Raw genomic sequence first — 230686 nt, 5'->3', positions numbered from 1 at the left:
TCTGGTGGTGGATCTAAAGAGGTTAGTCCTAAATAAAAAAACAAGATGAACATTAACACAAAAAGAACTGATGTGATAACGAATGACTTTTTTTCTTCTTCTGTTTCTAAATATTTCATGTAGAATAGATCTGTTTTTTTTGAAATGCAAATAAAGTTATTTTGGCCTAACAGCCAAAACTACTTTGATTTGGTTTCTGTTTGCAATATCCAAAACGTTTACGGCTTTTTCGATTGGCACTCCTTCTTCAGCTCTTAGAATAATAGCTTTGGTTTTATCAGCAGAAAATAATGCTAATAATTTTGATTCTAATTCAGTTTCGGAAACAGGTTCTTTATCAATAAAAAACTCTAATTTTTTATTGATACTTACGGCAATATTTTTATTACTATCCGTTTTTCCTTTTGCTTTTGGTAATACTAAGTCTAATGCATTAGTGGTAACCATTGTTGATGTTAGCATAAAGAAAATAAGTAATAAGAACACAATATCAGTCATGGATGACATATTGAATTCGGCACTTACTTTATTTCGTCCTCTTAAATTCATAAGTAGATTGTATTTTTTTATTTAAATCCTAACTGTTAAGCTGGATCGTTTAATAAATCCAAAAAGTCAACTGCATTTGCTTCCATTTGGTGAACAATTTTATCGGTTTTTACAACTAAGTGGTTGTAACCTACAAACGCGATAATACCTACGACTAAACCAACAACCGTTGTTGTCATGGCAGTGTAGATGCCTTCGGATAGTGCGCCAACCTCAATTTGACCGCCAGCTGTTGCCATTTTATGAAATGCTTGAATCATACCTACAACTGTTCCTAGGAAACCTGTCATTGGACCTGCTCCAGAAATGGTAGCCAACATACTTACATTTTTTTCAAGCTTGTATATTTCTAATTTTCCAGCATTTTCTATTGCCGTATTAATGTCGTCTAGCGGTTTTCCTATCCTTGAAATTCCTTTTTCAATTAATCGTGCAACAGGAGATTTAGAATGAGCACAGGCCATTTTTGCGTTATCAATGCGACCATTTTTAATATTTTCTTTAACTTGACCCATAAAATTCACATCGATTTTTGATGCTGCATTGATAGCCATCAAACGTTCGAAGTAAAGATATAGCGCTACAAAAAACATTAGGAATAAAGAGGTCATGATGATCTGACCCGCTAATCCTCCGCTAGTTATTAATTCGATAATGGATAAAGTTTTTTCTACAGGAACCGTTTCGGCTAAACTTTCACGAGCAACAGATAAGGTATCTGCTTGTAACAATATGTTCATAAAATTTTCTTTATTATGGAAACGCTAATATATTATAAAAATTGTTATTTTTTAGGATAAAAATGGTAAACAAATATTAATTATTTTTATACTTATTTTAGGTGAAAATAAAAAGTCCGTCTGACAGATTCGTTTTAAAACGAATCTGTCAGACGGACTTAAAATGAATTAATATTGCCTTTTTAATCTATTAAATTACACTAATTGTTTTAAAGCAATTTCAAATGCAGTAGCACTAATGTTTGTTTTAGAATTGTTTAAAGCATGTGCTTTTACAATGGCATTTTTTATAATTTCTGATGTGTCTTGAAAAATAGCTTCATCGGTCATTTGTACTTTCTTTTCCATGAAATAAGCAAAAACTCTAGCCATTCCGCAATTTGAAATGAAATCAGGAATCAAACTTACTTTATGGTCTACATCTTCCATAATTGGGCCGAAAAATATTTCTTTATCAGCAAATGGAACGTTAGCACCACAAGAAATCACTTCTAGTCCACTAGCAATTAAACTGTCAATTTGAGATTGAGCAACTAAGCGAGAAGCAGCACATGGTGTGAAAATTTCAGCACCAATTGTCCATATTTTTTGATTTATTTCCTCAAAAGGGATCATGTTTTTAGCTACTAATTTATTCCCGTCTTTATTAAGGAATAATTCTTTTATTTCTTCAAATGAGAATCCTTCTTCATTGATTAATCCACCATCTCTATCGATAATACCAATTACTTTGGCGCCCATTTCGGCCAAATAGAAAGCAGCAGCTGAACCTACATTTCCAAAACCTTGAACAATTGCTTTCTTTCCTTTTACATCACCACCATAAGTTGAGTAGTAATGGCGAACTGCTTCGGCAACACCAAAACCAGTAATCATATCTGCAATCGTATATTTTCTTGCCACATCAGGGGAGAATTTCGGGTTTTCGATTACTTTAACCACTCCTTGACGTAGTTGACCTATTCTATTTATTTTATCTGCTTCAGTAGGTTTAAAGTGACCATTAAAAACACCTTCTTGTGGATGCCAAACGCCACATTCTTCCGTCATTGGAATAACTTCGTGAATTTCATCGACATTTAAATCACCACCAGTTCCATAATAACTTTTTAATAAAGGAGAAACGGCTTTGTACCAGCGTTGTAAAACGCCTTTTTTTCTTGGGTCATTTGGGTCAAAATTAATACCAGATTTGGCACCACCAATTGCTGGGCCAGAAACTGTGAATTTTACTTCCATCGTTTTTGCTAACGACAAAACTTCATTTATATCCAATCCTTTTCTCATTCTTGTTCCACCACCGGCAGCACCACCACGCAACGAGTTAATCACAGTCCAGCCTTCTGCATCTGTTTCAGTGTCTTTCCAATTGAATACAATTACAGGTTCTTTATTTTCAAATTTCTTCAGTAAATCTTTCATTTTGTTGCGATATGTTTAATTTGTACAAATATAAAAAATAGAATAATGCGAATTATGTATTTGTGTATTTATTTTGCATAGTAAATTTTTCCAGAACTATGGTCCTTTTTTGCTCCCGTTACACTTGATAATACGTTGATTTCATTACGTAATTTCAATACGCCCAAGAAAGCAAAGATCAGTGCTTCTTTAAATTCTAGAATTTTAGCATTGGGAATTATTATTGCTATATCAGGTAAATGATGGTGTATGCGCTCTATTAGAAAATCATTATAAGCTCCGCCGCCAGTTATGAAAAGACTTCCTTTTTTAGTTGGTAACGCTAAAGCAATTTGTAGCGCTACATGTTCTGTGAAAGTATGTAATTTGTCTTCTATAGTAATAGTGAAACTTTCAATCAAGGGTAAAACAGTTTCTTTTACAAATTCAAAACCTAAGGATTTAGGATGTTTTTTTTGATAAAAATCCAATTCATTTAGTTGCTTTAAAAGCGCTTCATTGGTATTTCCGGATCTTGATATTTCCCCTTTATCATCGTAATTGAATCCCAATTGATTGGCGTAGTAATTTAATACGGTGTTAACTGGTGAAATATCAAAAGCAATACGTTGATTATTTTCTTCGAATGAAATATTAGAAAATCCACCTAAATTCATACAATAATCGTATTCTGAAAACAAAATACGATCCCCAATAGGAACTAATGGAGCACCTTGACCGCCTAGTTGAACATCTTGGACTCTAAAATCACAAACAACAGTCTGATTAATTAAAGAAGCAATTTCAGGTAAATTTCCTATTTGTAAGGTGAAGCCTTTTTGAGGTTGATGTAAAATAGTGTGTCCATGGGAACAGACAGCATCAAGATTTTCAATTTTATTTATTTTTATAAAATTTGAAATAATAGTAGCGAGAAGGGTAGTGTAATCTTGATTTAATTTTTCTAATTTATTTGTCGAATAATCTACTGCTGATTTTAAAGAATTGATCCAATTTGTGTCATAAGAAATAGTTTCAGATTCTAGGATTTTAAAATTCCATTTGTTATTTTCGACAGTGAAGATTATGTGTGATAAATCGACTCCATCTAGAGAAGTGCCTGACATGACACCTATAATATTATACTTTTCTTTTAACATTGGCTTAATTTACGAAATCGTTTGAAATATGATTTATAATAATTACTTTTGGCAACAAATTTAACAACATTTAATTTACAATAAAAATATGGATTTTAATCTTACCGAAGAGCATTTAATGATTCAACAAGCGGCAAAAGATTTTGCTAATACTGAATTGTTGGGTGGAGTTATAGAAAGAGACGAGCATTCAAAGTTTCCTACTGAACAGGTGAAAATGATGGCTGAGCTTGGGTTTTTGGGAATGATGGTCGATCCTAAATATGGTGGGTCAGGATTAGATAGTATTTCTTATGTTTTGGCAATTACCGAAATTGCAAAAGTAGATGCTTCAGCTGCGGTTATCATGTCAGTAAATAATTCATTGGTTTGTGCGGGTATTGAAAAATATTGTAATGAAGAACAAAAAATGAAATATTTAGTGCCTTTAGCTAAAGGGGAGGTAATTGGTGCTTTTTGTTTATCGGAGCCAGAAGCGGGTTCTGATGCGACTTCTCAAAAAACAACAGCAATAGATAAAGGAGATTATTATTTACTTAACGGTACAAAAAACTGGATTACTAATGGATCTTCGGCATCAACTTATATTGTAATTGCCCAAACTGATATTGAAAAAGGACACAAAGGGATCAATGCTTTCATTGTTGAAAAAGGATGGGCTGGTTTTGATATTGGTCCAAAGGAAAAGAAAATGGGAATTCGTGGATCTGATACTCATTCATTACTATTTAATGATGTGAAAGTTCCAAAAGAAAATAGAATAGGGGATGATGGATTTGGATTCAATTTTGCCATGTCTGTTTTAAATGGAGGAAGAATTGGAATTGCTTCTCAAGCCTTAGGAATTGCAACAGGAGCTTATGAATTAGCATTAAAATATTCGCAAGAGCGTAAAGCTTTTGGAAAAGAAATTTTCAAACACCAAGCTATTGCTTTCAAATTAGCTGATATGGCAACTCAAATTATGGCTGCCAAATTGTTAGTTCTTAAAGCGGCATCTGAGAAAGATGAAGGTAAGGATATTTCACAATCTGGAGCTATGGCTAAATTATTTGCTTCACAAACCGCTATGGATACTACAATTGAAGCAGTACAAATTCACGGTGGAAATGGTTACGTATCCGAATATCATGTAGAACGTATGATGCGCGATGCTAAAATTACGCAAATCTATGAAGGGACATCTGAAATACAACGAATTGTAATTTCAAGAACGTTAGTTTCCTAAATTTTATAAAATATTTTTTTTTAACCATTAAGGGGTAAGTAGTTGAGATGTAAATCATCTTAATGGTCTTATTTCTTAGTGGTTTTTTAATTCTAAAAAAGTGTACATTTACCCAAAAGTTTCCTTTTATGTACGATGATTTAAAATATTGGTACTTGCGCGATCATAAATTATTCCGGACTTTAAGTTTTGGACAAATCAAGCAATTGTGTATTATTACGGGGTTTAAAAAGGCTCAAAAAGGAGAGGTTATTTATTTCAGTTCTTCAGATGTGCCTCGAATTTTTCTTTTGAAAAAAGGGAACATAAAAATAGTGGCAGTAGACGAAGAGGGAAATGAAACCATAAAAGACATTATTCAAAAAGGCGATTTGTTTGGGGAACTAACTTTAGAATCCGACAATCAAGCCAATGAGTATGCCAAAGTATTATCTGATGATGTAGCTATTTGCAGTTTTTTACTATCGGATTTTGAAGATCTATTATTGAGCAATCCTAGTTTGGCTTTATCCTATACTAAATTTGTAGGTTTGAAAATGAAGCGAATAAAAAATAGCTACTCTAATTTGATTTCTAAAGATGCCAAAACCAGACTACTATTGTTTTTAAAAGACTGGGGTGAAAGCGAAGGAAAAAGAACGGGTAACCGAATTGTGATTGAAAATTATTTGACTCAAAACGATATTGCTCAAATCATTTGTACTTCAAGACAAACCGCTACTCAGTTATTGAATGAAATGGAAACGAACGGTATAATTGCCTACAACAGAAAAGAAATAATTATTACGGATATAAATAATTTGTAGTTATTTTTATTGAATTGCAAACTAGGCGACAATTGCTTCTTAAATTACATAGTAGTTTTGTATTAATAAAATGAAACACTATGAAAAAATTATTTAGCCTTGCTTTATTTGCAATAGTATCGCTTGTAAATGCCCAAAATGAATTGCCTAAAACGGCAACAGATATTTCACCTTTGTTAATTGGTGAGAAAATTCCAGATGTTATCTTGAAATCAGTCGATAATCAAGATGTTAATTTAGCCTCCCTATTTAGTAATAAAAAAACTGTTTTAGTTTTTTATCGTGGTGGATGGTGTCCATATTGTAATCTACATTTATCCGCTTTAGGTGAAGCCGAAGCAGCATTAATAGCTTTAGGATACCAAATAATAGCAATTAGTCCAGATTCTCCAACAAGTTTGAAAGCTACTGTAGAAAAAGATAAAGTAAATTACCTTTTATTATCTGATAGTAATGGAAAGCTTGCAAAAACGATGGGAATTGCTTTTGAAGCTCCAGAAAATTACAAATTTATGTTGGCTAAAAGTTCTGATGGTGTAAATAGTAGTTTTTTGCCCGTTCCCTCTGTTTTTATTTTGAATGTAAATAAGGAAATCGAATTTGAATTTATTACTCCAGATTTTAAACATAGAATTACAAATGATCTTTTGATTGCAGCTGCTAAATCTTTAAAAGAATAGAAATGAAAAATTATTTTTTTGTTTTGATACTGGTTACTGTTTCTACTTTTGGCTACGCCCAAGGTTGTAGTGATGCAGGAATATGTTCAATAGGACATGGTTTTCAAAGTGACGAAAAAGAATTAAAAAATAGTGTAGGAATTGCTTCTGTTTTTGGTGCTGGTGAGGCTGATGTAACCTATTTTTCTCCATTTATTTCCTATACTAGAAAAATAAATGAAAACTGGTCGCTGAGTAGTAAGGTGACATTTTCTAGTGCCAATGGTGCATTTGGAACTTCAACTTCATTAGGAGATGCATTTCTGTCAGGGAATTATACCTTTGAAACAAAGAATAATAAACAATGGAGTACATTATTAGGTTTTAAAATTCCTTTTACAAATTCCGATTTAAAAATTGATGAAAAGTCACTGCCATTAGATTATCAATCAAGTTTAGGAACGTATGATTTATTTATTGGAGGGAATTTTAAATATAATAATTGGGATTTTAATTCAGCTATTCAAATCCCAGTAATAAATAATAATAAAAACTCTTATTTTAAAGAGTTTTCAGGCACTAATGATTTTCCGTCTACAAATAGGTTTGAACGTAGGTCAGATGCATTGTTTCGAACAACTTATACGCTAAAAACTGCCAATAAAAAATTTATCTTTAAACCGAATGTTTTATTTATTTATCATCTAGGAGAGGATAGTTATGAGACTATTCAGGGAGATAGAGAAAAAATAAAAGGGTCAGATGGTTTAACTATTAACGGGAATTTATTAACCACATATGTAATAAATAATCATAATAGTATAGAGCTCTCAATGGCAACTCCATTTGTAATTAGGGATATCCGTCCAGATGGTTTGACAAGGGCTTACGTTGTTAGTATTCAGTATAATATAATATTTTAATTGATTTGTAAGATGAAAAACCGTATTTTAATTGCCGCAATATTTTGTTTGATTTCTTTATTATCATTTGCACAAAATGAGAGTAAAAGACTAACACAATTTAATCTAGAAAAGAAAGTAGCTATTCAAGGCTACGATCCTGTTGCTTATTTTAAACAAGGTAAAGCAGTAAAAGGGAAAAAAGAATTGGGATCTATTTATGAAGGAGTGAATTATTATTTCTCATCAGTAGAAAACAAAGATGCTTTTGCAAAAAGCCCAATGACTTACGAACCACAATATGGAGGTTGGTGTGCATTTGCAATGGGAGATTCTGGTGAAAAAGTCGAAATTGATCCCGCAACATTTAAAATTGTTGAAGGTAAATTATACTTGTTTTATAATGCCTATTTTAACAATACATTGAAAAGCTGGAATAAAGATCAATCCAATTTGAAGGCAAAAGCCGATACAAACTGGAAGAAGTTTTTTAAATAAAAATAAAATTATGAAATCACCACTGATAACTTGGTTATTGCGCCTTATTGTTGCAGTAATTCTAATTCAAACTTTGTATTTTAAATTTACTGGTGCCGAAGAAAGTGTTTATATTTTCTCTACTTTAGGGATGGAACCTTATGGAAGAATAGGCTCAGGGATTGCCGAATTGATAGCGTCGATTTTAATTGTGTATCCAAAAACAACTTGGATTGGGGCATTAATAGGCATGGGAGTAATGATAGGTGCTATTGCATCTCATTTATTTGTTTTGGGTATAGAAGTGCAAAATGACGGGGGAACTCTTTTTATTTTGGCTCTAATTACCTTTATTTGTTGTTCTCTTTTGGTTTATCAAAATAAGAATACAATACTCAATTTGTTAAAATTAAAATTGTAATATGCTGATACCTTCTATAAATACGAGCTTGAATGAATTGGTAGATTTGCTTGTTCAACTCCCAGATTCTGAATATGCTAAGCCTTGTGTTTCGCTAAGTGATTCTACTATTGGCGAACATACGAGGCACATTATCGAGATGTTTCAGTGTCTTGAGAATAATTATAATTTGGGGATAGTGAATTATGATAAAAGACCACGGAACAAATTAATTCAAACCGATACTGATTTTGCCATATCTCAAATTAAAATGGTCCAAAATTCATTGGAAAAAGAAAATAAAAAGTTAGAATTACAGCAAATAATTGATAGTGAAGAGCTTCGTATTGAGAGTAATTATTTCAGAGAATTGCTTTATAATTTGGAACATTGTATCCATCATCAGGCTTTAATAAAAGTGGCGATTTTACAAATTGATACTATTGAAGTAGATGTCAATTTTGGAGTGGCACGTTCAACAATTGAATATAGAAATCAATGTGCACAGTAAGTTTTGTAAAAGTGGATAACAAAGTCATCATTACCTCCAATCGCGATGAAAAGGTGATAAGGCCCAGTGCAATTAAGCCCAAAAATTACATAGTAAAAGGCAAAAATGTCATTTATCCAAAAGACCCAAAAGCGGGAGGGACTTGGTACGCAGTGGATGACGATGGGACTATTTTGGTTTTATTGAATGGTGCCAATGAAAAACATATCCCAAAGCTTCCCTATAGAAGAAGCCGTGGTTTAATTGTTTTAGATATCATAAGCGAAGTATCCCCAAAGGATTTCTGGAATGAGATTGATTTAGATAACATTGAACCTTTTACTTTAGTTTTATTTCAAAATGGGGCGCTTTTTCAATTAAGATGGAACGGTTTAAAAAAAGAGGAGGTTGTTTTAAATGCAGATGATAGACACATCTGGTCTTCGGCTACTTTGTATCCCGATGAAATTAGAAAAGAAAGAGCAGATTTGTTTTATACCTTCTTGGAGGAGAATGGGGCAATTTCAGAAAAAGAAATGTACCAGTATCATCGCTATACAGATAAAGACAATCATCAAAATGGGTTGGTTATCAATCGAAATAATGAAATGAAAACGCTAAGTATTACGCAAGCCATAACTGAACAAAATAAGGTCGCTATTCGTCATTATGATTTAATATCCCAAAAAGAATCGTGCACTTCATTTATTATAATTTAAAAATACCCTAAGTGATATTTAACAGAAATTCTAAATTACTACTACACAAGATAACCCATTGGGAATATTGGCCTTTCCAATTGGTCTATATTCCTATTTATTTTCAATGGGCCTTTTACGCTATAAAAGCAAAATCAATTTTTTTCTTTAATGCGTCTAATCCCACGATAAAAAATGGAGGATTTATTATGGAATCTAAAAAAGCGATTTATGATTTAATCCCTCAAAAATATTATCCCAAAACGGAATTAATTAGAGAAGGGACTTCATTAGAATCAATAGAAAATACAATTAAATCCTCGGGGATAAAATATCCTTTGATCGCTAAACCTGATATTGGTTTGCGTGGTTCAGGAGTTAAGAAAATTGAAACTATTACTGATTTAAAGCAATATGCCTCCAAAGCCAATTTTGATTATGTAATCCAAGACTTAATTCCGTTTCAAAATGAAGTGGGGATTTTCTATGTACGATACCCCAATCAAAAATCAGGAAAAATTACAGGAATTGTTTCCAAAGAATTTTTAATTATTACAGGAAACGGTATTGCAACAATCGAAGAGTTAATAAAGGAAAATCCGCGTTATGAATTGCAATTAAAAGTACTACAGCAGGAATACGGTAATCGTTTATTAACCGTTTTAGCTGTAGGGGAAAAAATAAATCTTGTTCCCTACGGCAATCATGCCAGAGGGGCTAAGTTTATTGATGGGAGTGACTGGATAACTCCAAAATTGGAAGCCGTTATTAATGAAATGTGTTTGCAAATACCAGGCTTTTATTTTGGTAGATTGGATGTCATGTATAATACGATTGAAGAATTGGAAAACGGAAAAAACTTTTCGATAGTGGAATTAAATGGAGCTGCTAGTGAACCAACTCACATTTATGATCCCAAACATTCTTTGTTTTTTGCTTGGAAAGAATTGTCACGACACATTAGCTATATGTTTGAAATTAGTGTTGCCAACAATAAAAAAGGCGTGCCATATCTGGCTCACAAAGAAGGTATGAAAGAATACAGATTGCATCTAGAACAGAGCAATAAAATTGTCAATTTTTAACAGCAATGAAAATAATAAAGAATATTCTTGTGGGGTTTGTTGTGAGCTTTTTGGGTTCTATTCCACTGGGATATTTGAATTTTATAGGCTTTGAAATTTACACTGAATTTGGAATAAATAATTTACTTTTATATTTATTGGGGGTTATTGTTATTGAATCTCTGGTTATTTATTTCACTTTAATTTTTGCTGCTAAATTAGCCAATAATAAAAAATTAATGAAGGTAATTGACATCTTTGGTGTTTTCTTTTTATTGCTTTTGGCCTATTCCTTCTACTCTCATTCTACTCAATCTGTTTCGAATCAACATTATTTAGAAAAATACATTATCTATTCTCCTGTTGTAATCGGTTTATTTTTAAGTAGCATTAACTTTTTGCAACTTCCCTTTTGGACGGGTTGGAATTTGTATTTGATAAATGGAAAATATATTCATGTGAATGGAAAATGGAAGTTTTTTTACATTCTAGGAACGCTAATAGGAACTTTTTTAGGAATGCTAGCTTTGGTTTTTTTCTTGAATACAATATCTCAAAACGCAGATAGCTTCTCTAAATACTTAATGCCTGTTATAATTCCAATGCTCTTTATCGTTATGGCTTGTTTACAAAGCTATAAAGTTTTTAAAAAATATATTAGATAGTTTATTTGATTGATATTTTATTCCTTCTATAAGATAGCTTTTTTCATGTCGTAAGTCATAATGAAGTAGTCATTACTATTGAATTGAAAATCGCCAATAACAGTCCATTGTAATTTTTCACTATGGGCTTTTAAGGAAGGGATATTCTTTTTATTGATAAATGTCAAAGCCAATGGATATCTTTCCACAATATGGCTTCTCATGAATTCAAAAAGAGGTCTGATTAATCCTTTGCCACGATAGTCCGCATGAATGCATATAGGACCGTATTGAAAACTATTGGTTGTAGTAATGGGATTAAAATCTTGAAAAGTAAGATTTGGAAATAAGGAACTCATGTAGTTAAAAATAGGCCATTGGTTAAAAAAAGCCCAGCTTTCTGCAAAAATATAAGCGATGACTTTTTGATTGTCTTTGGCAATAAATAAACCTTTATTTTCTATGACTTGAGTCAACTGAGCAATTGTAAATGGCGTTGTCACAAAACCAAATTCTTTTTCGGCTTCTGTTAAATTAGAAACTAAATATAATTCTTGTAATGATAAAACACCGTCGATGTCTTGAATTGACGCAATTTCTAATGGGATGTTTTCGGTCATTTTAAAGGAATTTAGTAGCGTTATTTTTTTTGCAAAAATAAAAATAATTTGAGATTTTTTTATATTTAGATTAAAAATAATCGCTTGTTTTAAATAGTACTTTTTAATGGATTTGTTTATTTTTGCTAAATGAAAAATATTATTGTAACAGGTACAAGTAGAGGAATAGGGTATGAGTTGGCTTTGTTATTTGCAAATGCAGGACATCAAGTATTGGCTCTCTCTAGAAAAACCCCACGTATCCTTATAGAACATAAAAACATAAGCTGTCTATCAGTTGATTTATCAAATGAATCAGATTTAGATAGTGTAAAAGATTTTCTTTCTAGTTCATGGAAAAAAGTAGACGCTATTGTTCATAATGCGGGAAGTTTGTTATTGAAACCTTTTTCAGAAACAACTCAAGATGATTTTGAAGCTGTTTATAAAGTCAATGTTTTTGGGGTTGCAAATTTAACTCGTATTTGTTTGCCATATTTACAAAAAGGGAGTCATGTAGTAACAATAAGTTCTATGGGTGGAATTCAAGGAAGCCTAAAGTTTGCTGGACTAGCGGCATATAGCTCTAGTAAAGGAGCGGTTATAACGCTTTCTGAATTACTTGCTGAGGAATATAAAGAAAGAGGAATTTCGTTTAATGTTTTGGCATTGGGTTCAGTTCAAACAGAAATGTTGGCTGAAGCTTTTCCAGGATATCAAGCTCCGATATCTGCAAGTGAAATGGCGGACTATATTTTCAATTTTACATTGACTGGAAATAAATATTACAACGGGAAAGTACTAGAAGTTTCTTCTACAAACCCATAAATTAACAACTATTTTGAGCGAAACTCTAGCTAGATATATTCCTGAACATGCTGTAAAACCAGTTTTTGAATTGATTGTTGCGAATCAAGTACATCTTAAGATTGTAAATGAGCGACAAACTCGTCATGGTGATTATAGAAAAGGATTAAATGGTAAACATGAGATTACTGTTAATTCTAGCTTGAATAAATATAAGTTCCTAATTACATTAATACATGAGATAGGACATTTGGTGGCCTTTGAAAAGTTTGGTCGAAATATAAAACCTCATGGTCAAGAATGGAAATATTCGTTTCAACAACTCATGGTTCCTTTTATTCGTCCTGAGATTTTTCCAAATCATTTATTACCGTTAATAGCTAGACATTTTAAAAATCCAACTGCTAGTAGTGATACAGATGCTAATTTGTCTTTAGCATTAAAGCAATTTGATAAACAAAATGATAAAAATTATATTTTTGAAATTCCATATGGCAGTGTTTTTAGAATTCAAAATGGAAAGATTTTTAAGAAAATTGCAATAAGAACTAAAAGGTTTGAATGTTTAGAAATTAACTCTGGAAAATTGTATCTTTTTAATCCAAATGCTGAGGTAGAGTTATTACCTAGTTAATAATAAAAAACGGACTTTGGTTTTTAAATCAAAGTCCGTTTTTTATTAAAATGGTATTTTTATTTATTCCTTCAAATACGCTTCTCTTACTTTTTTGAATAAATTAGAAGAGTAGACAAAATCAACTACTGCTTGATTATCTGTTCTAAAAATTTCTTCTTTTGTTCCTTCCCAAGCTTTTAATCCATTTTTAAGAAATAAGATGCGTTCTCCGATTTCCATCACTGAATTCATATCATGTGTATTTATAACGGTAGTGATATTGTATTCCTCCGTTATCTCTTTAATCAAATTATCTATTAATATAGCAGTGTTTGGATCCAATCCAGAGTTTGGTTCATCACAAAACAAGTATTTAGGGTTGTTTACAATGGCACGGGCAATAGCCACACGCTTTTGCATTCCTCCAGATATTTCTGATGGGAGTTTCTTATGAGCGTCAGTAAGATTGACTCTTTTTAAAACAAAATCTACACGTTCTTGGATTTTAGTTCCGTTGTCTCTAGTAAACATTTTCAAAGGGAAACCCACATTTTCAGCAACAGTCATGGAATCAAATAAAGCACTGCCCTGGAAAACCATTCCAATTTCGGTTCTTAACTCTCTTTTTTCATCTGCTTCGAGTTCCGAATATATTCTACCATCAAAACAAATTTTCCCAGATTCCGGCTGATGGATACCAAGTAAACTTTTTAACAAAACCGTTTTTCCAGAACCACTTTGCCCTATAATTAAATTGGTTTTACCAGTTTCAAAAACAGTTGATATTCCTTTAAGAATTTTGACACCACCAAATGATTTTTCTATGTTTTTTACTTCTATCATTACGTTAAGAGTAATTGTGTTAAAATATAATTCATCAAAATAATGGTTACGGAAGTCCAAACAAATGATACTGTACTTGCCTTTCCTACTTCAAGTGCTCCACCTTTCATATAATAACCATGAAAAGAAGGAATAGTTGCCAATAGCAATGCAAAAATAAAGGTCTTTATAAAAGCATAAGCAATATGAAAGGGTATGAATTCTCGTTGTATACCATCTATAAAATCAGCACTACTACCAAAACCACCATAAACACTAGCAATATAACCACCAAGTATTCCTAGAAACATAGCAATCCCAATAAGGAACGGATATAATAATAAAGCCATTAACTTAGGGAAAACTAAATAGTTTAATGAGTTTACGCCCATCACTTCAAGTGCATCTATTTGTTCCGTTACTCTCATGGTTCCAATACTCGATGTGATAAATGATCCCATTTTTCCTGCCATTACCACAGAGATAAACGTGGGTGCAAATTCTAAAATAATAGATTGACGAGTAGCGAACCCTATTAAGTACTTTGGTATTAAAGGGTTGGTCAAGTTTAATGCTGTTTGTATAGCAACAACTCCACCAACAAAAAATGAAATAAAGGCAACAATACCAAGAGAACCAATGATTAAATCATCTATTTCCTTAAATATAAGTTTTTTCATTACAGACCATTTGGTTTGTTTATTGAAAATCTCCCCTAACATTAAGAAATATTTCCCTACTTGTGATAAATATCGAATGAGCATCATAGTTTTAAAATATAGTCAAAAATAGTTATAAGTTATGAGTTATGTGTTATGAGTTCAGGCTTTTTAGAATAGAGCAATTAACCAATTAATTTCTCTTTCATTTTCATTAAACGATACTTTCGAATAAATCGTGCTTGTTCTTTTGTAACCATTAAAGGCGTTTTTGCTGATTTTGCTTTCCAAAAACCGCTTAGATAGTCGATAAATAGGAGGGGCTTCTTTTTCATCATTGCCAGTTTTGCTGATGCAATTGCAGTAATGATAAAACCGTAGCCTAAAGTGTAAAACGCTTCCCCTTGTTTGTAACGAGCCGTTTTACTATAATTAGCGCCAGTAGGTTTTAAATGTTTTACATGTAAAGTAGCATCAGTGACTACTTTCCAATTATAGAATTTACAAAGTAATTCATCAACCGTATCCCAACCCATTTGTGCTTTTAGTCCACCTATTTGTTTGAATGTTTCTTTTCTGTATGCTTTTAACGCACCACGAATATGATCTTTATCTGTTAAATTTTCTAGAATCCATTCTCCATTTTTCTCAATATAACAAAAGCCTCCAGCCATACCAATAGTGGAGTCTGATTGAAAATGCTTGACAATTGTTTCAAAATAATTATTTGGAAAAATTAGATCGGCATCCGCTTTCATCATAATATCATACTGATCATCTAGTGATTCTAAACCAGCGTTGAATGCTTGGATAACTTTGCTTCCTGGTAAATGAATGGCGCTTGACTCTTTGTTGACTAATGTGATAAACGGATGTTCTTTGGCGAAAGCCAAAACAATCTCTGCCGTTTTATCAGTTGAGTTATCATTAACAATCACTACTTTTTTTGGCAATAGTGTTTGAGAAATCAAGGATTCCAATGTTAAAGTAATAAGTGCCTCTTCGTTGTGTGCGGGAATAACTACGTAGTAATTCATTATTTTATCTTTTCGGCATAAACAATATAATACCTATTAGTGAAATAGCGCAATAAAGGGCGGATTCCAAGTTTCTTTACTGGATTAGTCCATTTTTGTCTGTCGATGATTTTCCAGCCTGTTTTTTCTAATAACCAATCGAGTTGCCAATCTTCAAATTCGTGGTAATGTCTGTCCCACATATCCGTTTTACTTCGGTATGCTGGAGAAAACCACAATCGCATTGGGATCGAAATAAAAAGTTTGCCTGATTTTATTTCACTTAAAATGGTAAACGGATTCAATAAGTGTTCGAAGATTTCAAATGCAGTAACTACATCTTGTTTTTCTTTTGAAAATATAGATTGATCAAGATCTAAATCTTCACCAGTAGTGTTTCTTACAGTATAGCCATCTTCTTTCATGATTTTTGAAAAAGGATTTTCAACGCCTAAATCTAGAATGCTTTCTGTAGTTGAAATGTGTTTGTTTAAAAATTCTAAAGTATGTTTGAATCTTTTATTAGGAAACGTTTTTTCGTACATTTTTGTTATAGTTTATCCAAAGTGCAAATGTACAAAGATATATTTCTTCTATTGCAGATTTCAACTCAGTTTGTTTCATGTTGAATCATTTATAAATAAAAAGGCCACTATTATATGAGAATAGTGGCCTTTTATAAATATGTTTCGAAATATTAATATCTATAAATAAAGGCATTTACATTCATTCCAGCTCCAACAGAAGCAAAAAGAAGAATATCTCCTTTATTGATTTTTTGATCTTTTATTTCACCTCTAATTAATAAGTCAAATAAAGTAGGCACAGTAGCTACACTACTATTTCCTAATTCATGAATACTCATAGGCATTATGTCTTGGGGTACTGGTCTGTCATGAAGTTTGTAAAAACGTTGTATGATCGCTTCGTCCATTTTTTCATTGGCTTGATGAATAAGAATTTTCTTTACATCATCAATTCCAAGACCACTTTTATCCAAACAGCTTTTCATTGCAGCTGGAACAGTAGTTAGGGCAAATTCATAAATCTTACGACCATGCATTTTTATGTATCGCGTGTCAGGATCTAGTTCCGTATTGTAGGATGGTCCAAAAAATAAATAATTAGCTTCGTCCATAGCATAAGTTCCACTTTCATAAGAAAGTAATCCAGTTTCATCGTCTGAAGCTTCTATTATCGAGGCACCAGCACCATCCGAATAGATCATCGAATCTCTATCATGGTCGTCTACAACTCTAGATAATGTTTCAGACCCGATAACTAAACAACGTTTGGCCATGCCAGATTTAATAAAAGCATTAGCTTGTAATACGCCTTCAATCCATCCAGGACATCCAAAAAGAATATCGTAGGCGACACATTTAGGGTTTTTTATTTGTAATTTATTTTTCACTCGTGTTGCTAAACTAGGTAACATATCCGATTGAGATGTGCCACTTTTTACATCACCAAAATTGTGTGCGAAAATAATATAATCAATCGTTTCTGGGTCTATTGCTGCGTTTGCTATCGCTTTTTGAGAAGCAAAGAAGGCAAGATCTGATGAGGTATACTGATCTTCGGCATATCGTCTATGCTCAATTCCTGTAATCCCTTTAAATTTATTAATTATAATTTCATTTGGTTTCCCAAATGGTGTTCCGTCTTCATTTAAAAAAATATGATTACCAAAATCGGTATTGCTTACTTTCTTTTCAGGAATATAACTTCCTATTCCAGTTATTTTTATTTTCATGGTTTTATTTTTCCAAAAATTTAGGCTAATTTAAAGATAAAAAAATAATTACAGCTATATTATTTACTATGCACGCATATAATTATAGGATATTAATTATTTGGCTAATTTACTGATGATTTTTTAATAAATATCCGAAAACGATGTAGTTTTTACAATGCTATTTGTGATTTTCCGATTAGAATTTTTTTTCAGGAGTTTTTTTCTAATTAAATGTTTCTAAAATAAGTAGTTGTAAAAGGAATAAAAAAAATGCCTCGAAATTTGACTGTCTCCAAAAAAGTTAGACATTATTTGGGAATAGGAAACATGAAATATGCTTTTATTTCGCAACAATGCAGCTACAAAAAAAATACAAAATGGATGTTTTTATTGCTATGAAGGAGCAGTTTTATGGCTAAATCTCTTTGGATGGATTGCAGTTGGATTGCTATTTTATTTTTTATAATAGTAAAAGGAGTACTGTGTGTGAGTTTAGATTTTAAAAGATAAAAATGGTTGCCTTTCCATTTTTTGCATGTATCTGCAACATATGTTTTATACCGTGCTTCAAATATTCTATTAATAAAATAGCTTTAAAACTATATTTACAACTAGTTATTTATTAATGTGTTGATAAAAAAATAGGGTGTCTTCTCCTCAATAATTTTAGTTCTTTTTCCTTTAGTATCTAAAATTGAATGTATAATATGGTAGTACATTATTAAAGAGATGGTCTTATTATGATAGCGCTAAACAAGTACTTCGTTGATTAGTCCTTTACCTACGTCGCATCAGGTGTTTTTTTTTGCATTTAATAAACAACATTAAAATCTTAAACTTATATAATTATAAAAATAATGAGGAAACCAACTTACGTAGCGTTATTCTTTTCGCTTACTATTTCATTTTTTGGTCACGCACAATCTAAAAAATATTTAGATAAAAGTAAAACAATAGAAGAACGCATTTCTTTGTTAATAAAAGAAATGACGCTGGAGGAGAAAGTAGGACAAATGAATCAATATAATGGCTCATGGGATTTTACAGGACCAAAACCAGAGGTTGGCTCGGAAGAAGAAAAGTACAACCATTTAAAGAAAGGCTGGGTTGGTTCGATGCTTAGTGTACGTGGAGTGAAAGAAGTTCGCGCAGTACAGAAAATAGCCGTAGAAGAGTCGCGCCTAGGTATTCCGTTGATTTTTGGGTTTGACGTCATTCATGGATACAAAACAATTAGCCCAATTCCGCTTGCTGAAGCTGCTAGTTGGGACTTAGAAGCTATTAAAAAATCAGCTGCTGTAGCCGCAGACGAAGCTTCGGCATCTGGTTTAAATTGGACATTTGGTCCTAATGTCGATGTTTCAAATGAAGCCCGATGGGGTAGAGTAATGGAAGGAGCAGGTGAAGACCCATATTTAGGAAGTAAGATTGCCGAAGCTAGAGTAAAAGGTTTTCAAGGTGAAAAATTAGATGCGCCTAATACCATTGCCGCCTGTGCTAAACATTTTGCAGGATACGGTTTTGTTGAAGCAGGTAAAGAGTATAATGGAGTAGATATGAGCAATTCTAAATTATACAATACGGTTTTACCTCCTTTTGAAGCAGCAGTTAAAGCGGGTGTGCGTACTTTTATGAATTCATTTAATACTTTGAATGGAATTCCTGCAACCGGAAATAGTTTTTTACAAAGGGATATATTAAAGGGAAATTGGAAGTTCAGTGGGTTTGTGGTTTCTGATTGGGCTTCAATAGGCGAAATGATTACTCATGGGTATGCTAAAGATGGTGCCGATGCATCAGCTAAGGCAGCTATTGCAGGATCAGATATGGATATGGAGTCACATCTGTATGTAAAAGAATTAGTAGGATTAGTAAAAAAGGGTACTGTAAAAGAAAGTGTAGTTGATGATGCAGTTCGCCGTATACTTCGAGTAAAATTTGAGTTGGGTCTGTTTGATGATCCCTATAAATATTGTGATGAATTCCGTGAAAAAGCAACAATAGGGAACAAAGCAAACAATGATGCGGTACTAGACATGGCCAAGAAATCGATTGTTTTATTAAAAAATGAAGGAAGTCTATTGCCATTAAAAAAATCTGGATTAAAAATTGCGATAATAGGAGCCTTGGCTAATGATAAAAATAGTCCGTTAGGAAGTTGGAGAATTGCTGCCGATGATGATACTGCTGTTTCTGTTTTAGAGGGAATGCAACAGTACAAAAACAATAAATTAGTGTATGAAAAAGGAACCGATGTGTCGGTCGGAAAACAACTCTTTGTACAGGAAGTGCAAATAAATTCAACTGATTTCTCTGGATTTGAAGCAGCCAAAAAAGCAGCAATAGAGTCAGATGTAGTGGTTATGGTTCTTGGAGAAGTTGGTTTTCAAAGCGGGGAAGGTCGCAGTAGGACTGAGCTGGGTTTGCCAGGGAATCAGCAACAATTACTAGAAGAGATTTACAAAGTAAATAAGAAAGTAGTTTTGGTTTTAAATAATGGGCGTCCTTTAGCATTGCCTTGGGCTTCGGCTACTATTCCTGCTATTGTTGAGGCATGGCAGTTAGGTACACAAACTGGAAATGCGGTAGCTCAAGTGTTGTATGGGGATTATAATCCAAGTGGTAAATTGCCAATGTCGTTTCCTAGAAATGTAGGGCAATGTCCTATTTATTACAATAGTTATTCAACGGGAAGACCTATAGATAAAGATAGTAATGTTTTTTGGTCACATTATATTGATGTCGAAAAAACACCTTTATATCCTTTTGGTTTTGGATTAAGTTATACTAATTTTAAGTATGCCAATCTAAAAATTAGTAACACAACTCCTAAAAAAGGGGAGCAAGTAAAAGTTTCAGTTGAAGTGTCAAATATGGGACAATATGATGGTAAAGAGGTTGTGCAATTGTATGTAAATGATGCCGTGGCAAGTATAGCGCGACCAGTAAAAGAATTAAAAGGGTTTGAATTGATAGTGTTAAATAAGGGGGAAACAAAAACAATTGAGTTTAATTTGACCGATAAAGAATTAGGGTTTTATAATAATGCAGGAGAATTTTTAGTTGAAAGTGGTTTGTTTAATATCATGGTTGGTGGAAATTCGATTGAAGGATTGAGTTCGAGCTTTGAATTGAAGTAGTCTGTTCAAGGAATCGGCTCAAAGCCATTTCTATTTAAGGATTAGATTGTATTATGCAGTGTTTTTTGTGCCATCTGCTGTTGTAATACACTAAGATATCCTTGGATGGAAATGGTTTTTTTGGGTGTTATTTTTTTTAAAAGAAGGTATAATGGGGTAGTGATTTAGTATAAAAAAAGCAGTCATTGCCATGCAATAGCAGAACAGCGTTTTGAAATTGTTTTTAAATAATGAATAATAAATGAGTTGCGGTAGGCAACATTAAAACTTACAATTTATATTTGAAATATATTAGGATTAATAACTATACTATAATGGCAATACATAAATTACAATGGCAGTTATTCTTTTGGTTAGTGTTTTCGAATGTTTTGTTTGCTCAAAATAAATTCGAAAACTACCAGTTTAGAATAATTAAAGAAGGAACTTCAAAACGTGCAGTGTCTTCAATAGTCCAAGATAATTATGGGTTTACGTGGATTGGTACAAATGGAGCAGGTTTGTATCGTTACGACGGAGTGAACTATATAGGCTATGAATACAATCTAAAAAAATCAGGATCTGTAAATAGTAATGTTATTTATGCAACTTATGTTGATGACAAAAATAATCTCTGGATAGGTACAGATGAGGGGTTGTGTTTGTACAATCGGGATAGTGATCAATTTACTAAAATTAAGATTGAAGATGTCGTTGCTAAAGGGTATGCTGAGCCTATAACTGTAAAATGTATCATTCAAGATAATCAAGGTAATTTGATACTGGGAACCTATGGTTACGGTTTAATACTGTTGAACAAAAAAACATTAAAAGCCAAAAAAATAGAATCGAGGCTTATTAATTTGAAGGACTTTCAAATTAAAGATTTTGCTAAAAATAAAAAAGGGGTTGTCTTTTTTGGATCAAATTTCGGAATGTTCTATTTCGATTCAAACTATCAAATTAAGCCAATTTTTAAAGATAAGTTCAAGAAAATACCGGTAACAGAATCGATTGAATCAATGGTAGTTGATAAAAATGATTTCATATGGATAGGAACAACATCGGACGGTTTATTTAAAATAAAAATTGACAATGATACGTATCAATTTCAAAATTTTCCAATCACAAAACACAAGGTACTTTCGATTATAAAAAACAGTCAAAATATTATTGTTTGTGGAACTGAGAATGATGGGTTAATAACTGTAGATAATTCAGGCGCGATCATTAAAAAGTATTTGCATAGTAAATATGATAATTATAGTTTAAAATCAAATTCCGTCTGGTCTTTATATGAGGATAAGGAAAGCCGCATTTGGATAGGGTACTACAATAAAGGAGTGGGCGTATTTGATAAGCCTAACACTAAGTTTAATACGGTTGAGTCGTTATTAAATAATGATAATTCCTTACAAACTAGCTCGGTTACCGCTGTCGCAAAAGATAAATTGGGGAATTTATTAATAAGTACAGAAGGAGGAGGAATTGATGTTTTTGATCCAGAAAAAAAGAGTTTTGTTCATGTAAACAGCATTAATCAAAGTTATTATGCAGGATTAACGGCTAATGATATTCAGACTATTTTTATAGATAGCAAACAAAATATTTGGCTTGGGAGTTGGAATCAGGGGATTTTTTTCCTGAAGTTTGGTACAAAGAAATTTGTAAATTACAATACATCGAATACAAAAGGATTACTATCGAATCGCATATTTAGCTTTACAGAGGATTCCAAGGGAAGAATCTGGATCGGTTCATTTGTCAAAGGGTTGCACTATTTTGATTCTGTTCAAAATAAATTTTTTCATTGCAATTTTGAAAACGTATTTAAAGACGACGCTAGTCTAGCCTATGTTCGAAAAGTTTTTGTGGATTCTGATGATGTTTTGTGGGTGGGAACTATCCTAGGATTGTATCAAGTAAAAATAAACGATGGAGGTTCGTATACTGTCATTTCGATGAAAAATCAAATGATTAAAAACTTCAAAAAACACAACAGTATTCAAACTATTTTATCGATTTACGAGTCAAACGACAAGACCATTTGGATAGGTACTGATGGAGGTGGCTTGTTTAGCTATGACAAAAAGAAAAGGCAGTTCTTTAATTATAATGATTTTCCTGATTTTAAGGAAAAATCGATTCGCTCCATCGTAACTGATGCTAATGATTGTTTGTGGGTTAGTGGTGGATTAGGTCTCTCAAAACTTGATTTTAAAAATAAAACGATTGTTAATTTTACTATGGATGATGGGTTATTAGTAAATGAATTCAACAACAATGCTGTATTTAAAGATGGCTACGGCATGTTGTATTTTGGGAGCTATGAGGGACTAATTTATTTCAATCCCAATCAAATAAAGAAAACCCAAAAAGAGCCGTCGTTATATTTTAGCGACTTTAAGTTATTCAATAAATCAGTGGTTCCTGGTGCCGAATCCTCACCATTAAAAAAAGTAATATATCAGACAAAATCCTTAACACTCGATCATTCACAATCAGTATTCACTATCGAATATGTAGGGATAAATTACAATTATCCAGGTAAAAACGAATACGCTTATTATTTAGAAGGTTTTGAAAAAGACTGGAACTATGTGGGCAATAATAGAACAGCAACATATACTAATCTTGAGGCTGGAGAATATACTTTCAAAGTAAAAGCGGCAAATAAAGCAGGCATATGGAGTTCCAAGCCTGTAGTGCTGCATATTCGTGTTTTACCACCCTGGTGGAGATCGTATTTGGCCTATTTTTTATACATCGGGCTTCTTGTTTTTGTGTTATTGTATTTGAATGGAATTTATCAGAACAAATTTAAGGCAAAACAAGCTATTGTTTTGGAAAGAGAAAAAGCAATTCAGTTAGAGAAATTAAATAATAAAAAATTACAGTTTTTCACTAATATTTCACATGAATTTAGAACACCACTTACCCTAATAATAAACCCATTAGAAGATATTCTTAAAAATAAAAATGAAGACATATCTAAGGAAGTTTTTGACAAGCTCAAAACAATTCATAAGAGTTCAGATCGACTTTCAAGGTTAATTAATGAGTTAATGGACTTTAATAAGTTACAGTTTAATAAAATCATTTTACAGGTTAAGAAAGTCGAAGTAATCAGTTTCACAAAAGAAATCATTAGCTATTTTGATGAAGAAGCACGAAATAGAAAAATCAAAATTATTTTCGAATCGCCATTAGAAAAACTTAATGATTGGCTAGATCCTAAAATGTTAGAGAAAATTATTTTTAATATTATTTCGAATGCCTTCAAATTTACTCCTGACAACGGTCTAATAAGTGTTGCCATTGAAAAAGTCGAAAAGGCACTTTTAATTGATGGAAATGTAGTGCCTAGTTTTTCGATAGTTGTTACAGACACTGGTGCAGGTATTGCTAAGAAGGATTTAAAAAGAATTTTTGATCGCTTTTATCAAGTTAATAATTTGAATAAAGTGTACTACGGTAGCACGGGAATAGGACTAGAAGTTGTTAAAGAATTTGTAGAACTCCATCAAGGAATAATAGGGGTGGATAGCAAGCAGGACGAAGGAACAAAATTTACCGTAACGTTACCAATTGGCAAACATTTTTATGATCAAGCTGAGGTAAGCAACGAAGTATTTCATTTAGATTCCATAAAAAGCAAGAATTTTATAGCGCCCGAAGGTGTTGAATTCCAAACTGCCGAGACACCCGAAGAAGACAAAGCTTTTACTGTTTTAATTGTCGAAGATAATTCAGGGCTTCGTAATTACTTAAAACAAGAATTGAGAAAACAATACAAAGTGATTGTGGCCGAAAACGGAAAAAAAGGATATGATTTAGCTCTACAGAAGTTGCCGGATTTAATTATTACGGATGTGATAATGCCTGTTATGGATGGATTGGAATTGTGTAAAAACATCAAGGGAAACTTGAAAACTAGTCACATACCGTTATTAATGCTTTCTGCAAAAGCGATGGTGAAAGACAGGCTAGAAGGTATCGATTCTGGTGCTGATATTTATTTAAGTAAGCCCTTTGATTTAGATATTTTAAAGTCGAGTTTGGCTCAATTGATCTCTAGTAGACAAATTATGTTTAATAAATTTTATACAGGGATAACGAATCAAGGAAAAGAGCATACAACCACATTGGACAATGAATTTATCCAAAAAACATTAAGTTATATTAATGAAAACATTAGTGACTCGCAATTGAGTGTTGAGCTTCTATCTTCTAAAGTATTTTTAAGTAGGAGTCAATTGTATCGAAAAATTAAAGCATTAACAGGTGTTACTGTAAGTGAGTTTATTCGAAATGTACGACTTGAAAAAGCACGAGTATTGATTGAACAAGGGAATAATAACATGAACGAAATTAGCTTTAAAGTAGGGTTTACGTCCCCGTCCTATTTTGCGAAGTGTTATAAAAATAAGTACGGCCACCTGCCTAGACAAGGAATGGGTAATAAAGACTAAATACTTTATATAAATCAGATTGTTAAGTTTGAATAAAATCGAATGGGTAAAAAGTAATTTTTATCCATTCGATTTTTTGTTTATGATAAAAATATAAATATCGAATATAATGTATAGGAAATTTTTTTAAACCTTCATTAACTTGATTTATTGTTTTTTAAGCAAAATGAGATAATAAAATTTTTTTACTGAAACAAAAATAATGGTTTTGATTGCTGCTCTATTTCGTTTTTAAAGAAGGTTTATATTGAGTCAATTCTCCTGTTTTTACTTAGATTATTTTGCACTATCTATTTTTATAAACGTTATTTTTTAATATAAGATTAAAAAAAAGCACTGTTTTTTATCATAAAAACACATTGCAAAGCGTAATCATAGAATCTTAAAATCCATTGTTTGTTGGTTTTAGCGCATTTGTGCATCAAATATCTTATAAGATGCAACATCTGTTTTATGATACCGCTCTCTGTCCCTCTATTTTAGATAAGAAAATTTCAGCATAATCATCTCGCTATAAATTACCATTTGTAATGAAATGGCCAGATAGGTTTTTGATGCAGTTTTTAACTAACCAATTTAAAATATTAATCAATTCCAAACCAACAATTTTTATGAAGAAAAGAACATTAAAAAGGCTATTGTTACTAATTATGTTTATGTCGGGAAGTCATTTCTTTGCACAAACGGTTAAAGGTAAAGTTACATCAGGAGGTCTACCACTCCCAGGTGTTAGTGTCATAGTCGAAGGGACAAAAAAGGGTACAAGTACAGATTTTGAAGGTGCGTTTGTTTTAAATAATGTATCGGCTAAATCAAAGCTAACTTTTAGCTATATCGGTTTTAAAACAACTACTCAAACTGCAGTAAACAATATGCAGATTGTTATGATTGAAGATTCTCAAAATCTTAATGAGGTTGTGGTAGTAGGTTATGGTACTTCAAAAAGGAAAGACATTACTGGAGCAATTTCATCTGTAAAAGCCTCAGAACTGCAAGATAAACCATTTACTTCTATTGATCAAGCCCTTATAGGAAAAGCGGCTGGTGTCAATGTAACTCAAAATTCAGGAACACCTGGAGGAGGGATTTCAGTTCAAATTAGAGGGATAACTTCAATCAATGGAAACGAACCTTTGTATGTGATTGATGGAACTCCGATTTTTGCGGATAAGAATAATGATTCATTTTCATTTAGCGCGTTAGGAGGAGGAAATGGGCAAACGAAAAACTCGGCATTATCAAGTTTGAATATTTCGGATATTGAGTCAATCGATATTCTAAAAGATGCATCGGCAACTGCCATTTATGGTGCAAATGGTGCCAATGGAGTTGTGTTGATTACCACAAAAAGCGGTAAAAAAGGGAAATCAATCGTGAGTTATGAAACCTATGTAGGTATGCAACAAGCAACCAAATTTGTATCTGTTTTGGATTTGCCTCAATACGCAAAATACCAAGCAAAAGTATATCAATTAAATGGAGAAGCTGTTCCGTTTCAATACCAAAGCCCAGATTTATTAGGGAAGGGAACAAACTGGCAGGATGAACTTTTTAGAAATGCTACGATTTACAATCATCAACTTTCAGTTTCTGGTGAAAAGGATGGGACAAGATATTATACTTCTTTGAATTATTTTGATCAAGAAGGGATTGTATTGAATTCTGATTTCAATAGATTATCCTTGCGTTTGAATGTGGATTCCAAAGTGAAATCTTGGTTAAAAATAGGAAATAATATGTCATTAAGTAAATCAACCCAAAGGGTGGTAAGAAATGATGACAGAGGAGGATTGGTAATGAATACTTTGAGACAATCACCAGAGTTACCTGTTCGATATGCTGATGGTTCTTTTGCAGGTCCTACAGGCAATTTAGGGTCATCTGCCAATGAGGCAAGCAACCCAATCGCATTAGCTGAATTTAATAACGCAACCACACAACGCTATAAAATTAACGGAAACTTGTTTTCAGACATTAATCTAGTAAAGGGTTTGGTTTTTAGATCAGAATTGGGTTACGACTTGAATTTTGGTAAAAATAGTTCGTTTGCACCGAGCTATACTTTAGGAAATGTTACGGAACTTTTGAATAGATCCTACAAACAACAAGATCAAAGTTTTTATTGGAATGTAAAAAATTATTTTACCTACAATAAATCGATCAATGAAAAACACAATTTTACAGTATTACTTGGACAAGAATCCCAAGAAAGTAGATACGAATATTTAAGTGGTTTTAGATCGGGTCAATTTTTAACTAGCAATTTTAATAACCTGGATATTGGGGATATTGATACCGCTCTAAATGGGAACGGATCGGGGAGATGGTCTATGAGTTCTTATATTTCTAGATTTAATTATGGGTTTTCGGACAGGTATTCTTTCTCAGCTTCTTTAAGAGCCGATGCTTCTTCCAATTTTGGACCAAATAATAAATGGGGGTATTTTCCTGCGTTTTCTGGAGCATGGACAGTAAGTAATGAAGATTTCTTGACTAATAATAAATACATCAATTATTTAAAATTGAGAGCGGGTTATGGTGCTGTAGGAAATCAAAATATTCCAGCTAATAGATACCAAACTATTTTGTCTTTAATCGCCTCGCCTTTTGGAGGTACTTCCCCTACGATTGACAATTTGGGAAATCCTGATATTAAATGGGAATCACTTAAGTCATTAAACTTGGGTATTGAGGTTGGGATTTTTAATGATGCAGTAAAACTGGATGTTGATTATTACATCAAAACCTCATCAAACTTCTTGACCAAACAAATCAATGATGAATCGAACCAAAGTGCACAAAATTTTTATTTAAATACAGGTGAGATTAAAACCAAAGGAATCGATATTTCGATCAATACTAGAAATTTTTCTACACCTAATTTTAAATGGGATACTTCTATTATATTTTCAAAGTATAATAATGAGTTGACTCGTTTTCAAGGGGTTGGTAAATCATTGTTGGGAAAAGTACAATTTGACTTATATACCATTAGCAGAACTACAGAAGGACAACCAGTAGGTCAATTTTATGGATATGTCACAGATGGACTTTATAAAAACGCAGCCGAACTAGCAGCAGGGCCAATTCAAGAAACTGGTACAGCGGTAGGTGATATTCGTTTTAAAGATTTGAATCAAGATGGGAAAATTGACTCTAAAGATCAAGCACCTATAGGTAGTGCTATTCCTGATTTTACGTATGCTGTGACCAATAATTTTAAATATAAAAACTTTAATTTATCAATAGTGCTTCAAGGAAGTCAAGGAAACGAAATTTACAATTTTACACGTCATTATACCGACGGAATCTATCCAGGATTTGGAGATAGATATTCTAATGTGAGTACAAGGGTATTAAATGCGTTTGAAGTAGGTGTAAATGAAAACACAAATGAACCAAGAATTACTTTTACTGATCCAAATGGAAATGGTAGAATTTCGGATCGTTTTGTTGAAGATGGATCGTATTTGAGAATTCAAAATATTTCTTTGGGATATGACTTGCCAGTTAAGGTATTAGCCAGTTCGTTCTTCACAAAAGCTAAAGTATATGTAAATGTTCAAAATTTGCACACGTTTACAAAGTACTCAGGATTTGATCCAGCACTAGGTAATTTAGATCAAAATGTAACTTTAAGTGGTATTGATTTAGGAAGATATCCTGTGCCTAGAACTACATCTATAGGGGTGAATTTAGAATTTTAATTTTTAATTAAGGATAGCTATTTCATTTTTAGCTAGCTCAAAAAGAGAGTAAGACACTTAGAACAAATGTTATGAAAAAAATAATAAAACCTTTTTCGATTATGCTGCTAATTGCAGTATTATCCTTGTTTTCCTGTTCAGATGAATTTCTGAACGCACCCTCAGAAAATCAGCTAACGCCAGCTGATTTACCAGCAGGTATAACCCCTTTTGATGGAATCGCCGAGAGTATGTATTTCAAACCTTGGTTTACATTTAATGACAAATTCTTAATCGCGGTAGGAGATATGTATGCTGGAAATGCCTTTACGTTTGATGGTGCCTATCAACAATTTAAAGATGCTCAAGTAACCTCCCAAAATCCAATTTTAACCGAAGGATATACGTCTTTATTTTCTGTTGTAGATCAAGCCAATAGTTTAATGCGCTTGGTCGAAGAAAGAAAGAGTGAATTACCTGAGGCTTCTTATAAAAACTCTATAGCCATATCAAGATTTATGAGAGCCAATGCTTATTTTTACCTAGTTAGAACTTTTGGAGCAGTACCTATTGTTGCCAAAGCGGGTTCGGCAGCCCAGCCCAAAAGAAATCTTATAGCCGATGTTTATAAATTCATCAAATTAGACCTGCAATATGCAATTGATAACTTACCTGAAACATCTGTAAAAAAAGGATACGTTAATAAAACAGTGGCTAAAGGAATTATGGCCAAAGTACATTTGACCTTAAAGGAATACTCAGAATGTGCGGCATTGACCCAAGAAGTGATGAGCAGTCAATATTCGTTAATTCAAGATTACGGTAAATTGTTCAGTAGTCCAGAATCCAATAATAGTGCTGAGAGTATGTTTGCTTTACAATGGAAAGCTATTGCCACGCAATGGGGAACGCAAAACACCAATCAAGCGTACATTGTTCCTGGCGGAACAGGAATAACTGGTGGTGCTGATGGATGGGGTGTTTATTTGCCTTCGATTTCTTTGCAAAAAGGGTTTGAAGCAAATGACAAAAGAAAAATACAAACCATTATGACTGATGGCGATTTCTACCCAGAATTGTTAATTAATGCAGGAGGATTTAAATACAAAAAAATCTACTCGGCTACGGGAGCTAACTTCAGAAAATACATTGTAGGATCAGCTGCCGAAAGAAATGATGTATTTTTTATGAGAACATCGCAAAACACCATTATCCTTCGTTATTCGGATATTTTATTAATGCATGCCGAAGCTAAGTTAGCTGGTGCATCTTCAACTACAGATGCTTCTGCATTGAGAGCATTTAATGAAGTGAGAACCAGAGCTGGTTTACCTACCAAAACCGTTTTGACGAGAGATGAATTATTTAAAGAAAGAAGAATCGAGTTCGCGCTGGAAGGGCAATATTTCTTTGACCTGAAACGCAGAGGACTTAGTGAGGCTATTTCAGTCATTTCTCAGCAAGAAGTTGGTTTTTATTCTGATGATGCAAGAACGGCTTTGGTGTCAAGTTTGATTACTCCTGGAAGTAATTATTTTGAACTTCCCTTGCCACAGTCTGCAATTGATACCAATCCTTCTTTATTAGAACCAGCTGTACCGTACAATTTTAATTAAATCTTAAACTATGAAAAATAAAATAAAAAATAGCATCCTATTCCTTTTGAGCTTGTTTTGCCTTATAGCTTGTCAAAATGAAGATATAGTGCCGATGCAAGTAGATGCAATAGTTGCAGAACCGGGTGATTTATTAAACCAGTCGTTCCCTCTTAAAAAAGTAAGAGTCGAAGGACAATCATTAGCTGGCTTAAAGCAAATTATCCTTGACAATAAAATTGATGTGAGTTTTAATCCGACGTATAATTCGGATAAGTCTTTCATTTTTACTATTCCGTTTGATGTAAAAAAAGGCAGTCGATTTGGTAAGCAAACCATAACTTTTATTACAGCAAGTGGTTCTGTTACAAAAGATTTTGAAATTTTACAACCGCTTCCTACTATTAGTGGTCTTACGCCAGAAACACCTTTAGTTGGGAAAACAGCTGAGGTAACTGGAGATTGGTTTTATGATGTGAGTAGTGTTACTTTTAAAGGTAATCCTATTGGTTTTACGGTAAGTTCACCTACCTCATTGTTTATTAATATTCCTGCTAGTGCAACTTCAGCGGGTGATTTAGTAATTACAACTCCTAGTGGTTCTGTTACTCGTTTTATGGAGGTAAGTTTAGGATTTACTATTGTCAATGTAACGGATTTTGACGGTGGCGGAACGAGACCAGGTTCAGGGTGGTTTTCATATGGTGATGTAGCTTCGTTTAACGCAGCTACAACTGGTGGTCCTACTGGAAATTATGCACAATATTCATGGACTGGTGCTACTACAAACGGGTACAATGGTAGCAGCGGTGGAGAAGGCGCAACCTTTTTTGCAGCAAACCCAAGTTATACTGATGCGACTAAAGCCTATATTGATATCGATGTAAGTGCTAATGTTGCTAATGCACACTTTGCCATTCAATTGAACACTATTGACGGTAAAGATTATGGATATAATTTTAAAGTAGCTACTACAGATTGGGCGACAAAATCAATTTTAATAGCTGACTTTAAAGACAATTACGGTTATGGTGGTAATGCTGCTGGAACAGATTTAGATGTTTCTAAAATCAAAGAAATTAAAATTGCAATTGTTCAAGGTGATACTCCCAATCCTACAATTATTAAGTTTGATAATATCAAAATTAAATACAAGATCTAAACCAAGAAACTGTATTGAGAAAGAAAACCAAAAAGGTTGTTATTAATTAACAACCTTTTTATAAAATAATAATTATGAAAAATAAATTTTTACTAATCTGTACTATGATTTTATTCTCTTTGAATTCTTGTTCAAAAGAGAATGGGGGGGATACGGTTGCAATTTCATTAGGTTCACCATTGGCAAACGCAGCTTCAGATATTACAGATACGAGTTTTAAAGCAAGATGGAATTTTGTTTCGACTGCAAACACCTATCTTTTGGATGTTTCGTTGACAGCTGACTTCTCAAGTTTTTTGCCGGATTATAATGCAAAATCAATAGCCGATTTGAATATAGTGGTCAATGGCTTGAATGGAGGGACAAAATATTACTACCGAGTGAAAGCGAAGAATAACTCTCAAACGTCCGATTATTCAAACGTAGTCACAGTGGTAACAACAGGTACAAGTAATATACCTGAAGACCCTACTTTTCTAAAAGTAAAAGCAAATAAACTACCTAATCCGTTTTTTGTGGGTGTGGCTGTAAAAGCAAACCAATTAACAAATGGAAGTGCGTATGATGTCGTGCTTAAAAATGAATTTAGCAGTATCACTGCCGAATATGAAATGAAAATGAATCCCATTTCGATAGGAAGTGGACAATATAATTGGGCTGCTGCCGATAAAATTGTAGCCTATGGGAATACAAATGGAATTAATGTTCATGGTCATGCGCTAGTGTGGCATAACGCAGTACCAGATTGGTTGAAAAATTATACAGGAACTGATGCCGCTTTTGCATTAGAAGTAAAAAAATACATAACTGATGTAGTTACCCATTATGCAGGCAAAGTAAAATCGTGGGATGTGGTCAACGAAGCTGTGGATGATAGTAATGGCGGAATGAGAAGTACAATTTTCCTTACTCGAATGGGACCAAACTATGTAAATGACTGTTTTAAGTGGGCACGTGAAGCGGCAACAGCAGCAGGAGATAAAAATCTTTTATTATTCTATAATGAATATGCAACACCCGATAATCTTCCGAAGCAAAATAAAATGTATGCTATTGTTGATGATTTGAAAGCTAGTAATCTAATTGATGGATTAGGCTTTCAAATGCACAATACGTATCTTAATCCCACTAAAGCTCAAATAGAGGCCGATATTAATAAAGCGGTTTCCAAAGGGTTGAAAATTCATATTTCTGAATTTGATTTGCAAGTAAACCCAGCTAATGATATTAGCACTTTTACGAATGAAAGAAGATTAATTCAAAAAGACAAATACAAAGAAATAGTCAAAATTTATAATGCGCTTCCTTCAGTAAATAAATATGCTTTTACAGTTTGGGGATTCAAAGACAATGAATCTTGGATACCTTACAGTACCGATTTGAATCATGTTGGGAATGATTGGCCATTGCTTTTTGACTCTAATTTTAAAATTAAAAGTGCCCATACAGGTTTCTTAGAAGGCTTAGACTAGCACACCATAACTAAGTCTGATTTATAAAGTAATAAAATGTAATTGAGATGATGAATAAAAAAACAATGCTATCAATATTCTTATTGGTAGCAATTGTCTCTTGTCAAACACAAAGGCAATTAGCATTTCATAAGGATTCTACTAAATCATTTGAAGAGCGAGCTCAATTTATAGTGTCGCAAATGACTCTAGCCGAAAAAGTATCTCAAATGACTTATGAATCTCCTGCTATCGGACGATTAGGGATTCCTGAGATGAATTGGTGGAATGAATGCCTTCATGGAGTGGCTCGCGCGGGTACGGCAACTGTTTTTCCACAAGGAATAGGGATGAGTGCGATGTGGGATCGCAAACAAATGTTTAAAATTTCTACTGCAATATCAGATGAAGCTAGAGCCAAGCATCAAGAATTTACTTCAAGAAATAAAAGAGGAATTTACCAAGGATTAACGTTCTGGACTCCCAATATCAATATTTTTAGGGACCCACGTTGGGGACGTGGTATGGAAACTTACGGTGAAGATCCTTATTTAACTGGGGAGTTAGCAGTACAGTTTGTAAAAGGGTTGCAAGGTGATGATCCTAAATATTATAAATTGATTGCTACGGCAAAGCATTTTGTAGTACATAGTGGACCAGAAAGTGAGCGACATAGTTTCAATGCGGAGCCAAATGATTTTGATATGATCAATACCTACAGTCCACAATTTGAAAAAGTCGTGAAAGAGGCCAAGGTCTATTCGGTCATGTGTGCTTACAACAGTTACAAAGGATTGCCTTGTTGTGGCAATAAAGCTTTGAGCGATTTGTTGCGCAACGATTGGGGTTTCAAAGGCTATATTGTTTCTGATTGTTGGGCGGTAAAAGATTTCTATGACAAAGGAGCACATGAAGTGGTAGCCACCAGAGAAGAAGCTTCGGCAATGGCAGTAAAAGCAGGAACCGATTTGAATTGTGGGGACTCTTATCCGTCATTAGTAAAAGCGATACAACAAAAATTAATCACCGAAGCAGAGCTAAATATTTCTGTTGAAAGATTGATTGTAGCTCGAATGAAACTGGGTCTTTTTGCTCCAAAAGGAGATGTGAAATTTGAAAAAATTCCGTTTAGTGTAGTAGATTCTGAGGTGCATAGATTATTAGCGCTGGAATCGGCTAGAAAGTCATTGGTGCTTTTGAAAAACGAAAATAACATTTTACCTCTAAACAAAAATCTAAAAAAAATAGCTGTTATTGGTCCAAATGCGAATGAATTAGATGTTTTACTCGGAAATTATAATGGGTTTCCATCAAACGGAATTACACCTTTCAAAGGAATTCAAAATAAATTACCAAATACTCAGGTGCAATTTGCTCAAGGATGTAGTCTTGCGGATGGTTTACCAAACTTAAAAACCGTTCCATCAGCTGTTTTGTTTGCGGATGTAAGTTGTAAAACAGCGGGTCTTAATGCCGAGTATTTTTCGAACTTAGAGTTCTCTGGAACACCTTTGCATAAGCGAATAGATCCAGAAATTGACTTTATTTGGAAAATTACAGCCCCTTTTAAAGACTTGAGTTATGATAAATATGCTGCCAGATGGACAGGATATTTGTCGGTTCCTGAATCTGGGAAATATGCGTTGGGTGGTGAAGCTTTTTCTAGTATGAAATTGTATCTTGATGACAAACTGGTGGTGGAACGAGAGGATGTTCATGAACCAAAAAAAATCTATGAATTCGTCGAATTAGAAGCCAAGAAAGTGTACAAAATTAAACTGGAATACAAACAAAACAATACGGAACATGCTATTATGCGTTTCTTGTGGGATACACCAAACAATGATCTTGAAAAGGAAGCTTTGGCTGTGGCCAAAGAGTCTGATGTGGTTGTTTTATGTATGGGTTTAAGTCCAATGCTGGAAGGCGAAGAAATGAAAGTGCAGGTGCCTGGTTTTTCAGGTGGGGATCGTTTGGATATTAAACTACCCGATACGCAAACGCGATTAATGAAAAAGCTACAGGAATTACGGAAACCAATGGTGTTGGTGATGCTCAACGGAAGCGCAGTGGGAATTAATTGGGAGAATGATAATATTCCTGCTATTATTGAAAGTTGGTATCCTGGACAAGCAGGAGGTACTGCAATTGCCGATGTTATTTTTGGAGATTACAACCCTGCGGGACGTTTGCCATTGACTTTTTATAAAGATATAAAGGATATTCCTGCTTTTAACGATTACAGCATGAAAGGGAAAACATACCGTTATTTTAAAGGTGCTCCTTTGTATGATTTCGGGTTTGGATTGAGTTATTCGACTTTTAAATATACAAATCTGGATATTAAAAATGAAGTGATTACGGGAGAAGCAGTCACGATAAATGTTGATGTGACAAACAGCGGTAAATTAGATGGCGATGAGGTCGTGCAAGTGTATTTTACAAATCCTAAAGCCGATGAAAGAGAAACTATAAGAACTTTGATTGGTTTTGACCGTATTTTTCTAAAAGCTTCAGAAACTAAAAAAGTATCTTTTACCATTCAGCCTAAGCAGTTAGCACAGTTTACAAATGCAGGTTTAAAATTGAATTCTGGCGAAATTCTGTTTTCGGTAGGAGGAATGCAACCCAATGCACAGCGTGAAAAAGAAGGCAAAGTAATGCTAAAAAAAATAAATTTAGTAGGAACTACAGTGGTGTATTAGACCCAAAAGTAGTCGCAAAATAAAACCCCAAATGCTTTATAATAGCATTTGGGGTTTGTTATTTTAATTCCTTTTTTCAAAGGGATCAGTACATATTACATATACGCTTCGATTGGCGCACAGCTGCAAACTAAATTTCTATCCCCATAGGTTTCATCTACACGACGAACACTTGGCCAAAATTTATTCTCCGCTACATATTCTAAAGGATATGCTGCTTTTTCTCTTGAATAAGGTAATACCCAAGTGTCAGCAGTAAGCATTGCTAAAGTATGTGGTGCGTTTTTCAATACATTGTTTGGTTCTTCGACAGAAGATTCTTCAATTTCTTTACGAATGGCTATCATAGCGTCACAAAAACGATCCAATTCTCCTACATCTTCTGATTCTGTTGGTTCAATCATTAACGTTCCAGCCACAGGGAAAGAAACAGTTGGAGCATGAAAACCATAATCCATTAAACGTTTTGCAATATCAGAAACTTCGATACCTTTTACTTTGAAACCTCTGCAGTCTAGAATCATTTCGTGAGCTGCTCTTCCTTTTTCACCAGAATATAAAATAGGATAATGCTCCTCTAAACGAGCTTTCATGTAGTTAGCGTTCAGGATAGCATATTTAGTTGCATTAGTAATTCCTTCAGCACCTAACATACAAATGTATCCATAAGAGATCAAGCAAACTAAAGCTGATCCATAAGGCGCTCCAGATATAGCAGTAATTCCTTTATCACCACCTACTTTTACTAATGGGTTTGTTGGTAAAAACGGAACTAATTTTTCGTTTACACAAATAGGTCCTACACCTGGTCCACCACCTCCATGAGGAATAGCGAATGTTTTATGCAAGTTCAAGTGACAAACGTCAGCGCCAATAGTAGCTGGATTTGTTAAACCTACTTGAGCATTCATATTAGCACCATCCATGTAAACTAGTCCACCGTTATCGTGAATAATTTGAGTGATTTCTCTAATAGCACTTTCAAAAACACCGTGAGTAGATGGATATGTTACCATTAAACAAGACAATTCATCTTTGTATTGAATCGCTTTTTCTCTAACATCTTCTACATCAATATTACCATTTTCCATTGTTTTGGTCACGATAATTTTCATTCCAGCCATTGCTGCCGATGCAGGGTTTGTTCCGTGAGCCGACGCAGGAATCAAACAAATAGTTCTTTTCTCATCGCCTCTTGATTGGTGGTACGCGCGAATAGTCATCAAACCGGCATATTCGCCTTGGGCTCCAGAGTTAGGTTGTAATGTAGTTCCTGCAAAACCAGTAATCACATTTAATTGATGCTCTAATTTTTTAAGCATTTTAGTGTACCCTTCAACTTGATCTAAAGGTGCAAATGGATGGATAGTATTCCAATACGGCATACTTAATGGTAACATTTCAGCAGCTGCATTCAATTTCATAGTACAAGAACCCAAAGCGATCATCGAATGATTTAATGATAAATCTTTACGTTCTAATTTTTTGATATAACGCATCATACTCGTTTCCGAATGGTATTTGTTGAATACCTCATGCGTTAAGAATTCCGATGTTCTGTTTAAAAGCATCGGATAATTGTTCTCTAAAACATATTCCGAAACTTCAAAAGCTTCTTTTCCTACTGCTTCAGCAAAAATGGCAATTATTTGATTAATATCAGATGATAAAATGGTCTCGTTTACTGAAATAGAAATCGTTTCGTTATCAATATAATAGAAGTTTACCTCATTCTTTTCGGCAATAGTTTTTACTTTTTGAGCATCTGCTTTTACTACTATAGTATCAAAAAAAGCTGTGTTGGTTTGAAAAACACCTAATTGATTTAAAGCGTCAGCTAAAGTTGCAGCAGCAGAATGGACTTTATTAGCAATGTATTTTAATCCTTTTGGACCGTGATATACTGCAAACATTCCAGCCATAACTGATAATAATACTTGAGCAGTACAAATGTTTGAAGTTGCTTTCTCACGCTTAATATGTTGTTCACGTGTTTGCAATGCCATACGTAAAGCGCGGTTCCCATTAGCATCTTGCGAAACTCCAATGATTCTTCCTGGCATAGAACGTTTGTACTCTTCTTTTGTTGCAAAATAAGCAGCATGTGGTCCACCATAACCCATTGGTATTCCAAAACGTTGTGTTGTTCCTACTACTACTGCAGCTCCCATTTCACCTGGAGGCGTTAGCTTTACTAGTGATAAAATATCGGCAGCAACCGCTACTTTTATTTCGTTATCATTTGCTTTTTTGATGAAGTCAGCATAATCATATACTTGACCGTATTTTCCTGGATATTGTAAAATAGCTCCAAAAAACTCTTTTGAGAAATCAAATTCTTGGTGATTTCCTATCACTAATTCTACACCAATGGGAGCAGAACGCGTTTGTAAAACGGATAATGTTTGTGGTAAAATCTCTTCAGAAACGAAGAATTTACATACATTATTTTTCTTTTGATCTCTTGATCGAACATCGTATAACAAAGCCATGGCTTCAGCTGCAGCGGTACTTTCATCAAGTAAAGAGGCGTTTGCAATTTCCATTCCCGTTAATTCAATAACCATGGTTTGAAAATTCAAAATAGCTTCAAGACGACCTTGAGCAATTTCGGCTTGGTATGGTGTGTAAGCGGTATACCATCCTGGGTTTTCAAAAATATTTCTTTGAATTGCTGGAGGGACAATGGTAGGGTGGTACCCTAAACCAATATAGGATGTATACACTTTGTTAGTACGACCTAATAACCGAATGTGATTTGCATATTCATATTCAGTCATAATATGCTCCAATTCCAACGGTTTCTTTAATCGAATGTCAGTAGGAATAGTTTCGAATATTAACTGATCTAAAGTTTCAACACCTATGGTTTCTAACATTTTTGGTAAATCGTTTTCCCTTGGGCCTAAGTGTCTTAAAGCAAATGAGTCTGTTTTCATGTATATATGGTAATGTTGTGTTTTTTTAGTGGTGCAAAAATAAGTATTATAAACAATCTAATTCGGGTTTTAACATTCAATTTTTATCAATTTTTCAACTAAATGTGGTATTTGCTTACAATTGATTAATTTTGTTTAATGATTAGCTTTAAACAACTATTGGATTTTTATATCAGAAGCAGTATTCACGTTGCACTTTCTGTATACGCATTGGTGCGAATGACGCATTTTATGTTCAACATATCGACGGATGATCCCATGGCTTATTTTGCTTTTTTTGGGACAATCGTAGGATATAATTTTGTAAAATATGATGCTTTGGCAAGAGCCAAAAAACACACGATGCGCAAGGAGCTTAAGTTAATTGCGGTTTTGAGTTTTTTTTCTTTGATTGCTGTTGGGTATTTTTTCTTTAAATTACAACTGATTACCCAAATGGTTTCTATTGGTGTCTTTGCTTTAACATTGCTTTATACACTTCCATTTTTCCCCAATAGAAAAAATGCTAGAAACTGGGCAGGAGTAAAAATTTATATTGTGGCTTTGTGTTGGGTAGGAGTGACGCTGGTTTTACCCTTAGTGAATGCACATATTGCACTTGGACTTGACTTTTATCTAAAATGTATTCAACGTTTTATATTGGTTTTTGTGCTGATTCTTATTTTTGAGATATTGGATTTGGCAAATGACGATCCACATCTAAAAACGGTACCACAACAAATAGGTGTGAAGCGAACAAAAATGGTAGGTTTGTTGCTATTGCTCCCTTTTTATTTTTTAGAGTTTTTAAAAAATAATTTTATTGAAGAACAATTGATTGTTAATGGAATTCTAGTTCTCGCTCTTTCATTATTTTTGGCTTTCGCCAATGAAACCCGATCTAAATATTACACTTCTTTTTGGGTGGAAAGCATTCCGATTTTTTGGTGGCTGATGGTGGTTTTCTTTTAAAAAAATCAATTTTGGTGAATACGTTCACCAATATTAGTATAAAATTGGTGAATAGAATTCGTTTTTGATGATTAATTAATCATTGAAAAAGTCTATGTAATCTCTGTTTAATAAATATTGTAAGTAGTTGTAAGATGAATAATATTCAAGATTTTCTCCAATATTGTTTTCCATATTATTTAATTCTTCAATAATGTTTTTATCTTCTGAAAATCTGTTTTTAAAATAAGATATCCCAAATATAGGATGATTTGAATATAACTTCCCAAATGTATAATTACTTGATAAATCTACATATTCACTATCAATTATAGAATCTTTCTTGTTTAAATACTTCTTGTTAATATTATTGATGTTTTCAATTATATCACATTTTATATTTTTCAAAAAAAGTTCAAAGTTGTAAATGTATCTAGGATGTGAATTTTTTAAAACATAAAGTTTTGATATGTCTAAAGAATTAAAAGTTTTGTTCGTACCAATGAAATAGTTTGAGTATAGATTTACTTCTTCTAGTAATTTTTTAAATTCTAAATTTTCCATATTGCTATTCAAATTAATCAAATGTTTTTTAAATTGTGTTAGCAAGGATTTAATTTTATTTATAATAATATCAAAATTTTCGTTTAAAAACTCAATGTGTTCATTAACAACTTGACTTGTGAAATATCCCTTTATTTCACAGTTAAAATCATTATCTATATGATATTGTAAATAGTTGATGTCACCTAATTCACTACTGTTATAACCAAAAAGGCAAAAAGATTCCAATGAATTTTTATTTCTGTTATTTCGACTTATAGGATGGCCAATCAATTTATTTCTTAATTTACGATTACGTCCAAAATCAATTTTATCGGTTATTCCAAATGATTTATTTAACTCAGTAACTAAATCTTGTTGTAAGTAGATAACTTGAAGTAAGCCAATTGAATTTAAAAATTTATTTCCTAATGAAAGGCTAGTTTTGTTATCTAAATAGTTAGTTACAATCGGTAAAGTATCATGAAAATAACCAAAAATAACTCCAACATAATTAGTGTTTAATTCATCATTAGAATTTAATTTTTCTTTTAAGAAATTATATTCCCAAATATAGTGTCGCCAAGTATCTTCTATAAGGTGTAATTTTTTGATTGTATTCATCTTAAATATTTTTTCTAATTTAACAAAAAAACCGAAGCATTACTACTTCGGTTTATGTCTAAAACGACTTGTCTTATATTTATATCAATCCAGCTCTTTTCAATAAAGCATCAGGACTTGGTTCGTGTCCTCTAAAACGTTTGTATAAAATCATTGGGTGTTCGGTGCCACCTTTTGAAAGGATATTGTCTTTGAATTTATCAGCCACTTCTTTGTTGAAAATTCCTTTTTCTTGAAAATATTCAAAAGCATCTGCGTCGAGAACTTCGGCCCATTTGTAGCTGTAGTACCCTGATGAGTATCCACCTTGAAAGATGTGTGAAAAAGAAGTGCTCATGGCATTTTCTGCTACTTCAGGATACAATTGCGTATCGGCAAATTGTTCTGTTTCGAATGCTTTTAAATCAGTAATTGATGTAGGGTCTTGTCCATGCCATCCCATATCTAATAATCCAAAACTCAATTGACGCATCGTTGCCATCCCTTCTTGGAAACTGGCACTTTCTTTAATTTTAGTAACATATTCCATCGGAATCATTTCACCAGTTTGATAATGAGTAGCGAATAAAGCCAAAGCTTCCGACTCATAACACCAGTTTTCCATGATTTGACTTGGAAGCTCTACAAAGTCCCAATATACTGATGTTCCAGATAAACTTGGATAAGTTGTATTGGCTAACATTCCGTGTAATCCATGGCCAAATTCATGAAACAAAGTGGTCACTTCATTAAAAGTTAATAAAGAAGGTTTTGTTTCAGTAGGTTTTGTGAAATTACAAACATTAGAAATATGTGGTCTTTCGTTTACGCCATCTTTAATAAATTGGGTTTTGAATGAAGTCATCCAAGCGCCATTTCGTTTTCCTTTTCGAGGGAAAAAATCAGCGTAGAAAATAGCAACTAACTCCTTATTAGCATCAGTAACTTCATAAGTCACCACTTCGTCATGATATTTATCGATATCAAATATTTCAGTAAAAGTAAGTCCGTATAATTTTCCAGCAATGGTAAAAGCACCCTTTAAAACTTTTTCTAGTTGAAAATACGGTTTTAGTTTTTCATCATCCAAATTAAATAATTCTTGTTTTAATTTTTCCGAATAGTATGCGCCATCCCATTTTTCTAGTTGTTCAAGTCCGTCTAGTTTTTTGGCGAAAGCAGATAATTCAGCAAATTCTTTTAAAGCCGCAGGTTTGGCTTTGGCCAATAAATCATGAGAGAATGATTTTACTTTTTCAGGACTTTCGGCCATACGCTCTTCCAATACAAAATGAGCATGTGTTGCATACCCTAAAAGTTGTGCTCTGTCAAAACGCAATTTGGCAATTTTAAGTACATTTTCCTGATTGTCAAATTCGTTGTTTTGAAAACCTTTGGCACCAAAAGCGATTGCCATTTTCTTTCTAAGTTCACGTTTATCTGAATAAGTGACAAAAGGAACATAACTTGGATAATCTAAGGTGAAAATCCATCCATCACTATCTTGGCTCTTGGCTAGTGAACGAGCAGCTTCTATAGTTCCTTCAGGTAAGCCGGATAAGTCGCTTTCATCTATAATATGCAATTGAAACCCTTGTGTTTCTGCTAAAACATTTTCACCAAACTTAAGGCTTGTTTTAGACAGTTCTTTGTCTATTTCTCGAAGCAAGATCTTTTTGTCTTCAGGTAAATTGGCGCCATTTCTAGAGAAACCTTTGTATTTTTTGTCTAGTAATGTAGACTGTTCTGGGTTAAGGTTCAAGTTATCCTTTTGTTCGTAAATAGCTTTTACTTTTGCAAATAAATCAGCATTAAGAGTGATGTCATTGCCAAAATCAGAGAGTAAAGGAGAAACTTCTTGAGCGATTTTTTGCATTTCGTCATTGGTTTCCGCCGAATTCAAATTGAAGAAAATACTGGAAAGACGATCCAGCGTATATCCACTAAAATCTAATGCCTCTATAGTATTTTGAAAAGTAGGTGTGTCATTGTTTTGGACAATAACGTCAATTTCGGCTTTTGCCAATGCGATTCCTTCTAGAAAAGCGGGTAGATAATCTTCATTCTTTATTTTAGAAAAAGGAGCAGTATCGTATTTAGTATTGAATTTTGAAGTTAAGACTTTCATTGTATTATAATTAGTTTTCATTATTTGAAACGAAATATTTTGAACTACAAATGTAGCGATTTATAGAAAAAGGAGCGTTTAAAATTGGATTGATTTGCGCTCTACCTCCTTAAAGTATTTGTGTTATAGTTATGTTATTTATTTCGTTAGAAGCGGTAAAAAGCTTAAATTGTACAATTAGATTAGATTTTGAATAAGCTAATCATTAACAATTGCAAATAATATACAATAAATGAATTACCAAATTATAATAAAGCGTATCGATACTGTAAATGAAGTGGAAGGGTATTGGTCTGATGAAGATTTTATTCAATTACTAGAAAAATTCAATTTTCCAGATGCGGCTACTGCAGAAAAAAAGAATTTACCAGAATTACTAGAAATGGCCATATCTGATTATGAGCCTAACGAAGCGGCTGAAATAGTGCTTGCTTACAAATTGTCTGAAGAATTAAATGAAGGACAAATAGAGCAAATTTCTCATAATATGTTAATTGATAAAGTATGTGAAGAGTATCCCGAAATTCATTTGCAAGGGACTTTGTTTCATATCAATCAATTGCTTTTTAAAGCGTATAACGGAAAGTTTCCTAATGCCAAAGCTTCAGTTGTTCATTTTTCAATGACTCCAGTTGATGGAGAAGTGAAAGAATTGACAGCCGAAAATGTACTGAAATTATTGAATAACGGATTGTCTGATCGGAATTTGATAAAAAGATTGTTTGACGATCAAATGTCTAAGAACATTCCTTTCCCAGAAGCGGAAGGTATTATTTGGGAATTGAATACAGAAGATAATGTAAACTACAGTTTAGTGACTTCAGAGAACTGGATTAATAATGAAGATATAACCGCTTCAGAATTTGAAGGTATTCTAGAGGAAATAGAAGAGGAGGTATAAACTCTAACAATTTTAAAAACAACAAAGGCTTCCGTAATGGGAAGCCTTTGTTGCAATTAGGAGATGTTATTTTTTAAGTAAACTTTTGGATGCTATGATTACGGCATCTTTTAATCCTGTTTTATATTGGATTACTTTTTCTAAAATAGCGGGATCATGACTTCCAATAATTTGAGCAGCTAGTATTCCTGCGTTTTTTGCACCGTTAAGTGCAACAGTTGCTACGGGAACGCCACCTGGCATTTGTAAAATAGAAAGAATGCTGTCCCAGCCATCAATAGAATTACTTGATTTTACAGGAACCCCAATTACAGGTAATGGAGACATTGAAGCAACCATTCCAGGTAAATGTGCGGCACCACCAGCACCAGCAATAATTACTGAAATACCACGAGTATGTGCATTTTTACTAAAATCAAAAAGTTTCTCAGGTGTTCTATGTGCCGAAACGATATCGACTTCTGTTTCTATTTCAAATCCTTTTAAGATTTCAATGGCTTCTTGCATTACGGGCATATCTGAGATACTTCCCATGATTATAGCTACTTTCATTTTTTTATTATTTAAAGATTTAAAGATTTAAGTATTTAAAGATTTCTATTGAAGCTTGTTTTTGAGGCAAACCAATTTTTTTAATCTTTTAATTTTTCAATCTTTTAATATATTATGCGATTACTCTTATTGTATTCTTCACGTCTTCAGCAATTCTTCTGGCTTCATTCATGTTTTGGTTTACGATAGTGACATGTCCCATTTTTCTAAAAGGACGGGTTTGTTTTTTACCGTAAATATGTGGGGTAACTCCGTTCCATCCTAAAATAGTGTCAATGTTTTCGTAAACAACATTTCCAGAAAATCCTTCTTCGCCAACTAAGTTAACCATAACTCCAGCTACTTTACTATCTGTATTTCCTAAAGGAAGATTGAGTATGGCACGAATGTGGTTTTCAAACTGAGAAGTATAACTAGCTTCAATAGAATAGTGTCCAGAATTGTGTGGTCTTGGTGCTACTTCATTCACTAGTATTTCATCGTCTTCTGTTTGGAACATTTCAACTGCTAATAATCCAACATGATTGAATTTTTCAGAAACGTTTAAAGCTATAGTTCTAGCATTAGCAGCCACTTTGTCGTCAATTCGAGCAGGGCAAATTACGTATTCTACCTGATTGGCTTCCGGATGAAATTCCATTTCAACTACAGGATACGTTTTAATTTCACCAGAAGGACTGCGACAAACAATAACAGCTAATTCGTTTTTGAAAGGCACCATTTCTTCGGCAATGCATTCTACATTAGGCAGGTGATCTAAATCAGCTATTTGACGAATGACTTTTACTCCATTTCCATCATAACCAAACTCAGTACATTTCCATACAAATGGCAATTTTATTTTAGAATCTAAAATTTTAACTACTAGGGCTTTTAAATTGTCAAATCGCTTGAACGGGGCGGTTGGGATATTATGCTCAGCATAAAATGCTTTTTGAATTCCTTTGTTTTGAATTAATTGTAGCGTTTTAGGCGAAGGGTATACTTTTAATCCTTCATTCTCTAGTTTTATTAAAGCTTCTAGATTAACAAGTTCAATTTCAAAAGTAAGCACATCTACTTTTTTTCCAAAATTATAAACGGTTTCAAAATCCATTAAATCACCCTGAAAAAAATGATCACAAGCTATACGACTTGGCGCTTCTTCACTTGGATCTAAGACATAGGTTTGTATGTCAAATTTACGGGTATCGAATAGCATCATTTTACCCAATTGTCCACCACCTAGGATTCCTAATTTAAAATCAGAAGAAAAATAATTCATTGTATTGTTATTTGTTACATGCAAAGATACTTTATAATGGTTGAAATGGAAAATGCTATTTTATTTTATTCTGATTTGAACTGATTGTAATTGTTTTTTAGTGTCATTTTGAAGGTTCCTGTTTGTTTTTTGATATAAAAACACAAATTAAAGTTCAATTATCAATTGTCAATTTCGAATTCTGTATCTTTGCAAATTATTTAAAACATATAAATAATGATTCAACTTCACGATAAACAATTTGTTCCATTTATTTCTGCCAAAGAAATTGAGTTTGCAATTGAAAAAATGGTAGCACAAGTAGAAGATGATTTTGCAGATGAAATTCCTGTCTTTATAGGAGTTCTAAATGGTTCTTTTATGGTAGTTTCTGATTTTATGAAAGCTTATAAAAAACCTTGCGAACTGAGTTTTATAAAAATGTCTTCGTATGAAGGGACTTCATCAACTGATGAGGTAAAACAGTTAATAGGATTAAATCAGGACTTGTCAGGGCGTTCAGTTGTTATAATAGAAGATATTGTTGATACTGGAAATACTTTAGTAGAGCTGAAAGAATTATTCAAAAAGCAAAACGTAAAGCATTTCAAAATCGCAACTTTATTTTTCAAACCTGAAGCGTATAAAAAAGATATCAAAGTTGACTATGTTGGAATTAGAATTCCAAATAAATTTATAGTTGGTTTTGGTTTAGATTATGATGGACTAGGAAGAAACTTACCAGAAGTATATAAATTAAAAGAATAACCACTCAATACACACTATGATTAATATCGTTTTATTTGGGAAACCAGGAGCAGGAAAAGGAACTCAAGCCGAGTTTTTAAAAGAAAAATACAAGTTAACTCATATTTCAACCGGCGATGTATTTCGTTTCAATTTGAAAAATGATACAGAACTAGGAAAACAAGCAAGAGTCTACATGGATGCTGGAGATCTAGTGCCAGATGAATTGACAACAAAAATGCTAATAGATGAGGTAAATAAACATCCGGATACAAACGGAATTTTATTTGACGGATACCCAAGAACTATTTCGCAAGCCGAAGCTTTAGATGCATTTTTGGAGACAATTAATTCTAATGTTGCTGCAACAATCGCTCTTGAAGCCGATGATGAAATTTTAGTCGCACGTTTACTAGAAAGAGGAAAAACAAGTGGTAGAATTGACGATCAAGATGAAGATAAAATTAGAAATCGTTACCAAGAATACAATGAAAAAACTGCGCCATTAATGGGGTATTACGATAAACAAGGAAAATTTTATGCCGTAAACGGTATTGGGACAATCCAAGAAATTACAGAGCGTTTAAGTACGGTTATAGATAATTTATAGGAGCAATTCCAGCTGTACGTTGCAAGTGCTTGCTTATAAAACAATTTTTCTAAAATAAAAAAGGAGCTTCCTTTGGTCGCTCTTTTATATCAAGAAAAATAAAGTTTTACAAGCGGCGCACTTTTCACTACCATCTGGGCTAGAAAAAACATGGAAATACTAATAATATTTTTTTTAATACTATTAAATGGAGTTTTCTCCATGTCTGAAATTGCATTGATTTCAGCAAGAAAAAATAGATTAGAATCTGCTGCCAAAAAAGGGAACAAAAGTGCTAAGATAGCATTAGAGTTGGCCAATTCACCTAATAAGTTTTTATCCACTGTTCAAATAGGGATTACGTTAATAGGTATCTTAACAGGTATTTATAGTGGAGATAAAATCACTTTGAATGTCGAGACTTTTGTTAATGGTTTTGAAATTTTAAAACCGTATTCCCATACCATTGCGGTAGGAATAGTTGTAGTGGTTTTGACCTTTTTCTCATTAGTTTTGGGAGAATTATTGCCAAAAAGAATTGGTATGAATCATCCTGTATCCATTGCTAAAGCAGTCGCAATGCCTATGAAAATGGTTTCAATTGTAACGGCACCATTTATTTGGTTATTAACACATGCCACTGAGTTTTTACTGAAGGTTTTGCAAATAAAACCCAATGCTGATGGTAAAGTAACCGAAGAAGAGATAAAAGCTTTTATAAAAGAAGGTACTGAAGGCGGAGAAGTTCAGGAAATTGAACAAGATATTGTTGAGCGTGTTTTTCATATTGGAGATAGAAAGATAAACTCATTGATGACGCATAGAAAATCAGTGGTTTTCTTGCAACAAGATGCAAATAAGAGTCAGATTAAGGAATACATAATAAAAGATTTGCATTCTATTTATCCAGTTTATGGTGCCGATTATGATGATATTGTAGGGGTTGTAAATTTGAAAAGCATTTTTGCGCGGATAGATAATGAAACGATTCATCTTTCTGAAATAATGACTGATGCGCCATTCATGATGGAGCATACTACAGCCTATAAAGCATTGGAGAAATTTAAAAAATCAGGAATTCATTATTCTTTTGTGGCTGATGAATATGGTGTTTTTCAAGGTGTCATCACCTTGAATGATATTTTGGAAGCATTAGTAGGTGATGCGTCTGATTTTTATAAAGAAGATTTTCAGCTGATAGAAAGGGAAGATGGAACTTGGCTGGTTGATGGGCATTATTCATTACATGACTTTCTTACTTATTTTGAATTGGATGATTTGATAAATGATTATGAAGTGACAACAGTTAGTGGATTAATTATGACAGAACTTTCGCATATACCAAAACAAGGTGAAAAATTGATTTGGCATCGATTTGAATTGGAAGTTATTGATATGGATGGTATAAAGATTGATAAAGTAATGGTGAAATCATTACGAAAATAAAATAGATTGCTCTATTTTAAAGCATAAGGTATGTGCTGAATAGGGTAACTCAACATTGAATACTAAAAAAAAATGACAGAGGATTTGAAATTAAAAGGAAGACAGCCGTTGGCTGTCAGGTATTTTAGATCAATGTCGAAGTAAAAGAAAAGAGTTATGACTGAAGGGAACTTCGTAGATTACGTAAAAATATTTGTTTCTTCCGGTAAAGGAGGAAAGGGGTCTACGCACTTGCATAGAGAGAAATTTATTGAAAAAGGAGGACCTGATGGAGGTGATGGTGGACGTGGTGGACACGTGTTTTTAGTTGGGAACAAAGGACTTTGGACTTTGTTTCATCTTAAATTTGCAAGACATATCAAAGCCGGTAACGGTGGAGATGGTAGTGGTGATAGAAGTACTGGAGCTGATGGAGATGATAAATTTATCGAAGTACCATTAGGAACAGTAGTGAAAGACAAAGAAACGGGTGAAATCTTATTTGAAATCACTGAAGACGGAGAGAAACAAGTACTTTCTAGAGGTGGTAAAGGTGGTTTAGGAAACTGGCATTTTAGAAGTTCTACTAACCAAACACCAAGATACTCTCAACCTGGATTACCTGGTGTTGAAATGGATGTTATTCTAGAGCTTAAAGTTTTGGCCGATGTTGGTTTGGTAGGTTTTCCTAATGCGGGAAAATCGACCTTATTGTCGGTATTGACATCTGCAAAACCTAAGATTGCCGATTATCCTTTTACCACTTTAAAACCAAATCTTGGAATTGTAGCCTATAGAGATTTTCAATCTTTTGTAATTGCTGATATTCCGGGAATTATTGAAGGTGCTGCCGAAGGAAAAGGATTAGGTCATTATTTCTTGCGTCACATTGAGCGTAACTCGACTTTATTGTTTCTTGTTCCTGTGGATACACCAGACATTAAAGGGGAATACGATATTCTTGTAAACGAATTGACAAAATACAATCCTGAAATGCTAGATAAAGAACGTCTTCTGGTAATATCAAAATGTGATATGCTGGATGACGAATTAAAAGCAGAGCTTAAAACAGAATTGGACGTAGCATTCAAAGATGTTCCTTATATGTTTATATCCTCTGTTGCACAACAAGGATTGACAGAGTTGAAAGACAAACTTTGGAAAATGTTGAATGACTAAAGAGTCTATTTCTATAAATAAAAAACCCACTATGACGCGATTGCTTTATAGTGGGTTTTTTAGTAAAATGCTTCTTAATTTAATTTAAGCACAGAATCTATTACCCAAGCTGGACCAATCAATAAAAACTGTAAATCCTTAATGAATGATGGTTTCTTACCTTCTATTTTGTGTCCGTAAAATTGCCCTATCCAACCAATAGTAAATACAGCAATTGAAAACCATAATAATGGAAATGTTTGTGAAATTATATAATTGCCAACTAAACATAGCGCTGTAAATAGTAACATTTTTAATCCCATAGCTAATGATAATCTAAAATAGAAAAGCAATACGAACACTAAGACAACAAAAGCCCAATTGGCAAAAATAGGATGGAGAGAAGCAAGTGGTTCTAATATTTGATTGGGAATGCTCATGAACAATCCTACGACAGAGAAAAAGATTAAAGGCACACAGAGGTAATGAATTTTTTTATTGGTCACGTTTTTATGACTTAAACTGTATTCTTCAAACCATTGATCTAATGTTTTCATGTTTTGTTTTTTACTATTGGTAGCTAATGTAATAAAAAAACATAAAATTGCTACTATTGGCTCATTTTATTAAAAAGGAAGTAATTAGTTGACAGTATTGTGATTATATCAGATTTTTTTTTGGATGAGGGATAGTAGCGGAAATCCTTTTTTAAGGTTTTTTTTACCTTAAAAAAGATTGTAGTGTATAGCCCGACCCGCTTTTTTTGCGGGACAGCCCATAATAATAATAATAATAATAATTTAGTCTTTGTAAGTGTCAAATAAGTATTCGAGGGTTTCGGGGATATTATTGGCCTGCATTTTTGGATAGATAAGATCTAAATCAATCCAGTTTTCTATAATCGTATTAAAATCATCCCCCACTTCATAGACAACGGGAACCCCCAGTTTTTTTAAAGCAGCAGCATTGCACTCTTGTTCGTAATGATTACGAATAGGAATGGAAAGTACTTTTTTACCAAGATACAAAGCTTCGGAAGGAGTTTCAAATCCGCCACCAGTAATGATTCCCTCACAAGTAATAAGGCTTTTATTGAATTTTTTTTGATTTACAGGGAAATAGGTAATGTTGCCTATTTTGTGTATTTGTTCCACTGTATTAAGGAACCAGTGAAATTGAATCCCAGGAATGCTATTAAAGGCTTTTTCTAAGCAATCTTTATCAAAGGAAGGTAAATACACTGTAATGTGCTTTAAATTGGTTGGTTCTGATGCTATGATTTCATCTTTAATGATTGGTGGAAGGATGAAAGAATCATATTTTTCAAAATGCAAGCCAATGTTTTTTCGAGATGGAGCGTAGTGTTTTAAGATCATTTCTCCCATTAGGCTCTTTTTTTCTGGTCTTGGAGTATGTGTCGAAATGAAGCTAGCTTGATGTCCTAATTGTACCGAGTTAACATTTTGCATTTTACAGGCCAAAGAGGTTATAGAATCAAAATCATTTATAATTATATCATAGTCTTTTAAAGGCAGTGATTCAGCATCTTTGTAAATTTGTCTGGGTTTAATATTTTTTACAATATCCCAATAATTTAATCCACCACATTTGCTGTAATGTAAACTACAGCCTTTGCTTTTGTATTTTACAGGTAGCTTAATATCGAGGCTGGCATTGTTTCCGCTTAAAAAGAAATCTATAGTTCCGTATTTTTGTAAATAAGGATAAAGTTGCATTGCTCTACTGATGTGTCCATTACCAGTAGCTTGTATTGCATAAAATATTTTCATAAATCCTAATTTATATAAAGAGACAAGAATGATTTTGTTTTTAGTTTTTCTATTTTAAATTGTTAAAACAAAAGTAATTGGACTATGTTATGATAAGGTTTTTTAAACTTTTCTAATACATTATGATTTTAATTGCATTCTCTATGTTTTTACTTTTTTATCTAAGTTAAAAATGTTTTTATTCCTTTAAAATTTCCTTATTTTTGAAAAATGAAATACATTTTAAACTTCATTTTATTTTTCCCACTCGTAGTATTGTCTCAATCTAATTTTGATAAAGGACAAAGTTTATTTGAGGCAGGGAAATTGGATCAGGCCGAAATTGTTTTTGAAAGTATTTTAAAAACGGATCCAACAAATTTAAAAACAATTGAATATTTAGGAGATATAGCAGGTCAGAATAAATCCTGGGATAAAGCTATAGAATTGTATGAAAAATTAAAGGGGTTAAAGCCATCTGAAGCCAATTTTCAATATAAATACGGTGGTGCTTTAGCTATGAAAGCTTTGAGCGTTAATAAATTTAGGGCTTTAGGGATGGTAGATGAAATCAAAGAATCTTTTGAAAAAGCGATAGCACTTAATCCGAGGCATATTGAATCCAGATGGGCATTAATTGAATTGTACATTCAGTTGCCTGGATTTGTAGGGGGAAGTGAAACAAAAGCAATACAATATTCAAATGAATTATATAAACTTTCAGCTGTTGATGGACTTTTGTCTAAAGGGCATATAGATGAGTATTTTAAGAGATACGTTAAGGCAGAGCAGCAATATAAAAAAGCAATTGCAGTTGGGAATTCTGTAAAAAGTTACCAAATGCTGGCTAATTTGTACAAAAACAAAATGAAAGAACCTGCAAAGGCAGAGGCAGTTTTGTTAATTATAAAAAATTTAAATTCAACACCTAAGAAAAATATATGAGAACTCATTTTATCGCTATCGGTGGTAGCGCCATGCACAATTTGGCTTTAGCATTACATAATAAAGGATACCAAGTGTCGGGTAGTGATGATGCTATTTTTGAACCATCAAAATCACGTTTAGATAAAAAAGGAATTTTACCAGCTGAATTGGGTTGGTTTCCTGAAAAAGTCACTCCAGATGTCGAAGCAGTAATTCTAGGAATGCATGCTAAGGCAGACAATCCTGAATTATTAAAAGCGCAAGAATTAGGATTGAAAATTTATTCATATCCAGAGTTTTTATACGAACAGTCTAAAAATAAAACCCGAGTTGTAATTGGCGGTTCTCATGGTAAAACGACCATTACTTCGATGATTCTTCATGTAATGCATTATCATGATATTGCTGTAGATTATATGGTGGGAGCACAATTAGAAGGGTTTGATACCATGGTTCATCTTACGGAAGAGAATGATTTTATTGTTCTTGAAGGAGATGAATACTTGTCGTCACCAATTGACAGACGACCAAAATTTCATTTGTATCAACCTAATATCGCTTTGATTTCTGGAATAGCTTGGGACCACATTAATGTTTTTCCAACCTATGAAAATTATGTAGAACAGTTCGAAATTTTTATTGGTAAAATTACAAATGGGGGGATTCTAGTGTACAATGAAGAAGATCCTGAAGTAAAAAGGGTAGCGGAAGAAGCTACCAATCCAATCCGTAAACTGCCATATACTACTCCAAATTATAAAGTTGAAAATGGAATTACATTATTAGAAACTCCAGAAGGAGATATGCCTATCGAAGTTTTTGGTGGACATAATTTAAATAATTTGGCTGGTGCCAAATGGATTTGTCAAAACATGGGTGTTGATGAAGCTGATTTTTATGAAGCAATTGCCAGTTTTAAAGGAGCTTCAAAACGATTGGAAAAAATTGCCGAAAGTATAACGAGTGTTGCTTATAAAGATTTTGCGCATTCTCCAAGTAAGGTAGCTGCAACTACCAAAGCGGTAAAAGAGCAATATCCAGACAGAACTTTGGTGGCTTGTTTAGAATTGCACACCTATAGCAGCTTAAACGCTGAGTTTTTGAAAGAATATGAAGGGGCTCTTGAACATGCTGATGTAGCGGTGGTGTTTTATTCGCCTGATGCAGTTAAAATTAAGCAATTAGAGGAAGTTACATATGAGCAAATTGCAAATGCTTTTAATAGAAAAGACTTAATTATATATACGAATCCTATTGAGTTTAAAGAGTATTTGTTTGGCTTAAATTTTGATAATTCTGCTTTGCTGTTGATGAGTTCTGGTAATTATGGCGGATTGAATTTTGATGAAGTCAAAAAAATAATAGAATAATCATTTGAATGGAAGATCAAATTAAAATCATAAAAACGACTAGTGAAAATAAAGATTTTATTTCATTGGTAGGAGATTTAGACAAGAGTTTGTGGGAAACCTATCCAGAGTTGAAATCCAATTATTGGGGCAATAACATTATTGAATTAAATCGGAATGTAGTAATCGTTTATAATGATGATGTGGCAGTTGCCTGTTCTTGCTTCAAGAAATATGATAAAAATACAATCGAAATAAAACGTATGTTTGTTTCTCCTGAAATACGTGGGAAAAGATTGGCACAAAGAATGTTACAGGAATTAGAATCTTGGGCAAAGGAGTTGGGTTTTTCTTTTTCGGTTTTGGAAACCTTGTATAAACAAGAAGCGGCTATTGGTATGTATCAAAAAGCAGGTTATTTTATTATAGATAATTACCCACCTTATGAAGGTTTGGGGAATAGTATTTGTATGAAAAAAAGCATTTAAATTCCACTGTAAATGTGGATTTAAAAGGGAATTCATAAGTATTTGTATCAATTTAAATCTTTAAATGTGGAGCAAAATAATTTTCCGATTACCCATTGGTCCGAAGACGACAAACCTCGTGAAAAGTTGATGCTGAAAGGCAAAAGCGTATTAAGCGATGCAGAGTTGATTGCTATTTTAATTGGTTCTGGTAGTAGAAACGAATCGGCGGTGGAGTTAAGCAAGCGTATTTTAAAGAGTGTAAATAACAACTTGAATGCGTTAGGGAAATTGTCTATTTCACAATTGATAACATTTAAAGGAATTGGAGAGGCAAAGGCCATTTCTATTATTGCAGCTCTTGAATTAGGGCGACGAAGAAGAACTGAAGATGCGTTAGAGTTAGTAAAAATAACTTCTAGTAAAGCGATTTTTGAATTAATGCAGCCTATAATAGGAGAATTGCCACATGAGGAATTTTGGATTGTTTATTTAAATAATTCGAATAAAGTGATTTCAAAAGCACAATTGAGTAAAGGTGGGATAACTGGAACTTTGGTGGATGTGAGGCTGGTTTTTAAAAACGCATTGGAACTAGGAGCAACTGGTTTAATTTTATGTCACAATCATCCTTCGGGAACGTTAATTCCTAGTGATGCTGACAAGCAAATAACCAAGAAATTGAAGTTAGCGGGTGTTAGTCTTGAGATTATAGTTTTAGATCATTTAATTGTTACTGAAACAAGTTATTTTAGTTTTGTAGACGAAGGAATATTTTAAAAAATAAAAGAATAAAATGAAAATAGATAATATAAAAGATGTGTTTTTTGATTTAGATCATACGCTTTGGGATTTTGATAAGAATTCTGAAATTACTTTTGAGAACATATTTAATAGAAATCACCCAACTGTTGCCATAAAATCGTTTATTGAGAAATATGTACCTATTAATCAGGCTTGTTGGAAACTCTATCAATATGATAAAATAACGCATCAGGAATTGCGTTACAATAGATTAAAGCAATCTTTTGATGCATTGAACTATACTATTTCAGATAGAGAAATTGATATTATAGCTGATGAATATATTGAATATTTACCGGATAATAATCACCTTTTTGATGGAACATTTGAAATTTTGGATTATTTAAATGAAAAGTACAACCTTCATATTATTACGAATGGTTTTGCAGATGTTCAGTATAGAAAAATCAGTAATTCAAAATTAACGAATTACTTTGATACGGTTACTAATTCTGAAATGGCAGGAGTGAAGAAACCAAATCCCATTATTTTTGAATATGCATTAGATTTGGCCAAAGCCAAAAAAGAACATAGTATTATGATTGGGGATTCCTTAGATGCTGATGTTCAAGGAGCGTTAGATAGTGGATTGGATGCTATTTTTTTTAGTGAAGCTGTTTTTCCAGTTGAAAAGCATATAAAACAAATTAATCATTTATTAGAAATTAAAAATTATTTATAAATTATGAAAAAAGTATTGCTTTTACTGGTTATGTTAGTTTCTTTTTTGGGATTTTCTCAGTCGATTACAAATTATAAATATGTAATCATCCCTTTAAAATTTGATTTTTTGAAAAGTGAAAACCAATATCGTTTAGCGACATTATCAAAGTTTAACCTTAATAAAGCGGGCTTTGAAGCTTTCTATGATAATGAACCTTTACCTAGCGATAATATTCAACGATGTGACTTAATGTCATTTGACGTTATTAAAGAAAAGTCATTTCTGACTACAAAAATGCATGTGGTTTTTAAAGATTGTTATGGTAAAATTATTTACCAATCAGAGACAGGAGTGAGTAAAGAAAAAGATTATCAACTAGCCTATACTGAAGCCTTAAACAAGGCATTTATGTCTGTTTACGCATTGAATTATAAGTATGTTGGTTTTAATAAAATAGTAGAAAGTAAAGTAAATACTATTAGTGCTAATTCGGATATAGTGACAGTCAAAGAAGTTATAAAGGTGGAGGAGAAATTAGTTCCTGTTCCTAAAAAAGAATTAATTGAAGATACAGGGTTTTTATATGCACAACCTGTTGTTAATGGGTTTCAATTAGTCGATACCACTCCAAAGGTGGTAATGAAAGTTTATAAAACCTCTAATGCTAGTTGTTTTATTGCTGAAAAAGATTCCAACAATGGCGTGTTAGTTTCTAAAGACGGGCAATGGTATTTTGAATATTATAAAAACGACAAATTATTTTCAGAAAAAATAGCAGTTAAGTTTTAGTCGTAACTGTTTGAATAAAAAAAGCAGATTATTCTCTTGGGATAATCTGCTTTTTTATTTAATAACCGTATTTGTTTTTCCATCGGTTTTTTAAGAATTCCCGAGTAGTATTTTCTCTTGAATTGTTTCCAGGAACATAGATTGCTTTGTTGCTTAGCTCTTGGGGTAGAAACTCTTGCTCTGCAAAATTATTGGCGTAATCATGAGAATATTTGTAATCGTCTCCATAACCTAGCTCTTTCATTAATTTTGTAGGAGCATTTCGCAAATGTATAGGAACTGATAAATCACCAGTTTGCTTCACTAATTGTTGTGCAGTTCCAATAGCTAAATAAGAAGCATTGCTTTTGGGTGAAGTTGCTAAATAAATGGCACATTGACTTAAAATAATTCTACTCTCAGGATAGCCTATCGTCGCTACAGCCTGGAAAGTATTATTAGCCATAATAAAAGCAGTTGGATTTGCATTTCCTATATCTTCACTAGAAAGAATTAACATTCTTCGCGCTATAAATTTCACATCTTCACCACCTTCAATCATTCTAGCTAGCCAATAAACAGCTCCGTTTGGATCGCTTCCTCTTATCGATTTTATAAAAGCAGAAACTATATCGTAATGTTGTTCGCCGCTTTTGTCATACAAAACGGTGTTTTGTTGCACAAGTTCGAATACTCTTTCGTTAGTGATTATAATTTTGTCTTCAGCGGATGCATTTACGACAAGTTCAAAAATATTCAATAGCTTACGTCCATCGCCTCCAGAAAGACGCAATAAAGCCTCTGTTTCTTTTAAAGTAATGTCTTTTGTGGCTAAAAATGAATCCGTCTTTAGGGCACGTTGTAGTAATGCTTCTAAATCGCCCTTTGTAAAAGCATTCAAAATGTATACTTGGCAGCGTGATAATAGTGCGGGAATTACTTCAAAACTTGGATTTTCTGTTGTTGCACCTATAAGGGTAATCCATCCTTTTTCAACTGCAGCTAATAAAGAGTCTTGTTGTGATTTGCTAAACCGATGGATTTCATCAATGAACAGAATTGGATTTTTAGCGGTAAAAAGTCCGCCACTTTGCTTCGCTTTTTCTATTACATCTCGTATGTCCTTTACACCAGAGTTGATTGCACTTAAGATGTAAAAGGGGCGTTTGGATTCTTGTGCTATTATTTGCGCTAATGTGGTTTTACCCGTTCCTGGAGGTCCCCAAAGTAGGAGTGAAGGGATAATTCCTTTTGCTATTTGTTGCGTTAAGGAGCCACTTGGCCCTACTAGGTGAGACTGACTAATATAGTCTTCTAATTTTTGTGGACGAATTCGTTCTGCTAATGGTGCTTCCATTTTGTAAAATTACTATTTTTATTTGAAGCTTTTTCCAGCTATCCACTATATCTTTTATTCCGTTTGCTCGTGCCTCGCTACTACATAAAAGGATGCCGTTTCTATCTGGGCTAAAATCATTTGGTTTTCAAAATGAATTTATTTTCTAAACTATGACAAAATAGCATTTGTATAATTTTGGATGTATTTTTGTGATATACTTTATAATAAAATTTTATAAATGGAAAAAGATTTTAAATATTCAAATTCAGTTATAGCGCTACCCCTTTTTTTTGTGCTTTTCCTTTGGTTTATTTATTGGTTGGAGATTCGATATGATTTTGATTTTGTTGAAAACGGCATTTATCCAAGGACATTTTCTGGATTACAAGGAATTTTATTTAGTCCGTTCATTCATTCCAATATAGATCATCTTTATAGTAATTCAATTCCGTTATTAATTTTGTTGGCTGCACTTCAGTTTTTTTATTCCAAGCAATCACTTTATGTTATTGTGTTGGGCATACTTTTCTCAGGATTAATAACTTGGATTATTGGTAGAGAAAATTATCATATCGGAGCAAGTGGGCTTATTTATGTTTTAGTTAGTTTTATCTTCTTAAAAGGGATTTTGACAAAATACTATAGGCTAGTTTCACTGTCTCTTTCGGTCATTATGTTTTACGGTGGAATGATTTGGTATGTATTCCCTAAAGTAGATGATGCTATTTCTTGGGAAGGGCATTTAGGAGGTTTGATAACAGGATTTTTATTGGCTATTCTTCTTAAAACGCCAGAATATGAAAAAGTAATAAAGTATGATTGGGAAAAACCAGATTTTGATGCTACCCAAGATAAGTTTATGCAACGGTTTGATGAAAATGGGATTTTTGTGAATTTACCAGTACCAGCAATAGAAGGAGAAATAGAAGATGAAATTCAATCGTATTATTCCTCAAATCTTTCTGTTAATTACGATATCGTTGATAACGAAAAAAATGAATCAAAACTAGAGTCTTGATTCATTTTTATTTATTCTTTTATTTTGATTGATTTGAGAACAAGGATAAGGGATTTAACTTCTTTGTCTAACGGCTTCATATAAAAAAGCACCACAAGCTACTGATACATTTAAGGAGCCTATAGTTCCAAACATAGGAAGTTTTGCTTTTTCATCTACTATCTTTAAAACAGATGGGTTTACACCACGGTCTTCAGATCCCATTATAATTGCTACAGGTTCATTTAATGAAATATCATAAATGTTTTGATCTGTTTTTTCAGTTGCCGCAACCGTTTTTATTCCACTCGCTTGCAAAAGAAAAATGGCATCTTTAATATGTTCTACTTTACAAATCGGAATGTTAAATACTGCACCCGCGGATGTTTTAACAGTATCTCCATTGACAGGAGCTGATCCTGCTTTTTGAACAATAATTCCATTAACTCCAGTACATTCTGCAGTCCTAATTATTGCACCAAAATTACGTGCGTCAGATATTTGATCTAGGATTAAGAATAATGGGGTTTTTCCATTTTCTACAACCGTATTAATTAATGTTTCTAAATCAAAAAAGGAGATAGGGGAGATTGTAGCTACTGCACCTTGATGATTATTAGGTGTTAGTCTGTTTAGTTTTTCTACAGGAACATAAGAGAAATTAATGTTGCCACGTTTCATGACTTTCATTAAATCTTTCATCAGTTCACTACTTGCTTCTTTCTGAATATATACTTTGTCTACAGTAGCACCTGCTTGAATTGCTTCTATTATTGCTCTAATTCCAAATATTTGATGTTCTTTTTCCATGGTGCAAATATATAAAAAAAAACCACCAGCTTTCGCTGATGGTTTTAATATTATTCAAGTGATGAAATAATTAGAATTTATCCCAAAATACTTTAGTAGTTAATAAATCACCACCACTAATAAGAGCTGAAGCAGCACTTACGTTTGTTTGATTTACCGTTTGTTCTGCAGCAGGATATTTATATCTTGTTGGTACAGATTTAAGGTCATTGTATGCAGCAGCTGGTGCTAATAAAACTGGGAAATCTAATCTTCTGTAAGAGATCCAAGATTCAAATCCTCTGTTGTATAAACCTATCCATGCTTGTTCTCCAATACTTTTTTTCCAGTTTGCAGCATTATATACTACTGATGGTTGAGCTAGGTAAGTAGCAACATCAGCAGTTGCAACACCCCAGCTTTGCATTGAAGCTGTAATTGCAGTTGTGTAATGTGTTGCTGCTGTACCTCCAACTGCTACTCCTCTTGCAGCTGATTCAGCTAATAAGAATTCAGTTTCAGTGTAGTCAAATATTGTACCTGCAAAAGTTGGAGCAAGGATTGTCTCATTAATATGTGAAAAGTTAGTATAACTGTTAGAAGTACCATATACACCACCAATATAGCTAGTCGTACCAGGTGCTACAGTAAAGTATTTTGCTCTTCTTGGGTCAGAAAGTGAATTCATTTTGTTTGCGAAAGTATCAGCAATTACAAAATCTTTTCTTCCACTTGCAACGATATCCACATATAATGGATTTGCATTAGGTTCTGCTCCTAAATAAACTAGATCAGCATTATCAGAATTACTTGTCATAACTCCAGCATTAACTGCAGCAGTGATTTGAGTACTCGCATAAGCAGCATCAACATCATGCATATTAACTGCAAGTCTTAATCTAAGTGAGTTTGCAAATTTTTTCCATTTTGCTGCATCACCACCATAAATTAAATCAGCAGATCCAAAACTAGATTCGGAAGAACTTAATGAAGCTACATCCGCAGTAAGTCTGCTGATGATGTCTTTGTATATTGTTTGAGCATCATCATACTTAGGTAGAGGAAATCCTTCAATATCTAAAGCTTCTGTGTAAGGTACATCTCCAAATGTGTCCACTAAAACACTAAAAGTATATGCTGACATGATGTCAACAATTGCTTTTTTGTTTGCTAAAATAGCTGCTTCAGTTGGTCCTGCAGTTACTTGTTTGTCCAATAAAGTTTTTGACTCTTTTAAATCTCTTAATACATCTCTATAAAGAATTGTAAAATGAGTATCTGGAATAGGTCTTGTAGTCAAGTTGTATTGACTTTCATCTGGATAAGTCGTTTCTGCCCAATATTGTGTAAACAATCTGAAAACATTTCTGTTAACTGATGCATTAACCATCTGGTCAACTAAACCTTTCTGAGCATTTGTGAATAAAAACTCTGGTTTTGTTGTAGTTGGGTTCTTTGTATCTGCATTTAATCCTGTAATATCATCAGTACATGATACCGTTAAGGCTATAAATGAGATTAATAAAAATATCTTTTTCATAATTTAAAATTTAAATGTTACGTTACAACCAATATTTCTAGTTGATGGCAATGAACCAATTGAATATCCTGCAGAGTTTGAGTTTGCACTTAATCCACTTTCTGGGTCAGCATAAGGAAGGTTTTTGCTTATTATCCATAAGTTTGAACCTACAATGCTAAATTTCATTTCTTGAAGATTCATTCTCTTAACAATAGTAGTAGGTAAGCTATAAGTAATGTTAACTTCTCTTAATTTAACAAATGATGCATCGTAAACAAACGCTTTGTTAGGAGCTCTTCTATATCCTGATACGTTTCCATATTGGTCAGGAGAAGGAGTTCTTACTGTATTTGGAGTTCCGTCAGCTTGTACACCTGGTAAAATTACACCACCACCATTTGCGATAGTATTTCTAATAGGATTTCCTAGTTCATTGTTACCTGCTGTTACGTCATATAGACCAGTAGCTAAGCCATAAGCTTGATCAAGAGAGAAGATATCTCCACCTTGTTTCATGTCTATTAAGAATCCAAGAGATAAGTTTTTGTAAGTAAATTTATTACGAACCCCACCAATCCAATCAGGATTAACATCTCCGATTACATTGTTAGCTGATGCATTTACAACGTATCTACCGTTAGCACCTACAACTTTTTCACCATTTAAATAAGTAAAGTCTGTACCTCTAAGGACACCATAAGCTTCACCTACAGCAGCATTAAGAGTTACACCTTGACCAAATGAACTTAATCTAAGGTTTTCAATTCCGTCAACTAACTTAGTAACTTTATTTTCGTTTTTAGACCAGTTTACAAATACATCCCATTGGAAGTTTTTTGATTTAAATGGTGTAACGTTAAATTGAACCTCAATACCTTTATTCTCTACAGTTGCTGCATTGATATATCTAGCACTGTTTCCAGTAGATGTAGAATAAGGAACTGAAATTGCTTCTCCATCATTTACGTTTTTGTATGCACTTACTTCAAAACCAATTCTTCTGTTTAAAAATTGCATTTCCAAACCAATTTCTTGAGTGTTTGTTTTTACAGCTTTTAAGTTAGGGTTGTTTTTTGTAGAAGCAACTGAATATTGTTGATTTGTTCCAAATGGGTCATTTTTGATATAAGTATCTACTAATGATTGATTTGGTGTACCAAGTGGAGATTCAGAATATCCAGCTCTAATTTTACCAAAACTTAACCATGGTTGGTTAACGTGATTTGTGAAAACATATGATCCAGATGCTGAATACGTATTAATTGCATTTTCGTTTTGTGGTAAAGTAGAGAAAGCATCTCTTCTTACGGTTGCATCTAAAAATGCAAAGTCTTTATATCCAAAAGATGTTGATGCGTAGTAACTATTGATTCCTTGGTTTACTTCTGATTCTACTGGAAATGGAACGCCAGCAACAGAATTAGATAAACTGAAAAGATCTGGAACAATAAGTCCACCTTGAGTTGAGTTCAATGTAGAAACAACTCTAGTTTTTCTTGATGTACCTCCGGCAACTCCGTTGAAGCTAATGTCTTCTGAGATGTCTTTTTTGAAAGTCAAGATAAAGTCATAATTTTGTTCAGAGAAGTTTCTCATGTATTTTTGGTACCCAGAAGTTTCTGCTAATCTGTTAATACCAAAATCACCTGCAATAGATCCGAAAGCTCTTCTTTCTTCACGTAATTCACTGTATGAATCGGTAGAGATTTTACCTGTAGCAGTTAACCAGTCTGTTAGTTTATAGTCTAATTTACCGTAACCTAAGAATCTGTTTCTTTCATCTGATTGGAAGTTTTTATTTCTAATGAAATATGGATTATCCCAATAGATTTGTGTTAAATCTGAAGGATCAGAATAGTTCCAGTTGATGTTTTGTCCACCAGATCTTTCGTAAACTTGTTTCAATTCTTGAACATCAACGTTAGTTTGCCACCATTGACGGAAGTTAGACATAATGTTTTCATTATATCCTGTTGAGTTTCTACCTACAGTTGATTGAGTGTTGTAGTTAGCAAATGCACTTACAGATAATTTATCTGAAAATATGTGGTTTACTTTAACGCTCATACTATTTTTTTTCATATCACTATTTGGTAAAATACCAGTTTGTTTTGAATTAGTAAAGTTCAAAACAAAATTTGTAGTGTCATTTCCGTCTTCTAACGATACAGAGTTGTTAAAAGAAGTTGCTGTTTGAAAAAATGTTGTAGGATCATTTTTTGCAGCTACCCAAGGAGTAGCTTTTTGATAGCTATCAGACCATGGAGTAAATGCATTCCAATTGTATACTAGTAAGTTAGGGTTGAAAGCCGCTCCGTAAGATGCATCTTCAGAAGTTGGTACAACTAAGTCTTCAACACCGTCACCATCAATATCTCTTGATAAGAAATATCCAGAAGCATCTTCATAATAAGGTCCGTAACCAGCACCGTATTTGTCTTGGTATTTAACAAATGTTGATTTGTCAATAGTTCCAGCAACAAATTCAGATGATACTGTAACACCTAATCCTTTTTTTGTTCTACCTTTTTTGGTAGTAATCATTACTACTCCATTTCCTCCTAAGTAACCATATAAAGCAGAAGCTGCTGCTCCTTTTAATATGTTTACGCTTTCAATGTCTTCAGGATTGATATCCATAGCAGCATTACCATAGTCATAAGTGTTACCAGCTCCAGTAGTTTGACTTGCAGTATTTGAGTTAATGTTTGAGTTGTTAATAGGCATTCCGTCTATTACAATTAACATTTCATTATTACCAGTTAAACTCTTAACCCCTCTAGATACAATACTTGAAGACCCTCCAAAGTTGTTGTTTCTTTTGATGTTTACACCAGCTACTTTACCTGAAAGTTCATTAATGAAGTTTCCACTTCCAGCTCCTGCTGTTAAATCTTCAGCTTTAATCTCTTGTGTTGCATAACCTAAAGATTTTTTTTCTCTTTTGATTCCTAATGCAGTTACAACAACGCCTTCAAGCTCCATAGCAGTGCTTTCTAACTTGACATTAACAGTTGATGATGTAGCTTTTAATTCTTGGGTTTTCATCCCAATGTAGCTAAATATCAAGATTTGACTTGATGATGCTTTGATAGTATATTTACCATCAAAATCAGTTTGTGCTCCGTTTTTAGTTCCTTTAACTAATACACTTACACCTGGTAAAGGCATACCTGTATTGTCAGAAACAACACCCGTCACAGCTCTCTCTTGCGCAAAAGTTAGTTGCGCCATAAGTACTACTAGTAGTACTAAGATTCCATTGAACTTTAGTTTCATTTTTAAATATTTTGAATTAGTGTGACAAAACTCTTAATAAATTGTTAACTTTCCTAATAATTGAAAACCTTTTTTATGCGCGCATTCAAAATTTAACATTATAACTTATATGAATGATTGTGTTATAAAATTTGAATTCTTCGTTTTTTCTACTGCCGTTTGCAATTGATAATTTTATGAACCCGCCTTTTGTTAGAGCTCCAATTCCTAAACCTGTTCCTAGTATTTTTGTTGTTTTGTTATTTTTTTCAGTGTTAAAAGGGTCTTTTAAAATGCTGTAGTCTAGTATGCTATGTATGTATAGCTGTGGTGTAATTAAATAGCGATACTCTGTTAGTAAAGCTGACATTATATTTGCTTGAAGGCTGTTTTCTTTAAATCCACGTATTGAATTTATTCCTCCATATCGATATAGTTCATTGATATTGTAAGAAGCGCTTTTTAAGTAATAACTTTCATTTTTAATGTTGATAAAATTTTTTTTATTAATGCTAAATAGATGTTGAATGTTTATATTTATGAACGCTTGTTTATTTGTTGGGGTGTTTTTGTCTTTGAAATTTGTTTCGCGTTCTCCTGTCCCTAGTTTTAATATTAATATGGTTTTTGATGGAAATAGTGTGTTGTTGTAATTGTAATGACTGTATTCCATGTTTGTTGTGATAAAAGAGTTCTTATAATCACTTATGAAATTGGTATTTGTATTTTGGATGTCGCTTGAAGTGGTCGATTGGTATCCTAGGTAGAAACGAGTTTTGTAATTTGAATAATATCCAATGTCGATTGCTGTTTTTGTATTTTGATATATACTGTCTTGTTTGAAAATATCTAATTGCGCCCTTAGTCCTATTGGGCTATTTAATATATAAGGAATCTCTAGGCTAGTTTTGAAAGTTTTTTGTTTTTTTTCATCGCTTTTCCAATATAATGTAAATTGTTCTCCGGTTAATAAGAGGTTTTCTAGTTTTAAATCAAGGTATCCGTTAAGTACTATTTTATTTTGGGCGTTATTGTTAAAACCTATAAATCCGTCAAAATTGTTTGTCTTTCGTTTGTTGAGATAAATGTAGATTTTGGTACTGTCTTTTGTGAACAGTATTTCTGGATATTTTATTTGGGTTGCGAACCCTAAGTTTTCAAAATCGTTATTAATTAAGGTTACTGTTTTTTGATTGTATGTTTTGTCCTTGTATTTGCGATTTATTTGGGTAAGGTATCCTTTTGGAAAATAATCGTCAATGTTGTCGTTTGCTTGTTTAATGACGATTTTATCTATTTTTCTCTGATTTTCTGTTTCAAAGTCTAATTCTGCAAAAAGGATGTTGTTTTTTTTTGTAATATTTCTTAGTTTTAATTTCGTGAATGCGTAACCTCTTAGTTCTAATTTATGTAGGGTTTCATTTAAAAAATATTCTATTTCTGAATAGGGCATTATTAAGCTGTCCTTCTTTTGGTCGAATAAATTGAGTTTTTTGTATTTTGAATTTATACCTATATATATATGTATGTATTTTATTTTGTATCCTATTTTTAAATTCGCAACATAGGAGGTGTCGTTAGTCTTCGTTAATTTAATTAATCTACTTTCGGTGTATCCTTTTTTTGAAAGTTTCTCCAAAACAAGGTTTGTCTCGTTTTCTATTGATTTTGTATTGATATGTATGGTCGAATAGGTAAGGGAGTCAATTTTTTTTGTTTCTAATGAAGAGTTTCCTGATATTTTTAATTGAAATTTCTGAGCTTGACAATTTAAGCTTAGGAGTATTAGTAATAGATAGGTTTGTAGGTGTTTCAATTGAAAATTAATTTTGATAAAAGTAATATAAATATCTAAAGTTTAAAATGTAATTCAATAAGGAAAATAATCTTATTGAAAATTAATGGATTAACGTTTGTAGAGTAAAAAATAATTTATACATTTGCAACCCCGTAAAAAGCGGGAATTAAATATACATAATAAATTTTTAGTATTAATTATGCCAACAATTCAACAATTAGTAAGAACAGGAAGAACTCAGATAACTAAGAAGAGTAAATCGGTTGCTTTAGATTCTTGTCCTCAAAGAAGAGGGGTTTGTACGCGTGTTTACACTACAACACCAAAAAAACCAAACTCTGCAATGCGTAAAGTAGCGCGTGTACGTTTGACAAATGGTAATGAAGTAAATGCCTACATCCCTGGTGAAGGACACAATTTACAAGAGCACTCGATAGTATTAGTTAGGGGTGGAAGGGTAAAAGATTTACCAGGAGTTAGATATCACATCGTTCGTGGTGCACTTGATACGTCAGGAGTAGCAGGAAGAACGCAAAGAAGATCTAAGTACGGAGCTAAACGCCCAAAAGAAGCAAAAAAGTAATTTAAAACGTAATTTTTATTGAGGCGCGATCTATCGCGGCTAGATAATTATGAAGTTTTATTAAAAAAAAGACATGAGAAAAAGAGCGGCAAAGAAAAGACCACTTTTACCAGATCCAAGGTTTAACGACCAATTGGTAACGCGTTTTGTGAACAACTTAATGTGGGACGGTAAGAAATCAACAGCTTTTAAAGTTTTTTATGATGCAATTGACATTATAGAATCTAAAAAGCAAGATGCAGAAAAACCATCATTAGAAATATGGAAAGATGCTTTAACTAATGTTATGCCTCACGTAGAAGTACGTAGTCGTAGAGTAGGTGGAGCTACGTTTCAGATTCCAATGCAAATTAGACCGGATAGAAAAATCTCTATGGCAATGAAGTGGTTAATACTTTATTCTAGAAGAAGAAATGAAAAATCTATGGCTCAAAGATTGGCATCAGAATGTTTAGCTGCGGCTAAAGAAGAAGGTGCTGCTGTTAAGAAAAGAATGGATACTCACAAAATGGCAGAGGCTAACAAAGCGTTCTCTCACTTTAGATTTTAATTCATAAGAAATGGCTAGAAATTTAAAATATACAAGAAATATTGGAATTGCTGCTCATATTGATGCTGGTAAAACAACAACAACAGAGCGTATTCTTTTTTATACTGGGAAATCACACAAAATTGGTGAAGTACATGATGGTGCTGCTACAATGGACTGGATGGCTCAGGAGCAAGAAAGAGGTATTACAATTACTTCTGCAGCGACAACTTGTGAGTGGAATTTTCCAACTACACAAGGTAAGCCGTTACCAGAAACATTGCCGTATCACTTTAATATTATCGATACCCCGGGACACGTTGACTTTACAGTTGAAGTAAACCGATCTTTACGTGTTCTTGATGGTTTAGTTTTCTTATTTAGTGCTGTTGATGGTGTAGAGCCTCAATCGGAAACTAACTGGAGATTAGCTGATCAATATAGAGTACCACGTATTGGGTTTGTTAATAAAATGGACAGACAAGGATCTAACTTTTTGATGGTATGTCAACAAGTAAGAGATATGTTAAAATCTAATGCAGTTGCAATCACTTTGCCAATTGGTGAAGAAAATGATTTCAAAGGTGTTGTGGATTTAGTGAAAAACCAAGCTATTGTTTGGCATGAAGAAGGTTTAGGAGCAACGTACGATATTGTGCCTATTCCTGAAGATATGCTTGAAGAAGTGAAAGAATACAGATCAATTCTTATTGAAGCAGTAGCTGATTATGATGAGAATTTGCTTGAGAAATTCATGGAAGATGAAAACTCTATTACTGAGGAAGAAATCAACATTGCATTAAGAGCAGCTGTAATGGACATGGCTATCATTCCAATGATTGCTGGTTCTTCTTTCAAAAACAAAGGTGTTCAATTTATGTTGGATGCTGTTTGTAAATATTTACCTTCTCCAATGGATAAAGACGGTATCGAAGGGATTCATCCTGACGACGCTGAATTGTTAGAAGAAGATCAAACTAAAATTTTGCGTAAGCCAGATGTTAAAGAGCCATTTGCTGCTTTAGCTTTTAAAATTGCTACTGACCCATTCGTAGGTCGTTTGGCTTTTTTCCGTGCTTATTCAGGACGTTTAGATGCAGGTTCTTATGTTTTGAACACACGTTCAGGAAATAAAGAAAGAATCTCGCGTATATATCAAATGCATGCTAACAAGCAAAATCCAATCGATTATATCGAAGCGGGTGATATTGGAGCGGCAGTAGGATTTAAAGATATTAAAACTGGAGATACATTGTGTGATGAAAAAAACCCAATTATTCTTGAGTCAATGAAATTCCCTGCGCCAGTAATTGGTATTGCAATTGAACCTAAAACTAAAGCTGACGTTGATAAAATGGGTATGGCTTTAGCTAAATTAGCTGAGGAAGATCCAACATTTACTGTTAGAACTGATGAAGCTTCAGGACAAACTATTATCTCGGGTATGGGTGAGCTTCACTTAGATATCCTTGTTGATAGAATGCGTCGTGAATTCAAAGTTGAAGTAAACCAAGGTGAGCCTCAAGTTGAATATAAAGAAGCTTTTACAAGAGAAGCTCAACATAGAGAGACATATAAGAAACAATCTGGAGGTCGTGGTAAATTCGGTGATATCGTATTTAGATTAGAGCCTGCTGATGAAGTGGATGGTAAAACTCCTGTTGGTTTGCAGTTTATTAATGCTGTAAAAGGTGGTAACGTTCCTAAAGAATATATACCATCTGTTGAAAAAGGTTTCAGAGAAGCTATGAAAACTGGTCCTTTAGCGGGATACCAAGTAGATAGTTTGAAAGTAACTCTTTTGGATGGATCTTTTCACCCTGTGGATTCTGATGCGCTTTCTTTTGAGTTAGCTGCCAGAATGGGATACAGAGAAGTGGCTAAGGCTGCTGGTGCTGTAATTCTTGAGCCTATCATGAAAATGGAAGTTATTACACCAGAAGAAAACATGGGGGATATCGTAGGTGATATCAACCGTCGTAGAGGACAGGTTAATGACATGGGTGATAGAGCAGGTGCGAAAACAATTAAAGCGGATGTACCTTTATCTGAGATGTTTGGATATGTTACTACATTAAGAACTTTATCTTCAGGTCGTGCAACTTCAACAATGGAATTTTCACACTACGCAGAAACGCCTTCAAATATATCTGAAGCGGTTATCAAAAAAGCAAAAGGAAACGCTTAATCTTTAAGAAAATGAGTCAAAAAATCAGAATAAAATTAAAATCTTACGATCACATGTTGGTAGACAAGTCTGCTGAGAAGATTGTAAAAACAGTAAAAAGTACTGGTGCAGTAGTTACGGGACCAATTCCATTACCAACTCACAAAAAACTTTTCACAGTGCTACGTTCTCCACACGTTAATAAAAAAGCGAGAGAACAATTTGAAGTAATGTCATATAAGAGATTAATTGATATTTATTCATCTTCATCTAAAACTATCGATGCTTTAATGAAATTAGAATTGCCTAGTGGAGTTGAAGTAGAAATCAAAGTTTAAGTATCTTCTAAGGAAAATTAAGGGCACTTTGTTTAAGTGAAAACTTTTTTTGGATTGTGTGTAAATAAGTTATACTTTTGCACCACTTTAAAAATAAGGGTTCACTTAAATGATGTGTTCTATTTTTATATTTAATAATTAATAATTAATATTTATGTCTGGGTTAATTGGTAAAAAAATCGGCATGACTAGCATCTTTGATGAGAACGGGAAGAACATTCCTTGTACGGTAATTCAAGCTGGTCCATGTGTTGTTACCCAAGTCAGAACCAAAGGTGTTGACGGGTACGAAGCGTTGCAACTTGGTTTCGATGACAAAAACGAGAAACATTCCACAAAAGCGGCTTTAGGTCACTTTAAAAAAGCGGGAACTGTAGCTAAGAAAAAAGTCGTTGAATTCCAAAATTTTGCAACAGAACAAAAACTAGGGGATCTTATTGATGTCTCTATGTTTGTTGAAGGAGAATTTGTAGATGTACAAGGTGTATCTAAAGGTAAAGGTTTTCAAGGGGTTGTAAAACGTCACGGTTTTGGTGGTGTTGGTCAAGCAACTCATGGTCAACATAACCGTTTAAGAGCGCCAGGTTCTGTAGGGGCTTCTTCTTATCCATCTAGAGTATTCAAAGGAATGCGTATGGCTGGACGTATGGGAGGAGAAAATGTAAACGTTCAAAACCTTAGAGTTTTAAAAGTAGTTACTGAGAAGAATCTACTTGTTATTAAAGGATGTGTTCCTGGTCATAACAACTCTTATGTAATCATTCACAAGTAATGGAAGTAAAAGTATTAGATTTCAACGGAAAAGATACTGGCAGAAAAGTTCAACTTTCTGATTCAGTATTCGCAATTGAACCAAATAATCACGCTGTATACCTTGATGTTAAGCAATATTTAGCTAATCAAAGACAAGGAACGCACAAGGCTAAAGAAAGAGCTGAAGTTGCGGGAAGTACACGTAAGATTAAAAAACAAAAAGGAACTGGTACTGCTCGTGCGGGTAGTGCAAAGAATCCATTGTTTAAAGGTGGAGGAACGGTTTTTGGACCAAGACCAAGAAGTTATTCATTTAAATTGAATAAAAGCTTGAAGCGTTTGGCAAGAAAATCAGCTTTCTCTATTAAAGCAAAAGAGTCAAATATTATCGTTCTTGAAGACTTTAGTTTTGAAACTCCAAACACTAAAAATTTCATTAATGTTTTGAAAGCTTTAGAGTTGGATAATAAAAAATCTCTATTTGTGTTGGGCGATACGAATAAAAATGTATATTTGTCCTCACGCAATTTAAAGGCCTCTAGCGTAGTAAGTAGCTTAGAATTAAGCACTTACGCTATTTTAAATGCAAATAACTTAGTTCTTTTAGAGAGTTCTTTGGAGATAATTGAAGAAAATTTAAGTAAATAATAGGATATGAGCATCATAATTAAACCTATAGTAACAGAAAAAGTAACCAAAGAAAGTGAAGTTTTAAACCGCTTCGGATTCGTTGTTAATAAAAAAGCAAATAAAGTTGAGATTAAGAAAGCTGTTGAAGCTGCTTATGGAGTAACTATTTTGAGTGTTAACACGATGAACGTAAGGCCGGATAGAACTACAAAATACACTAAAAGTGGTTTAATTACTGGAAAAACAAATGCAATTAAGAAAGCAATTGTTCAAGTAAAAGAAGGAGAAACAATTGATTTTTACAACAATATCTAAGATAGAAAAATGTCAGTAAGAAAATTAAAACCTATTACCCCAGGTCAGCGATTTAGAGTTGTGAATGGTTATGACGCCATTACAACTGATAAGCCGGAACGCTCTTTGATAGCGCCGATAAAAAACTCTGGAGGTAGAAATAGTCAAGGAAAGATGACCATGCGTTATACGGGTGGTGGTCACAAGCAGAGATATCGTATTATTGATTTTAAACGTACTAAAGAAGGAATTCCTGCTACGGTTAAATCAATCGAATATGATCCAAATCGTACTGCGTTTATCGCTTTATTAGCTTACGCTGATGGTGAGAAAACATATGTAATTGCTCAAAACGGATTGAAAGTTGGTCAGAAATTAGTTTCTGGTCCAGAATCTCAACCTGAAATTGGAAATACATTACCTTTAAGTAGAGTTCCACTAGGAACTGTAATTTCTTGTATCGAATTGAGACCAGGACAAGGGGCTGTAATTGCTCGTTCTGCTGGAACATTTGCTCAATTGATGGCAAGAGATGGAAAATATGCTACAATTAAAATGCCTTCAGGTGAAACAAGATTAATCTTGTTGACTTGTTCTGCTACAATTGGAGCTGTTTCTAATTCAGACCACCAATTAGTTGTATCTGGTAAAGCAGGTAGAACAAGATGGTTAGGTAGAAGACCTAGAACAAGACCTGTAGCAATGAACCCTGTCGATCACCCAATGGGTGGTGGTGAAGGACGTTCTTCTGGTGGACATCCACGTTCAAGAAATGGAATACCAGCAAAAGGTTATAGAACTCGTTCTAAGAAAAACCCGAGTAACAAGTATATCGTAGAACGTAGAAAGAAATAATAAGATATGGCACGTTCATTAAAAAAAGGACCTTTCGTTCATTATAAGTTAGACAAGAAAGTTCAAGAAAACATCGCTGGTGGGAATAAAGGAGTAGTAAAGACTTGGTCTAGAGCTTCTATGATTACTCCAGACTTCGTTGGGCAAACTATCGCAGTTCATAACGGTCGTCAATTTGTACCAGTTTACGTAACAGAAAACATGGTAGGTCACAAATTAGGAGAATTTTCACCAACTAGATCTTTTAGAGGTCATGCTGGAGCAAAAAATAAAGGTAAAAAATAAGAAGCAATGGGAGTTCGTAAAAGAGAAACAGCAGATGCGAGAAAAGAGGCTAATAAGTCTATTGCTTTCGCGAAATTGAATAACTGCCCTACTTCACCTAGAAAAATGCGCTTAGTAGCGGACTTGGTAAGAGGTCAGAAGGTAGAAAGAGCACTAAACATCTTAAGATTTAGTTCTAAAGAAGCTTCAAGAAAATTAGAAAAATTGGTTTTATCTGTAATTGCCAACTGGCAAGCAAAAAACCCTGACGCTAATATGGAAGAAGCAGGTTTATTTGTTAAAACGATTACAGTAGATGGTGGAATGATGTTGAAAAGACTTCGTCCAGCTCCACAGGGTCGTGCACACAGAATTAGAAAACGTTCTAATCACGTAACAATCGTGCTTGGATCTATTAATAACACACAAGCAATTTAATACAAGATGGGACAAAAGACAAATCCAATTGGAAATAGACTTGGTATCATCAGAGGATGGGACTCAAACTGGTATGGTGGAAATGATTATGGTGATAAACTTGCCGAAGATCACAAAATCAGAAAGTATATCCATGCTCGTTTATCAAAAGCTAGTGTATCAAAAGTAATCATCGAGAGAACTTTGAAACTTGTAACCGTTACTATCACTACTGCTAGACCTGGTATCATTATCGGAAAAGGTGGACAAGAGGTAGACAAGTTAAAAGAAGAACTTAAGAAAATTACTGACAAAGAGGTTCAAATCAACATCTTTGAAATTAAAAGACCTGAACTTGACGCGTATCTAGTTGCTACAAGCATCTGTCGTCAAATCGAAAGCCGTATTTCTTACAGACGTGCAATCAAAATGGCTATTGCTGCTTCTATGCGTATGAACGCTGAAGGTATCAAAGTTTTGATTTCTGGTCGTTTGAATGGTGCTGAGATGGCACGTTCAGAAGGTTTCAAAGAAGGAAGAGTTCCTTTATCAACTTTCAGAGCCGATATTGATTATGCATTAGCTGAAGCGCATACTACTTATGGTAGAATGGGTATCAAAGTGTGGATCATGAAAGGTGAAGTTTACGGAAAGAGAGATCTTTCTCCGCTTGCTGGAATGGACAAGAAACAATCTGGCGGAAAAGGTGGAGATTCTCCTCGTGGGAAATCTAACTTTAATAAAGGTGGAAAGCCAGACGCTCGTAAAAGAAAGTAATTTTTAAATTAAAGAAAAATGTTACAGCCTAAAAGAACAAAATACCGTAAGGTACAAAAAGGTAAAATGAAAGGGAACTCTGGAAGAGGGCATGAACTTTCTAATGGAATGTTTGGTATTAAATCTGTACATGAAGATGGAATGTTTTTAACTTCTCGTCAAATTGAAGCAGCTCGTATTGCTGCTACACGTTTCATGAAAAGAGAGGGACAATTATGGATCAAAATATTTCCAGACAAACCAATTACTAAGAAGCCTCTTGAGGTACGTATGGGTAAAGGTAAAGGAGCAGTTGAGTATTGGGCTGCCGTTGTTAAACCCGGAAGAATTATGTTTGAAATTGGAGGAGTACCTTTGTCAGTTGCAAAAGAGGCGTTACGTCTTGCAGCTCAAAAGCTTCCAGTAAAAACTAAATTCGTTATTGCTAGAGATTTCGAAGCATAATCTATATTATATTATGAAACAATCAGAAATAAAAGATCTTTCTGCAGCGGAGTTGCAAGAAAAACTTAGTCAAACTAAGAAGGCATATGCCGACCTAAAAATGGCTCACGCTATTTCTCCAATTGAGAATCCACTTCAAATTAGAAGTGTGAGAAGAACAGTTGCAAGATTAGCTACTGAACTTACAAAAAGAGAGTTACAATAATTGTAATCTGCTGAAAGATGGAAGAAAAAAGAAATTTAAGAAAAGAAAGAGTTGGTGTTGTAACTTCGGACAAAATGGATAAATCTATTGTTGTTGCAGAAGTGCGTAAAGTAAAACACCCATTATACGGTAAGTTCGTGTTGAAAACAAAGAAATACGTTGCACACGACGAAACAAACGACTGTAACATTGGAGATACTGTAAGAATTAGCGAAACGCGTCCTTTAAGTAAATCAAAATGTTGGAGATTAGTTGAAATCCTAGAAAGAGCTAAATAATTATGGTACAACAAGAATCAAGACTAAAAGTAGCAGATAACACTGGAGCAAAGGAAGTTTTAACTATCCGTGTTTTAGGAGGTACCAAAAGAAGGTATGCCTCTGTTGGTGACAAGATTGTAGTTTCTATCAAAGATACAACTCCAAACGGAAGCGTTAAAAAAGGAGCTGTTTCAACTGCAGTTGTTGTACGTACCAGAAAAGAAGTGAGAAGAGCCGATGGTTCTTATATCCGTTTCGATGACAATGCATGTGTTCTTTTGAACGCTGCAGGGGAAATGAGAGGAACTCGTGTTTTTGGACCGGTAGCAAGAGAACTTCGTGAAAAACAATTCATGAAAATTGTATCATTAGCACCAGAAGTGCTTTAATTCGTTTTAAGATGATAAAGCTAAAAATAAAAACAGGTGACATCGTAAGAGTAATTGCTGGAGATCACAAAGGATCAGAAGGTAAAGTATTACGTGTTGACCGTGAGAAAAACAAAGCAATCGTTGAAGGTGTAAACATGGTTTCAAAACACACGAAACCAAGTGCAAAAAGCCCTCAAGGTGGTATTGTGAAAAAAGAAGCTTCTATTCAAATTTCTAACATCTCTCTAATTGATCCTAAAACTAAGGAAGCAACTAGAACTGGAGTTAGAGTTGAAGGAGATAAGAAAGTAAGATTTTCAAAAAAATCTAATCAAGTACTATAGTAATGGCATATACACCTAGACTAAAAGAAGAATATAAGAGTAGAGTTATCTCTGCTCTTACAGAAGAGTACGGATATGTAAACGTAATGCAAGTTCCTAAATTGGAGAAAATCGTTTTAAGCCGTGGAGTTGGAGCAGCAGTTTCTGATAAAAAATTAATCGACTATGCGGTTGATGAATTGACAAAGATAACTGGACAAAAAGCAATATCTACTATTTCAAAGAAAGACGTTGCGTCTTTTAAATTGAGAAAGGGAATGCCAATTGGAGCAAAAGTTACTTTGCGTGGAGAAAGAATGTATGAGTTTTTAGATAGACTTATTACTTCAGCTTTACCACGTGTTAGAGATTTCAGTGGTATTAAAGCTACTGGTTTCGACGGAAGAGGAAACTATAACCTTGGTGTTTTAGAGCAAATCATTTTCCCAGAAATTGATATTGATAAAGTAAACAAAATATCTGGAATGGATATCACTTTTGTTACTTCTGCTCAAACTGATAAGGAAGCAAAGTCATTATTGGCTGAATTAGGATTACCTTTTAAAAAGAATTAAGATATGGCTAAAGAATCAATGAAAGCCCGTGAGGTTAAGAGAGAAAAAACGGTAGCTAAATATGCTGAGAAAAGAAAAGCTTTGTTAGAAGCTGGAGATTTCGTAGGTTTGCAGAAATTACCGAAAAATGCTTCACCAGTTCGTTTGCATAATAGATGTAAATTAACAGGTAGACCAAGAGGGTATATGCGTCAATTCGGTGTTTCACGTGTTACATTTCGTGAAATGGCTAATAATGGATTGATACCAGGTGTTAAAAAAGCTAGTTGGTAAAAAATTGAATTTTAATTGGTTAAAGGTTCGAAAGAAAGTCTGGAGAAAACCATAATCGCAAATTAATACATATGTATACAGATCCTATTGCAGATTATTTAACAAGGGTTAGAAACGCTGTGGCTGCAAACCACAAAGTTGTCGAAATCCCTGCATCTAATCTAAAAAAAGAAATAACTAAGATCTTATTTGATCAAGGTTATATCTTAAGTTACAAATTTGAAGACAACGCTGTTCAGGGTTCGATCAAAATTGCTTTGAAGTATGATAAAGATACTAAAGAGTCAGTAATTAAAGATATCCAAAGAATTAGTAAACCAGGTTTACGTAAATATTCAAGTTCAGCTTCTATTCCTAGAATCCTTAATGGATTAGGAATTGCTATTGTTTCTACATCAAAAGGTTTGATGACTGGAAAGAAAGCCAAACAACTTAATGTTGGTGGAGAAGTAATTTGTTACGTATACTAATAAAAAGACTATAAGATGTCAAGAATAGGTAAAAATCCAATTGTAATCCCTGCTGGTGTAACTGTAGAAGTTAAAGACGGTATTATTACAGTTAAAGGAAAAAATGGTCAACTAACGCAGGAGTTTTCGGACGTTACTGTAACAGTTGAAGACGGTCAAGTTCAAGTAGATAGATCGTCTGATCACAAAGACCAAAGAGCAAAACACGGATTATACAGATCTTTAATCAATAACATGATTATCGGTGTAACTGACGGTTTTACAAAATCATTAGAATTGGTAGGAGTTGGTTATAGAGCTTCTAATCAAGGACAAAAATTAGATTTAGCTCTTGGATATTCTCACAATATTGTTTTAGAAATTGCTCCAGAAGTAAATTTAGAAACTATATCTGAAAAAGGTAAAAACCCAATTGTTAAACTAACATCGTTTGACAAACAACTTTTAGGTCAAGTTGCGGCAAAAATTAGAGCTTTCCGTAAGCCTGAGCCGTACAAAGGAAAAGGTGTTAAATTTGTAGGTGAAGTATTAAGAAGAAAAGCAGGTAAATCAGCTTAAAAAATAAGATTATGTCATTAACAAAACCTGAAAGAAGACAAAGAATTAGATTCAGAATTAGAAAATCAATTAGTGGTACTGCTACTAATCCAAGACTTTCTGTATTTAGAAGTAACAAAGAAATTTATGCTCAACTTATTGATGACGTAAACGGAGTTACTTTATTGGCTGCTTCTTCAAGAGAAAAAGAAATAGGTAAAGGTACGAACATTGAAGTAGCAACTGCTGTTGGAAAACTAGTTGCTGAGAAAGCTATTAAAGCTGGAATAGATGTAGTAACGTTCGATAGAGGAGGTTATTTATATCATGGTCGTATTAAATCATTAGCGGAAGGCGCGAGAGCGGCTGGACTTAAATTCTAATATAGTATGTCTAATAGTAAATACAAGAATGTAGAGTTAGTAAAGCCTAGTGGTCTTGAATTAAAAGATCGTTTGGTAAGTGTAAATCGTGTTACTAAGGTTACAAAGGGTGGTAGAGCTTTTGGTTTTTCTGCTATTGTAGTTGTAGGTGATGAAAATGGTGTTGTAGGACATGGATTAGGAAAATCTAAAGATGTTTCTGAAGCAATTGCGAAAGCAGTAGAAGATGCTAAGAAAAATTTAGTAAAAATTCCTTTGAATGGTCAATCAGTACCACACGAACAAAAAGGTAAATTTGGTGGTGCACGTGTATTTTTAATTCCTGCCTCTCATGGTACAGGAGTTATTGCTGGTGGAGCTGTTCGTTCAGTTCTTGAGTCAGTAGGTATTCACGATGTATTATCTAAATCTCAAGGATCATCAAATCCTCACAACGTAGTAAAAGCAACTTTTGATGCTTTATTACAAATGAGAAGTGCTTATACTGTTGCAAAACAGAGAGGGCTTTCTTTAGAAAAAGTTTTTAAAGGTTAATTCAAGGAAATTATGGCTAAATTATTAGTAAAACAAGTTAGAAGTAAAATCAACTGTCCACTTGATCAAAAAAGAGGATTAGAAGCTTTAGGTCTACGTAAAATGGGTCAAGTTGTAGAACATGACTCAAACCCTGCAATCCTTGGGATGATAAACAAAGTTAAACACTTAGTTTCTGTAGAGGAAACTAAATAACAAATACTGTTATGAATTTAAGTAACTTACAACCAGCTGAAGGGGCAACGCACAATCAAAATAAGAGATTAGGTAGAGGAGAAGGTTCTGGAAAAGGTGGTACTTCTGCAAGAGGTCACAAAGGAGCAAAATCTCGTTCTGGATATTCTAAAAAGATTGGTTTTGAAGGAGGGCAAATGCCACTTCAAAGACGTGTGCCTAAGTTTGGTTTTACAAACATCAATCGTAAAGATTACGAAGGTGTGAATCTAGATACGCTTCAATTATTAGTTGATAATGGTATAATTACAGATGCTGTCGATATGACAACTTATGTAGCTAACCGTTTGGCAACTAAAAATGAAATCGTTAAGATTTTAGGAAGAGGAGAATTGAAAGCAAAATTAAAAGTAACTGCTCACAAATTTACTGCTACTGCAAAAGCTGCTATTGAAGCTGCTGGAGGAGAAGCTGTAACAATATAATTTTTCAATTTATGAAGAAATTTATTGAGTCAATAAGTAATGTTTGGAAAATCGAAGAACTAAAAAACAGAATCCTAATCACATTAGGTCTGCTTTTAGTTTATCGTTTTGGAGCACACGTTACGCTTCCGGGAATCGATGCAACACAATTAAATAGTTTAGCTGGCCAAACCAAAAGTGGTATTGGATCTATCTTAGACATGTTTACGGGTGGAGCTTTCTCTAAAGCGTCAGTTTTTGCTTTAGGAATTATGCCTTACATTTCTGCATCTATTGTTGTTCAACTTATGGGAATTGCTATTCCTTATTTGCAAAAACTTCAAAATGATGGAGAGAGTGGTAGAAAAAAGATTAATCAGATTACACGTTGGTTGACTATAGTTATTACTTTAGTACAAGGACCAACATATATCTATAATCTATATAGAACTTTACCTAGTAGTGCATTTTTATTAGGGTTTAATTCTTTTGAATTCTTATTTTCTTCAGTAATTATCTTAGTTACAGGTACAATTTTTGCCATGTGGTTAGGAGAAAAAATAACTGATAAAGGAATTGGAAATGGTATTTCGCTTTTAATTATGGTTGGTATACTTGCTAGATTTCCTCAGGCATTTATACAAGAATTTACAACTAGGGTTACTAATAACAACGGAGGACCAATGTTATTGGTTATCGAAATTATTATTTGGTTATTGGTTATTGTTGCTTGTGTTTTATTGACTATGGCAATTAGAAAAATACCAGTTCAGTACGCTCGTCGTACTACTTCAGGAGATTATGAACAAGATTTAATGGGTGGTAATAGACAATGGATTCCTTTGAAGCTTAATGCTTCAGGAGTGATGCCTATTATCTTTGCTCAAGCAATTATGTTTATTCCTGCTGCTGTTGCTGGGTTATCAAAATCTGATGCATCACAGTCTATTGTTGGTGCTTTTAGTAACATGTTCGGTTTTTGGTATAATTTTGTATTCGCAACATTAATTGTTGTATTTACTTACTTTTATACTGCGATTACTGTTCCTACTAATAAGATGTCTGATGATTTGAAAAGAAGTGGTGGTTTTATTCCAGGTGTTAGACCAGGAGTTGAAACTTCTGATTTTCTTGACAAGGTGATGTCTTTGATAACTTTCCCAGGATCTTTATTTCTTGCTCTAATAGCTGTGTTCCCAGCGATTGTTGTAAGTCTTATGGATGTTCAACAATCTTGGGCAATGTTTTTTGGGGGTACCTCATTAATCATTATGGTTGGTGTTGCAATAGATACAATTCAACAAATCAATTCATACTTGTTAAACAAACATTATGATGGTTTAATGAAAAGTGGAAAAAATAGAAAAGCAGTAGCTTAATTTTATGGCAAAACAATCAGCAATAGAACAAGACGGATCAATCATTGAAGCATTATCAAATGCGATGTTCCGTGTAGAATTAGAGAATGGACATATCGTTATTGCTCACATTTCTGGAAAAATGCGTATGCATTACATCAAATTATTACCTGGTGATAAAGTGAAACTAGAAATGAGTCCTTACGATTTGTCAAAGGCAAGAATTACTTATAGATATTAAAGGATATTCACAATGAAAGTTAGAGCATCAGTAAAAAAGAGAAGTCCCGAGTGCAAAATTGTGCGTAGAAAAGGGAGATTGTACGTTATAAACAAAAAGAATCCTAGATTTAAACAAAGACAAGGATAGTTATGGCAAGAATAGCAGGGGTAGATATCCCGAAAAACAAGAGAGGTGTTATAGCACTTACCTACATCTTCGGATTAGGAAATAGTAGAGCTATTGAGATTTTAGAAAAAGCTCAAGTAAGCCAAGATAAAAAAGTTCAAGACTGGAATGATGACGAGATCGGAGCAATTCGTGAAGCTGTATCAGCATTCAAAATTGAAGGAGAATTACGTTCTGAAGTTTCTTTAAACATCAAACGTTTAATGGATATTGGTTGTTACAGAGGTATCCGTCATAGAACTGGTCTTCCTTTAAGAGGACAAAGAACTAAGAATAACTCTAGAACAAGAAAAGGTAAAAGAAAAACTGTTGCTAACAAGAAAAAAGCAACTAAATAATAAGTAATATGGCTAAAGCAACTGCAAAAAAACGTAAAGTTATCGTTGAATCAACGGGAGAAGCTCATATTTCTGCTACCTTCAATAACATCATCATTTCTTTGACAAACAAAAAAGGTGAAGTTATTTCTTGGTCTTCAGCTGGTAAAATGGGTTTTAGAGGTTCTAAAAAGAATACTCCATACGCAGCCCAAATGGCAGCAGAAGATTGTAGTAAAGTAGCTCTTGAAGCAGGACTTAAAAAAGTGAAAGTGTATGTTAAAGGACCAGGAAACGGACGTGAGTCTGCTATCCGTTCTTTGCATAACGGTGGAATTGAAGTTACAGAGATTATCGATGTTACTCCAATGCCTCACAACGGATGTCGTCCTCCAAAAAGACGTAGAGTTTAATAATATATTTAAGTATAACTAGGTAGAATATACGATTATCGAAGGATATGACCTGAATTCATAATCTCTACCTTAATTTAATTTTTAGAAATGGCAAGATATACTGGTCCAAAAACTAGAATTGCTCGTAAATTTGGCGAAGCAATATTCGGAGATGACAAATCTTTCGAAAAAAGAAATTACCCACCTGGACAACACGGGATGGCTAAAAAAAGAGGAAAAAAATCTGAATATGCAATCCAGTTAATGGAAAAGCAAAAAGCTAAATATTCTTACGGAATTTTAGAAAAACAATTCAGAGGTTTATTCAAAAAAGCATCAGCTACTAAAGGTGTTACTGGTGAAGTTCTTTTACAATTATGTGAGGCAAGATTAGATAACGTTGTATTTAGAATGGGTATTGCTCCTTCTAGAAGAGGCGCTAGACAATTAGTTTCTCACAGGCATATCACTGTAAATGGTGATGTAGTAAATATTGCTTCTTACCACCTTAAACCTGGTGATAAAGTTGCTGTTCGTGAAAAATCTAAATCATTAGAAGCTATCGAACGTTCTTTATCTAATTCAAGTCATGTTTATGAATGGATTACTTGGAATAATGATGTTAAAGAAGGTACTTTTGTAACTGTACCAGCTAGACTTCAAATTCCAGAAAACATTAAAGAACAATTAATCGTAGAGTTGTACAACAAATAATAATTGACTTAGTCGAAATTTATGGCAATATTTAATTTTCAGAAGCCCGATAAAGTTATCATGATCGATTCAACCGATTTTGAAGGTAAGTTTGAATTCAGACCTTTAGAACCAGGATACGGATTGACCGTTGGTAATGCACTTAGAAGAGTTTTGCTTTCAGCATTAGAAGGTTATGCAATTACATCTGTCCGCATAGAAGGTGTAGATCATGAGTTTTCTACTATCTCAGGAGTTGTTGAAGATGTTACCGAAATTATTCTTAATCTTAAACAAGTACGTTTTAAGCGTCAAATTGAAGATATAGATAATGAAGCAGTTACTATTTCTGTTTCTGGTAAAGATCAATTAACAGCAGGTGATTTTCAAAAATTTATCTCAGGTTTCCAAGTTCTGAACCCAGAATTAGTTATTTGTAATTTAGATAGTAAAATCAAACTGAACTTCGATTTAACAATCGAAAAAGGTAGAGGATATGTTCCTGCTGAAGAGAACAAAAAACAGAATGCTGCAATTGGAACCATTTTTACAGACTCCATTTTTACTCCGGTAAAAAATGTAAAATATGCAATTGAAAACTTCCGTGTAGAGCAAAAAACAGATTATGAAAAATTAGTTTTTGAAATAAAAACTGATGGTTCTATTAATCCAAAAGATGCACTTACTGAAGCTGCCAAAGTTCTAATTCACCATTTCATGTTGTTCTCTGACGAAAGAATTACACTTGAGGCTGATGAGATCGCACAAACAGAATCATATGATGAAGAATCATTACACATGAGACAATTGCTTAAAACTAAGCTTGTTGATATGGATTTATCTGTTAGAGCATTAAATTGTTTGAAAGCGGCTGAAGTTGATACACTTGGTGATTTAGTATCGTTCAATAAAAATGACCTAATGAAATTCCGTAATTTCGGTAAAAAATCTTTAACAGAGCTTGATGAACTTGTGGCTGTGAAGAATTTGAACTTCGGTATGGATTTAGCAAAATACAAACTAGATAAAGAATAAATTACTTCATATTTTGATCTCCAAAGCGGATAGTATCAAGATGAAAGTATAAAAATACACGTCATGAGACACGGAAAAAAATTCAATCACTTAAGCAGACAGACTGCACATAGAAAATCTATGTTAGCTAATATGGCTTGTTCTCTTATTGAGCACAAACGTATTAACACAACTGTAGCTAAAGCAAAAGCGCTTAAACAATTTGTTGAGCCTTTAATAACAAAATCTAAAACTGATACGACTCACAATCGTCGTATTTGTTTTGCTTATTTACGTAGCAAATATGCCGTAACTGATTTATTCAGAGACGTAGCTGCTAAAGTAGGAGACCGTCCAGGTGGATACACTCGTATCATTAAAGTTGGAAATCGTTTAGGAGATAATGCTGATATGGCAATGATCGAATTAGTAGATTTCAATGAACTTTACAATGGTGGTAAAAAAGAAGTTAAAAAAGCTAAAAGCCGTCGTGGTGGAAAAGCTAAAAAAGCAGATGAAGCTACGGAAGCTCCCGCTGCTGAAACTGAAACAACTACAGACGCAGCTGAATAGTTATGAAAATAATCATTCAATAAAATTTAAGGATAAGCTATTTATAGTTTATCCTTTTTTTTTGTTTTTTTTGGAGCAAATAAACAATAGTTTTTTGCACTTATTTCCTGCTGTTCATTCTATCTTTTACTTTATAAAGAATAAAGTAAAAGGATGTCATTACCATCAGGGCTATTTTATAACTTTTTTATTTTATAATAAAATTTAAAAGTTTGCATCCATTGTATTAATGAATTAAATTTGCAAAATATTTAACTACGTATGGAATGAGTTTTAATTCCATGAGATTATTAAAATATAAAATCTACTAATGAAATATACAACACGACAAAGTGCCATACTTTTACTAAGTGATGGTACAATTTTTCACGGAAAATCTATTGGAATCAGCGGAACTACTTTTGGGGAAGTTTGTTTTAATACTGGAATGACTGGATATCAGGAGATTTTTACTGACCCATCTTATTTTGGACAAATCATGGTAGCGACTAATGCTCATATTGGAAATTATGGCGTAAATGAAAAAGAAATAGAATCTGATAGTATTAAAATTTCTGGATTGGTTTGTAAAAACTTTAGTTTTAATTATTCTCGTGAAGATGCTACTCAAAGTTTAGAGGATTATTTTATTAAAGAAAACCTAATTTGTATCTCAGATGTTGATACGCGCGCATTAGTAAGTTACATTAGAGATAATGGAGCAATGAACGCTGTTATTTGTACGGATGGCTCTTCTGTTGAAGAATTGAAAGTTGCCTTAGCTAATGTTCCAGATATGAAAGGTTTGGAATTAGCTTCTAAAGTTTCTACTAAATTGCCTTATTTTTATGGAGAAGAAAATGCTACTTATAAAATATCAGCTTTAGACTTAGGAATTAAAACAAATATTCTACGTAATCTTGCAAAAAGAGATTGTTACATTAAAGTTTTTCCTTTTGACTCATCGTATGAGGATATGGCTTCTTTTAATCCTAACGGTTATTTCTTGTCTAATGGGCCTGGTGATCCTGAACCGCTTTCTAGTGCAATACAAGTTGCTAAAGATATTTTAGCAAATGATAAACCTTTATTTGGAATCTGTTTAGGTCATCAAGTAATTGGTTTGGCTAATGGAATTTCAACTTATAAAATGTTTAATGGACATAGAGGGATTAACCATCCAGTAAAAAACTTGATTTCTGGTAAAGGGGAGATTACATCTCAAAATCACGGTTTTGCTGTAAATAAAGAGGAACTAGAACGTAATCCAGATTTAGAAATTACGCATGTACATCTTAATGATGGTACTGTTGCTGGAATGCAAATGGTAAATAAAAATTGTTTTTCTGTACAATACCATCCTGAAGCAAGTCCTGGTCCGCATGATTCTTCTTATTTATTTGATCAGTTTATAGCAAATATTAATAAATAATAATTTTAGTATACAAGTATAAAAGGCCTAACTTATATGTTGGGCCTTTTTTTTATATACCAAAAGGATAAGTTTCGGGAAATAGTTTTTTATCAACCTGTATATGTATAGGATGTAAGGCTGTTGTTTTATCAATATAAATAAAAGCATCATATCGTTTTGGTAAAATGGTAGGGACGTAATTTCCAAATCGTTCGTGTTCGGGATTGTATACTACTCCTATGGCTCTATGTCCAATGTAGTCTTCCATGCATTTCTCTTCTCTTACCTTGTTCATTAGTAATAATCTATTTTGACCTTCAGAAGCTTTATGAAAGAGATATTCCCAGCTGTCTTCTTCTGCTTTAGGAACTTCTATTTTTCTCATAGCATCACCCCAATTTCGTCCTGCTATGACACTGCCTTCGTAGGAGCCAAATCCAACTGATATTACACCCTCAGTTAGGTGTTGTTCTTTTAATAATTGACCTACATTTACCATTCCTTCGGATGCCATGTCAGTTGCGCGTGCATCTCCTATATGTGTGTTGTGTTCCCAAACTATAATTTTTGAATTGGTACCATGGTATTTAAGCAGTCGTTCTATAGTAGCTACCATATGTTCATCTCTAATATTCCATGATGCAGAACCACGTTTTATCATTGCGCGGTAATATTTTTCAGCATTTCTAGCTATATAGGCATTTTGTTCTGTACTCATTACATTTTCGGCATCTGAGTTATAATTTGGTACGTTTTTTCTGATTTCAATAAGTAGATTCAGAATTTCTTTTTCGCATAAAATGGGTACAAACGCCGAGGCTCTTGCATACGACTGGCCTTCGTCTTTGGAATAAGGTTCGTAGCATTCAATCGCTTTTTTTGCAATGGCCAATGCTTTTGTGTCGTGTTTTTCTAAATATTGGATTATAGAAGCCATGGAGTCTCTAAAACTATATACATCTAGTCCGTAGAAGCCTATTTTTTTATTCTCTGATAAGTCTCTATTGTAGGATTTAAGCCAATCAATAAATGCGGCTATTTCCCAATTTGCCCACATCCAAGTTGGCCAGCGCTTAAACTCATTCATAACATTATAGATGTCTTTACCAGAATCGATGTAGCCTTTAGAGTACCGATTTAGTCGGTAGCAATCTGGCCAATCTCCTTCTACTCCTATAAAGGAAAAACCTTTTTCTTGTATTAAACGTTGCGTGATTTTGGCTCTCCATGTATAATATTCATGGGTTCCGTGTGATGCTTCACCAAGTAAGACATATTTTGCGTCACCAATAAAATCAATTAATGGGTCTAAATCTTCTAGTTTTTCTAAAGGAGAGGAAGTGGTTTTTAATAGATCTTCAATTGCATTATTGCATTTTTTTCTTTTTAAATCATTTAAAGTTCTCATTATCTTTATTTTATTTGAATTAAGTATGTTTTTATGAACTTAAAAAAAATGTAAAATGTATAAATATCTTATATAAAGTTATATTAATATACTGGTAATCAATAATTTAAACATATAAATATATGTTAACTTGTGTCTTATAGTTAGCGAAAGTGTAATTGTCGATTTATAATTAATTGAGCTATTTTTTTTAGATATAAAAAAAATAGTTATAAATTATCATTATAATTTTTATAAAACAGTAGGAATCACATATTTTAAAAAATAATTATAACGTTTTCGTTAATAACATTCATTATTTTCATTAAATCATTACAAAAGATAGAATATATTTGTATTTTAAATTTTAAAATAAAGTAGTATGAGTATTATTATCAAAATTCACGCAAGACAAATTTTCGATTCAAGAGGAAATCCTACAATAGAAGTAGATGTAATTACAGAAAATGGTGTTTTAGGACGGGCAGCAGTTCCTTCTGGAGCTTCAACTGGTGAACATGAAGCAGTAGAATTACGTGATGGTGGAAAAGCTTTTCTAGGAAAAGGAGTTTTAAATGCGGTGAAAAATGTTAATACCGTTATTGCCGAAGAATTGATCGGTACTTCAGTTTTTGAACAAAACTTGATTGACCAAACAATGATTGATTTAGATGGGACTGCAAACAAATCAAACTTAGGAGCTAATGCAATTTTAGGAGTTTCTCTTGCTGTTGCAAAAGCAGCGGCAAATGAATTAGGTTTGCCATTATATAGATATGTTGGTGGTGTTTCTGCAAATACTTTACCAGTTCCAATGATGAATATCATTAATGGAGGATCACATTCTGATGCACCTATTGCATTTCAAGAATTTATGATTTTTCCAGTAAAAGCAACTTCTTTTACACATGCGATGCAAATGGGAACTGAAATTTTTCATAGTCTTAAAAAAGTGCTTCATGATAGAGGGTTGAGTACTGCTGTTGGAGATGAAGGAGGGTTTGCACCAAATTTACCTGGAGGAACTGAAGATGCATTAGATACAATCAAAAAAGCAGTTGAAAATGCGGGTTATACTTTTGGAGACGAAATTATGATCGCTTTAGATTGTGCTGCTGCTGAATTTTATGTAAACGGAAAATACGATTATTCTAAATTTGAAGGGGAAACTGGAAAAATTAGATCTTCTGCTGAACAAGTAGATTATTTAGCTGAATTAGCTGCTAAATACCCTATTATCTCTATTGAAGATGGAATGGACGAAAATGACTGGGATGGATGGAAATTATTAACTGAAAAAATAGGTGATAAAGTACAATTAGTTGGTGATGATTTATTTGTTACAAATGTAGAACGTTTGTCAACAGGGATTCAAAAAGGAATTGCTAATTCTATACTTATTAAAGTAAACCAAATTGGTACATTAACTGAAACTATTGCTGCAGTTAACATGGCGAAAAATGCTGGATATACTTCAGTAATGTCACATCGCTCAGGAGAAACAGAAGATAATACAATTGCTGATTTAGCAGTTGCATTAAATTGTGGGCAAATAAAAACAGGATCTGCTTCAAGATCTGACCGTATGGCTAAATACAATCAATTGTTAAGAATTGAAGAAGAGCTAGGAAATACTGCGTATTTCCCAGGTCTAAATGCTTTTAAAATAAAATAAATTTTTTATTTACTATTATAGAGAGCCATTCGTTTTATACGAATGGCTTTTTTTATTAAATTTAACAATATCATTATAGTTTTATCTTTTTATTTAATGTTATTATCCTTAGATTTGATAAATTATTAAATATTAAGATTTATTTGCAAAATATTATGTCAAAAACAGCTATATTAGAAATTGATGGTAAAAAATACGACTTTCCTATAATTGAAGGGAGCGAAAATGAAGAAGCTATCGATATTAACAAATTACGTGATTTAACAGGGATTATTACTTTAGATCCAGGGTATAAAAACTCAGGTTCTTGTACAAGTAAAATTACTTTCTTAGATGGTGAATTAGGGATTTTACGTTATAGAGGGTATTCAATAGAAGACTTAGCTGATAAAGCTGATTTTTTAGAAGTTTCATTTCTTTTAATATTTGGAGAATTACCTACAGCTGCTCAATTAGAGCAGTTTGAAGTTGATATTAGAAAGCATACTTTGGTTAACGAAGAGATGAAAAACATCATTGACGGTTTTCCAAGAACAGCTCATCCAATGGGTGTTTTGGCAGCTTTAACAAGTGCTTTAACTGCATTTAATCCTAAGTCGGTAAATGTTGACAATGAAAAGGAAATGTACCACGCTGTTTGTAAAACAATGGGTAAATTTTTAGTTATTGCGACTTGGACTTATAGAAAAAGCATGGGGTATCCTTTAAATTATTATGATAATACTAAAGGGTATGTAGAAAACTTTATGCGTTTAATGTTTGAATTGCCAACAGAGCCTTACAAGGCAAATCCTGTAGTGATTGATGCATTAGATAAATTGTTTATTTTACATGCTGATCACGAACAAAACTGTTCTACTTCAACTGTAAGAATGGTTGGGTCTTCTCATGCAGGTTTATTTGCTTCTATTTCTGCAGGAGTTTCTGCACTTTGGGGACCTCTTCATGGAGGTGCTAATCAAGCCGTTCTTGAAATGTTAGAAGAAATACATAAAAACGGAGGTGATACTGATGCTTATATGGCTAAAGCCAAAGATAAAAATGACCCTTTTAGATTAATGGGTTTTGGACATCGTGTATATAAGAATTTTGACCCTCGTGCTAAAATTATTAAAAAGGCAGCTAATGAAGTTTTAGAAATATTAGGAGTTGACGATCCCATTCTTGAAATTGCTAAAAAATTAGAAGCGGCTGCTTTAGAAGACGAATATTTCAAGTCAAGAAATTTGTATCCTAATGTAGATTTCTATTCTGGAATTATCTATAGAGCTTTAGGAATTCCTACTGATATGTTTACTGTAATGTTTGCTATTGGAAGGTTACCGGGCTGGATCGCTCAATGGAAAGAAATGCGTGAAAATAAAGAGCCTATTGGTAGGCCAAGACAAATATATACTGGTGCAGCCTTAAGAGATTTTAAGAAACCAGAATAAATAAAACCAGAATCAAAAGCTTCACTACTAGTGAGGCTTTTTTTTTATCTTTGTCTAAAATATTATAAAAACATATGCTAGAATTAAAAGTAAATAATGAGACTTCAAAGTTGAGAGCTGTTGTGTTAGGGACTGCAGTTAGTAACGGACCAACTCCTTCAATTGATGAGGCATATGATCCTAAATCATTGGAGCATATTTTAGCGGGAACTTACCCAGTAGAGGAAGACATGGTTGCTGAAATGGAGGCTTTTCATGCTGTGCTGAAAAAATACCAGGTAACAGTTTTTAGACCTGAGTTAATTGATAATTGTAATCAGATATTTACTAGAGATATTGGATTTGTTATTGATGACACTTTTATTAAATCCAATATTTTACCAGATCGTGAAATGGAATTGGATGCAATCCAGTATGTAATTGATCAAATTAATCCAATCAAAGTGGTACGCCCTCCTGAAAATGTACATATAGAAGGTGGTGATGTTATGTTGTGGAATAATTATATTTTTGTTGGTACTTACAAGGGAAGTGACTATGCGGATTATATAACAGCAAGGACAAATAAAGAAGGAGTCCAATTTATTAAAGATTTGTTCCCTAATAAGATTGTCAAAGAATTTGATTTGGTTAAATCTAAAACGCAAGCAAGAGATAATGCTTTGCATCTAGATTGTTGTTTTCAATCAGTTGGTATAAATAAAGGAATAATTTATAAAGGCGGATTTAGATCTGAATCAGATTATTTGTATTTAGTAGATTTATTCGGAGAAGACAATTTATTTCATATTACAAGAGAGGAAATGTATCATATGAATTCGAATATATTTTCAATAGATACAAATGTGGTAGTCTCGGAAAGAAATTTTACAAGGCTAAATGACTGGTTAAGATCGAATGGATTTATTGTGGAAGAAATTCCATATGCAGAAATTTCTAAACAAGAAGGTTTGTTGAGATGTTCCACTTTGCCATTAATTAGAGAATAATTTACAGTAGAGATGCATGGTAGTGCATCTCAATAATTTAAAATAATCAAAATGAATCAAACAACTAATTCTATTTTAATGATTCGCCCGGTGGCGTTTCGTATGAATGAACAAACGGCTGTAAATAATTATTATCAAAAAGTGCTGGATGGACTTTTACCAGCAACAGTAAATGCTAAAGCACAACAAGAGTTTGACACTTTTGTTGAAAAACTGAGAGCTGTTGGTGTTGATGTTACGGTTGTGGATGATACTTTAAATCCAGATACACCAGATAGTATTTTTCCAAATAACTGGGTTTCTTTTCATGAAAATGGAGATGTGGCTCTTTACCCTATGTTTGCCGAAAATCGTCGTGTGGAACGTCGTGAGGAAATTTTGGATGATTTAGAAGAAAAAGGATTTAAAATCGAAAATATTGTTGATTATACTTCTGCTGAAGAAGATGGTTTTTTCTTGGAAGGAACAGGAAGTCTACTTCTGGATAGAGCCAATGAAAAAGCATATTGTGCATTATCTCCTAGAGCCGATGAAGAGTTGTTTATAGAATTCTGTGAAGACTTTGATTATGCACCTGTTTTATTCGAAGCTTTTCAAACGGTCAATGGAGAGAGAAAACTTATCTATCACACTAATGTAATGATGTGTTTGGGTGAAACTTTTGCAGTTATTTGTGCAGATTGTATAGATGACAAGAAAGAACGCAAAATGGTTTTAGAAAACCTAAAAAAGGATGGTAAAGAAATCATTTTAATCACAGAAGCTCAAGTAAATAATTTTGCAGGAAATATGCTTGAAGTTCGTGGAGCGGATGATAAGAGATACCTTGTAATGAGTGCTGCAGCGCATCAAAGCTTGAAACCAAAACAAATTGAACAATTAGAAAAACATGCTACAATTCTAAGTTCAAGTTTAGACACAATAGAGGCTTGCGGTGGTGGAAGTGCCAGATGCATGATGGCAGAAATATTTTTGCCTAGAGTTTAACTCATAAAAGATCTTAATTTAGAATGCCCCAAGAAGTAGAATTACTTTTTGGGGCATTTTTATTTTTTATCTTCTTTATTTACTTCATAAAATTGGTTTCGACAATTGTTATGATTGAGCTAATAATGTATTGAACCCCAATTGCAATAACAATAAAACCTACTATTCTTGAAATAGCTACAATTCCTGAAGCTCCCAGTATTTTTGCTAAATAATGAGCGCTTTTTAATGTGATGAAAATAGCAATGGCAACGGCTAAAATAGCTAAAACAGAAATAATAATATCCGACATGTTTTGGTGTTCGTGATAAAAAGCAATCAGTAATGAGATAGAACCAGGGCCAGCTAGCATTGGAATAGCAAGAGGTGTTAAAGCAATGTCGTTTCTTTTTTGTGCATCATTTTCCACCTTTTTATTTACTCCTCTTTTCTTATTAAAATTCCCAGTTAGTAATGAAAATCCTGATGTGGCGATAATAATACCGCCAGCGATACGTAATGCTTCAATACTTATTCCAAAGAAAGACAAAACGTATTCACCAAAGAAAAACGAGATAATTAAAATGATAAAAACATTGATAGCGGTCCACAATGAAATTCTGGAACGTTCTTTTTTGTCATCGTCCATGGTGAGTCCTACAAAAATAGGAACAGTTCCAATTGGGTTTAAAACGGAGAAAAGCGCAGCAAATAAATAAATAAAAAGTTCCATGTTTTTTTCGCGAAATTAGTTTGTTCAATTAAAGAAAACGATGTTCCTCAGATTAAGAAAATGTTATAATAAAAAGAGAAAGAAAACGGTTTTTACTTTAGAAAAAAGGAAAGATATTAATTTAATTGAAAACAAGCTATAGTAATTCACTACTTTTGCAAAAAATAATAATAGTAATACAATGAAAAATAAAAAAACTTTAGTTCTTGGTGCTTCAACAAAACCAGAAAGATATGCTTTTAAAGCAATTACAATGCTTGTTGATAAAGGGCATTCTGTTTTGGCAATTGGGCAAAATAATGGTGAAGTAGCCGGAATTAAAATCAAGACTAAAGCAATTCCTTTGTCAAACATTGATACAATTACTCTATATTTAAACCCAGCGCGTCAACGTGATTATTACAATTATATCGTAGAAGCTAAGCCAAAACGTGTGATTTTTAATCCAGGTACTGAGAATCCGGAGTTGTATCAACTTTTAGAATTAAACAATATAAAGTCTGAGGTGGCTTGTACTTTAGTGCTATTGACGACTAATAGATATTAATTTTTATAGGAGCTAATTCCTGCTATCCGTTACGCCCGAGCAAAGCGAACTGACGAAGTAATCTTTTCCTTTTTTAAAGGAAAAAAGGAAAAGGATTTCCACTGCTATCAGGGCTAAAAATCTAGAACGTTATTTTTTCTGTGGATGATTTGCTTATTAAAAGTAACCCAGAAAAAGTAATCAGACCGTTAATGATGATTAATTCGTTGTCAAAAACGTATCCAAAAAACAATGCTTTTGAATTCTCACTTATTAAAAAAGTAATTGCTGGAGATAAGACGCAAACTATTGGTACTAATTTATCTATTACTGTTTTTGATTTCATAAATAGCCCAAAACAATAAAGCCCTAATAATGGTCCGTAAGTATAAGAAGCAACTCTAAATATCATTCCTACCACTGAGCTATTGTTTACTGCATTAAAGAATACAATTACTAGAAACATTAAAAACGAAAAGCCTACGTGAACAAAATGTCTTGTTCGCACTACATTAGGTTTGTTTAAATTTTCGGTTTTATCCATATTTAAAAAATCGACACAAAAAGAAGTCGTAAGTGCTGTTAGTGCTGAATCTGTAGTAGCAAATGTCGCTGCTGTCAGTCCCAATAGAAATATAATGGACGGAATAAGACTCAAGTGATGAAATGCAATTTCAGGAAAAAGCAAATCAGTTCTTGGTTTGCCCGTAACTAAATCCGTAGGAACTTCAATTCCATTTTTAGCGGCGTAAATATACAATAGTGCCCCAACGCTCAAGAAGAATATATTAATTAGAACAAAAATTCCAGTAAATGTAAACATGTTTTTTTGAGCCTCGCCTATAGTGGCGCAACTCAAGTTTTTTTGCATTAAATCCTGGTCTAACCCAACCATGGCTATAGTAACAAATATACCCCCCAGGATTTGTTTAACAAAGTGAAATTTACTCGTCAAGAAATTTTCAAAGAAAAATATTTTAGAATAATTACTGTTTTTTACTTCTTCAAAAGCATCTACAAAGCTCAGGTTTAAACTTTGGCAAATAAAATAAATAGTTAGGAATACGGAGGTAACGAGGAAAAGAGTTTGTAAAGTATCTGTGATGATAATTGTTTTTAATCCCCCTCGATAGGTATAGGCAAAAATTAATGCCAATGAAATCAGAACTGTAGCAGCAAAAGGGATTCCATAAAAATCAAATACAAAGCGTTGTAAGACGATAACAACTAGATACAATCGAAATGCAGATCCAATAGTTCTACTGATAAGGAAAATAGTAGCAGCAGTTTTATAAGAGTAGGTTCCAAGTCTTCTTTCTATATATCCATATATAGAAGTTAAATTCATTCGGTAATACAATGGCAGTAGGATTTTTGCAATAATTATAAAACCTATGGCATTTCCTAAAACAAATTGAAAATACTTGAATTGCTCACCACTAGGCGCGCCCACTTCGCCAGGAACGGAGATAAAAGTCACGCCAGAAAGAGCTGTCCCTATCATTCCAAAAGCAACTAGATACCATTTTGAGTTTTTATTGGCTTTAAAAAAAGCTTCATTTCCACTGTTGTTTTTACTCGTAATATGAGAAATCGTAAATAAGATTCCGAAGTAAATAAGGATAAGTGATAGAATTGCGAATGGTGTCATCTTTTGTATTTTGAAGAGCCAAAATACAATTTTTTGTTTAATGGGATATTTGTTAGTTTGTTTATTTAAAAAAGTGCTGTTTTACAAGATGGATTCAAGAAATAACGCAATAATTAAATAAACAATTTGTTACATTTGTAGTTATGGAATTTTCTTCAAAATTAATAGAGAAAGCAGTAAACGAAATAGCTCAATTACCTGGTATAGGTAAAAGATCTGCTTTGCGTTTGGCACTGCATTTATTGAAACAACCCAAAGAGCAAACTGGTTTTTTAGCTCAAGCATTAATAAATATGCGAGAGGATATCAAATATTGTGAGAATTGCCATAATATTTCGGACAGTGTTACTTGTGAAATTTGTGCTAATATAAATAGAAACCATCAAATTGTGTGTGTAGTTGAAGACATTCGCGATGTAATGGCTATTGAAAACACAGGACAGTTTAGGGGAATATACCATGTTTTAGGAGGGAAAATTTCGCCTATTGATGGGGTGGGTCCTAGTCAGTTAAAAATTAGTACTCTTGTTGAAAAGGTAAAATTGGGAAATGTAAGCGAGGTAATCTTTGCGTTAAGCTCCACAATGGAAGGGGACACAACAAATTTTTATATTTTCAAACAAATTGCCCATTCTGATGTTGTTGTATCAACAATTGCTCGAGGAATTGCTGTTGGTGATGAACTTGAATATGCGGATGAAGTTACTTTAGGGAGAAGTATATTGCAAAGAGTTCCATTTGAAAAGTCATTCAAAAATAATTAATTTATATTAAAAATAACTAAACTTTTAATATAGTGAATGAAAAGCTATATTTGTTACCTAAAATAAAATAATGAACAAGAATATATTCTATTTATTGCTAAGTATTAGTGTGTTATTAACTTCGTGTATTTCAACTCATGATTTAATTTATTTGCAAAATAAAGACGGTGTAACTACCGAAAACTCTATTTCTGCAGTTATGTCAAAGCCGTATCGATTGCAAACAAATGATGTTTTAAGTATCAATATAAAAGCAATTGATCCAAAATTAGTGGCAATTTTTAGCACAACTGAAAGTGCTGAAGCTGGAAAGTCTGAATCAGAACTGTATTTTAGTGGTTTTACTGTTGATGATCATGGGAATATAAGAATGCCAATTTTGGGAGAACTAAATGTTATTGGATATACTCTTGATGAAATAAGAATTAGAATCGAGAAACAATTGCTGGAAGAATATTTTAAAAAGGAAGCGAATATATTTGTAACCGTTAGATTGGCTGGATTCAAATACACAATAAATGGTGAAGTTGGTAGTACGGGTACTAAAATTTTGTTTCAAGATCATGTAAATATAATGGAAGCAATTGCTAATTCGGGTGATATTACGATTACCGGAAATAGAAAAGCGGTTACCATAATAAGACAATCTCCCACTGGAAGTGAGATGCATGATATCGATTTGACGGATATCAATGTAATGAATTCTCCTTATTTTTATTTGCAACCTAATGATTATATATATGTTAAGCCACTCAAGCAAAAAACTTGGGGAACAGGAAAAACGGGTATAGAATCTTTAGGGACGATTATAACTTTATTATCATTGGCTACAACTACTTTTTTATTATTAAAAAATTAAAATACATTTCAAAGAATGTTAGATATAAAAGATTTTTCGATTTTTGAAAACCAAGTAAGTTTTGACTTTAAGGGTTTTTTGATAAAAATCGGAAGCTACTGGAAATGGTTTCTTATCAGCTTACTGATTACATTTACGATTGCTTACCAAGTAAATATTCGTAAGGAAAAGGTGTTTAGTATGGAGACGGTTATTTCTGTAAAAGAAGAAAGTAATCCTCTTTTTACCTCCAATACTAGTTTAGTTTTTAATTGGGGAGGAACGTCTGATCAGGTTCAGACTATTTCTACTACACTTCAATCGCGTTCCCATAATGAGTTGGTCGTCGATAAACTGCAGTATTACATTGATTATCTGACTCAAGGGAAATACAATATGGTGGATGCCTATGGGGCTGTACCTTTTTATGTAAGTATTGATAAAGCAAAAGGACAAATTGCAGGTAATCTAATTAGTATTAAATTTCTTAGTGATACCGAGTATGAAATCAAAATCCCTTTTGAGAATAATGCTGTTTCAATAATCAACTATACGGATAACTCCTATAGTAGCACGGCTGTGGCTGTGGGTGAATTTGTAAAAAAATATAAAGTAGGAGAACAGGTTTCCTTGCCTTTCTTAAATTGGAAATTACTAATAAAAGGCAACCCAGGTTTTTATAAAGGGAATGAATATTTTGTGCGTTTTAATGATTTTGACGGAACTGTTTCTCGTTATAAAGGTATAAATGTTCGTTCAGATGATAAAGGGGCATCTATAATTACCTTGGGAATGCAGGGAGGAAATAAGGCAAGAATGGTTGAGTATTTGAATTCGACTGTAAAGATGCTTATTAAAAGACAATTAGATGATAAAAATCGATTTGCTACAAATACAATAGGTTTTATAGATAGTACGCTAGTTGCAATGGAATCCCAGTTAAAAGAAACAGGGAATGAGTTAAAAACATTTAGGAAGGGTAAAAATATATACGATATTGAAGAAGGTGGTGGTAAGTTTTCGGATCAAATGTTAGAATTTGATGTAAAGAAAGATGAGATTACTCGTAAAATGGCCTATTATAATTCTTTAAAGTCTTATTTGAAGAATAGTGTTGATTATTCTAGACTACCGGCTCCATCAGTGGCAGGAATTGAAGATCCAAATATTGCCGTTAACATATCTAAGTTGATTGCGCTATCTACTCAAAGATCTGAAATGGCTTATGCTGTAAAAAGTGAGAAAATATTCAAGGATTTTGACAACCAAATGGAGGCTGTTAAAAATGTTTTGCTAGTGAATATAGCATCAGCAAAATCTTCTTTGCAATTTGATTTGGCCATGATTAATAGTAAAATTAATCAAGCGGAAAGTACGATTAAAGCGCTTCCGGATGATCAGCAAGAATTGATTAAAATAAAGAGAAAGTATGACTTAAGTGATAATATCTATAGTACCTTTTTACAAAAAAGAAGTGAAGCAGATATTGTTAAAGCGGCCAATTTATCGGATATTCATTTTATTGATCCAGCGAAAGACATTGGCGGTGGGTTAATTGGACCTAAGACATCTGTAAATTATGTGTTGGCTTTATTTCTTGGGATTCTGTTTCCTTTGCTTTTTGTATTTATTATTTTTTTTGTTAATAATTCGATTCAAAATACGGAAGATATCAGCAAGTTAACTAAAATCCCTATAATTGGAGTTGTTGGATTAAATAAAGAAATTACAGATTTGGCCGTTTATGACAGGCCAAAATCAGCCTTGTCAGAATCTTTTAGGGCTATTCGATCATCACTTCAATTTTTATACAAACAGCAAAATGTTGAGGGTGCAAAAACACTTATGATAACATCTTCGGTCAGTGCTGAAGGGAAAACATTTTGTTCTATAAATATTGCTACTGTATTTGCATTAAGTGAAAAAAAGACGGTAATTATAGGATTGGATTTAAGAAAACCTAAGTTATTTGATGAATTTAATTTAGCGAATGATGTGGGAATTGTAAATTATTTAATTAAACAAAAAAGTGTTGATGAAATAATAAATCATACACAGATTCCCTATCTTGATGTTATTCTTTCAGGGCCTGTTCCTCCTAATCCTTCAGAGCTACTTATGGGAGATGGTATGGGGAAATTAATGGAAGAATTAAAGGAGAAATACGATTATATTATTTTGGACACACCACCAGTTGGACTTGTGTCTGACGCATTAGAGTTGTCTCAATATTCGGATGTTACTTTATATATAGTTAGGCAAAATTTCTCAAAGAAAGAAATGATTACTTTGTTAAACAATAGAATTAAACGAGGAGAACTGGATAATGCAAGTATCATTTTTAATGGCTTTGAGAATAAGGCAAAATATGGTGCGGGTTATGGATACGGTTATGGCTATGGCTACGGATATGGACCTTATTCAAATGGATATCATGATGATGACAAGCCAAAATCGATTATTCAAAAAGTTATTAGTACATTCCGTAAAGTATAAAACTTGATTTAAAGTATTTGGAGATGAAACAAGAAACAAAAAGTACACTTTTAATTACTGGTGGAGCTGGATTTATAGGCTCTAATCTGTGCGAATATTTTTTGGAAAAAGAATACAAAGTTATTTGTTTGGATAATTTTGCAACGGGGCATAGGTACAATTTGAAGGGTTTTATAAATCATCCTAATTTTAAATTAATAGAAGGAGATATTCGTAATGTAATTGATTGTGCGAATGCGGTGAAAGGCGTTGACTATGTTTTGCATCAAGCAGCCCTTGGCTCTGTTCCACGATCTATTAATGATCCAATTACGACAAATGATGTTAATGTTTCTGGTTTTTTGAATATGTTGGTTGCTTCAAGAGAGGCAAAAGTGAAGCGATTTATTTATGCTGCAAGTTCCTCTACTTATGGAGACTCAGTTGGTTTACCAAAGGTTGAAGAAGTGATAGGGAAGCCATTATCTCCTTATGCTATAACAAAATATGTTAACGAATTGTATGCGGAAACCTTTAGTAAAACCTATGGATTAGAAACAATTGGGTTGCGATATTTTAATGTGTTTGGTAGAAAACAAGATCCAAAAGGGGCGTATGCCGCCGTGATACCAAAATTTGTGATGCAGTTAATGCAGCATGAAAGTCCAAAAATTAACGGGGATGGGAATTTTTCACGTGATTTCACTTATATAGATAATGTAATCCAAATGAATGAATTGGCTATGACAACTCAGAATCCTTTAGCAATTAATACCGTTTATAATACTGCTTATGGAGATCGAAATACATTGAATAATTTAGTAAGTTATTTAAAAGAGTATTTATCAAAATACGATTCTAAAATTGCAAATATAGAAGTAGAGTATGGTCCCGACAGAGAAGGGGATATTCCTCATTCTTTGGCTAGTATTGATAAAGCAAAAGGATTGTTAGGTTATGATCCTAAATATTCTTTGCAAGAAGGGTTAAAAGAAGCAGTAGATTGGTATTGGAAAAATTTGAAGTAAAAAATTAAAAATAAATAAGGTTACAAATTTAAAAGTTAAAAAATGAGTATTACAAAAATTTGTTGCATAGGAGCTGGTTATGTTGGAGGTCCTACAATGGCAGTTATTGCACAAAAATGTCCGCATATTCAGGTTACAGTTGTTGACTTAAATGAAGAAAGAATTGCGGCATGGAATGATGAGAATGTGGATAATATTCCAATCTATGAACCAGGACTTTCTGATATTGTTGCTGAGGCTAGAGGAAGAAATTTGTTTTTCTCTACTAATGTAGAAAAAGCAATTGATGAGGCTCAGATTATTTTTATATCAGTAAATACGCCTACTAAAACCTATGGAAAAGGGAAAGGAATGGCTGCTGATTTAAAGTACATTGAGTTGTGTGCGAGACAAATTGCTCGTATAGCAAAAGACAATAAAATAGTGGTGGAGAAATCAACCTTGCCAGTTAGAACCGCTGAAGCGATTAAAAGTATTTTAGACAATACAGGAAATGGTGTTCAGTTTCAGATTCTTTCTAATCCTGAGTTTTTGGCAGAAGGAACTGCAGTTACTGACTTATTGAATCCTGACCGAATATTAATAGGTGGAGACACATCAGTAGAGGGGCAAAAAGCCATACAGTCACTAGTTGATGTTTATGCAAATTGGGTTCCTGCAGATAAGATATTAACTACAAACGTTTGGTCATCTGAATTGTCTAAACTGACAGCTAATGCTTTTCTAGCACAACGAATCTCATCAGTTAATGCCATGTCTGAACTTTGTGAAAAAACGGGTGCTGATGTGAACGAAGTAGCAAGAGCTATTGGAATGGATAGTAGAATTGGTCCTAAGTTTCTAAAAGCATCTGTTGGTTTTGGAGGTTCTTGTTTTCAAAAAGACATCTTAAATTTAGTATACATTGCTAAATCCTATGGATTGAATGAAGTGGCTGATTATTGGGAGCAAGTTATTATAATGAATGACCACCAAAAAAGAAGGTTTTCTAATAAAATGGTTCAAACGCTTTACAATACGGTAGCCGATAAAAAAATTGCGTTTTTAGGATGGGCGTTTAAAAAAGATACTAACGATACTAGAGAATCTGCTGCTATTTATATTGCAGATGATTTAATAAATGAACAAGCTCAAATTGCAGTTTATGATCCTAAAGTATCTTCTAGAAAAGTATTAGCTGATTTGGATTATCTTGAAACAAGAACTTCTGAGAAAAACAGTGCAAATGTAACTTCTTTTTCAGATCCTTATGAAGCTTGTGCGTCTGCACATGCCATAGCCGTTTTGACGGAATGGGATGAGTTTATAGCATATGACTGGCAAAAAATTTATGATGGGATGCAAAAGCCCGCTTTTGTCTTTGATGGAAGAAATATATTAAATCGTGTAGCATTAGAATCTATTGGGTTTATTTACCAAGGAATAGGATCGTAAAGGTGTTTAGGGACAAAAGTTACAAAGCTGAAAAGTAGTTATTTATTACTGCGTTATGTGTTTTAAACGTTATGTCAATTACTTAAACTAAAAACTAATTTTATTAGAATACTATATAAATGATGAATTGGTATGTTGTATATACAAAGCCGAAATGGGAGAAAAAAGTAGCTGAACAGTTAACGAATGCTGGTGTTGATTGTTATTGTCCTTTGATTGTAAAAATACATCAATGGTCAGATAGAAAGAAAAAGGTGGAAGTGCCTCTTTTTAATTCGTATGTTTTTGTCCATATAGCCGATGAAGATAGGAATTTAGTATTTCAATCACCAGGTGCTGTAAGGTATTTATTTTGGTTAGGAAAACCTGCTATTGTAAGAGACGATGAAATTAGCACCATAAAATCTTGGCTTGAAAAGCCTAATAAAGTTGATATTGCAATTACTACACTTCAGGTTGGGGATAAAATCACCTTGGAGTCTGGCCCATTTACAGCTCAAGAGGCTGTTATTCAGGAAGTAAAAAACACGCACTATGTTCTAGTATTAGAATCATTAGGTTGTGTGTTGAAAATGAGTATAAAATAAGTAGTTGTGAGAAGTGCGTTTTTTTTGAAAGAGTTCTTTTCTTTTTTGCTTGATCAAAAAAGAAACAAAAAAATATTCATGGGTTGTTATTGTTTTTTTGGTATTCATGAATCTTCGATTTCAAGCCTGCAAATTAAAAGCTTAAAAACTACCTCAAATTACCGTTCCGCAGCCCGAGCCATTCGTCTATCAAAAAGCTAACATCGGACAACGAATATCGATTCATCGTTAACCGTTTTCCGTCCATCAAAAAGTGAACATCGAACAACGAATATCGATTCATCGGTCAACGGTAATCGAATAATGAACATCGGTCATCGAGTTGTAATTGAATGTTTATTTGAGGGTGGGGAGAAGATTAGTTCTGAGTTTGGTGTTGAAAATGAGTTTAAAGTAGGATTATAGCTGTAAAATCAGTATTCGAAAAATGTTCGAATACTCAAGAAACACACCTTTTTATCCATATTAAGATATCACTAAATTTAGTGATATTTTTTTGTTTAAAAAGGAGTGTATTCGTTTTATATTGTTGATAATAAGATTGTTGTGTTTTTGCGTTTGGTTTTTGGGGTTTTTCGAATCCTTTTCAAATGAAAAAGATAGAAAAAGACCGATATAAAGTAGCTATATTTGCAAACTTAAAATTATTTCACTTTCCTTCTCCTTTTTTGGGAGTATGGATCGCGAAGCGTTGTATTAATAGTACTAAAAGCTAATATCTATTAGTTGAATTATGGAATCAAATTTGAAAATAGCAGTTATCGGTTTGGGTTATGTTGGTTTGCCTCTAGCACGATTATTTGCTACTCAGCATCCAGTAATAGGATTTGATATTAATGAATCCAGAGTAAAAGAATTAAAAGCAGGTTATGATGCCACCCTTGAAATTGATGCTACAACATTAACTAAGGTACTTTTAAATGATACTACTAACGCCATTGGACTATACTGCACATCTATTTTAAAAGAGGTGACTAATTGTAATTATTATATTGTAACCGTTCCTACACCTGTTGATAAAAACAATAGGCCAGATTTGACTCCTTTATATAAATCCAGTGAAACGGTGGGTAAACTATTAAAAACTGGAGATACTGTCATTTATGAATCTACGGTTTATCCCGGTGTAACTGAAGAAGAATGTGTACCTGTTTTGGAAAAAGTTTCAGGCTTAAAATTCAACGTGGATTTCTTTGTGGGTTATTCTCCCGAAAGAATTAATCCAGGAGATAAAGAGCATACTGTTGATAAAATACTAAAAGTGACCTCTGGTTCTACACCAGAAACGGCGCAAAAAGTGAATAGTTTATACCAGTCTGTAATTACAGCAGGAACGCATTTGGCTCCATCCATAAAAGTGGCCGAAGCTGCCAAAGTAATTGAAAATTCACAACGCGATATTAATATTGCTTTTGTAAATGAATTGGCTAAAATTTTCAATTTATTAAATATTGATACCCAGGCCGTTTTGGAAGCGGCAGGAACCAAATGGAATTTTCTTCCTTTTAAACCGGGTTTAGTTGGTGGGCATTGTATAGGAGTTGATCCTTATTATTTGGCCCAAAAAGCACAAGAAATGGGATACCATCCTGAAATTATATTAGCAGGTAGACGTTTGAATGACAGTATGGGGGAATACGTAGCCTCTCAAATAGTAAAACTAATGATAAAGAAAGGAATTACAGTAAATGGAGCGACGCTCTTAATGCTAGGAATCACTTTCAAGGAAAATTGTCCCGATGTTCGCAATACAAAGATTGTGGATGTGATTACTGCTTTAACAGATTATGGAATTACAGTCACTATATATGATCCATTGGCTGACCCTAAGTCTGTTGCTAAAGAATATAACTTGTTTACTTTAAATGAGACCCCTAATATGAAGTTTGATGCTATTGTTTTAGGTGTAGCCCATACTGAATTTTTAAGTTTGGATTTTTCAAGTTTACAAAAGTCCAATAGTATTTTGTATGATGTAAAAGGAGTTTTGGGTGATCGTGTTGATGGAAGATTGTGAAAATCGTTTTTCGTTCAACGTTTTCCGTACATCGAACATCGAATATCGTCCATCGTTTTCCGTCCATCGTCTATCGAAAAACGGTCATCGAAGAACAGTCATCTAAAGTCAAATAGCGGTTATCGAATAACGGATAGCGAAAATCGAACAACGTCCATCGTTTTCCGTCCATCGTCTATCGAAAAACGGTCATCGAAGAACAGTCGTCTAAAGTCAAATAGCGGATAGCGAAAATCGTTTCTCGTCCATCGTTTTCCGTCCATCGTCTATCGAAAAACGGTCATCGAAGAACAGTCGTCTAAAGTCAAATAGCGGTTATCGAATAAAGGATAGCGAAAATCGTTTCTCGTCCATCGTTTTCCGTCCATCGTCTATCGAAAAACGGTCATCGAAGAACAGTCATCTAAAGTCAAATAGCGGTTATCGAATAACGGATAGCGAAAATCGAATATCGTCCATCGTTTTCCGTCCATCGTCTATCGAAAAACGGTCATCGAAGAACAGTCATCTAAAGTCAAATAGCGGTTATCGAATAACGGATAGCGAAAATCGTTTCTCGTCCATCGTTTTCCGTCCATCGTCCATCGAAAAACGGTACTCGAATAACGAACATCGTCCATCGTTTTCCGTCCATCGTCCTTCGTCCATCGAAAAACGGTCATCGAACGACGGTCCATCGTCCATCGTTTTCCGTCCATCGTCCATCGTCCATCGAAAAACGGTAATAGAAAAACGGTACTCGAATAACGAACATCGTCCATCGAACATCGTCCATCGAAAAACGTTAATCGGAAAGCGGAAATCGTCCATCGAAAAGGAAACAATGAACAACGAACAACGAATATCGATTCATCGGTCATCGGTCATCGAACATCGGTCAACGAATAAAGAATAAAACATGGAAAACAAAAAATCAATTACGCACGTCATTCTTACTGGTGGAGTAGGTAGCCGATTATGGCCTTTATCACGTAAGAGTCAACCTAAACAATACTTGGATATATTTGACGGTAAGTCTTTATTTGAAATGACGGTAGATCGCAACCGTAACATTGCTGATAAGGTGATGGTGGTAGGTAATATTGATAATTGTCATTTGAGTAGGAATGTTTTAGAAAAATCGAATACTGCATATGTAGATATAATTGAATCTACTCCACGAAATACAGCAGCAGCTATTGCTTTTGCAGCCTTTGCATCTGAACCAGATGATATATTGATTGTAACACCATCAGATCATATCATTGATGAGATGGAAATGTATGAAGATGCTATTAATGAAGCTGTTGATAAGGCATTAAATGGGTATATTGTTACTTTTGGAATTGTACCAACAAAACCAGAAATTGGATATGGGTATATAGAGCGCAAAGGAGATGATGTCATTTCTTTTAGAGAAAAACCAAACCAAGTTACCGCTGCCGCCTTTATTTCTAAAGGGAACTTTTTGTGGAATAGTGGAATGTTTTGCTTTAAAGCCAGTGTATTATTAGAGGAACTAAAATCGTTTCACCCTGAAGTATACGAAAAGTCTAGAATAGCATGGGAAAACAATAAAGAAGGAAATTTAGATTTGGATTTATCAATGGATATTCCTTCCATCAGTATTGATTATGCGGTAATGGAAAGAAGTAAAAAAATTAAAGTGGTTACGTCTGAATTTGCTTGGTCTGATTTGGGTTCTTTTGAATCGGTTTATGATTATTTATTGACCATTGGACATAAAGTAGATGAAAACGGTAATATGGTGATTGGGACTAACAATTACACTGCTTTTATTGGAGTAAAAGACACGATATTCGTTTATACTCCTACTGCCAATTTAATTTTGAAAAAAGAATTTTCACAAGATGTTAAGAGTGTTTATAGTGCACTCGAAAGAGCTAACTCTGATTTATTGAATTAAAAAATTATGAATAAAGACACTAAAATATATATTGCAGGACATAAAGGTATGGTTGGCAGCGCCATTTGGCGGACGCTTACTGAAAAAGGCTATACGAATCTTATTGGATCTTCCAGCAAGGAGTTGGATTTAAGAAACCAACAAGAAGTTACTGCTTTCATGGCTAAAGAAAAGCCTGAAGTGATTATTGATGCTGCTGCAAAAGTAGGAGGGATATTGGCCAACAATGATTTTCCGTATCAGTTCCTTATGGAAAACATGCAAATCCAGAATAATCTAATCGACTCAGCAATGAAGTCTGATGTAGAGAAATTTATCTTCTTAGGAAGCTCTTGTATCTATCCTAAACTGGCTCCACAACCGCTAAAAGAAGAATATTTACTAACGGATACCTTAGAGCCCACCAATGAATGGTATGCTATTGCCAAAATAACAGGGGTGAAAGCCTGTCAAGCCATCCGAAAACAATTCAATAAAGATTATGTCAGTTTAATGCCGACTAATTTATACGGGACGCATGATAATTTTGATTTAACTTCTTCGCATGTTTTACCTGCGATGATGCGGAAATTTCATGAGGCAAAAATGAATAATAATGCTCCTGTTACTCTTTGGGGTAGCGGAACACCTATGCGCGAATTTCTTTTTGTAGATGATATGGCACAGTCAGTTGTTTTTGCATTAGAAAACAAACTACCCGATTATTTATATAATGTAGGGACTGGAGAGGATCTAACCATCAGACAATTGGCAGAAACCATTCAAAAGATCATTGGACATCAGGGTGAAATTATTTGGGATAGTAGTAAACCAGATGGTACACCACGAAAATTAATGGATATTAGCAAAATGCATGCTTTGGGATGGAAACACCAAGTGCAATTGGAAGAAGGGATACAGAAGACGTATACTTGGTTTTTGGAGAATATCGATCAATTTAAGGAAGTGAAGATGTAGGGAAGGATTATCTGGTCAATCGTTTAATCGGTTAGGAAAAAGGTTAAGCGGTTAGTAAAGGTTTAATCGTTTAGGAAAAGGTTAACTGGTTAAAAAAGGTTAATTGGTTAGGAAAAGGTTAATCGGTTAGGAAAAGTTTAAATGTTTAGAGGAAGGTTAACTGTTTAAAAAAGGTTAATTGGTTAGGAAAAGGTTAATCGGTTAGGAAAAGTTTAAATATTTACATTCGATTAAACGATTAACCAAATAACCAGTTCACCAAATAAACAAATAATCAGTTCACCAATTAAACTTTTGTTCGATTCAGCAATTAACGATTAGTTCGATTAAACAATTCACCGAATAACCTTTTGTTCAAATAACCAGTTCAACAATTAACCGATTATACAATTTCTCCATGAGCTACCACATCTATTCTTTCGAAAAATTAGAAGTATATCAACTGGCCAGAAAGTTCAAAATTGATATAAAGTTGATGAGTCAAGGGTTTCCAAAAGAAGAAAGATTTGATTTAATCAGTCAAATTAATAGGTCATCAGCGAGTATCTCTGCTAATTTAGCAGAGGGTTCTGGAAGATCTTCTAATTTTGATCAGGCCCATTTTACTAATATGTCCTATTCAACGGCGCTAGAAACGATAGATCATTTGAACACCGCCTTGGATATGAAATATATTAATGAAGATCAATATACGGAACTTAGAATAAAACTAGATGCTATTCTAAATAAATTGAATTCACTTTATAAATATCAAATCAATAATAAAGAGACGTTGAAGAAGAAAGTTTAAAAAAGGTTAATCGGTTAGGAAAAGTTTAAATGTTTAAAAAAGGTTAATCGGTTAGGAAAGGTTTAATTGTTTAGAGGAAGATTAACTGATTAGAAAAAGTTTAATTGTTTAAAAAGGTTAATCGGTTAGGAAAAGTTTAATCGGTTAGGGAAGGTTTAATTGTTTAAGAGGAAGATTAACTGATTAGAAAAAGTTTAATTGTTTAAAAAGGTTAATCGGTTAGGAAAAGTTTAATCGGTTAGGGAAGGTTTAATTGTTTAAGAGGAAGATTAACTGATTAGAAAAAGTTTAATTGTTTAAAAAAGTTTAATCGGTTAGGAAAAGGTTTAATCGGTTAGGGAAGGTTTAAATATTTCCACACGATTAAACGATTAACCAAATAACCAGTTCACCAATTAAACAATTCACCAAATAAACGATTCACCATCGTATAACAAAATTTCAATCACACCAAACGATTAAACAATTAACCAAATAACCAGTTCACCAAATAAACAATTAACCAAATAAACGATTCACCATCGTATAACAAAATTTCAATCACAACACACGATTAAACAATTAACCAAATAAACGATTCACCATCGTATAAAAAATACACGAACAACAAGCAATAATATCATGGATAACACAGCACAAAAAGTAGCATTAGTAACAGGAATTACAGGTCAAGATGGATCTTATTTAGCAGAATTATTATTAGAAAAAGGATATATGGTTCATGGGGTAAAACGCCGTGCTTCTTCTTTTAATACCCAACGTATCGATCATATCTATCAAGACCAACATGAAGTGCATGTTAATTTTAAATTGCATTATGGTGATTTGACCGATTCTACTAATATTATACGCATCATACAGGAAGTACAACCCGATGAAATCTATAATTTAGGAGCGATGTCTCATGTAAAGGTATCTTTTGATTCCCCTGAATATGTTGCCAATGTAGATGGATTGGGAACCTTGAGGATTTTGGAGGCAGTTCGGATTTTAGGCTTAGGAAAAAAAACCAGAGTATACCAAGCTTCTACTTCTGAATTGTATGGCGGATTGGCAGAGAATAAAAACGCAGCAGGATTTTATGACGAAAGCTCTCCTTTCTATCCGCGTTCTCCGTATGGAGCGGCTAAGATTTATGGTTTTTGGATTACTAAAAACTACCGCGAGGCTTATAATATGTTTGCTTGTAATGGAATTCTTTTCAATCATGAATCGCCAAGACGTGGGGAGACTTTTGTAACTCGTAAAATCACCATGGCCGTAGCTGCTATTGCTAAAGGAAAGCAAGATTGTTTGTACTTAGGAAACTTGAATTCTCAAAGAGACTGGGGACATGCTAAGGATTATGTAGAGGCCATGTGGCGTATTTTACAACAAGATGTGCCAGAGGATTATGTAATAGCAACAGGGGTGACTACTTATATTAGAGATTTCGTGATTATGGCTTTTGCTGAGGTAGGCGTCACACTAACTTTTGAAGGAGAGCAAGAAAATGAAACGGCTACCGTTGCTGCTTGTGCTAATCCTTTGTATCAAATAGCGATAGGTACAGTGGTACTTAGAGTAGATCCAGAGTATTACCGTCCTACTGAAGTGGATCTCTTAATAGGAGACCCTACGAAGTCAAAAACACAATTGGGCTGGAAGCCACAATATGATTTAGCTGCCTTGGTGAAGGAAATGGTAGCCAGTGATTTGAAATTGTATTAAAGTCTCTTATTAAAAGAATAATTTTAACTTTCAAATTATTTTACAATAAAGAAAATGAAAAAAGCGATAAAATTATTCAACAAATTAAAAAAGTCAGAAAGTAATTTTATTATTGTTTTATCAAGATTTTTTTGGATTAAAGTTTTTAATAAAAAATCATTTCTTTTACATCAAAAAGTTACAATCAATGGAATAAAAAATATTGATGCAAAAGATTTTGTTGAAGTTGGGGTTAATTATGTCGGATTTAGTCATAAAACAGATAAAACTTATTTAAATATTAAGGGTAAATTAGTATTTAAAGGGAAATATTCTATAGGAAGAGGATGTAGATTTGATATTGGAGAAAATGCTTTGGTAACTATTGGATCAGGAGGATACATTAATTGTAATACTAATGTAATCATAATGCACAGCTTAGAAATTGGTAATAATTGTGCCATTTCATGGAATTGTCAATTTCTTGATGAAGATTTTCATGAAATTGAATATGAGAAAAAGAAGCCTGTACAAAATTCAATTGTAATAGGAAACAATGTATGGATAGGATGTGGTGTCAAAATTTACAAAGGCACAGTAATTCCTAATGGATGTATAATTGCTTCAGATACAATAGTTAAAGGTGTTTTTGAAATTGAAAATTCTTTAATTGGTGGCAATCCAGCAAGAGTACTTAAAGAAAGAGTAAGCTGGAAATAATTTATAATTATAGATTCTTATTATAAAAATATTTATATAAGAATTTAAATACTAATTCATTGCATAAAATATATACATTAGATAAAGAAAATTGATGCAAATCATAAAAAAAATTTACAATAAAGTTGGTATTAGTAGTAATCGAACAAAAAATATAACAAAACATGTTTTTATATCGTTTCTATATAAAGGAGGAAGTATTTTATCTTCGCTGTTAATGGTTCCTCTTACCATAAAGTTTTTAGATACAGAAAATTATGGAATTTGGTTAACTCTTAGTTCTTTTATCGCTTGGTTTTCATTTTTTGATATAGGCTTAGGTAATGGCTTGCGAAATAAATTCGCAGAAGCAAAAACTAAAGGTGATTTAGCTTTAGCAAAAGCATATGTCAGTTCTGCATATTTTACTATTGGAAGTCTTTGTTTAGTACTTATTTTAGTTTTTTTTGGTATTAATTATTTCATTGACTGGCCAAAAGTTTTCAACGCAAGTATTAAGTTGCAAAAACAACTTAGCATTCTGATGCCAATTGTATTTGCTTTTTTTTGTTTACAATTGGTATTTAAATTGATTACAACAATTTATACAGCAGATCAACATCATTCTATGCAAGGTAAAATAAATTTTTATACATCTATATGTTCATTAGTTTCAATATGGGTAATGATTCATTTCGCAGAAAGTTCTTTATTACTTTTTGGAACAGTGTTTTCATTTTTACCAGTAATAATATTAATTTACCTCAATTTCTTTGCCTTTAAAGGTGTTTATAAAGACTATAGACCTAGTTTTTACTTGTGGAAAAGGGAATATTTGCATGATATTTTTGGACTGGGGATAAGTTTTTTTATAATTCAAATAGCTGGAATAATTTTATTTTCTACGGATAATCTTATTATAACTCAAATTTATGGACCAGAGAAAGTAGTGCCTTTTAATATTGCTTTTAAATATTTAAGCATTTCAAATATGGTAGTTTCAATTATACTAACCCCTTATTGGTCATCTATAACTGAAGCTTATATAAATGAAGATTATGATTGGATTAAAAAATCGATGAGTAACTTAATAAAAATATCTTTAGTAGCAATTTTGTTCATTTGCATTATGGTTGCAGTTTCTCCATTTGCTTATAAACTTTGGATTGGTAATAAAGTAGTTATTCCTATGTCGTTAACTTTTTTTATGGGTATATATTTTGCGTTAACAATTTTTTATGGACCCTATACCTATTTTATTAATGGAACTGGAAAAGTGAGACTTCAAATGTATTCCATTGTAATTACAGCAGTTTTAAATATACCGTTGTCGATTTTTTTAGCTAAAAATGTTGGTCTTGGTGTTTCTGGTGTTATTTTAGCTACAATATTGTGTTTAATTCCACATGTTATACTTTGTCCATTACAATATTCAAAAATTATTAATAAAAGAGCTCATGGAATTTGGAATAAATAGTACATGTAATTTAAGTTTTATTTTAAAATATTTGATTAACTAAAATAAATTTTTTATATGTTATTTTTTTTTAAAAATCTAAGAAGTTTATTTTTGGCAATGTTACAAGGGAAAATCTATTGGAATATTGATTTAGGAAAATTCAATACTATTGATAAAGGTGCAAAGATTTATGGTCCTTTTCATATTGAACATGTACGTATTGGTAATGGAACTTATATTGCTCCTAACGCTACAATTTCACATACAGAAATTGGTAAATTTTGTTCAATTGGACCCAATTTTTTTTGTGGATGGGGTATCCATCCTTTAAATGGTATTTCTACAAGTCCGATCTTTTATTCCACCAAGAAGCAAGCTGGATATACTTTTAGTAAAACAGATAAAATTAAAGAAAGAATACCTATTGAGATTGGAAATGATGTATTTATAGGAGCTAATGTAACCATTTTGGATGGTATAAAAATTGGTGATGGAGCGGTAATTGGTGCAGGATCAGTAGTAAGCAAAGATATTCCCCCTTTTGCTATAGCTGTTGGGTCACCAATAAAAATTATAAAATATAGATTTGATGATAAAATTATTAAAAGTTTGTTGGAAATAAAATGGTGGGAAAATGAAACAGTAATTCAAGATGTTGAATCTTATTTTTATAACATTGAAGGTTTTATAAATAAATATAATAAAAAGTAACACCATTAACGATAATATAATTTTAATTTTTTAATGAAAAAATATTTTAATTTTTTAATTTTTTTATTTCTTGCTTTACTATCAACAAGAATTTTTTCTTTTACATTGATTGAAAAAGTATATTTTGATTATGTTGAAATTATAATTTCAGTTATTTTAGTTTTAGTTTTTTTGTTTAAAGCAAAAAATATTTTAAGATTAAAATGGGTTTTTCCTGAGGTTAAATGGATATTGATAACAACTGTTTTTTCATTCTTACCTGCTTTACTTTTTCATGATCAGGAGATTTCTTTAGGTTTATTGGCATCTAGAACTACCTATTTTTGGTTAGGGTATTATTTGTTAAAAGTAAATAATGTAAAACTTCGTGATTTACATAATGTGATGTTAGTTATGGGTTTTGTTTGGAGTTTAATAATGATTATTCAACAAATTACTTATCCTGTTATTTATTTTAATTTTCTAAATGGCAGTGAATTCGAAATCAATAGGTACGAAGAGAGAGGTAATTTGTTAAGAATTTTTATTGATGGTTCATTATTTGGTTTCTATTTTTTGTTTTTTTACTGGGGTAAATTTATAAAAAAGTTAACCCTTAGAACTATCTTTATGATAGTACTTGGTTTATCAGCAGTTTTATTTACGGGTTCTAGACAGATAATATTTAGCATATTTGTTGTTTTTTTGTTTAGTTTCTTTTCTAAAATCAAATCTATTACGAGATATAATACTAGTTTTATTTATGTTTTTGTAAATCTTATTTTTATTGTTATAACTTTTGCTGGAGATTACCTTCTGTCTTTGGTTACCTTGTCATTAGATCAAAATGTAACCTCTGATAATTACATTAGAATATTAGAAATGAAGTTTTTTGTTTTTGAATATTGGCCAAATTTTTTAGCAGTTTTTATTGGAAATGGATGGGAACATGCATTAAGTAGTTATGGTGTAGAGATAGGTAATTTTAAATATATGAATGGCTTTTATAGAAGTGATATAGGTTTGTTAGGAGCATTCAATAAATTTGGGATTGTCTACTTGTTAGTTATACTTTCGTTGTTTTATAGAATTATTAAAAAAGGATCTAAATTATTTGTTCCGGATTTTATTCAATACTTTTTTCTACTTGTTTTATTAACTTCGATTTCAGGTGCTAATTACTTTGAAATACCTTCATGCATATTCATTTTAATTTCAATATTATATATTCTAGATAAAACTAATGAAAAAAACAGCAATTGTAATACCCATATATAATAGATTAGAAATTACTAAAAGTGGACTTCTTAATATTCATTTGGCATTATTAAATGTTAAAGAAAATACAGAGTTCAGTTTTGATATTATAATAGTTGATGACGGGTCTGATGATGGAAGTGCAGAATGGATACAAGAAAACTATCCAACTGTAAAAATATTTAAAGGGGATGGGAATTTGTGGTGGACAGGATCTGTAGATTTGGGAGCAAGAGTAGCTGTGAATGAACTGAACTACGATTATGTTTTGCTCTGGAATGATGATACTATTTGTAATGCGAATTATTTTGAAGAATTAATTAAGATATTAAATCAATCATTTTATAATAATAAAATATTAGTTTCAAAAGTTTTATGGCAAGATGATGTGAATAGATTATTTAATTTTGGATGTTATTTTGATCCTAAAAATGGGAAAAAAATATTAAATGGTAGTAATGATTTTGATTCAGAAAAGTATAATAAAATATTGAAAGTTGATTGGTCTGGAGGAATGGGTACTTTAATTCCGAAAGAAATTTTAAAAGCTATTGATTTTTTTGATCCTAAAAATTTTCCTCAATATCACGGAGACAGCGACATGTTTTTGAGGGCTAAAAAAAATGGTTTTGATACATATGCTATACCAACTCTAAAAGTTTATAATAATCGTGATACCTCTGGAATAAAAAAAATTAGGAGTTTCAAGGATCTTAAAAATTATTTCACATCCAATAGATCAAATTATAATTTTATCCAAAATGTATTTTTTTGTAAAAGACATACGGTAGGAGCAGGAGCTTGGATTAATTTCTATAAATATTATTTAAAAGCTTTTCTAATTTCATTAAAATGATAAAAAAAATAAAGAACTTTTTTAGCTTTGTACTTCCATTTAGGTTATATCTATATAATGTTTTTTTTACTAAAATTCCATTTTCAAATATTCGTTTATTTTTTACAAGATTTTATATTGAATTAGGAGATAAATCTAATGTTTTGTCAAATGTTAGATTTCTTTTTTCAGATTTCAAAAAGAATAAGAATATAAAGATTGGAAAAAATTCAATTGTAAATCCTGATTGTATTTTGGACGGTAGACTAGGTACTATTGAAATAAGAAATAATGTTGATATTGGAAGAGGAACCTGGATTTTTACACTAGAGCATAATCCTCATTCAGACTATCATTCAACAACTTCTGGAAATGTAGTAATTGAAGACCACGTATGGATTGCATCTAGAGTAATTATTTTGCCAGGAGTTACCATTGGAAGAGGCAGTGTTATTGCTTGTGGAGCTGTAGTTACAAAAGATGTACCTGCAATGTCTATTGCAGGAGGAGTTCCTGCAAAAGTAATTGGAACCCGTAATTCAAAATTATTATATGAAAATAATTATTTTCCAGACTTTCTTGTATAATATTTTAAATTTGAAATAATGAAATCATCCATATTTGTTTATCCAATTGTACCTCTTAAATTTTCTGCTACAAAAAACCCATATATTAATGACCTAATTGGATCACTTGAAAATGCGGGGAACATAGTTGTAAATAAACAAGATGAAAGACACAACGGGGTGTTTTCAATTTTTTTTTATTTTTTTAAGACTAACATCTTTTACTTTAATTGGATTGAATATCTAGCTCAGAAAAAATTAGGTAGTTTTCAATTAATAATTTTTATGCTTCAAATTTTTTTTATTAAAATTTTTAATAAAAAAATTATTTGGACGCTTCATAATTTAAGTTCCCATTATTCAAACAATTGGTCTTATAATTTCATCCAGAGTGTAATGATAAAAGCATCAGACTTGATTGTCATTCATACAAAGGAGTCTTATGATTTTTTAGAAAAAAAACAAGTTGATAAATCAAAAATTTTTTATTCTTTTCATCCCATTACACAAAATTCAATTTCTTCTGATAATTTAGATCATATTGAAAAAAAATATGATATTTTAATTTGGGGGTTAATGAGTCCCTATAAAGGTGTTTATGAATTTTTACTTTTTTTAAGGAATAAAGGACTTGATTGCAAAGTGATGTTAGCAGGTAAATTTAATGATAGCAACTATTTAAATAAAGTTAATTCAGTTGCTAGAGACAATATTATCATTAATAATTCTTTTATTAATGATAATGATTTATTCAATTTGCATGTACAGTCAAAATATATTTTGTTTCCATATAATAGTTTAAGTGTACTCAATTCAGGAGCTTTGACACTTTCACTTTCCTATTTTAGTAATATTATTGGTCCAAATCGTGGAGCCTTTAAAGAACTAGGAGAATTAGGAATTATTAATAATTTTGATAATTATGAGGATATTTTGAAATATATCAACAAAGATTTTGATACAATAGCTAATAATAATATAAAAGAATTTGTGTCTAATAACACATGGAATCATTTTGGTCTGTCTATCAATAAACTTATAAAATAAATAAAAGATTAAAATGAAAATACTACGTGTCATTTCATCAATGCACCCAAGCAAAGGAGGTCCTTGCCAAGGGATCCGGAATGCAATCCCTTATTTTCAAAAAGCAGGAATTACAACTGAAGTAGTTTGTATGGATGATGAGAATAGTAAGTATCCTATTGAAGATAATTTTACGGTTTATAGAGTTGGGATAGGAAAGACTTCTTACCAATACCAACCTGAATTATTCAATTGGTTAAAAGATAATATCATGAATTATGATGCTGTGGTGGTTCATGGATTATGGCAATATCATAATGTAGCGGTTTACAAAGTCGTAAATAAGCGTAAGAAAAGAGGGCAAAAAGTCCCCAAAGTTGTAGTACTGCCACATGGTATGTTAGATCCTTATTTTCAGAAAGCTCCAGACAGAAAAATGAAAGCGATTCGAAATGAAATAATCTGGCATCTTACAGAAAAAAAATGTATTAATACTGCTGATGCTATTTTTTTCACTTGTCAGGAAGAAATGCGTTTGGCCGCAACTACCTTTAAAGGATATAATCCCAACAAAACAATAAATGTGGGTTACGGCATTCAAGCGCCTCCTTTAAAGAATGTGGAATTTAAACACGCTTTTGAAGAAATATGTTCTGCTGTTGTAGGTAAAAAATATTGGCTATTTTTAAGTCGAATTCATGAAAAAAAGGGGGTTGATTTGTTAATAAAAGCCTATGATAAACTGTCAAGGCTAAACCCTAGTTTACCGGAATTGGTTATCGCTGGTCCAACAACATCAGATTATGCGCAACAAATGATTAAACTGGCATCTAACAATGCGAAAATTCATTTTCCTGGAATGTTACAAGGAGCGGAGAAGTGGGGTGCTTTTTATGGTTGTGAAGCGTACTTTTTACCAAGTTATCAAGAAAATTTTGGTATTGCAATAGTAGAAGCTATGGCTTGTGAAAAACCTGTAATGGTTTCTAAGAATGTTAATATTTGGAAAGAAATTAAGGCAGGTAATGGTGGATGGATTCTAGATGATTTATCAGACAAAGGAATTTATAGTGCACTCTTAGAAATCAGTGAAATTTCTGAAGAGAATATTGCTATCAAAGGCAATCAATCGTATAAAACTTTTCAAAATAATTTTAATGTTCAAGATCGTGCAGCTGTTTTTTTGAGCGCCTTAAATCAGTTATAAATGGATACTCCTATTCCAAAATACATAGATTCCATTCCGAAATCTGATAAGTTGTATCGCTTCCTTTGGAGGATAGTATCACTTTTTTTATTTAGACCTTTTTCTTTGCCTTTTTTTAATGGATGGCGTATATTTTTATTGAAATGTTTTGGAGCTAAATTAGGAAATAATTGTACCATTTATGCCTCTGCTTATATACCTTCTCCTAAGAATTTGATAATGGGTACGCATTCTACATTAGGTCCTGAAGTAAAATTGCATTTTGGCAAAACGATTATTGGAAACAAAGTGACTGTATCACAAAGAACTTATTTATGTAGTGCTACGCATGATATATCTTCCATAAATACACCACTAGTTATAGGTGTTATTAAAGTAAATGATTTTGTATGGATTGCTGCAGAAGCTTTTGTAATGGGTAATGTTACTATTGGTGAGGGGGCAATTGTTGGAGCGAGAGCTGCAGTATTTGGAGATGTTGAAGCCTGGATAGTTGTTGGAGGTAATCCAGCTAAATTTATAAAAACTAGAGAGTTAAAGTAAGATGAAAAGTACCATTACAGCAATTATTTTAACATTTAACGAAGAACTACATATAGCTCGTTGTATAGAATCTATTAAAGGAATTGTTGATGAAATTTGTATTGTAGATTCATTTAGTACCGATGCAACTTGTGAAATTGCACAAGAATTAGGTGTAAAAGTGTATCAAAATCCTTGGATTAATTATGCAACCCAATTTAATTGGGCGTTAGAAAATTGTGAAGTAACATCGTATTGGGTATGGCGTATTGATGCGGATGAATACATAGAGGCTATTCCGTTTTCTTTGAAAGATAAGTTAGCAAGCTTATCTAATGATGTTTCTGGTATTTATGTCAAAAGGAAAATTATTTTTATGGGTAAACCCTTACTTCACGGAGGATGGTATCCAGTTTGGCATTTAAAAATATGGAAATTTGGTAAAGGGTTTTGTGAGAATCGCTGGATGGACGAACATATTAAATTAACAGAAGGGACAACCATAAAGATTGATTGCGTACAAGTTGATGAAAATTTAAACGATTTGAGTTGGTGGATCAATAAACACAATAGTTATGCTACTAGAGAAATGGTAGATTTATTAGATACAGAATATGAAATTTTTTCAAAAAGTGAAGTTAACCCTAAATTTTTTGGTTCAGGCGAACAACGAAAAAGATTTTTAAAGGTATTGTATTTAAAATTTCCTTTATTTGTAAGGCCATTTTTTTATTTCACCTATCGTTATGTATTTAAATTAGGTTTTTTAGACGGGAAATCTGGGTTTGTTTGGCATGTACTTCAAGGTTTTTGGTATCGTTTTTTAGTTGATGCTAAAATTTATGAATTAAAAAGAGAGTTTAATAAAAATGAGGATGCAATTGTTAAACATATCAAAGAAACGTATAAAACTTCATAAAAAAATAAATCTTGTCTAGTCTCTATTTCTGAAGATAGGACTAGAATTTAACAGAGTAAAAAAAACACAACTCCATTTATGACAATGAAAGTCTCTATAATCACCATTTGTTACAATCGCAGCGCCACTATTGCCAAAGCTATAGAAAGTGTTTTGAATCAGGATTATCCCAATATTGAATACATTGTCATTGACGGAAACTCTACTGATGGAACTCAAGCGGTTATTGCAAAGTATTCCAGTCGTATCGCTCAATATATTTCAGAACCGGATCAAGGGATGTACGATGCACTCAACAAAGGACTGCAACTGGCAACAGGTGATGTGGTGGGTTTGATGCATTCGGATGATGAATTTTATGACACTGGCGTAGTCTCAAAAATTGTTGCTACTTTTATGAATACTCCAGATACTGATGGGGTTTATGGAGATGGGGTGTACATTAGTAATGATACCGCAGCAAAAGTGGTGCGCAATAGAATAGGCGGAGCCTTTAGTTTGGACAAAATTAAAAAAGGTTGGCTGCCCTTGCATCCCACTGTGTATTTGAAAAAGTCTCTAATTGATAAATATGGGGCATATAATTTAGATTTTAAGATTGCTTCGGATACCGAATTTTTATTGCGTTATTTGTTCAAATATAAAATAAAGATGTTCTATCTCCAGCAATACATCGTTAAAATGAGAATGGGAGGCTTAAGTACTAGTTATGCTAGGGCTTTTGAAGTATTAAAAGAAGATTACGCCATTTATAAGTTCCATAATGTCAACCCTATTCGTGCTGTTTTTCAAAAGAAATTACAAGCGCTAAGCCAATATTTAAAAAAATGATATTTGATTATTATATGCTAGTACCAATTTGTAATTTTTGAATCGTATATGTCCATTTTAAAAAACCTTGCTTCTTTACGTATTTCCCGTTACTTTAAAATTTGTTTTGTTTTATGGGATTTGTTATTATTGAATGTAGCTATTACTTTTTCTTTTTGGTTGCGGTATGGTTCACTAGTTCGGATTGATCTAAAAGAGGTGCAAACCATTTCGCTTTTATCCAATTTGTTTTGGGTCTTTATACTATTGAATAGAGACGCCTACAGAATTATACGTGTGGAACGAATTGAGACGATACTAATTAGAATGTTTAAACATCTCCTTATTCATACTGCTTTGATTGCTATTTTTGTAACCGTTTTAAAATTTCATGAAATTTCTCGGGTACGCTTGTTTTATTTTTATGTTGTTTTTTTTACTATGCTTTTTATTTCAAGAGTTTCCTTTATGAAAATATTGAAATACATTCGATCGAAAGGGTATAATTTTAAGAATGTCATTATTATTGGAGCCAATGATGCAGGTGAAAATATAAACAGGATATTATCTAAGGACTTAACGTTTGGGTATCGGATCCTTGGTTTCTTTGATGAAATAGTAGATCCTTTTGCTTTTATAACAGGACCCATTTTGGGCGATTTTGATGCAATTGAAGAATATATTATTACAGAAAACGTAGATGAGATGTATGTAGCTTTGCATATAGATAATATTGAGATGATTAATAAACTAACAGCGCTTTGTGAGCGCTATATGGTTCGAATCAAATTCATACCTGATTTTCAACAATACACTCGATCCCGGAAAGTAGAAATTACTTTCTACGAGAACACACCAGTGCTAATGTTGCGGAAAGAACCTTTGGAAAGTACCATTAATCTGTTGTTAAAAAAAGTTTTTGATTTAATTTTTTCTTTTTTGGTTATTGTATTAATCTTTCCATGGCTATTTCCGATCATCATTGTTTTGATGAAAATGGATTCCCCTGGTCCCATCTTTTTTAAGCAAGAACGTTCCGGACGTGAAAATGAATCTTTTCTTTGTTGGAAATTTAGAACGATGAAGGTAAATGCTAGTTCAGATTACCAACAAGCGACCAAGAACGATGCAAGAATAACCAAAATAGGGGCATTCATGCGCAAAACCAATATTGATGAATTGCCTCAGTTTTTTAATGTTTTTTTTGGTAATATGTCGGTGGTAGGCCCCCGTCCACACATGTTGCGACATACCGAAAAGTATTCTGAATTAATCAATAATTATTTGGTGCGTCATTATGCCAAACCCGGAATTACGGGTTGGGCTCAAGTCAATGGGTATAGAGGAGAAACGAAAGAGTTGATCGAAATGAAAGACCGAGTGGATTATGACATTTGGTATATAGAGAACTGGAGTTTGCTATTAGACCTGAAAATTATTTACCTGACTATTTATAATGTGTTTAAAGGAGAGGAGAAGGCTTATTAGTATTTAGTGATTAGTGTTCAGTGTTCAGTTTTTTAGTGATCAGTAGTTAGTGATCAGTGGTCAGTGTTCAGTAATCAGTGTTCAGTATTCAGTGATCAGTATTCAGTGATCAGTAAGCTGTGATCAGGGATTATGGTGAAGAGTGAAGGGTGTTCAGTAGCTTGAGAGCGGAGCGTGGTGTTTCTGTAATTAACATCTAGAGTTTGTAGATTGTTAGTCTCTCTATTTGCAAATTTTGTAGGAACGGCTAGTTTACAATACTTTTTGAAGTCCATTTTGCCAAGTAGATAGAATGAGTACAGGCTTGGTTTTTTTTAATCTTTAATGAAAAAATAATACCTATATTTGTGGCTTTTAAAAATTAATTACTTATGAAATATCTTTCTTTATTAAAGAAAATAACCCCATTTTTATTTTTAATAATAGTGTTCTCCTGTGCTTCTCGTAAGGACTTGGTGTATTATCAAGGAATTGATGGGGCAACTACTCAAGCAAATACTACTACGTATGAAATCAAAATCCAGCCGGATGATTTATTGATGATTATTGTTTCAGCTGAAGATCCGGAGATTGCTGCGCCTTTTAATTTGAAATCGATATCAGTTCAGAATCCTAGTAAATTAGAATCAGCAACTGGACAACAGACGATGCAGTTGTATTTGGTGGATGCTAACGGGTATATTGAATTTCCTATTTTAGGTAAATTAAAAGTGGGAGGATTAAGTCGTACTGAAGTTTTACAAATGCTACAGCAAAAAATAGCGGTATATATTAAAAACCCGATTATTAACTTCCGCATCATGAATTTCAAAGTTTCGGTACAAGGGGAGGTCAATTTACCAGGTACTTATACTATTACATCAGAAAGAGTCACGCTAATTGAGGCATTGACTATGGCAAAAGATTTGACGATTTATGGCAAAAGAAATAACATATTAATTATAAGAGAAGTGGATGGGGTGAAATCGTATAATCGAGTAGATCTTACCAAAGCGGATTTTATGAACTCTCCTTTTTATTATTTGGCTCAAAATGATGTAGTGTACGTAGAGCCCAATAAAAGTAAAATTAATGGTTCAGCCGTAGGAGCTAACACCGGTGTTATTGTTTCTATTACTTCGATATTGATTACATTAATCACCCTAATTACAAGAATAAAATAATTTTTTTTACATGGATAATAACAATTTTGAGGATGATTTTGAAAATGATTTTGATTTAAAATTATTTCTTAATAAATATTTGGTTCATTGGCAATGGTTCGCTTTGACAATTTGTTTGGGTTTACTGGGCTCTTTTTTATATTTAAGATATACTGTACCTCAATATCAGACCATCACAACAATTTTAGTAAAAGATGAGAAAAAAGGCGGAATGCTTTCGGAATTGTCTGCTTTTGCTGATTTGGGAGTGGGTGGAGGTATGAAAAGTAATCTGGATAACGAAATTGAAATTTTAAAATCGAGAACCTTAGTCGAAATCACGGTAAAAAAACTGGATTTAAATACGAGTTTGATCGTCAATGGAAAAATATCGGATCGTGAAATTTATCAGGATGTGCCCATATCGGTTCGTTTTTTAGATAAAAAAAATAAATTTTATGAAAGTACTTTTGACTTAAATTTTAAAGAATTAAGTGGGTCGACTTTTGAATTGATAGATCAAATGAAAAATGATTCTTCCTCAGTTGTACTGGGGAATACAAGTCAATTTCAATATGACAAGCCTATCAAGACTCAATTTGGTGTTTTGGTTATTAGTAAATTAATAAATGATACCTATCCTGCAAGTAAAATTGGGAAAACAATTAGAATACATGTTAGTCCTCTAGAAAATATAGTTCAAAGTTTTCAAAACCGACTTAAAGTAGAACCAGTTAGTAAAACGAGTAGTGTGGTGGCTATTTCTATAACCGATCCAGTAATCAAAAAAGCAGAAGCGTTTTTAAATAATTTAACTCAGATTTATAATGAAAATGCTGCAGCAGATAAAAATTTTATATCGGAGAATACTTCTATTTTTATCGCTAATAGACTGAAATTAATTACCCAAGAATTAGACGGTGTGGAACAAGATGTGCAAACGTTTAAAAAGTCTAATAACCTAACGGATGTCGAATCGGAAGCCAAGTTGTTTATTGAAGGGTCTAATGAATACAATAAAAAGGGGATAGAGACCGAAATTCAGCTGAATGTAGTATCTTCCCTATTGAGTTTTATTAAAAAAAGTACCAATTCTGATTTGTTGCCAACCAATATTATTGCAGGTGAAGGAGATGCTTCAGGCTTAATTAGTTCGTATAATCAATTGGTTTTAGACCGCAATCGGATTTTAAAATCGGCCACTCTTGAAAATCCATCGGTTGTTAAAATGGATCAGGAAATTGCCTCCTTAAAAAATAATGTGCAAACTAGTTTGTTGCGGATGCAATCGAGTTTAAACATTCAAAAAAGAGATTTAAATAGAGAAGAAGGGCTGTTGAATGCTAAAATTGGTAAAATACCCGTACAAGAACGTCAGTTTAGGGTGATCGCTCGCCAACAAAAGGTGAAAGAAGAGCTGTATTTGTATTTGTTGCAAAAAAGAGAGGAAACTGCTATCTCATTAGCAGCTACAGAACCGAATGCCCGCGTAATTGATGTTGCTAGAGGAGATAAAATGCCTGTTTCCCCTAAAAGAAATATTATTTATTTGGCAGGACTTTTATTAGGGTTATTGGTACCTTTTGGGATAATCTATACCGATGATTTACTAGATACCAAGATAAAAAGTCGTTTGGATCTAGAGGGGAAAACGTTGATTCCTTTTATAGGGGATGTACCCACATCAGATTCTCCATCTGAAATTATAGCATCTGGAAGTAGAACCAGTTCTGCCGAAGCCTTGCGAATTATCAGAACCAATCTCGAATTTATGTTAACCAAAGTGCCTGAAGGTGAGGCGAAAACTGTGTTTTTGACTTCCACTTTTCCTAGTGAAGGAAAAACATTTGTTTCCGTAAATTTAGCCGCTACCTTTGCCTTGTCTGGTAAAAAAGTGTTGTTGATAGGTATGGATATTAGGAATCCTAGATTGGATGAGTATTTAACATTGCCAGAAAGAGGGGTTACTAATTATTTGTCTACTAATAATTTGAAATTGGAAGATCTTATCATCAAATATGAAGGATATGAGGATTTTCATGTATTGCCTGCGGGTGTTATACCGCCAAATCCAGCGGAGTTGTTGATGAGCAAGAAAGTGGATACCGTTTTTGAGAGTTTACGAAAACAATATGATTATATTATCGTGGATACTGCGCCAGTAAGTTTAGTAACGGACACCTTGTTAATTGCTAAACATGCGGATACTTTTATCTATGTGGCTCGTGCTAACTTTTTAGAAAAGCGAATGCTAAATATAGCCAATACGTTATACAAAGAAAATAAATTACCCAACCTGTGTTTGCTTCTTAATGATACTGATTCTACCAAAGGCTATGGCTATGGGTATGGCTATGGAGTAAAAGTGGAGAAAGACCCTTGGTATAAAAAAATATTCAAAATATAATTAAGAGGTTGTATTTTCCTTTTCATAAAAAAGTTCGCGAAATGATTGTATTTCGTGAACTTTTTTTTTTGATACAGACGTATGTTAATGACAATGAAGGTTTTGGGTTTTTCTTAAAATTGGAGTGCTACTTATACTATAATAGCTGTTACTAATTTCTTATCAACCTCTATTTTTGCTGCTGTATTTCCGTTAACAATCATAGCTAATCCTATTTTTTTAGTATAAATTTGTTCTGATTTAAGAAAGGGACACACTAAAAATGTGATTTACTAGGGCGAAGCCATGTACTCTTTTTTAATAGTTAACTCCACTTTAAGACGAATTATCCTTTTATATCTAAAACCTAAGATTTAAAATTTGACTAATACTTAATTTTAATTAAACATGAAAAAAATATTTATTGCGATTGTATTGCTATTGGCACTTTTCCAATCTTCGGGTGCATTGGCTCAAGATTTGTTTAAAACGACTGATTTGAGTACCATAAAGGTAGACTATTTATCAGATGCTGATGTTGCTAAAATAAAAGGGCAATTGCAATCCAATAATGTGTCCATCGAGCAAGCAGAGCCAATGGCTTTGTCTAAGGGGATGCCTGCGAATGAATTTGCTAAATTGAAGAAGAGAATAGCAGCATTAACTCCATTAAATAAAGAGGTTGTTAAAACGGATAAGGATTTGCAAAAAGAAGGCGATAGTGAGTATACCAGAAAGCAAGAAAAGATTGTCAATACTAAAGTAAAGGATAGTCTCAATTCACTTGTTTTTGGTTCTGAACTGTTTGATAATCCTACGCTTAATTTTGAACCTAATTTAAAATTAGCGACCCCCATGAATTATATTTTGGGTCCTGGCGATGAATTGCAAGTAAGTGTCTATGGAGTACAGGAATATAATGCTAGTATTCCCGTATCAGTAGAAGGAAAAGTAGCGATTCAATATGCAGGCGAGCTGTCGGTTTCAGGACTGACTATTGAAGCGGCTACCCAAAAAATTAAAGGCGCTATGGCTAAGGTCTATACTACCATTGGCTCAGGACAATCTCAGGTAGGAATAAGTTTGAGCCGTATTAGAACCATTCGAGTGACCATAATTGGTAGTAAACAGCCTGGGAATTATTCTATTTCCTCCTTAGCAACAGTTTATAATGCGTTATTTTTGGGAGGAGGACCTGGAAAGAACGGGAGCTATAGAAACATTGAATTATTGAGAGATAATAAAGTATATAGAAAAATTGATCTTTATCAGTTTTTAGTCGGTGGAGACCAATCGGATAATGTAGGGTTGAAAGACAATGATGTGATTCGGATTCCCGCTTATAATCAGAGAGTAACGGTAGAAGGGCAGGTAAAGCGTCCTGGTATTTTTGAGATGAAAAAAGGAGAATCCTTTTCCGACTTACTGACTTTTGCTTCCGGATTTAATGAATTTGCCTATACAGCATCAGTTAATGTACTTCAAAAAACGGGAAAAGAATTTAGAGTAAAAGATATTAACGCTTCTGAATTTAATACTTACAGCCCTTCCTCTGGCGATGTTTTTAGAGTGACAAAAATTTTAAACCGATTTGAAAACCGTATTAAAATTGAAGGCGCCGTTTTTAGACCAGACACCTATTCTTTTTATGAAGGCATGCGAATTTCTGACTTGGTTCTAAAAGCCGATGGGCTTAAAGATGACGCCTATAGTAAAAGGGCTAGGATTATTCGACTGCAATCGGATTTGACTACTGAGATTGTAAATGTAGATTTAGAACAAGCTTTAAAAGGAAATTTAGAAGCAGACATCACTTTAAAAAAGGAAGATGTGGTAACAGTTTATTCTATCTTAGATTTTATAGACGAATTTAAAATAACGATCGACGGTGAAATAAAAAAACCCGGTATTTATGATTATTATGAAGGATTGACTTTAAATGATTTACTGGTACAAGCTGGCGGATTGACCGGCTCTGCTTCTAAGAGAGTAGAAGTAGCTAGAATGATAATATCAGAAGAGATTGATAATGCCAATCCTAATAAAGCCGAATTGTTTAATATTGAAATTACTCCAGAAAACAACGAGCAAGCCAAAAATTTTGCTCTGTCCCCTTTTGATGTAGTGAATATACGTAGAATGGCAGTGTATGATAAACCAGAAATGGTTACTATAAGTGGTGCTGTCAATTATGCTGGGAAATATGTATTGGCCAATAAAAAAACCAAAGTCTATGATATTGTTGAACGAGCAGGAGGTTTAACCGCTATAGCTAATAGTGACGGTGTAAAAATAAAAAGACCTATTAAAGCAAAACAAATTGAAGAAGTGGAGAGTATCAATTTGAATTTGGGTAAGAAAGACAGTATTCAAAATAAATTAGAGAAAAAACTAAAAGAAGATTTAAAATATGCTACCATACCGGTAGATTGGAAATCGATTGTAAAAAATAAAAAGAGTAGTACGAATGTTACATTATTTCCAGGAGATGAAATAGAGGTTGCGACCTTTAATGAAGGCGTAAAAGTGACGGGGAATGTATTGTTGACTTCGGAGATTCCATATGATAATGGTAAAGGGTTTAGATATTATATTAATGCAGTGGGTGGAGTTGACGCCAAAGGGTGGAAAAAGAATGCCTATATTATTTACCCCAATGGAAAAGCCGCTGTTACTCACACTTACTTTTTTATAAAATCATATCCTAAGGTAAAGCCTGGTTCCCAAATCATTGTGCCAGAAAAGCCAGATGTTAAAAAGCTGAGTACTGGAGAATGGGTTAGTATAGGGAGTGTTATTACGAGTCTAGCGTTATTAATTATTACTACTTTTAAATAGGGGACAAAGTAATGGTTTTCGAATCTCGTTTGCCGATTTTCGTCCACCGATTACCGATTACCGATTTTCGTCTATCGATTCTAGACTTTCGAACACCGATTACGTATTATCGTCTGTCGAGAAACGAACAACGAGCAACGATTTTCGTCCACCGATTACCGATTACCGATTTTCGTCTATCGAACAACGATTCTCGATTTAAGGACTACGAATAACAATTCTTGTACATCGATTACCGATTTTCGAATAACGAATAACGAATAACGAGCAACGAATAACGAACAATATGAATAGACAAAATGACGAAATCTCGTTAAAAGATTTACTTGAAAAAGGTAAAGAGTGGTATGCTTATTTGCTTTCACAATGGAAAGTGATTCTATTGGCTGCTGTTGTAGGATCTGCTTTAGGATTAACATATTCTTTTATAAAAAAGCCTATATATACCGCAACCTTATCTTTTGCATTGGAAGATGAGAAATCTGGCGGGGGTGGCTTAGGAAGTGCATTAGGTCTAGCAAGTTCCCTAGGTTTAGATCTTGGTGGTGGTGGAGGAAGTGTCTTTACAGGGGCCAATCTTACTGAGTTGTTTAAGTCTCGTGCTATGGTGGAAAAAACCTTATTGAGTCCAGTAGTTAAGGATGGCAAAATAATTTCTTTAGCAGAGATGTATATCCAAAATCAAGGATGGAGAGAAAAATGGAATGCTACTCCTCAATTTAAAACTATACAGTTTTTACCAGATGCCAAGCGCAAGTATTTTACCAGAGCTCATGATAGTATCTTGGGGGTAATCTATGACAATCTATCAAAATCAGGATTAGCTGTAGCGCAAAAAGATAAAAAAATAGCTATTATCACTATAGATGTTAATTCCACAAATGAATTGTTCTCCAAGTATTTTACGGAGGCATTAGTAAAAGAGGTTTCTGATTTTTATGTGGCAACCAAAAGTAAAAAAGCCAGGCTGAATATGGATATCCTGGAACGGCAAACCGATTCGATTCGTCGTGAATTGAATGGAGCCATTACCGGCGTTGCTGTTGCCAATGATAACACGTTTATGCTAAATCCTGCCCTTAATGTACGTCGTGCACCATCAGCCCGCAGACAAGTTGATGTTCAGGCCAATACCGCTATCTTGACTGAGTTGGTCAAACAAACGGAATTAGCAAAAGTAACCCTACGCAAAGAAACACCATTAATTCAGGTAATTGATCGGCCAATTTTACCTTTGAGTAAGGAGAAATTCGGAAAAGCTAAAGGGTTATTACTGGGAGGTATTTTAGCTAGTTTTTTTGTAATGTTAGCTTTAATTTTTAGAAGAATAATAAAAAACATATAATCAATAAAAATACTTAATGCCAGAAACCAAGTTTAATGAGTTTAATTGGTAATAAGTACTTTTGATTGCATGATTTTGTCAACTGTATAAAACCATTCCGTTTCCTGACCTGATAAGACTCCAAAAAAAATTGCTGGTTTGTGATGTGATGGAGTAGTTGTATAAGTTGATAAAAGATTATAGTAAAATTTACCCCGTTGGGTCAAAATAGAATAAATAGACAAAATATTCATTAGAACATGTTTAAAGATAAAATTTTATTAATCACAGGTGGAACGGGCTCCTTTGGGAGTGCTGTTTTGAACCGTTTTTTGCATACCGATCATTTCAAAGAAATCCGTATTTTTTCGCGTGATGAAAAAAAGCAAGATGACATGCGTAATTTTTACAAAAATGATAAAATTAAATATTTTATTGGTGATGTAAGGGATTACAATAGTATACAATATGCGATGCATGATGTTGATTATGTATTCCATGCAGCAGCATTAAAACAAGTGCCCTCTTGTGAATTTTTTCCTATGCAGGCCGTTAAAACCAACGTAGAAGGGACACAAAATGTTATTCGCGCAGCGGCTTCCAATAAGGTTAATAAAGTGATCTGTTTGTCAACCGATAAAGCAGCTTATCCAATCAATGCTATGGGAATCTCTAAAGCCATGATGGAAAAAGTTGCGATCGCAGAAGCGCGTAACTTAACAAATACTACAGTTTGTTTAACCCGTTACGGAAACGTAATGGCTTCTCGTGGTTCCGTTATTCCATTGTTTTTATCTCAAATCAAAAAAGGGGAAGTATTAACCGTTACAGATCCTAATATGACCCGTTTTTTAATGTCGTTAGAAGAGGCTGTTGAATTGGTGTTATTTGCCTTTGAACACGGTAACCCAGGTGATTTGTTCGTAAATAAAGCTCCTGCTGCTACAATAGGTGATTTAGCTGAAGCTATCTGTCAATTGAAAAACATAAAAAGCGAAATTAAAGTTATAGGAACCAGACACGGAGAAAAACTCTATGAAACTTTATGTACTCGTGAAGAAATGATGAAAGCAGAAGATATGGGTGATTTTTATCGTATCCCATCTGACAACCGTGATTTAAATTACGCTAAATATTTCTCCGAAGGAAAAGAGATTCAACCAGAAATTGAAGATTATAATTCGCATAACACAAAACGAGAAGATGTTGAAGGGGTAAAAGTGTTATTAAAAAAACTTGACCTATTTCAAGACTAAATAAAAATGCTTACTACAATAATTGGAAATACTTTTGCAGATGAAAGGGGTACATTATCATTTAATAATGAACTGGATCTTTCAGAGGTAAAACGCATGTATTTTATCGAGAATGCGGATTTATCTATACAAAGAGCATGGCAAGGCCATCAAATTGAAAAAAGATGGTTTATTGCAGTTAAAGGCAAATTTTTAATCAAATTAGTGAAGATTGATAATTTTGAATGCCCTTCTGATGGTCTAGAGGTAAGGCCGTTTGAGCTTGACTCTAAAACACTAGATGCCTTACTTGTTGAGGCGGGTTATGCTTCTTCTATTCAAGCTTTAGAAGCGGATTCTAAATTACTCGTTTTTTCCAATTATAGGATGGGAGAAGTAGTGGATAATTATAAATTTAATCCAACACAATGGAAATAAATATGAAGAAATTAAAAGTCGCAACAATTTTAGGGACGCGTCCTGAAATCATACGTTTAGCTGAATGTATCAAAAAATGTGATATCTATTTTGACCATGTTTTAATTCATACGGGCCAAAATTACGATTACGAATTAAACGAAATCTTTTTTGAAGATTTAGGTTTGAGAAAACCGGATTATTTTTTGAATGTTGCGGGAAATCATTTAGGAGAAACGATTGGAAATGTAATTTCAAAATCGTTTGAAATTTTATCAAAAGAACTACCTGATGCTTTATTAGTTTTAGGAGATACTAACAGCGTATTGAGTACCATTGCCGCTAAACGATTGAAAATTCCTATTTTCCATATGGAAGCGGGTAACCGTTGTTTTGACCAAAATGTGCCTGAAGAAATTAATCGTAAGATTTCGGATCATATCAGTGATATTAATTTAACTTATACAGAGAATAGCCGTCGTTATTTACTGAGTGAAGGTTTTCGAAAAGATCATGTATTTGTTACGGGATCTCCTTTGAAAGAAGTCTTATTAAAATATAAGGAACAAATTCTAAATAGTGATGTTGTTTCCCGCTTAGATTTAAAAGATCAGTGCTATATAGTAGTGAGCGCCCATCGTGAAGAAAATATTGATTTGGATAATCATTTTGAAATATTAGCAGAATCTTTAAATCAAGTAGCTGAAAAGTATCAGATGCCCGTTATCTTTTCTACACATCCCCGTACAAAGAATCGGATTGAAAAAAATAAAATAAAATTTCATCCGTTAATTTCCAATGTACCGCCTTTAGGTTTTTTTGATTACGTTCAGTTGCAAAAAAATGCTTTTGTTGTACTTTCGGACAGTGGAACAATTAGCGAGGAATCAGCGATGATGGGGTTTCCAGCTGTAAGTATTCGAACAAGTACAGAAAGACCTGAAGCAATTGATGCGGGTACTATTGTTTTGGGAGGGATAACTACAGATCAAGTATTGAACGCCATTGAAATTTCGAGAGGTCTTTTTGATGTAAATATTGAATTACCAAAGGAATACGAAGTGACTAACACTTCTGCCCGTGTCATTAAAGCAATTCAGAGTTACACTTCAATTATTAATAAAGTAATTTGGGATAAATCATTTATCAAATGAAAAAAATATTAGTAATAGGAATTAAAGGCATGGCAGGTCATATGCTTTATAATTATTTTGAGGAAAGTAAATTGTATGATGTTTATGGTTTAGCCAGAAATATTGAATCAACTCCTAAACTATTTGATATTGATGTTTCAGATACTGTACAATTGCGTTCTCTTTTTATAGCGAATCAATTTGATTATGTGGTAAATTGTATCGGAATTTTAAATAAAGACGCTGAGGATTATCCGTCAAAAGCCATTTGGTTTAATAGTTATTTCCCTCATTATTTAGAAGAAATTACAAAAGAAACACAGACGAAAGTAATTCACATTAGTACCGATTGTGTTTTTTCGGGTAAAGAAGGAGGATATACTGAAAATGATATTAAAAATGGAATTGGTTTCTATGCCCAGTCTAAAGCATTAGGGGAATTAACAAATGCTAAAGATGTAACGATTCGTACCTCTATTATAGGTCCAGAATTGAATCAAAATGGCATCGGTTTATTTCATTGGTTTATGTCTCAATCAGATGCGGCAGTATTAAAAGGGTTTACGAATGCTTTTTGGTCCGGCTTAACCACTTTGGAATTAGCAAAAGTTGTATTGGAAATTATTAACCAAAATATAAGTGGCTTAATTCAAGTAGCACCGGCTGCTAAGATTGATAAATATAATTTAATTTCTCTATTTAATTCTATTTATAAAAATGGTAAAATGACCATTGAACCTAACGGGAATTACCACGTTGATAAAAGTTTAGTGAGTATCCGAACTGATTTTGACTATCAAGTGCTAGATTATAAGAAAATGTTGAAAAATCAAAAGGAATGGATTTTACAACATGCCAGTATTTACTCTCACTATTTATAAAATTGTATTATGATTTCTATAGTGACTGCATATTTTAATCGCAGAAAGTTATTGATACGTACTTTGGACAGTATGAATTCTAATTACGGTACGATTGATTTTGAATTTATTGTTGTTGATGACGGTAGTGAGGAAGAAGAACGGCTGGAAGATTTGCAAAAAATTTATCCGTTTTTAAGAGTTATTCGTTTAGAAAAATCAGACAAATGGTATAGCAATCCCTGCATTCCATTTAATAAAGGATTTGAAGAAGCTAAAGGCGATAAAATAATACTTCAAAATCCAGAATGCTATCACTTTGATAATATACTGGAATATGTCGATAGCCATCTTAATGCAAACGATTACCTAAGTTTCGGGTGTTATTCTCTGGATAAAAAAAACACTGATGATGACCTGCTGTTTTTTGACAGGGATCATGTCGTGTCACTAATTCAAAACAATGCACATATTGTACAAACGGATGGTGGTTTAGGATGGTATAATCATTCCAAGTATCGCCCTAGTTCTTATCATTTTTGCACCGCTATGATGATCAGTGATTTGGTAGATTTAGGCGGGTTTGATCCACGGTATGCTTTAGGACATGGATATGATGATGATGAGTTTATATTTAGGGTTAAACAAAAACGAATGCATATCAAGTTTGTTGATACAAAAAAAGTTATTCATCAAAATCATTATGTGAAACAAATCTCTGTAGATGAACAAAAAGAGAAATATATAAATGAGAAGGCTGCCAGGAATAAAAGTATTTTTAATAACATAACTAAAAATTCGTTCCATTATAGGGCTAATTTCTTGACTGTAGGTAATCATCACCAGAATAATAAACGGTATGTTATTTTGACTATTAGGAATTATTGGCTCAAGATAAGGAATGAAATACAAAGAAAATTTTAAAATGATTTTCTACTCCTCAAATTAATATCTGCAAATGGCACCCTCAAAAAATAGAACTCTTATAAAGAATGTTGCTTCTTTAGGTATAGTTCAAGTGGTTAATTATATTTTTCCGTTACTAACTATTCCGTATGTTTCAAGAATAATAGGGCCTGAAGGGTTTGGATTAATTAATTACATCACCGCTTTTGTCAGTTATTTTGTACTGATAGTATATTACGGTTTTGATTTGACTGCGACAAGAAAGATTGCGGTTGATCCGGACAATTTAGAGATTCGGTCTAAAGTTTTTTCTGAAGTGACTTGTGCAAGATTACTATTGTTTATCATAACTATAGTAGGTTTTATGATTTGTATCAGTAGTGTTCCGCTTTTAAATTCAAATTTAATGCTTTCGTTGGTACTGTTTTTAACAGTTGTTTCTGCTCTTTTAACGCCACAGTATGTATTTCAAGGATTACAAAGATTACCTGTATTAAGTATATTAACGCTTGTAAAGGGTGTCATAAATACCAGTTTGATTTTCCTTTTTGTATCGAAAAAAGATGATTTGTTATTGTATGCTAGTATTAGTGTTTTTAGTAATTTTTTGATCAGTTTGATTTCTATTTTATATGTTGTTCTTGTAATTAAAATCAAATTTACTTTTTATTCCATAAAACACTCTTTAGCTATTTTAAAAGAAGGTCGGTTGATATTCTTTTCCTCCATAATTTTTTCCCTTTATACTACCACAAACATAATTATTTTAGGATTTTTCGCTGGTGCTAAAACGATTGGATATTATACCACTGCTGTAAGCTTCATTATTATAGTTCAAAGTGTTGTTAATATTCCACTTTCATCATCATTGTATCCCTATATTGGTAAGTCTTTTTCAGAAAGTGAAGAAAATGGTATCATCAAGTTAAGAAAAATTGTGCCTTTGGTTTTTTATTTTACCGGAGCAATTTGTCTGGGCATTTTAATATTAGCTCCATATGTTGTTTTTCTTATCTATGGAAAAAGTTTTGAGGGTTCCGTTATCAGTGTGCAAATTTTAAGTTTTCTTCCTTTAATTTCGGCTATGAGCAGTCTGATGGGTATTCAAACAATGCTTAATTTAAGAATGGATAATTTGTTTTTAAAAATCACCAGTTTTGCCGCTTGTTTCAGTTTGGTATTGAATTTAGTATTGGGTTATTATTTTAGTTATATCGGAACAAGTATCAGTTATATTGTTACAGAACTATCCCTTTGCTTATCGTTTTATTTGATTTTAAAAAACAAAGGTTTGATTTTATTTAAAAAAGACAATTTTAAATTGAAAAATGTAATAGCTCAAGTCCGAAATATAAAAAACATGTAAGATATTTGGTTTGTCATCTTTGCTTTAGATGCTTTACAAGACCAGCGAACGAAATGTTCTTTGCTATTTTTTTTGAAATTAAGGTTAAAGAAATGATGGTTTTAGTATCTGAGGAGTACTAAACTATTTAGCTAATTGGCTGTCAGAGCTTTTATGTCGTCAGATTTTTAAATAAAAAGCCGTTAGTATCGCCTTTTTTTCCCTCTTTCCAGGAATTAAAATTTAAATAATTGATTCTTATCCATGAATAAAACATACTATATAGGTCATTTTTCGGAAGGCTTTAATGATGGTGGTCAGTCCAGAAATAAGGCGTTTAGACAGTATTATGCTGAAAAAAATACTTTAATTGTACCTGTTTACAGTGCAAACCCTTTAGTGCGATTTGGTTTTTTATTAAATGTTTTAAAAATTATGTTATTCTCTAAGGATAGTATTTTTTTTATTCATCAGGGGACACTAATGGTTTTGTTTCCTATGCTTATTCTAAAATATGGCTGGATAAGAGCGCTTGTATTTAAATTACTTCAATATACTATTGATCGTAATGATGTCACTATTGAAGTCAACGATTTACCTTATGAACAAGCCAAAGATTTAGAATTGTTTGTAGAAGAAACCTATAAAGTTTTTCAAGATAAATTATATGCTTTGAAACATGCAAAATTTATATTTGCTTCTCATGAAATGGGAAAATATATAAATGACACCTTTAAATTGAATTATGAGGTGATCATCAATGGCTCAAATAAAGTAAATGATTTTTCAAATTCAGGGTCCATACATGATTGTTTCAGTTCTACTGAAACAAAGTTTATTTATGCAGGTGGTTTGAATAAAGGCAGGCAAATTGAGGCCTTAATTTCAACATTTAACAATAAGAAAGAAATCTTAATCCTTATTGGTGAATGGGGGGAATGGATTTTAGATTATGAGTTGCCGAATAATGTTTTTTACCTAGGGAAGTTTCAAGAAGACTATGCGCATTTTTTGACTTCTAAATGTGATGTTGGAATAATTCCCTATGATGAAACCAGATTTTATTATAATATTTGTTATCCTACTAAAGCTTCTTTTTATATTACCGCTGGTATTCCTTTTTTATCCACACCATTATTGGAGTTGAAAAATATTTTTGAAAAAAGGGGGATGGTCTATTTTGTTCCTTTTAAAGAATGGGTCAATTTCCTTGATAATTTTGATGCATCAGAACTACTTGTAATAAAAGAGAAAATAGCTTTTGAAAAACATAATTTTTATTGGGAATCATTATTGAATACTAACTAATTTGGTTTGTATTGCACTTTTAAGCAGATTATAATTCTGTTAGTTTTAGATTAAAATAATCCTAGTATTCGACCCAATTAATCTACAAAATCAAATGAAAGTGTTTCTCTTTTATTTTAAACAATTAAGATAATTAATGATTTTTATTTTATTTTCAGTTTTTTTTTTATTTGTATTAATTTCTTTTTTTTTACCAAAAGAAAGAATTTATAAATCTATTTTATTTTTTGTTCTAGGTTTAGTACTTATTTTAATCGCAGGTTTTCGAAGTGAAGTAGTTGATAGAGATTATGCTAATTATGTGACCTATTTTCATGAACAAGATTATTTAGCTGTTGAACCCGCTTTTGTTGTAATCTCAAAGTGTATTAACTCCTATTTAGGCTCTAATCCTATTTATTTATTTGTGTTATTTGCTACTATTGGAGTTAGTTTCAAATCGATTGCAATAAGGCAACTTACAGAGTTATGGTTTTTGTCTTTAGTGATATATCTTAGTAATTTTTTTATTCTCCATGAGATGACGCAAATTAGGGCGGGTGTAGCATCAGCCTTTTTATTATTATGTGTGAAGCCCATATATGATAGAGATTTGAAAAGATTTTTGTTGTTTGCTATTTTGGGTTTTACATTTCATTACTCGGCTATAGTAATATTGCCTTTGTGGTTTTTAGGGATTAAAGCTCGAAAGAAAGCATTATTATTTTCCTTGCCAGTTGCATATATAATCTATTTTTCAGGAATAAATTTAATAACCACTATTCCCATATCTGTGATACAAAATAAAATTGCGATGTATCAAACATTAATGGAATTAGGGAATGAAGAATCAATTTTAATCAATGTTTTTAATCTTGTTTTTTTAGCTAAGATTGTGGTGTTTTATTTTCTCCTGTCTAAATACGAACTTATTCTTTCGTATAATAAGTATACTCCTATTTTAATGAAAATTTATTGTATTTCACTTATGTCCTATTTGGTTTTAGCCGTAATGCCGCCAATTGCAACACGAATTAATGAATTGTTTGCAATAGTAGACATTATATTAATTCCGTTTATTTATTATGCTTTCAAACCAGTTTGGTTCTCTAAATCAATCGTGGTTTTTATTGGGATATGTTTTTTACTAATCAATTTGTTTTACGTAAAATTGATTGTATTTTAACCGAAGGTTTACTTTTGGAAAATTGCTTATATAAATTGTTAATACAGAAATAAAAAATAAAATGGTTGCTGCAGTCGTTGTTCTCTATAATCCGGATGAAAATCTTATTAAAAATATAAGTAGTTATATTGATTGTATAGAGAAAGTCTATGTGATTGATAATTCTGATTCTTCTAATGCGAGTTTGTTTCGAGAGGTAGTATTTAAGGATAAAATAGAATATGTTTTTAATAACGGAAATCTAGGAATTGCAAAGGCTTTAAATATTGGATGTGAATTAGCTGTTCAACAAGGTATGGAATGGAGTTTGACAATGGATCAGGATAGTAACTTTATAAATTTGAATGACGCTATCATAAGTCAAATTTATAAAACAGCGAATAGTACAATTGGGCTTTATTATCCTAGTTATATAATTGAAGGTGAAATGTATGATAAGTATATTAAAGAAAATAATGAGCCAATTGTAGTGATGACTTCGGGTAATATTTTGAATTTAAAGGTATATGAGGAAGTAGGTGGATTTGAAGATCAACTCTTTATTGATTATGTAGATATCGATTATTGCTTAAAGTTAAAGAAACAGGGATATAAAATAGCTAATTTACCTGGGGCTAACTTGAATCATGAATTAGGCCAATCAGAGTATAAATCATTTTTTTATTTCAATGGGATAGTTACAAATCACTCTAGTCTTCGCAGGTATTATATAACAAGAAACAGACTGTACGTCAGAAAAAAATATAGATATATTTCGAGCGTATTTTATAAAACGGAAGCTAAAGTATTCATAAATGATCTTTTAAAAATAATACTTTTTGAAAACGATAAGGTTGCAAAATTCAAGAGCATCATTCAAGGCTATTGTGACTATAGAAATAATAAATTCGGAATTTATAGTAAATAGTTTTTTTTTAAAACTTAGGAATAGTAAATTTGAAAAATAACAGGTTAAATTAATTAAAATTATTGAATGGTATCAGTTTGTATAGCAACGTATAATGGGGAGAAGTATATAAAAGAACAACTTTTATCAATAGTAAACCAACTTGATTCTACAGATGAAATTATAATTTCAGATGACAATTCGACTGACAAAACCGTCGAAATTATTAAAGAATTAAATGACAGTCGTATAAAGTTTTTTATTAACACCAGTAGAGGGTATACTAACAATTTTCAAAACGCAATTAAACAGGCATCAGGTGAGTTTATTTTTTTATCAGATCAAGATGATGTTTGGGAAGAAAATAAAGTAAGTAGAATGACTGAATTATTGCAAGAATATGATTTTGTCGTGAGTAATGCTAAAGTAGTCAATGAATCATTAGTGGATTTAGAGACTACTTATTTTAAAATACGTGGTGGGGGAAAAAATGGATTTTTAAATAATTTAGTTAAAGCTAAATATTTAGGATGTTGTATGGCTTTTCGTAAGACCATATTAAAGAAATTATTGCCTTTCCCTTTGGAAGTTACATTATGTCCTCATGACTTTTGGATTTCTTTAATTGCTGAGTTTTATTATAAAACATATGTAATTGACGAAACGTTGATTTTGTACCGTAGACATGGTAATAATGTTTCCTCTGGAGGAGTGAAGAGTTCCACTTCTCTTTTTTTTAAGGTTCAGTTTAGAATGTATTGTTTTTTTAAAGTTTTATCCCGCTTTGGAATTTAACTATACAAAAAACTAAATTAGTATTATAGATAACTTGTAAATAGGTAATTGAATAGCTTTTAAAATATTTTGAATCATTAGAGGATTAATGTGTATGCCTTTTTTTGGTAAGTATGGATTCCATTCCTACATCGGTAAGCCAATATTCATCGGTAATTTTAAAATTTATTTTTATTTGGAAAAAGGCGCATATTTTTCCTGGTTCTAGGATGGAAGTGATTGATGTTAGGTCTTCAATCATATTTGAAGATGATATTTCTGTTGGACAAAATTTACATATTATTTCTGGCGGCAAGCTTATTATTAAAACAAAAACGACAATTTCTTTAAACTTTTTGATAACGAACGTTAATCATGAATATCATGAAATTGATAAGTATGTATTACTGCAGTCTTATATTGTAAAAGACACAATAATTGGGCAAAATTGTTTTATTGGTTAGGGATCTGTAATTCCAGCGGGAACGATTTTTGGAAAACAATGCATAGCGGGCTCAAGTGCTGAAGTTAGGGGAGTTTTTTCCGATTATTCTTTAATTGTTGGAGCTCTAGCAAAAGTGATTAAAAGGTATAATTCACACACTCAAATTTGGGGAAAAACAGATGCCACAGGCGTCTTCCTAAAATAAAAAATAAAAAATGAAAAACGTATTAATTACTGGAGGAGCAGGATTTATAGGAAGTAATCTCGCCCTTAAACTTATAGAAAAAGGATACAATATTACCGTCTTAGACAATTTGTCAAAACAAATACACGGTGAAAATCCAGAAGTTACTTCTCCGCTTTTTAAAAGTGTAAAAGACAAAGTTAATTTTATTCAAGGTACTGTAACATCAAGAGAAGATTGGACAAAGGCATTAGAAAATCAACATGTAGTTGTTCATTTTGCTGCTGAAACAGGAACAGGACAGTCGATGTATTGCATCGAAAAATATACAGAAGTAAACATTCAAGGAACAGCAATTATGCTAGATATTTTAGCAAATAGTGAGCAGGCTGTAGAGAAAATTGTAATTGCTTCCTCACGTTCTATTTATGGAGAAGGAAAATACAAACATCCCAAATTAGGAGTTGTATACCCGACACATAGAAAAGAAGCAGATATGTTAGCAGGGAATTTTGAGCTTACTTATGGAGATGATCAGATACTTGAGTTATTAGCAACTGACGAGGATTCTAAAATTCACCCTTCATCTGTATATGGGATAACTAAGCAAAATCAAGAGCAAATGATTATGACCGTTTGTCCTACTATTGGAATTGCCCCCGTTGGTTTTAGGTATCAAAATGTTTATGGACCAGGACAGTCATTGTCTAATCCTTATACAGGAATTCTATCTATTTTTTCGACGCAAATTAGAAACAATAATCCGATTCAAATTTTTGAAGATGGAAAAGAGACTAGAGATTTTGTTTTTATTGATGATGTGGTAGCAGCTACCATTCTTGGAATTGAAAAAGAAGAGGCAAACGGACATATTTTTAATGTAGGCACTGGTATTGCAATAGATGTTCTTGAAGTTGCGAACTCATTGATAAAAGCATATGGCATTTCTATCCCCGTGACGGTAACAGGGCGATTTCGATTGGGAGATATTCGTCATAATTATGCAGATTTAACTAAAATTAAAACTCTTTTAGGATTTGAGCCTAAAGTGTGTTTTAAAGAAGGAATCGATAAATTTTCTTCTTGGGTTTTACAACAAGAAATTCAAGAGGATAAATTGAGTAAATCACTTGAAGAAATGAAGAAAAAAGGATTATTGAAATGATTATTAAAGAAAAATTGGGAGGCAAAAACATTATTTTTTTTTCTGTCCAAACATTTAACCTTGAGAAAGAGATTATCAAAAAGTTAGAGGAGTTTGGTGCAAACGTTGATTATTATGATGAAAGACCGTCTAATAATAATTTTGTTAAAGGAATAATCAGACTAAAAAGGAGTGTGTATCAGTACAGAATTGATACTTACTATAAAAAAATCCTTTTACAAACAAATAATAGTACTTATCATTATTTGTTTATAAATAGAGGAGAGGTAGTTCCTGAATTCTTTCTTAAAGCATTCAAAAAAACACACCCTGATTGTAAGTTTATTTTTTATACTTGGGACTCTTTCAAAAATCAGGGTCATCCAACTAAAATTTTAAAATATTTTGATAAAAAGTTCACTTTTGACCCAGATGATGCAATAAATTTTAAGCTTAATTTTAGACCATTGTTTTATTTGGATTCTTTTAGTGAAATAAAAAAAACAACAGATAATAAAATAAAATATGATTTGCTTTTTTTAGGAACTGCTCATTCAGATAGATATAGAATAACCAACATTGTTGTAAACTGGTGTAATGACAATGGTTTAACTTCTTTTTATTATTATTTTATTCATGGTCGCTTAGTGTATTTCTATAAAAATATATTTGATAAATCTTTCCAGTTATTTGACTATAAAAAATTAAGTTTTAAAAGTTTGACAACAAATCAAATTTTAGAATTATATAAAAGTTCAAATGTAATCTTAGATATTAATCATCCTGGACAAAAAGGACTTACAATGCGAACATTTGAAGCTATTGGGGCAGGAAAAAAAATTATAACCACTAATAGTGAGATAAAAAGATATTCATTTTATAATGAAAAAAATATTTATTTAATAGACAGGAACGATATTGTTTTAGATAAAAACTTTTTTGATTCAGTTTATGAAAATATTAGTGAAGAATTATATGGAAAACTATCTATAGAAGGGTGGTTACATTGTCTCTTTGTAGAAAGGGAATCTGATTTATGGATAAACGGTATTAATGCATCAATTAGAATGGAAGTAGCAGTAACTGGGGCTTCCGGATTTGTAGGGACTAACCTTAAAAACTATTTAGAGTCATCTTATGATGTAGAGTCATTAATAGTTCGATATAAACCAAATCAGCAGTTTGATTTGAAAACAGATGCTATAATTCATCTTGCAGGAAAAGCCCACAATTTAAAAAAGGATTCCAATCATTCAGATTATTACGAAGCCAATTTTGAATTAGCAAAACAATTATTTGATTCTTTTTTAAAGTCAGAAGCATCTGTTTTTGTTTTTATGAGTACAGTTAAAGCGGTAGCTGATGAAGTAGAAGAAGTTTTGACTGAAGATGCTGTTCCTAAACCCAAAACTCATTATGGGATTTCCAAGCTGCAAGCGGAACAGTATATCTTATCTCAAGAATTACCTATAGGGAAAAGAGTTTACATTTTGAGACCCAGTATGATTCACGGTCCTGCTAACAAAGGGAATTTAAATTTATTATATCAATTGGTATCTATAGGGTTGCCATGGCCATTGGGAGCTTTTGAAAATCAACGATCTTTTTTAAGTATCGAAAACCTTTGTTTTGTGATTAAGGAATTACTAGAAAACAAAGAGATACCCTCTGGTATTTACCATTTGGCAGATGATAAACCATTGTCAACAAATGAATTAATTCGATTATTAGGAATAAGTTTAGGGAGAAGAAGCAATATTTGGAAAATCCCAATTTCATGGATTAATGTAGTTTCCAAATTTGGGGGTTATTTACATTTACCTCTAAATTCACAAAGATTACAAAAATTAACTGAGAATTATGTGGTGAGCAATCAAAAGATAATATCCGCTATAGGAAAGCCTTTACCAATTACGTCAAGGGAAGGTTTGCTAAAAACATTCCAATCATTCATAAAATAATAAGTTCAATATGACCATTGAAAAAACAGCAATACAAGATTTAGTGATTATAACTCCAAGCATTTTTGAAGATTCTAGGGGGTACTTTTTTGAAGCTTATAATCAAGCTAAATTTCACGAAAATGGAATAAAATATCAATTTATTCAGGATAATCAATCCTTTTCTAAAAGAGGGGTAATCCGTGGATTGCATTTGCAAATTAATCCTTTTGCACAAGCAAAATTAGTACGTGTCTTAGAAGGAGAAATTTTGGATGTGGCAGTAGACTTGCGTAAAAACTCACCTACTTACGGACAACATTTTAGTGTGGTGCTAAGTGCAGACAATAAGAAACAATTGATGGTGCCTCATGGATTTGCACACGGCTTTTCGGTTTTAAGCGAGACAGCTTCTGTGATGTACAAAGTAGATCAATTGTATCACAAAGAAAGTGAAAGAGGGATTCGTTATGATGATCCCACTTTGGCAATTGATTGGCAAGTAAGCCCTGATGTGGTTATCGTTTCTGAAAAAGATATTATTTTGCCTGGTTTTGATCAAATCGATTGGGAGTTTTGAAAAATGTTTAAATGTTTAGCTGTTTAACCGTTTAACTGTTTAAGGTTGGGGCGGGTTTGGAATTTTTCAGTTATGAGTTATGAGTGGATGTGTGAGAAATTCAATATGACAGTGAGAAGAAGTAACCAGTAACCAGTAACCAGTGATCAGAGTTCAGTATTCTATACAGCAATCAATTTTTTGCAGCGAGGGTACTAGAAGTGTGATTGAAATTGAAAAGAGTAAAAATTAAATGAAAAAAATATTAGTTACAGGGGCCACTGGACAATTAGGTTCGGAATTGAAAGTGTTGTCAGAAAACTATTGGCAATACGAATGGGTTTTCGCAGATAGAACTCAAGTTTCATTGGATCATTTGTCTAAGTTAAAAATTCAATTGGAGTTAATTCGGCCAAATGTTATATTAAATTGCGGTGCTTATACTGCAGTAGATAAAGCAGAGTCCGAAAATGAACTAGCAGACATTGTTAATCATCAAGCAGTTAAAGTAATTGCGCAATATGCGAATTACAATCAAGCCAAACTAATTCATATCTCTACGGATTATGTTTTTGATGGTACCTCTTCTACCGCATTAACAGAAGAAGCTACAACACAACCAATCAATGTATATGGAGCTACAAAAAGAGCTGGAGAGTTGGCTTGTCTTGAAGTAAATTCAAATACTATTATCATTAGAACGTCATGGGTGTACAGTCGTTTTGGAAATAATTTTGTAAAAACCATGCAACGGTTATTGAAAGAACGTGATAGTATTAGTGTGGTAAATGATCAAGTAGGTTCACCCACTTATGCTGCTGATTTAGCAAAAGCTATGATGGACATCGTATCTGCTAAAGAATGGATTCCAGGTATTTATAATTATTCAAATGAAGGCGAAATCAGTTGGTACGAATTTGTTTTGGCGATTCAAGAGATTGGTGGATATTCTTGTGATGTAAAAGGAATTCCTTCGGCATCTTATCCTACCCCTGCAAAACGTCCTGCTTTTTCTTTATTGGATAAAAGTGAGATTAAAGCCGTGTATGGGGTTGAGGTTCCGGGCTATCTATCTAGTTTACGAAAATGCATGGACTTGTTGTGAGAAGGGAGGAATTCCTTTTCTTTTGCCTTGATGCAAAAGAAACAAAAGATCAAGCCTGAAAATTCAAAACTTAAAAACTACCTCAAAACTATGTTCCGCAGCCCGAGCCGTTCGCCTTTCAGGCTCAACTCGCGGACTGCTGCCACTTCGTTTTTTCGTTGTTTTTGACGTTTTTAATTTGAGGGCGGGGTGAAGAGTGGTGAAACAGCCGTATAAAATTTTCGTTTTACCCCAGCCGTAAAGGAAGCATAAAATTCATAACCTATCTCTAAATAAAGTATGTTATTATTTTTAATTGAATTTTATGTTTTTTTGTTCCCTTTAGGGTTTAGGGATAAACAAAAAAGGAAATTATTAAATGAAACTCTGATGAAAAAGAAGCCATTACTTTCAGATACTATGTGGAAAGATGATTCGGGAATTATTTTTTCTAATGCTAAAAAATTAAGAGAAAAACCTACTCTAGCTGAAGAACTAATGTGGTTGTCATTGAGGAATAACCAATTGCAGGGTTGTAAATTTAGAAGACAACATCCATTATTAAATTATGTAGTGGATTTTTATTGTCACCAATTAAAATTAGTTGTGTAAATTGATGGAGAATATCACCAAACTGTTGAACAAAAGAAATTAGATAAGGAACGAAGTGTAAATATTGAATTTCAAGGATTAGATGTAATCCTTTTTAGCACGATGAAGTGCCAACAGATCTTAATATGGTCTTTAATAAAATAAAAGAATTTATAAAAATAGAAGAATAATGAGTTTGTAAAATTTTCGTTTTACCCCAGCCCTAAAGGGAGTCGAAAATTCAGAACTTGTATTATATAAGATATGGATTTAGGGAACTTAAAATAAAAATATAAAAATGAAAAATATATTAATTACAGGTGGAGCGGGATTTATTGGATCTCACGTAGTTCGCCTTTTCGTTAAGAAATACCCAGAATACCAAATATTCAATTTGGATGCCTTGACCTATGCTGGCAATTTGGAGAATATTGTTGATATAGAGGCGGCCCCCAATTATACGTTTATAAAAGGAGATATTGTAGACGCATCATTTATTGATGCTTTATTTGCGGAACATCAATTTGATGGAGTTTTGCATTTGGCTGCCGAATCACATGTAGATCGTTCTATTACCGATCCGTTATCCTTTGTGAAAACAAATGTTATAGGAACAATGAACTTATTGAATGCTGCCAAAACGATTTGGAATGGTAACTATGTCGGAAAACGTTTTTACCACATTAGTACTGATGAGGTTTATGGTAGTTTAGGTGCTGAAGGTTTGTTTACAGAGACCACTGCTTATGACCCCAATTCACCCTATTCGGCGTCTAAAGCTAGTTCAGATCATTTTGTTCGTGCTTATGGTGAAACTTACGGTTTGCCTTACGTTTTGACTAATTGCTCTAATAATTATGGTCCTTTTCATTTTCCCGAAAAATTGATTCCTTTGTTTATCAATAATATCATTCAAAACAAACCATTGCCAGTCTATGGAGATGGGAAGTATACGCGTGATTGGTTGTTTGTAGAAGATCATGCCGTTGCTATTGATTTGGTTTTTCATGAAGGCGTAAACCATGACACTTATAATATTGGAGGGTTTAATGAATGGCAAAATATTGATTTGGTGAAGTTGCTTTGCAAAATCATGGATGAGAAATTAAGAAGAACTACTGGTACATCAGAACAATTGATTTCGTATGTAAAAGATCGTCCCGGTCATGATTTGCGTTATGCTATTGATGCCAGCAAGATTAATAAAGAATTAGGGTGGAAGCCTTCGGTTACTTTTGAGCAAGGGTTAGAAAGAACGGTAAATTGGTATTTAGACAACCAGACTTGGTTGAATAATATTACTTCGGGGGAGTATGCAACTTACTATGAAAAACAGTACAAGTAATTCGTTAATCGTGATCCGTAATTCGAAACTCCAAATAGATAGTAATTAGTACAAATGAAAGATCATAAAGACTTAGATGTATGGAAACAGTCGATGGTGCTTGCAGAAGATATTTATGCGTTAACAAAAAATTTCCCAGCAGACGAAAAATACGGATTATCAAGCCAAATTAAGAGAGCAGTAGTTTCTATTCCCAGTACTATTGCTGAAGGTGCTGGTAGAAAAGGTGACAAAGAATTTATACAGTTCTTGTATATCGCTATGGGTTCATTATCTGAACTAGAAACGCAATTAATTTTAGCCAATTGATTACAGTTTATAAATTCGATTGAAATTTATCTAAGTCAAATTGAAAAGATTAAAAAAATGCTTTTTGGTCTTATCAGATATGTAAATAATAAATAAGAATGTAATTCGAATTACGCTTTTCGAATCACTAATAACAAAAAAAATTATGAAAGGAATTATATTAGCAGGGGGTTCTGGAACTCGTTTGCATCCACTTACATTAGCAATGAGTAAGCAAATGATGCCGGTGTACGATAAACCCATGATTTATTATCCGTTGTCTACTTTGATGACCGCGGGGATAAATGAAATATTAATTATTTCAACGCCTCATGATTTGCCTAATTTCAAAAAATTATTAGGTGATGGATCGGCTATTGGTTGTCAATTTAGTTATGCGGAACAAGCTATTCCTGACGGTTTGGCCCAAGCTTTTGTAATTGGAGAAGAGTTTATAGGGAAAGATAGTGTAGCCTTGGTTCTCGGAGATAATATTTTCTTTGGTTCGAATATGGATGAATTATTGCAATCCAATACCAATCCTGAGGGAGGTGTTGTTTTTGCTTATCATGTTTCGGATCCAGAGCGATATGGTGTAGTTGACTTTGACAAAAATTTAAAAGCGCTCTCTATCGAAGAAAAGCCAGCTGTTCCAAAATCAAATTACGCTGTTCCAGGATTGTATTTTTACGATAATTCAGTTGTAGAAATTGCAAAGAACATCAAGCCAAGTCCGCGTGGTGAATATGAAATCACCGATGTCAATAAAGTTTATCTAGAAAAAGGAAAGTTGAAAGTGGGTATTTTAAGCAGGGGAACCGCTTGGCTAGATACAGGTACATTTAATAGTTTAATGCAAGCTGGACAGTTTGTTCAAGTTATAGAAGAGCGTCAAGGATTGAAAGTGGGCTGTATTGAGGAAATTGCTTGGAGGCAAGGTTTCATTTCGGAAGAGCAGTTAAAAGAGCTGGCAGCACCTTTGAAAAAATCGGGTTATGGGGAATACCTGTTGGAATTATTGAAGCATAAGCCTTAAGTAATTAGTGTTCAGTGTTCAGTGTTCAGTGTTCAGTGTTCAGAGTGTTCAGTGTTCAGAGTGATCAGTGTTCAGAGTGATCAGTGTTCAGGATTCAGAGTTTTTAGATTACCTATACCTATATTTTAAAATATGATATATATTACATTACTAGTTTTATTGGTAGGAATTGAACTCCTTTATTTCAAAATTGCCGATAGATACAATATTATTGATAAGCCTAATTCCAGATCTTCGCATAGTACCATCACTTTAAGAGGAGGCGGGATTATTTTTCCAATTGCTATAAGTATCGCTTTTTTTCTTGGATCTGTTTCTTGGGAATTAACTTTGGCAGTTCTTATAGTTGCAGTGGTTAGTTTTATCGATGATATTAAGCCATTATCTCAATTACCTCGTTTTGCTTCTCATGTAATTGCAGTAGGATTGGTATTTTATGATTTAAATTTATTCGTCGAGTCTTTATGGTTGCTTCCCATAGTATTTGTATTGCTAATTGGCTGGGTGAATGCCTTTAATTTTATGGATGGAATTAATGGAATAACGGTGTTGTATGCCTTAACAGCAATTATTAGTTTTTCATTTTTACCTACACAGGTTTCCAGTTTGCCATTGTTAATTACCATGGGTTTGTCCTGTGTGGCTTTTGGGATATTCAATGTTAGAAAAAAAGCCAAAACATTTGCAGGAGATGTAGGCAGTATCAGTATGGCTCTTTTTCTGGGTTATTTCATGATAAAAACGATATTGGATACCAAGCAATTGGGGTATATTCTTTTTTTCTCGGTGTATGGAATTGATGCTGTTATTACCATTTTGAACCGAATTAAAAAAAGAGAAAATATTTTTCAACCCCATCGTTCTCATTTGTATCAATATTTAGCTAATGAGATGGGTTTTTCGCATGTTTTAATTTCGGTTATATATGCTGGAGTGCAATTGCTAATCAATGGTTTGATTATTTATATGGATAATCAAGGAATTCTGTCTGGGCTTTTCGTCCTTGAGTTATTACTGACATTGACTCTTGTTTATTTATTGTTGAGAGCTTTAATTGTTAGAAAGGTGAATAAAATACGCCTATAAAAACGAGTTTTATAAATACCTCCCTTGAATGGCAAAACGTGTTTTTGATATTGTTTTCGCGCTGTTTTTATTGACTTTATTATTTTGGCTAATTATTGTTTCTGTTCTAATGGCCGCTATTGACACCCATACCAGCGGATTATTTATTCAAGAGCGTATAGGTCAATTTGGAACTAAATTTAAAATTTATAAAGTCCGCACGATTCGAGAATCATTTTCGTCAGTTGCACTTCCAATTTCAAAAACAGGACAATTCCTTCGTAAATTTAGAATAGATGAATTGCCCCAATTATTTAATGTTTTAAAAGGGGACATGAGTATGGTTGGTCCTAGACCTGATGTTTCCGGTTATTATGATTTATTAGAGGGGGAAAATCGTAAACTCTTGGAATTGAAACCGGGATTGACCAGTATAGCCACTATAAAATATACCAATGAGGATGCCATTTTAAAAAAACAAGCTGATCCTTTAGTTTATAATGACACTTTTATTTTTCCTGATAAAGTAAAGTTAAATCTAGACTATTATTATAACCATAGTATTTGTGGCGATTTTAGAATAATTTTAGAAACAATTAAGGTTATTTTATTTAAAAAGAATTAATACTGTTTTTATAAGTATTTTATTGATTATAAAATGATTAAAAACAAAATTTGGCTTTCTCCGCCTCATATGGGTGGCAGCGAACAAAAGTATATTCAGGAAGCTTTCGATACCAATTGGATCGCTCCTGTGGGTGCAAATATTGATATTTTCGAAGCTAATCTTGAAAATTACTTGGGCTCAGGACAGGTTGCCGCATTAAGCTCAGGTACTGCAGCCATTCATATGGGATTAATTTTATTGGGAGTTCAAGCAGGGGATGAAGTAATTTGTCAAAGTATGACATTTTCAGCTTCGGCAAATCCTATTTTATATCTTGGAGCCACTCCTGTTTTCATTGATAGCGAAATCGATACTTGGAATTTATGTCCTATTGCCCTTGAAGAAGCTATTATTGACCGAATAGCCAAAGGTGTAAGTCCAAAAGCAATAATTGCTGTTACGCTTTACGGTGTTCCCTATAAGGTTGAAGAAATAAGAACAATTGCTAGTAAGTATAATATTCCTATTCTTGAAGATAGTGCAGAGGCTTTAGGAAGTAGTTATAAAGGAAAACGGTGTGGTACTTTTGGAGACGTTAGTACTTTGTCCTTTAATGGAAGTAAAATTATTACCACTTCAGGAGGAGGCGCTATTGTAACGAAGACAAAAGAGTTGAAAGAGAAAGCTATTTTTCTGGCTACTCAAGCCAAAGAAAAAGCGCCTCATTATCAACATTGTGAAGTGGGATATAATTATAGGATGAGTAATGTTTTAGCAGGGATTGGTAGAGGTCAAATGGAAGTAATAGACCAGCATGTGAAATCTAGAAGAGAGATGCATGAATTTTATGTTGATTTATTCCAGAATATTCCAGGGGTTTCTGTTTTTTCAGTTCCCAATACTGATTATTTTGCTAATTATTGGTTGAGTACTATATTAGTTGATGATACCATTACCAATGGAATAACCAATGAAAAGATTAGGATAATTCTAGGAGAAGAAAATATTGAATCCCGACCTTTATGGAAGCCCATGCATTTGCAACCTATTTATTGTAGCTATCCCTATTATGGAAGTGCTATTGCCGAATCCCTTTTTAATAAAGGACTTTGCTTGCCTTCAGGGAGTTCTCTTTCTGAGGAGGACCGATTTAGGATTAAATCAGTACTAGTTAATTTGTTCAATCCCTAAATTGATTAGGAGCCAAACGGTCATTTTTTAATAATTCCCTTTTGGTCATTTATATATACGCAATTATAATGAATTGTATTATTTTTTTTTCGATTCATTATGTCTTATTTTTGATGTATTATAGCGCATTAGTCTAAAAAAAAATATTTTTATTTTGAATAATAATACAAAATCAGGATCGACTTCTTTTTTATCTCATTTTTTCTCTAGAGAAAATTTACGATTTAACATTCATAATTTAAGTTATTTGCCAAGGTGGATAATTGTAATGATGGATGTTGTTGTGCTCATGATTGCTTTTTTCTTTACCTATTTGATTTTTAGAGGTACTGGGTTGGATTATATCATCACTCCTCATAGTGTTGTTTTTATAGCTGTTTTATTTGGAGTGAATGTCTTCTTTTTTTGGTTGTTTCGAACGTATTCGGGAATAATTAGGCATTCTTCTTATATTGATGCTGTGAAATTGTTGTTTTCACAAATGGCTGTCCTCATCGTATTTCTTGTTTTGAATTTTGCTTTTGAGATGCTAATTGGAAAAAAAGCTTTTTTAAATACGGCGCTCTTTATCAATATGGTACTTTCCTTTTGTGGGTTGTTTTTATATCGCGTAATAGTAAAGCAAACCTTCGAACATTATTTTTCGGAAACTAGTGATATTAAATTATCAAGAACCATTATTTACGGTACCGATGCTAATGCGATATCAGTTGCTAAAGCGTTGAAACTGGAAACACCGGCCCGTTTTAAAATAGTAGGTTTTGTGGATAAGAATAATCAAAATTCATCCAAAAGAATGTTGGATTTACCCATTTTCATTCAGAAGAAAAAATTACCTATTTTAATGCGTTCCATTGGAGCCGAAGGCGTTGTAATAGCAGATAAAAGCTTGTCAAAAGAAGAGCGAATGGTAATAGTAGACCAATGCCTAGAATTTAATTACAGGGTATATATGGTTCCTTTGATTACCGATTGGGAGAATCAAAAAGAAATTTCTCAAAAAGTAAAGAATTTACAAATTGAAGATTTATTAGAAAGAAAACCCATTGTACTAGATAGTAAATCCATATCAAAGCAATTGAAAGATAAAACCATATTGATTACTGGTGCAGCCGGGTCCATAGGAAGTGAAATTGTTAGACAAGTATTACTCTTTAATCCCCAAACGGTACTTGTTTTGGATCAAGCAGAAACGCCATTGCATCATTTGTATTTAGAGATGAACGATAACGAATTTAAATCCAAAATAATTACCATTGTTGCAGATGTGAGAAATAAAGAGTCCATGAATAATGTTTTCCAGCAGTATTCCCCTCAAGTCGTTTTTCATGCTGCTGCTTATAAACATGTTCCATTGATGGAAGAAAACCCGTCTCAAGCCATTCTTACCAATATAGTTGGAACTAAAAATCTTGCCGACTTGGCTTGTGAATATCAGGTTAAAAAATTTGTAATGGTTTCTACTGACAAAGCAGTAAATCCAAGTAATGTAATGGGAGCCAGTAAACGAATTGCCGAAAAATACGTGCAATCACTTCAGTTAAAAAGTCAAAAAGAAAACAAATTAAAAGCTACAAAATTTATTACCACTCGGTTTGGAAATGTGTTAGGGTCTAATGGGTCTGTCGTTCCTTTATTTACGAAACAAATTGCCAGTGGTGGCCCAGTAACTATAACGCATCCTGATATTATTCGATATTTTATGACCATTCCGGAGGCCTGTCAACTCGTATTAGAAGCAGGAGCGATGGGTAATGGAGGGGAGATCTATATTTTTGACATGGGTAAGCCAGTAAAAATTATAGATTTGGCTAAAAAAATGATCAAATTGGCAGGGTTTATACCTGACAAAGACATCATGATAAAAGTAGTAGGGCTACGACCTGGAGAAAAATTATATGAGGAGTTATTAAATGATACCTCAAAAACGATTCCTACCTACCATAATAAAATTATGATTGCAGAAGAGATTCAAGATGAATATGAAACGTTGCATACTGATATTGAAGAACTAATTCAAATTGCCAATTTTTTTGACAATGAGGCGATGGTTTCAAAAATGAAAGAAATTGTACCCGAGTTTAAGAGCATGAATTCTAGTTATGAAGTCTTAGATGTGCATTAGAACGTGGACAATGCTGTTTATTGTATTTTAAAAAACTGATTGTTGGCTATTATTTCTTTTAGTGGCGCAGTATCTTTTATTTTTACTTTTAAGTCAAAAGAAGCAATGTGATTGTTATGATGTACATCAGATCCCACATAATTATACAGTCCTTTTTGAAGTAATTGATCACTAATTTTAGTGATTTCAGTACCATAATATCCAACAGTTGATAATAAATTAAGTTGAAATAAGCAACCCGCTCTTTTCAATTTTACGTATTCATTAAAGTTGTTATGATAAAATAAATACCGTTCAGGATGTGCTAATACAGGAATGTATCCTGCCACCTGCAAATCAAAAAGAATCGAATACAGTTGTATAGGCGCATTGATGTATGACATTTCTACCAATACATAATTGTCTTTCAATGTCAATAAATCATGAGATTGAAAAAGGCGTACAAACTGGTCGTCCATTAAGTACTCTGCTGCTGCTTTAAAAGGAACATGAATATTGTTTTGTTCTAGTACCGCAACCGTATTACTTTTATTAGCAATAATTTGGTCATGAGTATTGTCCCAAACATGTTGGATGATATGTGGCGTGGTAATGAAGTCCGTAACGCCAAATCCTTGAAGTGCTTTCGTTAATCGTAAGCTGTCCTCAATTGTTCGAGCACCATCGTCAATACCCGGCAACAGATGCGAGTGGATATCAATATGATTGTCCGGAATTAAGTCTTTAAGTACGGGTTTTGATTTGAAAAATGTAAGCATTCTGCAAATGTAGAAAAAAGTAATTTGTGTTTGGTATGCAATATTTAATTTTCGTTGCTAACAGTTTCTTTTAACATTGGGAGGTGATAGTTAATTACTGTTGCTGTGTTGTTTTTTCGGTGCAGCATTTTGTGTTTTTTTCGTTCTATTTTCGAAAATCCGATGAATAGAAACGTTAGGTGTACATCATTTCCTTTTGGTTTATTAGTTGATAGTATTATGTTTTGTTTTACGGATTCTTTATCCAGGACCCATTCCTCGCTGTAACAGGTGTCGTGTGTGTCGTTCTCAAAATTCCAATTGGCTGTAGCCATAGCCAAATGTGCATGTGTAGCCTCTTCAGGCCAGTCTAAATGTTTCTTCGCCTTGAATTTAGACAGCGTAATTGTTTGATTGCTTAGATCCGATTGTTCTTTTGTTTTTAGGACTTTCTGCAGTGGTCTCAGACTGTTGCTTTCAAAAAGTAATAAAAAATCCTTCCCATTTGTTGTTTTTAATCCTTCCGCCAGCGTTCTTTTTCCCTGTGGTTGGGTCGTGTCTTCTTGTAGAATTTCGAACAGCAGTTTGTTTGCCCTACCAGCAAAGCTTCCCTCTTTTGCCCGTTCATTGAAACGGGATGCCAGTTGACGAAATACGACCGATTTTTTTGCACAGCCTCCAAATTCTTGCCCCTGATTTCGTATCCTGTCGAAAATGGGGTTGTTTTTAAATTCTTTGGCTGTTATGCCTGTTTTTCCCTTCGCCCTTGCATAGTTATTTCCGTCTGCAGTGACTACAAAGTTAATGTCGTCTATGGTTCCTTTGATTAAGAAGGGTGCTAGTATTTTTGCCATGTTTATTCGTTGTTCGTTTTTCGTTAACCGTTGATCGTGTTTCGATGTTCGTTTTTTCGTTTAGCGTTGCCCGTTGCTCGATGGACGATGGACGTTGTTTGATGATCGTTTATTATTATTTGAACTGCTTATTGAACAGGTATTATTTTCTTAGAAAAGTACATCAGCCGTTTTTTATGACTTCAATTGTTATCCAATTATACAACGCAAAACATGTTCCAGTTGAAGCCCTGAATAGTCACAAAACTCTTGAATGGAGAGTAGTTGATGTGGTTCTTTATTCAAGGTGGTTTTTATCTTGTGTAGATATAACCGTGCTTGTCTGTATGTTTTACCGGTAATACGTTGTACATCTTTTGGATAAATACATACCCTGATGTTACTTGCAATCACATTTTTTTATTTTAATCCCTAATAAAAGTCCTTTGCCTCCTTTTTATTTGAAAACTTATGTAAAGTTATGAAAATTAATCACTTATGAATTGACTAAAATAGGTAATTGTAGGCCTTTTAGTACCATTATTGACATCTGCTTTTTGAAATATGATTTAATTAATTGAAACTTTACTGAAATCATTCCCGATTTAGTTGCAACGAATATTCAGGATGAACGAGTAGTAATTTTTTTTAACTTAAATTTTAAAGATTATGGCAAGACAAAAAGGAATAATTAAATTAAAAGGTACTATTGGAGATATTACTTTTTACAAAACCAAAGACGGTCATATGGCACGTGAAAAAGGAGGGGTTGAGGCAAGTAGAATTGCTAATGATCCCGCTTTTCAGCGTACACGTGAAAATGGTGCTGAATTTGGACGAGCCGGTAAGGCAGGTAAAACTTTGCGAACGGCATTACGAACATTGCTATTGAATTCTGCCGACAGCCGAATGGTGAGCCGGCTTACCCAATCCATGATCAAAGTGATCCAAGCAGACTTAGTCAATGAACGTGGCTTACGCAATGTTATTGATGGCGAAGCAGAATTGCTTGTGGGATTTGAATTTAATGTAGGAGGGAAATTAGGAACTAGTTTATTTGCTCCGTTTTTAGGGTCAATTGATCGACTTACAGGGGAAATAACTGTTAATTTAGCTTCTTTTATACCCGCTACTATGATTGCTGCTCCTGGAGGTACTACCCATTTCAAAATTATTTCAGCAGGAGCTGAAATCAATTTTGAGGCTGATACATTTGTTAGTTCGACTGCGGAAACAGCTATTTTACCGTGGGATATGACTCCAACTGCTGTCATCAATCATCTGAATTCAGTAACAGCCAATAGTGTGAGTCCCTTATTTTTGGCTCTTGGAGTGGAATATTACCAAGAGGTTAATGGAAGGATGTATCCTTTGAAAAATGGGGCTTATAATCCATTGGCATTGGTTCAAGTAAGTGGATTGTAAGATGGTTTTGGTATTGTCCAGAACTTATTTCCCAGAGGGAACTAATGGAAAACTAGTTTGTGATGGCCAATTTATTTGTTTTACAATTGAATTGCCATGGCGAGCAAATGAGAAATGCGTTTCCTGTATTCCAGAAGGGTATTATTTATTGCGGAAGCGATATAACCAGAAATTTCAATGGCATATTGAAGTTGTTGCTGTAAAAAATAGAAGTTCTATTTTGTTGCATCCTGCTAATAATGCTATCCGTGAATTGAAAGGTTGTATTGCTCCAGTAACGCATCTTACGGGTGCTGGTGTGGGCTTGGAATCCCGAGTGGCTTTTGCTAAAGTTAAAAATTTAGTATATCAAGCTTTGGATCAGTCCGCAATCGTTTCGTTAATTGTTCAATCTTAATTTTTTTACTTATGAATATACTAAATAGAGCAAAAGCTCCAACGCCAAAATTTTTCAAACACCTTCGAACTTTTGGACTGGTATTAGCAGCTTTAGGTAGCGTTATCATTAGCGCACCAGTTGCCTTACCTGTCGTTATTGGTTCGATTGGTGGGTATCTGGCTGTAGCTGGAGGAGTGTTGTCAGCAGTAAGTCAGCTTACTACCTTTTATGAAGATGTTCCTTATCCCGTAGGCGATGATAACGAGTAATCGTACGCTGATGGGTACTGCAGGAGGCACCTTCTTGAGTGTTGTTCCGAATTTGCATTCGGAGGATGTTTTGAAAACTGTTTTATTGGCTGCTGTTGGAGCGATAGTCAGTTTTGGAATATCGATGGTACTTAAATTTATAATAAAGAAGTACCAGAAATAGTTTTAATTTAGTTTTTATAACTGAAAGTTAAAACGAAGTGAAGGCCCAAACCGAAAGGAATGGGCTTTTTTTGTTTATCGAAAATCGAAAATCGTTGCTCGTTACTCGTTGCTCGTTGTTCGTCCTTCGTCCTTCGTTGTTCGTCCTTCGTTGTTCGTCCTTCGTTGCTCGTTGTTCGTTGCTTGATTTTTATTATTATGAAAGAATTACGGGTGTACTACTGTTAATTTTTTTCTTGTTTAAAAAGATAAAGGAGGAGGAGTAAAAAATGTTTTATTGAGTACTTTGTCATCTCGATGAAGGTGAGATCGCACAAGTAGGAAGAGTTGATTCTGGTAAATTGGAATTGTTTTTATTTAACGTGATTTTTACTTTGAAGGGTGTTCTTTTCTTTTTTGCTTGATCAAAAAAGAAACAAAAAAATCAAGCCTGAAAATAAAAAGCTTGAAAACTACCTTGAAGCGCCGTTCCACAGCCCGAGCCGTTCGTCCTTCGTCCTCAACTCGCGGACTGTTGCCACTTTACTTCATTGTTGTTTTCTTACGCTTTTTCTTTAAGGGCGGTGTGAGGAGGTTGAAATTGAATGTATACTTCCATTGTAGTTTGTCATCTCGACGAAGGAGAGATCACACAAGTAGGAACAGATGATTCTGGAAAGGAGTGATTTTTACTTTGAAGGGTGTTTTTTTCTTTTAGCTCACTGTACTTTTTTTGTTAGTGGTGTTCGCTGAATCTTCGATTTGCCATGATGCAAAAGAAACAAAAGATCAAGCCTGAAAATAAAAAGCTTGAAAACTACCTTGAAGCGCCGTTCCACAGCCCGAGCCGTTCGTCCTTCGTCCTCAACTCGCGGACTGTTGCCACTTTACTTCATTGTTGTTTTCTTACGCTTTTTCTTTAAGGGCGGTGTGAGGAGGTTGAAATTGAATGTATACTTCCATTGTAGTTTGTCATCTCGACGAAGGAGAGATCATAGAAGTAGCAGGAATACGACTCCATCTGGTTTGGAATAACGGAGAATAGTTCGAGGGCTGGGTTTTTTCGTTTTTCGATAATCGTTGCTCGTTGTTCGTTGCTCGTTGTTCGTTGCTTGATTTTTATTGTTATGAAAGAATTACGGGTGTACTACTGTTCATTTTTTTCCTTGTTTAAAAAGATAAAGGAGGAGGAGTAAAAAATGTTTTATTGAGTACTTTGTCATCTCGACGAAGGTGAGATCGCACAAGTAGGAAGAGTTGATTCTGGTAAATTGGAATTGTTTTTATTTAACGTGATTTTTACTTTGAAGGGTGTTCTTTTCTTTTTTGCTTGATCAAAAAAGAAACAAAAAAATCAAGCCTGAAAATAAAAAGCTTGAAAACTACCTTGAAGCGCCGTTCCACAGCCCGAGCCGTTCGTCCTTCGTCCTCAACTCGCGGACTGTTGCCACTTTACTTCATCGTTGTTTTCTTACGCTTTTTCTTTAAGGGCGGTGTGAGGAGGTTGAAATTGAATGTATACTTCCATTGTAGTTTGTCATCTCGATGAAGGAGAGATCGCACAAGTAGGAAGAGTTGATTCTGGTAAATTGGAATTGTTTTTATTTAACGTGATTTTTACTTTGAAGGGTGTTCTTTTCTTTTTTGCTTGATCAAAAAAGAAACAAAAAAATCAAGCCTGAAAATAAAAAGCTTGAAAACTACCTTGAAGCGCCGTTCCACAGCCCGAGCCGTTCGTCCTTCGTCCTCAACTCGCGGACTGTTGCCACTTTACTTCATTGTTGTTTTCTTACGCTTTTTCTTTAAGGGCGGTGTGAGGAGGTTGAAATTGAATGTATACTTCCATTGTAGTTTGTCATCTCGACGAAGGTGAGATCGAACAAATAGGAACAGTTTGTTCTGGTAAATTGAAATTTTTTTATTTAACGTGATTTTTACTTTGAAGGGTGTTCTTTTCTTTTAGCTCACTGTACTTTTTTTGTTAGTGGTGTTCGCTGAATCTTCGATTTGCCTTGATGCAAAAGAAACAAAAGATCAAGCCTGATCCCGATAGCTATCGGGACTGCAAGCTTGAAAACTACCTTGAAGCGCCGTTCCACAGCCCGAGCCGTTCGTCCTTCGTCCTCAACTCGCGGACTGTTGCTACCTGACTGCCACTGGCAGTCCTCCTTTTAATTTCAAACATTGTTTTTTTACGCTTTTTCTTTAAGGGCGTTTTGAGAAGGTTTTAATTGAACGTATACTTTTCTTATTGGTGTTTTTTATTAAAGATTTTTTTTGGTTTACTCTTTTTTGAACTGGTTCTGGTCTTCTGAAAAATTAAATAGAATTACCATGCTGCCTTTGAATGGATTGAATGAGGGTTCGTATTTAATATATCCTTTTTCGTTTAGCTCTTTCATGCATTTGTGATAGGTTGCTTTTGAGTAAATCTTACTTATTAGCATCACTTCCTCTCTGGATATGCTTATAGGATTTTGAAAATGGTTTACATTCCAGTATTGGAATAATGCAATATAAAGGCTTATATGTGTAGGGTTTAGGTGATGGTCTTGTATGGTACGATCAAAAAAACCAGTGAGGTGTTTTATGTAATTCATTGGATGGTGTTCAGTTTTTTAATATTTGGTTTTTAATGGTCAATTTTCAGTGATCAGTGATCAGTTTTTAGTGATCAGTATTCAGTATTCCTTTTTCAGTGTTCAGTATTCTGAGTTCTGTGTTACATGTTCAGGTTTAGGATTCTGAGTTGCGTTTCATTAAATACATAAAATTGCATTTGACGAGATTACTTCATCAGTTGGCGCAAGGCGTCGTGTCCTCCTTTGTTGGAATTACAAAATGGAGGAGACCGACGAATTATGATATATTGTGGTTTGTTATTTTTTGTGTGTTTTATCATCGTTTTGAAGTGTTCCCATCAATTCCATTGAAAAATTATCTCTTGCTTGAACGTAGGCTACTTTCGGAATTACTGTGGCACCCAGTTTTTTCTTTTCAAAAGTGGCTGAAAAACCAAAATCTATTTTTTTAAAATTTAGTTCCTTGGCGCGTTTAATTCCTTGATACAAAAGTTGTCTGTAAATCTGAAATTCTCTAACATAGTTATAATCCATTCCTATCAAAGAGGGAGAATAGGTATAGTTGCTGTTTTTATAACAAAAAAGCGTGCCCACTAATTGCCCCTGTTGTTGCTCATTGTCTTCATCTTTTAAATATAGCATTATAAATTCCCAATTTGGGTCGGTGACCATGGCTATAAATACGTTAGGAGGATAGGTAAAAGTGTTAAAGGCGAGATTATTGTTTTTTACGTTTTTATAGAGTTGATAGATCTGTTCCGTTTCTATTATAGTTAGTTCATTTTTTATTACTACATCAAAAGCCTTTTCAAAGGGAAGCACTTCTTCGATAAAATGGCGTTTAGAACGTGGGGAAAGTTTGTTGGTAAAGGCTTGTGGAGTGTCCCATTCCAGATTTTCAACCACACAGGAGTCGGGCATATTAGCTTTTAAGTAACCTTGATTATGGAATATGCGATTTAATTGTTCATTTTCTTCAAAGTCCCTTAATACTAACATATCAGCATTTAAATTATTGTAAAGAGTTTCTATCTCTTGCAATAGCATTAGAATAGCTTCTTCTATTAATGGATGTGATGTATTAAGATAGCAATGATTTCCTTCGGTGAATAAAGACCCCATTCCTAACACTTTAGAGGTTAGATATAAAGGATTTTTTATTCTTTCCTCTTCTAAATGCTTTGATATTGATTCTGTTGCCATCATGTCGTCTTTCCAAAGTCCATAAGTAAAAAAAGTGGCTATTAAAGGAATTTCATTCTTGTCCTTGATTATGTAGTAGTGGAAGTCCCATTTGTTTGCAGGTTCATCAGAATTGGCAAAAGCAACTTCTAAAAAATGAAGGCCATCCCAATCAAATGTGCTTTGTTGTCCTAGTAACTCATTCCAAGTAGGTTTGTCCATTTTTGATATCGATGTTTCATATTTCAGTTGTAACGAGGATTTGTCAACTATTGTGTCTATAGTAGTATGGGTCTCGACCAAACCAAATGCACTTTGTATTTTGCTTAAGCTATTTCCTGTTTCTTTGAGCACGATGGGTAAATACTTTTCTATTGCTTCGACTAATGCTTTTATTTCTTCTTTTTGGTTGTGTCTCGAAAGTGTGATGCGAATCCCTGTGTTTTGAACAGGAACCGCTGGATATATTGCAGGATTGACAAAGAATCCTTCTTCGAATAGGTTTTGAACTAATTTATAAGAAGTTATTGGTATTGCCGTGCCAAGGAAAAAAACCGGAGAATCGTTTTTGACTATTATTGGTAAAGCCGTTTTAGAAATTAATTCATTAAAATAGGCTATTTTTTCGGCTAGTTCCGATTGTAAAATGGTGATCTCTACAGACAGGTGGATATCTGCAGCAGCTATGGCAGCAGCTACCGAAGCTGGCTCCAGTTGTGCGGAGAAAGTTAGCGGGCCACCAAAAACTTTTATTTTTTCGCGAAGCTTTGCATTTGGACAAAGTAAAACGGCGCCACTGGCTCCAAATGTTTTGCTTAATGTCCCCATAATCATTACGTTATCCGGTATTTCTTTTAGTACGCTTAACACGTAGCCCGTGCCGTTTTTACCCTTCCAACTCATCCCGTGGACGTCATCAAAATACAAATGCAGTTGTGGATATTTTTTACTAAGTTCCATTAGTGCTGCAATAGGAGCATAGTCACCAAACATGGAATAGACTCCGTCAGCCATATACCAAATTTTTTTGCATTTTGACATCAATTGTTTGATTTTATCTTCTAGCAAAACCATATTGCTGTGCTTAATCATTTCGACTGGAATACCTCTTAATTTGAGTAATTGGCAAGCAGTTTGAACACTCCAGTGGACCTGATGATCGAGAATGACTCCGTCTTCATCTCTCACCGCTGTTGGAATTACCGCCATATGACCGAGGGTACTGTTCTTGGTGATAATAGTAGGAATACCGTACATAGCCTCCATTTTAGCTTCTAGTTCTGCATATAGTGGATTTGATATGTAGGATTTAGATAATGGAAATTGGGTTCCAAATTTTTTTATGGCATCAATTGCTGCTTCTTTCAATCTGCTATCTTGCTCTAATCCAAGGTAACCTGTAGTTCCAAAATGGAACATTTCTTTGCCTTTTATTTGAATTGTTCTCCCATTTAAGGATTTATCCTCTGCATAAAGATGCATTACGCCCTCTTTTTTCGCTCCTGAAAATACTTCATCAACGGTATCAATAAAGTTGTTGTGTTTAATTTTTGCCATAGTGTAAGGTTTTGATTATTTTTATAAAAGTGAGTATAAAAAATTAGATATTTTGGCTTTTTTATGCGAAAATCCCTATATGACATGTAATACTCCCGAATTGACAACAATAATGAATAATTGTTGCTTTTTGTATAAAATTATTAGTATTTGTTAATTATTTGTGAATAATATTTCATTTATTTGTGCTGTTTTACTTAATATTACCAAATGGATATAGACGGCTTTGAGAATGAATTTGCCCGTTTTTGGATTGATGGGACTATTCTTTTTTTTATATATAAAGATAATGTCAGCATTAATTTAGAGGCTGCAGAATGTATTGTAGCTGATAGGATTCAGTTTCAAAATGATGTGGCTTATCCTATTTTTTGTGATGCCCGAGGCATTGTATCCATGGATAAACCAGCACGAGATTATTTAGCGCAATCGGGTTCGTTGCTTATTAAAGCAGTTGGTTTACTGGTCAACGAACAAGTTTCTGTGATGGTAAGTTATTTTTATCTTAAAATTAATAAACCCAGCGTTCCTACCCGACTATTTACAGATCAATTGGCCGCGATAGCATTTGTTTCCAATTATATTTAGTTGTACTAAAAACTCTTTTTAAATGCTATGGTATTTCATGGAAGATAAAATTAATCATGAACGTATTAGGCCTATTCGCCAAATGTTGCTTGAAATGGCAGTAGGGAATTTCAGCTATCGTATTCAGCGGAGTACAGCTGATGATGAAGTGGAATCCTTAATATTGCTGTTGAATATGGTAGCCGAAGAATTAAAGTCCTCTTTTTCTCATCTGAGTTATGTAAATCCACACAACAGCTATAGTTCCTATGTTCAGGCCAGTTTTATTGTAGATTCCAGTTGGATAGTAAAAAAGATAAGTACAGATGTATCTGTTTTATTGGGATACAGTCCAAAAAAGCTTTATGGAGCCGCTTTTGAAATTATTTTATCAGAAGAATCCGCAGTATCTTTTAATAGCATCAAGGAGAAATTGTCAAAGAATAGTAGTTATTCAGAAAACTTGGAGTTGGTTTTTGTAAGCCAAAACCAATTGCTTGTGCCTGCTTTTTGTAACATTTGCCGTTTTATGGATAGTACTAAAATATTAATTAGCTTAGTTACTACAATAGTTACTACAGCAGTTAAGGATAATGTTATTGCCAATGATTCTTCTGCTGTCCCAGTGATTCCAAGAAAAGAGTTCGTTTATCGTTTGTCCGATGTACAATTAATTCAGCAGGTTTACGATTATATTTTAATTCATATTGATAGTCCTTTACCAAATTTAAAAGAGCTATCTCATATTTTTGGTACAAATGAGTATAAGTTAAAATATGGTTTTAAACATTTATTTAAAACCACTATTTATCAATTTTATAATGTAGAACGCTTAAAAAAAGCACATTTGTTAATTGAGAATACTGGCATACCACTTAAAGAAATTGCCGCAATGAGCGGGTTTATAGATTACTCTAATTTTTCAAAAGCATTTAGGAAATCGTATGGTTATGCACCTAATAAAATTACAAGAAAGCAATAGCGACAGCCTTTTCTACTGCCTTAAATACGATGCTGTTTTATAATGGGTGTGTAAATAATACCTTTTTGACAACTAAATACTACCGATTTGCAAAGCCTTAGTCTTTTGTTTTTCGGAATTTTATATCGGATTAAATTTAAAGTCTACCGATATGAAACTAAGTACCGTAACCAAAAGTATTATTCTCGACAGTATCTGCCTGCTGTATGTTTTATTATTCGTTTATGCTGCCGTTAACAAATTAATGGATTTTAAGAATTTTCAGATACAGCTGGCTCAATCTCCATTATTGAGCGCCTATGCGGGGTGGATTTCTTATCTTGTTCCATTGGCAGAATTTTTTACTGTAGGTCTGCTCCTTATTCCAAAATTCAGGAATGTTGCATTATTTATTGCTTTAAGCATTATGGTAATGTTTACTACGTATATAATAATTATCTTGAACTTTAGTCCATTTGTACCTTGTTCTTGTGGAGGAGTTCTTGAAAAATTGGGCTGGCATGAACATCTTATTTTTAATTTCATTTTTGTGTTTCTGGCTATGGCCGGTATATTTATTGTCAATAAAGACCCAGATTATCCTAATTTGACGAGAAAGGTGCTCCGTTTTCCTTTTCTATTTCTTAATGTATTTTGCAGTATTTCGATTGTTCTGGTTTTATTTCTGTTGTCAGAAGATACGATGCATCATCATAATAATTTTATACGACGGTTTCCACAGCATGCTGCTGAGCTTATTCATGAGCGCAACCTTCAGTCTGATGCGTACTATATAGCCGGAGCCGGTGAAGGGAAAATATTTCTTGGAAACTATGGAGCCCCCTTAAGTATAACAATAATAGATACTTCTTTACAAGTTCAGCAGGTCAAACTTATAAAACTTTCAAGGACTGATTTTCCTTTCAGATCCTTAAAAGTTATGGTAAGAGTACCCGATTTTTATGTCAGTGACGGAAGTGTTCCCTGTATTTTCAGGGGTTTGACGAAAGACTGGAAAGCACAACTATGGATGCAAAATAAGGTGTTTTTTTCGCGTATCGAACCTATGGATTCCACAAGTGTTGTCCTATCAACTGTTAGTAGTGTTACGCACAGGAATGTACTGGGCACAATTGCTGGGAAAGATGATTTAGATGTAAAACTAGCCCCTAATCTGCTAACCAAACAAATAGACGGTTATTTTGATACCAATGGTATTTTACAGTATAATTCGTTTCTGAAAAAGGTTGTTTACACCTACTATTACCGTAATCAGTATGTGGTTGCCACCCCTTCTTTACTACCAGAGCCTACGGGCAAAACTATTGATACCGTCAGTATAGCGCGAATAAAGGTTGCCTATAGCGAGGGTGACAAAATAGGAAAACTTGCCAGCCCTCCCTATATAGTTAATAAGGGGGCTTCGACTTTCGGAAAGTATCTATTTATTAATGCTGCCATGACAGGCCGATTCGAGCCCGTTGCTATGTGGAAAAGCGCTTCAGTACTTGATGTCTATAATCTTATCGACTACAGTTATGTATTTAGCTTTTACCTTCCTGATAAATCCGGGAAAAAAGTTTCCCAGTTTAAAGTAGATGATAATAAGGTCATTGTAATTTGTGGAAAGTATCTTCAGGTCTACCAGTTGCAGACCGACTATTATGAGCGAATAAAATTATAAAAGATTGAATAAGTATAAAGCATATCCTAGCTAGATGTCAGGGAAACGGTTGAAAACCTGTGATAGAGTAAACCATTAATTTAAATTTTAATATTATGAAAACACGTTTTTTAAAACCAGGACTTCAATTCGCAACCATCTTGTTTGCAGTTGTAGGAGCATTTGCTTTTAGCCAAGCTCCTGAAAATGATTCCGTTTTGACTACTGAATTGGGAAGGCTCCCAAATCCTCAGTGTACAGAGACTAATGTGAGCTGTAGTGTGGAAGAAACAGCGTTGCCGTGTAAAAACAGCAGCAATGTGACCCTTCGTCATTTTAATGGTTCTTCCTGTCCTACCCAGCTTTACAAAATCATTCCTTAAGCGGGGTAATGCTTAAAAAAAAGACAAAGCCAGGATATTAACCTGGCTTTGTTATTTTCTAGAATTCATCGTATGTAAAAGGTTTTTCTTTAAGGTAATAGGCAAACCAATCCCGAATACGACCATTGAGGTCTAATTGATTGTGAGGTTGTTCTAACAAATGGCCTTCCCCATTATACAGTAATAAAACATGCCTTTTTTGCAGCCTTCGCATTGCCAGATGTAATTCCATACTTTGGCTGTAATTTACGGACTTATCTTCTTTACCGCTCCAGCTCAACAGTGGTGTGCTAATGTTTTCCGCTTGTGAGATTGGAGAATTATTAATGTATTTTTCATAAGATTTATAAAGTGATTTTCCTATTCTGGGCTGGTAGGTTTCGTACCTCCACATTTGTGAACGGGCAGCACCCTCGCTCATGCTCAGTGAAGCACTCACCATATCTGTTACGCCAGCTCCAGCAACAGCGCAGGCAAAAAGCTTAGACTGCGTTACGATATAGGATGTCTCATAACCACCGTAAGAGTGACCAATTAGTCCAATATGTCCACTGTCTACAATCCCCCTGTCAATTACGGCACGGACACCAGTCTCTACACAAGTAACTGCAGATTTGCCGGGACTTCCTAAATCATATACTATATCGGGACAAAATACAAGGTAGCCGTCGGCTACATAATTTGCATGGCTGAAACCAATAGCTTGGTAAGCTGAAGGTTTCAGGTACTGATGTAATCTGTAGCCTTGTTTTTCATATATGTAAACGATCATAGGGTACCGCTTGCCGGCGATATAACCAGCGGGATAAAACAAGACGCCATGCAGTGCTTTCCCATCAGGAGTTTTATATGAAAGCCATTCCGCTTTACCAGATTCAAAATGTTCCTGTTGCGGATTGCTTTGAAATACAATAGCGGGTTTGCTTCCCAACTTGGAACAAAAGAGAATCCGAGGGGAGAGTGCGGTATTTTCTTCCAGAATACTATATTTATTATTAAGTTGCGCTTTTTGTAAATGGCTGTATTTGCTATCGGTAAAAATCCATTTCTTTAGACCGGTCTTTTGAGACCATAGGTAATAGCCTGTAGCCCTATTTTCAGCGGTTGCTTCTAACATCAAGCCTTTTGAAAGGTCATAATATTGAGTAAGCAGGTCATAGGATTTGTGCTTGTGGGTTATTTCTGAGGCTGGAGAAATCTTGAACTTGACTTGAGTGTCTTGTCCAGTTGTAATCCTGTTTTTATTTTTACCGTCAGCTGAGGCTATCCAAATATCATACTGGCTGCATATAATCAATCGCCCATCAGTTGTCCATGCGGGACCAGCATATGGCTCCAGTTGTGTTTTTACACCATAGCTGTAATTGAATAATGCTATTTCCCAACCTATTGTTATATTCGTGTGATTTGCTTTGGCAATGTCATACACCCACCAATTACCATCCCGAAAATAGCTGATGTATTTTCCGTCTGGTGAAGAGCCCATGGTTTGCGGCTCGAGTGTTTGTTTTTTGAGCCATAATTGTTTCGTGCCAGTATTGCTATCGATTAAGTACATATCTGCGCACCCATGTAAATAATATTGGGGCTCGTAATCCAGCGCATTATACGTGATTGCATGATTGTGGGTTGCAGTGAGCCATAGCTCGGGCTGTTCTTGACTGCCCAGCGTTACTATTTTATCTGTACTTGGTATCCATATTGCGCCTATTGGTACATGTTCGCCCGTTCCTATATTTTGTTGGCGCGGATATTCCAAGGGAGAAAGCGCATCCCACACTTCAACTGTTTTTTGTTTCGGTTTTTTCGCAGGAATCGCCATATTGAAAAATATGCGTTTGCCATCGGGTGAAATACCGATTGCTTCCTTTCCGTTTGGGATTACAATGTGTTTGTCTGCTATTGTTTGTGATTTTTGAGTGTCGAGGCAAAATAATTTTGTATTGGTCTTAATGTCAGTATAATACCAGATTTTATAATTGGCCAGTTTGTATCCTTTGGTGTCTTGCAGTTCCATAAATACCAGTGCATCACCATCGTTCTTCCAAACGAAATTACTAAAAGTACCTTCATGACGGCTCACTAGCATTTTCCTGATCGTGTCATTTTCGGGTCGCAAAAGAAAAACACCCTCATTGGTAGAGAAAATCAAAGTGTTTCCAGCAGCAGTCGTTGTAAAGTTTTCTACATCATGGATATAAAATTCCTTATTGGTTTGCAATTGAAGCACCGTTAATTCTTGATTCTGACGAATTACCAGATATTCATTGCGTCCAAAAAATTCTGAATCGGTAGTTCCTTCAAACCAGCGTTGCACACCTGTACTTAGATTTTGAAGTACCATTCCTTTTTGAGGATGCAGCGCAGTAAACCATTTCCCATCCGGGCTAAAGCGAGCATCAGTTGCGAGGGAAAACGCTTGTTTCTTTGCTGTCTTTACTTGTTGTAGAAACAGTGTGTCGTTGCCGACATCATAATCGAGGGTGTAGCTAATCCATTTTCCGTCAGGAGCGATACTTTCACCCAAAAGCGTACTAAAGGTATCGTAATCATTTGGTGTCAGGCTTTTTTTTCTTAGCTGACCATAGCTACACATATTGGATATCGCCCCTAAAAAAGCTATTGTAAAAAATAATTTTCTCATTTTAATAACCTGGATTTTGTGGTTGCAAGTTGCTGTTGAGCAAAAGTTCTGATTCTGGTAATGGTAGCAGGACGTGCGTGTCTTGCCATGCCGGTTTTAGCCCGCCAATTATCATGTTGGCAAGGTTTGTTCTTCTGAGGTCGAACCATCGATGCCCCTGTTCCATGAAAAATTCTACCTGTCGTTCGTGTAAAATAGCAGTAATAAGGTCGCCTTCTGTTGCGGCTGTGGTATTGGAAAGACCAGCACGGTTACGGATTGTATTTAAATCCATCTGAGCCCCAGATACCTTGTTCAAATGCGCTCGTGCCTCGGCACGAATCAGGTATTGTTCTTCGATCCTGAATACAATAGTATATTCCTCAGAAGTTCCGGTATTGGTATTTTGCCTATACTTGAACGGATAATACCAGGTATTCGTGCCGTTTGTTATCTTGCCTAACCATTGGCTTTTACGGTTGTCCCCCGTTTCAAAAGCAGCAAGTAGCGAGGGACTGACAGCCGCAAAAGGAGGAGGACCGCTTGTAAAAATCAAGATTTGGGCATCGGACGTATTGTTGCCTGCCAGTCCGGGATGTAGTGACCATATCACAGAAGGACTATCTTTCAGAAAGGTCTCGGTAAGATTATCAGGGATACTATACATTGGATTGTCGATCATTTGTTGCGAGGCTAGTTCTGCATTTGACCAATCTTCCGTGTATAAATAAATACGTGCCAGCAATGCTGTGGCGAGCGCTTTATTAGCCCTTATCCGTTCTCCCGAGGGATCCGTTTCTCCCAGCAGGTTATGCGCTACTAAGAGGTCATTTATTGCGCTCTGGTATACCTGATGGGGAGCTGATTTTAATGCAATTCTATTGAGACTGTAATCGGTAGTTGTTATGTACGGGATGTCACCAAACAAGTTCGCCAGTTGAAAATGCAGGTAGGCGCGCAGAAAAAGGGCTTCGCCAAGAATTTGATTTTTACTTTCATTGTCTATTATTGAATTTGGCAATCTCTCGATAAGCGCATTAGCTGCGTATATTTGTGAATAACTGTTGCTCCAGAGTTGGGATACACTAGGGTCTGAACCCAATACATTGTGTTTGTAAAAATTTGTAACGTGACTATCGTTAGAATAGACCTGTAACTCATCTGAGTACGATCCCATCAGTATCGACAGACCTTGTGCATTTCCCGAAGCGATCCCACGATCGCGTAGGCTTGCATAAATATCCGACAGGGCGGCAGTAGCCGTTGCGGCGTTTTCATAAACAGAAGATCCGGTAAGCTGTGACTGTGGCCGATCCACTTCAGTAAAGCTCTCACAGGCATCCAGACTAAACACCATGATTGCTAAAAGTATTATTTTATAATTTTTCATCATTATTAATATTTGAATTAGAAACTGATTTGAAATCCCAAGGTATATTGTCGTAAGGGCGGTAGAAATAGCCCGGAATGATTTTCGGGATCGGCACCTCTGTAGTGTGTTAACGTAAAAAGATTCTGTCCCTGCAAGTATAATTTAGCGGAGAGTGATTTTGACCATGGTGTTGGAAGCTGGTACGAGATGCTTGCATTTTTGAGCCTTATAAATGATGCATCGGTGAAGGCCGCGCTGCTGTTGCTGTAGCGTGAAGCCGCAATGACAGCATCACTATTCGATCCGCTGGTATATACTTGGGTTGCAGCCCCAGCACCGTCCTGAGGCCAATGGTTGAGCACCTCAACAGGCTGGTTTGCCATTACACCAGCGAATCCGCTAGAAGTAAGGTAGTTGCCGCCCAACTGTTTGACAAATTGAAAAAGGCAATCGAAAGCCCAATTTTTATAAGTGAGTTGATTGGAAAGGCCACCGAAATATTTTGGAGCGGTATCGACAACATACTGTCGATCATTTGATGCTATTTTTCCATCACCATTATAATCTTCGAAGGTATATATTCCCGTTTGCGGATTTATGCCCGTGTAGTGGTATACTTTACGAGCGTTAAGTGATTTTCCTATAACTAGCGTATTTGCATAAGTGGATCCTTCTAAATTAGGGAATGCCAGTACTTTATTTTCAGGAATTGTCAAATTGATTGTTGAGATCCACTGAAAATTGGATTTTTTGAAATTGATGGTACGCAATTCTACTTCAATCCCAGTATTTTGGACTGTCGCATCGAGATTTGCCTGTAGCGAAGTGAAACCAGTTGTTGCCGGCAATGGAATACCAACCAACTGATTTGATGATCGGTTCCAGAAGTATGCGAAAGTTAGAAAAATGTGGTCTGAGAAAAGCCCCATCTCCATGGCCGCCTCGAATTTCCGGTTAGTTTCCCACCCAAAATCAGGATTGAACAGTCTTGTGGGTTTTATACCTATAATTCCATTGTAATTTTGCCCCGACACCTGATAGGTATCTAAGAATTGGTAATCGCCAATCTGGTCGTTGCCAGATGTTCCGTAACTGACACGCAGTTTCCCGAAACTTATTGACGGAATCGCATTGAGGAAATTTTCCTTCGAAAAAATCCAAGCGGTACCTATCGCGCCAAAATTGGCGAAGCGGTTTCCCGGACCAAAACGACTAGATCCGTCGCGACGTCCCGTAAAGTTTATGATATATCGGTCTTTAAGGTTTATATTAAGTCTCCCGTACACTGCATTGTATTTGTATTCAGACAGCTCATGATTTACTATGGAAAGGCGTGCGGCAGCTGCCAGATCATTGATCAGGCTATTGCTTACAAAGCCAGCTCCGTTCTGGGAAAGTTGTTGCGATTTTTGCATTTGAAAAGTTGTACCAGCTAATGCATTGAATTCAAGAGCTCCCCATTTTTTTGCCCAATTTAATTGTGGCTCGATAATCCATGAGTTGCGTTTTGCCGAACTTACTGATAAAGCCGAATATTCCGGGCCGGCGCCATAGGCTGGGTTAAACATTGTTGACGGAGAGGTGAGTGATTCAGACAGGTGGATATCGTTATAACCCAAGCTAGTCCGAAATTCCCATGCAGGCGAGAGTTTATAGGAAAGTAATGCATTTGAAATCAGGTTTTGGGTAGTCGCCAAAAAGGTGCTTTCGAGAAAGGCCAACGGATTTTCAAAAGTGCCGTTTTCCCAATTGAGTTTACCAGATGCGTCATAGAGTGCCGGAGCGTTTGGAGGCAAATTGTAGGCTGCATTCGTAAGGTCTATACCCGGTAATGTATTCTTATCCGCTACATAATCTGCGGAGAATGTCAGCTTAAACTTGTGATCTCCTGAAGAGTGAACCATACTGCTATGCAGGGCACCTTTTCCATAACGCGCCTCACCTGGAAAAACGGTAGTTTCCCTACGATAGGTTCCGCTTAATAAGAATTGCGTATTCTCACTACCGCCGGAAACTGATGCTTGGGTATTGTTGCTATATGAGGTGCCACCGAGGAGTTCCTTTTGCCAGTCGGTGTTGCGGGTCTGACTCCAAGTCCCATTTACATCATATTCATAGTCAGGGTATTCTACAATTTCATCATTTGCAAATCCTTCCCGGCGCATGGCAAGATATTGCTGGGTGTTCATCAAGTCTGTTTTTCGGGCAATCTTCCCAATGGTAGTTGCAGTGTTTATGTTGAAATGGGTTGCGCCAGCTTTTCCTTTTTTGGTAGTGATCAGCACCACTCCATTGGCAGCACGAGAACCGTAAATTGCAGTTGCATCGGCGTCCTTGAGTACTTCAATACCTTCTATGTCATTGGGGTTGATATTGTTGAGAGGGCTTATTGTTCCAGGGAGGATACCGTTGGCTAAACTGGTTGTTACCAGTGATTGAGAGCCATATGGCAGGCCGTCGACTATATATAAAGGATCGTTGCCTCCGGCACGGATGCTGTTGATACCCCGTATTTGAATGCTGAATCCCCCGCCGGGTAATCCAGTATTCTGTGTAATATTGACACCCGCCATTCTTCCCTGCATTGCAGCCAAGGGATTATTGATGGGTTGTTTTTCTATGTCTTTGGTTGTTATTTTAGCAATGCTTCCTGTGCGTTCGCTTTCTTTTACGGAATAGTAGCCCGCATTGACGCGGACTTCTTGTAAGGAGGTCATGTCTTCCTGCAATTGTATGTTAATTATTTTCTGTCCGCGTATGGGAACTATTGCTGTTTTGAAGCCTATAAAGGAGACTAACAACGTATCTGTAGCAGTAGCCGAAAGGATGTATTGGCCGTTGAAGTCAGAGTTAACGGTATTGTTTCTTTTTCCTTTTAGGGAAATTGTCACACCGGGTAAAGGATTAGTGCCATCAGTGATGGTACCGCTTATTTGGTTTTGTTGGTGTGTGGATTGCATTTGCCTCAGTCTGTTGTTTGCTTGAGCAGGGGTACAGCAGAGGTATAGCCCGAAAATAAGCGGATACCAAAGTGCTCCAAAGCCTTTGTTTAATGAAATATTTTTCATAAGTTTATATTTATTGTTTTTTATCGGTCTTATGTAATTCGCAAATAGCTATTGATGCTTGCATCGTATAAGCGTTATGCTCATTTCATAATATTGGTTTAGTTAAATGAAACGTTAGTTTTGTTTGCGAGGGTTCTCTATACTAGTTTGCAGACGGGTTAGAGGGCCTTTTTTGTTTTGAGATTTTATTTTATCATAATGAGGAGGTTTAGTTAATATATTTTTAATTGTTCTTTTGCCCGCGCGGCAGTCTGGCTCCTTCGCTAAAACAGTCCACCGTACTGTTTATTAACGCTTGGCCCTATCGCCCAAAAAAGAACCAAAAAACGCTAGCCTGGACTGTTCGCCGACCCGCTATTTTATCAATTCTGAAATCCAACAAACTGCTCACGCTATTTAACTTTTAGTGGAATTCGCGAATCTTCGATTTCGACTCCGCTCAAACAGTGTTGGATTTTTTCAGAATTTTCTAAAAGCAGGTGCCCGGCTGCCACAGTCTAAGGGCGGTATGAGCTACAGCGTGATTTTATAAGTCTTTAGTTAGGTGTTTTTATTTAAAGGACCGTTCGTTCAGTTGTGACTTTGGAATATCCGTTTTTTATAATTGTTTCAACCATAAATCCAAAGGCATATCAATGTTATAAGTGCTATTATTAATGCGGCTTGTATGTGTCTGTAATATTTCATGTTATTGTTAATTATTATCGGTTTGTTTCGTGGTTAGGGTAAAACATCCTGCACCATTTATTAATAAATTCAAATTAAATTAATGAGACTTTTTGTTCAAAGAGGCTTGCGGTGCAGGAGTTTCTTAGTTAGTAGTACTCGTTTATTTCATCATAGGCACTTCACAGTTAATGGTCAATAGTGAGTAGTTAATAGTTGTTTAAAGTTGACATAGGTATTCCCGACCGGTTAAGAAAGGGGCATTTTCCTAACTGGGATTTATGAATAATGGGTTTAGGATTTAAAAAACTGCTTTTGCTCTCCTTTCTGAAACAAACTTTAAAATCTTAAGATACCATTTGGAAAATAGAAATAAAGGCAATACTTTTAAAGTGCGAGTTTAAAGAGAAAAAGCTTAAATCTAAGTGCCAAAAGCATTTTAGGTTAGGGTTGAGGATTGATATAGAGGTGATTGTTATTTTATATAATTCCCTTTTTCATATATCAAGGTATAGTTGAACACATCAGTACTACAAATTTGATGGTGGAAGTGTCTCTAATAAGAGTACTTCACGGTGTTTTTCTATCCTAACGCAATGTTTGTTTCAGTTTTGGGATAACAAAAGGCGGCTTGCTTTTAGCAGGTAGTTAAGGTGGTTTGGTAACGGTTGTACATAAAAAAATCGTTCTCATAATTTAGAGGTTTATGGTTATGGAACGATGTATTTCGGGTATGAAGGGTACTTGCAGAAAAAAGCAAGGAGCGGCCTCACACTTTAGAACCGTGGGCGACCAAACCCGTCTCTGCAATCTTTCGATTGGAAAGGTACTATCTAAAGCTTACGTGAGAACCGCTCGCATGCCGGATGCAAAAGTAAGAAACTTTTTGACATGGAGCGATTTCACGATACTCTCGATAGTAAAATTGGTCGTTTCGGTTCGAGAAAACATCGTTTTAATTATGCCTAAAATGGCTAATTGTCAATTCGCTAGTACAAATATAACAATAGTTTCTTAATTACAAAATTTTTAAACAAAGAAAATGAATCATAATATTGATAAATACATTAGTGACAAGATTTTTGAACTAAAATGGCAGGATAAACAACTATCCGAAATATCTGGGATATCAAAAGGACAAGTTAGCAAACTTAAAAATGGTTCAGTATCAAGATTATCTGCTCAAACCTTTTATTTAGTTGTAAAAGCTTTTAATGATTCTATAAATAATGCAACTAGAATTGTATTTCTGAATCAGAAATTTGATTTAAATAAATGGATTCCTAAAGAGCGGAATGAATTTGGGAAAATAATGTCTAAATACGAAAATATTACAAATTCGCTAGAAGAAATTTCAGCCAAAACTGGAATTAACGAAATAAGATTAAGTGAATTGTATTATAGAAAAGGTGCTTTAGATGCCTACGAATTAATATTTATTGAAAAAGCTATCGGAAAGAAACCAGGTGAATTATTTGAGGAGTTTTATGGAAAAAATATTTTGCTTTGAGACTACAAAATTTGATTTAGACTTTATAAATCATCTAAAAAAGCACGTAAAGGAAAAGATTTTAAAAAAGATATTCAAGCATTTTTTTCGGTTTTAGATGGAACAGATGTCAATTCGGGATTATTAGTTGTCAAAAAAGGAGTAATTGGCTTGCTGCAAAAAAGGAAACCTTATGCGTTCTATATTTGAGGTATGGAATGGTATGAGATAATAGGGTTTGTTGTAGTATGGCCTATAGGACTTTATCTGGGAATCAAGATGGATAAGTTCAGGAAGGGTTATCATAAAAATGATAGTTGGAGGAGTAGGGGAAAGGGGTGAAAAGATGCTGATGAGGTGTCTTTTTTTTTGTTTTATGAAGGTGAGCAATTCAATGCAGTAGTTTGGAGAGCATGCTAAAAGTGTATTTTAATTGTGCCATATTTATTGGTAAAATGCATATTGCTATATGCAATATTAGCATTTATAAAGGTAATTACTAGTTGGTACCTAAGTATATCGTAAATCGCAATATGCGATATTTGAGTTGTGTAAGGGAATTAACAAGATGTAATTGTATATTTATTTCCAGTATTTTTATTTGAAGAACATTTTTTCTTTTGCCTTGATGCAAAAGAAACAAAAATTATTCATGGGTTATTATTGTTTTTTGGTATTCATGAATCTTCGATTTCAAGCCTGATCCCGATAGCTATCGGGACTGCAAGCTTGAAAACTAGCTCGTTTATATTTACCTGACTGCCACTGGCAGTCCTCCTTTTAATTTCAAACATTGTTTTCTTAGGGTTTTTCTTTAATGGTGGTGTGATAAGGTTGGAATTGAACATGTGCTTTTCTTATTGAGATTAAAGAATCAAAAGCTCTCTTTTAAAATTAAAAACCACACCTATCAAAAAAGATATGTGTGGTTAGAAATAGAAAGATAGGTGTTTTGTTTATTGAAATTTGGCAGTAAATCCAAGGTAGAAACTTCGTCCCACAGCAGGTATAATACCTGGACCTGGGTATTCATCAGTTCTACGAGTGAAGTATGCTTTATCGGTTAGGTTATTAGCCCCAAATTTAATTGCAAAATTATTTAGAGTATAGGAAGCGCTCCAGTCCCAAACTGTATACGAAGGGATGTAACCCGCAATTGGATCTTCGCTAGTCATTGCATTTGAAGCATCTCCAAAAGCATCTCCAACATAATTGTATTGTAAAGTGGTTGATAATTTAGTAGTGCTAAAAATTAAGCCTATGCGGTTTATGGTTTCGGCTGCTGCTTCGACTCTTTTTCCTTTAAATTCTCCTGTAGTGTATTTGGCATCTACATAAGAAAAGGAGTTGAAAATACTTAAGCCAATATCAGATTGTGAATTACAGTATTTTAGAATATTAAATTCGATATAACTTTCGATTCCTTGGTGTACACTATTGGCAATATTTTTTCTGATAGAATAATAATCTCCAGTATTTGGATTGGTTGCTAATGTTAGTCCGATACGTTTGTTATACGCCATATAAAATCCGCCAATATCAAAATTAAGGTAGTTGCTTATGGTTCCTCTATATCCTAAATCACTATTGAATCCATTGGAATCTTTCAGGTTGGGGTCTATTTTTGAACTTGTTCCAAAAGGTTCTAATTGGCTGTAATCGATTGGGCGATATGCTTGACTGATATTGGCATATACATTCGTATTTCTTCCAGATTTTAACTCTAATCCAAGCCCTGCTAATGCAAAAGTTCTGTTTCTATTTTCATTTGTAATTTGAATGTCACCTTCTACTTCTTTATGTCCTTTTGAAGTACTTCTTAAATATTCTAATCGAAATCCAGGAGTTACAGTGAAATTTTTAGATACTTTAAAAATATTTTCTACAAATGGTGCCAAATTAGTGGTAGTAAAATCTAAATCATATCCCCAATCGCCAGTAATGGATAAGTCAAAATCACTTTTTGTAGTACCTTCACCGCCACCTTGGCGCTTAAACCAAGCATAACTTTGACGTACTCCAATTGCCAATGTAGATTTTTGATTTCCTAAAGAATAATTTTGAGAATAGCGGACTTCGGTTGTTGTGTTGTGCATTTTTTCAATGCCTACTTCTCTAGGTACAAATTCTCCTGTTGCGAGATCTATATCATCTGTGGCTTGGGCTCCTCCATCTTCATTTCTCCAAACTAATGAACGGCCACTAAATAAATAAGTTGATTTTACACTTAAAGTACTGTTTTTATTAGGTGTATAATTAGCGTATGCTGTAATAATATTCCATGGACTTTTTAGCCAGTTTCTAGTTCTGGTTGAACTTTTTGGATTGGCATAAAATAAACTATCAGTTAGTCCTCCAGGCATTTTTATTTTATTTCTTAGCAAAGAATATTCTACACCAAAATTTAATTTATCCGAATGATTGTATTGTATTTTTCCAAATCCAGAAACTTGCGTTTGCTGGCTATTGGGTCTATATCCATCCATGTTACGGTATTGTAAAAAGCCATGGTAACTTATTTTATTATAGTTTCCACCAATAGAATTAAAAGAGTTATACAGCCCATAACTACCTATGGATTGTGATGTAATAAATTCGAAGGGTTTGTCTTTTGGAGCATCTTTGGTGACGTAATTCACTAAACCACCAAATTGAGAACCAAATTGCAAGGAAGCAGCACCTCTAACCATTTCGATGCGACTCACTGCTTCCATAGGTGGAATGTAGTACGATTCATTGTAACCATATATATCAGCGCTAATGTTGTATCCATTTTGTCGCGTATTCATTTCTACACTTTGTGACGGATTAAGACCGCGGGTTGCTATCCCATTGGCAGTGAATCCACTACTTTCTGTCTCAACAATATTCAGTCCAGGAATTCTTCCAAGGATTTGTCGGGTATTATTGACTGCTTTATTAGCATCCAGACTATCTACAAGGATAATTTCACTTTTTTTACCGGCATAAATAATCCCATCCTTACTATTAGGTAAATGGCCAATTCCATTTACCGTTTTAAATCCTTTAATTATTACTTCTTTTAGTGTATTCTCGGTTTTTACTTGTGCTTTTATAAATTGATTGCTTATTAAAGCGAATGCCGTTATAATTATTATTTTATTGAAATTCATGTTGTTATTTGTAGATTATAAAAAGATTATTTTCGGTAATGATCAGTAATTGTTTCTAGTAATGATTCTTTTTCTAAGGAAATTTTAAAATTCCCTAATTCTGTTTTGTTTATGTTGTCAAATACTTCAGGTTCTGGGCATTCTTATGGACTTATATCTCGAACATTATAAAAAGGAATGACCTCTTTTACAGTTTTAAAAGAACCGTTATGAAAGTAAGGTGCTGAAAGCGCTATATTTCGGAATGATAGTTGATCAGTTGAATTGTAAATATGTTCAGGTGCAAATACATTGTGAGCTACCCTTGAAGAATTGATACTTGAGAATCTTCCTGTTAGAGCTCCTTCTGTCAGCTCTGGGTGCAATAGGTCACTAAAATCAGTTTGAGCGGCATGATAAGAAGCGCCTGCTTGCCCTATGAGTTTAGCTAGATTACTATCAAAGAAAATTAATTTTGTAATTGCAATTTTATTGCTAACCACAGACGTATATTGGGAATCATCAGTACAGCTAGATAGTGTAATCACTGCAATACATCCAATTAAAAAGTATTTCCCCCTCATTTATTTAGAATAATTAAAAATAACTGCGCAAATATAAAATTCCATATTTGAATCGGCAAATTTATTTAGACTAAATATCAACAGTGTTTGAGAATAGTGTGAATTTTTATTTTTTTAGGATTGGATTTTATTTTGACAGTGAAAAATAATCCAAATTAGCATTGCTAAAAGTCCTTTTTGCTTAATAATTCCGTAGAAAGGCAAATGGGTAGCAATTCTTTTTTATAAGAAATACATCAAAAGTGATTTAAATGATCCGAAATATGCAAAACCAATGACTGAAATGGTTTTTGCGTGCCCAGCAGTAAAAATGAAACAGATGAAGATCGAATCGATTGTTATTTAGTTAAGATTTGGGCAATCCTAAATAAAATTGAAATTTCAAGAGTTCAGGTAGTTCAAAGGATTAGTTTTTAATTATCTGTAAAGTACTTGTTGATTTGGGATTATTAGTCGCCAAAAAAAGGAGTTTTTGATTTCATGTTAAAAAAGAAAATCCTATGCGTTCTCTATTTGAGTTGGAAGAGGAGTGGACGAGATCCTATTATGTAATAGTCAAAATTGCGAGATTTTTGTATAATCTCGCAATTTTGACTATTTTTGTGTTGAAATCTTTATTATAACAATTATGCTAGAAGCTGCTCCAAAATATATAAAGGAAGATAATACCATTACACTAATGGTAAACTTGCAAGGAGATGGAACCTTAAAAAAGATACAAGATGATTATCTATATTGGGATAAAATAAAATATAAGGCAAAAAACTGTACCCCTGAGGAGTTATGGAATGCAGTAAAATTATATCGCTTTATTAGAAGTAATACTATTCGTTTCGGGAAAAATACTTTTAGTTATATGATTACAGATTACATTCAAAGAGCATTGCATCAATTTGATATGCATATTGGTGGAACTTTGGGAAGTAATATAGGGATTGCTGAAACTGATAAAACGAAATTTATTATTAGTTCAATAATGGAGGAAGCTATTTCGAGCAGTCAAATGGAAGGTGCAAATACTACCAGAAAGAAAGCGAAGGAAATGATACAGCAAGAGAAAAAGCCTAAAAATAAATCTGAGCAAATGATAATGAACAATTATATTACTATGAAATATATTGTTCAGCATAAGAATGAAGCTATTAGTGCTGAAAAAATATTATACCTACATAAACTAATATCAAATAATACTTTAGATGATGCCAAAGATGAAGGGCAGTTTAGAGATCATGATGATGTTCATGTGGTCAATCATGTTAATAGTGAAATTGTTCACACACCTCCATTGAAAGATGAACTTAATGTGTTAGTAAAAGATTTATGTGATTTTTTTAATAAAGACAATGAGGATTTTATACATCCGATACTAAAAGGTTGTATTATTCACTTTATGATTGGCTGGATACATCCTTTTACTGATGGAAATGGGAGAACGGCCAGAGCGATATTTTATTGGTATATGCTAAAAAAAGGGTACTGGTTAACAGAATACTTGTCCATATCAAGAATTATTAAAGACACTAAAGCTCAATATGAAAAAGCATTTTTATATTCAGAGGCAGGTGGTAATGATCTGGGATATTTCATTACCTATCATATTATGACGATGGAGAAATCATATGCAGCATTGAAAACGTATATTAGCAAAAAACAGCAGGAAGTTTTTCAAGCAGCAAAGTTTATGAAGATTCCAAATGTGAATGATAGGATGGCACAGATCCTGAAAATTTTACATGATGATTCCGATAGAATTTTGACTACAAAAGAAATTGAAGTTCGGTTCAACGTTTCAAATTTCACCGCTAGAACTGACTTAAAAGCACTTGTTGAATTGGAATTTTTGGATATAATTCAAGTCAATAAAAAGAAGCGAAATTTCATTAAATCTGATAAATTCGACCTGATAATAGGAAAATACACATCTTAATAATTTAATTGCCATTTACGAATTTTTATAGCGAAACTAAACAGTTTCATTCATCGTCTTAGTTTTATAGTAGGCATACTAGTCAATTTGGGATTATTAGTCGCCAAAAAAAGGAGTTTTTGATTTCCTGCTAAAAAAGAAAATCCTATGCGTTCTCTATTTGAGGCATGGATGGGTAATAGGTGATGGCTTTTAGGTTTTTACCTAAAAGGTACCATTTATGATTTTTGGAAGGATTATGATAAAAATGATAGTTGGAGGAGTAGGGGAAAGGGGTGAAAAGATGCTGATGAGGTGTCTTTTTTTTGTTTTGATTACAGAAACCATAATGATGGCTATAGGAAAAAAGATTGCTTTTTTTGAACTGCCTCCAAATCATGTCTACACTGTTGGAGGCAGTCTATAGAGGTCTCCCTCTCTAGTTTCCTTTTCTATCTATAAAATAATTAGTCTCTTTCATGCTCATGCTCATGCTCATGTTTATTTCCATGCTCCTCATTACCTCCAGAATCATCATGTTCTCTTCGATTATCATAATTTATTGCTCTTTGTGGTCTGCCCTGATATCCTCTACGATATCTCAATCTATCATGATCAAAATTTCTATAAGGTCTTGAACCATGATAATCATTCAAAACTACTTTGTATCCATTGTATAGGTCATAATTTCTATACTCTCTAGGCAAATATCTTGATCGTACCCATCTACCGCCACCAAAATAAATAAATTGAGAAGCTCTTATATCATAATACGCTTCAACATCTGGCAAATAATAATAATCTGCTTCCTCATATCCTACAGGCCCCCATGATGGTGGTGCGCCTATGTTGAGACTTACTGAAATCTGCGCATGAATTGAGTTGGATACAAAAAGGATTATTCCTACTGCGATTAATTTTAATGTTCTCATTTTTAAAAATTTAAATTAATGATTTTATATTAGCTTTTTACTTAAATACTTTTTTGTAAAACCAACAACTGTGCCAGTAAAAATTAGTTCACATTTAAATAGGATTTTGCAAAAAAAAAGAGAAGCTACGTAGGCTTCTCTTTTTCTTAACTTTTTTAATTTTAATTAGTCCTTGTCATCTAAGTGGGTTTCATTTTCAAGCAGATTTCTTATTTGCTCTCCAATATCATGATGTCCATCATCATTATCTGTACTTATTTCGATAACACCATCTCCATCAGTGTCTTGTAGTAAATTTTGACTTGCTAAAGAGGTTAATTTAGCCATTAGACCATCCAGTTGTATTTTAATATTAAGAGTTAGATCATTACTATTAACTGTGAAATCTTTTGTTGGATCAGCGAAGTCCATTTTAAGTTCAACATCTTGACTACTCCAGATTGAAAAGTTTTTACCATCAATAGTTCCTTTAATCAAATATGTTTTACCTAGCATTTCGCCGGGAAGAATACTTTTTTCAAATTTAAATTTTATTTCCTCATATTGTGCATTTGGAATATTAACAGAAGTTATAATTTGAGTCAAAGTTTTGTCAGGATCAAGTATATCAAGTAAAAAAGGACCTACGAGTTTTACATCATCATCATAAATAGAATCGGCACTCTGCACTTGACCTTGTTCATCTTTTTCAAATTTAATTTTTCCAATATTAATTTGGAAATCCGTGATTACCACTGTTGATGCTGTTCGAGCAGTGAGTGAAGGCTTTCCTGTCGTGGAAACGGCAGAAGCTTTTAATGCCACATTCCCAGTTGTAGGTGAGGGTGTATTTGAACAGGAAACAGCCATTAAGGACAATGCCGCTACAATCGTTGTTTTTTTCATTTTTTTCATTTTTTCATTTTTTTAAAGGGTTAAGTATTATATAATAAGGGGTTAATAATTATTATTTTAAACAAAGTTAATTTTGCATTTATTAATAAAAAATTTAAAAGACATCACTGTAAATTAATCTTTAATTTTTAGTAAAATAGAGATGATAGGTTTCGGTACTATTACTGTTTTTATTTTTTAATCTAACATTAGTGGCTGTGTATTCTGTAATATTCCAATCCTCTTCTAATCCATCTAATTTATCTTCATTAAAACTAAACTTCAATTTATCTTGACCATTGTCTTTAAAAGTGGACCAAGTACCTCCAAAACTATTTGTCCCATTTACAGCCACAACAGTTCCGTCAGGGTGGAAAGTAAAATTATAACCGCTGTAACCTAAAGTTTCGTCACTAGTTTTAAAAAAATAAGAAACATGCCATGTTCCATCTGTCCAAATGGAATTAAAATTAGGATTACTTCCTGCCCCTGAATTTGTATTGCACTCTTTTATACTATCTTCAATATGATTTTGAAAATCAGCGTTATTTGTAAGTACAACATTTTGGCCATTAAAATTTGTAATCGAAATGGGATAGTTAATGGAAATATATACATTTACGTCTAAATTGTCTAAAAAGCTAGTTGTATCTTTATCGTTTTGAATCACAATAGTTTTTGCAATTTGATTATTTGCATCGTAAATACTAAACGATATTGGGTAATTTATATTTATACAATCAATTTCATTAAAATGATCATCTAGATTACAATTTTCAATACTCTTTTCTAATTCATCCGAATTTAATATGAGTTGTGTCTTGTAGTCTTGATACTGAATTGTTATTGGATAAATAAAATTTATAATATCATCATCATTTGGAAAAGCATCCAACGTAGCCTGTACTGTTTTATAGTCATTTTGGTTCGATACTGTAATTTGATTTCCATCTACAATAACTTTTACCGGCAACTGAATATTAAAACAGCTCGAATTATCCAAAACATTATCCTTAGAAGTTGGGTTTTGTGCCACTCTAAAAATCAAATTTGTAAGCGGTGAAACGGTCGTTAAATTTTGAGTGGTATCTTGAATAAGCACTGCACCCTCATTTTGACAAGAAATAAATACTATAGCCGTTAAGGTCATGAATAAATATTTAATTGTTTTCATATTTGTTTTACGTTTAAAATGCAATAGGGAATAGAGAATTTTGCTTGTTTCATCGAACTCTTTTACTTATTGTTCTCAACATTAATTTATTTTTCTTATTGTCCTCAATTCAAATAGTAGAGAATCTAATACTAAAACAGTTTAAATACAACTTACCCTACCATAAATTAAAAATAAATATATCTTTGTAAAGCAAAAACACATAAAATAAATGCTAAACAACTTAATATCAAATACTTGTAATGAAATTGTTTTTTCTGATTTTTTTAAAAAACAGGCGAAGTTAGTTCGTAATTTTATTTTTTATAAATATGGTAATAAAGAGCTAGCTGACGATTTAACGCAAGATGCTTTTATTAAACTCTGGCAAAATTGTGCTGATGTCCCTATTGAAAAAGCTAAATCATATATTTATATAATAGCCAACAACGGTTCTCTTAATGCAGTAGCACATCAAAAAGTAGTTTTGGAATTTGAAAAAAATTTCACGGGTATTGATATTACAAATGAAAACCCAGAATTTATACTCGAAGAGAAACAGTTCAAAAATAAGATTTTAAAAGCAATTGAAAATTTGAATGAAAAACAACGAGTTGCTTTTTTGATGCATCGAATTGATGGTAAGAAATATAGCCAGATTGCAGAAGAATTAAATATAAGTGTCAAAGCAGTAGAAAAGCGGATACATTTGGCTTTAGTTGAATTAAGAAAAGAAATTGATGAAATAAAGTAGGGTAAAGTTGTTTTTACTTGTTTTAAATATAATAAGAGTAATGCTATGGAAAACAATCACATTTTAGCAAAATGGCTAAACAACGATTTGACAGAAGGCGAATTAGCTGAATTTAAAGCTAATCCTGAGTATGAAAAATACGAAAAAATTAAAAATTATACCGCCCATTTACAAGTCCCTCCTTTTAATGAATCGAAAATTTTAGAAAAGGTTATAAATCATGAAAAGGTAAAATCCAAAGTGATTCCTTTATACAAAAAATGGTTATTTAAAGTGGCCGCGGTTTTAGTTATCGGACTTGGAATTACTTTCATAATGCAAAATTTTTCTTCAGAAAACCAATATGCACTTAATGGTAAAAGAACCTCTTTTTTATTGCCCGATTATTCAAAAGTTGTTTTGAATGCAGGATCAGAAATTGAATTCAAAAAATGGAATTGGGACCACAACAGAAAACTTAAATTAGAAGGAGAAGCCTATTTTAAAGTAGCAAAAGGTAAAAAATTTGAAGTTTTAACTTCTCTTGGAAAAGTTACGGTTCTGGGTACACAATTTAATGTTAAAGCAAGAAGGAATCGTTTTGACGTCAGCTGTTTTGAAGGAAGGGTGTATGTAAATTACAAAAATAAAGAGGTGCTATTAACTCATGGTCAAAGTGTTTCGTTCGAAAATGGAAATCAAATAAATACTGCAATTAATGCCACTAAACCTGCATGGTTGGAAAATTATGTTTCTTTTAATAAAGAAAACTTAGACAATATAGTAGAAGAAATGCAAAGACAGTATAATATTACTATTGAAATGAAAACAAAATATCCAGATCAATTATTTACTGGAAAAATTCCTTTGAACAATCTTGATGATGCTCTTCATATCATCGAAATAACGTATCATCTCAACTCAACTCAAATTGGTCCGAACAAAATAATTTTGAAATAAAATAAATGTATTTTATTCACCGTATTTGTTTTTTCTCCATTTGCTTTGTTTTTGCCTTGAATTTAAAAGCTCAAGACAAAAGCAAAGCAATTGCATTAAAAGATATTCTGCTGTCTATTGAAAAACAACATCATATTTATTTTAATTATATAGATAATGAAATTGTTATTTTTAATATTTTACCTCCAAAAAAGTCTTTGACTTTGACTAAAAAGATTAATTACCTTCAAAAAAAAACAAATCTTCGCTTTGAAAATACAGATAATAAATTCATCACTATTTTTAATAGTACTAAAACGTTAGAGTCTAAAAACATCTGTGGATATGTATTTGCTAAAGACGACAATTCCCCGATAGAAAATGTAACTATTAGGTTTGAAAATGGTGCGACTATAACAACCGATAAAAGAGGATATTTTGAATTAGAAAAAGATAAGTCAACTGATTTATTAATTAGCTGTCTGGGCTATGCCTCTCAAAAGATTCCTGTTGTTGCCTTTCAAAATAAAAATTGCACTAAAATTTATTTAGAAGTTGAACTTTTGGAACTAAACAATATAATTGCAAATCTTTATTTAACCTCTGGAATTTCTAAAAAAAACTATGGAACGTTTGAGATAAAACCTAAGAGGTTAGGAATATTACCTGGTTTAATTGAGCCGGATGTCTTACAAACTATGTTGCAAATTCCAGGTATTTACAGTACCGATGAAAGTATTTCAAGTATCAATGTAAGAGGAGGTACCCATGATCAAAATTTATTTTTGTGGAACGGAATAAAAATGTATCAAACTGGACATTTTTTCGGGCTAATTTCAGCATTCAATCCTAATTTAGCCCATACTATTTCTATAACTAAAAATGGAAGTTCTGCATTTTTTGGAGAAGGAGTGTCAAGTGTTATCGCTATTTCGTCTAACCCAAATAAATTAGAAAAAAATAGTTTCAGTGCTGGAATTAATATGATTAACGCTGATGTTTATTCAAAATTTAATATCAACAAAAAAGGGTTTTTAGAAATTGCGGTAAGGAAATCCATAACCGATTTAGTAAAAACACCTACTTATAAAGAATATAATAGTAAAGCATTTCAAAATACCAATATTATTGATTTTTTCAATAAGCAAAACAGCACTTATTCAAGTGATGAGAAATTTAATTTTTATGATATTACAGCTAAATTTTCTCAAAAAATTGGACAAAAAGACCATCTTATAGTGGATTTTATCACTATAAATGATCAACTTAAAGTTTTACAAACTTCCAAAATCAATAACGTAGTTCTGTCGGAAACCAATAATTTATATCAAAAAAATTATGGAGCTAATCTTTCATGGAAGCGAAACTGGAATGCAAAAAACTATAGTACAATCAATGTTTATAGCTCATCCTATGCCCTAAATGCCGAAAAAAATAAAATACAGGATAATCTAATTGTAAGACAAGAAAACAAAGTACTAGATACTGGTTTAAAACTTGAAAACAGTAAAATAATTGGTTCAAAATTTACTTTTAATACTGGATATCAATTAAATGAAATTGGTACTGTAAATTTAGACGAAGTAAATAAACCCATTTTTTACAGAAGAATTAAAGAAGTGCTACGAACTCATGCAGTAATAGCAGAAGGGAAATTTAATGATACCTTATCCAAAATATATTTGAGCACAGGTTTAAGATTAAACTATATCGAACAATTTAATAAATATATCCTAGAACCAAGATTGCATTTTAATTATACTGCCACAAAACATTTGAATTTGGAAGTTTTAGGGGAATTTAAAAGTCAATATAGTTATCAAGTAATCGATCAGCAGGAGGATTATTTTGGAATAGAAAAAAGACGATGGATATTAGCAAATAACACAACAATTCCGATTCAAAGAAGCAAACAAGCCTCAATAAATTTATTTTATACCCAAAAAAATTGGTTAATTACCTTAGAAAATTTTTATAAAAAAGTAAATGGAATTAATAGTTCGGGTCAAGGATTTCAAAACCAATTGGAATTTGTGAAAATAAATGGAAATTATGAAACTTTAGGAAGTGAGATTCTAGTTCAAAAAAAAATAAATCATTTCATTTCATGGTTAAGTTATGCTTATAATTATAATAATTATAACTTTCCAAATTCAAGCTGGCCTATATTTCCAAACAATTTTAAATTAGAACATATTATTTCTTGGGCGGGGATTTATCAGAAAAAAAATCTGAAGCTAGCTATCGGTTCAAAATGGTATTCTGGAAAACCTACTACAAGTCTTAAAAGTGATGTAATTAATTATAGTGATTTTTTAAATCCAAAAATTGATTATAATAGTCCTAATAATAAAATTTTGGACAACTTTTTTCAAGTTAATTTTTCGGCAACCTATAAATGGAAGGACTCGAATGATATTCAATATAAATTAGGTTTCTCTATATTGAATCTTTTTAATAGAAAAAATGAAATTAATGAATTTCATAGAATAAACGCCATAACAAACTCTATTGAAGATGTAAAGACTTTTTCTATACGACGAACACCAAATTTAAGTTTCAGAATAGCTTATTAACCGAAATCTTGTTTTTCCACTGAGGAGTGAGGAGATGGGAGAGGAAATTTTGTAGGTAATAAATTTTCGTTTTACCCCAGTACTATATTGTAAAGGGATGCGGTTCTCGTTTTACAGCAATCGGCCGTGGTGGAAGTTGGATGTTTTGATGTTTTTTGTAGGTATGGATTGCAAATTCGTGCTATCGGGTGAGTCGGTTTTTATGAAGGTTTTTTTCTTTTGCCTTGATGCAAAAGAAACAAAAAATCAAGCCTAAAAATTCAAAACTTAAAAACTACCTCAAAAACTATGTTCCGCAGCCCGAGCCGTTCGCCTTTCAGGCTCAACTCGCGGACTGCTGCCACGTCGTTTTTTCGTTGTTTTTTGACGTTTTTAATTTAAGGGCGTTGTGAGGAGGTTGTAATAACATGTTTGTTTGTTGTGTTCATGAATCTTTTCTTTTGTCTTGATTTCTCACGAGTTAATAATTTATTAGAGTTCGTGAATCTGCGATTTCAAAAGAAACAAAAGATCAAGCCTGAAAATCAAAAGCTTGAAAACTAGCTCGAAGTTCCGCTCCGCAGCCCGAGCCGTTCGCCTTTCAGGCTCAACTCGCGGACTGCTACCACTTCACTTCTTCGCCGTTTTCTTACACTTTTTATTTAAGGGCGGGTTTAGGAGTTTTCAATTGTCAGTTATGAAAGAACAGGTTGGAAAAATTAAAAAACCATTTCTGATTTATGAAAGTTTTCTTTAATTTGTTAATTATTGCTATTATTTATAAAGGAATAGTATATTCGTAAAAAAACCACTCTTACTGCTAAATGGGCCTTGACTCATACTGTCAGTTAGAGCCGCGGAGCGCGTCTGGAAGTTTCGTTTTTTGCATTTATTATAATTTTTCACAGTCATTATGATGCAAATGTTATTCGGAAATAAATAAGATAAGATGCTGTTTTTAAGGATATACCAATTAGATTTTATTTATATTTGTTCCATCTCTCGACCGCGTTTGATAAGACAAAACCCAAAACTACGATTTAGTATACACTAATGAATCATCCAGAAAATACAAATACCACTTGGCTGTTTGAAATAACACCAAAAAACAAGTTCTTCACGCTCAATCTTAAGGAAGTATGGCAGTACCGCGATTTACTACTACTTTTTGTAAAAAGAGATGTGGTTACGGTGTACAAGCAAACCGTTTTAGGGCCACTTTGGTATTTAATACAACCGTTGTTTACTTCGATTACGTTTACCATTATTTTTAACAATTTGGCGGGGATTGATACGGGTACCGTACCTCCTTTTCTGTTCAATTTAGCAGGTATTACGGTTTGGAATTATTTTACCGCTTGTCTTACAGGGACTTCGAACACTTTTGGTGCTAATGCAGGAATTTTTGGGAAAGTGTATTTCCCTCGAATCATTGTTCCCATGTCTATTGTAATTTCTAATTTATTGAAATTTGGAATCCAGTTTTGCATTTTTATTGCTTTTTATTTATACTATTATTTTCAAGGAGCTGCCATTAGTTTAAATGGGATCAGTGTTTTATTTCCATTCTTAATTGTAGTCATGGGGATTCTGGGTTTAGGATTAGGCATGTTTATTTCCTCTTTAGTAACCAAATACAGAGATTTTAGCTACTTAATTGGTTTTGGGGTGCAATTACTGATGTATGTATCAGCGGTAGTTTATCCTATGGCGTTGGTTGTAGCAAAAATGCCAGAATATGCTTGGCTCGTTCAATATAATCCATTGGCTTATATCATTGAAACAACCCGTTATATGTTATTGAATGTTGGACATATTTCTATTTTAGGATTAGGCTATACGTTTGTAGTGACTATAGTTGTTTTTTTAGTGGGGATATTGGTATTTAACAGGACGGAGAAGAGTTTTATTGATACGGTTTAGATTTTTAGCAAACGGAGATAAATAGCACTAATTGTACAAGTATGACTTTATATAATAGGAATAATTATATTCTTACAGATTCACCTCTGAAAAAAGATCTTTTAAAATTATTTAAAAAGGATGATAAATTAACGATTTTGGATATTGGAGGCTGCGAAGGAGAAGAGTCGATAAGATACTCGAGAATTTTTCCTTTTTCTACTATTTATATATTTGAGCCATTACCTGATAATCAAGATCTTATTGTTCAGAACTTAGAAAAATACAAATCAGAAAACGTTATATTGATGCCTATTGCAGTTTCAGATGAAAAAGGCATCTCTCAGTTTCATGTGTCTTCAGGACATCCAAATCATGAATCAAACAAATTAGATTGGAATTTTGGTAATAAGTCTAGTTCTCTGCTTTACCCTGAAAAGGGAAATAATCAAAAATGGTTATTATTTGATAAACAAATAAACGTAAATACGATAACACTGCATTCCTTTTTTGTAGAAAACAAAATAGAAGAAGTTGATTTTGTACATATGGATGTTCAAGGGGCTGAATTAAAGGTTTTAATGGGGGCAAAAGAACATATGAAAAATATCAAGGCTATTTGGCTTGAAGTTGCAGATATTGAATTGTATAAAGGCCAGCCTTTAAGAGTGGATATTGAGAATTTCATGAAAGCAAGTGGGTTCAATTTAGTTAAATCAGAAATTGAAGGCCAAGTTGGTGATCAGTTTTATTTGAATAAAAAACATTTTAGAACATTTACAATCTTTTCTAAATTGTTACAATTTTATTTAAAAAAATAGTGTCTTATGAATAGCACGATATTTAAAAATATTTATTTTGTAGGAGAATTTATTATAAATAGTAGTAGTCAATACGGTATCCTACAGCAACTTGTTCAAAAACAATATAAGGCTAATTAATAAAATATTTAAAATGTTTTTTTCAGATAGAATTAAATCAATTAAACCAACTGATAGAGTTTTGGAAATAGGTCCTGGAGCTAGTCCATATTATAGGTCGGATGTATTTTTGGAATTACAATATGATAATGATAGTGAAAGAATAGCTCAGTCTGGTCATGTTGGGATACTTGAAACACTTAAGCCCATAGTTTATTATGATGGAGGGAAGTTTCCTTTTGAAGACAAGGAATTTGACTATGTTATTTGCTCTCATGTATTAGAACATGTTGCTGATGCTGATGTCTTTTTAAGAGAAATACAAAGGGTTGGAAAAAAAGGGTACTTAGAATTCCCCACTGTTTACTATGATTATATATATAATTTTCCCGAACATCAATTATTTCTTTTGCAGAAAGAGGGTGTTATAAATTGGATGACTAAACTGGAAAGTGGGATAATGAAGTTTGCACCAGTACAAAGTTTTTTTTATAGAACTTGTGAACTAGGTTACCACGAGACGATAAATAATTTTAAAGAGTATTTTTTTCAAGGTTTTGAATGGTTTAATAGTATTGAATCAAAGCATGTTAGTCATTTAGAATTAATTACATATTCCATGGCTAATATAAACTTACAACATCAACAAGTTAGGAAAGAATTTGAATATAAAAAGAGAAATTCAATAATTCTATTTAAAAATGTTTTAAAAAATAAACTTAAAACTATATTCAAATGAATTTAAAACAGATTATAAAAAAATATATATTTAAAAAGAATAACCGCTTATTAACCGTTGGAACGTTAAATGAGAGCACAAGAATTCATTGGCTTGAGGAAGTTTTAAATAAAATTCCAGCAGGCAGCAAAATATTAGATGCTGGCGCAGGAGAACAACCATTTAAGAAATTTTGCGCGCACCTTCAATATGTATCACAAGATTTTGCACAATATAAGCCAGAAAATTTGAATTCAGGATTGCAAATGGTGGAGTGGGATTATGGTCAACTTGATATTATTTCAGATATTGCCTCTATTCCACGAGAAGATAAGACTTTTGATGCTATTATGTGTACTGAAGTTTTTGAGCATATTGTTAACCCTAGGGAGGCAATAAAAGAATTTTCAAGACTTTTAAAGAGTGGTGGCTGTCTTATTATAACTGCACCATTTTGCAGTTTAACTCATTTTGCACCGTATCATTTTTATTCAGGTTTTAATAGATTTTTCTATGATGAAGAGTTAGGAAAAAATGGTTTTGAGACTATTGACATAATTCCGAATGGAAATTATTTTGAGTATTTAGCTCAGGAGGTAAATAGATTACCCTTTATTGCTAAACAATACAGTAATCGAAAGCTTATTAAAACGGAGAAAAATGCAATTAATAAGTTACAGCGACTACTTCAAAATTTATCTGATGCTGATTCTAATTCATCAGAGTTGTTGTGTTTTGGGTATCATGTATTAGCAAGAAAAAAATGATACTAATTGAATTACAAGGCGGTCTAGGTAACCAAATGTTTCAGTTTGCCTTTGCAAGTGTTTTTGCAAAAAAAAACAGATGCGACATTAAAATAGATAAAAGCTTTTTTGAATTAAAAGATAAAAAAGTAGCTTATACACCTAGATTTTATGAACTTGCTATTTTTAATATATCTTCAAATCAAACTACTGATTCAGTGAGAAATAGGTTTGTCCATTTGTCATATATCAATAAGGTTAAAAAGAAATTAGGATTTAATTATCCTAAAATTCATCAGGAATCGGGCTTTAATTTTCAGGAAAATGCCTTGTCAATTGAAACGCCGGTTTATGTAAAAGGGTATTTTCAGAGCTACAAGTACTTTGAAGGATATGAAAGTTTAATAAAAAAAGTTTTCTCTTTTCCTGTAGAAGGATTAGATATTACAAACAGTAAATTGTTATCTGATATCAAGAACATGAAAACCATTTCAATTCATGTAAGAAGAGGTGATTATGTTCAGGATAAGAAAACACAACTATTTCACGGAAATTGTAGCTTAAAATATTATTTTGATGCAATATCCTTGTTAGTTTCTAAGAATAAGGATGCTAAATTGATATTCTTTTCTGATGATAGTGATTGGGTTAAGGAACAATTTCAAGACTTATCGTATTCAAAAATATTCATAGATCATAATAAAAACGAAAACAGTTGGAAAGATATGTTTTTAATGAGTTGTTGTACTCATAATATAATTGCTAACAGCTCTTTTAGTTGGTGGGCCGCTTGGCTCAATGAGAACATTAATAAAACAGTAATTGCACCAAAGAAGTGGTTTGCTGAAACCGCTATAAATGATAATGATTTAATACCTGCAGAATGGATCCGTTTGTAATGCCATTGCCTATAATAAGTGTGTTGATGCCGGTATACAATTGTGAACAGTATATTAGGGAAGCGGTTGATAGTATATTAAATCAAACGTATGCTGATTTTGAATTATTAGTAATCGATGATGCTTCGTCAGATGGCACTGTTTCTATATTAAAAAGTTATAAAGATTCCAGAATTCAATTAATTGAAAAGCCTATAAATACTGGATATACCAATAGTTTAAATTTGGGATTGCAATTAGCCAAAGGTAGATATATAGCTAGAATGGATGGTGATGACATTAGCTTAGCGGAGCGTTTTTCTAAGCAAGTTGCATTTTTAGAAGACAACCCAAAAGTTATTTTATGCGGAACATGGTATAGTATAATGGGCTCTGATAGAATAGTAAAGCTTCCAGAAAGGCATGACGTTATAAAAGTAGCTTTATTAAAAGGGAATTGCTTTGCTCATCCTTCTGTTATGATCAGAAAACAATGCTTAGAGGGATTTTCAATCGTTTATGATGTATCTAAAGAGCCTGCTGAAGATTATGATTTATGGGTTCGATTAGTTATGAAGGGAAACTTGCATAACTTGCAAGAAGTTTTGCTAGATTATCGTACTCATAGTAATCAAGTTACCAAAAAACAAAGCGATAAGCAAAAAGATTCCGTACTGAAAACAAAACGGAATCTTTTTAATTTTTTAGAGCTTGATTTGTTGCCTAACGAAGAGTTGGTTTTAAATAAAGTTTTAAATAATGGTGCAGCCATTAATTTTAACGACATTTATATTTTTAAAAAACTGCAAAATAAATTATTAGCTTCTAACAAAAAATATATATTTGAGCCAGTAGCTTTTAAAAAAAGTATTTTGGATTTAGAGACGATCATTGTTAATAGTTATTTTTTGAAAAGAAATAGATTTACACCTAGAATTTATTTTGAATATCTTCGAATAAAAAATTCATTAAATTTTAAACTTAATTTAAATATTGAAATTAAATTAGCTATTAAATCGTTGATTTTTTACAAACCGTGAGGATTTAAATCTAAAAAAATAGTCGCGTTTTTGTAATCTATTTTTTTTAGATATAAGAAGTCAGAATTAAGTTTTATTAACATAAAATAAATGCTAAAAAAATATAAAGAAATTAAAAACAGATATAATATTGGTTGTCGTTTTTTAAATGACGCTTACAATATTGAATCTAATATTAAATCTCAGGAAGAAATTAATAAAAACCCGTTTCGATCAGAAATTATTAATTTTTTATTAGATTCTTTGGATAAAAGTGATACAAATTATTTAGAAATAGGTGTTCGCAATCCAGAAGATAATTTCAATAAAATAATTTCGACTAAAAAAGTTAGTGTTGACCCAGGTATTGAATTTAAAACAAATCCCGTTGATTATAAAATGACTAGCGATGATTTTTTTAATCAAATAAAGAACGGAAAAATTTTGCGACGCGATATTAAGTTTGATGTTATTTTTATTGATGGTTTACATTTGGCGGATCAAGTAGAAAGAGATATAAACAATTCTTTGGATTACATTCAAGATTATGGATTTATTGTACTTCATGATTGTAACCCTCCAACAGAATTTCATTCAAGAGAATCGTTCTCATATTATATGTCTCCAGCAAAATATTATTGGAATGGGACGACTTGGAAAGCGTTCTTTAAGTTTAGACAGAATAGAGAGTTATATTCATGTTGTATTAATTCTGATTGGGGAGTTGGTGTTATTTCGAAAAATATAGATTTAGGTAAACCTACTACGATACTAAATCCATTTTATGAATATCATGTTTTAGATAAAAACAGGAATGATAGTTTGAATTTAATTGATTATGAGGTTTTTAAGTGTAAGATTAGAAAAGATTAATACTAGAGGCAGTCAGGATTATTTTTCAGTTTCTAGAGTTTATAGTGTAAAATTATTTTTAAGAAATTTAATTAAGATTTAGAATAAAATGTATTTGTGTCTATAAATAAACTGATGAGCAACAAATGAATAAGGACATTATATTAAAAGCTGAAAACATCTCTAAGCAATATCGCTTGGGACAAGTAGGTATGGGGACTTTGAGTCATGACCTGAACCGTTGGTGGTATCAGGTTCGTGGTAAAGAAGATCCGTATCTCAAAATTGGCGATACTAATGACCGCAGTACAAAAGGTCAAAGTGATTATGTTTGGGCTTTACAGGATGTTAACTTTGAGGTGGAACGGGGTGAAGTTTTAGGAATCATTGGGAAAAATGGAGCGGGTAAATCTACCTTATTAAAGATATTATCTAAAGTCACAGCGCCAACAACTGGAAGCATTAAGTCCAGAGGACGCATTGCTTCTTTGCTTGAAGTAGGAACGGGGTTCAATGTGGAGATGACTGGTAGAGAAAATATATTTCTGAATGGAGCTATTCTTGGAATGACCAAAAAAGAAATTTACTCAAAACTTGATGAAATCATTGATTTCTCGGGTTGTGAACGTTATATAGATACACCCGTAAAACGCTACAGTAGCGGAATGACAGTGCGTTTAGCGTTTGCCGTGGCTGCTTTTTTAGACCCAGAAATTTTGGTAATCGATGAGGTTTTGGCTGTCGGGGATGCCGAATTTCAAAAAAAAGCCATAGGAAAGATGCAAGAAATTTCTAAAGGTGAGGGCAGGACAGTATTGTTTGTAAGTCATAATATGGAAGCTATTCAAAAATTAACTACTAGATGCATAGTTTTAGAAAATGGAAGTGTTGTTTTTAGTGGAGACTCAAATCAAGCAATTAAAAAACATATTTTATCCAATTTTAAAGAAATAATTATTCAAGAATGGGAAACTCCGGAAGTAGCACCAGGAAATGAATTTGCTAAGCTGAAAAAAATTAGAGTATTAGATGAAAATGAAAAGCAAAAACATGATTTTGATATTACAGAAGACTTTTTTATTGAAATAGAATATTGGGATTATAATGAACGTTATCAGAATACAGCTATTATCCATGTTAAGAATGAATTAGAAGAGATTCTTTTTGCTTCAAATGAATTTAATTCTCCTAGTTGGGACGAAAGTCATTTTGAAAAAGGAATTATTAAAGCAAAATGCAAAATTCCTAAAAACTTTTTGGCAGAAGGGAAATATACTATTTTAGTTGCTATAGGGAACTATAATCCAAACATGATTCATGTTAAAATAGATGAGGCATTAACATTTTCAATTAGAGACAATAATACTGGTGGTCAGACTGTAAAAAGAAATACTTCAGGAAGTTGGCCGGGTTTAATGAGACCAATGTTGGAATGGAGTATAGTAAAAGATAATTTAAGTAAATAAGGTACTAATTGTCATCAATAATAATTATGATTAAAAAAATCAAACAAAAAATTAAAGATAAACTTTATATTTTTTTTGAAGCTTATTTTAAAAATAAAGATCAAATTGAGTATAGAAAGCTAAAAAATAGTTTTAAAAAAGTAGGCGATAATTTTAGTGTAGGTAAAGATTATACAGTTAAAAATGCGCAATATATCGAAATAGGCCGAAATTTTTTGGCATTGGATAGATTTAGAATTGAAGCATGGGATAAATATAGAAATCAAGATTTCAAACCCTATATAAAAATTGGAGATAATGTAATTTTCAATACAGATATACATATTGGATGTATTAATTCTATAACTATTGGTGATAACTGTTTGTTTGCAAGCAGAATATTCATCACAGATCATTATCATGGAGATACTTCTTTTGAAATGTTGAAATTAGCGCCGAAGGATAGAGACTTAGTTTCTAAGGGTGCTGTAATTATAAAAAATAATGTGTGGGTAGGAGAAGGAGTTGGTATTATGCCTAATGTAACTATAGGTGAAAATAGTATCATTGCAATGAATGCAGTCGTTACAAAAGATGTACCGCCAAACTGTGTTGTTGCTGGAGTTCCAGCCTCAATAATAAAATATTTAAATGTCTGAAAAGGAACATTTATCACCCTATTGCTTCTTTGTTAATGTAATATTAAGTTTTTAAAACATGATTAATAAAATAAAACCAATTGCTATTTATTTACCACAATTTCATCCTGTGCCTGAGAATGATAATTGGTGGGGTAAAGGTTTTACGGAATGGACTAATGTAACTAAGGCAAAGCCAGAATTTAAAGGTCACTATCAACCTCATTTACCAGCAGATTTAGGTTTTTATGATTTAAGATTGGCAGAAGCAAGACTAGCTCAAGAAGAACTTGCAAAAACATATGGTATCCATGGCTTTTGTTATTATCATTATTGGTTTAATGGGAAAAGAATGCTTTATGAACCTTTGGATAAAAAAATTCAAAATCCAAGCGAAGATTTGCCATTTATGCTCTGTTGGGCCAATGAAAATTGGACAAGAGTTTGGGATGGCAGTGAAAGGGAGATATTATTGAAACAAGAATATTCTGAAGAGGATGATGTAAATCATATTAATCAATTGATTTCTTATTTTAAGGATGATCGCTATATAAAAGTAGATGGAAAACCAATTTTCATAATATATAGACTAAAGCTTTTTCCTGATTTGGAAAATACAATTAAAACATGGAGAGAGGAAGTTAAAAAAGCAGGTTTCCCTGATTTGTATCTTGGTTTTTCTCAAAATTACGACCTTCAATTTGAACCAACGACTAAGGGTTTTGATTTTGCTTTTGAATTTCAGCCTAATTTTGGGAGATTGCCAAATGTATATAATCACAATTTATTAAAAAAAATAAAAAGGAAAGTCTATAAAAAATTAAATAAAAAATTGGTTCAAAAAACCATATATAATTATTCAGAATATTCAAAATTGCAGATGAAGCATCCTTTTAAACCTAATGTTTTTCCTGGAATAACTCCTATGTGGGATAATACGGCACGAAGAAAAGATAATGCTTTTGTGTTACATAATTCTACCCCTGCTGATTATGAAAAATGGTTACTACACATTCGGAAAAATTATCCATGGGATAGTGTACCTGAGAATTTTTTATTTATTAATGCATGGAATGAATGGGCTGAAGGAAATCATTTAGAACCTTGTCAGAAATGGCAACACCAATATCTAGAAGTTACCAAACAAATTTTATTATAAATGCTTGCCCTAGTTATACCCTATTTTAAGCTCACTTTTTTTGAGGAAACTATATATTCGTTATCGATTCAAACAGATAAACGATTTAGGGTCTATATTGGCGATGATGCAAGTCCTGAAAATCCGATATTTTTACTGGAAAAATATAAAGGAAGGTTTGATTTTATCTATCATCGGTTTGAAAAAAATCTAGGAAGTATATCTTTAGTGCAACAATGGAATCGATGCATTGCTTTGACTTCAGGAGAAGAGTGGTTGATGGTATTGGGAGATGATGACTCCTTAAGCCCCACTTGTGTTGAAGATTTTTACAGTCATTTACCAGAAATTATAAGTAATCGTTGTAAAGTTATTCGGTATGCTACTGTGTTAAATGATGTGTTAAGCCAAAAAAAATCTCCAATTTACACCCATCCAAAGTTAGAAAAAGCAACTGATTTTTTTCACAGACGTTATAAGAATCAGACTCGCAGCTCGTTATCCGAATATGTATTTAAACGAGAAGTTTATCTAAAATATGATTTTCATAATTATGATTTGGCTTGGTATGCAGACGATAGGGCTTGGCTAGAATTTTCAAGCTTTGGGATGATTTATACTATAAATACCTCACATCTAATTATTGGCTTGAGCGATGAAAATATTTCGAGGGCTACTTATAAAATGGAGACTAAGGAGCAGGTTAAAATTAGCTTTTTTAGGAATTTTATTTTGATAAACTTATTTAAATTTAGAAGAGATCAACGGGAAAATTTGTTGCTGCACTATGAACAAATGATATACTTGTCAAATAAAGTGAATTTCAGATTTTGGTTTAGTCTTTTTTCATTGTTTTTAATTAATTTTTATTTTGTCGAATCGGTAAAATTTACAAGACGACTTTTAATACATTTAAATAAAGATGCCTGATATTCCAAAAATTGCTATAATTATACCTGTTTATAATCGAGAACATTTGTTGTCCTTTACATTAAATAGTATTACTTCACAAACTTTTACAGATTGGGAATGCATTCTTGTTGATGACCGAAGTACTGATAATTCTTTTAAAGTAATGGAAGAGTATCAAAAAAAGGACAATAGGATAAAAGTATATAAACGTCCACTTGAATTAAATAAAGGAGCCAATGCTTGTCGTAATTTTGGATTTACAAAATCGTCGGCATCAAATATAAAATGGTTTGATAGTGATGATATAATGCTTTCTAACCATTTAGAAATTGCATTCCATACTTTAGTTGATAATAACTTAGATTTTGTGGTGACTGACACTTTAAATTTTGATCATGTTACCAATGAATTCTTGGGTAAGACCTATAATTTTGATAGAAAGAAAATTATTGATACCGAAAATTTCGCATTGAATCGTATAGGTTGGATTACAGATGATTTTTTGGGAACCAGGGAGATAGTTAACAACATAAAATTTAATGAAAATATTATCACGGATGGAGATGAATATAACTTCTTTGTAAGGCTTCTTCATTATTCCATTAAAGGGGTTTTTATAAACAAGGTATTAACTCATCGAAGAATACATAATGACACACTTACAGGACAAAATGGAGAAGATACAGCAAATTATTCTACTAAAATCGCAAAATTAAAATTACTAACTGCACTGGATTTGGTGTTTTATAAAGATGTGAAATTAATTCGTTGGTTTTTATCTGGATATATGCGCTATTCATTTGAGTTAGCACAAGATAATAAACGAGTGCCATATAAGGGTCAGGCTTTTAAATTAATTTGTAATTACTATTCTTTTTCTAAGGGAATTGCTTTTATAGCAGCATTAATTTCGGGTAAATATTTTAATAAAGGATATAACATTATGAAGTATGCCAGAAAATTATAACAATAGGAATATTCCATTATTGTCGATAGTGATTTCTTGCTACAATGATGCAGCATACATTGAGAAAGCGGTGGCTTCTGCTTTGAATCAAACGTATTCTAATAAGGAAATAATAGTTGTTGATGACGGATCTAATGCTGAAACTAAAGCAGTTTTAAAAAAGTTGGAGCCAGTAATCACTAAACTAATTACGCAAGAAAATCAAGGCCAAAGTATAGCACGAAATAACGGTATCAGAAAAGCTAATGGAGAGTACATTTTAAACCTAGATTCTGATGATTTTTTTGAAATCTCTTTTTGTGAAAAAGCGATTAGTCAATTTCAAAAAGAGGAACAAATAACCCTTGTGACTTGTAATGTAAATAGATTTAATAAAAAAGGAACCATCGACGTTTTTTTTCCTAATGGGGGTGCTTTGAATAATTTTTTATTTTCTAATTCAGCTATGGGAAGTTCTATGTTTAAGAGAAAGGACTGGGAGCTTTGTGGAGGTTACGAAGAAAAGTTGCCAATTCTAGGATTAGAAGACTGGGAGTTTTACATCCAAATTTTAAAATTTGGTGGGTATGCTTATGTAATAGAGGAAATTTTATTTAATTATCAAGTAAGAGAAAACTCTACAACTGATCGGATTAGGGAAGTAAGGTTAGATAAATTTAAGCATATTATAATGAAGCATAAGGAACTTTATAGTGCTAATTTTGAAGCCCTTGTTGAAAATTTGTTTAATCAAATTAAAAGGGAACAATCAGAAAAAATAAAAAACACGGAGCGTATAGATTTTAAAATAGGCAAGGCAATTTTAAAGCCTTTAAGATGGGTTAAATCAGTACTTAAATGAATAAAACCCCACAAGTAACGATTATAATGGCTACCTATAATAGAGCTTCTTTTATTATAGAAACTATAGAGTCCATAAGAAATCAAGTATTTACCAATTGGGAATGTTTGATTATTGATGATGGTGGTACTGATAACACTGCTGATGTTATCAAGCACGTTTTAAAACAAGACAACCGTTTTCAATATGTTAAACGTCCCGATAATTATTTAAAAGGCTTGCCTGGTTGTCGTAATTATGGATTAGATTTGGCTCTAGGGGAATACATTATTTTCTTTGATGATGATGATATTGTTCATCCTCAAAATTTAGAGTTGTCTGTTTTAGAATTATCTCGTAATCAAGTGTCTTTTTGCAGATACATTAGGGAGGTTTTTTATGACACATTTGAATATAAATTTGATTATTCAAAAGAATATAGTTCTTTTTTTATTGATAAAAGAGATGTTTTTAGATTGTTAAATCAAGATCTGCCTTTTAATTCCTGTGCCGTCCTATGGAGAAAAGAATGCTTCGCAGAAAATAGATACACAGAATATTTATCACATGCGGAAGAATGGGAATTGTATTCCAGAATTTTATCTACTGGAATTACGGGAATATCGATTGAGAAGTCTTTGTTTTTTGCAAGAAAACATAGTAATTCGATGACAGGTCAATATTTTAGATTAGATACTAAAAGAACACAATCTAATATTGACGCTATTTTATTAGTGATAAAAAATCTTAAAGAAAAAAAATTAATACGTTATTCTATAATCCGTTATTTCGTAGCCATGTCACATGGATATACTGAATATGATTTATTTGGTCAATTAATGAAACAATTAGAATTTTCTGGACTTAATTATTTGAAATGGCGACTGATTTATATTGTTTTACCCTTGCGTTTTAAAATTACTAAATTGAAAAAAAGAATTATAAAAATATAATCCATGCAAATTTTACTTTGTTTTGGCACACGTCCGGAAGCGATCAAAATGGCACCACTTTATCATGAATTGAAAAAAAACAATTTAAATGTAAAAGTATGTGTTACGGCACAACATCGAGAGATGCTGGATCAGGTTTTAGATTTTTTTCAAATAGTGCCCGATTACGATTTAGATTTGATGAAACCCAATCAAACACTGAATAGTTTAAGTGCTAGCATATTATTCAAAATCGATGAAGTTCTAACTGCCTTACAACCAGATTTGGTTTTAGTTCATGGAGATACAACTACTTCTGCCATGGTGTCTTTGGCCGCTTTTCACTTGGGTATAAAAGTGGGGCATGTAGAGGCAGGATTACGTACCTATAATAAACAAGCTCCTTTTCCTGAAGAAATTAATAGACAGTTTACTAGTAAAATAGCCGATATTCATTTTACTCCTACAGCGGCAGCCACTCAAAATTTGTTAAAAGAGGGTGTTTCTCAAAATAATATTGTTGAAACCGGCAATACGGTTATTGACGCCTTATTGTGGACGATTGATAAAATTGGAAACACACAGTATTCACATTTAGAAATTGAAAATTTAAAAGAGATATTGCCAGTCCATAAAAAAATGGTGTTAGTAACGGGTCATCGTAGAGAGAATTTTGGAGAGGGTTTTGTAAACCTTTGTGAAGCGCTTTTATCTGTTTCAGAAAGAGAGGATGTAGTGGTTGTTTATCCAGTACATTTGAATCCAAATGTCAAGAATATAGTGTATGAGAAATTAGGAAATAAAAGTAATATTTACCTAATTCCTCCAGTTTCATATCCTACTTTTGTATGGTTAATGCAACATTCTTTTTTGATAGTAACTGATTCAGGTGGTATTCAAGAAGAGGCGCCAACATTAGGTAAACCAGTGCTTGTAACCCGAACTGTTTCAGAAAGACCTGAAGGTGTAGAGGCAGGATTTTCTATTTTAGTAGGAACAGAGCAGCAAATAATAGAAGATAATATAGTTGCGATATTAGATTATTTTCCTGGTTTTGAAAATGCAATAAACCCTTATGGTCAGGGTGATGCATCACATAAAATTGTGAGCTTTTTATTAAAATAAAACCAAAATGAAGATACTAGTAGTTGTTGATTCCATCAATATTGAAGATAGTAGCGGTTCTAAAGCTAATGTGGCTTTAATAAACAATCTGGTTGAAGCAGGATTCGAAGTTTTGGTATATCATTACACGTTAAGAAATATTCAATTACATGGAGTTTCTTGTTATGCTATTCCAGAAATAAAATATAGTCCTTTGTATTTTTTAAGCCGAATCCAAAGAATTTTAGCAAGAAATTTTGAAATAAACGCAGCACCTTTCTTAGAACGATTATTTGGCTTTTCTTTTACTTTTTTTAATGATACCAATAGTATTATAAAAGCTTTAAAAAAGAGGGCGTATAGTCCTGATTTAGTGTTAACGCTAAGTAAAGGTGGTAGTTTTAGACCTCATTATGCAGTATTGAAATTGCCTAAATTACATGATAAATGGATGGCTTATGTTCATGATCCATATCCATTTCATTTTTATCCGCGCCCTTATAATTGGGTGGAACCCAGCTATAAATTTAAAGAAGCCTTTTTTAGAGAAGTTGCTGATAAAGCAAAATTCAGTGGTTTCCCAAGTCAGTTATTGCTGGAGTGGATGGGTGGTTATTTTCCGGGTTTCATAAAAACGGGTGTCGTTATACCACACCAGAATTCAAAATATAAAATTCAAAATACTGTTTTTCCATCCTATTTTGATAGTTCAAAATTTAATTTAGTTCATGCTGGGAATCTATTAAATACCCGTTCCCCAAAAGGACTAATAGAGGGATTAAAGTTGTTTTTTGAGAGATCTCCAGAAGCAAAAATGGAGGTAAGACTTCTTTTAATAGGATCTTGTGCTGGGTATTCTCAAATGGTCTCAGCTTATCAAAAAGACATACCAGAGGTTTTTGTTCATGATGGGATTGTTCCTTTTGATGTGGTCTATAATATTCAACAAAATGCGTCGGTAAATATTATTATGGAGGCTAAATCAGAAATCAGCCCCTTTCTTCCAGCTAAGTTTCCACATTGTGTAGAAGCTAATAAAATGATTCTTTCATTGGCTCCTTATCTTAGTGAAGTAAAAAGGCTATTGGGTGTTGATTATGAATATTGGTCGGAAGTGGATGATATTAATAAAATCAGCAAACTAATAGAACAATTGTATATTCTATGGAAAAAAAATCCTGAGAATTTACTTTTAAATAGAATCGACTTACAAGAGTATCTGTCAGTTGATTATTTAAAACAGACCATTATTAATCTTGAAAAATAATTTCTGATTAAAAAATGCGTTAAGAATTATTAATGAAAAAATTAGCTGTTTTACTGCCTACTTATAACACTGCTCTTTATATAAAAGCGAGTATCGATTCTATTTTGAATCAATCATTCGATGATTTTGACTTGTATATTTATGACGATTGTTCAACTGATAACACTGCAGAAATTGTTTTATCGTACACTAATCCTCGTATTTTTTATAACAAGAATACAAAGAATTTAGGAATCGCTAAAACGTTAAATAGAGGATTGGATGAATTGCTTCCTCAATATGAATTCATTGCGAGGATGGATGCAGATGATTGGGCATACCCTCAACGGTTTGAAAAACAATTGGATTTTTTAAATAAAAATAAAGAAATAATACTATGTGGTACGCAAGGATATTGGTTAAAAGATATCAATCAAAATCCTGCTGCAGGATGGGAATACCCAACAAATAGTGAATATATTAAATATTATTTGCTATTTGCTGCTACTTTTGGCCACTCCTCAGTTATTTTTAGAAGCCAAAGTTTTGCTATTTATAATTTAAGATATGATGAAACAATAACCACTTGTGAAGATTGGGAACTATGGGTTCGTATTTCTAAGATAGGAAAAATGGCTAATTTGCCTGATTTCCTGATGAAATATCGTATTTTGGAAAACAGTAACCATCGTTCTTCAGAAAAAATAAACAAACATCTTGCAGAGCGATCTAAAATTATATCGAATTATTGGAGCTATTTTGATATTCCATTTTTGGAGCAGGAGATTTATGATTTGTATTTTGGTAAAATTGGGGTGTCAAGAAGGGAATTTAATTCGCAAATTCAAAAATTAACAGATGCTTTTAATAAAATCTATGATAAAACGGAACATCATCTTTCAATAAAAGACAGTAATAACTTTCGTTATTTGTTAGCTAGAAAAATTTTGAATTATTGGAAGCGTTCTCAGGTTAGTAAATATGATCCTTTGGTATGGATAGTTATAGTTACCAGAGTGAAATTTATGAATAAAATGAAGCTAGTGAAAAGTATAATACGATAATAATTTATGCAAGCTTCCATTGTAATAGTTTCTAAAAATAGGAAAGAAGAATTAGAAAAAACACTACTGATACTTGAAAAGTTAATAGATTTTTCAATCCATGAGGTATTGGTTTTTCTTGATGGTTGTAGTGACGCATCTGAACTTTTAATAACCCAATTTAAATGGGTGATATGGGAAAAATCTGAAAAATCAATAGGCGCTTCAGGTGCCAGAAATTCACTGTATCCAAAAGCAACAGGAGAATATCTAATAGGGTTGGATGATGACGCACATCCTTTGCAAAGTAATTTTATAGCACTTACCAAAACTATTTTCGAAGATAATCCTACTGCTGGTGTTCTTGCATTTCAGGAAATAAAAGGCATTTTTAATTCCGATACGGAAGCTTTAGCTCAAAAAAAAATAATTGTAGACGAGTTTTATTGCAATGAATTTGTTGGCTGTGGTTTTGCCATCAAGAATGAAGTGTATAAGGCTACCAATGGTTTTCCCGTTTGGGTTGATATTTATGGCGAAGAACCTTGTGTTTCTATTGAAGTTATAGCAAAAGGATTTGATATTCTTTACACCAATAGAATCGCTGTGAATCATCGAGTCAATATGGAATTACGAAAAAAATCAGGAGCAAATTATTTTAGATTCGGGAAACAATTGAAAAATGCTACTTATTATTATCTAGTTTACTATCCTTTTCCTATTCTAAAAATTGTTCTACTATTTTGGCATAATTTTAAAAAATATGCAACTAAAGATTGGAGCTATTTTAAAATATATTTTCAAACTATTATAATTATAGCACTTTATTTACCCCAATTAATCAAATTTAGAAATCCTGTTGATGCCAAAGTTTTAAAAAAAATGAAAGAGTTGTCTTGCCCAAAGTTTTAGAAAATTAGGTGCTTACCGCAATTTCTCGTAATTATTAATCGATTAATCGTGTTTTTCTAAAATAAAAAATGATTGTTTTTAAAAACTGTGTCAAGTTTTTTTTATTAGATGATTCTGAAAATAAAGCGGTATTTGATTAAGCTATTTTACACATTTATATATTATCTCTCCATCCATTAGTCCATATTTAAATTTATCTTGATCATTAAATGAATCTATAAAATCATCTTCGAATACTTTAAAACCGGCAGTTTTTAAACGTTCTGTATAATCTCTTCCATACCATCGAACATGGTCTGTTTGTCCAAAAGCGATTTCTCTTTCCTTGGGGTCAGTAATTTTAAAATCTTCATAAGTTTTTTCTCTGTTGTAATCAATGGGAACTTGAAGAATACTATATCCATCCTTTTTTAGAACTCTAAATAATTCAGAAATTGCTAAATGATCATCTGGAATATGTTCTAAAACATGATTACATATAATAATATCAAAATAATTATTTTCGAATGGAATATTTGTAATATCAACTTTAGTAATCTTAATTTTGCCTTTGTAATTATAAATTTCAGGGGATAAATTGACTGGAAAATATTCAATAGTATCACTTTTTGAAAATAAATCATAAAAGAATTTCTCCGGAGCGAAATGAAGTATTTGGATGTTTTTTTTGTTAGGAATTTGATTTTTGTCTTTAAAGTATTTCCACAATAATCGATGTCTTTGATGAGAACCACATTTTGGACATGATATGTTATTATTCAAACCATAAGGTCTGAAAATTTTATAACTTGATTGACAAATAGGACATTGTACATTTTTTCCTAGATGTCTTACATTATCATTAAGTTTAAATATAATGTTTTGAAATTTTACAGGCGTAATTTTTTTTATTAGTGTTTTAATCATTTTTTTATTAATTATCACCTATATCAGGATGTGTTAAGAGATTGGGAATTTAATGTAGAATGTTTTTAGAGTACAGTTTGCAAAATTCTTTGTTGCTAATTTAAGAAATAATTAGTCAACTTACTCTTATTTTTGAAATGTAGTTTAAGTATTTATCAATTGTTTTTAGATTAATTTAATTCCGTGTTCAAACTTCTCTTTTAAGGGTTATTACAGGTGTATTTTTAAAATGCATGTCAATTCTCAATAATAGCTATAAAAAAAGTATTTTTGTTAGTAAATAACCAAATATACAACCCATCTACACTCAATATGTTTTTGAAAAAATTAACCCCATATACAATAGCTGAAATTGGTCAGGCACACGAGGGCAGTTTAGGTATTTTATATTCGTATATCGATGCGATTGCCAAAACTGGTGTTGACGCAGTAAAGTTTCAACTGCATATCGCTGAGGCAGAAAGTAGTGAACACGAACCTTTTCGAGTAAAATTTTCTATGGAGGATGAAACTCGGTTTGACTATTGGAAACGAATGGGTTTTTCTTTAGATCAATGGAGAGATATAAAGCAACATTGTGATGCTGTAGGACTCGATTTTATATGTTCCCCTTTTAGTAATTTGGCGGTAGATTGGCTTGAAGAAATTGGAGTCACACAGTATAAAATAGGTTCCGGTGAGGTGACTAATTTCTTAATTTTGGAGAAAATTGCACAAACTGGTAAACCTGTGATTTTGTCTTCGGGCATGAGTTCGTATGCCGAATTAGATCAAACTGTCGATTTCCTGAAAGAAAGAAAGGTTAATTTTTCTATTTTGCAATGCACGACTGCCTATCCTACTTTGCCAGAACAGTATGGTTTGAATGTGATTCAAGAACTAAAAGAAAGATACAAGGTAGCTGTAGGTTTTTCAGATCATTCTGCTCGCATGGAAACGTGTATTGCAGCAACAGCTTTGGGTGCTAGTATTCTGGAGTTTCATGTTGTTTTTGACCGCCAACTATTTGGTCCGGATTCCAAAGCATCTTTAACCATTCCAGAAACTGCAGCATTAGTTTTAGCTGTGCAAAATGTTGCAATCGCCTTGTCAAACCCTATTGATAAAAATAACAATTCTTATTTTTCTGAACTCAAACAAATTTTTGAAAAATCATTAGCAGTAAATAAAAATTTACCTAAAAATCATGTTATTACTTTTGATGACTTAGAAGCGAAGAAACCAAAAGGGTTTGGGATTGACGCCCTGCGATTTCAGGAGGTTATCGGGACGGTTTTGAATCGAGATTTAAATCAATGGGATTTTTTGAATGAGGGGGATTTGTTTACATAATGGTGCTCGATTCCGCCGCAAAAATGCGGTCACTCTAACTAATGTTTGTTAGTTGAATAGTTGGTTAGTCACTTCGAGTGTTATTGGCTTGACGGAATAGGATTTAAAAACAAAAATGAATTAAACTAAAAATGTATCGAGAAGTATTGAATATGCAACCGTTTTCAATACGATTTTTAAACCTGGATGTTTTGTTTTAAAAAGAGAAGTATTCTATGCTTAAAAAAATCACTCGAACTGACGTGAGGGCAAAAAATAACCTTTCCCCTTGTCCGCTTTTTTACCTACTTTTAAACCCAAGAATAATAAAATTAAAATGCCAAAAAGAAAAATAGTTGTAGTAATAACGGCGCGTCCTTCTTATAGTCGCGTAAAAACAGTTTTGTCGGCGATTCAAAATCATCCTGATTTGGAATTACAATTAGTGGTTGCAGCATCAGCTTTATTAGATCGCTACGGTTCTGCTGTGAATTATATTGAAAAAGATGGTTTTATTATTGCTGCAAAAGTATTTAATGTTTTAGAAGGAGAGAATTTGACGGCCGCTGCTAAAACAACTGGAATTGGAATTTTGGAACTATCTACCGTTTTTGATAATCTGAAACCAGATATTGTTGTAACAGTTGCCGATCGATTTGAAACGATGGCTACTGCCATTGCGGCTTCCTATATGAATATCCCTTTGGCTCATATTCAAGGGGGGGAAGTAACAGGTAATATTGATGAGAAAGTAAGGCATGCCATCACGAAATTAGCGGATTATCATTTTGTAGCATCTGAAAATGCTAAAGAAAGAGTTATCAAATTGGGAGAAGACCCTAATATGGTTTTCAATACAGGTTGTCCTTCTATTGATTTGGCTGATGAAGTGTTACTAAGTAAAACACTTGCTTTTGATCCGTATGAAAAATATGGAGGAGTAGGGGCAAAACCAGAATTGTCTGAAGGCTATTTAGTCGTTATGCAACATCCGGTAACTACCGAATACCAGGATTCTAGAAAACATATTGAAGCTACTCTGGAAGCGATTCATAAATTAAATAAACCCACACTTTGGTTTTGGCCTAACGTAGATGCTGGAGCGGATGGAACTTCAACAGGAATTCGTGCTTTTAGAGAGCTGCATCAGTTGCCCAACGTTCATTTTTTTAAGAATATGGAAGGTAAAGATTTTTTACAATTATTGCAACACAGCGATTGTTTAATTGGAAATTCTAGTGTAGGAATACGGGAATGCGCGTTTTTAGGTATTCCTGTTGTAAACATCGGTTCTCGTCAAAACAGGAGAGATCGAGGAGGAAATAGTATCGATGTTGATTATTGTCAGGATCGAATTGAAGATGCTATTTTGGAATCTGTAAAAAGAGGAAAATCATTCTCTTCAACTATTTATGGAGATGGAAATGCGGGTACACAAATAGCTGAATTATTAATGCAATTGCCTTTGCAGTTTCATAAAACCATTATGTACTAGGATGCGGATTTTAGGAATCATACCAGCGAGAGGCGGATCAAAAGGGGTACCAGGGAAAAATATTAAATTGTTAAATGGAAAACCATTGTTTCAATTTACTTCTGAAATTGCTTTGAAATCGAAGTATTTGACAGATCTAATTTTGTCTAGTGATGATAACCAGATAATTAGTGTTGCCGAGAGTTTGGGTGTTAAAGCGCCATTTATAAGACCTACAGCATTAGCTGAAGACCAAACACCAACAATTGATGTCATTATTCATGCTTTAGAATGGTATGAGAATCAGGGCATTTTTTTTGATGCTGTTTGTCTACTACAAGTTACCAGTCCTTTTAGAACTCTTGTATTTTTAGATAAAGCCATTGAAAAATTTATCGCAAGCGGCTGTGATTCTCTAGTTTCAGTACAAAAAGTACCTCATGAATACAATCCACATTGGACTTTTGAAGTTAACCCCGAAGGGAACTTAAAAATTGCCACTGGCGAAGAAAAAATTATCAGCAGAAGACAAGACCTCCCAGAGGCCTATCATAGAGACGGAAGTATTTATATAATGAAAACCGAAGTCTTATTGAAACAGCATTCTTTGTATGGAAGAAGTACTTCATTCATTGAATCTACTCCAGAATTGTATATAAATATTGATACGTTAGCCGATTGGGAAAAGGCCGAGTTAATGATAAAAAATAATCAAAAATAATGTGTGGAATTGCAGGAATAGTTGGTGATTTCAACAATTACCAGTTGGACGCGATGTTGTTAAGTCAGCACCATCGGGGTCCAGATGCAACTGGCACCTATATTGATGGAGGTTTTGCTTCTTTAGGGCATAATCGGCTAGCTATTATAGATTTATCTCCACAATCCAACCAACCTTTTTTGGATCCAGTTGGTCGCTATGTTCTCGTCTTTAATGGTGAAATCTATAATTATATAGAACTTAAAGCCGAGTTGAAAGGACACTATGTTTTTAAAACAGATTCAGATACCGAAGTTTTATTGGCGGCGTTTTTAATCTATGGTAAGCAATGCCTACAAAAGTTGAATGGTATGTTTTCGTTTGCAATTTGGGATATTCAAGACAAAAAGTTATTTGCTGCAAGAGATCGATTTGGGGTCAAACCTTTTTTTTATAGCAAGCAAAATAACTCCTTTTATTTTTCATCAGAAATAAAAGCGATACATGCTGCAGGGATTTCAAAAACTCCAAACGAGAAGGTTTGGGCCTCCTATTTTGCCTATGGCTCGTATGGAAATATTGACGAAACTTTTTGGGAAGGAATTGCACAATTGCCTGGGGGGCATTTTTTGGAATTTCAAAACGAGCGATTAATACTGAAAAAATGGTATTTTTTTGAAGATGAAGTAGCAAAACAATCTACGAATTTAACTTATGAGCAAGCTAAGAATCATTATTTAATGCTTTTAAAAGATAGTATTAAATTACGATTTCGATCAGACGTTCCAGTTGGTTTCAATATTAGTGGAGGTTTAGATAGTTCTGTTTTATTAGCGATGGTTAATAGTTCGGGAAATAATAATAATAAAATTAATGCCTATACTTTTTACACGGATAATTCAGAGTATGATGAGTTACCTTGGGTAGAAATGATGGTTGCCAAAACCAAAAATCCGTTAACGAAAGTGTTGTTGCAAGTGGATGAAGTTCCTGATTTTGCACAAAAGATGGAAGGGCAACAAGACGAACCTTACGGTGGAATTCCAACTTTGGCCTATGCCAAATTATTTGAGCAAGCCAGAAAAGATAATGTATTGGTACTGCTCGATGGTCAAGGTATGGACGAACAGTGGGCGGGTTATGATTATTACACTAAAGAAAATGATGCCACCATTCAAGGGGTTACGGATTCACCCTTCAAAAGGAATATGCTTTCGGATGCTTTTCTAGCAAAAGCCGTAAAGCCGATTTATGCAGAACCTTTTATGGAAGTAATTTTAAATAAGCAATACCGTGATTTGTTTTATACCAAAATCCCTCGTGCCTTGCGTTTCAATGATCGAATTTCGATGCTGTTTTCCACGGAATTGCGAGAACCTTTTTTGGATTATAGATTAGTAGAGTTTGCTTTTTCGTTACCATTGGATTTTAAAATAAAAAACGATGTAACTAAATTTATGTTACGTGAAATCGCTTCAGAATATTTAGCTGATGATTTGGTTTTTGCGCCAAAAAGGCCTTTACAAACGCCACAACGGGAATGGTTAGCAGAAAACTTGAAGAAATGGGTTAAATATTGTTTTGAAACAATTGAAAAATCAAAATATAGGTTGTGGTTTGATAAAACAGCATTGGAAAAAGAGTTGCAATTGTATTTTGAGGGTAATATTCAATCCAGTTTCCATATTTGGCAATGTATCAGTTTGTATGAGATGATACAAGCTATTAATGATTAGTATAAATCCCGATTTGTTTTTATCAATCATATTAAAAAACGATATTTGGGAATTAAAAAATAAATTAAATAGATTTAATGTTCAATAACAAAATATTTATATTACTTCCAGACGGAATTGGTTTACGCAATTTTGCCTATTCTAGTTTTTATGAAATAGGAAAAAATCAAGATTTTGATGCCGTTTTTTGGAATAATACTCCTTTTCCATTAACGGATCTGGGGTTTCAGGAAATCAAGATTGAAAATGCAAAACCAAATCCATTAACAGATATCTATAAGAATATAAAAATTCAAGCGGAACTTAATTTAAATATAAAGAAGACTAAAGACAAAGTATATAATACTTACCGTTTTCCATTTTCTTATTCAACTTTAAAAATAGCAGCAAAAAGTATTCTTATTCAGGTTCTAACTGGCTTCTATGATACAGATAAAGGGTTAGGCAAGATTCGTGAAAAAATGAATCGTTATGAACGAAAAACACTATTTTACAAGCAAAGTTTAGAAACCTTACAAAAGGAAAAGCCTAGTTTGGTTTTTTGTACAAATCAAAGACCACTAATTGCAATTGCTCCTCTTCTTGCAGCTCAAGATTTAGGGATTCCTACAGCTACTTTTATTTTTTCATGGGACAATTTACCTAAAGCTACAATGGTGGTAGAAACCGACTATTATTTTGTTTGGAGTACGTACATGAAAAAAGAATTACAATTTTATTATCCAAACATAAAATCAGAAGCTATTTTTATAACGGGTACACCTCAATTTGAAGTACATTTTGAAAAGAATAAAATACTTTCAAGAGAATTATTTTGTGAACAAAATAAGCTAGATATTAACAGAAAGTATATTTGTTTTTCAGGAGATGATAGTATAACAAGTCCTGATGATCCTCAGTATCTTGAAGATCTTGCAAATGCTATTTCTATTTTAAATGAAAAGGGTAAAAATTTGGGAATTATTTTTCGAAGATGTCCTGTGGACTTTTCAAATCGTTATGATAGTATTATAAAAGAATATTCTGATGTAATAGTATCAATTGATCCACTTTGGAAGCCATTAACATCATCTTGGAATGCAATTCTGCCAACTAGCGCTGATAATCAATTACTCTCAAATTTAGCTGAACATTGTGAAATGGTACTAAATGTGGGGTCTTCAATGGTTTTTGATTTTATATCTCATAATAAACCCTGTTGCTATTTTAGATACAATCAAAAATATCAAGTAAATAAAAAATGGGATATTTTTAAATGTTATCGGTTTGTTCATTTTCGTTCGATGCCAAATGAAGCATCTATAGTTTGGTTAAATAATGCGAATGAAATTGCATCAAAAATTGAAAAGACACTTGAAGATTCTAATGCAACAGTTAAACATGCTAAAGATTGGTTTAAAGTAATTAATCAAGATCCACCTGAAGAGGCTTCTAAACGAATTTGGGACAGTATTAAAACAATAATTTCATAAACTCACGTATAGCAGCATGTTTTTTAATTCGCTTTCTTTTGCCGTTTTCTTACCCATCGTATTTGTGTTTTATTGGTTTGTTTTCAATAAAACTAAAAGCAACCAAAACGCACTGCTTATTGTAGCGAGTTACTATTTTTATTCCTGTTGGGACTGGCGCTTTTTGTTTTTGTTGGTTTTCTCTACCTTTTTAGATTACTACACTGGTATTCAAATTGAAAAGGCTAAGACGGAAACTGCCAGGAAATTTTGGTTTTGGTTGAGTATCACTGCGAATTTGGGCTTCTTGGCTGTTTTTAAATACTATAATTTTTTCGCTGCGTCTTTTTCGGAATTGATAAACGGTTTCGGATTACAAACTAGCCCATTATTATTGAACGTAGTGCTACCAGTCGGGATTTCTTTTTACACGTTTCACGGACTTTCCTATGTCATAGACATCTATCTAAAAAGAATCAAAGCCGAATATAACTTTGTTGATTATTCCTTGTTTGTCAGTTATTTTCCTTTGTTAGTAGCTGGTCCTATTGAAAGAGCTACCCATTTATTACCACAAGTAAAGGTAAAACGAACCTTTGATTTTGAAAAAGCAAAACAAGGCGTCTATCAAATCATTTGGGGATTGTTTAAAAAAGTAGTTATTGCCGATACTTGTGCAACCTATGCCAATGCCATTTTTGATCATTATACTTCTATGAATTCCTTATCCTTATTATTGGGTGCTTTTTATTTTGCATTTCAAATTTATGGGGATTTTTCAGGCTATTCAGATATGGCATTGGGTATGTCTAAATTATTTGGATTGGATTTATTACGAAACTTTAATTATCCCTATTTCTCCAGAGATATCGCTGAGTTTTGGCGACGTTGGCATATTTCCTTGTCCTCTTGGTTTCGGGATTATGTCTATATTCCATTGGGCGGGAGCAAAGGAAATAAACTAAATCAAGTACGAAATGTGTTTGTGATTTTCTTATTAAGTGGTTTTTGGCATGGAGCCAATTGGACTTTTATAGCTTGGGGTTTTATAAATGCCTTGTATTTTCTACCCTTATTGTTGTTAAATAAAAATCGGTCTAATATAGAAACGGTAGAGCTTGGGTGGGATTTTAGTTCATTGAAAGTTTTTTTTAGTATTCTAAGTACTTTTTCTTTAAGCTGTTTGGCTTGGATATTTTTCAGGGCAAAATCCATTAGTGGTGCTTTCGATTATATTGCGCGTATTTTTTCAGATCAAAAATTCGTTGCGCAATATCTGGAAAACGAACGATACAGTTATGAATTTGTATTGTTGATTTTTATTTTTATTCTTGTTGAATGGAATTCAAGAACCAAAATCGAACCTATTTCAGGAAGATATAGTTTGTTAAAAGTGGCTTTGTGCATCACAGCAATAATTGCATTGGGAACTTATTCCGATTATAAAGAATTTATTTATTTTCAATTTTAATGAAAAAATTTTTAGGTTTCATCGTCTTGATTTTAGGGATAACATTATTCTCTTTACTACTCCTAGATATAGTTTATACACAAGTTTATTTGAAATCTTCCCATCGCGGAAAAATAGATTATGTTTACAATTCAAAAGCGCGACATTATGATGTGGTGGTTTTGGGTTCTTCCAGAGCCAACAATCATTTTGTTACCCAATTATTTGAAGAAAAAGAGCTAAAATCTTTTAATTACGGTATGAGCGGTGGACATTTGTTTGAAGCTTCTTTGTTATTAAAATTAATGATAGAGCGAAAATATGCTATCAAAAACCTAATTATAGAAACCGATTTAAATTTGTCTAACGAACACCGTTCGGATGCAGTTGCCGCAAAGTTTTTGCCTTACATTCATTATTCTAAAACAATAGAAAAGCATTTCTCGGAAGAAGAAGACTTCTGGGAATTGTATTATATTCCTTTCTATCGTTATGTGAAATTTGATGGCTCAATAGGTTTTCGAGAAATGTGCAATAATTTAAGGAATCAATCGACAAACACTTTAGAAAATGGAGGTTTTCATGCTTTAGGGAATAAAAAGGGTAATATGAAAAACGATATAAGTGCTTTGAAACCGATTCGTAATAAATATTATGAAGAAATTAAGCGGATTTGTGAGGCAAATAATATTAGGCTAATTGCCGTGATGACCCCCATGTGTACCAATGTAAAAGGATTGAATTATTTTCGGAAAGTAAATGCAATCTATCCCGAAATTCACAATTATGAAAATGTGGTACAAGGAGATCAGTATTTTTCCTCTTGTGGCCACATGAATGAAAAAGGAGCTCGATTGTTTACCACTAGAATTATAAAAGATTTTTTTTAAAAGTACGTTTATATATAGTCTGGATCATTATAAAAGGTTGCGTGCAAAATAGTGGTTGAATAAAAACAAATAAAAATGAGGACTACATTATTTTTTTAGTAAAATGGAATAAACCATTATTATAAAAGATGTGGCCCTTTAACAAAATTTAAATTTTTATAATGATTACTTTTTCAAAACTCGAAAAAAAAGGGCACTTGGGCAATCAATTATTTCAAATAGCTTCTACTATAGGTATTGCTGTTGAAAATAATCATGATTTCTGTTTTCCTAAATGGAGTTATAATTATTTTTTTAAAAATGAATTAGTAGTTGTATCAAAACAAGAATTTATTGCTTACAAAGAAGAACAGTTTCATTATGAATCTATAGCATTTGATTCTGTAAATTATGATTTAGATGGTTGGTTCCAGTCCGAAAAATATTTTGATAATGAGTTAACTAAACATTATTTTGAATTTAAAGTAGATTTTATTCAGAAATTAAAAAACGTCTATAAAGAGGCTTTTTCTAAAAAAACGATACTGTTGTCTATTCGGAGAGGTGATTTTGTTGATCACCCGGATTATTTTCAATTGCCAGTTAATTATTATATTCTAGCATTAATACATAATTTTCCAGATTGGAAAGAAAGGAATCTTATCGTACTAAGCGATGACATTGATTACTGTAAATTTCATTTTTCATTTCTAGACAATGCTTTTTTTGGTTCTCAACTTTCAGGGATAGAGCAGTTAGCATTGGGTAGTTTGTGTGATGATTTTATTATTAGCAATTCAACTTTTTCTTGGTGGTGCGCTTGGTTAGGAGAAAAACAGCACAGTACGGTTGTTCGACCACTACATTATTTCACTAAAGCAAAAAATAAAATAGACAATGATAGAGACTATTTTCCGGAAAGATGGAAAATATTCAATCATTTGAATCTAAAAATTGATTTAGGGAATACGGTGATAGCCTTAAAAAATAAAAATTTAATACTGCAAGAATATTTGTCTCATTATTTTCATTTTGCAAACGACACTCAAATGTGTGATTGGTCTGATTTTAAAGAAAATATTACCCGTAACGAGGAATCGCTTTTGCTGGTAAATGATTGTGTCATTCCTCCATTTTGTATTTATAATGCAATTCAAAAAGAAGAAAATTCAATAGGGTTTTTAAAAGGAAGGTATTTGAATATTTCAAAATATTTAGATTATGATCTTTTTAAGAAACAGTTTGATTATGGATTGTTCACTAAAATCCTGAATCAAAAAAAGAGTAACCATAAGGCAAAAGAGTTATTGTTTGCTTTCTTTCCAACCAATCCAACCGAAAAAGAGATTTCCTTTTTGAAGAATCTTCATAAAAGAAAAGTATTCGAAACGCTAGGGTATACTCTTTACTTTTCTTTTGCAGGTAAAATTAAAGGTTTTTTCGAGTGTAAATATTATCTTGCTGTCAATAAAAGAAGTCTTATAGTTTTTATAAAAACAAAGGTCAAAAATATAATCAGACCCAAAAAGAATTAAAAAAATGCACATTGGTTTCATAACATCTCATTTTCCTTTTCATGATGCTAAAAGTGTTGGGGGTATTGGTACAAGTATTAAAAATCTGGGTGACGAGTTAGTCGTTTTAGGTCATGATGTTACAGTTTTTGTCTACGGACAAGAGAAAGATGATAAGTTTATTGAAGGTGGTATCACTTTAATCAAGATTAAAAACATCAAAATAAAAGGATTATCTTGGTTTTTGACAAGAAAAAAAATTCAAAATATAATTCTTAATGAGAATAATATATCTAAAATTGATGTTATTGAAACCCCTGATTGGGAAGGAATTTCTTCTTTCATCAATTTACATTGTCCTATTGTCATTCGATTGAATGGTTCCGATACTTATTTTTGTCATTTAGATAATCGTCCAGTAAAATGGATTAATAAATTCCACGAGAAAAGAGCATTGGTAAAAGCTAATGGATATCTTTCTGTGAGCCAATATACTGCTGATGTTACTAATCAACTTTTTAAAACTAGTAAAAATTTCACGATAATTCCTAACGGAATTAACACTAATTTATTTAGTAATGATGGCACTTATAATGAAGTTAAAACCATTTTATATTTTGGTGGAATTATAAGAAAAAAAGGAGTGTTAGAAATTCCTCATTATTTTAATCAGGTCATTGAAAAGATACCTTACGCCCAATTAATTTTAATAGGACAGGATATGCCTGATAAATTAACTGGAAACACCTCTACTTTCCAAATGATGAAAGAACTCTTTTCTGAAGAGGCTGGTTTAAATGTGAAGTTCTTAGGAAGTGTTCCTTATCAGGAAATTAAAAGACATATTGAAAATGCCACCGTTTGCATTTTTCCTTCTTATGCCGAAGCATTGCCTGTGTCGTGGATCGAGGCGATGGCTATGGGTAAATCGGTTGTTACGTCTAATATAGGCTGGTCTAAAGAAGTGATTGATGATGGAATTGATGGTTTTTTGGTTCAACCTAGTCAGCATTCGGAATATGCTAATAAAATCATTCAATTACTTCAAAATGAAGGGTTGCAAAAAGAATTAGGAATAGAAGCTAGAAAAAAAATAGAGCGAAAATTTAGTATGTCAATTGTAGCTCAACAGAGTTTATTGTTTTATAAATCTTTAATAGGCAAGTTTTGATAATAGTATACCATCATAATGCGAAGATTATAGATGTTATTGCTATAAATGGTCAAAAAATTAAGTTTGATTATAAGTTGACTATTGCGGCAGGTTTGCATGTTCTAGCGCTACAATTTCCTAATAAAAAAATACTTTGGTGCAGTTCAAGTGTCAAAAAGCAACTTAATTTAGATTTAATACCAGCTTTATTTCATCATAATAAAATGATACTTTCTTATACCCCTGAAGATAAAAATTATTTAGGTAGTAAAGTTGGTTATGTAGAAGAATCCCCATTTGTAAACATCAATAAAAGAGTATCCTATCCTACATGGCAAATGAGCAGTTTGGTTGGAATTGTTCATGCATCAGTTCTTACTGCTATAAAAGACAAGATAAAATTAGATTCGGATTTTGAATATTATCTTAATTCTATCGCGAAAATTTGTATGCCATTGGGATTACTCTGTTATTCAGAGCCCAAACTTTTGAGAGAAACGATTGTTTTTAAAGAGAATAGCGCATCGGTTGATACCCTTTTCAAATTTGTAAAACAGCATTACAGAGCTAGATGGGTGTTATTGTTGTTATTGAATATATTGATTTACGAAGGGAAGTTTCCTTTTGGAGCTTTTTTAAAGGCTGTTTTTTTTAAAAACAGAAATAAAAATGGAATTAATCTTGATGCCATAACGGTTGAATCATCATTAAGAGTAGTAGATAAAAGAACAATAGATGTTATTATTCCCACAATTGGCAGAAGCAACTACCTGTATGATGTTTTGAAAGATCTAGCGCAGCAAACACATCTACCTGTAACGGTTATTATTGTTGAGCAAAATCCACTACCAGATAGTAAATCGGAATTGGATTATTTACATAATGAAGAGTGGCCTTTTGTTATAAATCATACTTTTACGCATCAACCGGGAGCGTGCAATGCAAGAAATATTGCATTAAGTAAGGTAGAAAGTGAATGGGTTTTTCTTAATGATGATGATAATAGGTTTACACCAGATTTAATAGAAAAGACTTTTGATAATATAATTAAATATGGTAGTACCGTTGTTTCTAATTCTTATTTGAAGAAAAATGAGTATAATATCAATAATTTTGTAAATCAAGCTTCCATATTTGGTTCAGGAAATAGTTTCCTTAAAAGTGAATTATTAGAAAAAGTATCTTTTAATATGGGGCTAGAATTTGGTTATGGAGAGGATAGTGATTTTGGTCTGCAATTGCGTAACATAGGGTACGATGTACTCTATTTCCCAGAACCGAGTATTCTTCATTTAAGTGCACCTATGGGCGGTTTTAGAATTAAACCAAAACTGGCTTGGGATAATGAAACAATAATGCCAAAACCTTCTCCTACAATAATGCTGTTTAGATTGATACATAATACCAAAGAACAGTTGTCCGGCTATAAAACCATTTTGTTTTTCAAGTATTATAAACATCAAGGAAATAAGAACCCTATACGGTATTATACTGTTTTTCAAAAACAATGGAATCAAAGCATATTTTGGGCTAATAAATTAAAAAATAAATAATGAAGTTTTCCCTAATTGTTTGCACTTATATGCGTCCTCAAGCTCTGATGCAATTATTGCAATCTGTTCAGTTGCAAACGGTATATCCTGATCAAATTTTAATAATTGATGGGTCGTCAAACCAAGATACTACAAATGCACTTGCCAAAAATCAATTTGTAAATATTCATTACTTTTTGGTGCCTGAAAATTGCAGGGGTTTGACCAAGCAAAGAAATTTTGGATTGGATAAAGTAGCTGATACGAGTAGTGTTATTGCGTTTTTGGATGATGATACTGAATTGACGCCAAATTATTTTGAGGAATTAATCAAAACATTTGCAGATAATCAAGAAATCTCGGGTGTTGGAGGCGTTGCGATTAACGAAAATGGTTGGAGCTTGGCAGAAACCAATAAAAAATATGATTCCACTCGTTATTTTCAATTTGAAGGATTTGTGTACAAGGAAGGGCAGCGCAATGTAATGCGTAATGTTCTGGGATTGCAATCCAATCTTGGTCCCGGGAGAATGCCCGATTATTCACATGGTAAAACCTGTGGGTTTCCTTTGAATGGAAAAACCTATGAAGTTGATTTACTAATAGGTATGTCATTTGCATTTCGTAAAAAAGTGTTTGATTCAATACGATTCTCCACTTATTTTGAGGGATATGGTTTGTATGAAGATGCTGATTTCAGTATCAGGGCTCTGCAATTTGGAAAAAACGCAATCAACACCAAAGTGCAGTTAAGGCATTATCACCATCCATCGGGAAGGCCAAACCAATATAAATACGGAAAAATGGTGGTGCGTAATGGCTGGTATGTGTGGCGAACAAAGAATCCGAAACCGACTCTAAATGCAAAATGGAAGTGGCATTCTATAACCTTAGTCCTCATAGTGATTCGATATATTAATAGCTTGAGTACAAAAAATAAAAAGGAAGCTTTCACAGAAGCAGTGGGCAGAACAGTAGGTTGGTGGAGTTTGTGGTTGGCTAAGCCAAAATAAATAAAATAGGGATAGCGTAATAGTCTAAACATAGTGCACTCAATTAAGTTTTTAGTATTTAAATTTTTAATAGAAATGTTAACTATGGCGAGGGTAAATGGATTATTATTGATACTTTTAGTGCTTTTAGTGACTGTTAAATAGTAATAATAATGAATGAGACAAATCCTGTTATTTCATTTGTAAGCCCAGTTTATAAGGCAGAAATGATTCTTGAGAAATTGGTTGAAGAAATCCAAAAAGTGATGACGGATATTAACACATCCTTTGAAATTATTTTAGTGGACGACAGAAGCCCAGATAAAAGCTGGGATGTAATGAAAGCGATATCCCATAAATTCCCGGAGGTGAAGAGTGTCAGATTAAGCCGGAATTTTGGGCAACATCCTGCAATTATGGCTGGTTTAACAATGGCAAAAGGAGAATGGATTGTAGTACTAGATTGTGATTTACAGGATCAACCTAAAGAAGTGCTAAAACTATATAAAAAAGCTCAAGAAGGGTTTGATGTTGTTTTGGCAAAAAGAAAAAATAGACAGGATAGTTTTTTTAAAAAAATGACTTCGTTACTCTTTTCAAAAATTTATAGTTTTTTTACGGATACAAAATATGATAATGAAGTGGCTAATTTTGGAATTTATCATTCTAAAGTAATTGCTTCTATTTTACAAATTGCGGATTCCATTAAATTTTTCCCCTTATTTGTTAAATTTGTGGGGTATAACTCCACTTCTATTATTGTTGAACATGCATTAAGAGAAGAAGGAAATTCGAGTTATAATTTTTCAAAATTAATAAGTTTGGCTTTTAATTCAATTATTTCATTTTCTAATAAACCTTTAAAATTGTTTGTTAGGTTTGGATTGATTATTTCTTTGATTTCATTTCTATTTGGGCTGTACAATATTTACTTAACGGTAACAAATCAAATAGAAGTTTTGGGGTATAGCTCAATTATTGTTTCCATTTGGTTTTTATCAGGGATTATAATTACTACTATTGGTGTAACTGGGATTTATGTTGGTAAAATTTTTGATCAAACAAAGAATAGGCCAACATTTATCATTGATGAAAAATTATAATGATTAAGAATTTAGAATGGGACTCTTCTTTTTTTAATAGAAGTATCGGTTTATTGGACTTAAATAGTGGCTCTCCTAATTTTGAAGATTTGAATGATTGGGATTTGATTTATATAATCAGTGATGAAGACTTCAATTTGGAGATCAATAAATTTATTAATACTTATTCAGAGACTAAAGTTGTTTTTTCAAAAATGATAATGGATAGTAAGAATATAATTGATGAAAATATTAGTGTCGCTAAAAAAAACGACAATAAAGAGCAAATTTATAGACTAGCATTAGAAAGTGGCAAATTTAGCCGCTTTAATTTAGATACAAATTTCAAGAAGGCAGAATTCAAAAAGCTATACCACAAATGGGTCGATAATTCTTTTAATGAAGGGTTTGCGGATGCGGTTTTAGTTTACAAATTTGAAAATGAGATTGTAGGTTTTGTCACTTATAAGCTTTTAGATGATATAGCAACCATTGGCTTAATTGCGATTAGTCCTCTATATCAAGGTAAGGGAATAGGAAGAAAACTGATAAATGCTGTCGAGATAGAATTGGTTAATCGTCGGATTAGAGAATTAAGAATTCCAACTCAATTTCAAAATAAAATAGCCTGTGAATTCTATACGAAATTAGGTTGTAAAATAATAGAAAAAAAGATAATTAGTCATTATTGGAGAATATGATACGTTTGAAGAACTCTTAAATTTTAAAAAATAGAATTTTAAAAAGAATGATATTTATTCTGATATCAAATTTCAAGTAGGTTTATATAATGTTATGATAGAAATAAAGAAATTTTTTTTTTTTAATGGTTTAAATGAGTTGAGGGCAATTGCTGCATTGTCAGTTGTTTTTCATCATGTTGAGCTTCATAATAGCTTACTTTCAATTTATAGAAAGTATGATTTTATGTCTTATTTTATTGGTAATTTAGGTAAAAATGGAGTCTTTTTGTTTTTTGTTTTAAGCGGTTTTTTGATTACTTATTTATTATTGAAAGAAAAAGAAATAAATGGGACTGTTGTGTTAAAAAAATTCTTCTTACGAAGGATATATAGAATTTGGCCCTTGTATTATCTAATTTTTACAATATCGGTTATTGCAATACCTTTATTGGCTCTAAATTTTGAAATATTCAAAGAAGATACTTTGTCTTATATTGAAATTATAAAAGCTCATAATTATGGATTTAAAGGAATAGTTTTTTATTTGTTTCTAATGCCAAATGTGGCTTTATACTCTGGATACTTCATTACAGGATGTACACAAGCTTGGTCAGTGGGTGTTGAAGAACAATTTTATATAATTTGGCCATTATTTATTTTATTCTTTAACAATAAAAGAATCATAGGTTTCTTTTTTAGTGTTTTATTTTTAGTTCCTTTTTTTATTTTTTTATCCAAAAATGATTACATTCTTTATCCATTTTCGGTAATGATAAAATCCATTCCGTTTCATTTTATGGCGATAGGTGCTATTGGAGGCTACTTTTTCTTTTATAAAAAAAATATAATCGAAAGATATACAAAATCAAAAACTGCCTATTTTTTTGTAGTTTGTCTTGTCTTAACACTTCTTTTTCAGCAATTTTTCATTGATGTCATTCAAGAAATCAGTATAAGTTTTCTATTTTTAATCTTAATTTTATTTTCCATTAACGATAAAAATCCGTGGATATTTAGAAATCGATATTTTTCTTATTTAGGTAAGATTTCATTTGGAATATATATGTACCACACTTTTGTAATGTTTCTCGTTTTTCCATTTGTAAATAAATATTATCTCAACTATGAGAAAGGTTTTCTTTATTGCTTATTGTTGTATCCATTAATTTTTATAATAACAATATTATTTAGTTCTTTGTCTTACAAATATTTTGAATCAAAATTTATTAAGATTAAAGATTCTAAATTTAAGACACTTTGATATGATTCCATTCAATAAGCCTTATCTTACTGGAAAAGAGTTGATTTACATTGAAGACGCTGTCAAAAAAGGGAAGATTTCAGGAAACGGTTATTATACTCAATTGTGTCATGATTTTTTTGAACGCAACTATGGGTTTCACAAATGTTTGTTGACCACTTCCTGCACGGATGCGCTAGAGATGGCAGCACTGTTGATTGATATAAAAGAAGGGGATGAGGTTATTATGCCTTCTTATACTTTTGTATCTACTGCCAATGCATTTGTACTGCGTGGTGCTACCATAATTTTTGCAGACAGTAGAAAAGATCATCCTGGGATAGACGAAGACCGCATTGAAGCATTGATCACCAGCAAAACCAAAGCCATTGTTCCAGTGCATTATGCTGGGGTTGCCTGTGATATGGATAAGATTATGGCTTTGGCTACTAAATATAATCTCTATGTGATTGAAGATGCCGCTCAAGCTATTGATAGTTTTTACACTGGGAAAGATGGTGTAAAGAGAGCCTTAGGTTCTATTGGTCATTTGGCAGCTTTTTCATTCCATGAGACTAAAAATATTATATCTGGAGAAGGAGGAATGCTTGCCATTAACGATACGCGATTTTCAGAGCGAGCTGAAGTTATTTGGGAAAAAGGGACAAATCGTTCTGCTTTTTTTAGAGGGGAAGTCAATAAATATGGATGGGTAGATGTGGGATCCAGTTTTTTGCCTTCCGAAATTATTGCCGCTTTCCTTTGGGCTCAATTAGAAAACATAAAAGATATTCAACAAGTTCGGAAATCACATTGGGATCATTACAACAGTAAATTGCAAAATTGGGCGTTTGAAAATGATATCCAATTACCAATACTACCGTCATTCGCCACTAATAACGGTCATATGTATTATATCGTATGTAAGACAATGGAACAGCGACAAAGCATTATCGAAAAGTTGAAAAGTAAAGAAATACTTTCAGTATTCCATTATATAAGCCTTCATGGGAGTTCTTTCTACAAAAAGAGTTCCTTTGGTCTAGATTTGTCAGAATCTGACAGGTACTCAGATTGTTTGTTGCGATTACCGATGTTTTATGAATTGAATGTTCAAGAAATAATAAATGCATTATGAAGTATTTGTATTCTAAATACAATTTAAAGATTGATTTGATTTTTAAGGTGTTGGTCTCGATTTATTTCGTGTTGTCATTTTATTATTTTTTTATTGTGGCTGAAGGGGGGGGAGATGAGACTCTGTTTTTAAATGATTTGATTTTTATTAAAAAGTATGGTTGGATTGCAGCAATTGAAAAAAGTATTTCGATTCCTTATATGATGATGGTATATCCATTTTCGTTTTTTTTGAAAGAATACGTGGCTTTAAAAACAGCTAATATTTTTTTGCTACTCTTGTTACTGTTATATTTTTTTAAAATTGCCGAAATAAAAGCTTCACAATTTTATTTTTATTTATTTTTTTTTCTGGCCACATCCAAATATTTTTTTGCAGGTACTAATGACGCTCTTTTCTTTACGGGGTTGGTTGTTTTCATGACAGAGGTCTTTTATTTCTGTGAGAATAAGAAAATGAACAGTCAAGTACTTGCTTTGTCAGGATTGATCGTTTCCTTTTTTACCAGAGAAATGTTTGTGGTTTATTTGCCTGTTGTGATGATAGGTCTTTATTTTCTTTATACGAATGGGTTTCCCTTTTTTAATAAAAAAATGATATTTCCTATGCTATTATTTTTATTTTTTATAGGAGTAAATGTTCCCAGTCTGAAATTGAATGACAAATTATCATATGATGCTAAAACGCCTCCTTCTGGGATTAAAGTAAGTTGGACGCAACGTCAATATTTAGCCCAATTACTTGTGAATAATGGCGATATTCAAAATTTTAGTCATCCAAGTTGGGAGCAAACTCAAAAATATTTAATTATAAATGGACCAAAGTCACTGCCTGATGGAATAGTTGAAGGGTTAACTTTTGATTATTCCTTGACCATCAAAGAATTTTTTAAAGATTTCTATTATTCTATGTTTTTTGGATTAAGACAGTTAGGATTAATATTGGTATTTCCATTTTATTTTATTCTAACAAATTTAAAAAAGAAGAATATTTTGAATCCAGAAATGTTTATCCCATATTCGTTAATAGTAATGCTTTGTATTTTTTCACTTATTATAATTTCTTTTATTGAGCCTAGATGGTATATTGCAGTTTTTATAAGTGCAATTGTATTTTACAATCAATATCAAGTCGAGAAAAAGATTAATCACAATTTTATTATAGCTAATTATCTTGTTCTTATTTGTTTTTCTTGTTTAGGTATTTATAGTATCCTTCATAAGTTTATGAGAGTTATCTAGAGTTTACAAGTGATTAATTAATTTGATAGCTAAAGAATACTAACTGGACAGACTAATTAAACATGAATTTAAGAAGGTGTTAAGAATAAATTTGAAAGATTGTATTATTACCAAAAAACAAAATGAATTAATTATGATTTATCACAAAGAATGTAAAGTTTGTAAAAGTGAAGTTACATTAATTAATAAAACCTATAATTTAGGACAATGCAAAAATTGCAAACTGATTTTTTGTTTAACGATTTATTCTCAAGATCAATTTATAAGAGTTTATGATGAATTATATAATGAAGAGAATGCAATTTATAGGAATCATGCTGTAGTAGAATACGATATGCTTTTGGAAAACAAAAAAATTAAAGTTGGATACCATCGGTCAAGGCTTCTAAAAAAGCATATTCTTAATGGAAAATGTGAATCTGTTCTTGAAGTAGGAAGCGGTATCGGTTTAATTGGTTCTTATATTCGTAATGAAAATAAGCAGATTAAATATTTAGGTATTGAAATTGATAAAGAATCGTATCAAAAATCTCAATTTTTAAAATTGAATACCATTAATGATGATTTTACTGCTATTGATACTTTAGAAGAATCGTTTGATGTAATTATGCTATGGGAAGTAATAGAACACTTGCAGGATTTAAAATTATTTCTGGAGTTGGCTTATAAAAAATTGAATAAAAATGGAAAAATTATTCTTTCTACCCCTAATTACAATAAAATTTATAATTACCCAAAAAGGGAGGAAGATGCGATATTTCAGGATAAACCGCCAGTCCATTTGAACTTTTTTACCAAAGAAAATATCACCGCTATATTCGAAATTAATCACTTTTTTAAATGTAAGGCTACAGTAAAAAAATTTCCCTATCTGGAAATAAAAAGCAAAAAATTTTATATTGATTTTTTAAAATCTATGTTTAATAATTATAATGGTTCTACTATTTATTTAGAAGCAACAAAAGCGTAAAAAATAAGTTTAAATTAATGAAAACAATTCTTATAGCACATAATTACAGTGAAGTCTCGTTTTCAGCAATGAGTTATCATTTAGCCCATCATTTGGCTAACTTAGGTCATCAAGTTGTTTTTGTTTCTCATCATCCTTATTTTCTAAAAAAGGAATTTATAGTTATGGATAAAGGTAGTATTGTTGTGTGTTCTTGGCCCTCCAATAATAGGCCTACAACTATTGAAGCTTTTTGGTGGTATATAAAAATACATTTAAAATATAAACCAAATGTTGTAATTGGACATTTTGTTGGAAGTAATATCAGTATATTGGTTTCTAAATTATTGTCTTTTGGTAGCGTTAAAACATTTGAATATTATCATACATTGAGAGAGCAGCTACTTGCAGATATAAAAAAGGTTTCGATAAAGCAAAAAATATTGTTTTTTCGAAAAAAAATATTTTATAAGTTTTTATGTGATGTAATTGTTTGCCCTTCGGAATTAGCTAAAGCTAATTTATTGATGCATAATAATCTCAAAACTGGAATAGTACTTTTAAACCCTATGCTTGATCGATTTAAAAATATAAATTTAATAAAAAATAATACTATTGTTATTTCGTATTTAGGAAGGATAGATCCTTCAAAAGGGGTTGTTGATTTAATTCATGCTTTTTATGCTTATAAAGAAAAGGTTCCTAATTCAAGTATTGTATTAAAAATTGCTGGAATTGGAAGCGAAGTTGGGATTATAATTGAATTAATTAAAAACAAACCTGAAATTCATTATTTAGGAGGTTTGGATTATAGTGATATTGACGATTATTTAAAAGGAAGTCATTTTACCATAATACCTTCTAAATTTGATAATTTACCTACAGTTGGACTAGAATCATTGATGAATAAAACACCATTATTAATTTCGAATACTACAGGATTGTCTAGTTATTTGACTGAAGGTAGCGATTGCTTTAAATTTAATCCAACTCATATCGATATGATCGCTTTATTTGAGAAGGTAGAGAATAATTTTAGTCAACATGAACAAATGTCTTTATGTGCCAGAAAAACTTTTGAAGAACTGTTTAATATGGATGCATACTGTAGAAATTTCAATACTTTGATATGCAATTTGTAATAATTACTCATGTTCCGCACTCAAAACAAGATGGTCTATATTATGCATATGCTCCCTATGTTCGAGAAATGAATGTTTGGGGAGAGAATGTGGATGAATTGGTTGTTGTTGCCCCAGTAACAGATTGTAAAAAGTCGGACATTGATAGTTCTTATATACATCAAAATATACAATTGATAGCTATTTCAAAATTCGATGTTTTATCTTTAAGATCAGTGTTAGCTACTCTTTTTAAATTACCCAAGATTATTTGGACCATTTTTAAAGCTATGAAAAATGCTGATCACATTCACCTTCGCTGCCCCGGTAATGTTGGTTTAGTAGCTTGTTTTGTTCAAATTTTATTTCCAAACAAAATTAAAACAGCCAAATATGCTGGTAATTGGGATCCGCAATCCAAGCAACCTTGGACCTATCAATTACAACAATGGGTTTTAAGTAATACTTTTTTGACTCGAAATATGCAGGTTTTGGTCTATGGCGAGTGGGAAGGCATGACGGAAAATATAAAACCTTTTTTTACGGCTACTTACAAAGAAGAGGACAAACAGCCAATTGTCACAAAAGATTTAAAAAGTACAATTAAATTTGTTTTCGTTGGTACACTAGTAAAGGGAAAGAACCCTTTGTATGCGATTCAATTGGTAGAAAACTTATATAAAAAAGGGATTGCTGTTTCTTTACGGATGTATGGAGAAGGAATTGAACGAAAGAAATTGGAACATTATGTGCTAGATAAGAATTTAGATTCTCTAATTCATTTTGAAGGAAATCAATCAAAAGAAAGGATTCAAAAAGCCTATCAAGAAAGTCATTTTGTACTTTTGGCATCTGAAAGTGAGGGTTGGCCCAAAGCGATTGCAGAAGGCATGTTTTGGGGATGTGTTCCCATTGCAACAGCAATATCATGTATTCCTTATATGTTAGATTACGGAAATAGAGGTGTTTTATTAGAAATGGATTTAGAAGAGGACTGCAAACAAGTAATTGACCTAATAAATAATCAAAAGGTTTGTGATGCTATGCAAACGAAGGCAGTGGATTGGTCTAGACATTATACTCTAGATATATTTGAAAGCGAAATTAAAAAGTTACTCAACACTTCTAATTTACATTAAGTTGCTAAAAGCCGAAAATACGACAAATTATTTATAAGATTTTTTCTAAATTAATATAGTTTGCCAGTTTCGAATTGTTAAATTCGATATTAATTATCGAACTAAATTTAAAAGAGATATATTTGAAAATAGAAATAGTAAATACATGCGCATACTTCAAATCATAGATTCTTTAGCCGCAGGAGGCGCTGAACGTATGGCCGTTAATTATGCAAATGCTTTAACTAAAAAAGTGGAGTTCTCAGGATTAATAGCTACGAGACTTGAGGGACCGCTTTTACAGCAACTTAATGCGAATGTGACTTATCATTTTTTAAATAAAAAAGGAAGTTTCGATTTGAAAGCGGTGTTTCGATTGAAAGCCTTTGTAAAACTGCATAAAATTACCATTATACAGGCACATAGTACCTCTTTTTTTACTGGTTTCCTTTTAAAGTTGATTTGTCCTTCAATTCAATTAATATGGCATGATCACTATGGGGACAGTGAGTTTTTACACAAAAGGCCTATTAAGATATTAAAAGCGGTACTTCCTTTTTTTTCTGGAATTATAGCAGTAAACCACAAATTAAAGGATTGGGCAAAAGTGCAAATGCGTTTTAATAACACGGTGTATTTGCCTAATTTTACATCTGATGAAAATACAACTCAAGGGAATACTATTTTGAAAGGAATAGAAGGGAAGCGGATTGTATGTTTGGCTAATTTGAGGGAACAAAAAAATCATTTTTTATTAGTAGAGGTGGCAAGAAAGTTGAAAATTTATCATCCTGATTGGACTTTTCATTTAGTAGGAAAAGACAGTAAGGACGGGTATGCAAATGAATTAAAAAGCAGTATTGTTGAATTAGAATTAAAAGAGACCGTTTTTATATATGGGACAAAATCGGATATAAGTGCTATTTTGGGACAAAGTACAATTGGAATATTAACCTCTAAATCGGAAGGGTTACCAGTAGCTCTATTGGAATATGGGTTGTGTAAAATAGCGGTTGTAGTTACCGATGTAGGTGAAATCAATTCAGTCATTCAAAATGGAGTGAATGGATGTATGGTACCAAGCCAGGAATCAGAATTATTTTATAACGACCTATTGCAACTCATTGAAAATGAAAATTTAAGAATACAATTAGGTGACTCTCTTTTTCAAACTGTACTAGAAACTTATTCTGAACAAGCTGTTATTATACCTTATTTAAATTGGTTGCAAACCACTATTTTGAAATGAAAAAAGAAGAATCCTCTTATCTCTACTTAATCTTATTCCATGTGTTTATTGGGTTCGTTATTTATTTGGTGCCTTTTACAGCTAAACTATACGGTTACTCTATTTTTATATTAGGTCTTTATTATATGATTAAAACCCAAAATAAAAATCATGAAGCTTTAATGATAGCTGCCTATGTGGTAGGAGCTGAGGTGCTGCTGCGGATGACAGGGGGCAATATTACATATGAATTTTCTAAGTATGGGGTAATGATTTTTATATTCTTAGGGATGTATTATACTGGTTTTTCAAGAGGAGCGACCCCTTATTGGTTGTTTTTATTACTATTGATTCCCAGTGTGGTGCTGTCGACCTTTGTTATTAACTTTGACACCAATCTTAGGAATAGTATTGCATTTAATATTTCTGGTCCCGTTTGTTTGGCCATTGCTTCTTTATATACGTATAGACGCCGAATATCATTAGAACAAGTAAATAATATCCTTCTTTGTATAGGCTTGCCAATTATTTCCTGTACCATATACCTTATTTTTTATACTCCTAATATTCAAGATGTAGTGACAGGAACCCAATCCAATTTTGAAACTTCCGGAGGTTTTGGGCCCAATCAAGTGGCTACTTTTTTAGGTTTGGGGATGTTTGTTTTCTTTTCTAGGATTATTTTGGAATCGCGGACCAAATTTATGGTGATTCTAAATTTAATTATTGTTTTTAACATAAGTTATCGTGGTATGGTTACTTTTTCAAGAGGTGGTATGGTAACTGGTTTTTTAATGATCGTTTTATTGTTGTTGTTTCTATATTATAAATCCAATTACAGAGGAAAGGTAAAACTTAATTATATTGTAGTCATTATTGGAATTGCCATGATGGGGATTTGGGGCTATACTTCTTTTCAGACAGGAGGATTAATCAATAAAAGATATGCCAATCAAGATGCAGCGGGAAGAGTAAAAGCAAGTCAGTTTACAGGAAGGGAAGATGTTGCTCAAACTGAAATTAGTATGTTTTTTAATAATCCCATTTTTGGAGTAGGAGTAGGAAAAGGGGTAGAAGTACGGCAAGCGGAAACGGGTATTTTTGTACTGTCTCATGATGAAATTACTCGAATGCTTGCCGAACATGGTTCTTTAGGGATTTTGGGATTATTAATTCTAATTTTCACCCCATTGGTATTATATCTGGAAAATAAATTCAATATGTTTTTATTGTGCTTTGTCGCTTTTTGGTTTTTCACTATTAATCATGCCGCTATGCGAACCGCTGTTCCTGCCTTTGTCTACTCCTTGTCTTTGTTGAATGTTCAAATTGGAAGTTCAAAACGAGAGGGGTAGAATTATTATTATTATTATTATTATTATTATTATTGATTTTTTATTGGTCAGACTAGTGCGCTTTATTTTATTTTGCTTTCCTTTTTTTTCTACTGATTAAATCCGCTTTCACTCCTTACTCTTGGTGCTTCTACTACATTGCGTCTATCGATTTCGTACTGATCATTATTTAATAGAAGATGAAAAAATATTTGTAAAGCATTTTTGAACATGTTGTTGTTGATAGATTTAATTGTATTTGTAACTATTTTTGAACAAAATCACTAAATTGCAA

The 230686-nt window shown here is 32.9% G+C and carries 212 protein-coding genes (1 of these 212 cut by a window edge); 171 read left to right on the top strand and 41 right to left on the bottom strand.

The genetic code is table 11. The annotated features are described in order from the left end of the window. The 5 genes from AB3G39_RS16430 to AB3G39_RS16410 form a co-directional block, all read right to left on the bottom strand. Positions 1-119: the beginning of an energy transducer TonB gene (locus tag AB3G39_RS16430; RefSeq protein ID WP_367773476.1), read on the bottom strand. The gene continues 679 nt to the left of window position 1, outside the view; 119 of the gene's 798 nt are visible here — the first part of the coding sequence; the start codon lies at positions 117-119; its stop codon lies beyond the left edge, outside the window. Between the two features lie 37 nt (positions 120-156). After that, on the bottom strand, positions 157-549 hold the full coding sequence (locus AB3G39_RS16425) for an ExbD/TolR family protein (RefSeq protein ID WP_367757099.1): 393 nt from the start codon (positions 547-549) through the stop codon (positions 157-159). A gap of 35 nt (positions 550-584) precedes the next feature. Next, a complete protein-coding gene (locus AB3G39_RS16420) occupies positions 585-1289 on the bottom strand; it encodes a MotA/TolQ/ExbB proton channel family protein (RefSeq protein ID WP_369765724.1) in 705 nt (234 codons plus the stop codon). Positions 1290-1484: 195 nt separating this feature from the next. Beyond that, complete coding sequence (locus AB3G39_RS16415) at positions 1485-2711, bottom strand: Glu/Leu/Phe/Val dehydrogenase dimerization domain-containing protein (protein WP_369753095.1); 1227 nt, start codon at positions 2709-2711, stop codon at positions 1485-1487. Between the two features lie 68 nt (positions 2712-2779). Then, entirely contained in the window at positions 2780-3850 is a 1071-nt protein-coding gene (locus AB3G39_RS16410; RefSeq protein WP_369765723.1) for an anhydro-N-acetylmuramic acid kinase, read from the bottom strand. A gap of 88 nt (positions 3851-3938) precedes the next feature. On the opposite strand from AB3G39_RS16410, the gene AB3G39_RS16405 reads away from it, so the two are divergent. From AB3G39_RS16405 to AB3G39_RS16360, 10 genes are all read left to right on the top strand, one after another. Further along, positions 3939-5078, top strand: coding sequence for an acyl-CoA dehydrogenase family protein (locus AB3G39_RS16405; protein ID WP_369765721.1), 1140 nt, complete (start codon positions 3939-3941; stop codon positions 5076-5078). A gap of 128 nt (positions 5079-5206) precedes the next feature. Next, complete coding sequence (locus tag AB3G39_RS16400) at positions 5207-5884, top strand: Crp/Fnr family transcriptional regulator (RefSeq protein ID WP_367757109.1); 678 nt, start codon at positions 5207-5209, stop codon at positions 5882-5884. An 80-nt stretch (positions 5885-5964) separates the two neighbouring features. After that, positions 5965-6564 carry a peroxiredoxin-like family protein gene (locus tag AB3G39_RS16395; RefSeq protein ID WP_369765719.1) on the top strand — a complete coding sequence of 200 codons (600 nt, stop codon included), beginning with the start codon at positions 5965-5967 and terminating at the stop codon, positions 6562-6564. A gap of 2 nt (positions 6565-6566) precedes the next feature. After that, complete coding sequence (locus AB3G39_RS16390) at positions 6567-7466, top strand: hypothetical protein (protein WP_369765718.1); 900 nt, start codon at positions 6567-6569, stop codon at positions 7464-7466. A gap of 12 nt (positions 7467-7478) precedes the next feature. Then, on the top strand, positions 7479-7943 hold the full coding sequence (locus AB3G39_RS16385; protein WP_367757115.1) for a YHS domain-containing (seleno)protein: 465 nt from the start codon (positions 7479-7481) through the stop codon (positions 7941-7943). 10 nt (positions 7944-7953) lie between these two features. After that, the gene (locus AB3G39_RS16380) at positions 7954-8343 is read left to right on the top strand and encodes a DoxX family protein (protein WP_367757117.1); all 390 of its coding nucleotides are present in this window, start codon (positions 7954-7956) and stop codon (positions 8341-8343) included. A 1-nt stretch (position 8344) separates the two neighbouring features. Then, positions 8345-8833 carry a DinB family protein gene (locus tag AB3G39_RS16375; protein WP_367757119.1) on the top strand — a complete coding sequence of 163 codons (489 nt, stop codon included), beginning with the start codon at positions 8345-8347 and terminating at the stop codon, positions 8831-8833. Next, a complete protein-coding gene (locus AB3G39_RS16370; protein WP_367773488.1) occupies positions 8821-9531 on the top strand; it encodes an NRDE family protein in 711 nt (236 codons plus the stop codon). Before AB3G39_RS16375 ends, AB3G39_RS16370 begins: the two co-directional genes overlap by 13 nt. Before the next feature lie 11 nt (positions 9532-9542). Then, complete coding sequence (locus AB3G39_RS16365) at positions 9543-10595, top strand: D-alanine--D-alanine ligase (protein WP_369765717.1); 1053 nt, start codon at positions 9543-9545, stop codon at positions 10593-10595. Positions 10596-10600: 5 nt separating this feature from the next. Then, positions 10601-11239, top strand: a complete 639-nt coding sequence (locus AB3G39_RS16360; RefSeq protein WP_367773492.1) for a hypothetical protein — start codon at positions 10601-10603, stop codon at positions 11237-11239. Positions 11240-11265: 26 nt separating this feature from the next. On the opposite strand, the gene AB3G39_RS16355 is transcribed toward AB3G39_RS16360, so the two are convergent. Continuing rightward, on the bottom strand, positions 11266-11838 hold the full coding sequence (locus tag AB3G39_RS16355) for a GNAT family acetyltransferase (RefSeq protein WP_369765716.1): 573 nt from the start codon (positions 11836-11838) through the stop codon (positions 11266-11268). Between the two features lie 129 nt (positions 11839-11967). Between AB3G39_RS16355 and AB3G39_RS16350 the strand changes: the two genes are divergently transcribed. Continuing rightward, a complete protein-coding gene (locus AB3G39_RS16350; RefSeq protein WP_367757128.1) occupies positions 11968-12645 on the top strand; it encodes an SDR family NAD(P)-dependent oxidoreductase in 678 nt (225 codons plus the stop codon). A gap of 13 nt (positions 12646-12658) precedes the next feature. Further along, positions 12659-13258 carry a SprT-like domain-containing protein gene (locus AB3G39_RS16345; RefSeq protein ID WP_369765714.1) on the top strand — a complete coding sequence of 200 codons (600 nt, stop codon included), beginning with the start codon at positions 12659-12661 and terminating at the stop codon, positions 13256-13258. A gap of 63 nt (positions 13259-13321) precedes the next feature. Here the strand turns inward: AB3G39_RS16345 and AB3G39_RS16340 are convergent, their stop codons facing one another. From AB3G39_RS16340 to AB3G39_RS16320, 5 genes are all read right to left on the bottom strand, one after another. Then, positions 13322-14083 carry an ABC transporter ATP-binding protein gene (locus AB3G39_RS16340; protein WP_367757132.1) on the bottom strand — a complete coding sequence of 254 codons (762 nt, stop codon included), beginning with the start codon at positions 14081-14083 and terminating at the stop codon, positions 13322-13324. After that, positions 14083-14829 (bottom strand): MlaE family ABC transporter permease, encoded by a 747-nt coding sequence (locus AB3G39_RS16335; RefSeq protein WP_367757134.1) that lies wholly within the window; start codon positions 14827-14829, stop codon positions 14083-14085. Before AB3G39_RS16335 ends, AB3G39_RS16340 begins: the two co-directional genes overlap by 1 nt. A 77-nt stretch (positions 14830-14906) precedes the next feature. After that, complete coding sequence (locus tag AB3G39_RS16330) at positions 14907-15758, bottom strand: glycosyltransferase family 2 protein (RefSeq protein WP_367757136.1); 852 nt, start codon at positions 15756-15758, stop codon at positions 14907-14909. Further along, positions 15758-16282, bottom strand: coding sequence for a methyltransferase (locus AB3G39_RS16325; RefSeq protein ID WP_369765713.1), 525 nt, complete (start codon positions 16280-16282; stop codon positions 15758-15760). The genes AB3G39_RS16330 and AB3G39_RS16325 overlap by 1 nt, the downstream gene beginning before the upstream one ends. A 152-nt stretch (positions 16283-16434) precedes the next feature. Continuing rightward, positions 16435-17493: a 3-oxoacyl-ACP synthase III family protein gene (locus AB3G39_RS16320; protein WP_369753102.1), complete on the bottom strand. Its 1059-nt coding sequence runs from the start codon at positions 17491-17493 to the stop codon at positions 16435-16437. 839 nt (positions 17494-18332) lie between these two features. Here AB3G39_RS16320 and bglX point away from each other — a divergent pair. The 7 genes from bglX to AB3G39_RS16285 all read left to right on the top strand — a co-directional run bounded on the left by bglX (position 18333) and on the right by AB3G39_RS16285 (position 35665). Continuing rightward, on the top strand, positions 18333-20615 hold the full coding sequence (bglX, locus tag AB3G39_RS16315) for a beta-glucosidase BglX (protein ID WP_367773502.1): 2283 nt from the start codon (positions 18333-18335) through the stop codon (positions 20613-20615). 314 nt (positions 20616-20929) lie between these two features. After that, complete coding sequence (locus tag AB3G39_RS16310) at positions 20930-25066, top strand: two-component regulator propeller domain-containing protein (RefSeq protein WP_369769619.1); 4137 nt, start codon at positions 20930-20932, stop codon at positions 25064-25066. A 611-nt stretch (positions 25067-25677) separates the two neighbouring features. Continuing rightward, positions 25678-28773 carry a SusC/RagA family TonB-linked outer membrane protein gene (locus tag AB3G39_RS16305; protein ID WP_369765711.1) on the top strand — a complete coding sequence of 1032 codons (3096 nt, stop codon included), beginning with the start codon at positions 25678-25680 and terminating at the stop codon, positions 28771-28773. Between the two features lie 71 nt (positions 28774-28844). Continuing rightward, the gene (locus AB3G39_RS16300; RefSeq protein WP_369753106.1) at positions 28845-30368 is read left to right on the top strand and encodes a RagB/SusD family nutrient uptake outer membrane protein; all 1524 of its coding nucleotides are present in this window, start codon (positions 28845-28847) and stop codon (positions 30366-30368) included. 10 nt (positions 30369-30378) lie between these two features. Further along, positions 30379-31509: a hypothetical protein gene (locus AB3G39_RS16295; RefSeq protein WP_369765710.1), complete on the top strand. Its 1131-nt coding sequence runs from the start codon at positions 30379-30381 to the stop codon at positions 31507-31509. 74 nt (positions 31510-31583) lie between these two features. Continuing rightward, the gene (locus AB3G39_RS16290) at positions 31584-32981 is read left to right on the top strand and encodes an endo-1,4-beta-xylanase (RefSeq protein ID WP_367773511.1); all 1398 of its coding nucleotides are present in this window, start codon (positions 31584-31586) and stop codon (positions 32979-32981) included. A gap of 47 nt (positions 32982-33028) precedes the next feature. Then, a complete protein-coding gene (locus AB3G39_RS16285) occupies positions 33029-35665 on the top strand; it encodes a glycoside hydrolase family 3 C-terminal domain-containing protein (protein ID WP_369765709.1) in 2637 nt (878 codons plus the stop codon). A 95-nt stretch (positions 35666-35760) separates the two neighbouring features. On the opposite strand, the gene gcvP is transcribed toward AB3G39_RS16285, so the two are convergent. Next, a complete protein-coding gene (gcvP, locus tag AB3G39_RS16280) occupies positions 35761-38604 on the bottom strand; it encodes an aminomethyl-transferring glycine dehydrogenase (protein WP_369765708.1) in 2844 nt (947 codons plus the stop codon). Between the two features lie 138 nt (positions 38605-38742). On the opposite strand from gcvP, the gene AB3G39_RS16275 reads away from it, so the two are divergent. Then, complete coding sequence (locus AB3G39_RS16275; RefSeq protein ID WP_369765707.1) at positions 38743-39555, top strand: hypothetical protein; 813 nt, start codon at positions 38743-38745, stop codon at positions 39553-39555. Between the two features lie 75 nt (positions 39556-39630). Here the strand turns inward: AB3G39_RS16275 and AB3G39_RS16270 are convergent, their stop codons facing one another. Continuing rightward, entirely contained in the window at positions 39631-40701 is a 1071-nt protein-coding gene (locus tag AB3G39_RS16270; protein ID WP_369765706.1) for a hypothetical protein, read from the bottom strand. Between the two features lie 79 nt (positions 40702-40780). Further along, positions 40781-42808 carry a M3 family metallopeptidase gene (locus AB3G39_RS16265; protein ID WP_369754067.1) on the bottom strand — a complete coding sequence of 676 codons (2028 nt, stop codon included), beginning with the start codon at positions 42806-42808 and terminating at the stop codon, positions 40781-40783. 232 nt (positions 42809-43040) lie between these two features. Here AB3G39_RS16265 and AB3G39_RS16260 point away from each other — a divergent pair, with 232 nt between their 5' ends. Next, entirely contained in the window at positions 43041-43709 is a 669-nt protein-coding gene (locus AB3G39_RS16260; RefSeq protein ID WP_369753111.1) for a hypothetical protein, read from the top strand. 66 nt (positions 43710-43775) lie between these two features. Here the strand turns inward: AB3G39_RS16260 and purE are convergent, their stop codons facing one another. Together purE and AB3G39_RS16250 are read right to left on the bottom strand one after the other, a co-directional pair. Beyond that, positions 43776-44261: a 5-(carboxyamino)imidazole ribonucleotide mutase gene (purE, locus tag AB3G39_RS16255; RefSeq protein WP_369753112.1), complete on the bottom strand. Its 486-nt coding sequence runs from the start codon at positions 44259-44261 to the stop codon at positions 43776-43778. A 112-nt stretch (positions 44262-44373) separates the two neighbouring features. Further along, positions 44374-45525 (bottom strand): 5-(carboxyamino)imidazole ribonucleotide synthase, encoded by a 1152-nt coding sequence (locus tag AB3G39_RS16250; protein ID WP_369753113.1) that lies wholly within the window; start codon positions 45523-45525, stop codon positions 44374-44376. 216 nt (positions 45526-45741) lie between these two features. Here AB3G39_RS16250 and hpt point away from each other — a divergent pair, with 216 nt between their 5' ends. The 4 genes from hpt to obgE all read left to right on the top strand — a co-directional run bounded on the left by hpt (position 45742) and on the right by obgE (position 49444). Next, complete coding sequence (gene hpt, locus AB3G39_RS16245; protein WP_369765705.1) at positions 45742-46272, top strand: hypoxanthine phosphoribosyltransferase; 531 nt, start codon at positions 45742-45744, stop codon at positions 46270-46272. Positions 46273-46288: 16 nt separating this feature from the next. Further along, complete coding sequence (locus AB3G39_RS16240) at positions 46289-46861, top strand: adenylate kinase (RefSeq protein ID WP_369765704.1); 573 nt, start codon at positions 46289-46291, stop codon at positions 46859-46861. Between the two features lie 150 nt (positions 46862-47011). Next, positions 47012-48286: a hemolysin family protein gene (locus AB3G39_RS16235; RefSeq protein WP_369765703.1), complete on the top strand. Its 1275-nt coding sequence runs from the start codon at positions 47012-47014 to the stop codon at positions 48284-48286. Positions 48287-48442: 156 nt separating this feature from the next. Beyond that, entirely contained in the window at positions 48443-49444 is a 1002-nt protein-coding gene (gene obgE / locus AB3G39_RS16230) for a GTPase ObgE (protein ID WP_367757160.1), read from the top strand. A 74-nt stretch (positions 49445-49518) separates the two neighbouring features. Here the strand turns inward: obgE and AB3G39_RS16225 are convergent, their stop codons facing one another. Both AB3G39_RS16225 and AB3G39_RS16220 read right to left on the bottom strand, forming a co-directional pair. Then, complete coding sequence (locus tag AB3G39_RS16225; protein WP_369765702.1) at positions 49519-49980, bottom strand: DUF962 domain-containing protein; 462 nt, start codon at positions 49978-49980, stop codon at positions 49519-49521. A 243-nt stretch (positions 49981-50223) separates the two neighbouring features. Next, positions 50224-51213, bottom strand: coding sequence for a glycosyltransferase family protein (locus tag AB3G39_RS16220; protein WP_367773533.1), 990 nt, complete (start codon positions 51211-51213; stop codon positions 50224-50226). A gap of 210 nt (positions 51214-51423) precedes the next feature. Here AB3G39_RS16220 and AB3G39_RS16215 point away from each other — a divergent pair, with 210 nt between their 5' ends. From AB3G39_RS16215 to AB3G39_RS16190, 6 genes are all read left to right on the top strand, one after another. Continuing rightward, positions 51424-52137: a tetratricopeptide repeat protein gene (locus AB3G39_RS16215; protein ID WP_367757166.1), complete on the top strand. Its 714-nt coding sequence runs from the start codon at positions 51424-51426 to the stop codon at positions 52135-52137. Next, positions 52134-53489, top strand: coding sequence for a UDP-N-acetylmuramate--L-alanine ligase (locus AB3G39_RS16210; protein ID WP_367773537.1), 1356 nt, complete (start codon positions 52134-52136; stop codon positions 53487-53489). The genes AB3G39_RS16215 and AB3G39_RS16210 overlap by 4 nt, the downstream gene beginning before the upstream one ends. Before the next feature lie 8 nt (positions 53490-53497). Next, positions 53498-53956 carry a GNAT family N-acetyltransferase gene (locus AB3G39_RS16205; RefSeq protein WP_367773539.1) on the top strand — a complete coding sequence of 153 codons (459 nt, stop codon included), beginning with the start codon at positions 53498-53500 and terminating at the stop codon, positions 53954-53956. Between the two features lie 66 nt (positions 53957-54022). Continuing rightward, a complete protein-coding gene (radC, locus tag AB3G39_RS16200; protein WP_367773541.1) occupies positions 54023-54715 on the top strand; it encodes a DNA repair protein RadC in 693 nt (230 codons plus the stop codon). Between the two features lie 16 nt (positions 54716-54731). Next, positions 54732-55421, top strand: a complete 690-nt coding sequence (locus AB3G39_RS16195; protein WP_367773543.1) for a YjjG family noncanonical pyrimidine nucleotidase — start codon at positions 54732-54734, stop codon at positions 55419-55421. Positions 55422-55424: 3 nt separating this feature from the next. Next, on the top strand, positions 55425-56192 hold the full coding sequence (locus AB3G39_RS16190; RefSeq protein WP_369769618.1) for a hypothetical protein: 768 nt from the start codon (positions 55425-55427) through the stop codon (positions 56190-56192). A gap of 58 nt (positions 56193-56250) precedes the next feature. Here the strand turns inward: AB3G39_RS16190 and AB3G39_RS16185 are convergent, their stop codons facing one another. Next, entirely contained in the window at positions 56251-57528 is a 1278-nt protein-coding gene (locus AB3G39_RS16185) for a replication-associated recombination protein A (RefSeq protein ID WP_367773547.1), read from the bottom strand. A 220-nt stretch (positions 57529-57748) separates the two neighbouring features. On the opposite strand from AB3G39_RS16185, the gene AB3G39_RS16180 reads away from it, so the two are divergent. Beyond that, the gene (locus tag AB3G39_RS16180) at positions 57749-58528 is read left to right on the top strand and encodes a rhomboid family intramembrane serine protease (RefSeq protein ID WP_369769617.1); all 780 of its coding nucleotides are present in this window, start codon (positions 57749-57751) and stop codon (positions 58526-58528) included. A gap of 54 nt (positions 58529-58582) precedes the next feature. Here the strand turns inward: AB3G39_RS16180 and rlmB are convergent, their stop codons facing one another. The 4 genes from rlmB to AB3G39_RS16160 form a co-directional block, all read right to left on the bottom strand. Next, complete coding sequence (rlmB, locus tag AB3G39_RS16175; protein ID WP_187017200.1) at positions 58583-59317, bottom strand: 23S rRNA (guanosine(2251)-2'-O)-methyltransferase RlmB; 735 nt, start codon at positions 59315-59317, stop codon at positions 58583-58585. 70 nt (positions 59318-59387) lie between these two features. Beyond that, positions 59388-60836, bottom strand: a complete 1449-nt coding sequence (locus tag AB3G39_RS16170; RefSeq protein WP_369769616.1) for a SusD/RagB family nutrient-binding outer membrane lipoprotein — start codon at positions 60834-60836, stop codon at positions 59388-59390. A 3-nt stretch (positions 60837-60839) separates the two neighbouring features. After that, positions 60840-64097, bottom strand: a complete 3258-nt coding sequence (locus tag AB3G39_RS16165; RefSeq protein ID WP_369753119.1) for a SusC/RagA family TonB-linked outer membrane protein — start codon at positions 64095-64097, stop codon at positions 60840-60842. An 85-nt stretch (positions 64098-64182) separates the two neighbouring features. After that, on the bottom strand, positions 64183-65892 hold the full coding sequence (locus AB3G39_RS16160; protein WP_369769615.1) for a hypothetical protein: 1710 nt from the start codon (positions 65890-65892) through the stop codon (positions 64183-64185). A gap of 181 nt (positions 65893-66073) precedes the next feature. Between AB3G39_RS16160 and rpsL the strand changes: the two genes are divergently transcribed. From rpsL to carA, 33 genes are all read left to right on the top strand, one after another. Beyond that, a complete protein-coding gene (gene rpsL / locus AB3G39_RS16155; RefSeq protein ID WP_007136570.1) occupies positions 66074-66457 on the top strand; it encodes a 30S ribosomal protein S12 in 384 nt (127 codons plus the stop codon). A gap of 73 nt (positions 66458-66530) precedes the next feature. Then, positions 66531-67007 (top strand): 30S ribosomal protein S7, encoded by a 477-nt coding sequence (gene rpsG, locus AB3G39_RS16150; RefSeq protein WP_035668130.1) that lies wholly within the window; start codon positions 66531-66533, stop codon positions 67005-67007. Between the two features lie 10 nt (positions 67008-67017). After that, entirely contained in the window at positions 67018-69174 is a 2157-nt protein-coding gene (gene fusA, locus AB3G39_RS16145) for an elongation factor G (RefSeq protein ID WP_369769614.1), read from the top strand. A gap of 11 nt (positions 69175-69185) precedes the next feature. Further along, positions 69186-69491, top strand: a complete 306-nt coding sequence (gene rpsJ, locus AB3G39_RS16140; RefSeq protein ID WP_011963470.1) for a 30S ribosomal protein S10 — start codon at positions 69186-69188, stop codon at positions 69489-69491. Positions 69492-69645: 154 nt separating this feature from the next. Continuing rightward, entirely contained in the window at positions 69646-70263 is a 618-nt protein-coding gene (rplC, locus tag AB3G39_RS16135; protein ID WP_367757197.1) for a 50S ribosomal protein L3, read from the top strand. Beyond that, the gene (gene rplD / locus AB3G39_RS16130) at positions 70263-70892 is read left to right on the top strand and encodes a 50S ribosomal protein L4 (RefSeq protein WP_367773559.1); all 630 of its coding nucleotides are present in this window, start codon (positions 70263-70265) and stop codon (positions 70890-70892) included. The genes rplC and rplD overlap by 1 nt, the downstream gene beginning before the upstream one ends. A gap of 6 nt (positions 70893-70898) precedes the next feature. Further along, positions 70899-71189, top strand: coding sequence for a 50S ribosomal protein L23 (gene rplW / locus AB3G39_RS16125; protein ID WP_026707015.1), 291 nt, complete (start codon positions 70899-70901; stop codon positions 71187-71189). 9 nt (positions 71190-71198) lie between these two features. Next, positions 71199-72023, top strand: coding sequence for a 50S ribosomal protein L2 (gene rplB / locus AB3G39_RS16120; protein WP_035668122.1), 825 nt, complete (start codon positions 71199-71201; stop codon positions 72021-72023). A 6-nt stretch (positions 72024-72029) separates the two neighbouring features. Continuing rightward, entirely contained in the window at positions 72030-72308 is a 279-nt protein-coding gene (gene rpsS / locus AB3G39_RS16115) for a 30S ribosomal protein S19 (RefSeq protein WP_007136562.1), read from the top strand. Positions 72309-72314: 6 nt separating this feature from the next. After that, positions 72315-72725, top strand: coding sequence for a 50S ribosomal protein L22 (gene rplV, locus AB3G39_RS16110; RefSeq protein ID WP_007136561.1), 411 nt, complete (start codon positions 72315-72317; stop codon positions 72723-72725). A 6-nt stretch (positions 72726-72731) separates the two neighbouring features. Further along, positions 72732-73481 carry a 30S ribosomal protein S3 gene (gene rpsC, locus AB3G39_RS16105; protein ID WP_026707012.1) on the top strand — a complete coding sequence of 250 codons (750 nt, stop codon included), beginning with the start codon at positions 72732-72734 and terminating at the stop codon, positions 73479-73481. Between the two features lie 18 nt (positions 73482-73499). Then, entirely contained in the window at positions 73500-73925 is a 426-nt protein-coding gene (gene rplP, locus AB3G39_RS16100; RefSeq protein WP_367757203.1) for a 50S ribosomal protein L16, read from the top strand. A 13-nt stretch (positions 73926-73938) separates the two neighbouring features. Further along, positions 73939-74130, top strand: coding sequence for a 50S ribosomal protein L29 (rpmC, locus tag AB3G39_RS16095; RefSeq protein WP_035668115.1), 192 nt, complete (start codon positions 73939-73941; stop codon positions 74128-74130). Positions 74131-74147: 17 nt separating this feature from the next. Then, a complete protein-coding gene (rpsQ, locus tag AB3G39_RS16090; RefSeq protein ID WP_016989323.1) occupies positions 74148-74408 on the top strand; it encodes a 30S ribosomal protein S17 in 261 nt (86 codons plus the stop codon). A 2-nt stretch (positions 74409-74410) separates the two neighbouring features. Continuing rightward, a complete protein-coding gene (rplN, locus tag AB3G39_RS16085) occupies positions 74411-74779 on the top strand; it encodes a 50S ribosomal protein L14 (RefSeq protein ID WP_007136556.1) in 369 nt (122 codons plus the stop codon). A gap of 11 nt (positions 74780-74790) precedes the next feature. Beyond that, on the top strand, positions 74791-75105 hold the full coding sequence (gene rplX / locus AB3G39_RS16080; protein ID WP_026707009.1) for a 50S ribosomal protein L24: 315 nt from the start codon (positions 74791-74793) through the stop codon (positions 75103-75105). A gap of 2 nt (positions 75106-75107) precedes the next feature. Further along, entirely contained in the window at positions 75108-75659 is a 552-nt protein-coding gene (gene rplE / locus AB3G39_RS16075) for a 50S ribosomal protein L5 (protein ID WP_367757206.1), read from the top strand. A 3-nt stretch (positions 75660-75662) separates the two neighbouring features. Beyond that, a complete protein-coding gene (gene rpsN, locus AB3G39_RS16070) occupies positions 75663-75932 on the top strand; it encodes a 30S ribosomal protein S14 (protein ID WP_126745308.1) in 270 nt (89 codons plus the stop codon). A gap of 71 nt (positions 75933-76003) precedes the next feature. Beyond that, positions 76004-76402 (top strand): 30S ribosomal protein S8, encoded by a 399-nt coding sequence (gene rpsH, locus AB3G39_RS16065; protein WP_072945389.1) that lies wholly within the window; start codon positions 76004-76006, stop codon positions 76400-76402. A gap of 15 nt (positions 76403-76417) precedes the next feature. Then, positions 76418-76960 (top strand): 50S ribosomal protein L6, encoded by a 543-nt coding sequence (gene rplF / locus AB3G39_RS16060; RefSeq protein WP_369769613.1) that lies wholly within the window; start codon positions 76418-76420, stop codon positions 76958-76960. A gap of 11 nt (positions 76961-76971) precedes the next feature. Further along, positions 76972-77322, top strand: a complete 351-nt coding sequence (gene rplR / locus AB3G39_RS16055; protein ID WP_369769612.1) for a 50S ribosomal protein L18 — start codon at positions 76972-76974, stop codon at positions 77320-77322. Between the two features lie 6 nt (positions 77323-77328). Beyond that, a complete protein-coding gene (rpsE, locus tag AB3G39_RS16050; protein WP_187017211.1) occupies positions 77329-77856 on the top strand; it encodes a 30S ribosomal protein S5 in 528 nt (175 codons plus the stop codon). Between the two features lie 12 nt (positions 77857-77868). After that, positions 77869-78051 carry a 50S ribosomal protein L30 gene (gene rpmD / locus AB3G39_RS16045; RefSeq protein ID WP_187010092.1) on the top strand — a complete coding sequence of 61 codons (183 nt, stop codon included), beginning with the start codon at positions 77869-77871 and terminating at the stop codon, positions 78049-78051. 11 nt (positions 78052-78062) lie between these two features. Continuing rightward, positions 78063-78515 (top strand): 50S ribosomal protein L15, encoded by a 453-nt coding sequence (gene rplO, locus AB3G39_RS16040; protein ID WP_367757213.1) that lies wholly within the window; start codon positions 78063-78065, stop codon positions 78513-78515. An 11-nt stretch (positions 78516-78526) separates the two neighbouring features. After that, positions 78527-79873 (top strand): preprotein translocase subunit SecY, encoded by a 1347-nt coding sequence (secY, locus tag AB3G39_RS16035; protein ID WP_367773562.1) that lies wholly within the window; start codon positions 78527-78529, stop codon positions 79871-79873. Between the two features lie 4 nt (positions 79874-79877). Then, positions 79878-80093 (top strand): translation initiation factor IF-1, encoded by a 216-nt coding sequence (infA, locus tag AB3G39_RS16030; protein ID WP_007136545.1) that lies wholly within the window; start codon positions 79878-79880, stop codon positions 80091-80093. A 12-nt stretch (positions 80094-80105) separates the two neighbouring features. After that, positions 80106-80222: a type B 50S ribosomal protein L36 gene (gene ykgO / locus AB3G39_RS16025; RefSeq protein WP_008992256.1), complete on the top strand. Its 117-nt coding sequence runs from the start codon at positions 80106-80108 to the stop codon at positions 80220-80222. A gap of 2 nt (positions 80223-80224) precedes the next feature. Beyond that, the gene (rpsM, locus tag AB3G39_RS16020; RefSeq protein ID WP_073210387.1) at positions 80225-80599 is read left to right on the top strand and encodes a 30S ribosomal protein S13; all 375 of its coding nucleotides are present in this window, start codon (positions 80225-80227) and stop codon (positions 80597-80599) included. Between the two features lie 8 nt (positions 80600-80607). Continuing rightward, positions 80608-80991, top strand: a complete 384-nt coding sequence (rpsK, locus tag AB3G39_RS16015) for a 30S ribosomal protein S11 (protein ID WP_024981527.1) — start codon at positions 80608-80610, stop codon at positions 80989-80991. A gap of 90 nt (positions 80992-81081) precedes the next feature. After that, positions 81082-81687, top strand: coding sequence for a 30S ribosomal protein S4 (gene rpsD / locus AB3G39_RS16010; protein WP_187017215.1), 606 nt, complete (start codon positions 81082-81084; stop codon positions 81685-81687). Positions 81688-81708: 21 nt separating this feature from the next. Beyond that, positions 81709-82701, top strand: coding sequence for a DNA-directed RNA polymerase subunit alpha (locus AB3G39_RS16005; RefSeq protein WP_066080995.1), 993 nt, complete (start codon positions 81709-81711; stop codon positions 82699-82701). A 63-nt stretch (positions 82702-82764) separates the two neighbouring features. Continuing rightward, positions 82765-83253, top strand: coding sequence for a 50S ribosomal protein L17 (gene rplQ / locus AB3G39_RS16000; RefSeq protein WP_040473600.1), 489 nt, complete (start codon positions 82765-82767; stop codon positions 83251-83253). A gap of 310 nt (positions 83254-83563) precedes the next feature. Continuing rightward, entirely contained in the window at positions 83564-84664 is a 1101-nt protein-coding gene (gene carA, locus AB3G39_RS15995; RefSeq protein WP_367773565.1) for a glutamine-hydrolyzing carbamoyl-phosphate synthase small subunit, read from the top strand. Positions 84665-84716: 52 nt separating this feature from the next. On the opposite strand, the gene AB3G39_RS15990 is transcribed toward carA, so the two are convergent. Next, complete coding sequence (locus AB3G39_RS15990) at positions 84717-86054, bottom strand: erythromycin esterase family protein (protein ID WP_369765697.1); 1338 nt, start codon at positions 86052-86054, stop codon at positions 84717-84719. Between the two features lie 361 nt (positions 86055-86415). Here AB3G39_RS15990 and eno point away from each other — a divergent pair, with 361 nt between their 5' ends. The 4 genes from eno to ctlX all read left to right on the top strand — a co-directional run bounded on the left by eno (position 86416) and on the right by ctlX (position 91117). After that, positions 86416-87708 carry a phosphopyruvate hydratase gene (gene eno / locus AB3G39_RS15985; protein ID WP_367757227.1) on the top strand — a complete coding sequence of 431 codons (1293 nt, stop codon included), beginning with the start codon at positions 86416-86418 and terminating at the stop codon, positions 87706-87708. A 155-nt stretch (positions 87709-87863) separates the two neighbouring features. Beyond that, a complete protein-coding gene (locus tag AB3G39_RS15980; RefSeq protein ID WP_367773571.1) occupies positions 87864-89141 on the top strand; it encodes a citrate synthase in 1278 nt (425 codons plus the stop codon). Positions 89142-89215: 74 nt separating this feature from the next. Then, on the top strand, positions 89216-90130 hold the full coding sequence (locus tag AB3G39_RS15975; RefSeq protein ID WP_369765696.1) for a dimethylarginine dimethylaminohydrolase family protein: 915 nt from the start codon (positions 89216-89218) through the stop codon (positions 90128-90130). Positions 90131-90181: 51 nt separating this feature from the next. Beyond that, complete coding sequence (ctlX, locus tag AB3G39_RS15970) at positions 90182-91117, top strand: citrulline utilization hydrolase CtlX (RefSeq protein ID WP_369769611.1); 936 nt, start codon at positions 90182-90184, stop codon at positions 91115-91117. Between the two features lie 79 nt (positions 91118-91196). On the opposite strand, the gene AB3G39_RS15965 is transcribed toward ctlX, so the two are convergent. Beyond that, the gene (locus AB3G39_RS15965; RefSeq protein WP_369769610.1) at positions 91197-91829 is read right to left on the bottom strand and encodes a MarC family NAAT transporter; all 633 of its coding nucleotides are present in this window, start codon (positions 91827-91829) and stop codon (positions 91197-91199) included. 181 nt (positions 91830-92010) lie between these two features. On the opposite strand from AB3G39_RS15965, the gene AB3G39_RS15960 reads away from it, so the two are divergent. Then, positions 92011-92376 (top strand): CoA-binding protein, encoded by a 366-nt coding sequence (locus tag AB3G39_RS15960; protein WP_367757237.1) that lies wholly within the window; start codon positions 92011-92013, stop codon positions 92374-92376. A gap of 121 nt (positions 92377-92497) precedes the next feature. Here the strand turns inward: AB3G39_RS15960 and AB3G39_RS15955 are convergent, their stop codons facing one another. Then, entirely contained in the window at positions 92498-94006 is a 1509-nt protein-coding gene (locus AB3G39_RS15955) for a sodium:solute symporter (RefSeq protein ID WP_369765694.1), read from the bottom strand. 143 nt (positions 94007-94149) lie between these two features. Here AB3G39_RS15955 and recR point away from each other — a divergent pair, with 143 nt between their 5' ends. The 27 genes from recR (at position 94150) to AB3G39_RS15820 (ending at position 127680) form a co-directional block, all read left to right on the top strand. Beyond that, complete coding sequence (recR, locus tag AB3G39_RS15950; protein WP_369753126.1) at positions 94150-94770, top strand: recombination mediator RecR; 621 nt, start codon at positions 94150-94152, stop codon at positions 94768-94770. Positions 94771-94840: 70 nt separating this feature from the next. Continuing rightward, complete coding sequence (locus AB3G39_RS15945) at positions 94841-95629, top strand: polysaccharide biosynthesis/export family protein (RefSeq protein WP_367773584.1); 789 nt, start codon at positions 94841-94843, stop codon at positions 95627-95629. Positions 95630-95644: 15 nt separating this feature from the next. Next, the gene (locus AB3G39_RS15940) at positions 95645-98104 is read left to right on the top strand and encodes a polysaccharide biosynthesis tyrosine autokinase (protein ID WP_367757244.1); all 2460 of its coding nucleotides are present in this window, start codon (positions 95645-95647) and stop codon (positions 98102-98104) included. Positions 98105-98127: 23 nt separating this feature from the next. Beyond that, positions 98128-99111 (top strand): SDR family oxidoreductase, encoded by a 984-nt coding sequence (locus AB3G39_RS15935; RefSeq protein ID WP_367773588.1) that lies wholly within the window; start codon positions 98128-98130, stop codon positions 99109-99111. A 42-nt stretch (positions 99112-99153) separates the two neighbouring features. Continuing rightward, positions 99154-100545: a UDP-glucose 6-dehydrogenase gene (locus AB3G39_RS15930; RefSeq protein ID WP_369769609.1), complete on the top strand. Its 1392-nt coding sequence runs from the start codon at positions 99154-99156 to the stop codon at positions 100543-100545. Between the two features lie 119 nt (positions 100546-100664). Beyond that, positions 100665-101132, top strand: coding sequence for a UpxY family transcription antiterminator (locus AB3G39_RS15925; protein WP_369765691.1), 468 nt, complete (start codon positions 100665-100667; stop codon positions 101130-101132). Between the two features lie 733 nt (positions 101133-101865). After that, positions 101866-103149 (top strand): nucleotide sugar dehydrogenase, encoded by a 1284-nt coding sequence (locus AB3G39_RS15920; protein ID WP_369769608.1) that lies wholly within the window; start codon positions 101866-101868, stop codon positions 103147-103149. A gap of 898 nt (positions 103150-104047) precedes the next feature. Beyond that, positions 104048-105055, top strand: a complete 1008-nt coding sequence (locus AB3G39_RS15915; RefSeq protein WP_369769607.1) for a mannose-1-phosphate guanylyltransferase — start codon at positions 104048-104050, stop codon at positions 105053-105055. 6 nt (positions 105056-105061) lie between these two features. Continuing rightward, positions 105062-106012 (top strand): GDP-L-fucose synthase family protein, encoded by a 951-nt coding sequence (locus AB3G39_RS15910; protein WP_369769606.1) that lies wholly within the window; start codon positions 105062-105064, stop codon positions 106010-106012. Positions 106013-106409: 397 nt separating this feature from the next. Further along, positions 106410-106802 (top strand): four helix bundle protein, encoded by a 393-nt coding sequence (locus tag AB3G39_RS15905; protein WP_369769605.1) that lies wholly within the window; start codon positions 106410-106412, stop codon positions 106800-106802. A gap of 621 nt (positions 106803-107423) precedes the next feature. Next, positions 107424-108512: a GDP-mannose 4,6-dehydratase gene (gene gmd, locus AB3G39_RS15900; RefSeq protein WP_369769604.1), complete on the top strand. Its 1089-nt coding sequence runs from the start codon at positions 107424-107426 to the stop codon at positions 108510-108512. Positions 108513-108566: 54 nt separating this feature from the next. Further along, on the top strand, positions 108567-109211 hold the full coding sequence (locus AB3G39_RS15895; RefSeq protein WP_369769603.1) for a hypothetical protein: 645 nt from the start codon (positions 108567-108569) through the stop codon (positions 109209-109211). Between the two features lie 94 nt (positions 109212-109305). Beyond that, complete coding sequence (locus AB3G39_RS15890) at positions 109306-110667, top strand: lipopolysaccharide biosynthesis protein (protein ID WP_369769602.1); 1362 nt, start codon at positions 109306-109308, stop codon at positions 110665-110667. Positions 110668-110766: 99 nt separating this feature from the next. Then, positions 110767-111360, top strand: a complete 594-nt coding sequence (locus AB3G39_RS15885; protein WP_369769818.1) for a CatB-related O-acetyltransferase — start codon at positions 110767-110769, stop codon at positions 111358-111360. Between the two features lie 33 nt (positions 111361-111393). Then, a complete protein-coding gene (locus tag AB3G39_RS15880; RefSeq protein ID WP_369769601.1) occupies positions 111394-112617 on the top strand; it encodes a hypothetical protein in 1224 nt (407 codons plus the stop codon). Continuing rightward, entirely contained in the window at positions 112583-113452 is an 870-nt protein-coding gene (locus tag AB3G39_RS15875; RefSeq protein ID WP_369769600.1) for a glycosyltransferase family 2 protein, read from the top strand. The genes AB3G39_RS15880 and AB3G39_RS15875 overlap by 35 nt, the downstream gene beginning before the upstream one ends. A gap of 143 nt (positions 113453-113595) precedes the next feature. Further along, complete coding sequence (locus AB3G39_RS15870; RefSeq protein WP_369769599.1) at positions 113596-114018, top strand: hypothetical protein; 423 nt, start codon at positions 113596-113598, stop codon at positions 114016-114018. Positions 114019-114393: 375 nt separating this feature from the next. Further along, complete coding sequence (locus AB3G39_RS15865; RefSeq protein ID WP_369769598.1) at positions 114394-115044, top strand: hypothetical protein; 651 nt, start codon at positions 114394-114396, stop codon at positions 115042-115044. Positions 115045-115057: 13 nt separating this feature from the next. Continuing rightward, positions 115058-116230: a glycosyltransferase gene (locus tag AB3G39_RS15860; protein ID WP_369769597.1), complete on the top strand. Its 1173-nt coding sequence runs from the start codon at positions 115058-115060 to the stop codon at positions 116228-116230. After that, a complete protein-coding gene (locus AB3G39_RS15855) occupies positions 116231-116773 on the top strand; it encodes a putative colanic acid biosynthesis acetyltransferase (RefSeq protein ID WP_369769596.1) in 543 nt (180 codons plus the stop codon). Position 116774: 1 nt separating this feature from the next. After that, positions 116775-117671, top strand: a complete 897-nt coding sequence (locus AB3G39_RS15850) for a glycosyltransferase family 2 protein (RefSeq protein ID WP_369769595.1) — start codon at positions 116775-116777, stop codon at positions 117669-117671. A gap of 78 nt (positions 117672-117749) precedes the next feature. Further along, positions 117750-118502, top strand: coding sequence for a glycosyltransferase family 2 protein (locus tag AB3G39_RS15845; protein ID WP_369769594.1), 753 nt, complete (start codon positions 117750-117752; stop codon positions 118500-118502). 48 nt (positions 118503-118550) lie between these two features. Further along, positions 118551-119969 (top strand): undecaprenyl-phosphate glucose phosphotransferase, encoded by a 1419-nt coding sequence (locus AB3G39_RS15840; RefSeq protein ID WP_369769593.1) that lies wholly within the window; start codon positions 118551-118553, stop codon positions 119967-119969. Between the two features lie 371 nt (positions 119970-120340). Beyond that, a complete protein-coding gene (locus AB3G39_RS15835) occupies positions 120341-121132 on the top strand; it encodes a polysaccharide biosynthesis/export family protein (RefSeq protein ID WP_367773620.1) in 792 nt (263 codons plus the stop codon). A gap of 10 nt (positions 121133-121142) precedes the next feature. Beyond that, entirely contained in the window at positions 121143-123518 is a 2376-nt protein-coding gene (locus AB3G39_RS15830; RefSeq protein WP_369769592.1) for a GumC family protein, read from the top strand. A gap of 387 nt (positions 123519-123905) precedes the next feature. Next, on the top strand, positions 123906-126335 hold the full coding sequence (locus AB3G39_RS15825; protein ID WP_369769591.1) for an SLBB domain-containing protein: 2430 nt from the start codon (positions 123906-123908) through the stop codon (positions 126333-126335). 286 nt (positions 126336-126621) lie between these two features. Beyond that, positions 126622-127680, top strand: coding sequence for a Wzz/FepE/Etk N-terminal domain-containing protein (locus AB3G39_RS15820; protein WP_369769590.1), 1059 nt, complete (start codon positions 126622-126624; stop codon positions 127678-127680). 41 nt (positions 127681-127721) lie between these two features. On the opposite strand, the gene AB3G39_RS15815 is transcribed toward AB3G39_RS15820, so the two are convergent. Beyond that, entirely contained in the window at positions 127722-127913 is a 192-nt protein-coding gene (locus tag AB3G39_RS15815) for a hypothetical protein (protein WP_369769589.1), read from the bottom strand. 6 nt (positions 127914-127919) lie between these two features. On the opposite strand from AB3G39_RS15815, the gene AB3G39_RS15810 reads away from it, so the two are divergent. The 10 genes from AB3G39_RS15810 (at position 127920) to AB3G39_RS15765 (ending at position 137709) form a co-directional block, all read left to right on the top strand. Then, the gene (locus AB3G39_RS15810) at positions 127920-128915 is read left to right on the top strand and encodes a polysaccharide biosynthesis protein (RefSeq protein WP_369769588.1); all 996 of its coding nucleotides are present in this window, start codon (positions 127920-127922) and stop codon (positions 128913-128915) included. Between the two features lie 6 nt (positions 128916-128921). Continuing rightward, positions 128922-129332, top strand: a complete 411-nt coding sequence (locus AB3G39_RS15805; protein WP_369769587.1) for a WxcM-like domain-containing protein — start codon at positions 128922-128924, stop codon at positions 129330-129332. Positions 129333-129334: 2 nt separating this feature from the next. Further along, positions 129335-130465 carry a non-hydrolyzing UDP-N-acetylglucosamine 2-epimerase gene (gene wecB / locus AB3G39_RS15800; protein WP_369769586.1) on the top strand — a complete coding sequence of 377 codons (1131 nt, stop codon included), beginning with the start codon at positions 129335-129337 and terminating at the stop codon, positions 130463-130465. Continuing rightward, complete coding sequence (locus tag AB3G39_RS15795; protein WP_369769585.1) at positions 130462-131325, top strand: dTDP-4-dehydrorhamnose reductase family protein; 864 nt, start codon at positions 130462-130464, stop codon at positions 131323-131325. The genes wecB (AB3G39_RS15800) and AB3G39_RS15795 overlap by 4 nt, the downstream gene beginning before the upstream one ends. A gap of 9 nt (positions 131326-131334) precedes the next feature. After that, a complete protein-coding gene (locus AB3G39_RS15790) occupies positions 131335-132228 on the top strand; it encodes a glycosyltransferase family 2 protein (protein ID WP_369769584.1) in 894 nt (297 codons plus the stop codon). A 34-nt stretch (positions 132229-132262) separates the two neighbouring features. After that, positions 132263-133576 (top strand): flippase, encoded by a 1314-nt coding sequence (locus AB3G39_RS15785; RefSeq protein WP_369769583.1) that lies wholly within the window; start codon positions 132263-132265, stop codon positions 133574-133576. Positions 133577-133819: 243 nt separating this feature from the next. After that, the gene (locus tag AB3G39_RS15780; protein ID WP_369769582.1) at positions 133820-134863 is read left to right on the top strand and encodes a hypothetical protein; all 1044 of its coding nucleotides are present in this window, start codon (positions 133820-133822) and stop codon (positions 134861-134863) included. 136 nt (positions 134864-134999) lie between these two features. Then, entirely contained in the window at positions 135000-136028 is a 1029-nt protein-coding gene (locus tag AB3G39_RS15775) for an EpsG family protein (protein ID WP_369769581.1), read from the top strand. Positions 136029-136089: 61 nt separating this feature from the next. Beyond that, positions 136090-136935 carry a glycosyltransferase family 2 protein gene (locus AB3G39_RS15770; RefSeq protein WP_369769580.1) on the top strand — a complete coding sequence of 282 codons (846 nt, stop codon included), beginning with the start codon at positions 136090-136092 and terminating at the stop codon, positions 136933-136935. A 66-nt stretch (positions 136936-137001) separates the two neighbouring features. Then, positions 137002-137709, top strand: coding sequence for a glycosyltransferase family 2 protein (locus tag AB3G39_RS15765; RefSeq protein WP_369769579.1), 708 nt, complete (start codon positions 137002-137004; stop codon positions 137707-137709). Positions 137710-137794: 85 nt separating this feature from the next. On the opposite strand, the gene AB3G39_RS15760 is transcribed toward AB3G39_RS15765, so the two are convergent. Then, positions 137795-137950, bottom strand: coding sequence for a hypothetical protein (locus tag AB3G39_RS15760; RefSeq protein ID WP_369769578.1), 156 nt, complete (start codon positions 137948-137950; stop codon positions 137795-137797). A 398-nt stretch (positions 137951-138348) separates the two neighbouring features. Between AB3G39_RS15760 and AB3G39_RS15755 the strand changes: the two genes are divergently transcribed. The 12 genes from AB3G39_RS15755 (at position 138349) to AB3G39_RS15700 (ending at position 151292) form a co-directional block, all read left to right on the top strand. Beyond that, on the top strand, positions 138349-139482 hold the full coding sequence (locus AB3G39_RS15755; RefSeq protein WP_369769577.1) for an NAD-dependent epimerase/dehydratase family protein: 1134 nt from the start codon (positions 138349-138351) through the stop codon (positions 139480-139482). Beyond that, complete coding sequence (locus tag AB3G39_RS15750) at positions 139479-141422, top strand: NAD-dependent epimerase/dehydratase family protein (protein ID WP_369769576.1); 1944 nt, start codon at positions 139479-139481, stop codon at positions 141420-141422. Before AB3G39_RS15755 ends, AB3G39_RS15750 begins: the two co-directional genes overlap by 4 nt. Before the next feature lie 10 nt (positions 141423-141432). Further along, positions 141433-141981: a dTDP-4-dehydrorhamnose 3,5-epimerase gene (gene rfbC / locus AB3G39_RS15745; protein ID WP_369769575.1), complete on the top strand. Its 549-nt coding sequence runs from the start codon at positions 141433-141435 to the stop codon at positions 141979-141981. A 232-nt stretch (positions 141982-142213) separates the two neighbouring features. Further along, positions 142214-143065 (top strand): dTDP-4-dehydrorhamnose reductase, encoded by an 852-nt coding sequence (rfbD, locus tag AB3G39_RS15740; protein ID WP_369769574.1) that lies wholly within the window; start codon positions 142214-142216, stop codon positions 143063-143065. 369 nt (positions 143066-143434) lie between these two features. After that, positions 143435-143656: an endonuclease domain-containing protein gene (locus tag AB3G39_RS15735; protein ID WP_369769573.1), complete on the top strand. Its 222-nt coding sequence runs from the start codon at positions 143435-143437 to the stop codon at positions 143654-143656. A gap of 277 nt (positions 143657-143933) precedes the next feature. Next, positions 143934-144980, top strand: a complete 1047-nt coding sequence (gene rfbB / locus AB3G39_RS15730; protein WP_369769572.1) for a dTDP-glucose 4,6-dehydratase — start codon at positions 143934-143936, stop codon at positions 144978-144980. 54 nt (positions 144981-145034) lie between these two features. After that, positions 145035-145289: a four helix bundle protein gene (locus tag AB3G39_RS15725; RefSeq protein ID WP_369769571.1), complete on the top strand. Its 255-nt coding sequence runs from the start codon at positions 145035-145037 to the stop codon at positions 145287-145289. A gap of 145 nt (positions 145290-145434) precedes the next feature. Next, positions 145435-146304, top strand: coding sequence for a glucose-1-phosphate thymidylyltransferase RfbA (gene rfbA / locus AB3G39_RS15720; protein ID WP_369769570.1), 870 nt, complete (start codon positions 145435-145437; stop codon positions 146302-146304). A gap of 132 nt (positions 146305-146436) precedes the next feature. After that, positions 146437-147390: a glycosyltransferase family 4 protein gene (locus AB3G39_RS15715; RefSeq protein ID WP_369769569.1), complete on the top strand. Its 954-nt coding sequence runs from the start codon at positions 146437-146439 to the stop codon at positions 147388-147390. Positions 147391-147418: 28 nt separating this feature from the next. Further along, entirely contained in the window at positions 147419-147994 is a 576-nt protein-coding gene (locus AB3G39_RS15710; protein WP_369769568.1) for a sugar transferase, read from the top strand. Between the two features lie 33 nt (positions 147995-148027). Continuing rightward, positions 148028-149167 (top strand): DegT/DnrJ/EryC1/StrS family aminotransferase, encoded by a 1140-nt coding sequence (locus AB3G39_RS15705; RefSeq protein WP_369769567.1) that lies wholly within the window; start codon positions 148028-148030, stop codon positions 149165-149167. Positions 149168-149396: 229 nt separating this feature from the next. Continuing rightward, the gene (locus AB3G39_RS15700) at positions 149397-151292 is read left to right on the top strand and encodes a polysaccharide biosynthesis protein (protein WP_369769817.1); all 1896 of its coding nucleotides are present in this window, start codon (positions 149397-149399) and stop codon (positions 151290-151292) included. A gap of 17 nt (positions 151293-151309) precedes the next feature. On the opposite strand, the gene AB3G39_RS15695 is transcribed toward AB3G39_RS15700, so the two are convergent. Together AB3G39_RS15695 and AB3G39_RS15690 are read right to left on the bottom strand one after the other, a co-directional pair. After that, entirely contained in the window at positions 151310-152050 is a 741-nt protein-coding gene (locus AB3G39_RS15695; protein WP_369765641.1) for a tyrosine-protein phosphatase, read from the bottom strand. A 44-nt stretch (positions 152051-152094) separates the two neighbouring features. Then, positions 152095-152883 carry a hypothetical protein gene (locus AB3G39_RS15690; RefSeq protein ID WP_369769566.1) on the bottom strand — a complete coding sequence of 263 codons (789 nt, stop codon included), beginning with the start codon at positions 152881-152883 and terminating at the stop codon, positions 152095-152097. A gap of 648 nt (positions 152884-153531) precedes the next feature. Between AB3G39_RS15690 and AB3G39_RS15685 the strand changes: the two genes are divergently transcribed. From AB3G39_RS15685 to AB3G39_RS15670, 4 genes are read left to right on the top strand one after another with little or no spacing between them, the layout of a single operon-like run. Next, a complete protein-coding gene (locus AB3G39_RS15685; protein ID WP_369769565.1) occupies positions 153532-154287 on the top strand; it encodes a hypothetical protein in 756 nt (251 codons plus the stop codon). A 1-nt stretch (position 154288) separates the two neighbouring features. Continuing rightward, positions 154289-154684: a DUF5675 family protein gene (locus tag AB3G39_RS15680; RefSeq protein WP_369769564.1), complete on the top strand. Its 396-nt coding sequence runs from the start codon at positions 154289-154291 to the stop codon at positions 154682-154684. Between the two features lie 11 nt (positions 154685-154695). Continuing rightward, positions 154696-154935 carry a hypothetical protein gene (locus AB3G39_RS15675; protein WP_369769563.1) on the top strand — a complete coding sequence of 80 codons (240 nt, stop codon included), beginning with the start codon at positions 154696-154698 and terminating at the stop codon, positions 154933-154935. Next, positions 154922-155098 carry a hypothetical protein gene (locus tag AB3G39_RS15670; RefSeq protein ID WP_339921687.1) on the top strand — a complete coding sequence of 59 codons (177 nt, stop codon included), beginning with the start codon at positions 154922-154924 and terminating at the stop codon, positions 155096-155098. Before AB3G39_RS15675 ends, AB3G39_RS15670 begins: the two co-directional genes overlap by 14 nt. 2260 nt (positions 155099-157358) lie before the next feature. Here the strand turns inward: AB3G39_RS15670 and AB3G39_RS15665 are convergent. Both AB3G39_RS15665 and AB3G39_RS15660 read right to left on the bottom strand, forming a co-directional pair. Beyond that, positions 157359-157676, bottom strand: coding sequence for a hypothetical protein (locus AB3G39_RS15665; protein WP_339921696.1), 318 nt, complete (start codon positions 157674-157676; stop codon positions 157359-157361). A 279-nt stretch (positions 157677-157955) separates the two neighbouring features. Beyond that, entirely contained in the window at positions 157956-160397 is a 2442-nt protein-coding gene (locus AB3G39_RS15660) for an aminotransferase class I/II-fold pyridoxal phosphate-dependent enzyme (RefSeq protein ID WP_339921698.1), read from the bottom strand. Positions 160398-160607: 210 nt separating this feature from the next. Here AB3G39_RS15660 and AB3G39_RS15655 point away from each other — a divergent pair, with 210 nt between their 5' ends. The 4 genes from AB3G39_RS15655 (at position 160608) to AB3G39_RS15640 (ending at position 163971) form a co-directional block, all read left to right on the top strand. Then, positions 160608-160985, top strand: coding sequence for a hypothetical protein (locus AB3G39_RS15655; protein ID WP_339921699.1), 378 nt, complete (start codon positions 160608-160610; stop codon positions 160983-160985). Positions 160986-161007: 22 nt separating this feature from the next. Continuing rightward, on the top strand, positions 161008-161946 hold the full coding sequence (locus AB3G39_RS15650; protein ID WP_369769562.1) for a helix-turn-helix domain-containing protein: 939 nt from the start codon (positions 161008-161010) through the stop codon (positions 161944-161946). 151 nt (positions 161947-162097) lie between these two features. Further along, complete coding sequence (locus AB3G39_RS15645) at positions 162098-163609, top strand: MauE/DoxX family redox-associated membrane protein (protein ID WP_369769560.1); 1512 nt, start codon at positions 162098-162100, stop codon at positions 163607-163609. Positions 163610-163704: 95 nt separating this feature from the next. After that, positions 163705-163971 (top strand): hypothetical protein, encoded by a 267-nt coding sequence (locus AB3G39_RS15640; protein ID WP_339921702.1) that lies wholly within the window; start codon positions 163705-163707, stop codon positions 163969-163971. Between the two features lie 58 nt (positions 163972-164029). Here the strand turns inward: AB3G39_RS15640 and AB3G39_RS15635 are convergent, their stop codons facing one another. The 3 genes from AB3G39_RS15635 to AB3G39_RS15625 are packed head-to-tail and all read right to left on the bottom strand — an operon-like array spanning position 164030 to position 171034. Then, a complete protein-coding gene (locus tag AB3G39_RS15635; RefSeq protein WP_369769559.1) occupies positions 164030-166615 on the bottom strand; it encodes a prolyl oligopeptidase family serine peptidase in 2586 nt (861 codons plus the stop codon). A gap of 1 nt (position 166616) precedes the next feature. Continuing rightward, positions 166617-167987, bottom strand: a complete 1371-nt coding sequence (locus AB3G39_RS15630) for a RagB/SusD family nutrient uptake outer membrane protein (RefSeq protein WP_369769557.1) — start codon at positions 167985-167987, stop codon at positions 166617-166619. Between the two features lie 14 nt (positions 167988-168001). Then, positions 168002-171034 carry a SusC/RagA family TonB-linked outer membrane protein gene (locus AB3G39_RS15625; RefSeq protein WP_369769556.1) on the bottom strand — a complete coding sequence of 1011 codons (3033 nt, stop codon included), beginning with the start codon at positions 171032-171034 and terminating at the stop codon, positions 168002-168004. Positions 171035-172742: 1708 nt separating this feature from the next. Here AB3G39_RS15625 and AB3G39_RS15620 point away from each other — a divergent pair. After that, positions 172743-173210, top strand: coding sequence for a helix-turn-helix domain-containing protein (locus AB3G39_RS15620; RefSeq protein WP_339921707.1), 468 nt, complete (start codon positions 172743-172745; stop codon positions 173208-173210). 935 nt (positions 173211-174145) lie between these two features. Here the strand turns inward: AB3G39_RS15620 and AB3G39_RS15615 are convergent. Next, on the bottom strand, positions 174146-176323 hold the full coding sequence (locus tag AB3G39_RS15615; protein WP_339921708.1) for a TonB-dependent receptor domain-containing protein: 2178 nt from the start codon (positions 176321-176323) through the stop codon (positions 174146-174148). Positions 176324-176466: 143 nt separating this feature from the next. Beyond that, positions 176467-176886 carry a hypothetical protein gene (locus AB3G39_RS15610; protein ID WP_369769554.1) on the bottom strand — a complete coding sequence of 140 codons (420 nt, stop codon included), beginning with the start codon at positions 176884-176886 and terminating at the stop codon, positions 176467-176469. 628 nt (positions 176887-177514) lie between these two features. Between AB3G39_RS15610 and AB3G39_RS15605 the strand changes: the two genes are divergently transcribed. Continuing rightward, positions 177515-178813 carry a Fic family protein gene (locus AB3G39_RS15605; RefSeq protein WP_369769552.1) on the top strand — a complete coding sequence of 433 codons (1299 nt, stop codon included), beginning with the start codon at positions 177515-177517 and terminating at the stop codon, positions 178811-178813. A gap of 446 nt (positions 178814-179259) precedes the next feature. On the opposite strand, the gene AB3G39_RS15600 is transcribed toward AB3G39_RS15605, so the two are convergent. The 3 genes from AB3G39_RS15600 to AB3G39_RS15590 all read right to left on the bottom strand — a co-directional run bounded on the left by AB3G39_RS15600 (position 179260) and on the right by AB3G39_RS15590 (position 181771). Beyond that, on the bottom strand, positions 179260-179724 hold the full coding sequence (locus AB3G39_RS15600; protein ID WP_369769551.1) for a hypothetical protein: 465 nt from the start codon (positions 179722-179724) through the stop codon (positions 179260-179262). A 165-nt stretch (positions 179725-179889) separates the two neighbouring features. After that, positions 179890-180618 carry a hypothetical protein gene (locus AB3G39_RS15595; RefSeq protein ID WP_369769550.1) on the bottom strand — a complete coding sequence of 243 codons (729 nt, stop codon included), beginning with the start codon at positions 180616-180618 and terminating at the stop codon, positions 179890-179892. Positions 180619-180739: 121 nt separating this feature from the next. Next, positions 180740-181771, bottom strand: a complete 1032-nt coding sequence (locus tag AB3G39_RS15590) for a hypothetical protein (RefSeq protein WP_369769548.1) — start codon at positions 181769-181771, stop codon at positions 180740-180742. 211 nt (positions 181772-181982) lie between these two features. Between AB3G39_RS15590 and AB3G39_RS15585 the strand changes: the two genes are divergently transcribed. The 21 genes from AB3G39_RS15585 (at position 181983) to AB3G39_RS15485 (ending at position 204169) form a co-directional block, all read left to right on the top strand. Further along, positions 181983-182504 (top strand): RNA polymerase sigma factor, encoded by a 522-nt coding sequence (locus AB3G39_RS15585; protein ID WP_369769547.1) that lies wholly within the window; start codon positions 181983-181985, stop codon positions 182502-182504. Positions 182505-182549: 45 nt separating this feature from the next. Next, positions 182550-183443, top strand: a complete 894-nt coding sequence (locus AB3G39_RS15580) for a FecR family protein (protein ID WP_369769545.1) — start codon at positions 182550-182552, stop codon at positions 183441-183443. A gap of 5 nt (positions 183444-183448) precedes the next feature. Next, on the top strand, positions 183449-185998 hold the full coding sequence (locus AB3G39_RS15575) for a carboxypeptidase-like regulatory domain-containing protein (RefSeq protein WP_369769543.1): 2550 nt from the start codon (positions 183449-183451) through the stop codon (positions 185996-185998). Between the two features lie 1032 nt (positions 185999-187030). Beyond that, the gene (locus AB3G39_RS15570; protein ID WP_369769542.1) at positions 187031-187900 is read left to right on the top strand and encodes an ABC transporter permease; all 870 of its coding nucleotides are present in this window, start codon (positions 187031-187033) and stop codon (positions 187898-187900) included. Between the two features lie 41 nt (positions 187901-187941). Next, positions 187942-188700, top strand: coding sequence for an FkbM family methyltransferase (locus tag AB3G39_RS15565; protein WP_369769540.1), 759 nt, complete (start codon positions 187942-187944; stop codon positions 188698-188700). Positions 188701-188833: 133 nt separating this feature from the next. After that, on the top strand, positions 188834-189538 hold the full coding sequence (locus AB3G39_RS15560; protein ID WP_369769539.1) for a class I SAM-dependent methyltransferase: 705 nt from the start codon (positions 188834-188836) through the stop codon (positions 189536-189538). After that, complete coding sequence (locus AB3G39_RS15555; protein ID WP_369769538.1) at positions 189535-190284, top strand: class I SAM-dependent methyltransferase; 750 nt, start codon at positions 189535-189537, stop codon at positions 190282-190284. Before AB3G39_RS15560 ends, AB3G39_RS15555 begins: the two co-directional genes overlap by 4 nt. After that, positions 190281-191162 carry an alpha-1,2-fucosyltransferase gene (locus tag AB3G39_RS15550; RefSeq protein ID WP_369769537.1) on the top strand — a complete coding sequence of 294 codons (882 nt, stop codon included), beginning with the start codon at positions 190281-190283 and terminating at the stop codon, positions 191160-191162. Before AB3G39_RS15555 ends, AB3G39_RS15550 begins: the two co-directional genes overlap by 4 nt. Next, positions 191147-192181, top strand: coding sequence for a glycosyltransferase family 2 protein (locus tag AB3G39_RS15545; protein ID WP_369769536.1), 1035 nt, complete (start codon positions 191147-191149; stop codon positions 192179-192181). The genes AB3G39_RS15550 and AB3G39_RS15545 overlap by 16 nt, the downstream gene beginning before the upstream one ends. A gap of 90 nt (positions 192182-192271) precedes the next feature. After that, positions 192272-193033 (top strand): class I SAM-dependent methyltransferase, encoded by a 762-nt coding sequence (locus AB3G39_RS15540; protein WP_369769535.1) that lies wholly within the window; start codon positions 192272-192274, stop codon positions 193031-193033. 125 nt (positions 193034-193158) lie between these two features. Next, positions 193159-194478 carry an ABC transporter ATP-binding protein gene (locus AB3G39_RS15535; RefSeq protein WP_369769534.1) on the top strand — a complete coding sequence of 440 codons (1320 nt, stop codon included), beginning with the start codon at positions 193159-193161 and terminating at the stop codon, positions 194476-194478. 26 nt (positions 194479-194504) lie between these two features. Further along, on the top strand, positions 194505-195116 hold the full coding sequence (locus AB3G39_RS15530) for an acyltransferase (RefSeq protein ID WP_369769532.1): 612 nt from the start codon (positions 194505-194507) through the stop codon (positions 195114-195116). A 58-nt stretch (positions 195117-195174) separates the two neighbouring features. After that, positions 195175-196254: a glycoside hydrolase family 99-like domain-containing protein gene (locus AB3G39_RS15525; RefSeq protein ID WP_369769531.1), complete on the top strand. Its 1080-nt coding sequence runs from the start codon at positions 195175-195177 to the stop codon at positions 196252-196254. Continuing rightward, entirely contained in the window at positions 196255-197163 is a 909-nt protein-coding gene (locus tag AB3G39_RS15520) for a glycosyltransferase family 2 protein (RefSeq protein WP_369769530.1), read from the top strand. Continuing rightward, positions 197156-198112, top strand: coding sequence for a glycosyltransferase family 2 protein (locus AB3G39_RS15515; RefSeq protein WP_369769529.1), 957 nt, complete (start codon positions 197156-197158; stop codon positions 198110-198112). Before AB3G39_RS15520 ends, AB3G39_RS15515 begins: the two co-directional genes overlap by 8 nt. After that, a complete protein-coding gene (locus AB3G39_RS15510; protein ID WP_369769528.1) occupies positions 198096-198953 on the top strand; it encodes a glycosyltransferase in 858 nt (285 codons plus the stop codon). The genes AB3G39_RS15515 and AB3G39_RS15510 overlap by 17 nt, the downstream gene beginning before the upstream one ends. Continuing rightward, the gene (locus tag AB3G39_RS15505; protein WP_369769526.1) at positions 198950-199885 is read left to right on the top strand and encodes a glycosyltransferase family 2 protein; all 936 of its coding nucleotides are present in this window, start codon (positions 198950-198952) and stop codon (positions 199883-199885) included. Before AB3G39_RS15510 ends, AB3G39_RS15505 begins: the two co-directional genes overlap by 4 nt. A gap of 3 nt (positions 199886-199888) precedes the next feature. Beyond that, entirely contained in the window at positions 199889-200989 is a 1101-nt protein-coding gene (wecB, locus tag AB3G39_RS15500; protein WP_369769524.1) for a non-hydrolyzing UDP-N-acetylglucosamine 2-epimerase, read from the top strand. Between the two features lie 7 nt (positions 200990-200996). Further along, positions 200997-202235, top strand: coding sequence for a UDP-glycosyltransferase (locus AB3G39_RS15495; RefSeq protein WP_369769523.1), 1239 nt, complete (start codon positions 200997-200999; stop codon positions 202233-202235). 32 nt (positions 202236-202267) lie between these two features. Then, complete coding sequence (locus AB3G39_RS15490) at positions 202268-203278, top strand: glycosyltransferase family 2 protein (RefSeq protein WP_369769521.1); 1011 nt, start codon at positions 202268-202270, stop codon at positions 203276-203278. Positions 203279-203284: 6 nt separating this feature from the next. Beyond that, positions 203285-204169 (top strand): glycosyltransferase family 2 protein, encoded by an 885-nt coding sequence (locus tag AB3G39_RS15485; RefSeq protein ID WP_369769520.1) that lies wholly within the window; start codon positions 203285-203287, stop codon positions 204167-204169. 141 nt (positions 204170-204310) lie between these two features. On the opposite strand, the gene AB3G39_RS15480 is transcribed toward AB3G39_RS15485, so the two are convergent. Next, a complete protein-coding gene (locus AB3G39_RS15480) occupies positions 204311-205075 on the bottom strand; it encodes a class I SAM-dependent methyltransferase (RefSeq protein ID WP_369769518.1) in 765 nt (254 codons plus the stop codon). Positions 205076-205393: 318 nt separating this feature from the next. Here AB3G39_RS15480 and AB3G39_RS15475 point away from each other — a divergent pair, with 318 nt between their 5' ends. The 21 genes from AB3G39_RS15475 to AB3G39_RS15375 all read left to right on the top strand — a co-directional run bounded on the left by AB3G39_RS15475 (position 205394) and on the right by AB3G39_RS15375 (position 230412). Further along, on the top strand, positions 205394-206407 hold the full coding sequence (locus AB3G39_RS15475; protein ID WP_369769517.1) for an N-acetylneuraminate synthase family protein: 1014 nt from the start codon (positions 205394-205396) through the stop codon (positions 206405-206407). Between the two features lie 316 nt (positions 206408-206723). Further along, positions 206724-207881: a UDP-N-acetylglucosamine 2-epimerase gene (gene neuC, locus AB3G39_RS15470; protein WP_369769516.1), complete on the top strand. Its 1158-nt coding sequence runs from the start codon at positions 206724-206726 to the stop codon at positions 207879-207881. 1 nt (position 207882) lies between these two features. After that, positions 207883-208581 (top strand): cytidylyltransferase domain-containing protein, encoded by a 699-nt coding sequence (locus AB3G39_RS15465; RefSeq protein ID WP_369769515.1) that lies wholly within the window; start codon positions 207883-207885, stop codon positions 208579-208581. Further along, the gene (gene asnB, locus AB3G39_RS15460; RefSeq protein WP_369769514.1) at positions 208581-210296 is read left to right on the top strand and encodes an asparagine synthase (glutamine-hydrolyzing); all 1716 of its coding nucleotides are present in this window, start codon (positions 208581-208583) and stop codon (positions 210294-210296) included. The genes AB3G39_RS15465 and asnB overlap by 1 nt, the downstream gene beginning before the upstream one ends. Before the next feature lie 77 nt (positions 210297-210373). Continuing rightward, positions 210374-211768 carry a UDP-glycosyltransferase gene (locus AB3G39_RS15455; RefSeq protein WP_369769513.1) on the top strand — a complete coding sequence of 465 codons (1395 nt, stop codon included), beginning with the start codon at positions 210374-210376 and terminating at the stop codon, positions 211766-211768. 16 nt (positions 211769-211784) lie between these two features. After that, positions 211785-213218 (top strand): MBOAT family protein, encoded by a 1434-nt coding sequence (locus tag AB3G39_RS15450; protein ID WP_369769512.1) that lies wholly within the window; start codon positions 211785-211787, stop codon positions 213216-213218. After that, a complete protein-coding gene (locus AB3G39_RS15445; protein ID WP_369769510.1) occupies positions 213218-214087 on the top strand; it encodes a hypothetical protein in 870 nt (289 codons plus the stop codon). Before AB3G39_RS15450 ends, AB3G39_RS15445 begins: the two co-directional genes overlap by 1 nt. 161 nt (positions 214088-214248) lie before the next feature. Then, positions 214249-215601: an alpha-1,2-fucosyltransferase gene (locus AB3G39_RS15440; RefSeq protein ID WP_369769509.1), complete on the top strand. Its 1353-nt coding sequence runs from the start codon at positions 214249-214251 to the stop codon at positions 215599-215601. Positions 215602-215605: 4 nt separating this feature from the next. Continuing rightward, complete coding sequence (locus AB3G39_RS15435) at positions 215606-216751, top strand: glycosyltransferase family 4 protein (RefSeq protein WP_369769507.1); 1146 nt, start codon at positions 215606-215608, stop codon at positions 216749-216751. Then, on the top strand, positions 216748-218286 hold the full coding sequence (locus AB3G39_RS15430) for a glycosyltransferase family 2 protein (RefSeq protein ID WP_369769506.1): 1539 nt from the start codon (positions 216748-216750) through the stop codon (positions 218284-218286). The genes AB3G39_RS15435 and AB3G39_RS15430 overlap by 4 nt, the downstream gene beginning before the upstream one ends. Then, the gene (locus AB3G39_RS15425; protein WP_369769504.1) at positions 218286-219278 is read left to right on the top strand and encodes a glycosyltransferase family 2 protein; all 993 of its coding nucleotides are present in this window, start codon (positions 218286-218288) and stop codon (positions 219276-219278) included. Before AB3G39_RS15430 ends, AB3G39_RS15425 begins: the two co-directional genes overlap by 1 nt. A 152-nt stretch (positions 219279-219430) precedes the next feature. Beyond that, positions 219431-220360 carry a glycosyltransferase family 2 protein gene (locus AB3G39_RS15420; RefSeq protein ID WP_369769503.1) on the top strand — a complete coding sequence of 310 codons (930 nt, stop codon included), beginning with the start codon at positions 219431-219433 and terminating at the stop codon, positions 220358-220360. Beyond that, a complete protein-coding gene (locus AB3G39_RS15415) occupies positions 220360-221040 on the top strand; it encodes a GNAT family N-acetyltransferase (RefSeq protein WP_369769502.1) in 681 nt (226 codons plus the stop codon). The genes AB3G39_RS15420 and AB3G39_RS15415 overlap by 1 nt, the downstream gene beginning before the upstream one ends. Positions 221041-221134: 94 nt before the next feature. Beyond that, a complete protein-coding gene (locus tag AB3G39_RS15410; protein ID WP_369769500.1) occupies positions 221135-222283 on the top strand; it encodes an acyltransferase family protein in 1149 nt (382 codons plus the stop codon). A 1-nt stretch (position 222284) separates the two neighbouring features. Next, positions 222285-223400, top strand: a complete 1116-nt coding sequence (gene rffA, locus AB3G39_RS15405; RefSeq protein WP_369769498.1) for a dTDP-4-amino-4,6-dideoxygalactose transaminase — start codon at positions 222285-222287, stop codon at positions 223398-223400. Then, on the top strand, positions 223397-224641 hold the full coding sequence (locus tag AB3G39_RS15400) for a hypothetical protein (protein WP_369769497.1): 1245 nt from the start codon (positions 223397-223399) through the stop codon (positions 224639-224641). The genes rffA and AB3G39_RS15400 overlap by 4 nt, the downstream gene beginning before the upstream one ends. Positions 224642-224774: 133 nt before the next feature. After that, positions 224775-225611, top strand: a complete 837-nt coding sequence (locus AB3G39_RS15395) for a class I SAM-dependent methyltransferase (protein WP_369769496.1) — start codon at positions 224775-224777, stop codon at positions 225609-225611. Between the two features lie 17 nt (positions 225612-225628). Beyond that, on the top strand, positions 225629-226732 hold the full coding sequence (locus AB3G39_RS15390) for a glycosyltransferase family 4 protein (protein ID WP_369769495.1): 1104 nt from the start codon (positions 225629-225631) through the stop codon (positions 226730-226732). Next, positions 226720-227850, top strand: a complete 1131-nt coding sequence (locus AB3G39_RS15385) for a glycosyltransferase family 4 protein (RefSeq protein WP_369769493.1) — start codon at positions 226720-226722, stop codon at positions 227848-227850. Before AB3G39_RS15390 ends, AB3G39_RS15385 begins: the two co-directional genes overlap by 13 nt. A 145-nt stretch (positions 227851-227995) precedes the next feature. Next, positions 227996-229078: a glycosyltransferase gene (locus AB3G39_RS15380; RefSeq protein ID WP_369769492.1), complete on the top strand. Its 1083-nt coding sequence runs from the start codon at positions 227996-227998 to the stop codon at positions 229076-229078. After that, complete coding sequence (locus tag AB3G39_RS15375; protein WP_369769491.1) at positions 229075-230412, top strand: O-antigen ligase family protein; 1338 nt, start codon at positions 229075-229077, stop codon at positions 230410-230412. Before AB3G39_RS15380 ends, AB3G39_RS15375 begins: the two co-directional genes overlap by 4 nt. The last annotated feature ends 274 nt before the right edge of the window (positions 230413-230686 follow it).

It is taken from the genome of Flavobacterium sp. WC2416, from assembly GCF_041200095.1.
Classification (GTDB): domain Bacteria; phylum Bacteroidota; class Bacteroidia; order Flavobacteriales; family Flavobacteriaceae; genus Flavobacterium.
Note: the sequence above shows the minus strand (reverse complement) of the source record. Positions and strands in the feature narration are given on the sequence as shown.

Coding starts and splice junctions, on each gene's coding strand:
- AB3G39_RS16425 (WP_367757099.1), bottom strand. CDS start 549: ATGAATTTAAGAGGACGAAATAAAGTAAGTGCCGAATTCAATATGTCA.
- AB3G39_RS16420 (WP_369765724.1), bottom strand. CDS start 1,289: ATGAACATATTGTTACAAGCAGATACCTTATCTGTTGCTCGTGAAAGT.
- AB3G39_RS16415 (WP_369753095.1), bottom strand. CDS start 2,711: ATGAAAGATTTACTGAAGAAATTTGAAAATAAAGAACCTGTAATTGTA.
- AB3G39_RS16410 (WP_369765723.1), bottom strand. CDS start 3,850: ATGTTAAAAGAAAAGTATAATATTATAGGTGTCATGTCAGGCACTTCT.
- AB3G39_RS16405 (WP_369765721.1), top strand. CDS start 3,939: ATGGATTTTAATCTTACCGAAGAGCATTTAATGATTCAACAAGCGGCA.
- AB3G39_RS16400 (WP_367757109.1), top strand. CDS start 5,207: ATGTACGATGATTTAAAATATTGGTACTTGCGCGATCATAAATTATTC.
- AB3G39_RS16395 (WP_369765719.1), top strand. CDS start 5,965: ATGAAAAAATTATTTAGCCTTGCTTTATTTGCAATAGTATCGCTTGTA.
- AB3G39_RS16390 (WP_369765718.1), top strand. CDS start 6,567: ATGAAAAATTATTTTTTTGTTTTGATACTGGTTACTGTTTCTACTTTT.
- AB3G39_RS16385 (WP_367757115.1), top strand. CDS start 7,479: ATGAAAAACCGTATTTTAATTGCCGCAATATTTTGTTTGATTTCTTTA.
- AB3G39_RS16380 (WP_367757117.1), top strand. CDS start 7,954: ATGAAATCACCACTGATAACTTGGTTATTGCGCCTTATTGTTGCAGTA.
- AB3G39_RS16375 (WP_367757119.1), top strand. CDS start 8,345: ATGCTGATACCTTCTATAAATACGAGCTTGAATGAATTGGTAGATTTG.
- AB3G39_RS16370 (WP_367773488.1), top strand. CDS start 8,821: ATGTGCACAGTAAGTTTTGTAAAAGTGGATAACAAAGTCATCATTACC.
- AB3G39_RS16360 (WP_367773492.1), top strand. CDS start 10,601: ATGAAAATAATAAAGAATATTCTTGTGGGGTTTGTTGTGAGCTTTTTG.
- AB3G39_RS16355 (WP_369765716.1), bottom strand. CDS start 11,838: ATGACCGAAAACATCCCATTAGAAATTGCGTCAATTCAAGACATCGAC.
- AB3G39_RS16350 (WP_367757128.1), top strand. CDS start 11,968: ATGAAAAATATTATTGTAACAGGTACAAGTAGAGGAATAGGGTATGAG.
- AB3G39_RS16340 (WP_367757132.1), bottom strand. CDS start 14,083: ATGATAGAAGTAAAAAACATAGAAAAATCATTTGGTGGTGTCAAAATT.
- AB3G39_RS16335 (WP_367757134.1), bottom strand. CDS start 14,829: ATGATGCTCATTCGATATTTATCACAAGTAGGGAAATATTTCTTAATG.
- AB3G39_RS16330 (WP_367757136.1), bottom strand. CDS start 15,758: ATGAATTACTACGTAGTTATTCCCGCACACAACGAAGAGGCACTTATT.
- AB3G39_RS16325 (WP_369765713.1), bottom strand. CDS start 16,282: ATGTACGAAAAAACGTTTCCTAATAAAAGATTCAAACATACTTTAGAA.
- AB3G39_RS16320 (WP_369753102.1), bottom strand. CDS start 17,493: ATGAAAATAAAAATAACTGGAATAGGAAGTTATATTCCTGAAAAGAAA.
- bglX (WP_367773502.1), top strand. CDS start 18,333: ATGAGGAAACCAACTTACGTAGCGTTATTCTTTTCGCTTACTATTTCA.
- AB3G39_RS16310 (WP_369769619.1), top strand. CDS start 20,930: ATGGCAATACATAAATTACAATGGCAGTTATTCTTTTGGTTAGTGTTT.
- AB3G39_RS16305 (WP_369765711.1), top strand. CDS start 25,678: ATGAAGAAAAGAACATTAAAAAGGCTATTGTTACTAATTATGTTTATG.
- AB3G39_RS16300 (WP_369753106.1), top strand. CDS start 28,845: ATGAAAAAAATAATAAAACCTTTTTCGATTATGCTGCTAATTGCAGTA.
- AB3G39_RS16295 (WP_369765710.1), top strand. CDS start 30,379: ATGAAAAATAAAATAAAAAATAGCATCCTATTCCTTTTGAGCTTGTTT.
- AB3G39_RS16290 (WP_367773511.1), top strand. CDS start 31,584: ATGAAAAATAAATTTTTACTAATCTGTACTATGATTTTATTCTCTTTG.
- AB3G39_RS16285 (WP_369765709.1), top strand. CDS start 33,029: ATGATGAATAAAAAAACAATGCTATCAATATTCTTATTGGTAGCAATT.
- gcvP (WP_369765708.1), bottom strand. CDS start 38,604: ATGAAAACAGACTCATTTGCTTTAAGACACTTAGGCCCAAGGGAAAAC.
- AB3G39_RS16275 (WP_369765707.1), top strand. CDS start 38,743: ATGATTAGCTTTAAACAACTATTGGATTTTTATATCAGAAGCAGTATT.
- AB3G39_RS16270 (WP_369765706.1), bottom strand. CDS start 40,701: ATGAATACAATCAAAAAATTACACCTTATAGAAGATACTTGGCGACAC.
- AB3G39_RS16265 (WP_369754067.1), bottom strand. CDS start 42,808: ATGAAAGTCTTAACTTCAAAATTCAATACTAAATACGATACTGCTCCT.
- AB3G39_RS16260 (WP_369753111.1), top strand. CDS start 43,041: ATGAATTACCAAATTATAATAAAGCGTATCGATACTGTAAATGAAGTG.
- purE (WP_369753112.1), bottom strand. CDS start 44,261: ATGAAAGTAGCTATAATCATGGGAAGTATCTCAGATATGCCCGTAATG.
- AB3G39_RS16250 (WP_369753113.1), bottom strand. CDS start 45,525: ATGAATTATTTTTCTTCTGATTTTAAATTAGGAATCCTAGGTGGTGGA.
- hpt (WP_369765705.1), top strand. CDS start 45,742: ATGATTCAACTTCACGATAAACAATTTGTTCCATTTATTTCTGCCAAA.
- AB3G39_RS16240 (WP_369765704.1), top strand. CDS start 46,289: ATGATTAATATCGTTTTATTTGGGAAACCAGGAGCAGGAAAAGGAACT.
- AB3G39_RS16235 (WP_369765703.1), top strand. CDS start 47,012: ATGGAAATACTAATAATATTTTTTTTAATACTATTAAATGGAGTTTTC.
- obgE (WP_367757160.1), top strand. CDS start 48,443: ATGACTGAAGGGAACTTCGTAGATTACGTAAAAATATTTGTTTCTTCC.
- AB3G39_RS16225 (WP_369765702.1), bottom strand. CDS start 49,980: ATGAAAACATTAGATCAATGGTTTGAAGAATACAGTTTAAGTCATAAA.
- AB3G39_RS16220 (WP_367773533.1), bottom strand. CDS start 51,213: ATGAAAATATTTTATGCAATACAAGCTACTGGTAATGGACACATCAGT.
- AB3G39_RS16215 (WP_367757166.1), top strand. CDS start 51,424: ATGAAATACATTTTAAACTTCATTTTATTTTTCCCACTCGTAGTATTG.
- AB3G39_RS16210 (WP_367773537.1), top strand. CDS start 52,134: ATGAGAACTCATTTTATCGCTATCGGTGGTAGCGCCATGCACAATTTG.
- AB3G39_RS16205 (WP_367773539.1), top strand. CDS start 53,498: ATGGAAGATCAAATTAAAATCATAAAAACGACTAGTGAAAATAAAGAT.
- AB3G39_RS16195 (WP_367773543.1), top strand. CDS start 54,732: ATGAAAATAGATAATATAAAAGATGTGTTTTTTGATTTAGATCATACG.
- AB3G39_RS16190 (WP_369769618.1), top strand. CDS start 55,425: ATGAAAAAAGTATTGCTTTTACTGGTTATGTTAGTTTCTTTTTTGGGA.
- AB3G39_RS16185 (WP_367773547.1), bottom strand. CDS start 57,528: ATGGAAGCACCATTAGCAGAACGAATTCGTCCACAAAAATTAGAAGAC.
- AB3G39_RS16180 (WP_369769617.1), top strand. CDS start 57,749: ATGGAAAAAGATTTTAAATATTCAAATTCAGTTATAGCGCTACCCCTT.
- rlmB (WP_187017200.1), bottom strand. CDS start 59,317: ATGGAAAAAGAACATCAAATATTTGGAATTAGAGCAATAATAGAAGCA.
- AB3G39_RS16170 (WP_369769616.1), bottom strand. CDS start 60,836: ATGAAAAAGATATTTTTATTAATCTCATTTATAGCCTTAACGGTATCA.
- AB3G39_RS16165 (WP_369753119.1), bottom strand. CDS start 64,097: ATGAAACTAAAGTTCAATGGAATCTTAGTACTACTAGTAGTACTTATG.
- rpsL (WP_007136570.1), top strand. CDS start 66,074: ATGCCAACAATTCAACAATTAGTAAGAACAGGAAGAACTCAGATAACT.
- rpsG (WP_035668130.1), top strand. CDS start 66,531: ATGAGAAAAAGAGCGGCAAAGAAAAGACCACTTTTACCAGATCCAAGG.
- fusA (WP_369769614.1), top strand. CDS start 67,018: ATGGCTAGAAATTTAAAATATACAAGAAATATTGGAATTGCTGCTCAT.
- rpsJ (WP_011963470.1), top strand. CDS start 69,186: ATGAGTCAAAAAATCAGAATAAAATTAAAATCTTACGATCACATGTTG.
- rplC (WP_367757197.1), top strand. CDS start 69,646: ATGTCTGGGTTAATTGGTAAAAAAATCGGCATGACTAGCATCTTTGAT.
- rplD (WP_367773559.1), top strand. CDS start 70,263: ATGGAAGTAAAAGTATTAGATTTCAACGGAAAAGATACTGGCAGAAAA.
- rplW (WP_026707015.1), top strand. CDS start 70,899: ATGAGCATCATAATTAAACCTATAGTAACAGAAAAAGTAACCAAAGAA.
- rplB (WP_035668122.1), top strand. CDS start 71,199: ATGTCAGTAAGAAAATTAAAACCTATTACCCCAGGTCAGCGATTTAGA.
- rpsS (WP_007136562.1), top strand. CDS start 72,030: ATGGCACGTTCATTAAAAAAAGGACCTTTCGTTCATTATAAGTTAGAC.
- rplV (WP_007136561.1), top strand. CDS start 72,315: ATGGGAGTTCGTAAAAGAGAAACAGCAGATGCGAGAAAAGAGGCTAAT.
- rpsC (WP_026707012.1), top strand. CDS start 72,732: ATGGGACAAAAGACAAATCCAATTGGAAATAGACTTGGTATCATCAGA.
- rplP (WP_367757203.1), top strand. CDS start 73,500: ATGTTACAGCCTAAAAGAACAAAATACCGTAAGGTACAAAAAGGTAAA.
- rpmC (WP_035668115.1), top strand. CDS start 73,939: ATGAAACAATCAGAAATAAAAGATCTTTCTGCAGCGGAGTTGCAAGAA.
- rpsQ (WP_016989323.1), top strand. CDS start 74,148: ATGGAAGAAAAAAGAAATTTAAGAAAAGAAAGAGTTGGTGTTGTAACT.
- rplN (WP_007136556.1), top strand. CDS start 74,411: ATGGTACAACAAGAATCAAGACTAAAAGTAGCAGATAACACTGGAGCA.
- rplX (WP_026707009.1), top strand. CDS start 74,791: ATGATAAAGCTAAAAATAAAAACAGGTGACATCGTAAGAGTAATTGCT.
- rplE (WP_367757206.1), top strand. CDS start 75,108: ATGGCATATACACCTAGACTAAAAGAAGAATATAAGAGTAGAGTTATC.
- rpsN (WP_126745308.1), top strand. CDS start 75,663: ATGGCTAAAGAATCAATGAAAGCCCGTGAGGTTAAGAGAGAAAAAACG.
- rpsH (WP_072945389.1), top strand. CDS start 76,004: ATGTATACAGATCCTATTGCAGATTATTTAACAAGGGTTAGAAACGCT.
- rplF (WP_369769613.1), top strand. CDS start 76,418: ATGTCAAGAATAGGTAAAAATCCAATTGTAATCCCTGCTGGTGTAACT.
- rplR (WP_369769612.1), top strand. CDS start 76,972: ATGTCATTAACAAAACCTGAAAGAAGACAAAGAATTAGATTCAGAATT.
- rpsE (WP_187017211.1), top strand. CDS start 77,329: ATGTCTAATAGTAAATACAAGAATGTAGAGTTAGTAAAGCCTAGTGGT.
- rpmD (WP_187010092.1), top strand. CDS start 77,869: ATGGCTAAATTATTAGTAAAACAAGTTAGAAGTAAAATCAACTGTCCA.
- rplO (WP_367757213.1), top strand. CDS start 78,063: ATGAATTTAAGTAACTTACAACCAGCTGAAGGGGCAACGCACAATCAA.
- secY (WP_367773562.1), top strand. CDS start 78,527: ATGAAGAAATTTATTGAGTCAATAAGTAATGTTTGGAAAATCGAAGAA.
- infA (WP_007136545.1), top strand. CDS start 79,878: ATGGCAAAACAATCAGCAATAGAACAAGACGGATCAATCATTGAAGCA.
- ykgO (WP_008992256.1), top strand. CDS start 80,106: ATGAAAGTTAGAGCATCAGTAAAAAAGAGAAGTCCCGAGTGCAAAATT.
- rpsM (WP_073210387.1), top strand. CDS start 80,225: ATGGCAAGAATAGCAGGGGTAGATATCCCGAAAAACAAGAGAGGTGTT.
- rpsK (WP_024981527.1), top strand. CDS start 80,608: ATGGCTAAAGCAACTGCAAAAAAACGTAAAGTTATCGTTGAATCAACG.
- rpsD (WP_187017215.1), top strand. CDS start 81,082: ATGGCAAGATATACTGGTCCAAAAACTAGAATTGCTCGTAAATTTGGC.
- AB3G39_RS16005 (WP_066080995.1), top strand. CDS start 81,709: ATGGCAATATTTAATTTTCAGAAGCCCGATAAAGTTATCATGATCGAT.
- rplQ (WP_040473600.1), top strand. CDS start 82,765: ATGAGACACGGAAAAAAATTCAATCACTTAAGCAGACAGACTGCACAT.
- carA (WP_367773565.1), top strand. CDS start 83,564: ATGAAATATACAACACGACAAAGTGCCATACTTTTACTAAGTGATGGT.
- AB3G39_RS15990 (WP_369765697.1), bottom strand. CDS start 86,054: ATGAGAACTTTAAATGATTTAAAAAGAAAAAAATGCAATAATGCAATT.
- eno (WP_367757227.1), top strand. CDS start 86,416: ATGAGTATTATTATCAAAATTCACGCAAGACAAATTTTCGATTCAAGA.
- AB3G39_RS15980 (WP_367773571.1), top strand. CDS start 87,864: ATGTCAAAAACAGCTATATTAGAAATTGATGGTAAAAAATACGACTTT.
- AB3G39_RS15975 (WP_369765696.1), top strand. CDS start 89,216: ATGCTAGAATTAAAAGTAAATAATGAGACTTCAAAGTTGAGAGCTGTT.
- ctlX (WP_369769611.1), top strand. CDS start 90,182: ATGAATCAAACAACTAATTCTATTTTAATGATTCGCCCGGTGGCGTTT.
- AB3G39_RS15965 (WP_369769610.1), bottom strand. CDS start 91,829: ATGGAACTTTTTATTTATTTATTTGCTGCGCTTTTCTCCGTTTTAAAC.
- AB3G39_RS15960 (WP_367757237.1), top strand. CDS start 92,011: ATGAAAAATAAAAAAACTTTAGTTCTTGGTGCTTCAACAAAACCAGAA.
- AB3G39_RS15955 (WP_369765694.1), bottom strand. CDS start 94,006: ATGACACCATTCGCAATTCTATCACTTATCCTTATTTACTTCGGAATC.
- recR (WP_369753126.1), top strand. CDS start 94,150: ATGGAATTTTCTTCAAAATTAATAGAGAAAGCAGTAAACGAAATAGCT.
- AB3G39_RS15945 (WP_367773584.1), top strand. CDS start 94,841: ATGAACAAGAATATATTCTATTTATTGCTAAGTATTAGTGTGTTATTA.
- AB3G39_RS15940 (WP_367757244.1), top strand. CDS start 95,645: ATGTTAGATATAAAAGATTTTTCGATTTTTGAAAACCAAGTAAGTTTT.
- AB3G39_RS15935 (WP_367773588.1), top strand. CDS start 98,128: ATGAAACAAGAAACAAAAAGTACACTTTTAATTACTGGTGGAGCTGGA.
- AB3G39_RS15930 (WP_369769609.1), top strand. CDS start 99,154: ATGAGTATTACAAAAATTTGTTGCATAGGAGCTGGTTATGTTGGAGGT.
- AB3G39_RS15925 (WP_369765691.1), top strand. CDS start 100,665: ATGATGAATTGGTATGTTGTATATACAAAGCCGAAATGGGAGAAAAAA.
- AB3G39_RS15920 (WP_369769608.1), top strand. CDS start 101,866: ATGGAATCAAATTTGAAAATAGCAGTTATCGGTTTGGGTTATGTTGGT.
- AB3G39_RS15915 (WP_369769607.1), top strand. CDS start 104,048: ATGGAAAACAAAAAATCAATTACGCACGTCATTCTTACTGGTGGAGTA.
- AB3G39_RS15910 (WP_369769606.1), top strand. CDS start 105,062: ATGAATAAAGACACTAAAATATATATTGCAGGACATAAAGGTATGGTT.
- AB3G39_RS15905 (WP_369769605.1), top strand. CDS start 106,410: ATGAGCTACCACATCTATTCTTTCGAAAAATTAGAAGTATATCAACTG.
- gmd (WP_369769604.1), top strand. CDS start 107,424: ATGGATAACACAGCACAAAAAGTAGCATTAGTAACAGGAATTACAGGT.
- AB3G39_RS15895 (WP_369769603.1), top strand. CDS start 108,567: ATGAAAAAAGCGATAAAATTATTCAACAAATTAAAAAAGTCAGAAAGT.
- AB3G39_RS15890 (WP_369769602.1), top strand. CDS start 109,306: ATGCAAATCATAAAAAAAATTTACAATAAAGTTGGTATTAGTAGTAAT.
- AB3G39_RS15885 (WP_369769818.1), top strand. CDS start 110,767: ATGTTACAAGGGAAAATCTATTGGAATATTGATTTAGGAAAATTCAAT.
- AB3G39_RS15880 (WP_369769601.1), top strand. CDS start 111,394: ATGAAAAAATATTTTAATTTTTTAATTTTTTTATTTCTTGCTTTACTA.
- AB3G39_RS15875 (WP_369769600.1), top strand. CDS start 112,583: ATGAAAAAAACAGCAATTGTAATACCCATATATAATAGATTAGAAATT.
- AB3G39_RS15865 (WP_369769598.1), top strand. CDS start 114,394: ATGATAAAAGCATCAGACTTGATTGTCATTCATACAAAGGAGTCTTAT.
- AB3G39_RS15860 (WP_369769597.1), top strand. CDS start 115,058: ATGAAAATACTACGTGTCATTTCATCAATGCACCCAAGCAAAGGAGGT.
- AB3G39_RS15855 (WP_369769596.1), top strand. CDS start 116,231: ATGGATACTCCTATTCCAAAATACATAGATTCCATTCCGAAATCTGAT.
- AB3G39_RS15850 (WP_369769595.1), top strand. CDS start 116,775: ATGAAAAGTACCATTACAGCAATTATTTTAACATTTAACGAAGAACTA.
- AB3G39_RS15845 (WP_369769594.1), top strand. CDS start 117,750: ATGACAATGAAAGTCTCTATAATCACCATTTGTTACAATCGCAGCGCC.
- AB3G39_RS15840 (WP_369769593.1), top strand. CDS start 118,551: ATGTCCATTTTAAAAAACCTTGCTTCTTTACGTATTTCCCGTTACTTT.
- AB3G39_RS15835 (WP_367773620.1), top strand. CDS start 120,341: ATGAAATATCTTTCTTTATTAAAGAAAATAACCCCATTTTTATTTTTA.
- AB3G39_RS15830 (WP_369769592.1), top strand. CDS start 121,143: ATGGATAATAACAATTTTGAGGATGATTTTGAAAATGATTTTGATTTA.
- AB3G39_RS15825 (WP_369769591.1), top strand. CDS start 123,906: ATGAAAAAAATATTTATTGCGATTGTATTGCTATTGGCACTTTTCCAA.
- AB3G39_RS15820 (WP_369769590.1), top strand. CDS start 126,622: ATGAATAGACAAAATGACGAAATCTCGTTAAAAGATTTACTTGAAAAA.
- AB3G39_RS15815 (WP_369769589.1), bottom strand. CDS start 127,913: ATGAATATTTTGTCTATTTATTCTATTTTGACCCAACGGGGTAAATTT.
- AB3G39_RS15810 (WP_369769588.1), top strand. CDS start 127,920: ATGTTTAAAGATAAAATTTTATTAATCACAGGTGGAACGGGCTCCTTT.
- AB3G39_RS15805 (WP_369769587.1), top strand. CDS start 128,922: ATGCTTACTACAATAATTGGAAATACTTTTGCAGATGAAAGGGGTACA.
- wecB (WP_369769586.1), top strand. CDS start 129,335: ATGAAGAAATTAAAAGTCGCAACAATTTTAGGGACGCGTCCTGAAATC.
- AB3G39_RS15795 (WP_369769585.1), top strand. CDS start 130,462: ATGAAAAAAATATTAGTAATAGGAATTAAAGGCATGGCAGGTCATATG.
- AB3G39_RS15790 (WP_369769584.1), top strand. CDS start 131,335: ATGATTTCTATAGTGACTGCATATTTTAATCGCAGAAAGTTATTGATA.
- AB3G39_RS15785 (WP_369769583.1), top strand. CDS start 132,263: ATGGCACCCTCAAAAAATAGAACTCTTATAAAGAATGTTGCTTCTTTA.
- AB3G39_RS15780 (WP_369769582.1), top strand. CDS start 133,820: ATGAATAAAACATACTATATAGGTCATTTTTCGGAAGGCTTTAATGAT.
- AB3G39_RS15775 (WP_369769581.1), top strand. CDS start 135,000: ATGATTTTTATTTTATTTTCAGTTTTTTTTTTATTTGTATTAATTTCT.
- AB3G39_RS15770 (WP_369769580.1), top strand. CDS start 136,090: ATGGTTGCTGCAGTCGTTGTTCTCTATAATCCGGATGAAAATCTTATT.
- AB3G39_RS15765 (WP_369769579.1), top strand. CDS start 137,002: ATGGTATCAGTTTGTATAGCAACGTATAATGGGGAGAAGTATATAAAA.
- AB3G39_RS15760 (WP_369769578.1), bottom strand. CDS start 137,950: ATGATTGAAGACCTAACATCAATCACTTCCATCCTAGAACCAGGAAAA.
- AB3G39_RS15755 (WP_369769577.1), top strand. CDS start 138,349: ATGAAAAACGTATTAATTACTGGAGGAGCAGGATTTATAGGAAGTAAT.
- AB3G39_RS15750 (WP_369769576.1), top strand. CDS start 139,479: ATGATTATTAAAGAAAAATTGGGAGGCAAAAACATTATTTTTTTTTCT.
- rfbC (WP_369769575.1), top strand. CDS start 141,433: ATGACCATTGAAAAAACAGCAATACAAGATTTAGTGATTATAACTCCA.
- rfbD (WP_369769574.1), top strand. CDS start 142,214: ATGAAAAAAATATTAGTTACAGGGGCCACTGGACAATTAGGTTCGGAA.
- AB3G39_RS15735 (WP_369769573.1), top strand. CDS start 143,435: ATGAAAAAGAAGCCATTACTTTCAGATACTATGTGGAAAGATGATTCG.
- rfbB (WP_369769572.1), top strand. CDS start 143,934: ATGAAAAATATATTAATTACAGGTGGAGCGGGATTTATTGGATCTCAC.
- AB3G39_RS15725 (WP_369769571.1), top strand. CDS start 145,035: ATGAAAGATCATAAAGACTTAGATGTATGGAAACAGTCGATGGTGCTT.
- rfbA (WP_369769570.1), top strand. CDS start 145,435: ATGAAAGGAATTATATTAGCAGGGGGTTCTGGAACTCGTTTGCATCCA.
- AB3G39_RS15715 (WP_369769569.1), top strand. CDS start 146,437: ATGATATATATTACATTACTAGTTTTATTGGTAGGAATTGAACTCCTT.
- AB3G39_RS15710 (WP_369769568.1), top strand. CDS start 147,419: ATGGCAAAACGTGTTTTTGATATTGTTTTCGCGCTGTTTTTATTGACT.
- AB3G39_RS15705 (WP_369769567.1), top strand. CDS start 148,028: ATGATTAAAAACAAAATTTGGCTTTCTCCGCCTCATATGGGTGGCAGC.
- AB3G39_RS15695 (WP_369765641.1), bottom strand. CDS start 152,050: ATGCTTACATTTTTCAAATCAAAACCCGTACTTAAAGACTTAATTCCG.
- AB3G39_RS15690 (WP_369769566.1), bottom strand. CDS start 152,883: ATGGCAAAAATACTAGCACCCTTCTTAATCAAAGGAACCATAGACGAC.
- AB3G39_RS15685 (WP_369769565.1), top strand. CDS start 153,532: ATGGCAAGACAAAAAGGAATAATTAAATTAAAAGGTACTATTGGAGAT.
- AB3G39_RS15680 (WP_369769564.1), top strand. CDS start 154,289: ATGGTTTTGGTATTGTCCAGAACTTATTTCCCAGAGGGAACTAATGGA.
- AB3G39_RS15675 (WP_369769563.1), top strand. CDS start 154,696: ATGAATATACTAAATAGAGCAAAAGCTCCAACGCCAAAATTTTTCAAA.
- AB3G39_RS15670 (WP_339921687.1), top strand. CDS start 154,922: ATGATAACGAGTAATCGTACGCTGATGGGTACTGCAGGAGGCACCTTC.
- AB3G39_RS15665 (WP_339921696.1), bottom strand. CDS start 157,676: ATGAATTACATAAAACACCTCACTGGTTTTTTTGATCGTACCATACAA.
- AB3G39_RS15660 (WP_339921698.1), bottom strand. CDS start 160,397: ATGGCAAAAATTAAACACAACAACTTTATTGATACCGTTGATGAAGTA.
- AB3G39_RS15655 (WP_339921699.1), top strand. CDS start 160,608: ATGGATATAGACGGCTTTGAGAATGAATTTGCCCGTTTTTGGATTGAT.
- AB3G39_RS15650 (WP_369769562.1), top strand. CDS start 161,008: ATGCTATGGTATTTCATGGAAGATAAAATTAATCATGAACGTATTAGG.
- AB3G39_RS15645 (WP_369769560.1), top strand. CDS start 162,098: ATGAAACTAAGTACCGTAACCAAAAGTATTATTCTCGACAGTATCTGC.
- AB3G39_RS15640 (WP_339921702.1), top strand. CDS start 163,705: ATGAAAACACGTTTTTTAAAACCAGGACTTCAATTCGCAACCATCTTG.
- AB3G39_RS15635 (WP_369769559.1), bottom strand. CDS start 166,615: ATGAGAAAATTATTTTTTACAATAGCTTTTTTAGGGGCGATATCCAAT.
- AB3G39_RS15630 (WP_369769557.1), bottom strand. CDS start 167,987: ATGATGAAAAATTATAAAATAATACTTTTAGCAATCATGGTGTTTAGT.
- AB3G39_RS15625 (WP_369769556.1), bottom strand. CDS start 171,034: ATGAAAAATATTTCATTAAACAAAGGCTTTGGAGCACTTTGGTATCCG.
- AB3G39_RS15620 (WP_339921707.1), top strand. CDS start 172,743: ATGAATCATAATATTGATAAATACATTAGTGACAAGATTTTTGAACTA.
- AB3G39_RS15615 (WP_339921708.1), bottom strand. CDS start 176,323: ATGAATTTCAATAAAATAATAATTATAACGGCATTCGCTTTAATAAGC.
- AB3G39_RS15610 (WP_369769554.1), bottom strand. CDS start 176,886: ATGAGGGGGAAATACTTTTTAATTGGATGTATTGCAGTGATTACACTA.
- AB3G39_RS15605 (WP_369769552.1), top strand. CDS start 177,515: ATGCTAGAAGCTGCTCCAAAATATATAAAGGAAGATAATACCATTACA.
- AB3G39_RS15600 (WP_369769551.1), bottom strand. CDS start 179,724: ATGAGAACATTAAAATTAATCGCAGTAGGAATAATCCTTTTTGTATCC.
- AB3G39_RS15595 (WP_369769550.1), bottom strand. CDS start 180,618: ATGAAAAAAATGAAAAAAACAACGATTGTAGCGGCATTGTCCTTAATG.
- AB3G39_RS15590 (WP_369769548.1), bottom strand. CDS start 181,771: ATGAAAACAATTAAATATTTATTCATGACCTTAACGGCTATAGTATTT.
- AB3G39_RS15585 (WP_369769547.1), top strand. CDS start 181,983: ATGCTAAACAACTTAATATCAAATACTTGTAATGAAATTGTTTTTTCT.
- AB3G39_RS15580 (WP_369769545.1), top strand. CDS start 182,550: ATGGAAAACAATCACATTTTAGCAAAATGGCTAAACAACGATTTGACA.
- AB3G39_RS15575 (WP_369769543.1), top strand. CDS start 183,449: ATGTATTTTATTCACCGTATTTGTTTTTTCTCCATTTGCTTTGTTTTT.
- AB3G39_RS15570 (WP_369769542.1), top strand. CDS start 187,031: ATGAATCATCCAGAAAATACAAATACCACTTGGCTGTTTGAAATAACA.
- AB3G39_RS15565 (WP_369769540.1), top strand. CDS start 187,942: ATGACTTTATATAATAGGAATAATTATATTCTTACAGATTCACCTCTG.
- AB3G39_RS15560 (WP_369769539.1), top strand. CDS start 188,834: ATGTTTTTTTCAGATAGAATTAAATCAATTAAACCAACTGATAGAGTT.
- AB3G39_RS15555 (WP_369769538.1), top strand. CDS start 189,535: ATGAATTTAAAACAGATTATAAAAAAATATATATTTAAAAAGAATAAC.
- AB3G39_RS15550 (WP_369769537.1), top strand. CDS start 190,281: ATGATACTAATTGAATTACAAGGCGGTCTAGGTAACCAAATGTTTCAG.
- AB3G39_RS15545 (WP_369769536.1), top strand. CDS start 191,147: ATGGATCCGTTTGTAATGCCATTGCCTATAATAAGTGTGTTGATGCCG.
- AB3G39_RS15540 (WP_369769535.1), top strand. CDS start 192,272: ATGCTAAAAAAATATAAAGAAATTAAAAACAGATATAATATTGGTTGT.
- AB3G39_RS15535 (WP_369769534.1), top strand. CDS start 193,159: ATGAATAAGGACATTATATTAAAAGCTGAAAACATCTCTAAGCAATAT.
- AB3G39_RS15530 (WP_369769532.1), top strand. CDS start 194,505: ATGATTAAAAAAATCAAACAAAAAATTAAAGATAAACTTTATATTTTT.
- AB3G39_RS15525 (WP_369769531.1), top strand. CDS start 195,175: ATGATTAATAAAATAAAACCAATTGCTATTTATTTACCACAATTTCAT.
- AB3G39_RS15520 (WP_369769530.1), top strand. CDS start 196,255: ATGCTTGCCCTAGTTATACCCTATTTTAAGCTCACTTTTTTTGAGGAA.
- AB3G39_RS15515 (WP_369769529.1), top strand. CDS start 197,156: ATGCCTGATATTCCAAAAATTGCTATAATTATACCTGTTTATAATCGA.
- AB3G39_RS15510 (WP_369769528.1), top strand. CDS start 198,096: ATGCCAGAAAATTATAACAATAGGAATATTCCATTATTGTCGATAGTG.
- AB3G39_RS15505 (WP_369769526.1), top strand. CDS start 198,950: ATGAATAAAACCCCACAAGTAACGATTATAATGGCTACCTATAATAGA.
- wecB (WP_369769524.1), top strand. CDS start 199,889: ATGCAAATTTTACTTTGTTTTGGCACACGTCCGGAAGCGATCAAAATG.
- AB3G39_RS15495 (WP_369769523.1), top strand. CDS start 200,997: ATGAAGATACTAGTAGTTGTTGATTCCATCAATATTGAAGATAGTAGC.
- AB3G39_RS15490 (WP_369769521.1), top strand. CDS start 202,268: ATGAAAAAATTAGCTGTTTTACTGCCTACTTATAACACTGCTCTTTAT.
- AB3G39_RS15485 (WP_369769520.1), top strand. CDS start 203,285: ATGCAAGCTTCCATTGTAATAGTTTCTAAAAATAGGAAAGAAGAATTA.
- AB3G39_RS15480 (WP_369769518.1), bottom strand. CDS start 205,075: ATGATTAAAACACTAATAAAAAAAATTACGCCTGTAAAATTTCAAAAC.
- neuC (WP_369769516.1), top strand. CDS start 206,724: ATGCCAAAAAGAAAAATAGTTGTAGTAATAACGGCGCGTCCTTCTTAT.
- AB3G39_RS15465 (WP_369769515.1), top strand. CDS start 207,883: ATGCGGATTTTAGGAATCATACCAGCGAGAGGCGGATCAAAAGGGGTA.
- asnB (WP_369769514.1), top strand. CDS start 208,581: ATGTGTGGAATTGCAGGAATAGTTGGTGATTTCAACAATTACCAGTTG.
- AB3G39_RS15455 (WP_369769513.1), top strand. CDS start 210,374: ATGTTCAATAACAAAATATTTATATTACTTCCAGACGGAATTGGTTTA.
- AB3G39_RS15450 (WP_369769512.1), top strand. CDS start 211,785: ATGTTTTTTAATTCGCTTTCTTTTGCCGTTTTCTTACCCATCGTATTT.
- AB3G39_RS15445 (WP_369769510.1), top strand. CDS start 213,218: ATGAAAAAATTTTTAGGTTTCATCGTCTTGATTTTAGGGATAACATTA.
- AB3G39_RS15440 (WP_369769509.1), top strand. CDS start 214,249: ATGATTACTTTTTCAAAACTCGAAAAAAAAGGGCACTTGGGCAATCAA.
- AB3G39_RS15435 (WP_369769507.1), top strand. CDS start 215,606: ATGCACATTGGTTTCATAACATCTCATTTTCCTTTTCATGATGCTAAA.
- AB3G39_RS15425 (WP_369769504.1), top strand. CDS start 218,286: ATGAAGTTTTCCCTAATTGTTTGCACTTATATGCGTCCTCAAGCTCTG.
- AB3G39_RS15420 (WP_369769503.1), top strand. CDS start 219,431: ATGAATGAGACAAATCCTGTTATTTCATTTGTAAGCCCAGTTTATAAG.
- AB3G39_RS15415 (WP_369769502.1), top strand. CDS start 220,360: ATGATTAAGAATTTAGAATGGGACTCTTCTTTTTTTAATAGAAGTATC.
- AB3G39_RS15410 (WP_369769500.1), top strand. CDS start 221,135: ATGATAGAAATAAAGAAATTTTTTTTTTTTAATGGTTTAAATGAGTTG.
- rffA (WP_369769498.1), top strand. CDS start 222,285: ATGATTCCATTCAATAAGCCTTATCTTACTGGAAAAGAGTTGATTTAC.
- AB3G39_RS15400 (WP_369769497.1), top strand. CDS start 223,397: ATGAAGTATTTGTATTCTAAATACAATTTAAAGATTGATTTGATTTTT.
- AB3G39_RS15395 (WP_369769496.1), top strand. CDS start 224,775: ATGATTTATCACAAAGAATGTAAAGTTTGTAAAAGTGAAGTTACATTA.
- AB3G39_RS15390 (WP_369769495.1), top strand. CDS start 225,629: ATGAAAACAATTCTTATAGCACATAATTACAGTGAAGTCTCGTTTTCA.
- AB3G39_RS15385 (WP_369769493.1), top strand. CDS start 226,720: ATGCAATTTGTAATAATTACTCATGTTCCGCACTCAAAACAAGATGGT.
- AB3G39_RS15380 (WP_369769492.1), top strand. CDS start 227,996: ATGCGCATACTTCAAATCATAGATTCTTTAGCCGCAGGAGGCGCTGAA.
- AB3G39_RS15375 (WP_369769491.1), top strand. CDS start 229,075: ATGAAAAAAGAAGAATCCTCTTATCTCTACTTAATCTTATTCCATGTG.